Origin of the sequence: Rathayibacter sp. PhB127 (assembly GCF_003751665.1) — a bacterium.
Classification (GTDB): Bacteria; Actinomycetota; Actinomycetes; order Actinomycetales; family Microbacteriaceae; genus Rathayibacter; species Rathayibacter festucae.
In genome coordinates this window covers 1,233,721-1,457,282 of record NZ_RKHW01000001.1, presented here as the reverse complement: position 1 = coordinate 1,457,282, position 223,562 = coordinate 1,233,721, and the positions used below count along the sequence as shown (strand labels likewise).

The following is a 223,562-nucleotide window of genomic DNA, read 5'->3' as shown; positions in this document are numbered from 1 at the left end:
CGGGGGCTGACCCCCGGTTCCGCCTCGGAAGCGCACCGCACGTGCCGGGCCGGCACAGGCCAGGCTCCCCTTCTCCCGCCTTAGCCGAGCCTGCACTTCCTTGCGAACACTGGGCTGCGGCGTAGTGTTGACGATCAGTCACCCCCTCTCGAAAGGAACAGACGATGTCCACTGCATCCGTCACGTCGCTCACCTCGTCGAACCCGGATGTCGCATCCGGAGTCGCCCAGTTCCTCAGCCCGGTCGTCATCGAGATGACCGCCCTGGCCGTCAACAGCAAGCAGGCGCACTGGCACGTGCGCGGCGCCAACTTCATCGGCGTGCACGAGCTGCTCGACGTCGTCGTCGGCCACGCGATCGAGTGGGCCGACCTGGCTGCCGAGCGCGTCGTCGCCCTCGGCCTCCCCGTCGACGCCCGCATCCAGACCGTCGCGTCGGCCACGCAGACCGCCCCGCTCACCCCGGGCTTCCAGCGCTCCGAGAACGCCATCGTCGAGGTCATCGGCCTGATGGACGTCGCGATCACCACGGTCAACACCGCGATCGCCGAGCTCGCCGACATCGACGCGAGCAGCCAGGACGTCGCGATCGAGATCGGCCGCGGCCTCGAGAAGGACCGCTGGTTCCTCTTCGCGCACGTCAGCGAGAGCTGAGCACGCGCCTCCCACGCCGCGACGGCCCGTCGGATCCTCGGATCCGGCGGGCCGTCCGTCGTTCCGGACCCGGTCAGTCCTCGTGCGTCACGCGTCCGGCGAGCAGCGTCGCGGCGACGGGCATCGAGCGCAGCTGCTCGCCGTCGGAGGCGAGCGGGTCGCGCTCGACGACGACCAGGTCGGCGGCGTCTCCCCCCTGCGGAGCGAGCCGCCGGGTCCGCGTGGACGCGACGAGCGCCTCCGCGGTCGTGACCCGCTGCTCCGGGTGCCACGGCTCGTCGCCGTCCCGGGCGCGGGAGACGGCGGCGGCGATCGCCACCCAGGGGTCGAGCGGTGCGACCGGCGCGTCCGAGCCGAGCACGACCGTCGCTCCGGAGTCGATCAGCGAGCGCAGCGCGAAGGCCCGGCCGGTGCGTCCGGCCCAGTAGCGGTCGGCGACCTCCCGGTCGTCCAGCGCGTGCGCCGGCTGCACTCCCGCGACGACGCCGAGCCGGGCGAAGCGGGGCAGGTCGGCGTCGGAGAGCAGCTGCGCGTGCTCGATCCGGCCGCCGCCGACCTTGGCCAGCGCGTCGAGCGCGACCGTCGCGGCCGCGTCGCCGATCGCGTGCACCGTCGGCCGGATGCCCGCCGTGGCCGCCCGGGCGAGCAGCTCGTCGAGCTCGACGGGGTCCACGGTGAGGACGCCGCGGCCCTCGTGCCCGGCGTACGGATGCACGCAGTACGCGGTCCGGGTGTTCAGCGAGCCGTCGACGAGCACCTTGAGTGGTCCCATCCGCAGCAGCCCTGCACCGCCCGCGATCTCGTCCCCGGTGCGCAGGCCCTCCGCGATCGCCCGGTCGAGGTGGTCGCGGTAGACGCCGATGTCGACGCGCAGCGAGCGGGTGCCGCGGGCGATCCGCCGCGTCCAGTCCCCCGCGTTCCAGCGCATCTCGAGGTCGACGACGCCGACGACGCCGCGGGCGGCCGCACGGCGCGCCGCCTCGTCGGCCAGCTCGTCGAGCTCGTCGTCGCTCAGCGCACCGAGCGCCGTGACCAGGCGGAAGCAGGGCTCCTCGCGGAGGATGTCGTCCTGCGGCGCGAAGCCGTAGCGGCGCAGCGCGGCGGAGTTGACCCAGGCGCAGTGCAGGTCGCCGCTGACGAGCACCACCGGTCGCTCCGGCGCCACCGCGTCGAGCAGCGCGGTCGTCGGCAGGTCGGGCCAGAGCCCGTCGCGGAAGCCGAAGCCGACGAGGGTCGCGGGCGAGTCCGGTGCGAGAGCGAGCCGCGCGCGGACCGCCGTCACCGTCTCCGCCGCCGACCGCGCCGTCGAGACGTCCAGGCGGGGAGCGGTCATCGACCACTGGGAGAAGTGCACGTGCTCGTCCCAGAGCCCGGGCAGCAGCCAGCGGCCGTCGAGGTCGCGCACCTCGGCGTCGCCCGAACGGGTGGCGTCGAGAGCGCCGTCCGGAGCGATCTCCTCGATGCGGCCGTCGCGCAGCAGCACCGACACCGGCTCGTCGCGGCCGAGGAGCCGCGCGGTGCGCAGGAGCAGGCTCGGGGTCACGGGGTCCTCTCGGTCGTCGCTCATCACGAGCGGTTCAGGCGGTCACGACTGGCACACCGGGCACCAGTAGAGCTTGCGCGCACCGATCTCCTCGAGCAGGACGTTCGTGCCGCAGACCCGGCAGGGCAGTCCCTCGCGCTTGTAGACGTAGTTGCGCTCGGCCCGGCTGCGCACGGCGGCGGAGCGCTGCGTCTTCGTCAGTCCCCGGCGCGTGATCATCATCCCGGTCCGGATGCCGTCCTCGAGCAGGAGCGCCCAGTCGGCCCAGAGCTCGCGCGCGAGCTCGAGCGGCACCAGCTTGCCGGGCGTGTGCGGGTCGAGGCCGGCGCGGTAGAGCAGCTCGGCGCGGTAGATGTTGCCGATGCCGCTGACGACCGACTGGTCCATCAGCACGAGCCCCACCGGCGTGGCCGTCTTGCGCAGCCGGTTCACGAAGCGGTCGCGCGCCTCGTCGGAGTCGTCCGCCGCGGGGTCGGGACCGAGCCGAGCGAGCAGCGCCTCCACCTGCGAGTCGTCCATCACCTCGCAGGCCGTCGGGCCGCGCAGGTCGGCGACCGTCTCCTCCGTCTGGATGCGCACGCGCACGGCGCCGATCGGCGGCGGCGGGAACTCCTCGAGGTCGCTGTCGGTCTCGTGCTCGGTCTCGGAGAGCCGGACGGCCCGGCGGCGGCGCGGGGCGCCGATGCTGCTGCCGGCCTTGCCGTCATCGAACAGCGGCGAGACGTGACCGAGGAAGTCCCAGGCACCGTAGAGGCCGAGGTGCACGTGCAGCGTCGCATCGCCCTCGAAGCGCAGCAGCAGGTGCTTGCCGACCGCGGTCGACTCGAGCACGGTGCGGCCGTCCAGCAGCGCGGCACCCTCGGTGAAGCGGCCCTGCGGGCTGCTCGTCGCGACGGCGTGGCCGACGATGTCGCGCTCGAACTGCAGCGCGATGCGGTGGACGGAGTGGCCCTCGGGCACCTAGCGGCCGCTCGAGGCGGAGTCGACCGTGCGGCCGGCGATGTCGCCCGTGGTCTCGTACTCCGCGAGCTGCGCGATGCGGCGCACGTGGCGCTCCTCGAAGGAGAACGGCTCGGCGACGAAGGCGTCGATGAAGTCCGTCGCCTCCTCGACCGAGTGCTGGCGCGCTCCGATCGAGATCACGTTGGCGTCGTTGTGCTGACGGGCGAGCACCGCGGTGCTGAGGCTCCAGACCAGCGCGGCGCGGACGCCCGCGACCTTGTTGGCCGCGATCTGCTCGCCGTTGCCGGAGCCGCCGAAGACGATGCCGAGCGCCTCGACGCCGGCCTCCTGGTCGCGCACGACCGCGGCGGCCGCGTTGATGCAGAACGAGGGGTAGTCGTCGAGCGGGTCGTACGAGGTGGGGCCGTGGTCGACCACGTCGTGGCCGGCGGCACCGAGGTGCTCGATCAGGTGCCGGCTGAAGTCCAGCCCGGCATGGTCCGTTGCGATGTGGATGCGCACGCGCTCGTCCTCCGGAAAGCCGTCGTGGCCCGTGGATCCGGGCCGGGAGTCAGGGTACCGCTCGCGCGGCGGCCCGGTCCTCAGGAGAGGACCGGGTCGCCCGCGCGGACCGCGGCTCAGTCGAAGATCGGGTCGCGGGTGCGCGAGCGCTTGAGCTCGAAGAAGCCGTCGTACGAGGCCACGGCGACGAGGCCGTCCCAGAGCGAGAGCGCCTGCTCGCCGCGCGGGATGGGCGAGATGACCGGCCCGAAGAAGGCGATGTCGCCGATCGCGATGACCGGCGTGCCGACGTCCTGGCCGACCCGGCCGATGCCGTCGAAGTGCGAGGCGCGCATCGGCTCGTCGTACTCGTCCGTGTCGGCGAAGGCGGCGAGGTTCGCGTCGAGGCCGACCTCGGCGAGCGACTCGGCGATGATCGCGTCGACGTCCGTGCGGCCGCCGGGGTGGATCCGCGTGCCGAGCGCGTCGTAGAGCGGCTTGACCTTGTCCTGCCCCTCACGCTCGCCCACGGCGGCGACGAGGCGCGTGTAGCGCAGGGCGCGCGGGAAGAACGCGCGGTAGTCGTCGCTCACGTCCTGGTCCTCGTTGAGCACGGCGAGGCTCATGATGTGCCAGGTGACGTCGAGGTCGCGCCCCTCCGTCACCTCGTCCACGAAGCGGGAGGTCATCCAGGCCCACGGGCAGGAGGGATCGAACCAGAAGTCAACGGCGGTCATGAGGCAACGCTACGCCTCTCAGCGCCTCTCGGGTGCGCGGGTGCGGAGCGGCCCTAGGGTGGATCGGTGGCGCCCGCACCCCGGCGCCGAAGCCGCAGCGCCGAGACGAACGGATGGAGCACCCTGTGCCTGGAGACAACCTCACCCGGAGCGAAGCGCAGGAGCGCGCCTCGCTGATCCAGGTCGACGCCTACGACGTCGCCCTCGACCTCACGCGGGGGGCCGAGACCTTCCGCAGCACCACGACCGTGCGCTTCACGGCGACGGAGGGGGCGTCCTCCTTCATCGACGCGATCACGAAGACCGTGCACTCGGTCACGCTGAACGGCGTCGAGCTCGACCCGGCCGACGTCGCCGACGGCGTGCGCATCCGCCTCGACTCGCTGGCGGCCGAGAACGTGCTGCGCGTCGACGCCGACGCGCTGTACACGAACACGGGCGAGGGCCTGCACCGCTTCGTCGACCCGGTCGACGGCGAGGTCTACCTGTACTCGCAGTTCGAGGTTCCCGACTCGCGCCGCGTCTTCGCGGTGTTCGAGCAGCCCGACCTCAAAGCCGCCTTCTCCTTCACGGTGACCGCGCCCGCCGCCTGGCAGGTCGTCTCCAACCAGCCGACCCCCGAGCCGGTCCCGGCCGGCGACGGCGTCGCGACCTGGAGCTTCGAGCCGACCCCGCGGATCTCCTCGTACATCACCGCGCTCATCGCCGGCCCCTACGTCGTCGAGACCGACTCGCTGGTCTCCTCCGACGGCCGCACCGTGCCGCTCGGCGTCTTCGCCCGTGCCTCGCTCGCGCCGTTCCTCGACGCGGACTACGTCTTCGAGAAGACCAAGCAGGGCTTCGCCTTCTACGAGGAGAAGTTCGGGGTGCCGTACCCGTTCGCGAAGTACGACCAGCTCTTCGTCCCCGAGTTCAACGCCGGCGCGATGGAGAACGCGGGAGCGGTCACCTTCACCGAGACCTACGTCTTCCGCTCCAAGGTGACCGACGCGGTCAAGGAGCGCCGGGTCGTCACGATCCTGCACGAGCTCGCGCACATGTGGTTCGGCGACCTGGTGACCATGAAGTGGTGGAACGACCTCTGGCTGAACGAGTCGTTCGCCGAGTACGCCTCCACCCTCGCGACCGCCGAGGCGACCGAGTGGACCGAGGCCTGGACCACCTTCGCCGCGATGGAGAAGAGCTGGGCCTACCGCCAGGACCAGCTGCCCTCGACGCACCCGATCGTCGCGACGATCAACGACCTCGAGGACGTCCAGGTCAACTTCGACGGCATCACCTACGCCAAGGGCGCCTCGGTGCTCAAGCAGCTGGTGGCCTGGGTCGGCGAGAAGGAGTTCCTCGCCGGCGTGCACGAGTACTTCGTGAAGCACGCGTTCTCGAACACCGAGCTGCGCGACCTGCTGGTCGAGCTCGAGGCGACCAGCGGCCGCGACCTGACCGAGTGGTCGGCGCAGTGGCTCGAGACGGCCGGCGTGAACACGCTCCGCCCCGAGATCGAGGTCGACGAGGAGGGCGCCATCGCCTCCTTCGCGATCCTGCAGAGCGCGGTCGCCGACTACCCGACGATCCGCCCGCACCGCCTCGCGATCGGCCTCTACGACTTCGAGGGCGACCGCCTCGTGCGCATCGACCGCCTCGAGCTCGACGTGGACGGCGAGCGCACCGAGGTGCCCGAGCTGATCGGCCGCACCCGCCCCGCGCTGGTGCTGCTCAACGACGACGACCTCGCCTACGCGAAGATCCGGCTGGACGACGCCTCGCTCGCCGTCGCGATCGAGCACCTCGCGAGCATCAGCAGCCCGCTCGCGCGCTCGCTGGTCTGGGGCTCGGTCTGGGACGCGACCCGCGACGCCGAGTCGGCGCCGCGCGACTTCGTCCGCCTCGTGCTCGGCAACATCGCGACCGAGACGGAGTCGACGACGCTGCGCACGGTCCTCGGCCAGTTGGTCAGCACCGCCTCGCAGTACGTCGCGCCGGAGCACCGCGACAAGGTCCTCGCGGAGGTGGGCGACCGGCTGTGGGCGCTCGCGCAGGGCGCCGAGGCCGGCAGCGACGCGCAGTTCCAGTTCGTGAAGGTGCTCGCCGCCGTCGCCACGACGCCCGCCCACCTGGACGCCGTGCAGGCGCTGCGCGACGGGACCACGACGCTGCCGGGGCTCGAGATCGACACCGATCTCTCCTGGGAGCTCCTCATCGCTCTCGTGGCCGGCGGGCGGGCGGACGCCTCGGACATCGACGCGGCCCTCGCTGCCGACAACACCGCGACGGGAGCGCAGTCCGCGGCGAACGCCCGCGCAGCGATCCCGACGGCAGAGGCCAAGCGCGCGGCCTGGGACTCGGTGACGCTCGACGACTCGGCGCCGAACACCATCGTGCGTGCGACGGGGCTCGGCTTCCAGCACACCAGCGACCCCGCCGTCCTCGAGGCGATGGTGCCGGTGTACTTCGACGCCCTCCGCTCACTGTGGGACGCGAAGAGCTACAAGATCGCCGAGTACCTCGTCGTCGGCTTCTACCCGGCGGCGACGCCGACGCCCGCGATCGTGGACGCCACCCGCGCGTGGCTCGACGCGAACCCCGACGTGCCGGCGCTGCGCCGCCTCGTCATCGAGAACCTGGCCGGCGTCGAGCGCGCCCTGCGCGCGCAGGAGCGCGACGCAGCGCTCTGAGCGCGACAGCCCTGCTGATCGAGTAGCGCACGCAGCGCGCGTATCGAGATCCCCCGTCACCAGGAGGAGCGGGTCTCGATACGCCGCTGCGCGGCTACTCGACCAGCATGCGGGGGGGGCTAGCGCTCCGGGACAGCGCGGCGGGCCGGGCCGGCGTACGCCGACAGCGGGCGGATGAGCGCGTTCGAGGCGCGCTGCTCCAGGACGTGCGCGGTCCAGCCGACGACGCGGGCCGCGACGAAGAGCGGCGTGAAGAGCTCCGTGTCGAAGCCCATCAGGCGGTAGGCCGGACCGGACGGGTAGTCGAGGTTCGGCAGGATGCCCGTGCGCTCGGCCATCTCGGCGGCCAGCGCGTCGTAGAGCTCGAGCATGTCGTCCGCCCCGGCCTGCTCCGCCACCCGCCGGAGCGCAGCTTCCATCGTCGGCACGCGCGAGTCGCCCGACTTGTAGACGCGGTGGCCGAAGCCCATGACCTTGCGCTTCGCCCCGAGCGCGTCCGCCAGCCAGGCCCGCGCGCGGGGACCCGCCTCCGGCCCGAGGCCGATCTCGTCGAAGACGTGCAGGACGGCCTCGTTCGCGCCGCCGTGCAGCGGCCCCTTCAGCGCGCCGACCGCCGCCGTCACGGCCGAGTGGACGTCCGAGAGCGTCGATGTGACCACGCGAGCCGTGAACGTCGAGGCGTTGAACGAGTGCTCGGCGTAGAGCACCAGGGACACCCGGAAGGCGTCGACGACCACCGGGTCGGGCAGCTCGCCGAAGGTCATCCAGAGGAAGTTCTCCGAGTAGTCCAGATCGTCGCGCGCGGCGATCGGCTCCTGACCGTGCCTGCGGCGCTGGATCGCGGCGACGACCGCGGGCAGCACCGCCCAGAGTCGCATCGAGCGCTCCAGGACCGCCTCCGGCGACTCGTCCTCGGGGTCCGCCTCCAGCGCGCCCAGCACGCTCACCGCCGTGCGCACGACGTCCATCGGATGCGCCGTCACCGGCAGCAGCTCGACCACCGCACGCACCTCCGGCGCCGGCTCCCGGTGCGCGCGCTCGAAGGCGCGGAGCTCCTCGGTCTCGGCGGGAGTCGGCAGCTCGCCCTTCCACAGCAGCCAGGACACCTCCTCGAAGGAGCAGGACGCCGCCAGCTCCTGCACCGGATAGCCGCGGTACAGCAGCGAGTTCGACTCCGGATCGACCTTCGAGACCGCCGTGGTGTCGACGACGACCCCCACGAGTCCCTTGCGGATGTCCTGCTCGGTGGTGCTCATCGCTCGCTCCTTCGCGATCGGATCGGCGACCGGAGCCGCCGGGGTGGGTCGTGGCTCAGGCGCCGTGGTGGCCGGCGAGGCTGAAGTCGAAGACGCCCTCGTCGAAGCGGCTGTAGGACGAGTAGTCGAGCAGCTCGTAGAGCTCGGCCCGCGTCTGCATCCCGGCGACCTCGGACTGCAGCGAGCCCTCGGCCTTCAGCGCGTCGAGCGCGCGCATCGCCGCGCCCATCGCGATGCGGAGCAGCGACACCGGGTAGATCACGATGTTCACCCCGACGTCGGCGAGCTGCTGCGTCGTGAAGAGCTCGCTCTTGCCGAACTCGGTCATGTTCGCCAGGACCGGGACGTCGATCGCGGCGCGGACGGCCTCGAACTCGCTGAGGTCGCGCATCGCCTCGGGGAAGATCGCGTCGGCCCCGGCGTCGACGAGGCGCTTTGCCCGGTCGATCGCGGCCTGCAGCCCGTCGAGCGCGCGGATGTCGGTGCGGGCCATGATCACGAGACCCGGATCGCGGCGGGCGTCGACCGCGGCGGCGATGCGCCGCACGGAGGTGCTCTCGTCGACGACGGCTTTCCCGTCGAGGTGCCCGCAGCGCTTCGGATTGACCTGGTCCTCGATGTGCAGGGCCGTCACTCCGGCGTCCTCGAGCATCTGCACGGTGCGCGCGACGTTGAGGGGCTCGCCGAAGCCGGTGTCGGCGTCGATCAGGACGGGCAGGTCGGTCATCCGCGCGATCTGCTGGCCGCGGCCCGCGACCTCGCTCAGCGTGGTCAGGCCGATGTCCGGCAGGCCGAGCTCGGCCGAGAGCACGGCGCCCGACACGTAGACGCCGTCGAAGCCCTTCTCCTCGATCAGCCGCGCCGACAGCGGGGTGAACGCCCCCGGCAGCTGCAGCAGCTCGCCGGTCGCGAGCCGCTCGCGGAAGAGGCGGCGCTTCTCGGCGGGAGTCCGGGTGGAGTGGAGCATCGGGCGTCCTTCCCCTGTGGCGGAGTTCGGGAGCGGAGTGCGGGGGCCGGGCCGGCCCTCGTCGAATCTATCCCCCGGACGCCGCCCGGCGGCGTTCCGGCGTCACCGGAGCCGGCCAGCGCGCGTCCCTTAACCTGGACGGGATGCTGCTACTCGAGACCTCCACCCCAGACCCCGTCGCCGCGACCATCTCCTTCTTCGACTCCGAGCTCTTCTGGAAGAGCGTCGCCGTCCTCGCGATCGTGCTCGGCGCCCTGCTGGCCCGCGTCATCGCGCACTTCGTCGTCGGGCGCGTCGTCGATCAGATCGTCTCGGGGGTGAAGAAGCGCCAGCGCGTCGAGGACACCCAGGCCATCGCCGCCTCGCCCCTCGCCGCGGTCAGGGTCGTGCAGCGCACGAGGACCCTCGGCTCGATCCTCAACAACATCAGCTCGATCCTCATCGTGGTCATCGCCGTCGTGATGATCGTGAACACCATCGACAACACCCTGATCGGCTCCTTCGCGCTGCTGACCGCCGCGCTCGGCGCCGGCCTCGGTTTCGGCGCGCAGAACATCGTCAAGGACGTCCTCAACGGCCTGTTCATGGTCGCGGAGGACCAGCTCGGCGTCGGCGACGTCGTCGACACCGGCCAGGCCACGGGAGTGGTCGAGAACGTCGGCGTGCGGATCACCCAGATCCGCGACGTCAACGGCACGCTCTGGTTCGTCCGCAACGGCGAGATCGTCCGCGTCGGCAACATGTCGCAGGGCTGGTCGCGAGTGATCATCGACCTGGCCGTGCCCTACGAGACGGACCTCGAATCCGTGCAGAGCACGATCCTCAGCACCGCGAACGAGCTCGCCTCGAGCAGCCGTTGGCGGGCGCGGATCATCGACAAGCCCGAGCTCTGGGGCCTCGAGTCGATCGCCGACGACGCGCTGGTCATCCGCGTGGTCCTGAAGACCCGCACCACCGCGAAGGACGACGTGGCGCGCGAGCTCCGCATCCGTCTCAAGCGCGCCCTCGACACGCTCGACGTCAAGCTGCCCTCGCTCAGCGCGGTGGTGCTCAGCGGCTTCGAGGGCGCCACGAGCGTCGGCGGCGTGAAGGGACCGCGCACGACGCCGACCGCCACGGTCACGACCGAGCACGGGAAGCCGGTGCGCCTGCCGCGTGCTCTGCGCAAGCCGAAGGCACCGCCTGCGCCCGAGCAGACGCCGCCCGCTCAACGACCGCAGGACGGCGGCCCCGTGCCGCCGCAGACGGGGCCGCGCTCGTGAGCGGGCTGCAGATCGGCGGCACTCCCCCGATGCGCTCCTTCTGGGAGCACCTCGGCGGGCGACCGACCTTCGAGCGCCTCGTCCGCCGCTTCTACGAGGGCGTCCGCGAGGACGAGGTGCTCTGGCCGATGTACCCCGAGCACGACCTCGAGGGTGCGATCCAGCGGCTCACCGGCTTCCTCGAGCAGTACTGGGGCGGACCGGGCACCTACAGCGAGGAGCGCGGGCACCCACGGCTGCGGATGCGGCACCAGCCCTTCAAGGTGAACCCCGAGGCCCGCGACCACTGGCTCGCGCACATGCGGGTCGCGGTCGACGAGCTGGAGCTGGCTCCGGCCGACGACGCGATGCTCTGGGACTACCTGGAGCGCGCTGCGCACGCGATGGTCAACACCTTCGAGGAGTAGCGCTCGGCGCTTCCGGCCGACGGTGCGTCAGGCGGGGGTGCGGACGAGCACGTGCCCGCGCCGCGAGGTGAGCCGCCGCCACTGGCCGCTCTCGAGCAGTGCGACGGGGTCGTCCGCGCCGAGGAAGCCGAGGGCGAACAGCGCGAAGGCGGCGCCGGCGGGCACGTCCTCGAGACCGTCGAGCGGACGGCCCCAGACGGTCGAGCGCACGCGGCCGACGATCTGCTCGCCGGTCTCGGAGCCGACCGCCGCGGCGATCTCGTCGATGCCGTCGCGGGCGACCTTCTCGAGGAACGACGGGTCGACCGGCTCGCGCCGCTGCCAGCCGCCGCGCGGCGGCGAGATGCCGGCCCAGGCGCCCGCCGTGGCGTCGTCTCCGTCGGGCAGCACGACCGGCTTGCCGTCCGCTCCCCCGGGCTCCCACTGCAGGCGGGCGAGCCGGTCGGAGAGGGCGCGGATCTGCACCACCCGGTCGAAGGCGGTCGGCTCGTCGAGCGCGAAGACGCGCAGGCCGAGCACCGTCGAGGAGCGGTCGAGCAGGCCGCGCGGCTGGAGGATGGCGGTGTACGCGGCCAGGATGCGATCCTGCGCGAGCAGGCGCACGGCGCCGTCCTCGACACGCGCGGACCGGCCGAGGAACACGCGCAGATCGGAGAGGCTGGGCGGATCCGCCAGGGAGAAGGACGACATCATCGCGTCGATAAACTTACCCGAGGCCGCTCTCCTGATCGGCAGACACCCCGGAGGTCCCGTGTCCGATCCGCTCTCCTCGTTCCTCACCGCCCTCGATCTCGTCGACACGGGCGCGCGCACCAGCGAGGACATCTCCACCGGTCCCTCGCAGTGGATGCCGGAGGGCCGCGTCTTCGGCGGCCAGGTGCTGGCGCAGTCGCTGATCGCGGCCGGCCGCACCGTCGAGGAGCGCAGCGTGCACTCGATGCACGGCTACTTCCTCCGCCCGGGCGACGTCTCGCAGCCGATCACCTTCTCGGTCGACCGCATCCACGACGGCCGCTCGTTCGCCACCCGGCGGACGCAGGCCTATCAGAACGGGGCGCCGATCCTCTCGATGATCGCGTCGTTCCAGACCGAGGACGAGGGCCTGGACCACCAGACGCCGATGCCGGAGGGCGTGCCCGATCCGGAGTCGCTGCCGAGCACCGCCGAGGTGCTGAAGGGCGTCGACCACCCGGTCGGCAGCTTCTGGGCGACGCAGCGGCCGTTCGACGTCCGCCACGTCGAGCAGCCGGTGTACCTCCGCGCCGATCCGAGCCGCACGGCGCACCAGTGCGTCTGGATGCGCGCGCTCGGCCCGCTGCCGGACGACGCGCTGCTGCACCGCGCCGCCCTCGCCTACGCGAGCGACTACACGATCCTCGAGTCGACGCTGCGGCGGCACGGTGCGGCCTGGATCACCCCGGGACTGCGCATCGCGAGCCTCGACCACGCGATGTGGTGGCACCGCCCCGCGCGCGTCGACGAGTGGCTGCTCTACGTGCAGGAGTCGCCGAGCGCCTCCGGCGGCCGCGGGCTCTCGCTCGGCCGGATCTACTCCCGGGACGGCCGCCTGGTGGCGAGCGTCGCCCAGGAGGGCATGGTCCGCGTCCCGCTCGGCTGAGCGGTCCGGCTCGCGCCGGGACCGCCCGCCGGAGGGGACGGCGTCAGCTCCGCTTGGAGAAGGCGACGGGCTCCTCGACGTACGGCGCCCAGACCTCGCGGAGCTCCTCCGGGATGCGCTCGGGGCGACCCGTGGCAGCGGTCACCATGACGAGCGTCGTCGCGGCCTTCGTGTAGAGCACGCGCGGCTCGACGCCCGTCGGCGAGTACAGCTCGTAGCAGACCTCGAGGCTCGCGCCGCCGATCCGCCCGATCCACAGCTCGATGTCGAGCGGAGCGCGCATGTACGGGATCGGCGCGAGGTACTCGATCTCCTGCCGCGCGATCAGGCTGATGGTGCGCGCACCCGGCCGGGCGTCGAGCACCGCCGTCGCCCTCCCGCCCGGCTCCGGGGAGTCGGGGCGCCAGAACGCCTGGATGCGCGCCTCCTCGAGCAGGCGCAGCATCTCGGCGTTGTTGACGTGCGCGTAGGCGTCGAAGTCCGACCAGCGCAGCGGGATGGCGACGTGCAGGCGCATCAGTCGCGGGTGAGCTTGCGGTACGCGGAGCGGTGCGGCTTCGCCGCGTCCGGACCGAGGCGCTCGATCTTGTTCTGCTCGTACGACTCGAAGTTGCCCTCGAACCAGTACCAGTTGGCCGGGTCCTCCTCGGTGCCCTCGTAGGAGAGGATGTGCGTCGCGATCCGGTCGAGGAACCAGCGATCGTGGGTGATCACCACGGCGCAGCCGGGGAACTCGAGCAGCGCGTTCTCGAGGCTGCCGAGCGTCTCGATGTCCAGGTCGTTGGTGGGCTCGTCGAGCAGGAGCAGGTTGCCGCCCTGCTTGAGCGTCAGCGCCAGGTTGAGGCGGTTGCGCTCACCACCGGAGAGGATGCCGGCGCGCTTCTGCTGGTCCGGGCCCTTGAAGCCGAACTGCGAGACGTAGGCCCGCGAGGGGATCTCGGTCTTGCCGACCTGGATGTAGTCGTGTCCGTCGGAGACGACCTCCCACAGGTTCTTGTTCGGGTCGATGCCGCCGCGGGTCTGGTCGACGTAGGAGATGTCGACGGTGTCGCCGATCTTCAGGTCGCCCGAGTCGAGCGGCTCGAAGCCGACGATCGTCTTGAAGAGCGTGGTCTTGCCGACGCCGTTCGGGCCGATGACGCCGACGATGCCGTTGCGCGGCAGGGTGAAGCTGAGGTCGTCGATCAGGACGCGGTCGCCGAACGACTTGTGCAGCTTCTTCGCGTCGATGACCTGCGAGCCCAGGCGCGGGCCGACCGGAATGACGATCTCCTCGAAGTCGAGGACGCGCGTCTTCTCCGCCTCCGCCGCCATCTCCTCGTAGCGCGCGAGGCGCGACTTCGACTTGGTCTGGCGGCCCTTGGCGTTGCTGCGGACCCACTCGAGCTCGGTGGTCAGGCGCTTGGCGAGCTTCGCGTCCTTCTTGCCCTGCACCTCGAGGCGGGCGCTCTTCTTCTCGAGGTAGGTCGAGTAGTTGCCCTCGTAGGGGTAGAGGTGACCGCGGTCGACCTCGGCGATCCACTCCGCGACGTTGTCGAGGAAGTACCGGTCGTGGGTCACGGCGAGGACGGCGCCGGGATACTTGGAGAGGAACTGCTCGAGCCAGAGCACGCTCTCGGCGTCCAGGTGGTTGGTGGGCTCGTCCAGCAGCAGCAGGTCGGGCTTCTGCAGCAGGAGCTTCGTCAGCGCGACGCGGCGCTTCTCGCCACCGGAGAGGCTGGTGACGGGCGAGTCCCCCGGCGGGGTGCGCAGCGCGTCCATCGCCTGCTCGAGCTGGGAGTCGAGGTCCCAGGCGTCGGCGGCGTCGATGGCCTCCTGCAGGGTGCCCATCTCGGCGAGGAGGGTGTCGAAGTCGGCGTCCGGGTCGGCCATCGCCAGCGAGATCTCATTGAAGCGGTCGATCTTGCCCTTGATCTCGCCGACGCCCTCCTGGACGTTCTCGAGCACCGTCTTCGTCTCGTCGAGCTCCGGCTCCTGCATGAGGATGCCGACGGTGTAGCCCGGGCTCAGCCGCGCCTCGCCGTTGCTCGGGGTGTCGAGCCCAGCCATGATCTTCAGGATCGTCGACTTGCCGGCGCCGTTCGGGCCGACCACGCCGATCTTCGCCCCGGGCAGGAACGACATCGTGACGTCGTCCAGGATCAGCTTGTCGCCGACCGCCTTGCGGGCGCGCACCATCGAGTAAATGTATTCAGCCACTTCAGTCCCTCAACCGCTCGTACGTTCTCGGAGCCCCGCTCTCCGCCGCGGGCGTCCCGTTCGTCGGGTGCCCCTCGGCCGGAATGTCGCCGGTGATCGACCACCGCACGCGGGAGCGCGGGCGGGAAGGTCGGAGGCCGGGCCGGTACCGAGGATACCGGCTGGACGCGCGGAGCGTTCGGCTCGCTGCTCCGGCTCCGGCCGCCGGCTCAGCCGTCGAGGGGGACGGTGCTGCCGATGAGGCAGGCGCCGGTCGCGATCGGAGCCGCGACCGCAGTACGGACGCCGTCCACCTTGGGCCCGTACTGCCCGATGAGGCAGGCGTCGCTCGCCTTCACCGAGACCTGGACGGAGTCGGCCTCGAGGCCGACCGAGGTCTCGTCGGCGGTGAGCTGCATCGACTCCTTCGCGAAGCCGGCGGCCACGAGAGCGTCGACGACGCTCCGGCCGGGCGTCTCCGGATCGGAGCCGGCGGCGGCGGTGACGATCTCGCGGAAGAAGGGGAGGTTCTCCTCGGCGGTGCCGCCGGGCACCAGCGCGACAGGGGCGGCGGGCTCCTCGGTGGACGGGGCGGCCGACGCCGACGGGCTCTCGGCGGCCGGCGGCGCGGTGGGCGCCGTGCAGCCGGCGATGCCGATCAGCAGCGCGAGGACCGCTCCCGCTCGCAGGCCGGCGCGGACGACGGTCCGTGTGCTCACTCGAATCCCTCCCGCGGCGGCCGGACGCGCGCCGAACGCCGCGTCAGAACGGGGCGTCGGCCGAGTCTAACGAGGCCTCGGACGGCTCCGACGCGGAGGCGCGCGCTGCGCCCCAGTCGCCGCCGGAGGACGCGGAGGTCGCGCCCGCGACGGCGGCCGGCGCCTCCGGGCTCCAGCCGCTCGCGCTGCTCGTGGCCGCCTCAGGCGCGGCCGCCTCGGGGGCGGCCGCCTTCGCCCGCCCGACCGTCCGGGTGCAGCGGGTCGTGCCCCAGGCCAGGTCGTGGCCGAGGCCCTCGGCGATCACGCTGACGTCCGTCCCCGTCTTGCCGCCGGACTCCCACGAGCGGACGGAGAGGCGCCCGGTGACGAGGACGCGATCGCCGCGCGCGAGCGAGGCCAGGGCGTTGCCGGCCAGCCCGTTGAAGGCGTTCACGGTGTACCAGTTGGTCGAGCCGTCCACCCAGCGCTGAGTGGAGCGGTCGTAGCGTCGCTGGGCGGACGCCAGGCGGAAGGTCGTCATCGCGGTGCCGCTCGCCGTATCGACGCTGCGCGGCTCGGTGCCGATGACTCCGATGACGGTCAGGGTGTCGGTCATGCTGCTGTCCTCTCCTCGGTCGCCGCCACGGGCGGCGCTCCTCTGCTCCCGACGCGACTGCGACGGGGACGCCGCCCGGGCGGAGGGGGCCGGAACCACCCGGGCGACGCAGGGACAGTGTCGCGACGAAGGGCCCGCCTCTGTGCTGGAGGCGGGCCCTTCGGTGGAGAGCCGGCGAGATCGTCGCCTGGGGAGGAGCGCTAGGACGCGAGGATGTACTTGGAGTACGACTTGCGGATCTTGTTCACCTTCGGCAGCGCCACCGCGAGGCAGTAGCCCTGGCCGGGGTTCTTGGCGAAGAAGTCCTGGTGGTAGTCCTCGGCCTCGTGATAGACGCCCAGCGGCGCGATCTCGGTGACGATCGGGCCGTCCCACCACTCGGAGGCGCGGTCGCGGGCGGTCTCGAACAGCTCCTTCTCCTCGTCGGAGGAGTAGTACATGGCCGAGCGGTACTGCGTCCCGACGTCGTTGCCCTGGCGGTTGAGCTGCCGCGGGTCGTGCAGCGTGAAGAACACGTCGAGGATCACCTGCTCCGGGATGACCTCGGGGTCGAAGGTGACGGCGACGGCCTCCGCGTGCCCGGTGCGGCCCGTGCAGACGGACTCGTAGTCGGGGTTCGAGGTCGCTCCGCCGGTGTAGCCGGAGACGACGTCGGTCACGCCGTCGAGGACGCGGTAGACGGCGTCCAGACACCAGAAGCATCCTCCGGCGAGTACGAATGTGCGCATTGCGTGTGACTCACTTCCTGTCGCATCGACGCGTCCGGGGTGCCGGGCACGTCTCTCGATCCAACACCTCCGGCACTGTGCGCATTCCGCACGGCTCGGGCGCTGGAATAGAGTCGGCCCGTGAGCTACGACGCCGCCCCCGCCCGCTACGACGCCATGGACTACCGACGCGCAGGACGGAGCGGGCTGAGGCTGCCCGCCCTCTCGCTCGGCCTCTGGCACAACTTCGGATCCGACCGCCCCCTCGACACCCAGCGCGCGATCCTGCGCCGCGCGTTCGACCTGGGGATCACCCACTTCGACCTCGCGAACAACTACGGTCCGCCGTACGGCGCCGCCGAGACGGCGTTCGGCCGCCTGTTCGCCGAAGACTTCCGCCCGTACCGCGACGAGATGATCATCTCCTCCAAGGCCGGCTACGACATGTGGCCCGGCCCGTACGGCGACGGCGGCTCGCGGAAGTACCTGCTCTCCTCGCTCGATCAGAGCCTGACCCGGCTCGGACTCGACTACGTCGACGTGTTCTACTCGCACCGCCCCGACGCCGAGACGCCGATCGAGGAGACGATGGGCGCGCTGGTCTCGGCCGTCGAGCAGGGCAAGGCGCTCTACGTCGGCATCTCGAACTACAGCCCGGAGCAGACCCGCGCCGCCGAGGCCGCCCTGGCCGGCAGCGGCGTGCACCTGCTGCTGCACCAGCCGCGCTACTCCCTCTTCGACCGCCACATCGAGGACGGCCTCTTCCCGGTCCTCGACGAGATCGGCACGGGCTGCATCGTCTTCTCGCCGCTCGCGCAGGGGTTGCTGACCGACCGCTACCTCGACGGCACGGTCCCGGCGGGATCCCGCGCGGCGACCTCGCGCTTCCTCTCCTCCGACCGGATCGACGAGAAGTACCTCGAGCGCGCCCGCGGTCTGAACGCGATCGCCGAGGGCCGCGGCCAGACCCTCGCGCAGCTCGCCCTGAGCTGGGTCCTGCGCGTGCCGACGGTCACGAGCGCCATCATCGGCGCCTCGAGCGTCGCCCAGCTGGAGCAGAACGTCGCGGCCCTCGAGGCCGGACCGCTGACCGAGTCGGAGACCGCCGCGATCGAGGAGTTCGCGGTGCACGGGACGTCGCTGAACTGACGGTCCTGACCTGAGCGCCGCGGGCCGGCGGCGATGTCGGTGGTCGCTCGTAGTCTGCGAGAGCACTCGGCCGGTGGGTGCCCCCGCATTCGACGACCAGCAGGAGGAAGCAGTGTCCCTCACCACCCTTCACGCCACCCGCGTCCCGCCCACCCTCACCCGCGTGAACGCCCGCCTCTGGCGCGTGAGCACGGGAGCCGGCTCGATCGTCGGGCACGTCGAGCTCGTCGAGGGCCCGCAGGGCGAGAGGTACCGCGCCCGGCTCCTGCGCGCGGGCATGCCGGCCGGCGCCGAGATCGGCGAGTTCTGGAGCGTCGAGGACGCCGTCGAGGTCTTCCGGGTGGCCTGAGCCCCGGCTCGGCGCGCCGATCCCCCGGGGGTCGGCGCGCCTGACCGGTGTGCCGCCGGGCCCCGGGCTAACGTTCGGCTCATGCAGTGGTGGAACGAATTCGTGACCTGGGTCCAGACGGCCGAAGGGCGCCAGTCGGTGTTCGTCGGCGCACTCGTCCTCCTCGCCGTGATCGTCGGGGTGATCGTGGCCGCCCTCGTCCTCCGCTCGGCGATCGCGCGCCTGATCCGGCAGCAGGAGCACGAGCGCAAGAACGCGGTCATCGCGACGCTGATCGATGCCGCGGTCGACGCCTCCGCCTGGAACGTGCTCAGCCAGTCCGAGCGCATCCTGAGCGACCGCGCCGCCGCGCAGGCCGAGACGCACCTCCGCCTGCTCCCCGTCAAGGGCTCGGGAGTCGCCGCGAACTGGGCCGCGCACGAGCTCGCCGATCTCAAGCACACCTCGTCGACCGGCGGGTACCAGACGCAGGCGAGTGTCGGCGAGTTCCGCGACCGCCTCGTGCTCTGGCGCGACAAGCCGAACCGAGCCCGGAAGGCGTTCCTCGCCGACCTGGAGCGCTGGCGCTTCTCGGAGACCTCGCGCCCCGAGGCCACGAAGACCACCGGCTCGACGGAGGGCTCCTCCGACCGCGCCCCGGAGCCCGTCCGCACGACCCCTGCTGCCGCTGCTGCGACCCCAGTGGTCGTCGGTGCCGGGTCGAGCACCGAGCCGACCGCCGCCTTCGAGCGGCCGTCGACGCCGACCATCGTCCTGCCGCCCGCCTCCGACGGCCCGCACAACGACGAAACGCGCCGACTTCTCGCCGACGTCGACCGCCTCGACGTCCCGTCGCGCGAGCGGCCCGTCGAGGAGCTGCCGCCCGTCGAGCAGCGCGCCCCGAGCACGGAGGCGGACTCCGCGGAGGAGCCGGACGAGTCCTCGGCCGAGCGCGACCAGAGCGCCGCGACCACCCGGACGGCCGAGTAGCCGTCCCAGGGAAGAAGAGAAGGCCCCGATCGCGAATGCGATCGGGGCCTTCTCCGTGGTGCAGTTCGTACGCCTCAGACGTGCGCATCTCGAGCACGAGCGACTCGACCGACCAGCACAGCGAGGGGCGCCGCGATGATCGTCCACGCGACGGCGATTCCGCCGAGAATGGCGAGGAGCAACATGGTCGTACCTCCGTTTCTTACGTCGTTGTAATTCCGGTGCACGACCAGCCTAGGGGCGGGTGGAGGGGCGGAACGGCTGATGCGGCGAAACACGCCGGTGTTGCTCAGATATCTGCACTGTGCTAGCGCCGCCCGGGCCGCGAGCCCGCGTCCGGGGGACCTGCCGACCCGCGTCCGGGTGGCACGAGCGGAAGGGGCTCGACGGAGGGGATCCGACGGGCGGGCGGAGCGATCGCCGCGGTCGTCGTGAAGAGGAAGTGCCCCCGGCAGGACTCGAACCTGCGACCGTCAGATTAGAAGGCTGCTGCTCTATCCGCTGAGCTACGGGGGCGTCTCGCCAGGCTACTACGGCGCCTCCACGGGGCGGTCTCGCCACGGCGCCGGCAGCAGGGCCGGGTCAGGCGCCCTGCACGAGACCCAGCACGCCGACGACCAGGGAGACGACGGCGAGCAGCAGCGAGATCCCGATCAGGATCGTGTGGACGCGGAGGAAGGTCGTGGCGCGGCCGGAGGCGTCGCGGGCCCGCGGGTCCTTACGCACCCGGCGGAGGAACGGCGGCCAGACGACGGCGTTCCAGACGGCGTTGGCGATCAGCAGCACGCAGACGAGGATCATCACGGAGAACGAGTCTAGGAGGCGCTCCCCCGCCGCCGCGGTCGTGTCGGTGGCCGCGGATAGACTTCGGCGCATGAGTAGCGCCCCCGACCGTCTTGTCTGGATCGACTGCGAGATGACGGGACTCGACCTCGCCGTCGACGAGCTCGTCGAGATCGCCGTGATCGTCACCGACTTCGATCTCGAACCCCTCGACGAGGGGCTGTCGATCGTCATCCGCCCCGACGCGTCGGCGCTGGAGAACATGGGCGACTTCGTCCGGAACATGCACGAGACGTCGGGCCTCCTGAAGGAGATCCCGGACGGCGTGAGCGTCGCCGAGGCCGAGTACGAGGTCCTCGAGTACGTGCTCAAGCACGTCCCCGCCGAGCAGCAGGCTCCGCTCGCCGGCAACTCCATCGGGACCGACCGGGCGTTCCTGGTCAAGTACATGCCGCGTCTCGACGCGCACCTGCACTACCGCAACGTCGACGTCTCGACCGTGAAGGAACTGGCCCGCCGCTGGTTCCCGCGCATCTACTTCAACGCCCCGGCCAAGCACGGCGGCCACCGCGCCCTCGCCGACATCCTCGAGAGCATCCGCGAGCTCCGCTTCTACCGCCGGGCCGTCTTCGTCCCCGACCCGGGCCCCACCTCCGCCGAGGTGCAGGCCGTCTCGGCCGCCGTCGTGGACGAGTTCGCCTCGCGGATGTAGTACTCTCGTACAGTTGCTTCGCGGGTTCGCCCCGCGGAACACCGTCCTGGTGGGTATAGCTCAGTTGGCAGAGCGCCTGGTTGTGGTCTAGGAGGTCGCGGGTTCGAGCCCCGTTACTCACCCCAGTTGTAAAGAAACCAGCTCGGAAGGCCCGGAGTCGATGGCTCCGGGCCTTCCGTCTTTCCGCCGCCGGAGATCCGCTCCCCTACCCGATCGACGACGAGAGGCCAGGCGATGCTCACCCTCGACGAGGCCGAGTTCGAGACGCTGGTCGTCGCCGAGCTCGACGCCCTCCCGGACGACATGGTCGACGGGCTCGAGAACGTCGTCTTCGTGGTCGAGGACCGCCCCGAGGACGGCTCGCTCGATCTGCTCGGCCTCTACGACGGTGTCGCGCTGACCGAGCGCGAGCGCTACGGCTTCGGCGAGATGCCCGACCGGATCATCCTCTACCGCGAGCCGCACCTCGCCGCCTGCGAGAGCATCGACGAGCTCCGCGACGAGATCCACGTCACCCTCGTGCACGAGATCGCGCACTTCTACGGCATCGACGACGACCGCCTGCACGAGCTCGGCTGGGCCTGACCCCTCAGCCTGGGGCGACGGCCTCCGGATCGCTCGAGTCCAGCACCAGGTCGGCGCCCTCGCGGGGACGCTCCCGCGCGCAGTAGCGCCGGAACTGCTCGTCCCAGGAGTCCCAGTGCGGCTCGAAGAGCGCGCCGTCGCGGGCGAGGGCGCGCTGCTTCCGCTGCGCCTCGTCCGCCTCGACCCAGACGGTGAGGTCGGCGAAGCGCCGGCTCCGCTCCCCCGCGGCCCCGCAGCCCTCGAGCAGGAGGAGCGGTGCCTCGGTGCTGCGCGGGCCGGCGGTCGTGGCGGCCGCCCAGTTCCAGGCCTGCCAGCGCGCGCCGAGCCCGAGCGCGTGCGGCCGGACGATCCGGTCCGCCGCGATCGCGACCGAGCGGTCGAGCCCCGACCAGCCGGGGTAGACGTCGTCCATCCGCACGAGCGCGACTGCGGGAGCGCAGGCGGACCGCCGCAGCTCCGCCAGCAGCGCCAGCGCGAACGTCGACTTCCCCGAGCCGCTCGGGCCGTCGAGCACCACCGTGCGCGCCCGGCGGGCGATCACGGCGGCGGCGAGCATCCGCGCGGTCGCCCCGGTGAGGTGCCGCGCGTCAGCCATTCAGCACGAAGCTCCAGGCGCCGGTCAGCACGGCCGCGGTCACCGCGACCGCCGCGATCGCCGCGCCGCCCAGCATCAGCAGCCCGTCGAACGCGCCCAGACGCGACTCCCGCGCCCAGGTCCGCGGCGTGTCCGAGCCGAAGCCCTTCGCCTCCATCGCCGTGGCCAGGCGGCTGCCGCGCCGGATCGCCAGCACCAGCAGCGAGAAGCTGCGGGCGCCGAGGCTCTTGAGCGCCGCGATCGGCCCGCGACCATCGGCCACGCCCCGCGCCCGGCGCGCCATCGCGAGGGTGCGCCAGTCGTCGGTGAGCAGGCCGACGAGCCGCATCCCGGCGAGGCCGCCCAGGACGAAGCGCGCCGGGAGTCGGAGGATCTGCGCGAGCCCGTCCGCGAGATCGGTCGGATCCGTCGTCGCGATCAGCACGACGCTCGGCAGGCCGATGGCGAGCACGCGCAGGGCGATCGCGGCGCCGAGGGCGACGGAGCCCTCCGTGACGGAGACGAAGAGGAACTGCCCGAGCACCGCGCCGCTGTCGCGCCCGTAGAGCACCGTCGTGACACCCGCGAGCGGCGCCGCGATCCAGACCGGAGCAGTACGGCGCACCAGGTCGCCGGGACGCAGCCCGACGAAGGGCAGCACGAGCAGCTCGAGCGCGAGCGCGGTCGCCGCGGACACGACGTCGACCGTCAGGATCAGGACGACGGCGATGACGAGGCTCGCGACGAGCTTCGCGACGGGGTTGGCACGGGCGATGCGGCCGCGGGCCGGGATCGCGTCCAGGAGCGTCATCCGGTCACCACCGTCGGCTCACCGAGGCGGACCACCGCGTCGGCGAGGGCCGACACCAGGTGCTCGTCGTGGGTGACGGCGAGCACGGCGCGGCCGTCCGCGCGCAGCTCGGCCAGGAGGTCGACGACCACGTCCCAGGTCCGCCGGTCCTGCCCGAAGGTCGGCTCGTCGAGCACGACGACGGCGGGACGCCGGACCAGCGCCGACGCGACGGTGAGCCGCCGCTTCTCACCGCCGGAGAGGGTGAACGGGTTCGCCTCGGCGAGGTGCGCGAGGCCGAGGCGCTCGAGCAGTTCGTCGGCGCGGCTCCGCTCCGCCTCGTCGCGTGCGCCGAGGTGCAGCTCCTGGCGGACCCGCGCCGTGAGGAACTGGTGCTCCGGCTCCTGGAACACCATCGCGACCCGATCGGCGAGCTGCCGCGAGCTCCAGCGGTGCGGGTGCAGAGACGCTCCGTCGCGCACCTCGGGAGAGGCGACGATCTCGCCCCCGGCCGGCGGGAGGAGACCGGCGAGCGTCAGGGCGAGCGTGGACTTGCCCGCGCCGTTCGGGCCCAGCACGGCGGTCACCCGGCCGGCGTCGATCGTCAGGTCGAGGCCCGTCGCGATCAGGGGCGGCGTGCGCCGGCCGAACACGGGACGGGCGAGATCGAGCGCGGCGGCGGTGAGGGCGGTCGATGCGGGTGCCGGTGACTCGACGCGCCGCTCCGGGTGCTCGCCGGGGAGCCAGACACCCGCTGCCACGAGGACACCGCGGGCGCGCTCGATCACGGGACGCGGCTCGCCGTCCACGACGACCGTGCCGTCGGCGCCGAGCACGACGATCCGGTCGACGAGGTCGATCCAGACGTCGACGCGGTGCTCGACGACGATCAGGGTGGCGCCGGAGCGCGCCGTGGTCCGCTCGACCGCGGAGCGCACCTCCTCGACCCCGCGCGGATCGAGGTTCGCGGTCGGCTCGTCGAGCAGCAGGAGGCGGGGCTGCATCGCGAGGACGCCGGCGAGGGCGAGCCGCTGCTTCTGCCCGCCCGAGAGCGCGGACGTCGAGCGGTCGAGGGCGACGTCGAGACCGACGTCGTCGAGCGCGCGCCGCACCCGCGCCGGGATCTCCGCGCGCGGCACCCCGAGGTTCTCGCAGGCGAAGCCGACGTCGTCGCCGACGCGGGCCAGCACGGCCTGGGTGTCCGGGTCCTGGAGGACGAGTCCGGCCACTCCGCGGCGCTCCGCAGGCGAGGCGCCGTCGATGCTCAGCTCGCCCTCGCCGGCGCCGTCCTCCTCGCCGCCGAGCACCCCGGCCAGCGCGTGCAGGAGGGTGCTCTTGCCCGCGCCGGACGGGCCGAGGAGCAGGACGCGCTCGCCCGGCCGTACCTCGAGGTCGAGCCCGGTCACGGCCGCGGTCGACCGGCCCGCGTGGCGCCAGCTCCAGCCGCGGGCCCGGATCGACGCGCCGCTCATCGAGCGCCCGCGCCCGCCCCCTCGACCACGCGGCCCTCCCGGCCGGAGGCGAAGCGGTCCAGCGCCCCGGAGGCGGCGAGGCCGCGCACCGCGAACCAGGGCAGGAGCCCGGCGAGGACGGCGCCGGACACGAGCGACGACACGACGTAGACCGTGCGGAACAGGTCGTCGACGGCGGGGTAGTAGACCAGCAGGTCGTTGACGGCGAGGGCGAGGCCCGCACCCGCTCCGGCGAGCATCGCCACGAGCGGGCGTCCGCTGCGGTAGAGGAAGAGGGCGAGCACGATCTCGGCGCCGAGGCCCTGAACGAGGCCGGAGAGCAGGACGGCGAAGCCCCACTGCGTGCCGATCAGCGCCGAGACGACCGCCGCGAGCAGCTCCGTGTAGAGCGCCGCGCCGGGCTTGCGGATGATGAGGCCGCCGAGCACACCGGCGAAGAGCCAGCCGCCGCCGAGGAGGCCGCCGAGGCCGGGGAGGAACTCGAAGGCGACGCCGAGGACGTTGGTCGCGATGCCCCACGCCCAGAAGACGATGCCGGCGGCGACGGCCACGACGCTGGCCACGACGATGTCGACGACACGCCAGCGGAGGTCCCGGGGACGGCCGGCGGAGGAGGGCGGGGACTTCTGCGCGGCGGTGCTCTGCGCGGCGGTGTTCTGCGCTGGTGTGTTCTGCGCTGGTGTGTTCTGCACTGACGTGCCCTTTCGTGGAAGCGAAACGGGGCACGGGTCGAAGAAGAGGAGATCGAAACGTTCCTTCGCTGGCATGACCCAGATCAGGTTCGACGGTCGAAGGCTGCTGCCTTCCTCTCAGCCCGGTGCACCGGACTCCCGTGTTCGTCAGCAATCATAGACAGCATGTCGTGGTCGGTGGTGCTCGTCCTCGCCGCGGTCCTCGTGGTGCTCCTGCAGGTGCTGCTCTGGCGGCGCCGCTTCCGGATCCGCCGCGAGCTGCTCAGCTACGGCACGCGGGTGTCCGGTCGGGTGGTCGCGCAGGATCCGTCCCGCGGAGACGCCTCGGCGGCTCGCGATCTCGGGCGTCTGCTCGTCGCCTACCGCCTCGTCGACGGCGAGGAGCGGCACCTGGTGAAGACCCCGCAGCGGCGGGGCGACGCCTGGATGGCGGGCGAGCCCGTCGCCGTCATCTACGACCCGCGGCGGCCGAACGACGCCGAGCGGCTGATCGTCGGCTTCGGCCGGACGAAGAAGACCTGGTTCACGGCGCGGCCCCAGCGCTGAGACCGCGCCCGGGCTGCTACTTCTTGAGCGCGCGGATGATCCGCGCGAGCGCCTTGCCGGAGACCCAGACCAGCGGGACGCCGACGGCGAGGACCGAGACGATGTTCGGCTGGAAGCGCAGTCCCAGGTCGTCCTTGATGTAGGCGCCGATCGGGACCACGGCACCGCCGCCGCCGCCTCCGCCGCCCTCCTGGCCGTCCTCGGAGCCGCTGCCGCCGCCGAAGCCGAACCAGCGCAGCGAGACGGGGACGAGCGAGACGCCGTCGACCTCGATCGGGTCTCCGTAGCTCGTCGCGGCACCCGCGGAGGTCACTTTGTCGGCCAGGGAGACAGCGATGTTGGGCATGGCCCGACGCTACTCCGCGGGCCGAACGGGCGACAAGCGGCGCACCGGCGCGCACAGGACTCCCCCACCTCCTCCCCGAGGTCTGCTGCGATGATCGTCGGATGCCGTCCCGCCCGCGCCGCCGCCGACCAGGTCGCGCCGCGACCGTCGCGGTCGCGAGCCTGCTGCTGGCGGCGTTCCTCGCCTTCCACCGCGTGCTGTGGGACGCGGCCGGCTGGCTGTCGGTGGTCGAGACCGCGATCCCGTGGTCCGGACTCGCGGTGCTCCTCCTCGTGGCCGCCGCGGTCGCTCTGCGCTCGCGCGGCGCCGGGGCGGCGGTGACCGTGCTCGTGACGGTCTACGGCGTGCTCGTGCTCCCGGTGGCGCTGCCCGCACCGGCGGTCCGCTCCGGATCGTTCACCGTGATCAGTCAGAACCTCGGCACCGGCGACGACGCCGGAGCGCTGGCAGCGGAGCTGGCGACGAGGGAGCCGGACGTGCTCGCCTTCCAGGAGCTCGCGGGCGAGGACCGCGAGGCGGTCGACGCGGAGCTCTCGGACGAGTACCCGCACTCCTACGTGGTCGGCACGGTCGGACTGTGGAGCCGCACCGAGCTCTCGAACGGCGAGCCGCTCGATCTCGGGCTGGACTGGAACCGCGCCCTCGCGGTCGACGTCGACACCCCGCTCGGGGCGACGCGGCTCTTCGTGGTGCACCTCGCCTCGTTCCGCCTCGGCGATCACGCCGAGCGCGACACGATGCTGGGCGGCCTCGCCTCGGCGCTCGCGGACGACGCGTCGGACCGCACGCTCGTGGTCGGCGACTTCAACACCGCGACCGACGACCACCTGCTCGCGCCGGTCCTCGACCAGGCGGCGCTGGTCCGCACCTCCGGCATCGGCTTCCCGGCGACCTGGCCGGCTCTGCTGCCGCTGGTCTCGCTCGATCACGCTCTGGCGGACGGGGTGCCCGCCGCGACCCTCGAGGTCCTGCCGCCGAACGGCTCGGACCACCGGCCGATCAGTCTGACGATCGGTTCCGCGTAGCGAGGGTGTCGCTGATGTCGATGCCCTTGGCCGACTCCGGAGCGGAGCGCGAGAGCAGCGACGCCGGCCGGACGGCACCGGTGCCGAAGCGCGCCGAGACGCCGTCGACCGCCAGCTCGGCGTCGCGCCAGTCGTCGGAGTCGCTCCAGAGCGAGAAGGCGACGTCGTCGCCCTCGACGAGCTGCTCGCCGCGGACGCCGATCAGGCGCACGGGCCGGCGCAGCGGATTGGCCGCCTCGAGGAGCGCGGACGACGCGTCGTAGAGCACGCGCGCCACGTCCGTCGCCTCGGGCAGCGTGCGCGAGCGGGTCAGGGTGCTGAAGTCGCCGAATCGGACCTTGACGGCGACGGTGCGGCAGCGCACTCCGGAGCGGCGCATCCGCACGGCGACCTTGTCGCAGAGGCGCAGCAGCTCGCGGCGGACCAGCTCGGGGTCGGCAACGTCGTCCGCGAAGGTGATCTCGTGGCCGGCGCTCTTCTCGATCTGCCGGGTGTCGACTGGGCGGGGATCGACGCCGTTGGACAGCGCGTGCAGGCGGCGGCCGGTGGCGTCGCCGAGCGCCGAGACCAGGGAGGCGAGCGGCGTGGTCGCCACGTCGGCGACGGTCCGCAGGCCCCGGCGCACCAGCGCCTCCTCCGTGCTGGCCCCGACGCCCCAGAGCGCGCTCACCGGCAGCGGATCGAGGAAGGCCTGCACCCCGTCGGACGGCACGACGAGCAGGCCGTCGGGCTTGGAGCGGCCGGAGGCGAGCTTGGCGACGAACTTGGTGCTGGCGATGCCGACGGAGCAGGTGAGCCCGAGCTCGTCGTGCACCCTCCGGCGGATCTCGGTGCCGATGGCCCAGGGCGAGCCGGAGATGCGCCGCGCGCCGGCGACGTCGAGGAACGCCTCGTCGATGCTGAGCCGCTCGACGAGCGGGGTGAAGGAGTCGAAGATCGCCATCACCCGGCGCGAGGCCTCGCGGTAGCGGTCCATGTGCGGCTCGAGGACGATCGCGTGCGGGCAGCGGCGCAGGGCGACGGCCATCGGCATGGCCGAGTTGATGCCGTACTTGCGCGCCTCGTAGGTGGCGGCGGTGACCACCGAGCGCGAGCCGATGTGCCCGACGACGACCGGCTTGCCGCGCAGCTCCGGGTGCTCGAGCAGCTCGACGGAGGCGAAGAACGCATCCATGTCGACGTGCAGGATGCTCGCGCGCGGGTCGTCGAGGGGCTCGGTGGTGACCTGCCGCCCGCTGCCGTCCTGCTTGCTCACGTTCCGCCCTGCTCGAGTGGCGCACCGCTCCCCTGACGGCGGTGCTTCCGAGGATCATGGTCGCACGCACCACCGACACCGGGCCGCCCTCGCGCGGACCCGCCCCGGTGGGAATGGCGGCGCCGCTCAGGCGGTTGACCCGAGCACCCACGATCACTCCATCGGAGAAGACATGACGCACGAGCACGAGCCCGCCTCCCCCGACTCCGACCTGAGCCTCTGGCTCGACCTGCAGGCCCGCGCGCACGCCGCGTTCGAGGTCCGCCTCGACGCTGTCGTCGACTGGACGGCGCCGACCCCCGACACCGAGTGGGACACCCGCGCGCTCGTTCTGCACGTCGTCCGCGAGCAGCAGCGGGCACACACGCTGCTCTCCGGCGGCGACGAGTCGCCGATCCGGCTCGAGCCCGTCGCCGCCGACCTGCGGAGCGAGTGGACCCGGGTCACGACCCTGCTGCGCGCGGTGTCCCGCGAGGTCGACCCCGCCGCGGAGCTCCGCCTCGGCCGCGACACCGTCACCGCCCTGGAGCTGCTGCAGGAGCAGGTCGCCGACATCACCGTGCACACCTGGGACCTCGCGCGGGCCACCGGCAGCGAGGAGGCGATGGAGGAGGGCCTCGTCGCCGCCGTGTGGGAGCTCTTCGCCCCGCAGGAGGAGACGCTGCGCGCGAGCGGGCTGTTCGCGGCGCCCGTGCCGATCGACGCCACCGCGCCGCTGCAGAGCCGGCTGCTGGCGGTCACCGGACGCGACGACCGCCTCGCCGCCTGAGCCGCGGCACCTGAGCGGCGCCGCACGAGCCGCACCACCTGAGAACGACCCCAGGCTGCCGACGGCAGGATGGGGAGGTCCGCGCCCACCGCGCGGACGGCACCAGGGGCCCAGCGCCCCGACGAGGAAGGGACACCCATGACACGCGTCGCCGTCATCGGAGCACACGGCAAGGTCGGCCAGCAGATCCTCCATCTGCTCTACGACGCCGGACACGAAGCGGTCGGAGTCGTCCGCAACCCCGACCACTCGGAGGACATCGTCCGCCTCGGCGGCGAGCCGCTCGTCCACGACCTCGAGCACTCGACCGCCGAGGACTTCGCCGGGCGGCTGGAGGGCGTGGACGCCCTCGTCTTCACCGCCGGCGCCGGCCCGGACTCGGGTCCCGAGCGCAAGCGCACGGTCGACCTCGGCGCCTCCGTCCTCAGCCAGGAGGCCGCCGCGATCGCCGGTGTCCGCCGCTTCGTGCAGATCAGCGCGATCGGCGTGGACGCCCCGCTCGACGGCGACACCGAGGAGGGCTGGCGCGCCTACGTCGAGGCCAAGCGCGACGCCGACACGGCGCTCCGCGGCACCGATCTCGACTGGACGATCCTCCGCCCGGGTGGTCTGACCAACGACGAGGGCACCGGCCGGATCGAGCTCGGCGAGAGCGTCGAGAGGGGCAGCATCCCGCGCGAGGACGTCGCCGCCACCGTGATCGCGGTGCTCGCCGATCCCTCCTCGATCGGGAAGACCTGGGAGATCGTCTCGGGCGACGTCGCCGTCGAGGACGCGGTCGCGAAGGGCGCCTGAGCGCTCACCGGCCCGTCGGGCGCCGGGAGCCCTGCACCTAGAGTGGGGCGGGTGAGCACTCACCCGCCCCGCCCCTGGATCCGCAGCTACGCCGAGGGAGTGCCGGAGGAGCTGGAGCTCCCGACCGGCTCGCTCGTCGACATCGTCACCGAGTGCGCACGGCTCTATCCGCACCAGGTCGCGCTCGAGTTCTTCGGCCGCTCCACCAGCTACGCCCAGCTCGCGGACGACGTCGAGAAGGCCGCGGAGGGCCTGCGCCGGCTCGGCGTCCGGTCCGGCGACTCGGTCGCTCTGATCCTGCCGAACTGCCCGCAGCACGTGGTCGCCTTCTACGCGGTCCTGCGTCTCGGCGCGGTCGTCGTCGAGCACAACCCGCTCTACACGCCGCGCGAGCTGCGGCACCAGTTCGAGGACCACGGCGCGCGGGTCGCGATCGCCTGGGACCGCGTGGTGCCGCTCGTCCAGGACCTCCCCGAGGACCTCGGCGTCGAGACGGTCGTCTCCGTCGATCTGACCCGGGCGATGCCCGCGCCGATGCGCGCGGCGCTCCGGCTGCCGATCCGCAAGGCCCGCGAGTCGCGCGCCGCCCTGACCGGGAAGGTCCGCGGCGCGATCGAGTGGGACTCGCTGCTGCGCCGCCGGCTCGATCCGGCGCACCCGCGGCCGACGGCGGAGGACCTCGCCGTCATCCAGTACACCAGCGGCACGACCGGCGCACCGAAGGGCGCGGAGCTGACGCACCTGAACCTCACGGCCAACGCCGCGCAGTCCCGCGCGTGGGTGCCGACGGTCCGTCGCGGCGACTGCGTCGTCTACGCGGTCCTGCCGATGTTCCACGCCTACGGGCTGACCCTCTGCCTCACCTTCGCGATGAGCATGGGCGCGCGGCTCGTGCTGTTCCCCAAGTTCGACCCGGACCTGGTCCTCAAGGTGGTCCGGAAGCACCCGGCGACGTTCCTGCCCGCGGTTCCACCGATCGCCGAGCGGCTCGCGCTGCGCGCCGAGGAGAAGGGCGTGTCGCTGCAGGGCATCGAGATCGCGATCTCGGGCGCGATGCCGCTCGATCCCGACCTGGTCGAGTCGTTCGAGGCGCTGACCGGCGGCACGCTCGTCGAGGGCTACGGGCTGTCGGAGACCTCGCCGGTGCTGATGGCGAACCCGGTCAGCACCGCGCGCCGGGCCGGGACAGTCGGGCTGCCGCTGCCGGGGACGGACGTGCGAATCGTCGATCCGGAGGACCCGGAGACCGAGGTCGAGGCCGGCGGGCAGGGCGAGCTGGTCGTGCGCGGGCCGCAGGTGTTCCGCGGCTACCACCGCAAGCCCGACGAGACGGCGGCGGTGTTCACCGCCGAGGGCTGGTTCCGCACCGGCGACATCGCGACGATCGACGAGGACGGCTTCGTCACCATCGTCGACCGCATCAAGGAGCTGATCATCACCGGCGGCTTCAACGTGTCACCGTCGGAGGTCGAGGAGGTGCTCCGCCGGCTGCCCGCCGTCCGCGACGTGGCCGTCGTCGGCCTGCCGGACGCCCGCAGCGGCGAGCAGGTCGCCGCCGCGGTCGTCCTCGAGCCGGGTGCCCACCTCGATCAGGAGGAGGCGCGCCGCACCGTGCGCGAGGCGCTCACGCCCTACAAGGTGCCCAAGCGGATCGTCGTCGTCGACGAGCTGCCGCGGAGCATGATCGGGAAGGTGCTGCGCCGCGAGGTGAAGGCGCTGCTGCTCGACGAGTCCTGAGGCCGGGCGGTCCTCCGCCGGCCTCAGGACTCGCGGGGGTCAGAAGTCGAAGCCTCCGCCGAAGTCGCCGCCCCCGAAGTCGCCGCCGCCGATGTCGCCGCCACCACCGAAGTCGCCCCCGCCGTAGTCGCCTCCCGAGTCGCCGGAACCGGCGTCGCCGCCGTCTGCTCCCGCGTCGCCGCCATCGGCGCCCTCGGCCTGGACCGACTCGCCGACCCCATCGGGGATGAACGCGTCGGCGATGGCGGAGCCGATCACGAAGCCGGCGATGGTGCCGAGCATCGACGAGGCGAGCACGCCGCCGAAGCCCATGCCGCCGGCGCCGCCGCCGGAGAAGCGCCGCTCCATGAAGCCGGGCTGGCGCAGCTCGCTGCGGGTCGCCGACTGCGCGAGCGACTGCGCGTCGTCGGCGCGCGGGGCGTCCCCCGCGGGTGCGCCCTCGCTCAGCTCGCGGAAGACCTGCTGGCGCTGCTCGGGCGTGAGCTGCTCGAACGCCTCGCGGTGCACCTGCTCGATCGCCTCGGGCGGCGCGGTGCGGAGGAGGTAGCGGTAGCGCTCGATCGCGATCTCGTCCTTGCTGCGCGCGGACTGCGCGGGCGGGGTGCCGTAGGACGGGGCGTCGGCGCGGCGCTCCGCGGCCGCAGGGGCCGGGTAGCCGGCGGCGGGGCGGCGCTCCTCGGGTCGCTCTTCGCGGCCCAGCAGTCGGTCCAGGAATCCCATGATCTCCTCCTCGGCGCGGCAGGATGCGCACGCACAGCGCAACGCTATGCCTCCCTCCGCGGTGATCGCTGAGGGTTCACTCAGAGCGAGCCCAGCGTCGGTCGTCAGCCGTCGACGGAGACAGGAGAGGTGGCGCGAAGCGCCACTCCGTCTCCCTGCTGATCGAGTAGCGCGCGCAGCGGGCGTATCGAGATCCACCAGCGTCAGAAGGCGAGTCTGCAGACCCGCCCTGCTGAGGACGGCGGGTCTCGATACGCCCCTGCGGGGCTACTCGACCAGCATGAGGGCGCAGCTCGCGGCACGCGAGTCCTCTCGGGAGGAGCGGCTCGCGGCACGCGAGTCCTCCTCGGGAGGAGCGGCTCGCGGCACGCGAGACCTCCACGTCGGGTCAGGCGGACTCGCGGAGGACGAGCTGGTGGCGGACGGTGCGGTGCACCGACGGGCCGCCCTTGGGGAGCTCGCCGGCGATCATGGCGACGGCGAGGTCGAGGGCGTGCCGGGCGAGCTCGTCGAGGTCGACGGCGAGGGTCGTCAGCGTGGGCGCGAGCAGGCGTCCGATCGAGAGGCCGTCGATGCCGACCACCCGGACGTCGCCCGGCACGTCCACGCCCGCGCGGCGGCAGGCGGAGAGCACGCCCAGCGCGCAGAGGTCGTTGAAGGCGACGATCGCGTCCGCGACCCGCGGCCGGGCAACGATCCGCTCGGTCGCCTCCGCCGCGGCTTGGGCGGTCGGGCCGTCGGCGCGGACGAGGGAGGGCTCGAGGCCGTGCGCGGTGAACGCGCGCAGCAGCAGCTCCGCACGCCTGCTCGGCCGCGCGTCCCCCGAGACGTCGACGATCACGGGATGCCGCACGCCCGCTCCGGCCAGGTGCTCGGCCAGCGCCTCGACCGCGTCGGAGTGGTCGAGCACGACCGCGGCCCGCAGCGGATCACCGGTGGGATCGAGCTCCACCACGGGCACGGAGCCGAGCCGCTCGATCCACTCGGCAGCCCGGTCTCCGAAGGTGCCGATCACCGCGTCGGTCTGCGCGCCGAGCGCCTGGATCATCCGGTCGGAGTCGGCGGCGAGGCCGACGTCCGCGAGCGACACGTTCCAGCCCCGCGCCGCGGCGACCCGGACGACGGCGGAGGCGAGCTCCGGCGACCACGGGTTCCGCAGGTCGTCGACGACGAGCCCGAGCTGGTGCTCACCGCCGGTGACCAGGCCGCGGCCGAAGCGCGACGGCCGGTAGGACAGCTGCTCCGCCGCCTCGAGGACCCGCTGCTTCGTCGCCTCGCTGATGCCCGGCATGCCGTTCATCGCCCGGGTGACGGTCTGGCGGGAGACCCCGGCGGCCGCGGCGACGTCGAGGATCGTCGCGCGGCCACCGGCCTCGGCACCGCTCAGGCGCGGAGGTCGAGCCACGCCGTCTGCTCCGGAGTCAGCTCGATCGACAGGCCGCGCATCGACGAGCGCAGCTCGGTGATCGTGCGCGGTCCGAAGAGCGGGAAGGTCGGGAACGGCTGCGCGAGCACATAGGCCAGGGCGATCGCCGTCGCTCCGACGCCGTGCTCGGCCGCGAGCTGCTCGGCCCGGCGGAGCCGCTCGAAGTTGTCCGGCCCGTAGTAGCAGCGCACCAGCTCGGCGTCGCTGGTGTCGTCCGGGCGGGCTCGGCCGGTGAAGAAGCCGCGGGCCTGCGAGGACCACGGCAGCAGCGGGACCTGCCGCTCGACCAGCCACTCCTTCGAGGCCCGGTCGGTGACGTGCACGCAGCCCTCCCACGGCACGTCGTACGCCTCGGCCAGGCCGAAGTGGTTGCTCAGCGCCTGGAAGCCGGCCCGGCCGTTGGCCCGGGCGTACTCCTGCGCCTCGTCGAAGCGCGCGGGCGTCCAGTTCGAGACGCCGTAGGCGCGGATCCGCCCGGCGCGCTGGTGCTCGTCCATCACGTCGACGAACTCGCCCACCGGCACCTCGAGATTGTCGCGGTGCATCAGGTAGATGTCGGCGTAGTCGGTGCCCTGGCGCTCGAGGCTCTCGAGCAGCTGTCGAGTGAGCGACTCCGGGTCGCAGTACGGGGTGTGCGCGCCCTTGGTGATCACGACGACGTCCTCGCGGATGCCGCGGTTACGGATCCACTGGCCGAGACGGCCCTCGAGCACGCCGCCGCCGTAGATGTAGCCGGTGTCGAAGGCGGTGCCGCCCTGCTCGACGAAGGCGTCGAAGATCGCCGAGGCGTGCGCGAGGTCGGGCTGGTTGTCGACGCCCATCACGAGCCGCGACATCCGCTTGCCGACGCCGGGGATCTCGCCGGAGAGCATCGGGGCGTCCGCGGCGACGCGCAGCGGACGGCCGGAGACGGTCGGGATGTCCGCGGTCTCGGCCTCGAACGGGAAGCGCAGGCCGACCGCGGAGCGCCAGCGGTCGAGCGTGCGGGCGGTCGCGAGCGTCTCATCGAGGGTCATCTGCGGCACCTCGACAGCGCCGGCGGCCAGGGCGTCGGTCGTCGCGTCCGCCTCGAGCGCGTAGGGGCTCTCCCCCTCGAAGGCCACGAGGCGGGGCTCCTCGCCCACGACGCTGATCTCGATGCCCGTCTCCGCGGCGCCGAACCACGGGTCGGCCACGTGCAGACGGCCGCGAGTGCCGTGGACCGTCAGGGCGTTCACGTCGTCCAGCGCCACTCCGGTGCGGAGGGTCGCAGTGATGCCGCCGCGGTAGGTCGCGCGGGCGACGCTCCACTCGTCGACGCCGGTCGGGCCGAGCGTGCCCTGCGCGTCGAACTCGACGGGCTCGGCGACGGCGACGCCGGTCGCAGCCTGGACCACGGCCGCCGCGGCGGTGACGGTGTAGCCGCCGACGTCGAGGATGCCGCCACCGGCCGTCGCGACGTCGTAGAGCCGGCCCTCGCGGGAGCCGGTGCGGAAGGAGAAGGAGGCGTCGATGTGCACGACGTCGCCGATCACGCCGTCGCGGACGAGGTCGAGCAGCGCGGCGGTCTGCGGGTGGAAGCGGTACATGTACGCCTCGACGAGCGGGAGACCGGCGCTGCGGGCGGCGTCGACCAGGGCCATCGCGGTGCCGTGGTTGACGGCGAGCGGCTTCTCGCAGAGGACGGCCTTGCCGGCCTCGAGCGCCTGGAGGACGAGGGCCGCGTGGCCGGTGTGCACCGTGGAGATGTAGACGGCGGTGACCCGGGGATCGGCGAGGACCGCGGCGTAGTCGCCCGCGGTCGCGTCCGGGAAGCCGTGCTCGACGGCCTCGGAAGCGAAGGCGGCGGCGCGCCCCTGGTCGGAGCTGCCCGCCGCGACGAGTCGGGCGCCGCGGCTACTCGCGGGGAGCTGGGAGAGGAACCGGCGAGCGATGCTGCCGGGGCCGAGCACCGCCCAGCCCGGTGCGGTGGTGGTGGTCGGGGTGGAGTCGGTCATGCGTGGCCCTTTCGCGGCGTCGTCGACGTGAACGTTCACGCACCACGCTAGAGCGGCACGAGGGGCCGGGTCAAGCGTGGCGCGGAACGTCGCCGTGAACGTTCACCACGCGAAGAGAGACGCTCCCCCGCCGCCGCTCCCGAGGGAGGCGGACGGGCGGAGGAGCGCCGGGATCACTTCTGCTTCGGGACGACCACCCACATCACGAGGTACGCGATGATCTGCGGCCCGGGGAGCAGGCAGGAGAGCACGAAGAGCAGCCGGACCAGGAAGGGGCTCCAGCCGAAGCGGTTAGCGAGGCCGGCGCAGACACCGGCGATGATCTTGCCCCGACGGGGGCGCACGAGAGTAGCCATGCCTCCACTCTGGCGCAGGGCCGCTGAGTGGAGCATCAGGGGAACCCCCCGAACCGGGCTAGGGGGTGCCGCCCGGCCGCTCGGAGGCGATCCGCCGGGAGAAGCCGGCTGCGGCCCGCGCGTCCTCCTCCGGCCAGACGAGGCGGAAGCGCTCGAAGACGACGGTGCCGATGCCCCCCGGCGACTCGCGCTCGAAGTAGCGACGGTGCCCGGCGAGCCAGGACTCCCGCGAGCGGTCGTTCTCGCCCTCGTCCCAGGCGAAGGCGTCGTCCACGCTGTCGAGCGGACCGAGACGGATCTCGACGGTCCGCAGCACGACGCGGGCGACACCGGCGCCGTCGCAGACGATCCAGTGGTCGCCGACGCGGGGCACGGGCTCGTCGTCGACGAGCGAGGCCGTCGCGGTCTTGACGCCGCGCCGCACCAGGGCGAGCAGCTCGTCGGCGAGCTCGACCGAGTCGCCGAACGACTCGACGAGGGGCAGTTCCTCGGGCGCGGTCGGCTCGTGCGCCCGGTAGGCGGCCCAGAGCGCTTCCGCCGCCGCGGGGTCCGGCTCGGGCAGCGGGGTGCGCGCCGGAGTGTCGGGGAGCAGTGGGAGCAGGTTGGCCCCGGCGAGGGCGGCCGGCTCCTCGGGGTGGTTGTCGGGGGTCTCGACGCGCTCGAACGGCCAGCGCAGCAGCAGCCAGCGTCGCGCGTAGGCATCGAGCTCCTCCTCGAGGCGGGACCCGACGAGGCTCGGCACCACCCACCAGGACGCTTCGGCGTGGTCGTCGCCGACGGGCCGGACGCTCAGGGCACCGAGGACCTCGGTCCAGTCCGCGCCGACCAGGAGGTAGGCGAAGAGGCGCCGCTCGCGCGCGGCGGTCTCGAGCAGCCGGAGCGCGCGCAGGTCGTCACCCGGGGAGGCGGAGGGCAGGCCGCTCGGGTCGCCCTCGGGCAGCAGCGCGGCGAGCCAGCCGCGGCGCTGCCCGATCGCCGGGTGCAGCAGATCCGCGTCGCTCGTCACGAGCGGGCGGAGGAACGCCCCGCCCGGCAGATCGAGCCGAGCGGGGGCGGACGCGTCGCCGGGCAGGGTGCTCACGCCGCCGTCCGTCCCCCGCGCATCGACTCAGCCGGCCGCGCGCTCGAGGACGAGCTCGCGGACGCGGGCCGCGTCGGCCTGGCCCTTCATCGCCTTCATCACCGCGCCGATGACCGCGCCGGCGGCCTGGACCTTGCCGTCGCGGATCTTCGCGAGCACGTCGGGCTGCGAGGCCAGGGCGGCGTCGATCGCCTCGATCAGGGCGCCGTCGTCCGAGACGACCGCGAGCCCGCGGGCGTCGACGACCTCCTGCGGGGTGCCCTCGCCGGCGATGACGCCCTGGAGCACCTCGCGGGCGAGCCGGTCGGTGAGGGTGCCGGCGTCGATCAGCTTGGCGAGCTCGGCGACCTGCTCGGGAGACACCAGCTCGGCCGGATCCTGCCCCGCCGCGTTGGCGAGCCGGGCGATCTCACCGGTCCACCACTTGCGGGCGGCCTGCGGCGAGGCGCCGGCGGCGACGGTCTCGCTGATCTCGACCAGGAGACCGCTGTTCGCGACGTCCTGGAACTCGAGGTCGGTGAAGCCCCAGTCGGCCTTCAGCCGGCGGCGGCGGGCGGCGGGCTTCTCGGGCAGCGCGGCGCGCAGCTCCTCGATCAGCTCGGGGCTCGGCACCACGGGCAGCAGGTCGGGCTCGGGGAAGTAGCGGTAGTCGTCGGCGTCGCTCTTCGGCCGGCCGGCCGAGGTGCGGCCGGTGTCCTCGTGCCAGTGCCGCGTCTCCTGCGTGATCGTACCGCCGGCGGCGAGGATCGCGCCCTGGCGCTGGATCTCGTAGCGCACGGCGCGCTCGACCGAGCGGAGCGAGTTGACGTTCTTGGTCTCGGTGCGGGTGCCGAGCTTCTCCTGGCCGATCGGCTTGAGCGAGACGTTCGCGTCGCAGCGGAGGTTGCCGCGCTCCATCTTCGCGTCGGAGATGCCGAGCGCGAGGACGATGTCCCGGATGGTGGCGACGTAGGCCTTGGCGTACTCCGGAGCGCTCTTGCCCGCGCCGTGGATCGGCTTCGTGACGATCTCGACCAGCGGGACGCCGGCGCGGTTGTAGTCGACCAGCGAGTACTCCGCGCCCTGGATGCGGCCGGTGGAGCCGCCGACGTGGGTCAGCTTGCCCGCGTCCTCCTCCATGTGCGCGCGCTCGATCGGGATGTGCACGACGCTGCCGTCGGCGAGCTCGACCTCGACCGAGCCCTCGAACGCGATCGGCTCGTCGAACTGCGAGATCTGGTAGTTCTTCGCCATGTCCGGGTAGAAGTAGTTCTTCCGGGCGAAACGGCTGGACGGCGCGATCGAGCAGCCGAGCGCGAGGCCGAGGCTGATCGAGTAGCGGACGGCCTGCTCGTTGACGACCGGCAGCGAGCCGGGCAGGCCCAGGCACACGGGCGTCGTGTTGGTGTTCGGCTCGGAGCCAGCGATGTTCGGGGCGTCCGAGAACATCTTCGTCTTCGTGTTGAGCTCGATGTGCACCTCGAAGCCGAGGACCGGCTCGAAGCGCTCGAAGACCTCGTCGTAGTCCATCAGCTCGGGGGCGGACGCGTGCGCGGAGGCCATCAGACGGCACCTTCCTGGGGGGCGGAGAGCTGGGCGGCGGCGAGATCGGGCGCCTGCGAGAGCAGCGGGTGGCCCCACTGCTCCTCCAGGAGCGCCTCGAGCGCGCCGCCGACGGTGTAGAGCCGGACGTCCTGTCGGGCGGGGGCCAGGAACTGGACGCCGACCGGGAGGCCGTCCTCGTCGGCGAGACCGGCGGGGACCGAGATGCCGGGGATCCCGGCCAGGTTCGCCGGGATGGTCGCGATGTCGCCGCGGTACATCGCCAGCGGGTCGTCGAGCTTCTCGCCGAGCCGGTAGGCGGTGGTCGGCGCGGTCGGCGAGGCGATCACGTCGACCGAGGCGAAGGCGGCGTCGAAGTCGCGCTGGACGAGGGTCCGCACCTTCTGCGCGCTGCCGTAGTAGGCGTCGTAGTAGCCGGCCGAGAGCGCGTAGGTGCCGAGGATGATCCGCCGCTTCACCTCGGGGCCGAAGCCCTGCTCGCGGGTGGCGGCCATGACCTGCTCGACGGTGCCGCCGCCCTGCGGGGTGACCCGCAGGCCGAAGCGGACGGAGTCGAACTTCGCGAGGTTGCTCGACGCCTCCGCGGGGAGGATCAGGTAGTACGCCGCGACGGCGTGCTCGATGCTCGGCGCGCTGACCTCGACGATCTCGGCGCCGGCCTTCTCCAGGACCGCGAGGGCCTCGTGGAAGCGGGCCAGGACACCGGGCTGGAAGCCCTCTCCCCCGTCGAGCTCCTTGAGCACGCCGATCCGCAGGCCCTTCACGTCGGCGCGGCGGACCGCATCGGCGAAGGAGGGCCACTCGTCGCGGAGCGAGGTCGAGTCGCGCGGGTCGTGCCCGGCGATCACGTCGTGCAGCAGCGCCGAGTCCAGGACCGTGCGCGAGACCGGGCCGATCTGGTCGAGGCTCGAGGCCAGCGCGACGGCGCCGTAGCGGGACACCCCGCCGTAGGTCGGCTTGACGCCGACGGTGCCGGTGACGTGCGCGGGCTGGCGGATCGAGCCGCCGGTGTCGGAGCCGAGTGCCAGCGGCGCCTCGTAGCTCGCGACGGCCGCGGCCGAGCCGCCGCCGGAGCCGCCGGGGATGCGGTCGAGGTCCCAGGGGTTGTGGGTGGGGCCGTAAGCGGAGCGCTCGGTGGTCGAGCCCATCGCGAACTCGTCCATGTTGGTCTTGCCGATCGGCACGAGGCCGGCCGCGCGGACCTTCTGCATCACGGTCGCGTCGTACGGCGGGCGCCAGCCCTCGAGGATGCGCGAGCCCGCGGTGGTCGGCATGTCGTTCGTGACGATGACGTCCTTGACCGCGAGCGGGACGCCGGCGAGCGGGTGCAGCGACTCGCCCTGGGCGCGGCGGCGGTCGATCGCGTCGGCCGTCGCGGTCGCGGCGTCGCCCGCGACGTGCAGGAAGGCGTGCACCGCGCCGTCGACGGCGGCGATGCGGTCGAGGTGCGCCTGCGTCGCCTCGCGCGAGGAGACGGAGCCGTCGGCGAGGCGCGAGGCGAGGGCGGAGGCGCTGAGGCGGACGAGCTCGTCGCCGTGGGCGCTCACTGCTCCTCCCCCAGGATCGCGGAGACCTGGAAGCGGCTGCCGTCGTGCTCGGGAGCACCGGAGAGCGCCTGCTCGAGGGTCAGCGTCTCGCCCACGACGTCGGGGCGGAACACGTTCTCGAGCGGGATGGGGTGGCTGGTGGCCGGGACGTCGGGGGTGGCGACGGCCTGGATCGCCGTCACCGAGTCGACGATCTGACCGAGCTCCCGGGTGAGGTTCTCGATCTCCTCGGTGGTGAGGTCGATCCTGGCCAGCGAGGCCAGATGGGCGACCGTGTCGGCCGTGATCTCGGACATGCGTCTCCGTCGGGTGGTTCGTGGGAATCGGCGTCCAGTCTAGCCAGGGGCACCGACGCTCCCTCCGCTCAGGCCCCGGGCGACGGGGTGGGCGATGGGGTGGGCGACGCGGTGACCGTGCCGGTGCCGAAGAGGCTCGTGCCGTGCTTCAGCAGCGCCTCGTAGGCGCCCTGGTACGTGGTCGGCAGGTCGTCGCCCGGCTCGCCGTAGCGGGCGAGCAGCAGGCCCATCAGCCCGAGGGCCGGTGGGCTGAGCGGCTTGTCCCTGTTCGCGTTGGCCGGGTGCGGCGGGGTCGCCTCCGGGTTCGGCGGCAGGTACTGCGGCACGGTGGTCGGCCAGTCGTCGATCTGCCGCGGGGTGTCGAGCGTGACGACGCCGAAGAGGTCGGGCGCGTCCGCGTCGCGCGCGGTGAGCGGCTCGAGCCCGTGCAGGCGGCTGAGGGTGCGGATCAGGGCGCCGTGGTGCATCTCGTCGTGCAGGACCGTGCCCGCCCGGGTGTAGGCGGAGATCGCGATGGCGGGCACGCGGCAGCCGAGGCGGTCGAAGCCGAAGCCCATCTCGCCCTCGCGGCCGTCGCCGGGCGGGGTCGCGGCAGGCGGTGGCACGTGGTCGTAGAGCCCGCCGTGCTCGTCGAAGGTGGCCAGCAGCAGGGTGTTGATCGCGTTCGAGCCCGTCGTCGACGCGCTCTCGCGGATCGCCGAGTAGATCTCGTGCAGCAGCAGCTCCCCCGCGCGCACGTCGGACAGCGCGCTGTCGTAGAGCGGCTGCCCGTCGACCTCGTCCTCGTGCAGGACGCCGGTCGGCGGGTGCATGTCGTTGTGGTCGAAGACGAGCCGCGGCTCCACGAAGGCGTAGTCGGGCAGCTCGCCGCTCGCGACGTCCGCGTAGAACTGCTCCATCGGGGCGAAGTTGGTCTTCCAGTACTTCTCGAGCACCGGCGCGTGCAGGAACCCGGTGTAGGAGACGACCTGGAGCGCGTCGAAGTAGACCCGCCAGCTCTTCCCGGCCTCCTCGAGGCGGTTGAAGACCGTCGGCGCATCTCCGAGGTCGTCGGCGAGCCACTTCTCGTAGCCGCCGCCGTGCTTGTTGGTGACGAAGCCGTGCGAGGTCGAGGCGTGGAAGAAGGAGCGGTTGCAGAAGGTCTGCGAGGGGACGGCGCAGAACCAGTGGTCGAAGACGGCGAACTCGCGGGCCAGGGTCGAGAAGACGGGGAGCATGTCGGGCGAGAAGCCGCCCATGATCGTGCTGTACTCCTCGCGGGTGGGCTCCTCGCCCTTCTTCAGGTGGCGGAGGTTCTGCACGTAGTCCTCGAGGAACCCGCTCATCGTCGGGGCGGAGGCGTCGGCGGGCGCGTTGAAGGGGGCCGTCATGGCGCCGACGGACGCCCCGGCGTTGGACGGCGGGTCGATCGTGCCGAAGAGCTGGGTGTTGACGTGCGGGTACTCCTCGCCCGGGTCGGGATCGGGCTGGCGCATGACGGTGTCGGTCGCGCCCTGGTAGACGTGCGCGGTGACGGCGTCGCCCGCGGCGGTCGTGTTGGAGTGCTCGCCGCTCTGCAGGCCCTCGAAGGTCTCGCCCGCGGGCGGGCCGTCGGCCGCGTAGAGCTGCCCGAGGATGTTGTCGAAGGAGCGGTTCTCGAACATCACGACGACGACGTGGTCGAAGCCGGGCTCGCTGCGCTCGGGCAGGGGCGACTCGGCCTCGCGGTCGCGGCCGGAGGCGACGGCCGCGCCGATCGCTCCGCCGGTGAGGCCCGCGGCGGCGGCGGTGCCGGCCACGGCGCTGCCGGCCAGGAAGCGGCGGCGGGAGCGGGAGCGGGGGGCGTCGTCTCGCGGGGTGCGATCGCCGCCGCCGTCGGTGCCGCTCATGCGTCCCGCCCTTCCCGCGTGCCGCGGATCCGTGCCTCCGGGGAGTGTAGCGACGCGCCCGGGGCGGCGGCTCGGAGCATCATGAGGGCCTGTTCGACGTCGCCGGGCTCGGCGGTGACGCCCGCCGCGGCGAGGGCTGCGGCCAGGGCCGGCCCGATCGAGTGCTCCCGGCCCTCCGGCGCGAAGGCGGGTGCCGTGCGCGGGTAGCGCGACAGCGGCCGGGCGGGTCCGGACAGCGCCTCGGCGACGGCGAGCACGCCGGCGTCGCCCAGCGCCCGGCGGTCGGCGGCGAAGCGGGCGCGGTGCAGGAGGGCGGGGGTGGTCGGAGCGAGTGCGGCGCTCAGGCGCTCGCCCGGCCGCGCGCTCGAGGCGATCAGGAGAGCCGGGACGTCGCCGGGGCGATCGGCCTGCCCCCGCGCGGTGACGAGCAGCAGCACCCGGCGCCCGGCCGACTCCGCCGCCCTGGCCGCATCGACGGTCTCGTGCAGGAGCCGCTCGGCGACGCGCGCGTCCGCGGAGCGCGAGGCACTCGGGTCGGCGGCGGCGGCGAAGTCGGCCGGGTCGACGAGCGAGCGGGGCTCGACCAGGACGACCGGCGGCAGGGCGCCCGCGGCGGCGGCCTCCGCGAGACCGGAGAGCGGGAGCAGTGCTCCCCCGGCAGCTGCGACGGCCCCGGGGCCGCGGTGCCACCGATCGGGATCGGCGAGCAACGTCGTCGAGACCCCTTGCCGGTCATCGACGACGAGGGTCCAAGGGGTGCCTTCGTCCTGCGCCGAGCGCAGCAGCAGGCCCAGCGGGTCACGGCCGTCCGCGCGCCAGTGGTCGGCGCGCGCGAACGAGCGGGCGAGCAGCGTGTGCACGGGGAGCATCGCGGGGGCGAACCGGTCGCCCGCGGTTCCGGGGCCGGGGGCGGTCAGCACCTCGTCGGTGCCGCCGGCGAAGTCGGAGCCCGGCTCGCCGTCGAGGGCACCGAAAACCTGGGCGCGCGGCCGGCCGGCGAAGGACAGGACGACGAGGTGATCGATCCGGGCCAGCAAGGCGGCGGCGTCGCGCTCGCGCGGCGTCAGCGGCACGGCGCGGGCGGCGGCGTCCAGCGCGGTCGAGGCGGCCTCGGCGAAGGAGCGGCGGAGGAAGGCCCGCCGCTCCTCGCCGGGCCGGTCAGGCATCCGCGTCGGGAGTCTCCTCGGCGGCGGGCGCATCGGCGGTCTCGTCGGCCGGCACCTCGGCGGCGACCGGGTCGGTGCCGTCGGCGGCGGGTGCGTCTGCCACGGGCGCGTCCGAGGCCGCGTCCTCCGAGGCCGCTTCCTCGGGCAGCGCGATCGCGGCCGGCCCCTCGGTCACGAGCAGGTGGAACTCCGCGGCGGTGATGATCCGGACGCCGAGCGCCTCGGCCTTGCCGAGCTTGCTGCCGGCGCCGGGGCCGGCGGCGACGTAGTGCGTCTTCTTGGAGACGCTCGAGCCGGCCTTGCCGCCGGCGGCGAGGATCGCCTCCTGCGCCCCCTCGCGGCTGTAGCCCTCGAGCGAGCCGGTCGCAACGACGGTGAGGCCGGCGAGCACGCCGCCCGCGGCGTCGGCCGCACCGGGGCCGGGGTGGCCGGGAGTGGCGAACTGCACGCCCGCCTTCGCCCAGCGGTCGACGATCTCGGCATGCCAGTCGACCTCGAACCAGGCGAGCACCGCGTCGCCGATGATGCCGCCGACGCCGTCGACCGCGGCGAGCTCCTCGCGGCTGGCCGCGCGGATCGCGTCGAGCGAGCCGAAGTGCCCGGCCAGGGCGCGCGCGGCGACCGGGCCGACGTGCCGGATGCTGAGCGACACCAGGAAGCGCCAGAGCGGCGAGGTCTTCGCCTTCTCGATGTTGGCGATCAGCGCGAGACCGGTCGTCGACGGCACGTACTCGGCGTCGCCGCCGAACACCTCCGCCGCCGGGTCATAGGCGCCGTCGCGCTTCTGCCGCTTGCGCTTGAACGGGCCGACGACCTTCGCCTCGCCCCGGTCGTCGAGCTTCTGCAGGCCGGTCTCGCTGTCGCGCACGACGACCTCGATCGGGAAGACGTCCTCGATCCGCAGCTCGAAGAGGCCGGCCTCGGTGTCGAGCGGAGGCTCCGCGGGCACGAACGGCTGAGTCAGCGCTGCGGCGGTGACCTCGCCGAGCACCTCGATGTCGAGCGCGCCGCGGCTGCCGATGTGCTCGACGCGGCCGCGCACCTGCGCGGGGCAGGAGCGGGCGTTCGGGCAGCGCAGATCGACGTCGCCCTCCTTGGCGGGAGCGAGGGTCGTCCCGCACTCGGGGCACTGCGTCGGCATCACGAACTCGCGCTCGCTGCCGTCGCGCAGCTCGATGACCGGGCCGAGCACCTCGGGGATGACGTCGCCGGCCTTGCGCAGCACGACGGTGTCGCCGATCAGCACACCCTTGGCCTTCACCACGTCGGCGTTGTGCAGCGTGGCCTGGCGCACCTCGGAGCCGGCGACCTTGACCTTCTCCATCTGCGCGAACGGGGTGGCCCGGCCGGTGCGGCCGACGCTGACGACGATGTCGAGCAGCTTGGTGTGCACCTCCTCGGGCGGGTACTTGTAGGCGATGGCCCAGCGCGGGGCGCGGCTGGTGGCGCCGAGCTCGTCGTGCAGCTCCAGCTCGTCGACCTTGACGACGACGCCGTCGATCTCGTGCTCGACCGAGTGGCGCTCGCGGCCGTAGCGCTCCACGAAGGCGAGGACCTCGTCGACCGACTCCGACACCCGGTTGTGCGCGCTGACCGGCAGCCCCCAGGAGGCGAGCAGGCCGTAGACCTCGGACTGGCTCTGCACCGGCGGATCCGGCCAGGCGCCGATGCCGTGCACGTAGAGCGCGAGCGAGCCGACCCGGGCCTCGCCGGCGCGGAGATCGAGGCCCGACTTCTTGTCGAGCTGCTGGCGGAGCCCGCCGCTCGCGGCGTTCCGCGGGTTGGCGAAGGTGGGGAAGCGGCGCAGGGCGCTGTCGCGGACCCGCTCCTCGTCGAAGGGCTTGCGGGTGGCGCTCGGCCGGGTCGACCAGCGCTCGCGCGCCTCCTCGACGGCCTCGTCCCGCAGGGTCTCCTGCAGGGCGTTCAGCGCCGCGAACTCGGCGACGGGGATGAAGACCTCGCCGCGGACCTCGACCAGCGCGGGGTGCCCCTCGCCCGCCAGCTGCTGCGGGATGCCGGCCACGCGCAGAGCGTTGACGGTGACGTCCTCGCCGGTGCGCCCGTCGCCGCGGGTGGCCGCGGTGACGAGGCGGCCGTTCTCGTAGTGGAGCGAGATGGCGAGGCCGTCGATCTTGAGCTCGGTCAGCCAGGCCACCGGGCGGGCGGCGGAGGCGACGGTCTTGTCGCACCACTCGCGCAGCTCCTCGGCCGAGAAGACGTTGTCGAGCGAGAGCATCCGCTCGGCGTGATCGATCGGGTCGAGACCGGCGGCGACCACTCCCCCGACGGTCTGCGTCGGCGAGTCCTCGCTGGCCAGCTCGGGGTGCGCCGTCTCGAGCTCGGCGAGCTCGCGGACCAGCGCGTCGTACTCGGCGTCGGCGAGCGGCGAGGCGTCGGCCGCGTAGTAGTCCTCGCTCGCGGCGCGGATCCGGGCGCGCAGCTCGTCGACGCGCTGGGCCGGATCGAGGTCCGCCGCCGGCGTCGCGCCCGCCTCGGACTTCGCGGCCATCAGAGCACCGCCCCGCTCGCGGAGGCACCGACGAGGTCGGCCGCGACCGTGCGGTCGATCGTGCACTGGCCGAGCACGCGGGTGCCGAGGTAGACGACGGCCGTCTGGCCGGGGGCGACGCCGTCGAGCGGCGAGTCGGGAGTGATCACGAGCTCCACCTTCCCATCCACCTCCGACACGACCGCGGTCGCCGGGACCGGGTCGGCGTGCGCGCGGATCTGCACGTCGCAGCGGAACGGCGTCGACGCGTCCTCCGGCGCCGCGCCGGCCCAGGTGAAGCGCGAGCCGGCGATCTCGCCGATGCGCAGCGCCTCCCGCGGACCGACGACGACCTCGTTGGTCCTCGGCCGCACCTCGAGCACGAAGCGCGGTCGTCCGTCCGGCGCGGGCACGCCGAGGTGCAGGCCCCGGCGCTGGCCGACGGTGTAGCCGTGGGCACCCTCGTGGGCCCCCACCACCGCGCCGTCGCGGTCGACGATCGCGCCGGTCTCGGGGGCGACGCGCTCCGAGAGCCAGCCGCGGGTGTCGCCGTCGGGGATGAAGCAGATGTCGTAGCTGTCCGGCTTGTTCGCGACGCTCAGGCCGCGGCGGGCCGCCTCCGCCCGGACGACCGCCTTTGACGGCGTCGAGCCGAGCGGGAACATCGAGTGCTCGAGCTGCGCGGTGGTGAGCACGCCGAGGACGTAGGACTGGTCCTTCGCCTCGTCGCTCGCGCGGTGCAGCTCGGGGCTGCCGTCTGCGGCGGTCTCGAGGGAGGCGTAGTGGCCGGTGCAGACGGCGTCGAAACCGAGGTCGAGCGCCTTCTCGAGCAGGGCCGCGAACTTGATCCGCTCGTTGCAGCGCATGCACGGGTTGGGGGTGCGGCCGGCGGCGTACTCGGCCACGAAGTCGTCCACCACGTCGAGCTTGAACCGCTCGGAGAAGTCCCACACGTAGTAGGGGATGCCGAGGACGTTCGCGGCGCGCTGGGCGTCCATCGAGTCCTCGATCGTGCAGCAGCCGCGGCTGCCGGTGCGCAGCGTGCCGGGCATCCTGCTCAGCGCGAGGTGCACGCCGACCACCTCGTGCCCCGCCTCCACCGCGCGGGCCGCGGCCACCGCCGAGTCCACTCCACCGCTCATCGCCGCAAGAACCTTCACCGTCCGAGTCTACGAGCGGGCGGCGGGCGTGCGGTGTGCGCGATTCGCGGCGGTCCGTCCCCCGTCGCGTCCGATCTGCAGGCGATCGCGCGCGTTCGGCGCAGACCTGCACGGAGGATCGGGCGACTCGCGCCGGACGCCTGCACAACGGACGAGCGCCTGCACAACGGGTGGGCACCGCGCGGAGGCGGCGTCAGGCGGGGAGCACGGCGCGGCGGGACAGGCCGGCGCGGGCCGCCCGCGCGTACGCGCCCGGCAGCGCCGCGAGCAGCGCGTCGACGTCGGCGTCCGTCGTGGTCCAGCCCAGCGTCATCCGGAGCACGCCGCGCGCCTCGTCCTCGCTGCGGCCGAGCGCCAGCACCACGTGCGAGGGCTCGGGGATGCCCGCCGTGCAGGCCGAGCCGGTCGACACCGAGACGCCCGCCATGTCCAGGAGGAAGAGGAGCGAGTCGCCCTGCGCGCCGGGGAAGGCGACGTGCGCGTTGCTCGCGACCCGCCGGCCGGAGTCGACGGCGGGCCCGGTCAGCGTCGCGCCGGGGACGGCCGCGAGGATGCCCGCGACGAGCCGGTCGCGCAGGGCCGCCAGCCGGAGTGCCTCCCAGGGCAGCTCCGCGACCGCCTCCGTCACGGCCGCCGCGAACGCCGCCGCCCCGGGGACGTCCTGGGTGCCCGAGCGGACCCCGCGCTGCTGGCCACCGCCGTGCAGGACCGGCACGACCCGGGCGTCGCGCGCCAGGACGAGGGCGCCGGTCGCGATCGGCCCGCCGACCTTGTGCCCCGAGACGCTGACCGCGACGAGACCCGCGCCGTCGCGGGAGCCGGAGGCGCGCCGCACCGCCGCGATCTCGAGCGGCACGTGTCCGAGCGCCGCGACCGCGTCCAGGTGCAGCGGCACGCCGGCCCGCGCGCAGACCGCGGCCAGCCCGGCGACCGGCGCGATCGTGCCGATCTCGTTGTTCACCCAGAGCGCGGAGACCAGCGCGACGGAGCCGGGATCCGCGGCGAGCGCCGCCTCGAGCGTCTCGGGCCGCAGCGTCCCCTCCGCGTCGAGCTCGAGCCACTCGACGCGGGCGCCCTCGTGGGCCGCCAGCCACTCGACCGTGTCGATCGTGGCGTGGTGCTCGCCGCCGGGCACGAGGATGCGCGTGCGCGCCGGGGACTCCGCGACCCGCTGCCAGTGGAGGCCCTTGAGCGCCAGGTTGATCGCCTCGGTGCCGCCCGCGGTGAGGATCACCTCGATCGGCTCGCAGCCGAGCGCGACGGCGATCGCCGAGCGGGCGTCCTCGAGCCGGCGGCGCGCCTCCTGGCCCGAGCCGTGCACCGACGAGGGGTTGCCGGGCTGCGCGGACGCCTCGGCGAAGGCGGCGAGCGCCGAGGCCCGGAGCGGGGTGGTCGCCGCGTGGTCGAGATAGATCATGGCGCCCTCCGTCCCGCGTCCGGGGTGCGGAGCAGGTCTCCGGCCCCTCACTACTGTAGGTCGCATGCAGACACGCGACTCCCTGGCCCGCCTCGGAGTCGTCGTGGACGCGGAGGGCGGTGAGCTGCGGGTCTGGTCGGAGCACGCGACCGCCATCGATCTGCTGCTCTACGACGAGAAGGACCCGAGCTGGGTCACCCGCACCGTCCCGCTGGTGCGCGGGGAGGACGACGTCTGGTCGGCCCGGGCCGCGCAGCTGACCGTCGGCCGCCGCTACGCGATCAAGGTGGACGGGCCCTCGGGCGTCCCCGGCCGCTTCGACCCGCGGGTCCCCCTGCTCGAGCCCTACTCCCGCGGGCTGCACCGGGTCGCCGAGAACGAGTGGCGCTCCGTCGTCGTGGACGACTCCTTCGACTGGGGCTCCTCCGAGAAGCCGCGCACGCCGCTGGACCGCACCGTGCTCTACGAGGCGCACGTGAAGGGCCTGACCAAGCTCAACCCGGCGCTGCCCGTCGAGCTGCGCGGCAGCTACGCGGGCCTCGCGCACGAGTCCACCGTCTCGTCGCTCCTCGACCTCGGGGTCACCGCCGTCGAGCTCCTCCCCGTGCACGCGTTCGTCTCGGAGCAGCGGCTGCTGCGCCAGGGGCTCACCAACTACTGGGGATACAACACCCTCAACTTCTTCAGCCCGCACGCCGCCTACGCCTCCCCCGCCGCCCAGCGCGGCGGCCCGACCGCGGTGCTGCGCGAGTTCAAGGGCATGATCAAGCTGCTGCACGAGGCCGGGCTCGAGGTGATCCTCGACGTGGTCTACAACCACACCGCGGAGGAGGGGCCGCAGGGTCCGCGCTCGAGTCTGCGCGGGATCGACGACCAGGCGTACTACCGCCAGACCGACGAGGGCCACTACATCGACGTCACCGGCTGCGGCAACACGATCGACTTCGGCCGGCCCGTCGCCCAGCGCCTGGTGCTCGACTCGCTCCGCTACTGGTCCGACGAGGTCGGGGTCGACGGCTTCCGGCTCGATCTGGCCGCGACCCTCGGGCGGGACGAGATCGCGCACTTCCAGCGCGACCACCCGCTGCTGCGCGCGGCCGTCGAGGACCCGGCGCTCGCCGACGTGAAGATGATCGCCGAGCCGTGGGACGTCGGCATGGGCGGCTGGCAGACCGGCAACTTCCCGGACGGCTGGTCGGAGTGGAACGACCGCTACCGCGACCGCGCCCGCAACTTCTGGCTCTCGGACATCGACTACGCCCGGCGAGCGGGAACGGCGCCGGTCGGCATCGGCGGCTTCGCGACCCGGCTCTCCGGCTCGTCGAACACGTTCTCGCTCGAGCGCGGGCCGCTCGCCTCCGTCAACTTCGTCACGGCGCACGACGGCTTCACGCTCGCGGATCTCGTCTCCTACAACGTCAAGCACAACATCGGCAACGGCGAGTCGAACCGCGACGGCGCCGACACCAACCGCTCCTTCAACCACGGCTTCGAGGGCCCGACCGCCGACGACGGCGTTAACCAGGGCCGGCGGAAGGCGATGCGGAACCTGCTCGGGACGCTCCTGCTCTCGGCCGGCGTCCCGATGATCACGGCCGGCGACGAGTTCGGCCGCAGCCAGCGCGGCAACAACAACGCCTACTGCCAGGACTCGGACCTCACCTGGCTGCGCTGGGACGGACGCAGCGACTGGCAGCTCGAGCTGCGGGAGCACGCCCGGACGCTGATCCGCCTGCGCCGCGAGCACCCGGCGCTGCGGCCCTCGCGCTACGGGCGCGGCGGAGAGGTCACGCCGAGCGCCACGAGCATGCGCTGGTTCGACGCGCACGGGCGGACGATGTCCGAGCACGACTGGACCTCGGCGGAGAACCGCACGCTGCAGTACCTGGCCGCGTCCACTCCCGAGACGGAGGAGTTCGACCGCGTCCTGCTGATCGTGCACGGCGTCGAGTCGGACACCTCGGTCGTCCTGGCCGAGAGCGAGGGCGTCACCGGCTACACCCGGCTCTGGAGCAGCGAGGAGTCGGTGCCGCTCGAGCACGGCGAGTCGTTCGAGCCGGGGCAGGTCGTCCGTGTCGCCGGCACCTCGATGCAGCTCTTCGCCGCGCACGGCCCGCGTCCGGCCGCCGCGAGCTGATGAAGGGCGGACCGGGGACGCCGGCGACGCTCGCGCTCACCGCGGCGGGGATCGCCTTCGTCCCGCGGGAGTACCGGCACGATCCCGGGGCGGCGAGCTACGGCGGCGAGGCGGCCGAGGCGCTCGGGGTCGAGCCGGAGCGGGTGTTCAAGACGCTGCTGGTCGACGTCGACGGCGAGCTGGTCGTCGGCATCGTGCCGGTGACCGGGTCGCTGGGGCTCAAGGAGCTGGCGGCGGCGGTCGGGGGCAAGCGGGCGGCGATGGCCGACCCGGCGCTCGCGCAGCGGCGCACCGGCTACGTGCTCGGCGGCATCTCGCCGATCGGGCAGAAGACGCGGCACCGCACCGTGCTCGACGAGACGGCGGAGCTGTACGACACCGTGCTCGTCTCGGGCGGGCGCCGCGGCTTCGACATCGAGCTCGCGCCGGCGGACCTCGTCGCCGCGACGGGCGCGATCGTCGCGGACATCGCGCGCTGAGGGCGGGCGGGTCTCGATACGCCGCTGCGCGGCTACTCGACCAGCATGCATCTGAGAGGACGCTTCGCGGCAGCTCCACCAGCATGCACGGAGGCCGCCTCCATGCTGATCGCGCAGCCCTCGCAGAGGGCTTCCCTGTTGATCGTGCAGCGCCCGCAGAGGGCTCCCATGCTGATCGAGTAGCCCGCGGAGCGGGCGTATCGAGATCCTCCGTCATCCGGAGGCCGGGTCTCGATACGCCGCTGCGCGGCTACTCGACCAGCATGGATCTGACCGGCCGCTGCGCGGCTACTCGACCGGCATGGGGGCGCGTCAGCCGGCCGCCGCGACCAGGCCGAGCTCGGCCGAGCGGGCGAGCAGCGGGTGCCGCGGCACGACGCGGACGGTGTAGCCGAAAGAGCCGCTGCGGTCGAGGACGATCTCGCCGGCGTAGGGCACGCGGCCGACCGCGTCGGCGGGCACGACCGCGCCCGACTCCTCCGCCACCTCGAGCTCGTGCAGGCGCACGTCGACGAGCGAGCCGTCCGCCGCCGTGGTGCCGGAGACGACCTGCACCACGACGTCCTCAGGCGAGAGCTCGCCCAGGCGGACCCCCGCGCGCAGCGCGAGCCGGTCGCCGCGCTGGGGCACCGCGTCGATGCCGCCCGACTCGACCGACGCGACCGCCACGCCCGGCCAGCCCGCGCGGACCCGCTGCTTCCAGGCGGAGAGCTCCTTGGCCGGCTCGAAGTGGTCGGCCGCGATCTCGCGCCCGGCCCCGGCGGCGGGCTGGTAGAGCGCCTCGACGTACTGGCGCACCATCCGCTCGGCCGACAGCTCCGGCGAGAGCGTCGCCAGCGTGTGCCGGATCGAGCGCACCCAGCGGCGCGGCACTCCGTCGTGGTCGCGCTCGTAGTAGCGCGGCACGACCTCGCTCTCGAGCAGCTCGTAGAGCGCGTCGGCCTCGAGCGTGTCGCGCGACTCCGGGTCGAGGTCGCGGTCGGAGGACGGGATCGCCCAGCCGTTCTCGCCGTCGAAGTACTCGTTCCACCAGCCGTCGAGGATCGACAGGTTCAGCGAGCCGTTCAGCGCGGCCTTCATCCCGGAGGTGCCGCACGCCTCGAGCGGACGCAGCGGGTTGTTCAGCCAGACGTCGGTTCCCGGGTAGAGCAGCTGCGCCATCGCGATGTCGTAGTCGGGCAGGAAGACGATCCGCCGGCGCACGTCGGGCTCCTGAGCGAAGCGGACCAGCTTCTGGATCAGCCGCTTGCCCTCCTCGTCGGCGGGGTGCGACTTGCCGGCGATCACGATCTGGATCGGGTGCTCCGGGTGGGTCAGCAGCGCGCGCAGCCGCTCCGGGTCGTGCAGCATCAGCGTCAGCCGCTTGTACGTGGGCACGCGCCGGGCGAAGCCGATGGTGAGCACGTCCGGGTCGAGCAGCTCGTCCAGCCAGGCCGGAGTGAGGCCGCCGGGGTTCTGCTCGCGCCAGGAGCGGGCGGCGCGCGCTCGGGCGTCGCGCACCAGCTGCTCCCGCATCGAGCGCCGCGCCTGCCAGAGCTCGCCGTCGCTCAGCGCGCCGGACGCCCAGTCGGCGCGGGTGGTGTCGTCGGTGCCGAGCCGGTCGCGGGCGAGACCCCGGAGGATCGGATCGGTCCAGGTCGCCGCGTGCACGCCGTTGGTGACCGAGCCGATCGGCACCTCCGCCGTGTCGAACCCCGGCCAGAGACCGGAGAACATCGAGCGGCTCACCTCGCCGTGCAGCTGGGAGACGCCGTTGCTGCGCTGCGCCAGGCGGAGCCCCATGAACGCCATGTTGAAGACGTCGCTCGCACCGCCCGTGGGCGACTCGGAGCCCAGCGCCAGCACGTCCTCGATCTGCACGCCCGGCAGCAGCTCGGTGGTGAAGTACTGCTCGATCATCCCGCGGTCGAAGCGGTCGATGCCCGCCGGCACCGGCGTGTGCGTGGTGAAGACCGTGCTCGCGCGGACGACCTGCAGCGCCTGGTCGAAGTCGAGGCCCGAGCCGATCAGGCCGGAGATGCGCTCGAGACCCTGGAAGCCCGCGTGCCCCTCGTTGGTGTGGAACACCTCCGGCAGCGGCGTGCCCGAGACCTCGGCCCACAGCTCGAGGGCGCGCACGCCGCCGATGCCCAGCAGCAGCTCCTGCAGGAGGCGGTGCTCGCCGCCGCCGCCGTAGAGCCGGTCGGTGACCGTCCTCAGGGCGTCCTCGTTCTCGCGGACGTCGGTGTCGAGCAGCAGCAGCGTCACCCGGCCCACCTCGGCCCGCCAGACCCGGGCGTAGAGCGCGCGCCCGTCCGGCAGGGCCAGCACGATCCGCGCCGCCGAGCCGTCGGCCAGCCGCACGATCCGCAGCGGCAGGCCGTCGGGGTCGAGCGAGGGGTAGGACTCGAGCTGCCAGCCGTCGGCGGAGAGCCCCTGGGAGAAGTAGCCCGAGCGGTAGAAGAGGCCGACACCGGTCAGCGGGACGCCGAGGTCCGAGGAGGCCTTGAGGTGGTCGCCCGCGAGGATGCCCAGGCCGCCGGAGTACTGCGGGAGCGCGGCGGCGATGCCGAACTCGGGCGAGAAGTAGGCGATCGAGCGCGGCGCCGACTCCGGCAGCGACTGGTACCAGCGCGGCTCGGTGCGGTAGCGCTCGAGGTCGTCGCGGAGGCGCCAGGCGTCGTCGACGAAGCCCTGCTCGCGGGCCAGCTCGGCGAGGCGCTCGGGCGCGATCGCGCCGAGGAGCGCGGTCGGGTCGCCGGTGCCGCGCTGCCACAGCTCGGGATCCGCCCGCTCGAACAGGCGGCGGGTCGGCTCGTGCCAGGCCCAGCGCAGGTTGCCCGCCAGCTCGCCGAGCGCGGACAGCTCGGGCGGCAGGACCGATCGGACGGTGAAGCGGCGGATGGCCTTCACGGCACTCCTCGACTCTCTGCCGGTACGGCGACCGGCTGATCCCGGCGACTGCGGACCCCGGCGAGCACCCCCTGCGGACGGCCGGGGCGGTCGCGCTCGCACACTGTAGCGGAGTGCCCGCGGGCGCCGTCGGCCGTGGCGCCGGCCCTTTTGCACAGCGGCGCGCGCGTTCGCAACCGGCGTGCCAAAGGGATCGCCGGTCGCTACTGTCGTGACGTGGCTCAGACACCTTTCGGCAAGGCTTCGCACGGCAAGGACGCACGACGAGCGGCTCGGGGAGGTGCGGCCCGGGAGGAGACTCCCGCCGCGCAGACACCCCCGTCGCCCGAGGCGGCGGCACAGGATGCGCAGGATCGCACGGCACCGGCTCCGGCCGCGCAGGCGCCGGCTCCCGTGGCACCGGGGACGGCCGCCGCGGCGCCGGCTCCCGGGGCTGCGGCGGAGACCGCGGGGCAATCCGCTCCGACCGGCTCCGGCTACCGGGTCCGCGCCGAGCGCATCCCGATCATCGACCCGCAGCCGCGGCTCGAGGACGACCGCTGGCCGGCGAAGGCCTTCGTCGGCGAGGTCGTCCCGTTCGCGGCGACCGCGTTCCGCGAGGGGCACGACCTGATCGGCGTCGACCTGCTGCTCACCTCCCCCGCCGGCACCGAGTCGGAGCACCGGATGGCGCTGATCGCCACCGGCACCGACCGCTACGGCCGCCTCGTCCTCCTCGACGACGAGGGCGACTGGACGTACCGCATCCGCGCCTTCGCCGACGACTGGGCGACCTGGCTGCACACCGCCGAGGTCAAGATCCCGGCCGGCCTGGACATCGCCGTCACCTTCGCGATCGGCGAGGGCCTCCTCCGCACCGCGGCCGGCGACGACTCCCGCTCCGAGGCCGAGCGCTCCCTGCTCTCCGACGCCGCCGCCACCGTGGCGGACGAGTCGCTCTCCCCCGAGGCGCGCCTCGCCGCCGCCGAGGACCCCGCCGTGCACGGCGCCTTCACCGCGCGTCCCGTGATGAGCCTCGCGAGCGTCTCGGAGCCGCGCACCGTGCACGTCGAGCGCACCCGCGCGGGCGTCGGCGCCTGGTACGAGTTCTTCCCCCGCTCCGAGGGCGCCGTCCGGAACGAGGACGGCAGCGTCAGCTCCGGCTCCTTCCGCACCGCGATCGACCGCCTCCCCGCCGTCGTGGCGATGGGCTTCGACGTGCTCTACCTGCCGCCGATCCACCCGATCGGCCGCAACTTCCGCAAGGGCCCGAACAACACGCTGAACGCCGGCCCGAACGACCCCGGCTCGCCGTGGGCGATCGGCGCCCCCGAGGGCGGGCACGACGCGATCCACCCCGACCTCGGCACCGTGGAGGACTTCACCGCCTTCCACGACGCCGTCACCGCCGCCGGCCTCGAGCTCGCGCTCGACTTCGCGCTGCAGGCCTCGCCGGACCACCCCTGGGTGACCAGCCACCCCGAGTGGTTCACGACGCTGCCGGACGGCTCGATCGCCTACGCCGAGAACCCGCCGAAGAAGTACCAGGACATCTATCCGATCAACTTCGACAACGACCCCCAGGGCATCCGCCAGGAGGCGCTGCGCGTCCTGCGCTACTGGATCTCACTCGGCGTGAAGATCTTCCGCGTCGACAACCCGCACACCAAGCCGCTCGACTTCTGGGAGTGGATCATCCACGAGGTCAACGCCGAGAACCCCGAAGTCGTCTTCCTCGCGGAGGCGTTCACCCGGCCGGCGATCATGCGGGCGCTCGGCAAGGTGGGCTTCCAGCAGTCGTACTCGTACTTCACCTGGCGCAACACCAAGGAGGAGCTCGAGGAGTTCTTCACGAGCATCTCGCACGAGACGGCCGACTACATGCGGCCGAACCTCTTCGTGAACACGCCGGACATCCTCACCGAGTACCTCCAGTACGGCGGCCGCTCGGCCTACAAGGTCCGCGCCGCGCTCGCCGCGACGGCGTCGCCGCTCTGGGGCGTGTACGCAGGCTACGAGCTGATCGAGAACGTCGCACGCCCCGGCGCCGAGGAGAACATCGACAACGAGAAGTTCGAGTACAAGACGCGCGACTGGGCCGCGGCCGACGCCGCCGGCTCGACGATCGCCCCGTACATCACCCGGCTCAACGAGATCCGCCGGGCGCACCCCGCGCTCGCCCAGCGCCGCAACCTGCAGGTGCACGGCAGCGACGACGACGCGATCCTCGTCTACTCCAAGCACCTGGACCGCGCGTTCACCGGCACCGGCAGCGACGACACCCTCCTGGTCGTCGTCAACACCGACCCGCACTCGGCGCGTGAGACCACGGTGCACATCGACCTGCCGTCCCTCGGACTGGACTGGAGCTCGACCTACGAGGTCGAGGACCTGATCACCGGTGCCGTCTGGACCTGGGGCAGCGACAACTACGTGCGGCTCGACTCGTTCGTCGAGCCCGTGCACATCCTGAGCGTGAAGGTGGACGGACGATGACGGTTCCCGAGGACAAGGGCACGAGCCCGGCCGAGAGCACGGGCGAGAGCACGGACGAGATCGGGCGCGGGACGGAGCCGGCGCAGAACGCCGTCCCGGCCGAGGCCGGCAGCCCCGCCGACGCGGCGGGCGTCGAGCCGCGCACGGAGACGGTCGTCACGACCGGCACGAGCTCGGCGACGACCACGGGCGCGCACGTCGCGGAGCCCGCGGCCGAGGAGTCGGCCGCAGCGCCTGAGCGGCTCACGCCGCCCGAGCCCGTCGCGCCGCCCGAGCCGCTCCTGCCGCCCGAGCCGACCACGGCGTCCGCGACCCCCGAGCCGCTCACGCCGCCGGAGCCGACCGCACCGTCCGCGACCCTCCAGCCGCTGACGCCGCCCGAGCCGACCGCCGCGGCCGACGCACCGATCGCCGAGACGAGCGACTCCGACCCCGCCCCGGCGCCGGACTCCGACGTCGACGCCCTCCCCGAGTTCCCCGAGTGGGTCCTCCAGCAGCTGGCGACCGGCAGCAACGCGCTCCCCCACGACGTCCTCGGGCAGCACCCGCTCCCCGGCGGCGGCGCTGTCGTCCGCGTCCGCCGGCCGCTCGCCGACGCCGTGACGGCTGTCCTGGCCGGCGGCGCCCGCGTCGAGCTCGAGCACCTGCACGACGGCCTCTGGCAGGGCGTCCACGACGAGGACCTGCAGGCGTACACCGTCGAGGCGCACTACGGCGACGGCTCCTCCTGGACCGCCGAGGACCCCTACCGGTTCTCGAAGACCGTCGGCGACTTCGACCTCTACCTGATCGGCGAGGGCCGGCACGAGCGGCTCTGGGAGGCGCTCGGCGCGCGGCACCGCGAGCACGAGGGCGTCTGGGGCACCTCCTTCGCCGTCTGGGCGCCGCACGCCCAAGCCGTCCGCGTCGTCGGCGACTTCAACGACTGGAGCGGCGAGGGCCACGCGCTGCGGAACCTCGGCGTCAACGGCGTCTGGGAGATCTTCGTCCCCGGCATCGAGCCCGGCGCCTCGTACAAGTTCGACCTGCTCTCGCGCGACGGCCGCTGGGTCCGCAAGGCCGACCCGATGGCCCGCGCCACGGAGGTGCCGCCGGCGACCGCCTCGCGCGTCCCCGTCTCCCACCACCAGTGGAGCGACTCCGGCTGGATGGAGCAGCGCGCGAGCGTCGACCCGCACACCCAGCCGATCAGCGTCTACGAGATGCACCTCGGCTCCTGGAAGCCCGGTCTCGGCTACCGCGAGCTCGCCGATCCGCTGATCGAGTACGTCACCACGCTGGGCTTCACCCACGTCGAGTTCATGCCGCTCGCCGAGCACCCCTTCGGCGGCTCCTGGGGCTACCAGGTCACCGGCTACTACGCCGCGTCGAGCCGCTTCGGCACCGCCGACGACCTCAAGTACCTGATCGACCGGCTGCACCAGGCCGGCATCGGCGTGCTCGTCGACTGGGTGCCCGGGCACTTCCCGAAGGACGACTTCGCGCTCGCCCGCTTCGACGGCGAGCCCCTCTACGAGCACCCGGACTGGCGCCGCGGCGAGCAGATGGACTGGGGCACCTACGTCTTCGACTTCGGGCACACCCAGGTCCGCAACTTCCTCGTGGCCAACGCCCTGTTCTGGCTCGAGGAGTTCCACGTCGACGGCCTGCGGGTCGACGCCGTGGCGTCGATGCTCTACCTCGACTACTCCCGCAAGGAGGGCGAGTGGCTGCCCAACGAGCACGGCGGCCGCGAGAACCTCGAGGCGATCAGCTTCCTGCAGGAGGTGAACGCCACCGCGTACAAGCTCTACCCCGGCATCATGATGATCGCCGAGGAGTCCACCAGCTGGCCCGGCGTCACCCAGCCCACCGTCTCCGGCGGGCTCGGCTTCGGGCTCAAGTGGAACATGGGCTGGATGAACGACTCGCTGCGCTACATGGCGAACGACCCGCTGTGGCGCCAGTACCACCTGGGCGAGATCACCTTCTCCTTCGTCTACGCGTTCAGCGAGCAGTTCGTGCTGCCGATCAGCCACGACGAGGTCGTGCACGGCAAGGGCTCGCTGATCCAGAAGATGCCGGGCGACCACTGGCAGCAGCTGGCGAACGTGCGCGCCTACCTGGCGTTCATGTGGGCGCACCCGGGCAAGCAGCTGCTCTTCATGGGCCAGGAGTTCGGGCAGTACTCGGAGTGGTCCGAGGAGCGCGGGCTGGACTGGTGGATCCTCGACCAGCCCAGTCACCGCGGGCTGTGGAGCCTCGTCGGCGAGCTGAACCGCCTCTACCGCGAGGTCCCGTCGCTGAACGAGCTCGACAACGACCAGGCCGGCTTCGAGTGGATCGACGGCGGTGCCGCGGCCCCGAACGTGATCTCCTTCCTGCGCAAGGACAAGGCCGGCCGCGCGGTCGCGGTCATCGTGAACTTCTCCGGCTCGCCGGTGCACGGCTACCGCGTCGGCCTCCCCGAGGCCGGCCGCTGGGAGGAGCTGCTCAACACGGACGCCGAGATCTACGGCGGCTCCGGAGTCGGCAACTTCGGCGCGGTCGAGTCCCGCGACGAGCCCTGGGCGGGCCGCCCCGCCTCGGCCGAGCTGATCCTGCCCCCGCTCGGAGCGCTCTTCCTGCGCCACCTGGGCTGACCGGCACCACCCCACCCGGAGGCGGGCGGAGCGGACGCACACGCGTCCCTCCGCCCGCCTCCGTCGTGCGCCCGGCCCACTCAGCGGACCGAACCATGCTGATCGAGCAGCCCGCGGAGCGGGCCACCGCATGCTGATCGAGCAGCCCGCGGAGCGGGCGCATCGAGATCCACCGGCGTCAGAAGAGCAGTTCCCGTCCTTCGTCAACGGACCCGACACCGGCGTGATCGGCGCGGCGCTCTCCGGCGCCCTGGTGGAGCTGGAGTTCGGCAACGTCTCGTCGGCGGACGCCTTCTCCTCCGGACTCGACAGCGCACGCCAGGCCGTCGGCGGCTGACGCAGCCCCGCTGAACGACGACGCCCCCGAGCCCTCCGGCCCGGGGGCGTCGACGTTGAGCGGCGCGGTTCGGAGGCCTCCGATCAGACCTCGTCCCGGCGCACCACCGCGGTGCGCCAGGTGTCGATGAGCACGACCGACCCGAGCATCACCAGCGCGAGCGCCACCGAGGCGAGGGTGTCGGTGAGCCAGTGGTAGCCGAGGTACAGGCGGGCGACGACCTGGCCGGCGATCATCCCGAGCGAGAGCGCGAAGCCGCCGATCGCCCAGACCGGCGAGGAGCGGCGCGAGGCGAGCAGGAAGGTCGTGATCAGGAAGAAGTCGCAGACGCCGGTCACGTGGCCGGACGGGAAGGAGAACGTCCCGTCGGCCCCGAGCAGCATGTACTCCACGGGCGGCCGCATGCGCTGCACCAGGTGCGCGGCGAGCTGGACGCTGAGCATGCCGGTGACCATCCCGCCCGCGAGCAGGAGCGGCCGCCAGAGGTGCCGGGCGAGCGCGATCCACAGCACGAGCACGCCGAGGATGATGATCGGCAGGAAGACCGGGCCGAAGACCGTGGCCAGCGTGTCCATCACCACCGTCCCCTCCGCGAAGCGCTTCGCGCGGAACCACTCCGAGACCGCGGGATCGAGCGCCGCGAGGCCGGTGCCCGTCGCGACCTGCACGATCAGCGCGGCGAAGAGCACGAGCCCGACCGCCACCGAACCGCCTCCCGCGCGCATCAGGCGGCGGCGGGCGGGCGCCGACATCTCGCGCTGCTCCACGAGGAAGCGCTGGTGGAATCGGGCGCTCGGGGAGAGGGCGGCGGTGCTCATCCGCTCACCCTAGGGGTCGGCGGGCGCCGTGCCGCGCGCTCCCCGCCCAGCCGCCCGGTCGATCGACGGCGCGCACCGCAGCCGACGGGTCCGTGCCGTCGGCGGCCAGCCAGAGCACGCCGCGCGAGACGCCGACGCCGGGCGCCGGCTCGCCGATCCGGTAGCCGATCCGGAACGGGAAGTCCGGGCCGCGGTTCCACGCCGCCCCCGTCACCCTCGCCCTGCGGACGCTGAGCACGACCCCCGCCCGGCGCCTGTCCCGGGTGCTGCGCAGCGGGCCCGCGCGGCTCCTCTCCCATCCCGTCACGGCGACCGCGATCAGCGCGGGCGGACTGTGGCTGCTCTACCGCACCCCGCTCCTCGAGGCCATGCATGCGGCGCCGCTGCTGCACGTCCTCGTGCACGCCCACCTCCTCCTGGCCGGCTGCCTCTTCACCGCGGCGGTCATCGGCGTGGACCCCCGCCCCCATCCGCCGGCCCGGACGACGCAGGTGATCGCGCTGGTCGTCGCGATGTCCTCGCACGCGATCCTCGCCAAGCAGCTGTACGCGCGCCCGCCCGCGTTCCTCGACTCCGCCGACGTGCGCGCGGGAGCCGAGCTGATGTCCACGGCGGGCGGCTGGCTGGAGGCGGCGGTCCTCGTCGTCTTCTGCGCCCAGTGGTACCGCGCCACAGGGCGCCGCCTGAGGGTCGAGGGCGGCGCAGCACCCGCTCATCCCTCCGGCCGCCCCGCCTGATTGTCAAGAGCCGACACCGGCCGCCCCGATGGGCGACGATCGAGGGATGGCGACCAGCGGAGCACCCCTCGAGGGCCGGCACGTCCGATTCATCCGCTACACCCGCACCCGCGACGGCTGGACCAGCGAGACGGTCCACGGGCGCCTCGAGGGGCACACTCCGGCGATGTGGCAGCTGCGCGTCGTCGACGAGCTGCGCGAGCTGCCCCGGGAGGAGTGGGCGCTCTACCGCCCCTGAGGGCGGGTGCGGCGCCGCTGTCAAGATCCTCGATCGCGGCGGCGCCCTCGGACTAGCGTCGGCGACGCCGGACTCGTGCCAGTCGAGGAGGTCGTCCGATGTCCCGCTCCCCCGCCGCGTCGAGTAGACGCACCCGCGCACTCGCCCGCGCACTCGGCGGTGCGCCCGCCGGAGCGCTCGCGGTCGGCCTCGTCCTCTCCCTCGCCGGGTGCGCCGGCCTCGCGCCGGACGCCACGGCGGCCGGTGCCACCGCCGCGGCGTTCGAGGAGGCGCTGGCCGCCGGCGACGGCGCCGCCGCGTGCGCGGTGCTGACCCCCCGGGCGGCCGAGGCGGTCGTCGAGACCGGGGCGGGATCCGCGACGTGCCCCGACGCGATCCTCGCGCTCGGCCTCGACCCCGCCGCTGCCGGCTCCCCGCGCGCCGAGGCCTTCGGCCAGGCCGCCGTGGTCGAGCTGCGCGGAGACACCGTCTTCCTCGCGGCGAGCGGCGACGGCTGGCGCGTGCGCGCCGCGGGGTGCACGGCGACCACCGAGGACCTCCCCTTCGACTGCGCGATCGACGGCTCGTGATGCGCGGGGTCTTCACCGGCTGCCTGACCGTGATCGGAGCCGGGCTCGTCTTCTTTCTCGCGACGGGGCTGCTGCACCGATGAGCGCCGTGACCCGGGCACTCGGTTCCGAGCGGCGCACCGGCGCCGACCGCGGCTTCCTGCGCGAGAACTCGCTGACCCTCGTCTTCGGCGCACTCTTCGTGCTGTCGCTGGCCGGTCAGTCGATCGCCGGCTTCCTCGTCTACCTCGACGACCTGCGGATCGCCGGTCTCGAGCCGGTGACCTACGCGCGCTACCTGACCTCGTCGACCTTCTCCGCCGACGTCGCCGAGAACTGGCAGTCGGAGTACCTGCAGTTCTTCCTCTACATCGCCGCGACGGTCTGGTTCGTGCAGCGCGGCTCCTCGGAGTCGAAGGACCCCGGCGAGGCCGGCCGCGCCACCGAGCGGGAGCAGCGGATGGGGCGGTGGGCCGAGGAGTCCTCCCCCGGTCTCGCGAAGCTCCCGGGCGGCCTCCGGCGCCGGCTCTACGCGCACTCCCTGCTGATCGTGATGGGGGCGGTCTTCGCCGGCTCCTGGCTCGCGCAGTCCGTCGCCGGGCACGTCGCCTACGACGAGCAGCAGCTGCTGGACCTGTCGGCACCGGTCTCCTGGGGCGAGTACCTCGCCTCCGCCGACTTCTGGAGCCGCACGCTGCAGAACTGGCAGTCCGAGTTCCTCGCCGTGGGCAGCATGGCGGTGCTCTCGGTCTACCTGCGCGAGCGCGGCTCGCCGGAGTCGAAGGCGGTGGGCGCTCCGCACGCGGAGACCGGCGGCGACGAGTGACGCGGCGGTCGACGCCGTCGCCGCCCCGAGCCCCGCGTCAGCGGCCGAGGGTGCGGCTCGGATACTCGCCGAAGCGGGAGGCGTAGGCGGCGGAGAACCGGCCGAGGTGTCCGAAGCCCCAGCTGCGCGCCGTGCCGGCCACGCTCGCGCGCGCCGGGTCGCCCAGCCGCAGATCCGTGTGCACCCGGTCGAGGCGCACGTCGCGGACGTACTGCAGCGGTGTCGTGCCGAGCAGGCGCTGGAACGCGACCTGCAGCCCGCGGACGCTGAGGTGCGCGGCGGCGGCGATCTCGATCGGCCCGATCGGCAGATGAGCGTTCTCGTGCACGAACTCGACGGCGGAGCGCATCCCGGCGTTGCTCGGGGCGAGCAGGACCTCCGGGAGCGCCGCGCCCTCGGGCGGGTACAGCTCCAGGAACGCAGCCGCCGCCCGGCGGGTCAGCCGGTCCCAGAGCAGCGGCGTCACCCGGCCGGTGCGGACGGCCGTGGAGATCTCGCCGATCACCGCGTGCCACTGCGCCACGGCCTCCACGCCGTGGCGGTGCAGGTGGTCGAAGCGGAGCGCGCCCGTGCGGCGGTAGCCGTGCTCGCGAGCGCTGCGGTCGACGTGCTCACGGCTCAGGTGCACGAGCTTCTGGTCGTAGTCGGCGTAGGAGAAGACGAACGGCCGGTGGGCCGGATTCAGGAGCGGCACGCCGCGCGTCACCGGCATCGCGTCGCGGTGGACGTCGACCGTCGCCGTCCCCTCGACCAGCCACTGCACGACGTAGTCGCCGCCGGCCGGGTCCTCACCGCTGGTCGCGCCGCGCATCTGCGAGGTCCGCAGGGTCATCACCGGATCGCCGAGCGCCGCGTAGCGGAACGAGAACGGCTGCTCGGTGGCCTCCACCGACCACCCCGTCCCCGAGTAGAAGCCGCCGAGGACCTCGGAGGCGCGCTCCAGATCGGTGCCGACCGCCTCGATGCGGATGCTCCCGCGATCCTCGAGGGCGGATCCGGGCCCGCGGTCAGGCACCGCGCCGTGCTCTCGGGGACTCCGGAGAGCCGTGGCCGTCGAACACGGTCGTGAGCTGCTCCAGAGTGGAGAGGACGGACGCGACGACGGCGTCGTCGAGCGTCGCGACGAGGGCCGACGCCTCCCGGTCGGCAGCGCCGAACGCCTCGTCGACGGCCTCGCGCCCGCGGGGAGTGAGTGCGAGCCGGCGTCGACGGCCGTCCGACTCGTCGTCGACGCGGTGGAGGTGGCCGGTCGCGGCCAGCCGCTTGGCGACCATCGAGGCCGCGGCGCGCGTGACGTCCAGCCAGTCGGCCAGCTCTCCGAGGGTCGCCGAGGAGCGGCCCGCCCGAGCCACGTACAGCAGTGCCGCGACGTCGGTGGCGCCGAGGCCCAGCTGCACCCGTCCCCGGGCGGTCAGGCGGCGCTGGGCGTCCTGCGCCCGCACGACCGCGTCCACGAGGCGTGCCGCACGGTCTCCGCTCGGCTCGAACTCCAGATGCTCCACCACCGCGGCCCCTTCCGCTCGTCCTGGTCCGGGCGTCCGCGCCCGTGGCGGTCTCCGCCTGCCGCCACCCCGCCGGCGCGAGGAGTGCGCTGAGCGGACACTCTGTCCCGAAGGGGACACCGTCAAAAAAGTTACCGTGTCTGCGACGACCCCGCACTCCTCCCCGCCCCGGACCCCGGCAGACAGGACGACCACCATGGGCCTCCTTCTCGACCGACGCTCAGCGGAGCACCCCGACCCACCGTATTGCGCGCTCGCGGACCCGCGGTTCGTCCCTCAGAGGCACGCCTCCTCCGGTTCTGTCACTGTTCCGGTGACACTGGAGAGGATGCCACCGCCGACCCGCACCCCCCTGAGCCGCCCTCGTGCGCCCGACGCCGACTCCCGCTCGGGAGGTGCGTCCGATGCCTGAGGACCCGGAGGAGGGAGTGTTCGTCGCCTGGGTGGCGTCGCTGCCCGATGTCACGGACGAGGAGGCGAGCGTCCTCCAGGCCGTCGGCTTCCTGAGCGCGAGCCTGCGCATCTCCGCCGACCTCGCCTTCGTCGCTCTGCGCAACGAGGCGGCGTCGAGCGGTCTCGACCTGCCGCTCGTGGCCCGCGAGGTGCTCGGCCACCAGCGCAGCATCACCGCCCCCCGCTCCGAGAACTGCCCCTGCGGCTGAGCGCGACGCCCCCGCCCGACCGCTGCCGACGCCGCCCAGAGCGCGGCCCCCCGCATGCTGATCGAGTAGCCCGCGAAGCGGGCGTATCGAGATCCACCAGCGTCAGCTTTTGAGTCTGCTGACCCGCCCTGCTCGTGACGGCGGGTCTCGATACGCCCCTGGTGGGGCTACTCGACCAGCATGACGCGGCGCAGCCGCGTCCCTTTCCCTCAACACTGAGACGCGAAGCGGCTTCGCCGCTCGAGACGCCCCTGCGGGACTGCTCGACCAGCACGGTCGGATGCGGATGCAGCGGCCCGAGATCGGCGTCTGCGGAGCACGAGCGCCGAAGGCACCGACTACCGAGCCGACCGCCCCCCGAACCAGCCGACCGCCCTCGAGGCGATGAGCGAGAAACGCGTGCCAGCGTTTCTCGCGAGCCGTGGGCGACCCGCTCTGCGAATCGCAACCACAGACCCAGCCGACCGCGGCGGGAGGAGCGCTCGCGCTCCTCCCGCAATTCAATACAGCAGCCCCGTGAGCCGCGCTCGCGCCTTGTTCACGCGCGGGTCGGTCGTGCCGACGATCTCGAACAGCTCGAGCAGGCGCGCGCGGACGCTCGCCTTGCCGTCGGCGTCGAGGCGCGGGTACACCGAGAGGAGACGGTCGAACGCGTCCTCCACGTGGCCGCCGGAGACGTCGAGGTCGGCGACGGCGAGCTGCGCGTCGAGGTTCGCGGGCTCGGCGGCCGCGGTGGAGCGGATGTCGTCGAGGGTGCGTCCCTGCAGGCGCTGGAGCAGCCTGACCTGGGCGAGGCCGGCGACGGCGAGGTCGTCGCGGGGGTTCTGCGCGATGGCGGTCTCGTACTCGGTGATCGCGGCGGAGTAGTCGCCGCGGTCGATCGCGTCGTACGCCTCCTGGTGGTGCGGGGGCAGCGGCGCGGCCTCGGGCTCGGCGCCCGGCTCGGCACCGGCGGCGGCCGGGTCGACGGGAACGGTGCCCGTGACGCCCTGCTGCGCGGCGAGCTGGAGGACCTGCTCGAGCAGGTCGCGGAGCTGCTCCTCGGTGATGAGGCCGTTGAACATCGGCACCGGGCGGCCGGCGATCACCGCGGCGATCGTCGGGACCGACTGCACCTGGAACGCCTGCGCGAGCTGGGGGCTCGACTCGACGTCGACGCCGACCAGCACGAGGGCACCGGCGTAGGAGATCACGACCTTCTCGAGCAGTGCAGTCATGCTCAGGCTCTGGTCGGACCACGAGCCGCGCAGGTCGATGATGACGGGGACCCGCGAGGACAGCTGGACGACCTGGTCGAACTCGGCGTCACCGGCCGAGAGCAGCAGCGGGTTCGCGACGGGGGCGCCCTGGGGCGCCTCACCGCCGCCCGCGGGTGCGGAGGGCGCGGCCGGCGGGGTGCGCCGGTTCACGAGGGTGGACAGGTCGACGGCACCGCGCAGGTTGCCGGGCAGCGGGGGCAGGGGGGTGCTCACGGCAGCTGCACCACCGAGACGAGTCCTTGGCTCCATCCGAGCATGACGATCTTCTCCTCCGATCCGACGGGCGGTACGTAGAACAGCAACTGATAACCGTAGGTGGTCGCGATGCCCGTGGTCGACTTGTCGATGCCGAGCAGGGTCTGCGAGGCGCCGGACGTCGACACGGTCGAGCCCTCGGCGGTCGGGCGGACCGTCGCGGTCTCGGCGATGCTCGCAGCGACGAGCGCGCCGGAGTCGTTGGTGGCGAGGGCGATGGTGTCCGAGGTCCCCGCCGCGTTGGTGAACTCGATCGAGGCGGTGTCCGGCAGTGCCGCCCGATCGGCGTTCTTCTTGTCGACGCCGACCTGACCGCGGAGGGTGTCGCCGTCGCTCGAGAAGGTCTCGGCGTACTGGCTGGAGTCGCCGTTCGCGAGGATGTCCGCGTAGGCCGCTCCGACGTTCTCCGGAGCGAGCTTCATCAGCTTCGAGTCGGGGGCGACGATCGAGGTGCCGACCGTGACCGGTGCGACGTCGGGGATCCGCGCGTTGGCCTCGAGCGAGATCGCGTAGTCCACCTTGTAGTCGACGCGGGGGCTCGCCTGGCTCATCATCAGGGCGATCGGCGCCTGCGTGGCGTCGGCGGTATTCTGCACGACCGCTGTGACCAGCCGCGGCCAGCTGTCGGTGTCCTGCGGGAGGACGAGGCTCACCGGCGACGCCGGGATCGCCTGCGGCGCGTCGATCGTGCCGCCCTTCGTCAGGACCTCGTAGTTCGTGGTGCGCTCGGTGAGTGCCTCGCCCTGGAAGCGCTCCGCGAGGATGCTCGCGTCGCGAGCGGCGTCGGCGGCGGCCGCGACCTCGGAGACCGAGGCGACGATCGCCTCCGCCTGCTGGGTGGTGACGACCGGGGTCGGCTCCTCCGCGACGGGCTCCGCGCCCGGGGTCGCGGTGGCGGACGCCGTCGGCGTCCCGGAGGCGCTCGCGGCGAGGTCGGGCCAGTAGTCGGAGCTGCAGCCGGCGAGCAGCACGGTCGCGCCGAGCGCGATCGGGAGCACCAGCAGCCGGCGGCGCCGCGAGGGCTGAGCCGCCGCGATGGAGGACTGGATGCCGGCGCGGGCGCGCGGCAGCCGGACGCCGCGCGGCACCTTGCCCTGCGGGCCCTTGCGGCGCGGTCCGTGCTGGCGGCGCAGGTGCAGGAACGCCCAGATGTAGAGGACGAGGCCGATCAGCAGGAACACGGCTCCCCCCAGCAGCAGCGGACCGGCCAGCGGCGTCGCGGTGTCGACCGGCCAGCTCACCCGGATGTCGCTCGCGGCCGGGGCGGTGCCGTCGGTGGCGACGATCAGCGAGACGTCCTCCGGCAGGTCGAGCGCGACGGTGATGCTGCCGGTGCCCTCGAACTGCTCGAGCCAGAGGTCGGAGTCACGGGGATCGACGACGGCGGCGTTCGCGTCCGCCACGTCGGAGGCCAGCGTCAGCGCCGTCCCGGTCTCCTGCTCGGCGGACAGGCTGTCCGCGCCGTCCTCGCTGCTCGCGTAGTCGATGCGGTCGTAGTCGGAGCCGCCGACCCAGCCCAGCACGTCGGTCGTCGGCGCGTACGCCATCACGAGGTCGCCCTCGCCCTCGACCGTGATCGTCTGCCGGCCGGGATTGGCGCCGAGCGTGCTGCCGTCGATGACGGCGTAGGGGGCGCCGGACTCGAGCGCGGTCTGCGCGGTGAGCGACTCCGGTGGAGCCCACACCGTCCGCTGGCCGATGCCGAGCGCGATGAGCGCCGCGGCGATGACGGTGGCGATGATGGCGAAGACGAACCGCACGAAAGAACTCCTCCTGCGTTGCCGGATCGGGGGGTGGCGGCCCGGGACGGCTCCGGTGACGGCCGGACCGGGGCGCGACGGCAACAGACAAAGACAGTCCAGGTTAGCGGATGGGCTGAGCCGAACCCAGGGATCGGCCGAGAGCCCCGATCCAGGGGCGCGCGGTGCGGGTGTCGGCCCGGGCCGCGAGGCACCCGCTGACTAAACTCCCTGGAGTGCCGCGACCCCACCGCGGCCGTGTTCCGGAGGAGACGACGTGGCAAGCGACGAGGCCGAATTCACCCAGGTGTTCCGGGGCTACGACCGGGACGAGGTCGACAAGGCCATCCAGGGTCTGCGCCGCGAGCTCATCCACGCCAACACCCAGGCCGCCGAGAGCGGTCGCGAGGCCAAGCGCCTCTCCTCCCGCATCGACGGGCTCGAGAAGGAGCTGCAGCAGGTCGGTGCGCCCACCTACGCGGGACTCGGCGCCAAGCTCGAGCACACCCTCCGGGTGGCCGAAGAGCAGTCGGAGCGCATCATCGCGCAGGCGGAGAACGACGCCTCGGCGCTGCGCCGCTCGACCCGCGACGACCGCGACGGTCTGCTGAAGGACGCGCGCGACGAGGCCGAGCGCCTCGTGACGGAGGCGCGCCGCCGCGCCGACCGCACCCGCGAGGAGTCCGAGGCGCAGGCCGCCGCGACGCTCGGCAAGGCCGCCGACGACCGCGACGTGATGACCCAGGACGCCGTCCGCGAGGCCGCCGCCATCCGCGGCACCGTCGCCACCGAGGCCGCCGAGACCCGCGCGACCGCCAAGCGCGAGGCCGCGGCGATCCGTTCCGAGGCCGGCCGCGAGGCCGCCGAGATGCGCGCCGTCGCCGCCCGCGAGGTCGAGGTGGCCCGCGCCGAGGCCGCCCGCCTGGCGCAGAGCAACGAGCTGCTGCGGGCGGAGGTCGCCTCCGAGGTCGACCGCCTGCGCGCCGCCGTCACCGCCGAGGTCGCCGAGGCCCGCGCCGCGATCGAAGCCGAGGTCCTGGCCGCCCGCGCCGACCTCGAGGCCGAGGTCCTGTCCGGCCGCGCCGACCTCGCCGCGGAGCTGGCCACCGGCCGCGCGGAGGGCGCCCGCGAGCTCGCCGATCTGCGCACCCAGCTCGCCCGCGACCGGGCCGACGCCGTCGCCCTCCTGGACGCCGAGCTCGCCGCGCTGCGCTCCGCCGCGTCCGACGAGGCCGCCGCGCTCTCGCGCGAGGTCGAGCAGGCCCGGATCGACCTCGTCGTCGAGCTCGCCGCTCGCCGCGAGGAGGCGGACCGCGACTACCTGCTCCGCCACCAGGAGGCGGTCGCCCAGACGCAGCGCTACCTGGACGAGTCGAACCTGCAGCTCGCCGACGCCATCCGCCGCGCGAACGACAAGCGCCTGGAGGCCGACGCGCTCCGCAGCGACGCCCTCGACGACGTCACGCGCCTGCGCCGCGAGGCGCAGGACGAGTCGGACGCGCTGCTCGACTCCGCCCGCGACCGCGCCCGCGAGATGATCGCCGACGCCGAGCGCCGCACCCGCGAGCTGCAGAACACGGCCGAGTCCCGCCTCGACGAGATCCGCACCGAGCGCGACGCGATCGCCGGCTACGTCACGGGCCTCCGCGGCCTGATCGGGCACATCGACGGCCTGTCGGACGACGACGGCGGGTCGAAGGACGACGGCGGCTCGACGAAGCGCTGACCGGCGCGGGCGGGCTCAGCCGAGCTCGCCCGCCCACTCCGTCGGCAGCGGCGACGACGCCGGCGCCACCACCCGCACGATCTCGTCGAGCACGCGGCGCGTCTGCGCCTCGCCGACCCAGAGGTGCTTGCCGCCCTCGACGGCGACCAGCTCGAGCTGCGGGACCGAGGCGAACCGCTCGGCGGCCGCCGCCGGCCGCAGGTAGTCGTCGAGCTCGGGGATCAGCGCGACCAGCGGCCGCCCGTCCTCGCCCCAGGCCGCGACCTCCTCGGCCGTCGCCCGGTGCAGCGGCGGCGACAGCAGGATCGCGCCCTCGACGGGGTGCTCCCTCCCCCACTTCAGCGCCAGCTCGGTGCCGAAGGACCAGCCGACCAGCCAGGGGTGCGGCAGCCCGCGCTCGGCCACGAGCGCCATCGCCGCGGCGACGTCGGCCCGCTCGGCGGTGCCGCCGTCGAAGGCGCCCTCGCTCGTCCCGCGCGGCGAGCTCGTGCCGCGGGTGTTGAAGCGGAGCACGGCCACCCCGGCCAGGGCGGGCAGCCGCGCGGCGGCCTTCCGCAGGATGTGCGAGTCCATGAAGCCGCCGTGCGTCGGCAGCGGGTGCAGGGTGACCAGCGTAACGACCGGCTCGCCCTCGAGCGGCAGCGCCAGCTCGCCGACCAGGGTCAGCCCGTCGGCGGTGTGCAGCTCCACGTCCTCGCGGCGGGCGGGGAGGACGACGCCTCCGCGGATCTCGTGCGTCATCGTGCTCCTTCGATCCGCCAGCAGTGGGTGTGCCAGTGGCGACGGCCGGCGAGGTCCGCGGCGTCGCCGAGTGCTCCGTCGCCGCGCCAGACGACGACGTGCGCGAGGCCGATGTCGATCGTCTGGCCGCAGCCCGGGCAGAGGTAGTTCTTGACCGCGCGCGACGACGAGACGGGCTGGACGTTCCACTCCCGGCCGCGGCGCGTCTCGGTGCGACGCCAGCCGGCGAGCATCTGCGAGAGGTCGCGCTGCTCGTCGTCGTCCTCGCGCCCGCGTCCGCGGGGTCGATTGCTGCGCGGCATTGCTCCAGTCTAGGAGCCGCCGCGCGAGCACTCGCTCGCAGCTGTCCCGTCCGGGCGGGTCAGTGCGAGGAGTCGTCCATCTCGAGCCGCGTCTCCTCGGCGTCGAGCATCAGCTGCGCCCGCCGCAGGATCCGCGAGGAGTAGACCCCGCGACCGCGCGCCTCCAGCAGTGCCTCGCGCTCGGCGCTCAGCACCGCCCGACGCAGGTGCAGATACTGCCCCTGGGGGCCCAGCGGGCCGTCGGCCTCGCGCTCCACCTGCTCCCACGCGACCTGCGAGCGCGTCAGCGTGTCCCGGCGGACCCGCTCCAGAACCCGTTCGCCGACACTGCCGGCCGGCAGGTCCTCGACCGCCTCCGGCAGCGCCTGGATGCCGGTCGAGGCGACCTCGTCGAGCAGCGTGGCCAGCTCGCGGCGGTCGGCGTCGCCGTCGCTCCCCTGGATGCCCGTGACCCGGATGAGCGCCGGCAGCGTCGCGCCCTGCAGCAGCAGGGTGACCACGGCCACGGTGAAGGCGATCAGGATCAGCTGCGAGCGGTACGGAGTCTCCTGCGGCAGGGACTGCGCGGCCGCGAGCGTGACCACGCCGCGCATCCCGGACCAGGAGAGGATGACCCCGCCGCGCCAGCCGAACGCCTCGCTGGTCGTCGCCGCGAGGTCCGTCTCCCGCCGCTGGTACAGCCGCTCCGCCCGCTGCCGGCGGCGGACGAAACGCTCGTCGCTGCTGGCGCTGTTGCGCAGGCGCATCACCCCGACCGCGAGCCGGCGGTTGATCCGCTCCGCCCGCCGGCCCGAGCCGCGCAGCCAGAGCAGCAGCGGCCAGACGAAGAGGGTGCGCAGCACGATCAGGATCACGACCGTCGCGAGCCCGAGGAGGACCGCGGTGTCGACGCCGACGCCGCCCGGCTCGATGTCCCCGACGATCGCCTTGATCTCGGCGCCCATCAGGAGGAACACGCCGTTCTCCAGCAGGAACTGCGCCGTCCGCCAGTTGACGCGCTCGCTGATCCGCGACTGCGGGCTGAGGAACCGCGCGCTGTTGTGCCCGGTGTAGATGCCGGTGACGACCACCGCGAGGACACCCGAGGCGCCGAGCTCCTCCGCCGGGATGTAGGCGAGGAAGGGCACCGCGAACGAGACCGCGGTGTCCAGCACCGGGTCGCGCAGCTTCGAGCGCACGAAGACGGTCAGCACGCCCATCACCAGCCCGAGGACGACGGCCATCACGACCGAGTACACGAAGAGCACGCCGACCTCGCCGATGTCGATGGCGTCGCTCGAGACGGAGGCGCCCACCACCGCGGTCGCGGCCGTGGCGGCGCGCAGCAGCACGAGCGCCGACGCGTCGTTGACGAGGCTCTCGCCCTCGAGCACGGTCACGAGCCGGGGCGGCAGGCCGAGCTTCTTGCCGATCGAGGTGGCCGCGACCGCATCGGTCGGACTGACCACGGCGCCGAGCGCGATGGCGGCCGGGAGGCTGAGGTCCGGCAGCAGCATGTAGAGGAAGAAGCCGACGACGAGCGCCGTGACGACGACGAGCAGCACCGACAGCCCGAAGATCGAGCGCAGATTCCGCCGGAAGTCGGCGAGCGGAACCTGGATCGCCGCGGAGTACAGCAGCGGAGGCAGGACCCCGGCGAGGATCAGCTCCGGCTCGACCTCGATCTCGGGGACGCCGGGGAGGTATGACGCGCCGATGCCGATGACGACGAGCAGCAGCGGCGCCGCGACTCCGAGCCGGCTCGAGAAGCGCGCGACGGTGACGACGGTGATGATCCCGACGACCCCGAGCAGCGCGTAATCCACGCTCTCAGGCTATCGGGCGGGCCGACCGCCCCGAGGACGGACGGCGGCGGGGATCAGTACCAGCCGACGCTCTCCGAGTGCGCCCAGGCACCGCACGGCGAGCCGTAGCGCCCGGAGATGTAGCCGAGGCCCCAGGTGATCTGGGTGTTGGCGTTGGTCTGCCAGTCGCCGCCGACCGTCGCCATCTTGCTGCCGGGGAGCGCCTGCGGGATGCCGTAGGCACCGCTCGACTTGTTCTCGGCGTAGACGTTCCAGCCGGACTCGCGGTTCCACAGCAGCACGAGGCAGTCGTACTCGCTGTCGGCCCAGCCGCGCTGCACGATCTGGTCGTAGGCGAGGGCCTTCGCCGAGCCGGGGTCCGGGGCGGCAGAGCGGGCGACGGGCGCCGCGGCGGCCGACTCCTCCTCCTCGTCCTCCTCGACGACGGCCTGCTTCGACCTCGTCGGAGTGGGGGTCGGCGTCGGAGTCGGCGTGGGGGTCGGCTTGGCCTGCGCGTCGAAGGTGTCGCGCTGGACGGTTCGCTCGACGGCGGCCTCGGCGACGACGAGGCGCTGGGCCGGGTCGCCGTTGAAGCGCTCCGGGGCCTGGTAGAAGGGCGACGCGACGGCGCCGCTGGACGGGTCGACCGCGCTGACGGCGACGAAGCCGATGGAGGCGGCGAAGGCGAGGAACGCCAGCGGGAGACGGGTCCGGGACCGACGGGCCGCCGGGCGCTTCGAGGTCTCGACCGAGGATCGGGAGACGGGTGGCTGCGCGACGGACGTTCTCTGATGCATACCCACGATCACGAAAGCATAACGGAGGACCTCTCGATCCGCCAGTGCGGGGCCGACCGCTCAGCGCACCGCCAGCATCACGTCGACCACGGCGTCGAGCACGAGGTCCACCTGCGGCTCGGAGTAGCCGCCGCGCTGCGGGGCGAACGACACCGTCCGCACGTCGTCCACGGTCAGCACGGAGCCGTCCCGGAAGTAGCCGGAGACGCGGTCCGAGAAGGCGTCGACCTGGCGGATGTTGTAGCCGGTGGTCAGCACGCCGGCGCGGGTGAAGCGCTCACGCGCGGGCCGCGCCAGGCGGTTCACGATCTCCTGCGCGGTCTCGCGGGCGTTCCGGAGCCAGGCCTCCTCGCCCTGCGCCGCGATCGCGTACTGGCGCTCGCGCACCGCGAAGGCGTCCTCGAGGCGCTCCAGCGCGGCGTCGACGTGCGGCGCCGAGTAGCCGCCCTTCTTCAGCGAGAAGGCGGTGTGCCGCAGATCCACCGCGCGCAGGTCGGCCGGACCACCCGAGAGCTGGGCGTAGGCGTCCCTGGCCGAGGCGAGGAAGGAGTCGACCTCGTCCGTGTCGTAGCCGGGCCGGGACTCGCGGGCGCGGGGGAAGGGAGCGTTCATCCCGTCATTCTGCCAAGACGGCGGCCCGGCACGGGAATCGGCGCGTCGACCGCGTTGCGAGGGGACGGAGTCCGCGCGCTCAGCCGATGCGCGGTCCCGCGCCCGAGGTCAGTGCGCGAAGACGAAGTAGAGCACGTAGGCCGCGGCGGCCGACGGGAGGATCGAGTCGAGCCGGTCGAGGAAGCCGCCGTGGCCCGGAAGCCACGAGCTCATGTCCTTGATGCCGATGTCGCGCTTGATCAGCGACTCGGCGAGATCGCCCAGCGTCGCCGTCAGCAGGACGACCGCGCCGAACACGGCGCCGACCCACCAGGGCTGGCCGAGCAGCAGGAGCGCGAGGAGCACGCCGACGACGACGCCCGCGACCGCCGCTCCCGCGAAGCCCTCCCAGGTCTTCTTCGGGCTGATCCGCGGTGCCATCGGGTGCTTGCCCCAGGTGAGACCGCTGACGTAGGCGCCGGTGTCGACGACGATCACGAGGATCAGGAAGGACAGCGCCCAGAGCTGACCGCCCTCCTCCGCGACGAGGCGGATGGCGAAGGCGCCGAGGAACGTGACGTAGATCTGCACGAACGCGCCGAGCCCGACGTCGAGCAGGAGCTCGCGACCGGTCGACCTCGTCCGGCGGAGGAGCTGCTCCCCCAGCCGCCAGAGCGCGACCAGCGCCGAGCCGCCCAGCACGGCGAACCAGGCGGCCTGCATCCCGCCGTAGTACGCCGCGGGGACGGCGACGACGGCGACGACGCCGGTGGGGATGCGCGGGATGTCGCGCCCGGCGTGACGCAGTGCGTTCGACAGCTCGAGTGCCGCCAGCAGCACGAGGGCGCCGGCCAGCACCATGAAGAGCTCTTTGACAACCAGCAGGCTGACCACCATCGCGCCGCCGCCGATGAGACCGATGACGGTCGCGGAGACGAGGTTCCGGCCCGAGCGCGCGGTCAGGCGCTCGTTCGTCGCCTCGAGCTGGGCACGGGTCGCCTCGAGCTGTCGCTCGACGTCGGCCCGGCCCTGCTGGGCCCGCGCGCGCAGGGCGTCGCGCGTGACCATGCGCGAACCCCGGGCGCCCGGAACGTGCGGCGCCGGAGCGTCGTCGCTGCGCTCGGGATCCTCGGGGTTCACGGGCACGGCACTACACCTCGAGCAGTTCGGATTCCTTGCGCTTGAGCGCCTCGTCGATGGCGTCCACGTGCTGCTTGGTCAGGGCCTCGAGCTCCTTCTCGCCGCGCGAGAGCTCGTCGTCGCCGATGTCGCCCTTGAGCGCGTCGAGGTCGCTCTTCGCGCTGCGGCGGATGTTGCGGACGGCGATCTTCGCGTCCTCCGCCTTGGTGCGCACGATCTTCACGAACTCCTTGCGGCGCTCGGCGGTGAGCTCGGGGAGGTTGATCCGGATGACCGAGCCGTCGTTCGTCGGGTTGGCGCCGAGGTTCGGCATGTCCCGGATGGCCTGCTCGATGTCGCGCAGGGCGCCCTTGTCGTAGGGGGTGACCAGCAGCGTGCGCGCCTCGATGTTCTGCAGCGATGCGAGCTGCGAGAGCGGGGTGGGCGTGCCGTAGTAGCTCACCAGCACCTTCTGGAACAGGCCGGGGTTGGCCCGACCGGTGCGCACCGTGGAGAAGTCCTCCTTGGCGACTCCGACGGCCTTGTCCATCTTGACGGTCGCGTCGGCGAGTACATCCGAGATCACAGGGGGCTCCTTAAGAGAGGGAAGTGGTCAGTCTAGTTCGGGGCGGGGGCGCCCTAGTTGGAGACGAGGGTGCCGAGCCGGGTGCCCCGGATGGCCCGCGCGACGTTGCCGGCCGGCTCCATCCCGAAGACCTGCATCGGCATGCCGTTGTCCATGCAGAGGCTGAAGGCGGTCGAGTCGACGACCTTGAGACCGCGCTGCAGCGCCTCCTGGTAGGTGAGGGTATCGAGCTTCTTCGCGTCCGGGTTGGTCCGCGGGTCGGCGTCGTAGACCCCGTCGACGCCGTTCTTCGCGACGAGCACGACGTCGGCGTGCGTCTCGAGCGCGCGCTGCGCGGCGACGGTGTCGGTGGAGAAGTAGGGCAGGCCGGCGCCCGCGCCGAAGATCACGACGCGGCCCTTCTCCATGTGCCGGATCGCCCGGCGGGGGATGTAGGGCTCGGCGACCTGCGTCATCGCGATCGCGGACTGCACGCGCGTCTCCGCGCCGGCCTGCTCGAGGAAGTCCTGCAGGGCGAGGGCGTTCATCACCGTGCCGAGCATGCCCATGTAGTCCGCGCGGCCGCGGTCCATGCCGCGCTGCGAGAGCTCGGCCCCGCGGAAGAAGTTGCCGCCGCCGACGACCACCGAGATCTCGACCTCGGTCGCGGCGTCGGCGATCTCGCGCGCCAGTGCGCTGATCACGTCCGGGTTCACCCCGAGAGTGCCGGCTCCGAACGCCTCCCCCGACAGCTTCAGCAGCACCCTGCGGCGCTTGCCCGTCGTCTTCGCATCCGTCTCCGTCATGGACGTTTCCTCCCGTAGACCCGTACAAACCTATCCCGCGCGGGGGACGCCCCGCGACCACGCCCGGGCGCCTCCCCCGGGCAGAGCGAAGGGAGTCCGGGTCGACTGAACGACCCGGACTCCCCTCGCTGTGCGTGCTACGCGCCGACCTTGAAGCGGGCGAAGCCCGACACGGTCAGACCGGCGTCCGCCACGACCTTGCTGATGGACAGCTTGTTGTCCTTGGCGTAGTCCTGGTCGAGCAGCGCGACCTGCTTGAAGTACGCGTTGACGCGACCCTCGATGATCTTCGGCAGGGCGGCCTCGGGCTTGCCCTCGCCGCGCGAGATCTCCTCGACGATGCGGCGCTCGTTGTCGACCTCCGACTGCGGCACGTCCTCGCGCGACAGGTAGGAGGGGTTGGCGAACGAGATGTGCTGCGCGATCGAGCGGGCGGTCTCCGCGTCGTCTCCCGAGTAGCCCAGGACCACGCCGACCTGCGGGGGCAGGTCCTTGTTGGTCTTGTGCAGGTAGACGGCGAAGTGCTCGCCGGAGACGGTGGCGACGCGACGGAGCTCGACCTTCTCGCCGAGGATCGCGGCCTCGTCGTTGATGAGGTCGGCGACGGTCTTGTCGCCGGCGGGGGCCGCGAGGGCCTCCTCGACGGTGGTGGCGCCGGCGCCGACGACCGCGTCCAGCACGCCCTCGGACAGGGCGATGAACTTGGTGCCCTTGGCGACGAAGTCGGTCTCGCAGGCGAGCTCGATCAGGGTGGCGACGCCGTCCTTCTCGGCGGCGGCGACGAGGCCCTCGCTCGTGGAGCGGTCGGCGCGCTTCGCGTTGCCCTTGGCGCCCTTGAGGCGGAGGATCTCGACCGCCTTGTCCAGGTCGCCGTCGGCCTCGACGAGCGCGTTCTTGGTGTCGACCATGCCGGTTCCGAGCTGCTCGCGCAGCGTCTTGACGTCAGCGAGGCTGAAATTAGCCATAGTTCTGCGAACTCCTCTGTTGTGTCCGGTCGGCGCGGTGCTTCTTCGAGCACCTGCGCCCGCCAGGACGTCGTGGTCTGCCGGTCCCGCGGCGACGGGCCTCGGTGTCGAGGACTCCATCACGCCGGGGTGTCGGCGGTTCTGCTTCGTGGTGAACGTGCACCGAATGAGCGGGGGTCGGCCGGGCGCTCTCGCGTCCCGTCCGACCCCCGGCTCAGTGCGGGTGTCAGACGGACGCGGGGGTCTCGTCGGTCGCGGACTCGGTGGTCGAGTCGGCCTCGGCGGGCGCCTCGGCCTCGGCGACGGCCTCGTCAGCGGTCGCGAGCTCGGCGTCGGCGACCTTCTCGGTCTCGGCACCGGCCTGCTCGGCGGGCTCCTGGACGTCGGACGCCGGGGCGTCGGTCGCGGCGGCGGAGTCGTCACTCGTGGTGAGCAGCTCCTTCTCCCACTCGGCCAGCGGCTCGACGGCGGAGACGTTGCCCTCGGCCTCGGGCTTCTGGTGACGCTGGATGAGGCCCTCGGCGGCGGCGTCGGCGACGATGCGGGTGAGCAGGCTCACCGAGCGGATCGCGTCGTCGTTGCCCGGGATCGGGTACTGGACCTCGTCCGGGTCGCAGTTCGTGTCGAGGATGCCGATGACCGGGATGCCCAGCTTCTTGGCCTCGTCGATCGCGAGGTGCTCCTTCTTGGTGTCGACGACCCACAGGGCCGACGGCGTCTTCGAGAGGTTGCGGATGCCGCCGAGCGACTTGTGCAACTTGTCGAGCTCCCGCTTCTTGATGAGGAGCTCCTTCTTCGTGAAGCCGCTCTTCGACGTGTCGTCGAAGTCGAGCTCCTCGAGCTCCTTCATGCGCGCGAGGCGCTTGGAGACCGTCTGGAAGTTGGTGAGGAGGCCACCGAGCCAGCGCTGGTTGACGTAGGGCTGGCCGACGCGGGTCGCCTGCTCGGAGATCGCGTTCTGCGCCTGCTTCTTCGTGCCGACGAAGAGGATGGTGCCGCCGTGGGCGACCGTCTCCTTGACGAAGTCGTAGGTCTTGTCGATGTAGGCCAGCGACTGCTGGAGGTCGATGATGTAGCTGCCCGAGCGCTCGGTCAGGATGAAGCGCTTCATCTTCGGGTTCCAGCGACGGGTCTGGTGCCCGAAGTGGACGCCGCTGTCGAGCAGCTGGCGCATGGTGACGACTGCCATGAGTCGTTCTCCTTCTCTGGGGCTCGGGCGCACGACGGCGCCGAACTCCCGTTCGGTTGTCCGCGACGGCCGGTCGGCACGTCGCCCTGGCGCCCGGCGCACTCCCGCCCTCCTCGCACTGGGCGAAGGGGACCGTGGGGAGCGTTGGCCGAATGGGCGCGCGTAGTCACCCCGACGAGCGAGGTGCTCCGAGAAGACTAGCACCAGGACGGCCGCCTCCCCCGCGGGGCGCTGCCCGCGCGTCCGCCGCCCGGCTGCCGACCACCTCCGGCACGTGGAAACGCCTCCGGCACGCGGAAACCGCCCGATCCCACGAGCCAGAGCCGAGATCACGAGCCCGGGGTCCCGCTGCCCACCTCCGGCACGCAGAACCACCTCCGGCACGCGGAGAATCTCCGATTCGACGAGCCCGAGCCGAAATCACGAGCCCGAAGTCCGCCGCGCAGCTCAGCCACGCGGCTCCGGCACGCGGAAACGCCTCCGGCTCGCAGAACAGCTGGGATTCCACGAGCCGGAGGCGTGATCGCGCGCCGAAGCTCGGAGCGAGGCGAGGCCCGGCGCTACTTGCGCGCGGACTTCATCACGGTGCGGATGTGCAGGGTGTCCATCTCCTCCAGCGAGCGGCCCTTGGTCTCGGGCACGAACAGGAAGACGAAGAAGAACGAGATCAGCGCGAACGCCGCGTAGAGGCCGTAGGCGAGGGTCAGCGAGACGTCCTGCGACAGGATCGGGAACGTCACCGTGATGGCGAAGTTGGCGATCCACTGCGCCGAGGCAGCGAGGCCCAGGGCGGCGGCGCGGATCCGGTTCGGGAAGATCTCGCCGAGCAGCACCCAGACCAGCGGGCCCCAGGTCGCACCGAAGAAGACGACGAAGGCGTTGGCCGAGACGAGGGCGATCGGGCCCCAGGCGCCGGGCAGCGAGACGTCCTCGCCGCTGATCGTCGACTGGCTGAACGCGAGCGCCATCAGTCCGAGCGAGATCGCCATGCCGGCGGAGCCGACGAGCAGCAGCGGCTTCCGGCCGACCTTGTCGACCAGGAAGATCGCGACGAAGGTGACCACGACGTTCACCACCGAGGTGAAGACCGAGATGGCGAACGAGTTCGACTCGTCGAAGCCGACCGCGCTCCAGAGCGAGGTCGAGTAGTAGAAGATCACGTTGATGCCGACGAACTGCTGGAACACCGAGAGCAGGATGCCGACCCAGACCACCGGCAACAGACCGAGCGCCGGACCGCGCAGGCTCGATCGCTGGGCGTTCTCGGCGTCCTCGTCGATCTTCTTCTGGATGTCGGCCAGCGCCTCGTCCACCTCGTCGCGCGGGGTGACCGTCGCGAGGACCTTGCGCGCGTCCTGCGAGCGACCCCGCGTGGCCAGGTAGCGCGGTGACTCCGGCAGCGTCAGGGCGAGCAGGCCGTAGATCACGGCGGGGACGGCGCAGGCGATGAACATCCAGCGCCAGGCCGCGACGCCGAACCAGTACGGCTCGGACGCGCCGCCCGCGCCCTCGGCGATGACGGTGTCCGAGAGCAGTGCGGCGAAGATGCCGAGCGTGATCGCGAGCTGCTGCAGCGACGCGAGCGCACCGCGGATCGCCTTGGGCGCGATCTCGGAGATGTAGGTGGGGGCGATCACCGAGGCGATGCCGATGCCCAGGCCGCCGACGACGCGCCAGAGGACGAGGTCCCAGACGGCGAAGGCCGCGCCCGCGCCGATCGAGGAGATGAAGAAGAGGCCTGCGCCGAGCAGCATGACCTTGATGCGGCCCCAGCGGTCCGCGAGGCGACCGGCGAGGTAGGCGCCGACCGCGCAGCCGAGGAGGGCCGACGCGACGGCGAAGCCGATCAGCGCGGCCGACAGCTCGAACTCGCCCTGCACCGCCTCGACCGCTCCGTTGACCACGGACGAGTCGAAGCCGAAGAGGAAGCCGCCGACCGCCGCCGCGATGGCGAGACCGATCACCTTCCTCTTCAGTTTCGCCGCCGAGGGGTTCGGGATGGTGTCAGATCGTCCGCTGGTCATGGTCGTCTCCGATTCTCGCCGCCGGTGGGTGCGGTGTCTCCGCGCCCGCTCCGGATCACAGGCACGTTACTCCCGCCTGCCAATGTCCCGGGCCGGGTTGCGCAGCGGGGTCGACGTCGTTCTCCTCCACAGCCCACCCTGCGAGCGTCTTCTCCCCCGGTCGCGCGGCCGGCCGCCCGCGCGACGCGAGCGAGGAGGAAGGTGTCCGCATGGTTGCACCTCTCCTCCTCCGCCCGGGCGTGTTCCTGGTGCTCGCCCTGCTCGCGCCGATGCTCTGGACCCCGCCGGTGGACGGGTTCTCCGTCGTCGAGCCGTGGCGGGCGCCCGCGCATCGCTACGCCGCGGGGCATCGCGGGATCGACCTCGCCGCCACGGCGGGGTCTCCGGTCCGGGCCGTCGCGGACGGGCGGGTGTCCTTCGCGGGGCGGGTGGTCGACCGGAGCGTGGTCAGCATCGCGCACGCCGGTGGGCTGGTGTCGAGCGTGGAGCCGGTGGAGCCGTCCGTCGCGGAGGGTCAGGAGGTCCGCGCCGGGGACGTCATCGGCACCGTGGGCGCGGGCGGGCACTGCGACGGCTCGTGCGTGCACCTCGGGGTGCGCGAGGACGGGGAGTACGTGAACCCGATGCGGTTCTTCGGCGGGATCCCGCGCGCGGTGCTGCTCCCGATGGATGGAGTGGACGCAGGAGCGGTCACCGATACGGAGCAGGCGGTGGTGAGTGCGGCGCGCTCAGGCGCGCGGGTGGGCGAGGCGGTAGGCCTCGCGGATCCGCTCGGTCGAGACGTGGGTGTAGATCTGCGTGGTGCCGAGGCTCGCGTGGCCGAGCAGCTCCTGGACGGCGCGGAGGTCCGCTCCCCCGTCGAGCAGGTGCGTCGCCGCGGTGTGCCGGAGGGTGTGCGGGCCGGACGGGCCGGAGCCTTGGCCGCCGTCGAGGAGCCGGGCGACGACGCCGTAGACGGTGCGCGGGGTGAGGCGGGCGCCGCGACGGCCGAGGAGGAGGGCCGGGGTGCTCGTCCCGGTCGCGCTGGGCTCCGCGTCCGGGAGCAGCTGCGGACGGGCCTTCTCCAGGTAGGCGATGAGCGCCTCCTTCGCGGGCACGCCGAACGGCACGACGCGCTGCTTGCTCCCCTTGCCGGTGACGAGCACAGTGAGCCGGCTCAGGTCGAGGTCGCCGACGTCGATCGCGACGAGCTCGGAGACGCGGATGCCGGAGGCGTAGAGCAGTTCGACGATCGCGAGGTCGCGCAGGGCCACCGGGTCCTCGGTCGCCCCGCGCGCCGCGACCACGTCGATCAGGTGCTCGGTCTGCGGCTCGGTGAGCACGCGCGGCAGCGCCCGCCCGCCCTTCGGGGTGCGCAGGCGCGCGGCGACGTCGATCGGCAGGCGCTCGGAGCGCTGCGCCCAGGACGAGAAGGAGCGGACGGCCGCGGTCCGCCGGGCGAGCGTCGCCCGGGCGACGCCGGTCTGCGACTCGTGCCAGAGCCAGTCGCGCAGCAGCTCGAGGTCGAACTGGGCGAGCATCGGCTGCTTCCTGCCTGCGGCGAAGTCGATCAGCGTCGAGAGGTCCGCGCGGTAACCGCGGGCCGTGGCGGGTGAGAGGGAGCGCTCGTCGAGGACGTAGCGGAGGAAGTCCTCGACGGCACCGGCCAGCGGCTCACCGCGCGAGGGCAGGCCTGCGGACGGGAGGTCAGCCATCGGTGCCCGGCATCCGCGACCACAGGTCGATGCGGCCCCGCTCGTCGAGGCTCTCGAGCTTCTCGATCAGGTCGGTGCCGAAGCGAGTGGCGATCGGCGCGGTCGCGCTCGGGACAAGCGAGGTGACCACGGTCTCCGGGTGGACGTGGACGAGCGAGAAGCTCTGCGCTCCGTCGATGCCGGCGAGCTCGCGCTCCGGGGCGCCGAGGTCCATCGTGTAGCTGGTCGCTCCGGCGACGAAGACGGGGGCGCCGGCGAAGGTCGCGGCCGTCGGGTAGTGCAGGTGCCCGCCGAGGATCGCGCGCACGTCCGTCCCGCGCACCACCTCCTCGAGCCGGTCCATCCCGCGGAGCTCGAGCACGGTCATCGCTCCGAGCGGCGTCGGCAGCGGCGGGTGGTGCAGCGCGAGGATCGTGCCGAACGGGGCCGGCGTCGCGAGCTCGGCTCGGAGCGCCTCGAGCTGCTCGCCGGTGAGCGCGCCGTGGTGGTAGCCGGGCACCGCACTGTCGAGCGCGATGAGCCGCAGCCCGCCGAGGTCGACGACCTGGTCGATCGGGGCATCGCTGGACACGTCGCCCGGCTCCTGGTCGAGGAGCACCCGGCGGAACGCGCCGCGCTCGTCGTGGTTGCCCATCACCCAGACGATCGGGCAGTCGAAGCGCTCGCCGACGGGATCGAGGACGTCCTTCACCCGCCGGTAGGCGTCCTCCTCGCCGCGGTCGGCGACGTCCCCGGTGATGAGGATCGCGTCGAGCCGACCGCCGCGCTCCACGAGCCGCGCGACGGCCTGCTCGAGCCGGGAGACGGTGTCGACGCGCCCGTAGAGCGGGGCGCCCTCCGCGAGGAAGTGCGTGTCGCTGAGATGGGCGACCACCCGGTCGGCGGCCCGGAAGTGCCCGAGCTGCGGATGCTCCGGCTGCGTCCTCGTCGTCGTCTCGTCGCCCATGCGGCTCCCCTCGCTGCTTGTTCGACAGCGTAGGGCGCACCGCCGACAGCGCCTCGTCGGCTCGGCGGCAGCCCGTGCGCTCGGGATGCTCCGGACGGGTTGCTTCGCCGTGGATCAAGCGGGGCCACTCCCCCGTGCCTCGCGCGACCGGAAGAACCTCCTGCCGCGAATCGGTCGCCTTCCGGGGCCGTTGAGGACCGGATGCCCCGCCGGGCGGCGAGGAACGGGGCGGAACATCACCCGGTTCTCCTGCGTCGGACCGTCGCCTCCCCTCACCCGCTTCTCATGCGGCTGCCCTCCACCTCCCCTCCGCGTCGCGCTGGACGAGCCCTGTCGCGAGGCAGGTCCCGAGCAGGTCGAGCGTCTCGGGGACGGACAGGCCGGAGCGCTGCGCGAGCGCCTCGGTCTCGTGCGCACCGTCCGAGCGGAGGACGTCCAGGACGCGCGACGCCGCCCGTGAGACTTCCGGTGCAGCAGCGAGTACCGCGGACATGCCGAGCAGCTCGACGACCTCCGGAGCCGACGTCACGCAGGTCGCGGCGTACTCCCGGAGAAGCCGATGGCAGCCCGCCGAGGAGGCGCTCGTCACCGGGCCCGGCACTGCACCGAGCGGTCGCCCGAGCGCCGCCGCGTGGCCGGCGGTGTTCAACGACCCGGAGCGGGCTCCCGCCTCCACGACGACCGTGGCCGCGGTCGTTGCGGCGATCAGCCTGTTGCGCTGCAGAAAGCGCCAGCGCGTCGGCGTCGTACCCGGCGGCACCTCCGTCACCACCGAGCAGCCGGGCGTCGCGATCACGCGATGCAGGAGGTCGGTGTGCGCCGTCGGGTAGAGCCGGTCGGAGCCGCCGGCGAGGAAGGCGACCGTGCTGCCACCCGCACCGAGGGCGGCCTTGTGCGCGACCGCGTCGATCCCGAAGGCGGCTCCGGAGACGACGAGGACGCCGCGCTCGGCGGTTCCGGCGGCGAGGTCCGCGGCGACGTGCTCGCCGTAGCCGGTCGCCGCGCGGGCCCCGACGACGGCCAGGCGATACGGAGCGGCGAGGGCGATCGGGTCGCCGCGGCTCCACAGCGCGAACGGCGCGTGGTCCCCCAGATCGGCGAGCGGCTGCGGCCAGCCGTCGCATCCCGGCAGCAGCAGGCGCGCGTCGAGACGGTGCGCGATCTCCAGGCGGCGGAGGAGCAGGGCCCTGTCGACCCGGGGACGCCAGCGCGCCAAGCCTGCGGCGAGGACTCTCGTTCCGCTGCGGGAATCGTCCCCGTCGCTCTCTCCGTCGCCTGACGAGTCGAACGAGTTCTCGGAGCGGCCGGTCTCCGCGGCAGCGTCATCCGTGGATCCGGCCCCCCTCCGGCGCAGGTCGGTCGCCGCCACTTCCGCGAGGATCTCCCCGGCGGACGCCGTCCCCACCACCTTCGCGAGCGCGCCGCCGGCGCCGAATCGCTCGATCAGTGTGCCGGCCACCGCGTCGCCCGGCTCGGCGAGAGAGGACCACGCCGCGCGCGCGAGCGCCTCCGCCGGATCCGACTCGCTGTCCTCGGGAAGGAGCCGCCGTGCGAGCCGCGTCTCGGTCCGATCGAAGAGCTCGGCGACGGCCGTCACGAGCCCGCTCCCCGCAGAATCAGAGCGCGGGCCAGGTGGCTCGCAGCGGGGCGGTCGACCTCGTCGAGGTCGGCGAGCGTCCACGCGAGTCGCAGCACGCGGTCGTAGCCGCGCATCGTCACAAGACCGCGCTCCAGGGCCAGGTCGAGGGTGCCCGACTCCCGGGCGGTCGGGCGCTGTGGGCTCGCGCGGAGCCACGTGCCGTCGACCTCGGCGTTCACCGACCACGGTGTGCCGGCCAAGCGCGCCCGAGCGCGGGCCCGCGCGGCGACCACTCGCGCGCGAGCCTGCGCCGTCGAGAGCCCCGGCTCGTCTCGACGGACGGCGAGCTGTGCCGCGCCGATGCGCCGGACCGTCAGCCGGATGTCGACGCGGTCGAGCAGCGGACCGCTCAACCGTGCCAGGTAGCGGCGCCGCACCGGCGGGGAGCACGAGCAGATCTCGCCCCGGATGCCGTGGCGCCCGCAAGGGCACGGGTTCGCCGCGAGCACCAGCTGCACGCGGGCCGGGAACTCCGCCATCACGTTCGCGCGGTGGATGCGGATCACGCCCGACTCGAGCGGCTGCCGCAGCGCGTCGAGGGCGACGGCCGAGAACTCCGGAGCCTCGTCCAGGAAGAGGACCCCGCGAGTCGCGCGGGCGACGGCTCCCGGGCGGATCCTCCCGCTGCCTCCGCCCACGATCGCTGCTGCGGAGGCGGAGTGGTGCGGGCTCTCGAACGGCGGACGGCGGACGAGGGTCCCGCCGGTGTGCTCGCCGACGAGCGAGCGCATGCAGGTCGCCTCGAGTGCCGCCTCGTCGTCGAGATCCGGCAGGATCCCGGGCAACCGCGAGGCGAGCATCGTCTTCCCGGCTCCGGGCGGACCGAGGAGGAACACGTGGTGACCGCCCGCCGCCGCGGCGACCATCGCGGACGCCGCCTCCTCGTTGCCGATCACGTCCGCGAAGTCGAGCCGCGACTCCGGTTCACGAACGGCAGGAGGAGGCGGGGCGGAGCGCTCCGGCAGGACCGGCACGTCCCACTCGGCCCCGTGCCAGACTGCGGCCGCCGCGAGCGAGGAGACCGCGATCACGTCCACTCCCTCGACGAGCTCCGCTTCGAGCCGGTCGTCCTCGGGCACCATCACCCTGTATCGGCCGGCTCGGGCTGCGGCGAGCACCGCGGGCAGCACGCCCGGCACCGATTGCAGTCGCCCGTCGAGCCCGAGCTCGCCGATGTGCACGACCGCCGCGACCGACTCCCGGTTCACCTCCCCCAGCGCCGCCAGCGCCGCGAGCCCGATCGCGAGATCGAACGCGGACCCGTGCTTGGGCATCGCCGCCGGCGACAGGTTCACCGTCATCTTGTACTCCGCGATCCCGCTGCCCGAGTTGATCGCCGCCGACCGCACCCGCTCCTTCGCCTGCGACAGCGCCGCATCCGGCAGCCCGATGATCACCATCCCCGGAGTGCCGTCCGCCGAATGCGCCTCCACACCCACCACGGCACCCGTGAAGCCGACCAGACCGACCGCGGACGTCCGCCCCAGCCCCATCACGCCACCGCCCGCACGTGCCGCACCTGCGACGGCACACCCTCTGGCGCCACGATCCCGACCGCATCGATCCGCAGATGCCGCGACCGCTCGTCGTGCTCCCGCGCCCACGCGTACGCCAACCGCCGCAGCCGCTGCGCCTTCACCCGCGTGATCGCCTCGATCGGCAACCCGAACCGCGTCGAGGACCGCGTCTTCACCTCCACCACCACCAGCGCCGCACCCTCCCGCGCCACGATGTCCAACTCCCCCTCCCGCACCCGCCAATTGCGGTCGAGAATCTCGAAACCGCGCTCCCTCAGGTGCGCCGCAGCGATCTCCTCGCCGCGACGGCCCAACTCGTCCTTGTCCATGCAGAACCTCCCGGGGGAAGGGTCCACGAGACAGGCGCGACGATGAGGCGCCGATCGTAGATCTGGGGACAGAAGAGAAATGGGTGACCTGTGGAGAGGACCCGGCCTCAATCGCGATCGTGCTCCGCAGCGCCGTGCCCGCGACTCGACACAGCGAACCTGCCGGGACGCCCTCACATTCCTATCGGGGAAGCGATCCCAGGCTCGAAGCGCGCCGCTGCTGGTCGACGTCGAGGTCACTGAGGTTGTGAGCCTGGCCAAACCCTGCCTCGCTGCGGATCGCCGCGATGGTCGCGTAGTGGCCAAAGTCATCACCGCGCACGGGTTCCGAGTTGGACAAGGCCGTCTCGTCGTTCGTAGTGGCGTTGTAGTAGGTCGATCGTTACCAGAACGCACTGGAGCCGCCCGCGTCCGTGTAATAGCTCGAGAGCTGGTCAGGATCGATGTTTCGCGTGGCGAGGACAGTGAAGAAGTCGTCGGCCGGCACGGAGCCGTCGATGTTCGCCGCACGGTAGATGTGGATCAGGTCGCCCACGACGGACGTCACCGGCTCGAACTGCGAGTGGTTCAGCGTGAGCGGGGTGAGCAGGGTGAGCACGGTCGGATCAGTAGCGCTGGCGATGACCACGCGCTCGCAGCCCTCACGACTGAGCGCTCCGACGTAGATGATGTGCCCGGGCAAAAAGCCTTCGGTGCTGCGGACCGTGAGCGACGTTGCTCCGGCTGGAGCTGCAGCGGCTAGCTCTCCACGTTCCCGGATGTTGCTTTCGACGAATGACTGGATCTTGAGGGTTGTTGCCATGTGGTGCCTTCGGTCACGAGGACCTGATTACGGTTAGCGCGGGCGTGTCTCGGAGCAGGGTGATGCTGAGCGTGCGCTCTGCGAGAGCACGCGCGGCGGTGATGCGACGATAGAACGCGAAGCTGAACGAGCCGAAGGCGAAAGAACCCATCATGTCGTTTTCTCGCTTGGAAGCAGTGCAGCCCAGTGAATAGTCATATCTCACACTACTTATAGGGAAGTTCCATCTGTTTTGCAACCTCATACCGACTGACCATCTAACGCTTGCGATATAGCCAGCGCGCTTTGCGACGACGGGACACCGACGTGTCGTATTCCCACGACGTACCGCGATAGTCGTCGTAATAAACGACGAAGATCGGTGCGCTCTCGCGAGGAGCGTCGAAGCCGAGTTGCACGATCTCGCCAGGCGCGACGTCACCGACATAGATCCTAAAGTATCGATCATTGCGGAATCCATAGAGCTTGTTCTCCGCGTAGGGAAGCATCTCCACCGGTCGAGTGTCGGTTCGCTTGAACAGACCAATCTGCGGCATTGGACTCCAGCCGACAATCGAAACCTCTCTCATGAACTTTTCGGAGTTGCTCGTCAGCTTGATGTAATGCTGCTGGGTTGTTGTCTCTGAACTCATTTTGGTCGTGTAACCGACTCGAAGAAGCATCGACTCCGCTCGTGCCGCCTCATCCTGCTGTCGCCGTTGGGTCACAATCGCAACCAGCAACGCAACCGCGGCGATGACGCCTGCCACCCATTCGGCGATTGAACCCAACTGCAACGTGCCAAGCAGCTTGCCGAAACCCGCCAGAAGCTCGTCCATCCGCCTACCGTAGCGGCGACCGCCCTACGCTCAGCGCATGGACTGGACCGACGAGCGTGACGCTCTCCTGAGCGCGACCCCGACGCTTCCTGAGGCGCTACGTGATGTGCACTCCCCCGGCCTCTACGCCTGGTGGGACCTCCACGGAGCGCTGACGCCCTTCTGGCCCCCGGGCTTCCCCGCCGTCGTGACGAGCCGGCCGCTCTACGTCGGCATCGCCAGGACGACGCTTGCTGTTCGCGGCTCGGAGATGCACCTCAAGACGACGCGCATGTCCACGCTGCGGCGGTCGCTCGTCGCGCTGCTCGTCGAGGAGCTGGAGCTACGCGATCAGATCGTGCCTGGGCCAGGTCAGAAGTTCGGGCTCACGGCGGAGGGCGACTCGTTGCTCAGCTTCTGGATGGCGAACAACCTCAACGTGACGTGGCACGAGACGCCGGAGCCCGGGACGCATGAGCGGCTAATCGTGCGCGACCTGATGCCGCCGCTGAACGACGTGTTCGCGCACGATGGTCCGTACTGGGAGGCGATGCGGGAGAAGAGAGTCGCCGCGAGAGCGCGCACGGCGTTTGATAGCGAAGGTGACTGAGCTCGAAGTGTTCATGGCGGTTAGGCCGACACCTCCTTCGCGTCCTGCACTATTACCCCTGGTCGTCTTTTCAAACTACCCGTGAGTAGAAATCCAAGAATAACACTTGTCAAACCACGCCGCGTCCGCTTAAGCGGAGTCATCATGGCTTGGAAAGCAATGTCATCTCTTGAGTGTAGTAGGACATGCTTTCGACGCCGCTCCGAGAGCCGTTTGCCACTCAAACTATCGTAGAGCCACTTCGCCCCGGCCCCATCCTCAAAAGAAACGTAGATGCGTTGCGACTGGCCGACAGGAAACGTGACCGTGACTTCTCGCTCAGCCATCGGACCAAGTTCACCTACTTTAAAACGAGCAAATTCTGGCTTCGCCGACTTAAATGCTCGAGTTACTCGATAGCGACCGCGTAGGGACAGACCATGATTGCCCTTCGATCGATATAGCTTCTGTATGTGCTCAACCTATTCTTTCCAGTCGAGCGTTGACATTTCGAGCACTGTTTTCTCTGGAACGAAGAACAGCGCTACGTCGACGAACGGCAGACCCGACACGTTCTTCAATCGGATGACTTCAGGCGCCAACAGCCCGAATAGTTCGGGGTCGCCAATACCGACATCCCAGCCGATCTTCATAAACTTTGCATGGCTCCGGTGCTCCGAGGAGCGCTGGTGAAAGAATGTGAGCGCGGCGACAAGAACGGTAACGAAAGTCAGTAAGCCTGTGACCCACTCAGCCGCACTCCCCCACTGCCAGTCCTGCCAGTTGACTAGACCGCCCCACCACTCATCCATGCGCTCACCGTAGCGGGCTAGACGACCCTCCAAGCGCTCGGGAACGCCTTCAGCGTCACGGCGGCACCGGACGGCAACGTGTAGGTGTTGGCCGTCGTCACGTTGCCGATCAGCTCGGCGCCGTTGCCCTTGATGGTCGCAGCGCCGGCGTTGATGTTCACGAACTCGTACATGCGGCCCTGGCAGGTCGCGAGGGCGGGCAGCGTTTGGGTTGCGGTCGTGTTCAGCTCGACGGAGCAGTGTGTGGCGTCGAGGGTGGTGGCGGAGGAGCGAGCGGTGACGGCGGTAGCGAGGGCACCTGTCACCTCCAGCGTCTTGATCTTGCCTCCGTTGGAGTTGAGGATCACGTTGTCCGAGCCGATGAGGGTGTCGGCGACACCGCCGGTAACAGAGTTTCCGACTAGGGCAACGCGGTTGCTGAGCGAGTTCGTCCGTTCCTCCGTCCAGGCTTTACCGCCCGCGAAAACCGAATCGTTGATTGTGATGTCATTGGTCGGGAACGTCGCCGTGTCCTGGAACCTCAGCGCCGTGGTCGCGGTGTTGAACTCGCAGTTTGAAACGTGAATTTTGTTGGACGACTTGAAGTTGATCCAGGTTGCGACACCTGATCCCGTGAACCAGGTATTGGTAATCCAGCACTGCGTCTGATACTGAAGATCGATACCGACGCCGGAATTAGCCGAAATAAGACAATCGTTGACGCGGATCCCACCAGCAATGGTAGGCGAGTTCGGGTCTGTGGTCGAATCCCATACTGCCCTGATTGCATTTGTGGACAAGATTAGACGCACATGACCGATCGTGAAGTAGTCGGCGTTGATCAAGGATATCAGGTTAGTGGTGGTGCTATTACCATCGAGCGTCAGCTGTTCAATCCCGTTATCATGAGTGAGGCCGGCATTAGTGGTCGGGTTCGCTGGCGCGGAGACCACAATCATATCGGTCAACGCGACACTGGCAGATGTTTTGAGTGTCACTCCACCAGTTGCACCCTTAACAAACTTCTCCCCAACGATTCGCACCTTAGCATCGAATGGAAAGACCAAAGGGGCGGCAATGCGATAAAGACCAGAGCGCAGAAATATTGTGCCTCCACCAGCAGAAGCAACTGCGTCGATGGCCTGCTGAATCTGTATATCGTCGGCAACCCCATCACAGATATAGTCAGCGACAGATCCCGAAACTCGCGAAACCGTGAGGTACATCCTCACTTTCGCCTTCGGTAGAGACGGCGTGCCCCCGATGTCACCACCTACCTGTAACTTCGCGTCCAGCGCCGTCTGAAGCCCGAGCACCGTCGAAACGGCCTGGGTCCCAGTGTGCGTCGCGCGATCCCGGAGGCTCGCGTCCGCGGCGTTGGCCGTCGCTCCCGAGGCGATCCCTGCGAGCTTCGTCTTCTCGGTCCCGGTGTAGTCGTTACTACTCAGTGCGAGCCCGTCCACCTTGTCGACCTTCGTCGCGAGCGCGATGCTCGTCGCCGTTGATACCGGCTTGCTCGCATCGCTTGTGTTGTCCACGTTGCCGAGCCCCACGTCACCCTTCGCGAGGGTGACGGCGCCCTGCCTGCCCGCGACCGACTGAACGGGTGCGGACGCAGCAGCCTGGGACGCGTCAACGAAGCCAGCCGGGTTGCTGGCGTTGTACTTCGCGTCCAGAGCCGTCTGTGTGGCCGCCGAGACGGGCTTCGCTGCATCAGACGTGTTGTCGACCAGGTTGAGGCCGACGTCCGCCTTGGAGAGGACGACGTTGCCTGTGCGGCCGGCCACGGTGCGCACGTCGCCGCGTAGATCGAGCCCGTCAACGAGCTCGTCGACGTAGGTCTGGTCCGCCTTCGTCAGCACGGCGTCCTCGATCGCCTCGAGCGTGCCCGCCGTGACGGTGCCCGCGATCACCCATCCCACCTCGACCCTCTTCGGGATTGATCCCTCTGTCCCACGGGCGATGACGAGGGAGTCGCCGTCGACTGAGGTGACGTATGCGATTTCCGCGTTGTCGTAGCTCGGGTCCTTGCCGTACGGCGCTAGGGTCACAGGCATGTTGGGAGCGAAGAGCTGAGCGTCGCCTGGCGACACCTTGAAGCCCGTGCCCGTCGTGCGATCGACTGGCACAGCGGCCAGGAGAGACTGAGCGAGGTTCTTGTGACTATCAAACATTCTTAGTTTTAATGAACCATAATGAGACACGTAAGGATAGACATTGCAACTCGATCTATTCCGAATTCAACTAGACGTACCATCCGACGGGACCGATCCAATCTTGATCAAAATGGTCGAAGCGGCGGGAGATCCGTGGTACAGCGATGTACTCACGACAATTGTAACCCTCGCAATCGGAGCGGCGATCGGTTTTCTTCCGACACACTACTCGGAACGCCGCAAAGAAAAGCGGGAAGATAAGCAGCGCTGGCACAGCGAAACCATCATCCGTGCCGGAAAATTCATAGATTCAGCTGAAAAAACTATTCTCGCACAGAGAGATTTTGAATCTGTCCGATTACTCTCCAACACGCCGCCCCACGGTGGTGATCTGGCAAACGAAGCTGCATCGAAGGTTCTCGTGGATAACGCCATGAAGGACCTGAAGGCAGCAGGAACGCAACTATCGCTCGTTGCCAACATAAGCATACGCAAAAATGCACAAGACTGCTATCTGGAGGTCCAGAAATATATTAGTAACGGCACCGCTTCCGTGCAGGCCAGTGTGGACGAATGGCAGACTCGCAGGGTAAAGATCATCGACCCTGTTCGTGAGATGGTCACGGTTAAGGAACGCGGTAATGTATGGGGTCAGCATCGTATTAGGTAGCGCCGTGGTCAATACGTCGGTTCGTTCGCCCGAAGCCGACCTCGCGGACATGGTAGCGACAGCCGGGCTTGCTCCATGGTGGGGTGTTCCAGTCGTAGCTGGCTCGTTTCTCATTCTGGGCGCAATTCTAGGATTCGTATTCAATCGCGTTAACGAAAGTGCAAAAGCACGGCGGGAGGACTCGATACGGTGGACCAACAACATACTGCTTACGGCTACTGACTTCAGGCGATCGATCGTGGCGGCGACCGATGGATTGCTTTCCGTCGACTCAATGCGCGAAGATTGGCTAAGCATGGGCGCGGACGAATACACCGCCAACCAACCAAAAAAGCAAATTGAGATCGCTCAAAGCCTTCGTGCGGCCCATGCCGCAGCGGACGACCTTGCCCTGATTGCTCCAACATCGGTTCACTCCGAGGCGCTACGTTTCCTTCAGTATGTCGACAGCGTCCGACAGGACCATAGTGAATTACCATCGGACTTCATTGAACGCCGTGCAATTCTCCTCTCAGCATTTCGCAGTGAGATTCGATCCGCTCTCAAGGTCAGATGAGTCAGGAAGGAATGCAAATGCTCGAGTTCACGACGACAACTGCGCCATGGTTTTTCGTAGCAGGCTTAGCGGGCGGCTTCGCTGTTCTCGGAACCCTACTTACACTCGTCGGTTCGAGAATCAATGAAAAGGCGAAGGAGACGCGGGCGCTGAAGTCGCGCGAGAGGGACGACTTACTCAACGCGAGCACAAAACTCCTTGTGGCATCGAGTGGGATTCGCGAGATTGCCATCAAGCGGCTAAGTCGAAATGACGCCGAGTATCTCTTAGTCTACGGAAAACAGATGCCCCCTCGTCTCGACGCCTTCAAAGCGGCGGTTGAATCATTTCAAATCGAAGCCCCCCGGAGAACTATCGAGTCAAAGACAACTCAGACTTTTCTAACTGCTACAACTGCTCTCGCACTGCCCATCTTCACCAATCAAGAAATTAAGGACCTTCTCGGCAGGCTCACGGACAGCACCAACGATTTCCGCAACCAAGTTCGCATCGATCGCGGCGCGAAACCCGTCAAATATGGCGTCAAGACTGACGTGATCAGTGACCAAGTGGAGAAATCCATCACGACCGTAATGCAACTCATCGGGGATGCTGTGGAGAAGCCAGAGGAGAACTCACCCATTCGTGAAAGCATTAGAAAGATGCAAGAACGACTGAAAGCGGCTTCCTCTCAAGCGGAAACAAAAGAGAGCACCCTCGATGAGGATGCTCCCAATTCCGATCCGGACAAGTCCTAGTCCTGCGTCGCTGCCTCGATCGCCGCAACGATCTCGTCGCGCTTGTTGTCGATCGTGACGTCGAGCGTCAGCCCATCGGCCTCCGCCTGCGCGAGCAGCTCAGCCTTCGTGAGCGGCTTCGTGACCTGCTCCTCGATTGCCTCGATGACGAACTGGCCGTCTTCGGTGATCTCGGTGACCTGCTCGTCGGTCAGCGGACCTTCGTAGCCGTACGCTTTCGTCACCGTGACACCAGCACGGATGCGCTGTTCGTACGGGAAGTTCCACGGGAGCGTGACCTTGTAGTTAGTGTCAGCCATGGTCAGCCTCCTAGCTCGCTACCGCGCCAACGATGAGCCGGTGGTTGCCGTAGCCGGCGTTGTGACGTGCGCGTGTTCCCCAAGTGAAGATGTCCTTGTCGAACGCGCGGTCGCTGTTTATGTCGGTCTTCGCGAGCAAGCTGATCGCCACGCGGATCTGCAGGATGAACGGCATGAGCCCTTCGCCGAGGTTGGCGACTGCCCACTTCTTGCTCGTCGCACCGAGGTGTGGCAGCACGATCACTTCGTAGCGGCCGTAGTACGGGTTGTCGACAGCAGCACCGCCTTCGACGATCGTCTTGCTCTTCACGAGCTTGTTTGCCGCAGCCACGAGAGCGGGACCAACGATGAGAGCTGTGCCCTGGTAGCCGAGCACTTCGTCCTGGTCGTCCTTCATCGCAGCAAGCAGGAGCTCAGCAGCGTCGAGGTTGGCGACGTTCAAGTCCTTCCCGGCGCCGAGGTAGTTGCCTCCCCCAGCGTGGTTCGCGTCGAAGAAGTTCTGGCCGTCAAAGATCAGCGTGCTGAACGCGAGGTCGAAGGCGCTTGAGACGAGGCGGGTGTAGTGCTTTCCAGCCTTGGTCGCCATCGTGCTGAGCGCGATCATGATCTGACCGGTCTGGTCGTCCTCAAGTGCGTCACGGTCGACGTCGAGTGTCGATTCGTACTTCTTGTTCGTGATCTCATATTCGAACTTGCTGAGTGTGCCAGGGATGCGCTCTGACTTGAACTCACGCAGTCCAGGCACATTGCCGAGCCACGCGTACTTCTCGCTGGTGTTCTTGCTGTGCACCGGCATTGCGATCTTCTTCCACAAGTCCGCGTTCGGTGCGGTCTCGTAGCGTTTCTGCCATGTCACGTTGATGTTCGTGTTCAACGATTTCAGAAACTCTTGGGTGATAACTGTCATCTAGTGGATTCCTTTCCTAGGCCTTAGATTTTTACGCGCACTTCAGTTGCTGATACGAACTGAACGACTCGACCCACGACAACGTCGTTGGTAGTGGTTGCAGCCAGGGCGACGAGGTTGTCGTCGACGCTGTGCACCAGTTGGCCGACCCATGCTTGAGTCGCGCCAGCACAGTTCATCGAGAACACGCCCTCTTTCCAGACGCGGACGTATTTGTCGACGTCCTGGGTGCCTGCGCTGTCCTTGGTCTCCATCGCGACGCCAGCGAACACTTCGCCGGCCGTGTCAAATGCTTTCTTGGCGAAGCCTGCCGCGTTATAGTTTACGTTGCTTCCGGCGAACACCTTGGTAGACGCAGCGAGAGGAACATCAACGAGGACGCCTTCTTGTCGTTGGTCTGGACGTGATGCTGTTAAGTTAGCCATGTACTTGATCCTTCCTATTTACCAGCCGCTGCGGCTGCTTCTTTTTTCTTGTACTCAGCGATCTCTTCCGGCGTGTTGCCGAAGTCGCTACCGAGGCTCTTGTCCTCGTCGGTCAACTCGACCTCTTCCGCTTCGCCGCCGTCACCGCTCGGTGCCGAGGCGATGAGCTTGTTGGCAGGGAGCGCGTCGAGGAACGTGCTCAGCGCTGTTCGCTGTGCGTCGCTGGACGCCATGAGCAGAGACACCGCGCTGTCGAGCTGATCGCTCTTGATGGCGCCGCGCTCGATGTGCGCCGTGACGGACGCTGTGAGGAGTGTCTTCAGCAGCTCTTGCTGTGCCTCGCGGCCAGCCTTCGCGTCAGCCTGTAGCTGAGCGATCTGTGACGCAGTGAGCCCGTGAGCGCTCGCCTGGACGCCCTTCGCGTCTTCAGCGGCCTTGCGGTCAGCTTCCGCTTTCGCGTCAGCGTCAGCCTTCTCAGCAGCTTCACGTGCTTCTTTTTCGTCGGCTGTCTCTTCGACGAGGCCGAACGCTGTGCGCTCGTCGTCGGTGAGTTCCGTCTTGTGCTCTGCGAGGAATGCTTTCTCCTCGTCGGTCAACTCGTCTGCCTTCTTGGCACGTAGTGTGGCTAAATCCATAGATGCTCCTTCGTTGTGTTTATCGCTGCCGCCAGCATCGCGAGACGCCATGACGGGTTTCAGCTTCTTGAATAATGGGATGTTGGTGAGTGCCGCGCCGGTGAAGACGTTGTCGACGAACTCACCCTCGACCTCAGGGTTCTCCCACGGAAAGTCCCGCGGGTTCCACTCAGGCGAGATGTAGGCGTACTCCTCCTCCTTGAGAGAGCGAGCGCCCTCTCGTGTCCACTTGACGCTCCCCCACAGCTCGGTGCCGTCGTTCTCGAGGAACAGGCCAGTGATCCACGCTGCGGCCTTGCCGCCCATGTCGTGGCCGTAGTTCAGCGGTGCGCGGTTCTTGTTCTCCGCGACGAGGCCTACGCCGGCCTCGAAGTTCGTGACCATGTCAGCAAGATCGTCGCTCGTCATCTCGAACGCTCCGTGCCACGGCGTGTGCCAGTGGCCGGCGCTCATGAGGTGAATGCTGGACGGTCCATTGCCATCGGTGTCTGCCGAGATTTTGATTAGTCGTTGTACCGCTTTTGCCATATGCCCTCAATATGAAGACACCTATCATTTCTGTCAACGCTAATTCGGGTAGTTGATGATGCGGCCGCAGCGGCATCGGGTGCGTCCTGGAGGCATTGAGACCTCGGCACCGTTGCCGAGCGTGAACAGCTCCCCCAGTGGCTTCGTGACGCCGTTCAGAGGTCGGCAGAGCTGGCACGCTCCGAAGAGCGCGTCCCACGTACTGCTCTCAGCACCGGACGAGACGGCGAAGTTCTCCATGCCGCGCTGGTACGCGCTGACGCTCTCGGTCTGCGCAATCATCTCGGCCCGGATCGGGTTGCTCACCCTGAGGCGGATGCGCGCCACCATGGCGTCGAGGTCTTCACCCTGCGCGATGCTCGTACGGATTGATTGCTGGATGTAGCGACGGGTCGTCTTGGTGACGCCCGACACGAGGCCGGCGGTGTACTTGTCCGCGGCCTTCTGGATCGACTCGCTGAGCGTGCTGAAGCCAAGTGGCCTGAGGTAGATCTCCTCCCCCGCGTTGGCGCCGATCACAGCCAGCTCGACGAGGTGGTCACGGACGGCAGCCGTCAGGAGCGCGATCTCGATCTTCCAGACGTCGTCGCTCTCAGGCGGCACGGCGTCGGCCTGGACCGAACGCGGCTCCACCTCGAACAGGTTCACGATCTGAGGGACGCGCTCGGACAGTCCGAGCAGGTAGCCGTTCACGTCGGCCTGCAGCGCGGCCTCCTCGCGGATGAGCCGCTTGAATGTGGCCGGCGACGCCTTGTAGCTGGCCTCCCACTGCTCCCCTTCGCGGATCGCGGCAGTGAGGTGGGCGTGGGCGCTAAGCAGCCTTGCTTGTCGGCTCATAGAGCGCGGCCTCAACGCTCGCTCGGAGCGCCTTCAGTTCCTTGGCAGTGGCCTTCACCTCGACGTCCTCAGTTGGGACGGCCGGTACAACGGCGACCGGTTCCTTCTTCTCGTACAGCTCCTCGAGCTCTTCCTGCTCGACCTCGGCCCAACCGAGCGACTTGCGCACGCTGTTCTCGTCCTCAGCCCGTGGGTGAAGCGCACCAGCGGTCACGTACTTGGTGACGGCCTCGCTGATGAGGGATAAGTTCTCGTCTCCGGTCTTGCCTGCGCGCATCGTCGGGTAGTCCCGTCCGGTGAAGTTCAGGTCGACCAGCGTTTGCATGACGGCTTGGAGCGCGTCTCGCACGCTGTAGGCGACGTTCTGCGTGCCCATGTCGAACAGCCGGCTGTGGTCCTCGGACGCACCCTTGGTCCCGCTCGATCCAGCGGCACCGATCTCCAGGAACTGAGCCAGGACGTTCTTCATGATCTGGCGGTCGTGGTGGTTGATGCTCGGCTCGACGTCCTTGAGGGTCGCGGCCTTCATGTCCATGAACTGGACGATGTAGCCGTCCGGGTGCTCGATGTAGGAGGACTCGTTGGCGCGGAGGTTGCGGGCTGCGCGGCGCAGCTTTTCCTTGTCGGCCTTGGTCGCGCCGGTTGGTGTGGTGATCTCGACGACGCCGAGGCTCTGGCGCTCGTGGCCGATCGCGTCGATCTTGTAGAGCTTGTCCTTGATGTACCAGTGCTTGTAGGCGGCACGCAGTAGAGAGCGGCCGACGTAGTTGTCGCCCTCCTGCTTGTGCGTGATCCGCATGAGCTTTTCCGCGCGGATCGAGAAGCGGCCGTTGTTGGTCACCTAGGTCACACCGGGCTGCTCGTCCTCCGTCAGCCAGCGCTGGATCGTGGTCTGCTTGCGGTAGGCGAGCTTGGTCAAGGCGATGCGGGTCGCGCCGTCGACGACGCGCGGCTCGAAGACCATCTCGAACACGACGAAGCCGAAGTCGAGGTAGGTCAGCGCCTCGTCGAGGAACTTGCTCCAGTCGACGATGTTGAAGAGGCACTCCTTGACGAAGTCGCGGACGTCGATGTCCGCCTGGTCGTCGCTGGCTGGGTCGATGTCCCACTCAGTGCTGATGACCGGGTACTTCACGACGTCGAGTGCAGCAGAGACGGTGGCGTCGCTGCGGCGCATCTCGTCGTAGATCGCGAGGGCGCGCTCGCCCTGGACCTTCCAGTTGTAGTCCTCGCCAATCATCTGGCCTGAAGCAATAGAAGTGCCGGATTCTCCGACTTCCTTCAGTGGTTCTTTGCGCTTCAGTATTCCCATCTGCTTTTGAATGTACGCTAAAAGCTCTCGTCCATCAATCCTGCAAATTCGCCATCCTCGTCGTCGTCATCGAGATCGTCGACTGGATCGACGATGCGTGAATAGTACGCAAGGATCAGTGCGTCGGCCTTGTCCGGCGATCGGTAGCCACGCTTCTTGTAGTCGGCCTTGCTCTCGACACCACGCCTGCCCTTGCTGTCCATCTTCCACTGGCGTGACGACAGCTCCATGAGGAGGTCCGCATCCATGTCGAGGGAGACCGTCTCGATGATCGACGCTAGGTAAAACCACGCTTCCGAGATGAGGTTCGGGTACCGATCGACGTCTCGCGCGCTCGCGCCGAAGTTGATCGGCAGCACCAGGTAGCCGCGCAGCATCATCTCGTCGGTGACTCCCCCGCCCACGCCTGTGTCGTCGATCTTGATGAGGATGGTCTTGTCGTGGTCGACGAAGGCTTCGAGCTTGTCGCAGACCTCCGTGGTCCGGAGCTTCGTGTACTCGTTCGACTCGACGAGCCTGAAACCCTTCCGCTTCGTGAAGACGGTCCGGTCGTTGCCCATGCGCGCGATGTCAGCACCTACCTCCGCGGCTCCCTCGTCTGAGACAGTGCGTTCCATGGCGGCCATGATGGCCGTTCGCCCGATGATCGCATTGTCCGCCTGGTCCATCGGCTGCCCGAGCCAGACGTGCGCGAAGGTGGACGGGTTCGCCCTGTCGGCCTCCAGCTCCAGCTTCAGGGAGTCAGGTAGTAAACCGGCCCGCTCGAGTACGTCGTAGTTGACCTGCCGGCTGTACGTCTTGGCGGGCTGGTTCATCACGTAGCGGACGTAGACGGCATCGAGCTCGTTCAGTCGGTTGAACGTGAAGATGAGCTGGCTGCCCGGCTTACGGATGGTAGGAGCGAGCACCTTCAGGCTGGCCTCGCTGATGCTCTGGGCCTCCTCGACCCAGGCGATGTCGATCCCCTCCATCGACTTGATCTCGTTCACGTTGTGCCGCAGCCCGCTGAAGATGAACTCCGTACCCGTGAGGATGTTGCGGATCGTCTTGTCGGTCACCTCGTAGTCGGTGAAGCCGTAGCGATTGATGATGTCCCTGAGGAGCTTGTGCACGGAGTCCTTCACCGTGTTCTGGATCTCACGGGTGCAGAGGATGCGCAGCTTCGGCTGCCGGCCCCGCAGGATGAGCGCCAGGGCGACGTGCTGGGACTTGCCCGAACCACGGCCGCCGTAGAAGACGATGTTGCGCCAGGACGGGTTGAACAGCTCGCGGAACTCAGCGAGGAACTTGATGCGCACGGCCTGGTCGCCGTCCACTTATGCGTCTCGTGACGTCTGAATTCCTGCGTCGTGGATGAAACGCCGTGTTTTCGCGCACCTCCTCGTCACTCGGAGGCCTTCGGTATCTCACCAGACGGGTCGATGAACTCGACGAGCGCCTTGACCGGACCGCCGTCCTCGCCGGTCAACTCGATCTTTGTGCCGTAGCCGTACTTCGCCAGGGTGTCGAACGCTTTGATATCGCCCTGCATCGCCTTCAGCATCAGCACCTTGACGATGGCCTTGGCTGGCGCGCCGGTGTGCTCCTTCCAGCCCTCGATCTTGTCGGGAAGCAGCGTCGTGAACTCCTCGTCCATGAGCATGCGCTGGATGAGCGTCGACAGATTCAGGGACCCCTTCGGACGACCGGCTGGATTGAGGACTTGGCCCTTCTTGATTTGCGTCGCCTTGCCCGCACTGGCAGGAACACCACTCTTCAGTAGCTTCTCTGCCTTTTGGCTGCCATTTGGTGCAGGGTCGGTCATAGTGTTCTATTTATCGCACACAACGCTCAATTAGCCAAGACGTTGCTGCTGACCAACGAAAAGGAGCATGTCGCCACCCCCAATCTCATCGATGAGCTCTTGAGGTGCTTCGCCAAGCATAAACGTCGTGTTTCCCATTGCAACGCTCCAGTACGTCTCGTCGATCTTTTGAGAAAAGGAGTCGGGGTAGGTGTAATTCTCATATCCGACTGACAGCAGAGCGTCCATGATCTGACCCTGACGATCGGCATCTTCCGAGAAGTAAAAGGCTGACAACACCAGATCGTCATGTGAATTGTCAGATGGTGTAGCCTGAATTGCGCAATCGGGGGCAGGTAGTCCCGGGTTCCCGCCAATTTCGAAGGCATTGATGTCGACCTGCGCATGATCCTGGTAGATCCCGAACTCGCGCGACTCAAACAAATCGATGAGGCTCGCGCAAGCGTCAGCCGACGGATCGATGAGAAGCTCTGGTTCGGTGGTGGCCGGAGCCTCGTCGACGATTGAAGTCGCAGCTGTTGATGTTGGTGCGCACCCGACATCCGACGCCGCAGGTGTCCCCGGTTCACACGAACTAAGAGGCGCCTGCCCAACAGCTCCGCCAGATGACGTACCCGTTGCCGCGCAGGCGGTCAACAAAAGCGCCAAGCCGACCGCCGCTCCAACTCCATACGTTCGTCGCATCGCAACGTCCCTTCAGTCTTACTCAGAAGATAGCGAGCCTGATGAGACCACTTAGCAGGCTCCCGGATCAGTTGCCGCGAGGATGGAATACGAAAACAGCATCGTCACCTTGCCCTGTTCTAACTCTGGCGTCTGACAAATCACCGGAGCTGTCGACACGCTACTTTCTGCCATCACCACGAACGAAACAGGAGCATTCAAAGCGGCGACCAGAGCCGGCTCCTGATCCTCGGGAATATCTGTAATCGTCGTCGATCGCTGTCCATCTTGAACCGGAACAGAGAGCACGTCACCAGGTCCCATGTCTGCCGGGGGCAACACTCCCAAGAAGAGGTAGCAGAATGACGGCGACTTTTGCAGGACCACTCGAGATTCCCGAAGAGTGTTGCTGTCAAGAGCACAAACTGGTGAAGCTGCGTCGTAGACAGTCGCGACGTCGACAACAGCACCGACATAAGCAGCTCGACCTTCTGTTGTGTTCTCGAAAGTCGCAGGCAGGAGCCCAAGCATCACGATATCCGTAAAACCAGGCGCCGCGTTAGTGATGCTGCTCTCATAGAGGTACTCCACTACCGGAACCGTAAGCCTTCCCGTGTACCCGTCGCTCGTAGTGTAGTTCACCACCAGATCGTCAGCCGTTTCCGGCGTAGGGGTCAGGCTAGGGGTCGGTGCCTCTTCGGCCATGGGAGCGAAGGTGATGCACTTCTTTTCTAGCTCTATAGAAGTCTCGCCCGTGTACACGTTTCGCGGCATCTCCGAGTATGTCGCGCATGGAGTCGTGGCCGGCTCTTCCGCGCTGTCGGCAGCGCCTCCGGCGCAAGCGGTGAGCAGAACAAGGCTCAGAGCAGCCGCAGCTACGGCTCCGTACGTGCGTCGCATCGCGGCGTCCTCTCGGGTTTGCTCGGAAGGTAGCGGATGGAGGGCCGTGGGCACAACTGTCAGGACACCGTGTCCCCAGACATGTCGAGCCATGCGAGGAGGTGTGCTTGGAACGTTGCCCGTTGAGCCTTCTGCCACGTGTCTCTATCTATGACAAATCCGGATTGATTTGTGAAGAATCTTGCTTACCCCAAGGTATGCGCGACCACCGGCGGTAGCGAATGCGGAATATTTCGAGACGCGAGTATTTGCTCCGCTGCATAAAGTATCTGGTCATGCGGCGATGATAATGTCTAAACGAGGTGTACTTGAACCGGTACCGAATAGATTCACCCTTGAAAACGAGGTGCCTCATCCACCAGCGACCCTCCGCATCTTGAAAAACGGCGAAAATTTCACCTCCAGCGATAGCGCCCACATTCTTCATGGTGTCTGACTCGCTCTGGTTAGCACTCAGAACTAATCCGCCGCCCGCCCTTTCTACGCCTAGCTTAACCATGGACGGTGCCCTAGTGCCATTGAAATAAATTGCGAGACCCTCGTAAATCTCAGCGTCACCGTTGTTCTTGAACCTGAACCGGATATCACTTTCTTTAGCATCTTTGGTGTTTGTCGGTCGCACGGTAAGCACGAATTGATCAGCCCGATGACGACGCTTCGTTCGGATGTCGTTGATCCAAACGCCGAGTGCCACTATGAGGGCTCCGAGCGTTCCGATGCCGCTCACCCAATCGGCGATGGACCCGATGCCTGCGGTGGGGTCTGCCATGCGCCGATCGTACTCGTCAGTTCTCCACCAAGTAGTCCACCAGCACCTTCGCCTTACAGCGCCTGCATCCGCGCACGACGAACCACGCCGTGCCCGTGAAGCCGACGTTCTCGACCGTCACGGTCTGCTTGAACGTCTCCCACGTGTGTGCGCAGGTCGTCGGCTTGGTGCGAGCGGTGCGACGGGCCTCAGCCGCGAGCTTGATGCGCGCGTGGAGGGCGGAGCGGAGGGTGTCGAGGTGGTCGGTCACGCGAGGAGGTCCGGATTCTCGTGGATGTTGCCAATGACCTCGCTCCGTGCCTGTCGCTCGTCAGCAAGCGAGCCGCCCAACGCGATGCTGTGGACGCGGCCGGTGTGATTCGGGCCTCGTAGCCAGTACATCCCGTCTTCATACACAACCGTACGCGGGATTCCCCGACCATCTCGACCACGTTCTATGACAATGTCGCCCTCGTAGATCTCGACGCCGTTCTTGTCATGGAGTCCGGTGAACTGCTCTAGGACGTAGTCGGTGTCGTCGTACCAGCCAAACTCAGCAGCGTCGGAGGCGTAAACCAAGGCGCCAGTCGCCAACCGCATCGCGAGATACTTGTCGTCGATCTGAGCTTCAGTCTTCGGGTCCCATGCCCTGAACTTGATCTCGCGGCTCATCGCTCGTTCCTCTGGTCGAACCAGATGGCGATGCCAGTGACGATGAAGATGAGGGCGAAGATTACTCCGACGACGATGTAGCTCTGTAGTGTGACCATTAGGGTGTTCCTTGTTTAGTTATGCTTTCAAGATGCGCCTATCGCTTCAAATAGTCAATACTATTCTTGCGTTATAGGAACTGCTGATACTTGCCGCTCGTATAGACCGACCACGGCGTGAACGATCCGCGCGCCTCGTAGATGCGCCACGCGTTCGCCATGTTGGTCGCCGGGTCCAGCAGCGCGTCGCAGTCCGGTCGCCCGGCCAGCACGCGGACCTGCATCAACCCGCAGCTCATCCCCTCGCGCCGGCCACTCCCCTGGTACGTGAGACTGAGGTCGCCGATCGCGCTCGGGTTACATCCGCTCTCGGCTCGCATGACCGCCAGGGCCACATCGACGTCCCACGCGTACTGCGCGACGAGCGGTCGGTACGGCTCGCAGCCGCTCGGTGCTGCTGGTGCCTCTACGAACTGCGGAGGCGTCGCCTGTGGCTCGATGAGCGCTACAGGCGGTTCGAGTGCCGTCTTGGTGTCTGGCGCGGTAGAGACGGCTTCTACTGGCGTTGCTCTAAAGACGCGGAGGCCACGGCCTGGTTGACCTGCGCCATGTTCTCACTGCGGAGCATCCAGCCGGTGATGATGCCAGCGACGCCGGTGGCGAAGATCGTGACGAGGAACCATGGGAGGACTCGTGAGGCCAGCATGCGCTGGAACCAGTTAGGTTGCTTTGATGGGATGAACTTGTCTTCGTGTTGCGTGTTGCTCATGTGGGTGGTTCCTGTTTAGTTGTGATTACTTGACTGTAACGAACGTGATCTTGGTCAGTGTTCGATAGTCAGTTATTGCTATTAGGTCAGTCATGTTTATGTTCCTGTTTATTTGACTGCCTTTAGTTAAGCATGAACGTCATGAATAGTCAATACTATTCTCTACTACAGACGCTCGCTTAGGGCAGTGAACAGCTTTTCAGCCTCATCCGAGTCGCAACTTCCAATCACATTTGATTTCTTTGCTGCAACACAGATCGCATAGTAGGACCGCGCGATTGCCTCATCGGTCGGGTCGGTCAGATCGAGGGCCTCGGGGTACTCGCGAGCGGCGTTCACCCAATAGATCGGCGCAGCACACGCAGCCGTCGCAGTAACTAGCTGGTCCGTATTTCCACCTGCCCTCCCGGTGACGGCGGCGGCTCGCATAGTGTCACCGCACAGATTGTCGACAGGGGCCTCGCCAAAGGTGATTGCAGAGTCCTCCTCGACTGGCGCGGTACTCCGGGAAGACGTTGTTTCAGGGTTGCTCGTCGAACACCCCGCCAGAGCGATCACCATCGTGAAGACGGCGAGCAGATGGTGGCTACGCACGAATCATTCCTTTATCCAGGGCTTCAACACAGATTTTCAAAGTTCGGACTGCTGGTGAATCTTGAGAGGGCTCACAGAGAGAAATGAGTGCCCAGGTAAGGAACTCGTCATCCATCGCCTCTTTGTTCACTCCGTAGGCCTCAGGGCGCGACCGGGCCGACGTAGCCCAGTCGTCGAGAGACTCGCACGAGAAGGCCGTTCCGACCAAGGCCGTGTCCGCCGAAGCCGACCCGTAGACCTCGTTGGTCACGTTGTAGAAGGCGAGATCACACTCCGGGGTCGACTGTGACGGCTGAAATGCATAGGGATCCACACTTAGCTTCGATGACGCTGTTGGCGGCGTGTATGGCTCGTCCAACTGACTCGGCCCTGTGTAGGTGGTCTCCGTGGACCCCTGATCGTCCGCGGCGCACCCGGTCAACGCTGCGCCGACGAGAGACAAGATCAACACCTTGCATGCGCGCGCCTTGAGCTTCACGGCTTGAATCTAGCGCTCATACCCGCCGCACTGCGTTCGCCCACACCCACGCGTCGAGCTTCGTGCCGTGCGACATGCTCCACTCCACGTGCACATCTCGATCGTTCCACTCGACAGCGAAGGCCTCCGTGATGACGGGCTACTCCTGGAAGCGCACCCAGGCAAGCACGGGCACCGCCGGCCCCCGGCGAATCGGGTGATGCGCCTCGTCGAGCTCCTCAGGTGCAAGCGTCACCGGTACCGGCCGTACGGCTGCATCCGCCACGCGCTGCTGCGTCAGGCGGTCGTAGTGGTCCACGTAGCGTCGGTTACTGCCCATGGCGTCAACGTAGAACGTATGTTCGAAAGACACGCCAGACATCACGCTCCCTCGCCAGGTGCCGGCTCCAATATGGTCGCAACATGACTGAGGAAGTGCAGAACACTGAGACGGCCGCTGACGCTGGCCAGATGAACGCGAACACAACGTTCGTGTCACATGCGTCGGAAGACAAGAAGTACGTGAAGAACCTCGTTGACACGCTGCTGCGGTATCAGATCAAGGTCTGGTACGACGACTACGAGATCGACGTAGGCGACAGCATCCGCACAAAGATAAACGAAGGCCTCACCCAGAGCGACTACGGCGTTGTTGTGTTCTCCCACAACTTCTTTAAGAAGAAGTGGCCGAAGAAGGAGCTCGCTTCGCTCGATATCCTTCTTGAAGAGGGACGCCTTCTACCCGTCCTCTATGAGATCACCATCGACGAGGTGAGAGCCTATGACGCACTCTCTAGCGACATCAAAGCAGTCACGACGCAGGACGTGACTGCAGTAGCTGGAGTCCTCGCCCGAAAGATCAAGGGCAAGGGAGTCGAAAAGGCCGGGCAGCGCCTCATTTACCGCAATCAGACCCTCAGCATCCTCGACGTGCCAATGAGCGAGACTCTCACGATTACAAATGTAAGTTTCCACGATTGCGTCATTCAAGGGCCAGCTATTCTTTACCTTCACGACCGCGTGACGCTAGAGGACATGACATTCAACGACGAGTTTACCTTCGTTCCCCGAATACCTGATCGCCCAATAGTTGGTGCTATCGGCATCGAAAACGTGCGCTTCAAGCGTTGTCGATTCAAAGACATCGGCGTGTTTCAAACTTTAGAAGAAATTGAAATATTGATGATGGCGATGCCACGCCAACCTGATGATTACGAGGTACCTGAGCACCTCCAATGACCCCTTCTCCCCTACTACTGAGGAGAGCAGCCGCTTAACCGCTCACAACCTACTCGTACGTCACGGCCGATGCTCACGAGGCTTCCCTCGGCCTGACAGTTGGGGTTCTGATACAACAGTGACTTCTTGGTAGTTCGAGCACTCTGTAAGAGAAGTGAATCAATGGTCAGTCGCGGCACACTACACCTGAGGGTGCTCGCTCTTGCTGCCTTGGCTTGTTCTTGCACTCCACCTTGGAACCCGGGGTTACGGCTAGCGGCGCAGTCAGCACGTTGCCCGCGTCCAGGAGCCTCACTTCGAGCTGGGCGAGCGCGCGGGCTGGGTGAACCTCCTGCGCGAGGACCGGAGCATCGGTTTAGACGAAGCCGAGGCCAGTCCAAAGTTCTGGGCCTGGGCCGAGTAGAACGGAGATACGACCGATCAAGCGCTCGACGAGATGGTGCGGTCGCTCGGATTTTTGGCATACGCTGCGCTGATTCAGCTCGCCCTCGCTGGTCTGACAGAGCGAACACTGGTTCTGCGCAGTCGTAGGCAGGGTGACGAAGCGCTCCATGCTTGAGTCAGCTGGACCTGTAGTGCGGAAGTGCAAGGGCTGCGGTACAGCGATCACCGTTTACAACTCGATCCGGAGCCGCTGTCGAAGCTCCAAGATCGCACGAGCGATGCAGATACCTCAGCAGGGTAAGCAGGCTCGACTCTGGACGACGTTCCGGGACGAGGTGGCGCGCGCGTTCCTCGGCAAGAACTTCGGGTACGTGTGCAGCCGCGAAGGATGCAGCGTCACGACGAACCTCGACGTCGACGACATTCAGAAGCGCGGCTTCCATCCTGAGCTGAAGTTCGTGGCGAGCAACCTCCGTTACCTGTGTCGGACTCATCACATCGAGGAGACGGATCAACTGAGATAGTCGAAGACCGTCGGATCGCTGGTGCGACTGTGTGACCGACCGGTCGCGCTGAACACCCACGATCAGGGACGCGCCATGACGACCGCGCTCGTACTACCCGCAACCGAAGACCCGTATTTCTGCGACCTCACCAGCGCAGAGCAACTCCACTCACTCGTCGACATCTGGTTCGAGATCCTCCACCTCATCGAACCCGAAGCGACGCTCTGGATCAACGACGAAGCCGCGCTCAACAACAGGCGCTCAACCAGCACGCGATGTGGCGGCTCGGATCCCACTTGACGAACGTGAGCACCAGCCCGTTCCTCTGCGGCTCGATCGTCCTCACTGGACGGACGCGCACCAACGAGGACGGCCTGCGCCATCATGAAGAGGCCCGAGCCCAGGATTAGCTCTTGAGGACGAGGGCTTCATGACCGGAGGTCCGCTCGGCGGTGGGTCTTGAGACGCCGCCTGCGGCGGCTACTCAACCAGCACGAGCGGTGCCGACAGCGGTGTCTCGATGCGCCTGGAAGCTCCACGATCAGCAGACGGAAACGCGTGCTAAATCCGCTCCTCAGCAGCAAAGCGCGCGTTGCAGTCGCACTTCAGGGGACCGAGCGCGGGCCGGAGGCCCTACTCGTCGAGGGCGAGCTCCTTCGGGAGCTCGAACTCCTTGCGGGACAGCTCCTCGACGTTGACGTCCTTGAAGGTGAGGACCCGGACGGACTTCACGAAGCGGTCGGAGCGGTAGACGTCCCAGACCCACACGTCGCGCATGGTCAGCTCGAAGTAGAAGTCGTGCTCGGTGTCGCGGCGGACCAGCTCGACCTCGTTGGCGAGGTAGAAGCGCCGCTCGGTCTCGACGACGTACGAGAACTGCGAGACGACGTCGCGGTACTCCCGGTACAGTGCCAGCTCGACCTCGCGGTCGTAGTCCTCGAACTCGTCCTCATCCATCGTCCGTCGATTCTACGCGACACCGCCCGGCACCGGGACCGCCCTAGGCGGAGACGGCATCCGCTTCGGCCTCACGCGAGCGCGACAGCCAGGTGACCCGGTGCAGCGGCGACGGCCCCACGCGGTCGAGGCCGGCCCAGTGCGCGGCACTGCCGTAGCCCTTGTTGCTGTCCCAGGCGTAGTCGGCGAAGTCGTCGTGGTGGCGCACCATCTGGCCGTCGCGGCCGACCTTCGCCAGCACGGAGGCGGCCGAGACGGAGGCGCAGTCGCGGTCGGCCTTGACGCGGGTGACGATCGTCAGCTCCGCCGCCCACGGGCCGAGCGCCGGCGTCAGCCAGTCGTGCTTGCCGTCCAGCAGGACGACGGCGCGCGACAGCTCCACGCCCTGGTCGACGAGGCGCTCGATGCCGCGCGAGGCGGCGCGGCCGAGTCCCGCGATGATCCCGGTGTCGTCGATCTCGTCGGCGGAGGACTCGCCGATCGCCCAGCCGGACACCCACTTCACCACGCCGGGCAGCAGTGCCTCGCGACGCGCGGGCGCGAGCATCTTCGAGTCGCGCAGGCCCTCCGGGAAGCGGCCGCAGCGCGAGCCGATCGCGACGACGCCGACCGAGACCGGTCCGGCGATCGCGCCGCGGCCGACCTCGTCGCAGCCGATGACGCTCTCGTAGCCCTGGCGGAAGAGCCGGCGCTCCTCGCGGAGGTCCGGGTCGGCGACGACCACCTAGCGCCCGCCCGCGGCGGTCCGGTCGTCCTCCGACTGCTCGTCGGACGCCTCGGTGTCGACTCCGCGGAACACCGAGGGGTAGTCGTCCAGCCAGGCCCACTGCTGCACCGGCCAGGTGACCAGGATCGCGCGGCCGACGACGTTGTCGATCGGCACGAAGCCGTTGCCGGGCTTGTCCGTGTTGTAGCGGGAGTCGGCGGAGTTGTAGCGGTTGTCGCCCATCACCCAGAGCGAGCCCTCGGGCACGACCACGTCGAACGGGGTCGCCGAGACCGCCTGGACGCCGTCGGGGAGCTTCACGTACGGCTCCGAGATCGGGTTGCCGTTGATCTCGACCTGGCCGAGCGGCGTGCAGCAGGTCACGTGATCGCCGGGCAGCCCGATGACCCGCTTGATCAGGTGGTCGTTGCTGTCGGGCGCGGTGAGGCCGACGAGCGCGAGGGCGGAGTCGATCGCGGCCTGGAACGCGGGGACCTCGGGCTCGGTGGTCGGCGAGAGCCAGCCGCCCGGATCGCGGAAGACGACCACGTCGCCGCGCGAGATCGGGACGACGCCGGGGACCAGCTCGTTGACGAGGATGCGGTCGTTCTCGACCAGCGTCTGCTCCATCGAGGAGGACGGGATGTAGAACGAGCGGATCAGGAACGTCTTGACGAGGAACGAGACCAGCACGGCGACGACGACGATGATCAGCACGTCGCGGAGGAAGAGGAGCACTCCCCGTCGGCGACGGCGCGGTCGATGCTCTCCGTCAGGATCCGCGGAGTGGCGGCCGCCGTCGTGCGGGAGGGTCACGGGGGCCGTGCTGTCTGTCATCGCGTGCCGTGGCCCCTACTGTGGTCGACCCGCGCGGTGCCGCGCCGGTCTGTGGATCACCGGGTCGTACCGCCCCGGAAAAGGGTCGGACCCCGGTCCATCATAGATGGGCCGGGGTCCGGGAATCGCTGTGCGGACGCCGCTCAGGAGTCGCGCTTCTCCTTGATCTTCGCCTTCTTGCCGCGGAGGTTGCGGAGGTAGTAGAGCTTCGCGCGACGCACGTCACCGCGGGTGACGACCTCGATGTGGTCGATCACCGGGGAGTGGACCGGGAAGGTGCGCTCGACGCCGACCTGGAAGCTGACCTTGCGGACCGTGAAGGTCTCGCGGACGCCCTCGTTCGAGCGGCCGATGACGACGCCCTGGAAGATCTGGATGCGCGAGCGGGTGCCCTCGACGATGTTGACGTGCACCTTGACGGTGTCGCCGGCGCGGAACTCGGGGATGTCGGTGCGGAGTGACGCCGCATCGAGTGAGTCGAGGATGTGCATGCTGTATCGCTCTCCGTGCCCGCCACAGGTCGAACACCGTTTCGTTGATGGAAGTCGGTCGTGCCCACGTCGTCGCGGCTCCCCTGTGGCAGAGCCTGCGCGAGGCACAAGCGCTCATTCTGCCATGGCGCCGGAGCCGGCGTCAAAGCGGCGGGCCGGGTGGGATCTCGCCGCTACGCAGAAGTTGCGGTAGTCGAGCGCGACTACCGCAACTTTCGAGGACTCGACGGCGGAGTCGGAGGCGCGGCGGGCCCGGCGCGCAGCCTCAGAGGACGATCGTCTGGCCGTCCTGGGGGCGGTCCGGGTCGAAGCGGTCGTCCGTCACCGGCTGGGGCTGCGGGCCGCCCTGGGCCTGCACCTCGGCGGCCGCGGCGAAGGCGAGGAGCGTCGCCCGTGCATCCGTGAAGAAGCGCCAGACGGAGTGCGTGAACGCGACGACGCCCAGGAGGATCGAGAGCAGGCCGAGCGCCCACGCTCCAGGAGGGAAGAAGCCGAAGGCGATCAGCGACACGTGCCAGGCGCCGAGCGCGGCCACGTCGCCCCAGGCGGGGGTCCGGGAGGGCCGCACGGTCACCCGAAACGCCACGACGCTCGCGACGACGGCCAGACCGACCGCCAGAATGGGGAGGGCGATGACCAGGCCGAGCACGGTCCAGCCGCTCGATCCTCCGAAGAGTCCGTACCCCAGGAGGATCCAGAGCGGCAGGACGACCGCCGCAGGGTACAGCCAGGAACCGAAAGCCCGTCTCGTGCGCATGCACCGACGGTACCCACGACCGCTGAAGAACGCCTCAGCGACCCCCGAGAGGATCAGCATGATCGAGCTGCGCACACCCGCCGAGATCGAGGAGATGCGCCCGGCCGGCCGCTTCGTCGCCGAGGTGCTGAAGGCGACGTCCGCCGCGGCCGCCGTGGGCGTCAACCTGCTCGAGCTCGACCGCCTCGCCCACGACATGATCCGCTCGGCCGGCGCGGAGTCCTGCTACATCGACTACCACCCGTCGTTCGGCGCCAGCCCCTTCGGGAAGGTGATCTGCACGTCGGTCAACGACGCCGTGCTGCACGGCCTCCCCTTCGACTACCGCCTGCGCGACGGCGACCTGCTGACCCTCGACTTCGCCGCCTCCGTCGACGGCTGGGTCGCCGACTCCGCGATCACCGTCGCCGTCGGCACGCCCCGCCCGGAGGACCTGAAGCTGGTCGACACCACGACCCGCGCGCTCGAGGCCGGCATCGCCGCCGCGCAGCCGGGCAAGAAGATCGGCGACATCTCCGCCGCCATCGCCGCGGTCGCCCGCGCCGAGGGGCTCAGCATCAACACCGACTTCGGCGGCCACGGCGTCGGCCGCACCATGCACGGCGACCCGCACATCGCCAACGACGGCCGCGCCGGCCGCGGCTATCCGCTGCGCCCGGGCCTGGTCGTCGCGATCGAGCCGTGGTTCCTGCAGAGCACCGACGAGATCTACACCGACAAGGACGGCTGGACCCTCCGCAGCCGCGACGGCTCGCGCGGCGCGCACATGGAGCACACGATCGCGATCACGGAGACCGGCAACATCGTCCTCTCCGCGCGCGACTGAGCCCAGTCCCGAAAAGTTCTCCCGTCGAGTACTGGACAGCAGCAATATCCGATAGCAATACTATCCGCATGCGAGTCTCGGAGCTCAGCCGCCTCAGCGGCGTCAGCCTGCCCACGATCAAGTACTACATCCGGGAGGGGCTGCTGCCGCCGGGCACGGCCTCGGGGCCGCAGCGGTCCGACTACGGCGACGAGCACCTCGCCCGCCTCCGCCTGCTCCGCGCGCTGATCGAGAGCGGCGGGGTCGGCATCGCCGGCGCGAAGCGGATCACGGCCGTGCTGGACGAGGGCGCTCCCCCGGCGGTCGCGTTCGAGGTGGCGCAGGACGTCGTCTCCGCGAACGTCGACTCCGAGGCCGTCGCCTCGGACGACGCACTCGAGCGGGTGCGGGCGATCGTCGGCGACGACTACTGCGAGCACCCGGCCGTGCGGACGGCGGCCCGGGCTCTCGACGCCCTGGAGCTCTCCGGGGGCGGGATGACGCCGTCCTGGCTCGACGCCTACGCCCGGGCGGCGGCGATCGTCGCGAGTGCCGACCTGGACGAGCTCGAGGCGCGCAGCAGCGTGAGCGAGCAGACGTCGATCGCGGCGGTGGGCACGGCCCTCGGCGACGTCGTGCTGCAGTCGATGCGCCGGGTCGCCCAGGCCCGGGAGACGCAGCGGAGGTTCGGGGAGCGGCAGGACTCGGCACCCGCCTCCGAGCACAGCGCGGTGCGAGAGAACGCCGAGGTGGCGCGATGACCGCCACGATCCAGCGTCCGGAGCGTGCCGCAGCGGCTCCCGCCCGCCCGCACCGCCCGCTCCTCGTCCTCGCCGCGGCGATGGCCGTCGGCGTCCTGGCCTGCCTCGTCCTGCTGCTCGCCGACCCGCGCGAGCTCGGCGGGCAGCCGCTCTGGGCCAAGCCGCTGAAGTTCTGCCTCTCCATCGCCGTCTACGCACTGACGCTCGCCTGGCTGATCGGCCTGGTCCCCGAGCGCCGCCGGCGACTCGCGCGGATCCTCGGCAGCGTCGCGGTCGCAGGACTCGCGATCGAGATGGTCGTCATCGGCGGCGCCGCCGCGGTGGGAGTCACCAGCCACTTCAACGTCACCACCCCGCTGCACTCGGCGCTCTGGGCGGCGATGGCGGTGTCGATCGTCGTCGTCTGGCTGGTCACGCTGGTGCTCGCGGCTCTCCTGGCGCGGGTGCCGCTCGGCGACCCCTCCCTCACCCTCGCGGTCCGGGCCGGCCTCGTGATCGGGCTCGTCGGGATGGCACTCGCCTTCCTGATGACCGGGCCGACCGCGTCGCAGCTCTCGGACTACCAGGGAGTCGTCGGTGCGCACGCGGTCGGCGTGGACGACGGCGGCGCGGGGCTGCCGCTGCTCGGCTGGAGCACCACGGGCGGCGATCTGCGGATCCCGCACTTCGTCGGGATGCACGCGCTGCAGGGGCTGCCGCTGCTGGCCTTCGCGCTCGCACGACTCGCGACGCGGGTGCGGCTGCTCGGCGACGCGACCCTCCGCCTCCGGCTGGTCGCGCTCGCGGCGCTCGCCTGGTCCGTCCTCGTCGCGCTGACCTGCTGGCAGGCGCTGCGCGGGCAGTCGATCGTGGCTCCGGATGCGCTCACCCTCGCCGTCGGCGGCGCTGTCGTGCTCGCCCTCGTGACCGCGGGAGTCGTCGCGGTCCGCCGCTCCTCCGTCGAGGTCGCCCGATGAGCCGGCTCCGCCGCGGCTGGACACCGCCCGCCGTGATCTACCTTCTGCTCGCCGTCGCCGGCCTCGTCGGCACCTGGACGTACAACGTCCGCGCCGTGCTGGAGAGCGTCGACTTCCTCGGTGACCTCGCGGGCGGTGGACCGGCGGTCTCGTCGATCACGACGGACCTGCTGGTGGTGGCGATCGCCGCCGTCGCCTTCATGCTGGCGGAGGGGCGCCGCATCGGCATGAAGCGGGTCTGGATCCTCGTCCTGCTCGCGCCCCTGGTCGCCCTGGCCTTCGCCTTCCCCCTCTTCCTCGCCCTCCGCGAACGCCACCTCACCCTGACGCGCGCGCCCTGACCCCCGCCGCGAGATGCCACTTATGAGCGCGACACGCCGCAAAAGGCGATCACAAGTGGCATCTCGCGGGAACGGGCCGTGGCACGGAGTGGCGAGATGCCACTTCGGTACGCGACACGCCGCAGAAGGTGTGCACAAGTGGCATCTCGCGGGATCGGGTCAGGGCAGGAGCTCCGGGCGAACGCGGCGGGTTCGCTCGACGCTCTGCTCGTGACGCCAGGCGGCGATCGCTCCGTGGTTGCCGCTGAGGAGCACCGGGGGGACGTCGAGGCCGCGCCAGGAGGCGGGCTTGGTGTAGCTCGGGTACTCGAGCAGGCCGTCGGAGTGGCTCTCCTCGACGAGGCTCGCCGGGTTGCCGACGACGCCGGGGACGAGGCGGCCGACGGCCTCGATCATCGCCATCACGGCGACCTCTCCCCCGTTGAGGACGTAGTCGCCGAGGCTGATCATCCGCACGCGGGCGCGCTCGGCGGTGTGGTCGACGACGCGCTGGTCGATGCCCTCGTAGCGGCCGCAGCCGAAGACGAGCGACGACTCCTGCGCGAGCTCGCGCGCGGTCGCCTGCGTGAAGACCTCGCCGGCGGGCGAGGGGAAGATCACCAGCGGGTCCGCGGCGGGGTCGAGGATCGTGTCGAACGCCTCGCCCCACGGCTCCGGCCGCATCACCATGCCGGCGCCGCCACCGTAGGGCGTGTCGTCGACGGTGCGATGCCGGTCGTGGGTGAAGGAGCGGAGATCGTGCACGCCGAGCTCGATCAGCCCGCTCTGGCGCGCGCGCCCGAGCAGGCTGATGTCGAGGACGCCGAAGAACTCCGGGAAGATCGTGACGATGTCGATCCTCACGACCGCGGCTCCTCCTGGGAGTCCGGGGTCGCGGCGTCCGCGGAGTCGGCGTCCGCCGAGTCGGCCGGAGCGGAGTCCGCGGTCACGTCGGCGGAACTAGACCCGGACTCGGCATCGTCCTCCTCCTCGACCGGAGCGGCCGCGGCCAGCTCGGGGTCGGAGAGGTCGATGCCGCTGAGGTCCACCTCGGCGGGCTCCTCCTCGGGAGCCTCCTCGAAGAGGCCGATCGGCGGCGTGACGGTGACGACGCCGGCGACCGGGTCGACGGACGGGACGATCGCGTTCACGAACGGGACCATCACCTCGCCGGACGGCGTGCCGACGATCAGGAGGTCCTGCGCGGGGAAGTGGTCGACGCGGCGGACCGTGCCCACCTCGCGGCCGTCGCGGACGACGGACATGCCGACCAGCTGGTAGTCGTACCAGGAGTCGTCGTCGCCGGGCTCGGTCTGCACCTCCTCGTCGATCCAGAGGATCGCCTTGAGGAGGGTCTCGGCGGCGTCACGGTCGGCGATGCCCTTGAAGAACGCGACGGGGTGGCTGTTGTACCAGCGCAGCTCGACGAGCTCGAGCTTCTTGCCGTGCCACTCGGAGGTGCGGGGCACCTGGAGCGTGAAGGAGGCGCCGGGGGTGAAGCGCTTGTCGGGCTCGTCGGTGTAGAGCTCGAGCTTGATCGCGCCCTTGAGCCCGTGGGCCTTGGTGAGTCGGGCGACGCGGAGCTGCGTCGTGCCCGCTGCGGGGGCCGCCACCCTACTTGTCGGTGTCGACGACGTCGACGCGCACGCGTCGCCCGTCGGCGAGGGCAGCGACGAGAGTGCGGACGGCCTTGGCGGTGCGACCGGAACGTCCGATCACGCGGCCGAGGTCCTCGGGGTGCACGCGCACCTCGAGGACCTCTCCGCGCGGGGAGCTCGTAGCCACGACCTTGACCTCATCGGGGTTCTCGACGATCCCCTTGACGAGGTGTTCGACGGCGGGAGCGAGCATTGACTACGCCTCGGTGGAGGCTTCGTCGGCGGCGGGCGCCTCGGGCGCGGTGGCCTTGGCGGGAGCCTCGGACTTCGGCTTGAGGACCGGCTTCTTCTTGGCGTCGACGACGAACGGAGCCTTGGGCTCCTTCACCTGGACGGTGCTGACGGCGTCGGCGTCGCCCTTGAAGCGGCCCCAGTCGCCGGTCAGCTTGAGGATCGCGGCGACCTGCTCGGTCGGCTGCGCGCCGACTCCGAGCCAGTACTGCGCGCGCTCCGAGTCGACCTTGATGAACGAGGGCTGCTCGGTCGGGTGGTACTGGCCGATCTCCTCGATCACGCGGCCGTCGCGCTTGGTGCGCGAGTCGGCGACGACGATGCGGTAGTAGGGCGCTCGGATCTTGCCGAGGCGCTTCAGACGAATCTTGACAGCCACAATTCTCCTGTGTGGTCGTTGACCGTGAGGTCGATGATGGATGAACTGAGCCGTGAGCGTGGGGTGCACACCCGGCCGGAAGCTCGAGGGGGTTTCTTCGGCGGTGAGTAGAGGGTCGACCGCCTCGGACCCGACGGATCATTCTGCCAGAAAAACCCCCGGCCTGCGGCCCCGACACGGACACCCGTCACTCGGCGTCCGCTCCGGTCTCTGGTGCGAGGATGTGGGGGCGCGTCCCGCCCCGGTGGACGCCGGACTGACGAGGACGCCGTCATGGAGATCACCTTCGCCGAATCCGACCGCTCCACCCTCGGGATCGAGTGGGAGGTCGCCATCGTCGACCGGCAGACGGGCGATCTCGCCAACGTCGCCGACGTCGTGCTCGAGGCGCTCCGCGGCGAGGACGGATCGCCGCATCCGCGGATCACCGGCGAGCTGCTGAAGAACACGGTCGAGCTGGTCTCCGGGGTGCACCGCACCGTCCGCGACGCCGTCGCCGACCTGCAGGACCAGCTGCGCCAGGTGCGCGAGATCACCGACCCGATGGGCCTGGACCTCGTCTGCTCCGGCTCGCACCCCTTCGCGCAGTGGTACGACCAGACCATCACCGACAAGGAGCGGTACCACCGGCTCATCGACCGCACCCAGTGGTGGGGCCGCAACATGATGATCTGGGGCATCCACGTGCACGTGGGGATCGAGGACCGCGACAAGGTCCTGACGATCCTCAACGCGCTCCTCGACTACTACCCGCACCTCCAGGCGCTCTCGGCGTCCAGCCCGTTCTGGGGCGGCGTCGACACCGGCTACGCCTCGAACCGCGCGCTGATGTTCCAGCAGCTGCCCACCGCCGGGCTGCCGCCGCAGTTCGGCGCCTGGGCGAACTACGAGGAGTACGTCGACGACATGATGCGCACCGGCGTCATCGACGACCACACCGAGGTCCGCTGGGACATCCGCCCCTCGCCGCAGTGGGGCACGATCGAGATGCGCGCCTGCGATGGGCTGTCCTCGCCGGAGGAGATCGGGGCGGTCGCGGCGCTGATCCAGTGCCTGGTCGAGCACCTCTCGACGCAGCTCGACGAGGGCGGGACGCTCGCGACGATGCAGCCCTGGTACGTCAGGGAGAACAAGTGGCGCGCGGCGCGCTACGGACTCGACGCCGAGATCATCCTCGACGCCGCCGGGAACGAGCGGCTCGTGACCGACGACATCCGCGATCTGCTCACGAGGCTCGCGCCGGTGGCGGAGCGGCTCGACTGCGCGGCGGAGCTGGCCGACGTCGAGCTGATCCTCGTCGCGGGAGCCAGCTACCAGCGCCAGCTGCGCACCGCGGCCGAGAACGACGGCGATCTGAAGGCCGTGGTCCGGGCGCTGGCGGGCGAGCTGCGCGATGGTTTGAAGGACCCGCGGGCATGACCCGACGGCTCCTCGCGGGCGCGCTGCTGCTCGGCGCGAGCGCGCTGGCTCTCGCCGGGTGCTCGAGTGCCAGCGGCGCTCCCGCCGGAGCGGGTGCGACACCGACGGCGTCCGCCGCGACGGCCACTGCCCTGCCGTCGCCGACCTCGGATCCGCTGTCCGACTCCGCTCCCCTCGCGCTCGGCGGAGCGCTGCCCGCCGGCGCGCGGGTGACGATCGTGGGCGACAGCATCGTCCGCGGTCTGGGGCTCGATCCCGGACAGGCCTGGCCGGCCCTCATCGGGGACGACCTGGGCTGGAGCGTCGTCAACCTGGGCTGCGACGGCGGCGGCTTCATCGAGCCGGGCGACTGCGGCGTGGCCGTGGGCGACCGGTCCGAGGAGATCGCCGACACCCGGCCCGACGCGATCGTGCTGATCGCCAGCAGCAACGACCTCGGCTGGACCCCCGAGGAGGTCGCCGACGCGATGGGCCCGGCGGTGCAGGCGATCGCCGAGGCCTCCCCCTCCGCGAAGCTGATCGCGCTCGACTCGGTGTGGGGACCGGATCCGCGCCCGGAGGATCTCGACGCGTACGACGCGGCGCTCGTGGAGGCCGTGGACGCGGCGGGCGGGATCGCCCTCGAGTACCCGGACCCGCTGCGCGCCGACGGGCTGCTCGCCGAGGACGGGGTGCATCCGACGGCCGAGGGCCAGGTCGCGCTCGCGGACGCCTTCGTGCTCGCCGCGGAGAAGGCCGGGCTCGCGCAGGCGATCCCCGGGGACCAGCGGGCGACGGACGCGCCCGGCTGACCCCCGGGGAGCCGCTCAGCGGGTGGTGCTGTTCTTGCCGTCGCGCCAGGAGAGCAGGTCGCGCACCGGCTGGAGGTCGATGTCCGGGCCGGTGACGCCGAGCGTGAAGAGGCGGGCGCCGAGGTCGAACTGCTGGTCGAGGACGCCGAAGGAGGCGTCGCCGACTCCCCCGCGGACGCTCGCGCCGGTCGAGATCTCGATGGCGTCCATGTCGCGATCGACGCGTCCGCACCAATCGGCGAGGACGCCGAGCTTGCGCTCGAGGGTGGGGACGTCGGAGAAGCTGTGCCAGATGTCGGCGTGCTCCGCGACGATGCGGAGGGTCTTCTTCTCGCCGCCGCCGCCGATCATCACGGGGATGTCGCGGGTGGGAGCGGGGTTCAGCTTGTCCCAGCGGGCGCGGATGCGGGGCATGGCCTCGGAGAGCTCGTCGAGGCGCGAGCCGGCGGTGCCGAAGTCGTAGCCGTACTCCTGGTAGTCGCGCTCGAACCAGCCGGAGCCGATGCCGAAGATCAGGCGGCCCTCGGCGCCCTTCGCGCTGATGTGGTCGACGGTGCGGGCCATGTCGGCGAGCAGGTCGGGGTTGCGGTAGCTGTTGCAGGTGACGAGCGGGCCGAACTCGATGCGGCTGGTCTGCTCGGCCCAGGCGGCGAGCATGCTCCAGCCCTCGAAGTGCAGGCCGTCGGGCTCGCCGGAGAGCGGGTAGAAGTGGTCCCAGTTGAAGGCGATGTCGACGCCGATGTCCTCGAGCTCGGCGAGCGTGTCGCGGATGACCTCGTAGGAGACGTGCTGCGGAGCGATCTGGACGCCGATGCGGACGGGGCGCGGAGAAGCGGTTGTCATGCCTTCACGCTAGACCTCGCGGCGGGCGGGCCGGGAGTCGCGGGAGCATGCTGATCGAGTAGGCCGCGCAGCGGGCGTATCGAGATCCACCGGGATCGGGACGAGGGGATCGCGCAGCCATCGCACTGACGGTGGTGGGTCTCGATACGCCCCTGCGGGGCTACTCGACCAGCATGAGGCGGACCCATGCTGATCGAGTAGCCCGCGCAGCGGGCGTATCAAGATCCACCGTGATCGGGACGAGGGGATCGCGCAGCCATCGTGCTGACGGTGGTGGGTCTCGATACGCCCCTGCGGGGCTACTCGACCAGCATGAGGCGGACCCATGCTGATCGAGTAGGCCGCGCAGCGGGCGTATCGAGATCCGACCGGGCGGCTACTCGCCGGCCGGGTCGGGGGACGCGGTGGGGGCGTCGTCGCTGGTGGAGCGGGCGAGCTTGACGGTGGTGGCGCCGTCGGCGTCGAAGAGGCGGAGGCGACCGCCGTCGATCGAGGCCATCATCGCGTCGGCGAAGATCATCGGCAGGGCGACGCCGTCGCAGGCGATCATCGTGCTCGGGCCGGCGTCGACGGTCAGCGCGCCCTCGCCGTCGATCGACCACTCGCCCTGCACGCCGTTGCAGCCGTCGGAGCCGGTCCAGGTGCCGTCCTCGGCGAGGAGCAGGAACGGGACCTCCGGCGACTCGTAGGACACTCCCGTGACCCAGCGGCCGACGAGCTCGTCCGGCGCCGGGGCCGACGCGGCGTCCACTCCGGAGCCCTCGGAGCAGCCGGCGAGGCCGAGGGCGACGGCGGCCGCCGCGGCGACCGCGAGACCGGCGCGCACGCCCCTCATCGGCCGAGGAGCTTCTGCAGCTGCTCCAGCTCCTCCGGAGTGGGCTGCGCACCCGCGCCGGAGCCGCCGCCGAGGCCGAAGCCCGAGCCGCCCGCGTTGGTGGACTGCGGGCCGGAGCTGATCGCCGCGTTCTCCGCGGCGCGCTTGGCCGGGTTGCCCGACTTGCTGCTCTTCTTCTTCTGCGGCTTCGGGCGGCCCTGGTAGCCGGCACCGGGCAAGGGGCCCATGCCGGGGACGTTCGGCACGCCGCCCTTGGCGACGGTCTTCATCATCTTCGCGGCCTGGTCGAAGCGCAGGACGAGTTGGTTGACGTCGGTCACGGTCATGCCGGAGCCGCGGGCGATGCGCAGGCGCCGCGAGCCGTTCAGCAGCTTCGGATTCACCCGCTCGGCCTTGGTCATCGACTGGATGATCGCCTCGGTGCGGACGATCTCGCGCTCGTCGAACTGGTCGAGCTGCTCGCGCATGCCCTTCGCGCCGGGCAGCATGCCGATCATCTTCTTGATCGAGCCCATGTTGCGCAGCTGCTGCATCTGGCCGAGGAAGTCGTCGAGGGTGAACGTGTCCCCCATGATCTTCTCGGCGATCTTGCGCGCCTCGTCCTCGTCGAAGGCGCTCTGCGCCTGCTCGATGAGGGTGAGGACGTCACCGAGGTCGAGGATGCGGCTCGCCATGCGGTCCGGGTGGAACTGCTCGAAGTCGTCGAGGCCCTCGCCGGTGGACGCGAAGAGGATCGGGCGGCCGGTGAGCGAGGCGACCGACAGGGCCGCGCCGCCGCGGGCGTCGCCGTCGAGCTTGGAGAGGACGACGCCGGTGAAGTCGACGCCCTCCTGGAAGGCCTTCGCGGTGGCGACCGCGTCCTGGCCGATCATCGCGTCGATGACGAAGAGGACCTCGTCCGGGTTCGTCACCCGGCGGATGTCGGAGGCCTGCTTCATCATGTCGGCGTCGACGCCGAGGCGGCCGGCGGTGTCGATGATGACGGTGTCGTACTGCTTGTCGGTGGCGAACTTGATCGCGTTCTGCGCGACCTTCACCGGGTTGCCGACTCCGTTGCCGGGCTCCGGGGCGTACACCGCGACACCGGCCTGCTCGCCGACGACCTGCAGCTGCTGCACCGCGTTGGGGCGCTGGAGGTCGGCCGCGACGAGGAGCGGCGTGTGGCCGTCCTTGCCGAGGTACTTGCCGAGCTTGCCGGCGAGGGTCGTCTTGCCCGCGCCCTGGAGGCCGGCGAGCATGATGACCGTCGGCGGGCGCTTGGCGAACTCGAGGCGGCGCGACTGGCCGCCGAGGATCGCGACGAGCTCCTCGTTGACGATCTGCACGACCTGCTGCGCGGGGTTCAGCGCCTTGTTGACCTCGTCGCCGAGGGCGCGCTCCCGGACCTTGCCGGTGAACGCCTTGACGACGTCGAGCGCGACGTCGGCGTCGAGCAGCGCGCGCCGGATCTCGCGGACGGTGCCGTCGACGTCCGAGGCCGAGAGCTTGCCCTTCGTGCGCAGGTTCTTGAAGGTCTCGACGAGTCGATCGGAGAGGGTGCCGAAAGTAGCCATGATGCCGGGAATTCTACCGGAGCCTTCCCGGAGGTCGGACGACGGCGGCCCGCGTCGATTAACTGTACCGGGTGCAGGAACTCGTCTAGGGTGGCCGGGTGATCGAGACACTGCTCGCGGGCGACGCCGCGGATCCCCTGGACTACCGCGACGGCTGGGAGCTGCAGCGCCGGCTGCACGGCGAGGTGGTCGCCGGTTCCCGGCCGGGCACGCTCGTGCTCTGCGAGCACGCCGCCGTCTACACGGCGGGCAAGCGGACCCAGGCGCACGAGCGGCCGGCCGACGGCTCCCCCGTGGTCGACGTCGACCGCGGCGGACGGCTGACCTGGCACGGGCCAGGGCAGCTGGTCGGCTATCCCATCGTGCAGCTGCGCGAGCCGGTCGACGTGGTCGCCTACGTCCGCTCGCTCGAGGGCGTGCTGATCGACGTGCTCGACGACCTCGGTGTCGCCGGGGTGCGGGTCGACGGTCGCTCGGGGGTCTGGATCCGCCGGGGCGAGGGCGCCGACAAGATCGCGGCCATCGGCATCCGGGTGGCGCACGGGGTCACGATGCACGGCTTCGCCCTCAACGTCTCGAACAGCCTCGAGCCCTACTCCCGGATCGTCGCGTGCGGCATCGCCGACGCCGGAGTGACCACCGTCGAGCGCGAGCGCGGCGAGGCGCCGTCCATGGAGTCGGTGCGCGCCCGGGTCGAGGCGCGGTTCCGGGAGGCGGCACCAGCCTTCGCGGCCGTGGACGTCGTCGCGGGGGTCGCGGCGTGAGCGCCGAGACCGGCGGCCGGAAGCTGCTGCGCCTCGAGGTGCGCAACGCCGAGACGCCGATCGAGCGCAAGCCGGAGTGGATCAAGACCAAGGCCGTGATGGGGCCGGAGTACCGGCAACTGCAGTCGCTGGTGAAGGACGAGGAGCTGCACACGGTCTGCCAGGAGGCCGGCTGCCCGAACATCTTCGAGTGCTGGGAGGACCGCGAGGCGACCTTCCTGATCGGCGGCTCGCAGTGCACGCGCCGCTGCGACTTCTGCCAGATCGACACCGGCAAGCCGGCCGACTACGACGCCGACGAGCCGCGCCGGGTGGGCGAGTCGGTGGCGCGGATGAACCTGCGCTACGCGACGGTGACCGGGGTGGCCCGCGACGATCTGCCGGACGAGGGCTCCTGGCTGTACGCCGAGACCATCCGGCAGATCCATGAGCAGGCGCCGGGGACGGGCGTGGAGATCCTGGTGCCCGACTTCACCGGGCGCGCGGAGCACCTGCAGCGCGTGTTCGACGCCCGGCCGGAGGTGTTCGCGCACAACGTCGAGACGGTGCCGCGGATCTTCAAGCGGATCCGACCGGCCTTCCGCTACGAGCGCTCGCTCGACGTGCTGACCCAGGGGCGCGACGCGGGGCTGATCACGAAGTCGAACCTCATCCTCGGCATGGGCGAGGAGCGCGAGGAGATCTCGCAGGCGCTGCAGGACCTGCACGACGCGGGCACCGACATCGTGACGATCACGCAGTACCTCCGCCCGACGCCGCGGCACCTGCCGGTGGACCGCTGGGTGCACCCGGAGGAGTTCGTCGCGATCAAGGAGGAGGCGGAGGACATCGGCTTCCTCGGCGTGCTCTCCGGCCCCCTCGTCCGCTCCTCGTACCGCGCCGGTCGCCTCTGGGCCCGCTCGATGGAGTCGAAGGGCCGGCCGGTCCCGGAGCACCTGCGCCACCTGGCGGACGCGGCCCTCGGCTTCTCCCAGGCGGTCTGACCCGCTCTCCCCCGCGAGATGCCACTTGTGCACGCCTTGAACGGCGTGTCGCGTGCACAAGTGGCATCTCGCGGGAGCGGGCGAGACGGCGGGCGACCGGGCCTCGTATCCTTGACGCATGTCCACGGCCACGGCGCGAGCAGTCCTTCTGCGTCGAGCGCTGGAGACGCACCGTGCCGCCGTGGACGAGGTCCTCGCCCGATACGGAGCGCGCGATCCCCGACTCTTCGGCTCCGTCGCCCGGGGTGACGCCCGCGCGGACAGCGACATCGATCTGTTCGTCGACCTCGAGAGCGGATCGGGCAACGCCCTGCTGCGAGTGGCGGGCATCGGCGAGGAGATCAGCCGCATCCTCGGGGTGCGGGTGGACGTTGTGACGGAGTCGCTGCTCCGCCGACCTGTCTCGGAGACCGCGCACCGCGACATGGTTCCCCTGTGAGCAGGTCGCCCGAGGACCGCTTCTGCGACATCCGCGCCGCGATCGACCGCTGCATCGAGTACCGGCCCTACCTGAGCGGCGACGACGACGCGATGGCCGGCATGGCCATGGACGCAGTGCTGCGCAACCTCGCCGTGATCGGAGAGGCGGTGCGCGCGCTCCCGGAGTCCGCGCTCGTGACCTTCGAAGGCGTTCCGTGGGCGGCTATCGCGGGGCTCCGCAACGTGATCATCCACGAGTATTTCCGCATCCAGCCGGAGCTCATCATCGAGATCCTCGACGAGGAGCTGCTGCCCCTGGCCGAGGCACTTCGGACGCGACACCTCTGACTCCTTCGCGAGATGCCACTTGTGCACGCCTTTCACCGCGTGTCGCGTGCGCAAGTGGCATCTCGCGGAGGGGGAGGGAGGGCTCCCGGGTCAGGCGACGAGCTGGGCGGCGAAGACGTGGGGGGTGAAGCCGGTGAGGTCGTTGATGCCCTCGCCCTGGCCGACGAGCTTGATGGGGATGCCGGTCTTCTCCTGGACGGCGAGGACGAAGCCGCCCTTGGCCGAGCCGTCGAGCTTGGTGATGACGAGGCCGGTGACGCCGGCGTGCTCGATGAAGGCCTGGGCCTGCATCAGGCCGTTCTGGCCGGTGGTCGCGTCGAGGACGAGCAGGATCTCGGAGATCGGCGCCTGCTTCTCGACGACGCGCTTGATCTTGCCGAGCTCGTCCATCAGCCCGCCCTTGGTGTGCAGGCGGCCCGCAGTGTCGATGATGACCATCTCGATGCCGTGGGTCTTCGCGTACTCGACGGTCTGGTAGGCGACCGAGGCCGGGTCCTGGCGCTCCTGCTGCGGCCGGACGATCTGCGCGTCGGCGCGCTGCGCCCAGGTGGCGAGCTGGTCGACCGCGGCGGCGCGGAAGGTGTCGGCGGCGCCGACCACGACGCTGCGGTCGAAGTTGCGGAGGAACTTCGCGAACTTGCCGATGGTCGTGGTCTTGCCGACGCCGTTGACGCCGACGACCAGGATGACGGCGGGCCGCTCGCTGAGCTTCAGCGTCGTGTCGTACTTGGCGAGGCGCTCCTCCAGCGACTCGCGGAGCATCCGCTGGAGGTCGCGCGGGTCGGTCGTGTTGTAGCGGTCGACCTTGGCACGGAGGTCCTCGACCATCTCCTCGGTGATGTCCGGCCCGAAGTCGGCGGTGATCAGGGCCGTCTCGAGGTCGTCCCACGTCTGCTCGTCGATCGTGCGCTTCTCGAACAGGCCGCGGAGTGCGCGACCGAGCGACCAGGAGCTGCGTTCTGCCATGCGCCCAGGCTACCGGCGGGCGGACGTCCGATCTGCAGGCGATCCGCCCTTCGCGGAGCCTGGACCTGCGGCGGGACGGGCCTTCCGGCCGGCAGCGCCTGCGAATCGAACCCGTGGATCAGACGGCCGGGGCCTCCACGCGCTGACCGACCACGGCGGAGACGCCGTCCTGGCGCATCGAGACGCCGTAGAGGGCGTCGGCGATCTCCATCGTGCGCTTCTGGTGCGTGATGACGATCAGCTGACTCGAGGTGCGGAGGTCCTGGAAGATGCTGAGCAGGCGGCCGAGGTTCGCGTCGTCGAGCGCCGCCTCCACTTCGTCCATGATGTAGAACGGGCTCGGCCGCGACTTGAAGATCGCGACCATGAAGGCCACCGCCGCGAGCGAGCGCTCCCCGCCGGAGAGCAGCGACAGCCGCTCGATCTTCTTGCCGGCCGGGCGCACCGCCACCTCGATGCCGGTGGTGAGCAGGTTCTCCGGGTCGGTGAGCCGGATGCTGCCGGTGCCGCCGGGGAAGAGCACCGGGAAGACGTCCGCGAAGGCGGCCTGGGTGTCGTCGAAGGCCGAGGCGAAGACCGTCTGCATGGTCTCGTCGAGCTCCTCGATGATCGTCAGCAGGTCGCGCCGCGTGTTGGTGAGGTCGGTCAGCTGCTCGGTGAGGAAGACGTGGCGCTGCTCGAGAGCCGCGAACTCCTCGAGGGCGAGCGGATTGACCCGGCCGAGCTGGCCGAGCTGCTTCTCGGCCTTGTCCAGCCGGCGGCGCTGCTCGTCGCGGACGAAGGGGCGCGCGGGCGCCTCGGCGTCGGTCTCGTCGGGGACCGGGACCTCGGGGCCGTACTCGGCGACCAGCACGTCCTCGACCAGTCCGAGCTCGGAGCCGGCGCGCTCCAGCAGCCCGGTGAGCTGCAGGCGCTTCTCGTAGATCTGCAGCTCGAGGCCGTGCACGCTCTCGGTGACGCTCTGGAGGCGGTCGCGGAGCACGCCCTCCTCGCGGCGCAGCGCCTGGAGCTCCTCGTTCTGCTGCGAGCGCGCGGTCTCGGCGCGCAGCAGCTCGGCGCGCGACTGCTGCACCGAGCGGTCGACGGAGGCGAGCACCGCGGGGATCGCGCCGGTCACGTCGGCCGCGGCGTCGTGCTGGCGGCGGCGGATCACGGCGCGGCGGGCGGCTTCGTCGGCGGCGGCGCGGTCGGCGGCGAGCTGGCGCTCGAGCGACTCGCCGCGGGACTGCTCGGCCCGGACCCGCTCCTTGGCGGTCTCGACGCCGAGGCGCGCCTCGATCTCGCGCTCGCGCGCCGCGTCGACCTCGCGCTGGAGGCCGTCGCGGGCGCTGACGTCGAGGACCGGGCGCGGGCGCGACCGGGCGACGTCCAGCTCGCCCTTCGCCCTCTGCGCGGCGGCCTCGGCGTCGCCGACCCGCTCGGTCGCGATGGTCAGGGCCTTCTCGCCGCGGCCGAGCTCGGCGGTGGCGCCCTCGAGCTGCGCCCGCACCCGGCCGAGGCGCTCGGTGTGCGCGGCGCGGGCGGCGTCGTGCTCGCGCAGGGCGGCGAGGGCGAGGCGCGACTGCTCCTTGGCGGCGCGCAGGGCGCCGGTCTGCTCGGCGAGGTCGAAGCGGAGGCGGTCGATCCGGCCCTCGATCTCCTCCAGCCGGCTCGCGGCCGCGTCGCGCTCGGAGACCAGCTCGAGGCGGCTGCGCTGCCCGCCCGCTCCCCCGCTGAGGACGGCGTCGGAGATCGAGGCGCCGTCGCGGGTGACGACGGTGACCGGGTGCTCGCCGCCGGCCAGCGCGGGCCAGAGCCGGCGGGCGGTGTCGAGGTCGTCGACGACGACGACCTGCTCGAGCAGGGCGAGGACACCGTCGGGGCCGGTGACGAGGTCGCGGGCGCGGGTCGCACCCTCCGGCACCTCGATCGCGAGGGAGGGGCGGGCGGCGTCGCCGATCAGCAGCTCGACCCGGCCGAGCTCGCGGCGGATCGCCTCGTCGAGCGCGGCTTCGGCGTGGGGCTGCGAGTCGGCGAGCACGGAGTCGGCGGCCGCGCCGAGGGCCGCCGCAATGGCCGCCTCGTAGCCGGCGTGGACCTGGATCCGCTCGGCGACGCGGCCGCGGATGCCGTCCAGGCGGGTGGCGATCAGCTCGGCCGAGCCGTCGGAGACGTCGAGGGCGAGCGACAGAGCGCTTCGGCGGGCGGCGAGTCCGTCGCGCTCGCGCTCCAGCGCGTGCAGCTCCTCGCGGAGCCGCTCGATCTCGCCCTCGGCCTCGAAGACCGAGGACTGGGCGAGCTCGTAGCCCTCGTCGAGCGTGCCGTCGGTGCCGCCGCCGGCCTCGCCGATCTCGTCCTCCAGCGCGTCGAGCTGGCGCTGGGCCGCCTCGCGGCGCTGGACGGCGGAGTCGAGGGTGTTCTGCGCGCGGAGGACCTCGCCGCGGACGGCGGCAAGGCGTGAGGCGGCGGTGTCGGCCTGGCCGGTGAGCTTGGACAGCTCGAGGTCGTGCCGGGAGACCAGCGCCGACTGCGCCGCGATCTCCTCGTCGGTCGCGTCCAGGGCGCCGCGGGCGCGCACCGTCGCCTTCTGCGAGTCGGTCCACGCGGTCTCCGCGTCGAGGACGGCGATGCGGAGTCGCTCCAGCTCGGCGCGCGCCTCCTCGACCATCGGCGCCGTGACGCGGGGCTGCACGGCGGGCTGCTCCGACTCCGCCTCGAGCAGGGCGAGGCGCTGGCCGGCGAGCGCCGCCAGATTGCGCAGCCGCTCCTGCACCGACTCGAGCTCGAAGGTGGTGCGCCGGGCGTCGTCGACCGCGTCGCCGACCATCTCGGACTCGATTCGCGCGGTCCGCAGCGTGCTCTGCTCCAGCCGCTCCTGCAGCACGAGGCGCTCGCTGTGCCGCTCGCTCTCGGTGCGGGCGAAGCCGTCGAGCGCGGTGCGGAGGGTGACGACGTCGTCGGCGAGCAGGCGCGCGCGGGCGTCGCGGACGACGGCGGCGATGGTCTGCGCCTGCCGGGCGACCTCCGCCTGGCGGCCGAGCGGCTTGAGCTGGCGGCGGATCTCGCCGGCGAGGTCGGAGAGCCGGGTCAGGTTCGCCTGCATGCCGTCGAGCTTGCGGAGGGTCTTCTCCTTGCGGCGGCGGTGCTTGAGGATGCCGGCCGCCTCCTCGATGAAGCCGCGGCGCTCCTCCGGGGTCGCGTGCAGGACGGCGTCGAGCTGGCCCTGGCCGACGATCACGTGCATCTCGCGGCCGAGACCGGAGTCGCTCAGCAGCTCCTGGACGTCGAGCAGCCGGCAGGCGCGGCCGTTGATCGCGTACTCGCTGCCGCCGTTGCGGAACAGGGTGCGCTTGATCGTCACCTCGGTGTACTCGATCGGCAGCGCGCCGTCGGTGTTGTCGATGGTGAGCGCGACCTCCGCGCGGCCGAGCGGGCCGCGGGTGGAGGTGCCGGCGAAGATGACGTCCTCCATCTTCCCGCCGCGGAGGGTCTTCGCGCCCTGCTCCCCCATCACCCAGGCGAGAGCGTCGACGACATTGCTCTTGCCCGAGCCGTTGGGCCCGACGACGCAGGTGACCCCGGGCTCGAAGGCGAACGTGGTCGGCTGCGCGAAGGACTTGAACCCCTTGAGGGTCAGGCTCTTCAGGTACACCCGGCCGCCTCGCTCCGCTCGAAAACGCTCCCTACGGTACTCGACGGGCTCCGTCGTGCCGCGGAACCGCGCGGTGCGGCCCGGCGGCGTGCACACTGGGGAGGTGACGAGCCCCATCGACCCCGCGCTCCGGATCCGCGAGCTGCCGATCCCCGAGCACCCGGGCGCCGAGGGCTGGGACGACTTCGTCACCCTCACCGCGATCGGGAACGCCGTCGAGGCCGAGGGCACCGGCACGGACGAGCTGGGCTTCCCCGCCGAGACGAACCTCGGCGAGTGGCGGCAGCAGGAGTTCGACCCTCGCCGCGCGTTCCTCGCCGAGGTCATGACGGACGACGGCGTCCGCGCGGTCGGCAGCGGCGAGCTGCACTGGAGCACCGAGGAGGGCGACGACGCGGCCTGGCTGGCGTTCTCCGTCCTCGCCGGGGAGCGCGGCCACGGGGTCGGCTCCGCCCTGCTGGAGCGGCTGACGGCGGAGGCGCAGGCGCTCGGGCGCACCGTGCTGCAGACCTGGACGGCTCACCGGGCCGACCGTTCGGCGCCGCGCCTGGCCGCCCGCTCGGGGGCCGGCTCCGTGCCCGCCGACGACCCCGGCGCGCGCTGGCTCGCCTCCCGCGGCTGGGTGCTGGAGCAGGTGGAGCGGGTCAGCGCGGTGCGGCTGCCGCTGGATCCCGTGCTCGCCGCGTCCCGGCGCCGCGGTGCCCTGGCGCACGCCGAGGGCTACGAGCTGCGGCACTGGAGCGGAGCGACGCCCGCGGAGCTCGTCGACGGGATGCTCGCCCTGCGCGCCAGCATGTCCGCGCAGGCGCCCACGGCCGGGCTGTCGGTGCCGGAGGAGACCTGGACCCGCGAGCGCCTCGAGGCGCACGACCGCGAGTCGACCGCCGGCGGGCGGGTGGAGCTGACCTCGGTGGCCCTGCACGAGGGCCGGCCGGTCGGCTACTGCACCGTCGACGTGCTGCCCGGCCGCGCCGCGCTCTGGGGCGCGACGCTCGTGCAGCCGGCGCATCGTGGGCACCGGCTCGGCATGCTGCTCAAGCTCGACGCGCTCGAGCACCTGGCCGCGGCCGACCCCGACTGCCGTGCCGTCTACACCTGGAACGCGGAGGAGAACCGGCCGATGCTCGCCGTCAACGAGGCCGTGGGGTTCCGCGCGATCGCGGTGGAGGGCCAGTGGCGGCTCGACGAGGTGGCGCCGTGATCCCGCTGGTGGAGCCGGGGCGGGCGTTGAGCGCCGCCGAGCGCGAGCGCTTCGCCCGGCAGATCCGGCTGTCGCCACTCGGCGAGCTAGGACAGCGGCGCCTGCGGAACGCGCGGGTGCTCGTGCTCGGCGCGGGCGGCATCGGCTCTCCGGTGATCACGGCGCTCGCCGCGGCCGGAGTCGGGCACCTCGGGATCGTCGACGGCGACGTCGTCGAGGCGTCGAACCTCGCGCGGCAGACGGCGCACGACGAGTCGTCGATCGGCTCGTCGAAGGCGGAGTCCGCGGCGGCGACCGCGCGGCGGCTCTCCCCCGGGATCGACGTGCAGGCCTTCCCCGTCTCCTTCACCGGTGCGAACGCCGACGCGCTCGTCGCCGGCTGGGACGTGGTGGTCGACGGCTTCGACACCTTCGGCTCGCGCTACCTCGCCTCGGACGCGACGACCCGGGCCGGGGTCCCGCACGTCTGGGGCTCGGCGCTCGGCTTCGACGGGCAGCTGTCCACCTTCTGGGCGGCCGCGCCGGGCGGCGGGGTCACCCTGCGCGCCCTGCACCCCGGGGCCGAGGACGCGGCGGACAGCTGCGCGACGGTCGGCGTTCTCGGCTCGCTCTGCGCGGCGATCGGCTCGGCGATGGCGAGCGAGGTGGTCAAGCTCGTGACGGGCGTCGGCGAGCCGCTGTTCGGTCGGGTCGTGGTGCACGACGCGCTGGACGGTTCGTGGAGCGAGCTGCCGCTGGCCCGCGCGGTGCCGCCGGTGGCTGCGGTGCTCGCCGTCGCGGGAGCGGTGACCGCCGATGAGCTGCGGGCGCGGCTCGCGGGGCCGACGCCGCCGACGGTCGTCGATCTGCGGGAGGACGACGAGGACCGCTCCGTCGCGATCCCCGGGGCCGTGCGGCTGCCGATGTCGCGCTTCGATCCGGCGCTGCTGCCCGCGGGGCCGCTGGTGCTGCACTGCGCCTCGGGCGTGCGCTCTCGGATCGCGGCCGACCGCGCGGCGGCGGCGGGGATCGCCTCCGACTCTCTGCTCGGCGGCATGGTGGGCTGGCGCTGATCCGATCGCCGGTCTGAGGTTCGATTCGCAGGTCTTCCGCGTTCGCCGTGCTGTCTCGCCGCGTGGGGCGGCCGACCGGAGCCGAGATCTCCTGCACAACGGACAGGAGCCTGCACAACAGACAGGAGCCTGCAGAGCGGACAGGAGCCTGCAGAGCGGCGAGAGGCGCGGGTTTCAGCCGCCGGCGAAGGGCGGCAGGACGTCCACCGCGGCGCCCGCGGGCAGCGGGGTGGCGCGGTCGGTGGTCGAGACGCCGTCGACCAGGTAGCTGCAGCGGGCGAGGACGTCGGCGGCGGACGGCGCGGAGGCGACGAGCGACGCCTCCAGGGCGGCCAGGTCGGCGACGCCCTCGAGCTCGTCGGAGGCGCGCCCGAGGGCGGCCTTCGCCGCGGCGAAGTAGCGGACACGCACGCTCAGCCGCCGATCGCACTCATGGTGCGCTCGGGCTGCACGAATCCGGCCCGGTTCATCTCGTGGCCGGCCGGCTTGGCCCACATCGCGCCGCGCCAGAGCTGGGCGACGTGGTGGTCGTCGGCGCCGGAGCGCATCGCGCCGAGCAGGTCGGTCTCCTCGTTGGAGAAGAGGCAGCTGCGGACACCGCCCTCGGCAGTGAGCCGGGTGCGGCGGCAGTCGCCGCAGAACGCCTCGGTGACGGAGGCGATGATGCCGACCGTGCCGAGCAGCTCGTCGGAGCCGATCGCGCGGACGTCGAAGAGCTCGGCGGGCGCACCGTCGCGGGGAGCGGCGTTCGGCGTGAGGACGAAGCGCTCCGAGAGCAGCTCGCGGATCATCGCCGCCGTGATCATCGTCGAGCGGTCCCAGCCGTGGTCGGCGTCGAGCGCCATCTGCTCGATGAAGCGGAGCTGGTGCCCTCCGGCGAGCGCCCAGGCGAGCAGCTCGGGCGCCTCGTGGTCGTTGATCCCGGGCAGGAGCACCGCGTTGATCTTGGTCTGCTGGAGTCCCGCGGGGCCGAGCGCGTCGATGCCGGCGAGGACCCGGTCGAGGAAGGGGCGGCGGGTGACCTTCGCGAAGGTCTCGGCGCAGATGGAGTCGAGCGAGACGTTCACCCGGTCCAGGCCCGCGTCGGCGAGCGACTGCGCGCGACCGGAGAGGCCGATCGCGTTGGTGGTCAGCGAGATCTCGGGGCGCGGCTCGATCGCCGCGACGTCGCGGATGATGTCGACGAGGTCCTTGCGCAGCAGCGGCTCGCCGCCGGTGAAGCGGATCTGGCGGACGCCGAACTGCTCGACGGCGATGCGGGCGAGGCGGACGATCTCCTCGCGGTTCAGCAGCGAGGCGGGCGGCTGGAACGGCAGGCCCTCGGCCGGCATGCAGTAGGTGCAGCGGAGGTTGCAGCGATCGGTGAGCGAGATCCGCAGGTCGTCGGCGACGCGTCCGTAGGTGTCGAGCAGCAGCGGTGTCTCGGGCCGCTCGGCCGGGAGGACCGCACCGCGCGGGCGGGGCCGGATGCCGGGGATCCCGAGTGCTGTGCTCATCCGGACAGACTACGCGCCGGATCCGGGCCGGAGCGGGCAAGATGGAGACGTCCCTGCCGCCGGTCAGGAACGCCTCCGCCCCGTCAGGAACGCCCCGCGCCGTCAGGAGCGCTTTCGCCGGCCAGGACCTCCGAGAGGACCCGATGACCTCGATCGATCTGCACGCCGCCCGCGTTCGCGCACTGCTCTCGCCGCTGGCCACCCGCGGCGCCCGCGAGACGCTGGCGCTCGCTCCCGCCGCCGTCGCGGCCGACCCGGGCGCGTACGACCGCCGGGTGCTCGCGCGCTCGGTCGACGCTCCGCTGGATCTGCCGCGCTTCGACAACTCGCAGATGGACGGCTTCGCGGTGCGGGCGGCGGACCTCGCCGCGGCGAGCGCCGGCAGTCCGGTCTCGCTGCCCGTGGCCGCGCCGATCCCGGCCGGCGACCGCGCTCCCCGGCACGAGGCGGGCACCGCGGTGCCGATCATGACGGGCTCGCCGCTGCCGGCCGGGGCCGACGCGGTCGTCGCGATCGAGACGGTCGACCCGCCGCGCTTCCCCGCCCCGGGCAGCACCGATGTCCAGGTGGCGTTCTCGCGCCCCGTCGTCGCGGCGGCCTTCGTCCGCGCCCGGGGCAGCGACGCGAGGCAGGGCGAGCTCGCGCTGCCCGCCGGCACCGTCCTCCGCGCCGCGCACTACGGGCTGCTCGCCTCGCTCGGCCTGACCGAGGTCGAGGTGCTGCCCCGCGTCCGCGTGATGGTCGTGCCGACCGGGCACGAGATCCGCGCGGCCGGCTCCGAGCTCGAGGACGCGCAGATCTACGACGCCAACGGCTCGCTGCTGGCCGAGGCGGTCCGCGAGGCCGGCGGCCTGCCCAGCGTGGTGCCCTGCGGCAGCGACCGGGCGGAGGACCTCCTCGCGCTCCTCGACGCGCACGCGGCCGAGGCCGACCTCGCGATCACCGTCGGCGGTGTCAGCGCGGGCGCCTACGAGGTCGTCCGCGACGCGCTCGGGGCGGCCGGCTCGGAGTTCGGCCACGTCGCCGTGCAGCCGGGCGGACCGCAGGGTCTGGGCCTGGTCCGGGTCCGCGACGACCTGCACCTGCCGATCGTCTCGCTGCCGGGCAACCCGGTCAGCGCCCTGGTCTCGTTCGAGCTGTTCCTGCGGCCCGTGCTCCGCTCGCTCGCCGGCCGGCTGCCGGCCGAGCGCCCGCGGCTGCGCGCAAGGCTCGCCACGCCGCTCGACTCCCCCGGGCACCTGCACCAGATCCGGCGCGGCACCCTCGACGACGAAGGGCTCGTGCACGCCGTCGGCGGGCCGAGCTCGCACCTGCTCGCGTCCTACGCTCGATCGAACGTGCTGATCCACGTCCCGATCGGGACCGAGCACGCCGCGACCGGAGACACGGTCGAGATCTGGAGGATCGATGACTGACACGACGGACAGGACCGGAAGCGGCGGGACGGCCGACGGCACCGAGCTGACCCACGTCCGCGGCGACGGCGCCGTGCACATGGTCGACGTCGGCGGCAAGCAGGTCACCTCGCGGGTCGCGGTCGCGGAGGGGTTCGTCGAGACGACCCCCGACGTCGTCCGCCTCCTCGCGCAGGGCGAGCTGCCCAAGGGCGAGGCGCTCGGCGTCGCGCGCATCGCCGGGATCATGGGCGCCAAGGCCACCTCCACGCTGATCCCGCTCTGCCACCCGCTGGTGCTCGACGGCGTCGACATCGACCTCGAGCCCGGCGACGACCGGGTCCGGATCGAGGCGCGCGTGCGCACGAGCGGCCGCACCGGCGTCGAGATGGAGGCGCTCACCGCCGTCAGCGTCGCTGCGCTCACCGTCTACGACATGATCAAGGCCGTCGACCGCGGCGCCGTCATCACCGGGATCCGCGTCCTGGCGAAAGAGGGCGGCAGGAGCGGCTCGTGGAGCCGGTCGTGAGCCGCACCGCGGTCGCGGTGGTCGCCTCCACCCGCGCCGCCTCGGGCGTCTACGAGGACCGCACCGGTCCGGCGCTGCTGACCTGGTTCGAGAGCCGCGGCTGGAGCGGCCGCGTGGTCGTCGTCGCCGACGGCGACGCGGTGGGCGAGGCGATCTCCGACGCCCTCTCGGCCGGCATCGACGTCGTGATCACCACCGGCGGCACGGGTGTCGCACCGAGCGACGTCACTCCGGAGCAGACCGCGCCGCTGCTCGAGCGCGAGCTGCCCGGACTCGCCGAGGCGATCCGCGCGCGCGGGGCAGGCCATGTGCCCACCGCGGTGCTCAGCCGCGGGCGCGCGGGAGTCAGCGGCCGGAGCGTCATCGTGAACCTGCCCGGCTCCCCCGGCGGCGTCCGAGACGGCATCGAGGTGCTCGAGCCGATCATCGGCCACGTGCTCGACCAGTTGGGCGGGGGCGATCATGTCCGCTGATCCCGTCGCCCTGGCCCGGATCGCCCGCGACCCCGTCACCGTCGACGAGTGCGAGCACGCCGTCGAGTCGCCGACACACGGCGCCGTCGTCACCTTCGCCGGGATCGTCCGCGACCACGACGAGGGCCGCGGGGTGCTGCGCCTCTCCTACGAGGCGCACCCCGAGGCGCCTGCCGCCCTGCTCGCCTCGGCCCGGCGGATCGCCGAGCGGTTCCCGGAGGTGCGCGTCGCCGCGGTGCACCGCGTCGGCGACCTCGTGGTCGGCGACCTCGCGCTCGCCTGCGCCGTCGCCTCCGCCCACCGCGCCGCGGCCTTCGAGGCCTGCGCGGCCCTGGTCGACGACATCAAGGCGACCGTGCCGATCTGGAAGGAGCAGTCGTTCGTCGACGGCAGCTCGGAGTGGGTCGCGTCGCTCGGCTGAGCCTCCGCGGCGGGCTCGGAAACACGAGCGTCACACGTCTGGGGTTCACTGGGAGGAGCGCGCCGTCGGCGCACGGAGCGGAGGGCGCGGCATGGACCTGAACACGATCCAGCGCGTGCGCGTCGTCCGCGAGCGCGCCGAGCTGGCCTCGATGGGTCCGCGCACCGCGGTGATCGGCGGCGGGTCCTGGGTGTTCTCGCTCCCGCACGACCACCTCGACGAGCTGCTCGACCTGCAGGGCTTCGGCTGGGAGCCGTACCGCGAGACGGCCGAGGGCCTGTCGATCGCGGCGACCTGCACCCTGGCCGAGCTCTCGGCGATGCCGGACGACGGCCGGCCGTCGCACCCGCTCTTCTTCCAGTGCTGCACGGCACTGCTGGGCTCGTTCAAGATCTGGAACGTCGCGACGGTCGGCGGCAACATCGCCAACGCACTCCCGGCCGGGCCGATGATCAGCCTCGCCGCGGCGCTCGACGCCGAGGCGCTGGTCTGGCGGGCGGACGGCTCCGACGCGCTCGTGCCGGTGGCCGAGCTGGTGACCGGCAACATGACGACCTCGCTCGGGCACGGCGACGTGATCCGCTCGATCGAGTTCCCGCGCCGGGCGCTGGCGGCGCGGACGGCGTACCGGAAGATCGCGCTGTCGCCGCTCGGGCGCTCCGGAGCGCTCGTCATCGGCCGGGTGGACGCTGACGGGGCGTTCGTGCTCACGGTGACGGCCGCGACGATCCGTCCCGAGGTGCTCCGCTGGCCGGCGCTCCCCTCCTCCGCAGAGCTCGACAGCGCGATTGGCGCGATCACGAGCTGGTTCACCGACCCGCACGGGGCGGCCGACTGGCGGCGCGCGGTAGTCGGCGTGCTGGCCGAGGAGATCCGCGGCGAGCTGGGCGGGCCGGAGCCGGCCGCCGAGCCGGCCCCGACCGCGGGAGGCACCGCATGAGATTCACCGTCAACGGCGAGCCGGTCGACGCGACTCCCCGCCCCGGCCAGGTGCTGCGGACGCTGCTGCGCGACCACGAGCACTTCGAGGTCAAGAAGGGCTGCGACGCGGGCGACTGCGGCGCCTGCTCGGTGCTCGTCGACGGCACGCCCTTCCACTCCTGCCTCTACCCCGCGCACCGCATCGAGGGGCACGAGGTCACCACCGCCGCCGGACTCGGCATGCCGGAGGAGCCCGGCGCGGTGCAGCAGTCGTTCGTCGACCACGCCGCCTTCCAGTGCGGCTTCTGCACGGCGGGCATGGTCGTCACCGCGAGCGCCCTCGAGGGGGCGCGCGAGGAGGACCTGCCCCGCCTGATGAAGGGGAACCTCTGCCGCTGCACCGGCTACCGGCCGATCCGCGAGGCGGTGTCCGAGCACGTCTGCGAGCCGCCCACCGGGCTGACCCCCGTGCGTCGCACCGGGCGCGTCTCCGCCGACGAGTCGCGGGTGGGCCGCTCGCTCGGCGCCCCGGCCGGCCGCCGCATCGTCTCCGGGCAGGAGCCGTACACGCTCGACGTCGCCGTGCCCGGGCTGCTGCATCTCAAGGTGCTGCAGAGCCCGCACGCGCACGCCCGGATCCTCTCGATGGACACCGCGGTCGCCGCGACGATGCCCGGCGTCGTCGCCGTGCTGACCGCCGCGGACGTGCCGGACATCCTCTACTCCACCGCACGGCACGAGTCGCGGCTGGACGATCCGGACGACACCCGGATGCTCGACACCGTCGTGCGCTTCCGCGGCCAGCGCGTCGCGGTCGTCGTCGCCGAGTCGGTCGGAGTGGCCGAGGCCGCCTGCCGGGCGATCGAGGTCGAGTACGAGCTGCTGCCCGCGGTCTTCGACCCCGAGGAGGCGCGCACGCCCGGCGCCCCGCTCCTGCACGCGGACAAAGACCCGATCGCCTCGCGCATCGCCGACCCCGGCGCGAACGTGGTCGCCGAGCTGCACGGCGAGTACGGCGACGTCGCGGCCGGCCTCGCCGAGGCGGAGGTCGTGGTCGAGGGCCGGTGGACGACGTCCCGCGTCGCGCACACCGCGCTGGAGACCCACGGCACCATCGGCTGGCTCGAGGGCGACGAGCTGGTGCTGCGCACCTCCACCCAGGTGCCGTTCCTGGTCCGGGACGAGATCGCGCGCATCTTCGATCGTGACCCCTCGAGCATGCGGGTGTTCACCGCGCGGGTCGGCGGCGGTTTCGGCGGAAAGCAGGAGATCCTCACCGAGGACGTCGTCGCGCTGGCCGTGCTGGCGACCGGGCGGCCGGTGCAGTTCGAGTTCACCCGCTCCGACGAGTTCACGATGGCGCCCTGCCGGCACCCGATGCGGGTCGACGTCACGCTCGGCGCGCGCCGCGACGGGACGCTGACCGCGCTGAGCGTCGACGTGCTCTCCGACACCGGCGCCTACGGCAACCACGGCCCCGGCGTGATGTTCCACGGCACCTCCGAGTCGGTCGCGACCTACACGGCGCCGAACAAGCGCGTCGACGCGCAGGCGGTCTACACGAACAACCTGCCCTCGGGCGCGTTCCGCGGCTACGGCCTCGGCCAGGTGATCTTCGGCATCGAATCGGCGATGGACGAGCTCGCCCTCGAGCTCGGCATCGACCCGTTCGAGCTGAGGCGGATCAACGCGGTGAAGCCCGGCGAGCCGCTCGTGGTGACCCACGTGGAGGGCGACGACATCGGCTTCGCCTCCTACGGGCTGGACCAGTGCCTCGATCTCGCGGAGGCGGCGCTCGACCGCGCGACGGGGGCTGAGGCTCCCGAGGGACCGGGCTGGAGCACGGGGCGCGGCATGGCGGTCGCGATGATCGCGACTCTGCCCCCGCGCGGCCACTTCTCGGAGGCCACCGTGTCGGTCGACGCCGAGGGCGTGCTCACGATCGGAGTCGGCACCGCGGAGTTCGGCAACGGGACGACGACCGTGCACACCCAGCTCGTCGCGAGTGCGTTCGGGGCCTCGGCCGACCGGGTGCGGATCCGCCAGTCGGACACCGCCGCGGCCCGGTACGACACGGGCGCGTTCGGCTCCGCAGGGACGGTCGTCGCCGGCAAGGCCGTGTACAGCGCGGCGCTGCGGCTCCTCGCCGACCTGCGCTCGCTGGCGAAGCGGCTGACCGGCCACGACGGCAGCGAGTTCGAGCCGGACGACGAGGGGCTGCTCGCCGCCGACGGCACCCGGGTGAGCTACGCCGACCTGGTGCTCGCGGCCGGCGGACCGGTGTCGGCGACCGGCAGTGAGGACGGCGCGCAGCGCTCGCTCGCCTTCAACGTGCAGGGCTTCCGCGTCGCGGTGCACGCGCCGACCGGTGAGGTGCGGATCCTGCAGTCGGTCCAGGCGGTGGACGCCGGCTTCGTGATCAATCCGGCGCAGCTCCGCGGGCAGGTCGAGGGCGGCGTCGCCCAGGCGATCGGTTCGGCGCTGTACGAGGAGGTGATCCTCGACGGCGAGGGCACCGTGACCACGGCGATCCTGCGGAACTACCACATCCCGCAGATGGCCGACGTGCCGCCGACCGAGGTGCACTTCGCCGACACGGCCGACGACCTGGGCCCGTTCGGCGCGAAGTCGATGAGCGAGGCGCCCTACAACCCGGTGGCCCCCGCCCTCGCCAGCGCCGTTCGCGACGCCGTCGGCGTCCGGCCGCACGCCCTGCCCGTCTCCCGCGACCGCGTCTGGCGCCTGCTCCACCCCGACACGGCTCCCGTGCCGACGGTCGACGCGGGCGCACCCCCCGGCTGACCTCGGACGCGCTTCGCGCCGACCGCGGACGCGGCTCACCATGCTGGTCGAGTAGCCCCGCAGGGTGTATCGAGACCCACCATCGCCAGAACGCGGTGTCTGCAGACCGCCCCACGAACGGGCGTGGCTCTCGATACGCCCGCTCCGCGGCCTACTCGATCAGCATGCGCACCCATGCTGGTCGAGTAGCCCCGCAGGGGCGTATCGAGACCCATCACCGCCAGCACGCGGTGTCTGCAGACCAGCCTGCTGACGACAATGGATCTCGATACGCCCGCTCCGCGGGCTACTCGATCAGCATGCACAACCATGCTGGTCGAGTAGCCGCGGAGCGGCGTATCGAGACCCGCCGTCCTCAGCACACCGCGCCGAGGCGTCAGACGCGCGACGCCAGCTCCGCGCTCGCGCGGGCGACCTCGCGGGCGATCGCGTCCTCGTCCGCGGTGACGAGGTGGCCGTCCGCGACCGTGGGCCGCCCGTTCACGAGCAGCAGCGTCAGCGGCGGCTGCGCACCGAGCGCGAGGGCCGCGACCGGGTCGGCGATGCCGGCGTGCTCGATCCCGTCGATCCGCCACAGCGCCAGGTCGGCGAGCTTGCCCACCTCGATCGAGCCGATCTCGTCCTGGCGCCCGAGCACGCGCGCCCCGCCGATCGTCGCGATCGAGAGCGCCTGCCGGGCGCTCATCCGGTCGGCGCCCGCGCGGAGCCGGTTCATCAGCACGGCCGCGCGGATCTCGGAGCCGAGCTGCCCGGACTCGTTCGAAGCCGCGCCGTCCACGCCGAGCCCGACCGGAGCCCCGGCCGCCAGCAGCTGCGGGATCGGCGCGATGCCCGCCGCGAGCCGCGCGTTCGACGACGGGCAGTGCGCGACTCCGGTGCCCGTGGCCGCGAACTTCGCGATCGCGTCGTCGTCGAGGTGCACGCCGTGCGCCATCCAGACGTCGTCGCCGAGCCAGCCGAGCGACTCCAGGTAGTCCGTGGGCGACATCCCGAAGGTCTCCCGGGTGAAGGCGTCCTCCTCGACCGTCTCGGAGCCGTGCGTGTGCAGGCGCACGCCGAGCTGCCGGGCGAGGACCGCCGACTCGCGCAGCAGGTCCGGTGTCACCGAGAACGGCGAGCACGGCGCGATCGCGACGCGCACCATCGCGTCGAACGAGGTGTCGTGGTACCGCTCGACGGCCTCGCCGCTCGCCTGCAGCGCCGCGGCGGTCGTCTCGACCGCGAAGTCCGGCGGGAGCCCGCCCTGCGACTCGCCGAGGTCCATCGAGCCGCGCGTCGCGTGCAGCCGCAGCCCCAGGGTCGTGGCGGCGTCGACGATCCCGCCCACGATGTCGCCGGAGCCGCGCGGGAAGACGTAGTGGTGGTCGCCCACGGTGCTGCAGCCCGAGCGGGCGAGCACCCCCATCGCACCGAGCGACGCCGATCGGGTGAGGTCGGCGTCGATCCGCGACCAGGCGGGGTACAGCGCGACGAGCCAGTCGAAGAGGATCGAGTCCTGCGCCCAGCCGCGGGTCAGCCACTGGTACAGGTGGTGGTGAGTGTTGACGAGTCCGGGGGTCAGCAGGTGCCCACGACCGTCGACCCGGGTCAGCACGACCGGCTCCGCGGACGGGAGACCGGTCGGCGCCCGGCCGTCGAGCGCCCAGGCGGGCGGCTCCCCCGCGCCGACGGCGACGATCCGGCGGTCGTCGACGACCACGTGGCCGCCGGGGTGCTCGGCTCCCGCGGCATCGACGGTGGCGACGTGGGCTCCGGTGATGACGTGACGCTGCATCCTCCGAGCATGGCAGCGCGGTGTTTCGCGGTGGTTTCCTCCGCCCCGGCCCGTCCCCGTCAGGGCCGTTCCGGACCGCTGCTCAGCGCGCGAAGAACAAGATCGCGAAGGGAGCAGCCGTCCACGAGCGCGTCGTCGTGCGGACGGTGAACCTCCCGGAGACGGTCCGTCGAGGACCGCGCGTCGTCGGCACGGCACGCACTCGAGGCGGAGGAAGGCCGACGGAGGGGGACGGACGCGGAGCGACGGGACATCACTTCGCGTCCGTCCCCTCGAGGCGGTCCGCCGGCGCCCGACGAACGTCAGGGCAGCCGGTCGGACCGCCGCCGAGCCGGGCGTGCTCTAGAAGGCGGAGCCGGGGATGCGGAGGTCGAACGTGCTGGTCGGCGCGGAGACCGACCCCACCGGCGTCCTCGCCGTCCAGGTGCTCGACAGTGCCACAGAGCCGCGCTGGACATCCTCCACGGTGACGACGCGGCCCTTGATGACGACCGTGGAGACCGTGTCGACGTCCAGGTTCACCTTCGTCGGACCGACATCGCGCAGCGGCATGTCGCCGGTGTTGAAGAACGAGTAGACGACGGTGACCGGCGTGCCCGCTCCGACGGCGGTCCCCGGCGCGACGTCGAACCAGGCGTAGGTCTTGACCTTCAGCCCGGGGTGCACGGCTGCTCCACTCCCCGCCAAGGAGGAGAAGGTGAAACCGCCGTCGGACGCCGCGACGGCCGACGGCGCCGACGCACTCCCGCCGCCCGTGACGATGCTCTTCGCCGGGCTCGTCGGGGCAGCGACGTCCGGGGTCGGGTCGGCGAGTGCGGCCGGGGCGAGGCCGCCTGCGAGACCAGCGACGAGCGCGAAGGTCGCGACGGTCGAGCGGCTTCCGCGCGCGGGACGGGCGGCGGTGAGGGAACGGATGGGTTCGGTCATGGTGACTCCTGGTTCATCGTGCTGAGGGTGAGCGGCGGAGCGACGCCATGCTGGCATCGCGCCCGTCGCGCTGTCCTCTCTGTGGCACGGACTGAGGAGCCCGGCAGCTCGCGTGACCCGCTGGCGCTTTCCGTCTCAGCGCGAGGCGTGGATCGGGCCCGACCGCCCCGCGAGCGGCGCCCCGGACGCCCCGGCGCGCACCGCCAGCACCTCCGCGAGGATCGAGACCGCCGTCTCCTCCGGCGTCGACGCGCCGATGTCCAGGCCGATCGGCGAGTGCAGCCGGGCGAGCGACTCCTCCGCCACTCCGGCCTCGCGCAGCAGCCGCAGCCGCCGCTCGTGCGTTCGCCGGGAGCCCATCGCGCCGATGTAGGCGGCCGGCAGGGTCAGCGCCGTCTCGAGCAGCGGCACGTCGAACTTCTCGTCGTGGGTGAGCACCGCGATCACCGTGCGCTCGTCCACCTCCGTCGCCGCCAGGTAGTCGGACGGCCAGTCGACCACGACCTCGTCGGCGCCCGGGAACCGCTCCGCCGTCGCGAACACCGGCCGCGCGTCGCAGACCGTCACCCGGTAGCCGAGCAGCGCCCCGGCCGCGCAGAGCGCCGCGGAGAAGTCGACAGCGCCGAAGATCAGCAGGCGCGGCTTCTCGGCGCTGACGACGTAGGTCACCTCGAGCTCGACGCCCTGGCAGGCGATCTCGACCGTCGCCGAGCGGCCCGAGGCCAGGCGCGCGGCCCGCTCGGCAAGGATCCGGCGCACCGTGTCCTCGTCCAGCGACGGCCCCACCACGTCCTGCGCGCGGGTCGCGCCGGTCAGCACCAGGCCGACGAGCTCGTCCGGCCCGCCGACGATCATCGCGAGCCCCGCCGGCCGCCCGGCCCGCGCGGCGCGCAGCTCGGCCAGCACGGCCCCCGAGCTCGCGTCGACGACGTGGCCGAAGACCCGCAGCTGCCCACCGCAGGAGAGACCGGCCGCGAAGGCCGCCTCGTCGTCGAAGCCGAAGTGCTCCGAGCCGGAGCCGCCGGAGCCGAGCACCTCCTGCGCGAGCGCGTAGGCCTGGGCCTCGACGCAGCCGCCCGAGATCGAGCCGATGGCGCTGCCGGCCGCGTCGACCGCCATCGAGGAGCCGAGGGCGCGCGGCGCCGAGCCGAAGACGTGGGTGACGGTGACCACGGCGACGCGCTCGCCCGCCTCGACGCGCGCGAGGAGCGGTACGGCGAGTTCGAGCACGGCGGCCTCCGACGTCGACGGGCGGGAGGGCGCGGAGCCGGGTCGTGCGGCCGGCGGGCGCTCACACGCGGGAAACATGCCGAGTATATGGTCGAACCCATGCCCGACGACTCCCCCTCGCTCGACCTCGTGATCCGCTCCTCCGCCGTCCTGACCGAGAACGGGACGCGGCCCGCCAGCGTCGCCGTCGCGGGCGGGCTCATCGTCGCCGTCGGCGACATCGACGCCCCCTGGAAGACCCTCGAGGAGGTCGTCCTCCCCGCCGGCCAGGTGCTGCTGCCGGGGATCGTCGACACCCATGTGCACGTCAACGAGCCCGGCCGCACCGAGTGGGAGGGCTTCGCCTCCGCCACCCGCGCTGCCGCCGCGGGCGGGGTCACCACGATCATCGACATGCCGCTCAACTCGATCCCGCCGACCACCACCGTCGCGGGGCTGGACGCCAAGAAGGCCGCGGCCGGGCCGCAGGCGCTCGTCGACGTCGGCTTCTGGGGCGGGGCGATCCCGGAGAACCTCGGCACGCTGCGCGAACTGCACGACGCCGGCGTCTTCGGCTTCAAGTGCTTCCTCTCGCCCAGCGGTGTGGACGAGTTCCCGCACCTCAGCACCGAGCAGCTGTTCGCGGCGATGCGCGAGATCGCCGCGTTCGACGGCCTGCTGATCGTGCACGCCGAGGATCCGGACGAGCTCGAGGCGAGCGCGAACAGCGGCGGCACCTCCTACGACGCCTTCGTCGACTCCCGGCCGCCCGCCTCGGAGAACTCGGCGATCGCCAGCGTGATCCAGGCCGTCCGCGAGACGGGCGGGCGGGCGCACATCCTGCACCTGTCCTCCGCCGAGGCGCTGCCGCTGCTGCGCGAGGCGAAGGCCGAGGGGCTGCGGATCACCGCGGAGACCTGCCCGCACTACCTCACCTTCGACGCCGAGACGATCCCCGACGGCGGCACGCAGTTCAAGTGCTGCCCGCCGATCCGGGACGAGCGCAACCGCGAGCTGCTCTGGAAGGGGCTGCTCGACGGCACGATCGACCTGATCGCGTCCGACCACTCCCCCGCCACCGCCGCGCTCAAGTTCGCGCACGACGGCGACTTCGGCCTCGCCTGGGGCGGCATCTCGGGGCTCGAGCTGAGCTTCCGCGCGGTGTGGACGGGCGCCCGCGAGCGCGGGATCCCGCTGGAGCAGGTCGTCGCCTGGATGTCGACGGCGACGGCCGCCTTCGCCGGGCTCGGCCAGAAGGGGCTGCTGCGCGCCGGAGCGGACGCCGACCTGGTCGCCTTCGAGCCGGAGGCGGCGTCGCCGGTCGACGTCGACGCGCTCTCGCACAAGAACAAGGTCTCCGCCTACGACGGCCGCGTGCTGCGCGGTGCCGTCGCGGCGACCTGGGTCGGCGGAATCCGGGTCACGGGCGAGACCTCGGCGCCGGTCGGCCGGCTGCTCGAGCGGCCCTGAGCCGTCACCGGCAGCGGAGTCGGAGCGACGGGGCCGGGCCGCGTGTTCCGGTCACGTTTCCGCCGTGTGAACTCCCGCGGTTCCGGGCGCGGTTCCGGGCGGATCGCACAAGACTCGGGTGACGCGGGCGCCGGACGCTGAGTGCTCCGCCGGTGCGACGGGGTCGCCGCGCGCGGCATCCTGGCAGACGGGCACAGCCCGGGCCGCGCGACCGCGGTCCCCCGCGGAGCCCCACGAACCACCGAACGCGAACAGGAGCGGACATGTCGATCATCCTCGGAGACCACCAGTACGGGAAGGCCGAGAACCGCGTCGTCCGGATCTACCGCGACAGCCCCCGGCACGAGATCCACGACGTGAACGTCTCGACCGCCCTGCGAGGCGACTTCGCGGCCGCGCACCTGACCGGCGACCAGTCCGCGGTCCTCCCCACCGACACCCAGAAGCAGACCGCCTACTCCTTCGCGAAGGAGAAGGGGCTGCGCTCGATCGAGGCTTACGGCCTCGAGCTGGCCCGGCACTTCGTCGACGGCACCGCGACCGTGCACGGCGCGCGGATCGAGATCGAGGAGTTCGCCTGGGAGCGCGTCCTGGTCGACGGCGCCGAGCACGACCACACCTGGGTCCGCAAGGGCCAGGAGGTGCGCATCGCCTCCGTCACCGTCGAGGGCACCGGCGACGCGCAGCAGGTCTGGATCACCGGCGGCTTCAAGGACCTGACGATCCTCAAGTCCACCGGCTCGGAGTTCCACGGCTTCCTCACCGACCCGTACACGGTGCTCCCACCCACCCGGGACCGCGTGATGGCGACCTCGCTGGTCGCGAAGTGGCGCTTCGCCCTCAGCGACGAGGAGATCGCCGCGAGCGACTGGGAGGCCGTCTACGCCGGAGTGAAGGCATTGATGATCAGCCGCTTCGCCACCGTGCACTCGCTCGCCCTGCAGCAGACGCTCTTCGAGATGGGCAAGGCGGTGCTGGAGGAGTTCCCTCAGATCGTCGAGGTGCGCCTCTCGGCCCCGAACAAGCACCACTTCCTCTACGACCTCTCTCCCTTCGGCGTGGAGAACGACAACGAGGTCTACCACGCCGCCGACCGGCCCTACGGCCTGATCCAGGCCGCCGTCACCCGCGACGACGCGCCGGACGCCGGGCCCGCCTGGTACGCGTACTCGGGACTGGTGTGAGCGGAGGGTCCGGTCCGGGCGCCGGCCCGCGCGGCGTGCACCGCGGCCACGTCCTGCACGTGGCCGGCCGACCCACGGTCGAGACGGCCGCCGAGGCGCTGGTCTCGATCCCGGACGGCGCGCTCGTCGTCGGCGACAGCGGGACGATCCTCTGGGTCGGACCGCACGCCGCCCTCCCCCGCGACTACGCGGACTGGCCGGTCACCGGCGACGCGGGCGCGTTCCTCCTGCCCGGCTTCGTCGACACGCACCTGCACTTCCCGCAGACGTACTCGACCGACGCGTTCGGCGGCGGGCAGCTGCTGGAGTGGCTCGACGCCGCGATCTTCCCGGCGGAGTCGCGGCTCGCCGACGAGGAGTTCGCCGGCCGCATCGCGCGGGCGTTCACCCGCCGGCGGGTGAGCGCCGGGACGACCGCGGCGATGGTCTTCGGCTCGGCGTTCCCGCACGCGCAGGACGCCCTGTTCGAGCGGAGTGTCGAGGCGGGGCTGCGCACGGTGTCCGGTCGCGGACTGCAGACGGTCGGGCCGCCGTCGGCCGCGGCGCTGCTGACCGGCGAGGACGAGGCGCTCGCGCTCGTCGCCGAGGAGATCGACCGCTGGCACGCGGTCGACACCGGCGACCCCTCGACCGCGCTGCAGCAGGTCGCGATCGTCCCCCGCTTCTCGCTGTCGGTGACGCCGTCGACGCTCGCCGGGCTCGGCGAGCTCTACGACGGCGTGCGCGACCGCGGCGTGTACGTGCACAGCCACCTCAACGAGAACGACCGGCCGGGCGACGGCGAGATCGCCGCGGTCCTCGCGAGCTTCGGCACCCGCAGCTACCTGGACACCTACGACGGGCTGTTCCTGCCCGGCTCGCGGCGCGGCGGTTCCTCGCTGCTCGGCCGGCGGACGATCCTCGCGCACGCCGTGCACTGCCAGGACGCGGAGCTGCACCGGATGGCCGCGACCGGCACCTCGATCGCGCACTGCCCGACCTCGCAGCAGTTCCTCGGCTCGGGGACGATGCCGTGGCGGCGCACCGCAGCCGCGGGCGTGACGATCGCGCTCGGCAGCGACATCGGCGCCGGCGACGAGTGGCTGCTCGCGCGGGTGGCGAACGACGCCTTCAAGGTGCACCTGTCGGAGGAGGGCGACGCGTCGATCGCGCTGCACCCGGCCCAGCTGCTCTTCACCGCGACGCTGGCCGGTGCCCGCGCGCTCGACATGGAGGAGCGCTTCGGCAACTTCGACCTCGGCAAGGACGCCGACTTCCTCCGCATCGAGCCCGACCGCTGGGAGCCGCTCGCGCAGGTGCTCGCCCTCGGCATCCGCGCCGACGACCCGGAGGAGGCGACGGCCCAGCTGCTGTTCGCGCTGCTCCTGAGCCTGCGCGAGCCCGCCATCGCGGCGGTCCACGTGCAGGGCCGCCGCGTGCTCGCTCCGGCGGAGTGACGGGCCGTCGTCGCCGTCCACGCGGCCTCCGCTCGAGTCGTGATCCCGATGATCCTGTCCCCGGGCGGAGCAGCGCGCTAGCGTCGGGCCATGACCCGTCGACTCGCCCCGGTTCTCGCCTCCGCGCTGCTGGGCCTCGTGCTCGTCGGCTGCGCGTCGTCTCCGACACCGGCGCCGACGCCCGATGCGATTGCCGCGCCCACCGCCGGTGACCTGGTCGCGGCGGCGGTCGACATCCGATTCTTCGGCGAAGCGATGCGCCTCTGCCCGTTCGACGGCGATCCCGGCTTCACCATGGGACCGTCCCCGTGCGAGGACGGGCTCTCCCTCACCGGGATCGCACCCGACGACCTCCGCGCGCAGAGCGCGGCGCAGGGGTTCCGGCCGCGGACCGAGGACGGCGTCGAGACGATCCCCGCCTACGTGGTCGGACGCCTCACGGGACGCTCCTTCGACTTCGTCAGCGCCGACGGCGAGCGGTACGTCCCCGTGGGCAGCAGCACGCCGACGGCCGCGCCGACGCCTGCTCCGAGCTTCGCGACGGACGAGGAGAAGATCGCCTACTCCGACGCCCAGCCCGTCCCGCAGCCCGAGGGCTGCAGCGCTCCGGCGGGCGGCTGGCGGTCGATGGCGGCGCTCGGGCTGCACGAGGCCGCCGCCTACCAGCAGGCGCACCCGCGCACCGTGCTCGGCAACGCGCAGACGTTCGTCGACCACAGCACGCAGATCGCGCTGCTGTCCGTCGCGGCCGACGCCGACCCCGCGATCGTCGCGGCGGATCTCGCCACGGCCTACCCGGGCGCACTCTGCGTCCTGCAGACGGACATCACCGCCGACGACCTGGACCGCGTCCAGGTCGACCCGGTCCTCGTCGCAGCCGAGACCGTCCTGTCCTCGAGCCTCTGGCAGCCGAGCGAGACGAGCGGCGACGATCCCGACCCGGTCTTCACGGTCCGGATGACCGTCCTCACCGACGAGGCGATCGAACGCGCGGCCGAGTACCCGGACGGACTCGTCGAGCTGCAGGCCTGGTTCGAACCCGTCGTCGACCGCGACGCCTCCTGAGCAGGCCGGCTCAGCCGCAGCGCCCTTACGTCGAGGACCCCCGGCAGGCGTGCTGGTGGAGTAACCCCGCAGGGCCCGCCTTTCATGCTGGTCGAGTAGCCCCGCAAGGGGCGTATCGAGACCCACGTGCGCAGACGACGGCGGATCTCGGTACGCGCGCTGCGCGCGCTACTCGATCGACATGGTTGATCAGCGCAGCCGCAGCGCCAGGAAGAGGTCCGCGCGGTCGGAGGTGTTCGAGAGGTCGCGCTGGGTCAGCTCCTCGACCCGGGCGATGCGGTAGCGCACCGTGTTGAGGTGCAGGTGCGTCTGCTCGGCCGCGCGCACCCAGGAGCCGCCGCAGTCGAGGAACGCCGAGAGCGTCGCCACCAGCTGCGAGTTGTAGCGCGCGTCGTGCTCGATCAGCCGGCCGAGCACCAGCTCGACGAACACCGCGCGCAGGTGGTCGGGCACCGCACTCAGCAGCTGCACCGCCGAGGTCACCTCGCCGGCCGTCCCGATCCGCACCGGCGATGCGTCGCCCGGCGCGGACGGCAGCCGCAGCGCGTACCGCGCCGACCGCAGCGCCCCACCGAGCGCGGCCAGCGGACTCGGCGCGCTCACTCCGACCCGCAGCACCGCTTCGTCCAGCGCCGCTCCGGCACGGCGCAGCGCCGCGGTCACCACGGCCAGGGCCTCGTCGTCCGCCACCGGGACCAGCGCCACCGCGCCGTCGACGTCGCGGCCCACGACGGCCCGGCCCAGGTGCGCCACCGCGTCCGTCAGCACCGAGCGCGCGAGGTCGCCGTCGCCGTCCACCGCCGCCGCCAGCACCGCGAACCGCTCGACGCCGCCGAGGCCCAGCTGGCGGAGGTAGACCGCCGTCTCGGGCTGCTCGCTGTCCTCCTCGATCAGCTCGAGCAGCCGGTCGGCGAGCGCCGCGTCTGCGAGCACGGCCGCCTCGCGCTGCAGCCGATAGAGCCCGATGACACCGGTCAGCTCGGTGATCGCGTCGAGCAGAGAGGGGTGCCACTCGTTCCAGTCGCCGGCGACGACGACGAACCACGAGACGGCGCGGTGCTCCTCCGCCCCCGCGACGACGAGGATCGACAGCACTCCTCCGTGCGCGTCCGGCACCGTCACCGGGGTGCGGCGCGACGTGAGGGCGGCGTGCACGACGCGGTCGACCTCGTCGGCGCTCAGCGGGTCCGCGGACGCGGCGGCGGAGCGCCCGGTCGCGGTCAGCACGCGCACCGGCCGCCCCAGCTCGGTCGAGGTGCGCGCGATCAGCTCGTCGAGCAGCTGTCCGCGGTAGACCTCGGTCAGCAGCTGCCGCTGGCGCGCGAGCCCGGCGGTCAGCCGCGCGACACGATCTCCCGCCAGCGCATTGGAGAGGTGCGCAGTGATCGAGGCGAAGGACACGTCGGCCGGCACGGCGAACAGCGCGACGCCGTGTGCGCGGCAGGCGGCGACCAGGTCGTCGGGCACGAAGCCCAGGAGCCCCTCGCCGGCCAGCAGCGCGACGGCGCCGGAGGACGCGACCGCGGACACGAAGGCCTCGCTGTCCTCGGCCGTGCGCCGCCACATCATGCCGGTGAGCACGAGCTGATCGCGCGCCAGGTAGCGGCGCGGGTCGAGCAGATCGGTGGTGAACGTCCAGTTCACCTCGCGGGCGAGCGCCTCCTCGGTGGTGTGCACGGCGCGGATCCGCAGCGTCGGCGCGTCGAGGAGCTCCCGGAGCTGCACGCTCAGCTCCCCCGGTAGGTCGAGTAGGCGAACGGGCTCAGCAGCAGCGGGATGTGGAAGTGCGCGGCCGTGTCCTCGAGCCGGAACGCGACGACGACCTCGGGGTAGAACGACTCGGTGCCCGAGCGCTCGAAGTACGCGGCGGTGTCGAAGACGACGCGGTAGATCCCCGCGGGCAGCTCCGCCGGACCGAACTCGGCGACGCGGCCGTCGGCGTCCGTCCGAGCGGTCGCGATCGGCTCCCAGCCGGATCCTCGTCGCGCCTCGAGCGCGACCGGCACGTCCCGCGCCGGCCGGCCGAGCACGGCGTCGAGCACGTGCGTCGTGACGTGGCTGCGGTGCGCGCTCATCGACCCGCCTCCGCGACGGCGCCGGTCTCCGGTCCGAGACCGCGCACCCGCAGCACCGTGATCTCGCGCAGCTGGTCGGCGACGATCCCGCGCTCGGTGTCCTCGTCGAGGCCGAGCCGGCGCTCCAGCTCGGCGACGATCTCGGCGCGGTCGCGCCCGGCCGCGCGGATGAGGAACACCCGCCCAAACCGCTCCTCGTAGGCCCGGTTGCCGGCCAGCAGCCGCTCGGCCAGCGCCTCGTCCGGCGAGAGGCTCGACGCCTGCTCGGCGGCGGAGAAGTCGGAGGAGCGTCCCGCGCCCGAGTGACGCTCGCCGATCCGCGGGTGGTCGGCCAGCGCCTCCTCCACCTCCTCGGCGGTCAGCGTGCGCGCGCTCGCGTCGGCCGCGGCGGCGAGGGCCTCGGTCGAGGCGTAGCGCGCGCCCGCGGCGACCTCGTCGGCCCAGCGCGGGACGGCGAGGCACGCCAGCAGCGCGTCGCGGAGGGTGGTGGAGTCGGTCATGCGGTCTCCTCGTCGGCCCGGGTGTGCGGCACGATGGTCGGATGGACGTGGTGGGGGTGGTGCTCGCCGCGGGTGCCGGCCGACGAGCGGGCGGGCCGAAGGCGCTGCGACGCGATGCGGCGGGCGTGAGCTGGGTCGAGCGCGCGGTGGCGCGACTCGAAGCCGCCGGCTGCGGGAGCGTGCTCGTAGTGCTCGGCGCCGAGGCCGAGGTGGCGCGACGCCTGGTGCCGGAGCGCGCCGACGTCGTCGTCGCGGAGGACTGGGCCGAGGGACTGTCCGCTTCCCTGCGCACCGGGCTGCGGGCCGCGCACGGCGACGCCGCCCTGGTGACGCTCGTCGATCTGCCGGACGAACCCGCCGCGGTCGGCGAGCGCGTCCTCCGCGACTCCCCCGTCGGTCCGGCGGTGCTCGCGCGGGCGACCTACCGCGGTCGCCCCGGTCATCCGGTGCTGCTGGGCAGCGCGCACTGGCGGCCGCTCGCGGAAACGCTCAGCGGCGACTCCGGCGCCCGGGACTACCTCGCGCAGCACGGAGCGCTCGCGGTGGAATGCGGCGACCTCTTCTCCGGATCCGACCACGACGGTCCGGACTGACGCGGTCATCCGAGCCCGCTCTCGTCGAGCGCGTCGCGCAGCGCGCGCCAGGCGAGCGTCGCGCAGACCGAGCGCACGGGGTTCGCGGCGACCAGCAGCAGTGCCGCCTCGTCGCCGAGCGGCCCGTCCGCGACCGATTCCGCTGCGCGTCCGGACACCGCGTCGTGCGCCGCCATCGCGTCGAGGAAGGCGGTGACGCGCCCGCGGACCGTCACCGCGTCGAGCCCGTCGAGCTCGTCCGCGAGCAGCGACGCGGAGCCCTGCGACACCTCGCAGCCGCGCCCGCTCCAGCTGATCGACAGCGCAGCGGCGTGCCCCGCGACCCGGACCTCGATCCGGTCACCGCAGGTCGGCGTGAGCAGCTCGGCGCGGCCGAGCACCTCCGCCGGCAGCGTCTCGTCCCGCCCGACAGGGTGCCTGGCGTGCGCCCGGATCAGCTCGGCCGCCTCGGCGCTCACGGCCGCTCCTCCAGCTCCGCCAGCTCGGCGTAGAGCGTGCTGATGCCCGCGATGCGCTCGCGCGACTCCCGCGGCACGGCGCCGAGCACCCCGGCGGCCAGCACGGCGACCGCGCTCATCGCCGCCGCGTAGCTGTCGAAGGCCGCCTCGCTGTCGACGGGGCACTCCAGCCAGACGGCGCAGCGATCCGCGAAGCGCCGCGCGTGCGCGTCGGCGAGCAGCACGACGGGTACCCCGTGCGCGGCCAGCACCTCGACGACGGCCGCGAAGGAGGCGGGCCGCCGCCGGAAGCCGACCAGCACCACCGCGTCCTCCGCGCCGAGCCCCGCGATCTCCTCGCCGAGCGACTGCCCGGGCTGCGGCGCGATCCGCACCCGGGCGCGCGCCTGAGCGAGCTGCTGGCGCAGGTGCAGCGCGACCGGGTAGCTGTTGCGCAGGCCGATCACGACGACCTCGCGGGCGCCGGAGAGCAGTCGCACCGACTCCTCGAGCCGCCCGTCGGCGAAGGTCGTCGCGAGCCGGCGGAGGTTCGCGTGCTCGCTCTCGAGGTGCGCGGCCAGCGCGTCGGCGGGGGCTCCGGCCGACGCCGGGCCGACCGGCACCCCGGAGCTGCGCAGCGCACGGGCGTGCTCGCGCACCTCCTGCGAGTTGGAGAAGCCCAGCCGGCGGAAGAGCCGCGAGACCGTGGCCTTCGAGACACCGCTGTGCTGCGCGAGCTCGGTGGCGGTGTAGCTGGCGAGGTCGCCGAGGTGGTCGAGGATGAAGTCGGCCGCGCGCTGCTCCTGGCGCGACAGCGAGGCGTACCCCGCGTCGATCCGGCGGCCGATGCTCGGTGCGGAGGCGTCGGTGCGGTGCTCGGCGATCGGCGCCGAGGCGGTCACACCCGTCCTGCCCGCGCCTCGGCGAACGCGTGCACCGCCGCCTCGAAGGCGTCCAGCGCGGTCGCGACATCGGCCTCGGTCACGTTCTCCTCGGGGTGGTGGCTGACGCCGCCCTCGCAGCGGACGAAGAGCATCGCGTACTCGGTGAGGTCGGCGATCGCCATCGCGTCGTGCCCGGCCTTGGAGAACAGCACCATCGGCTCCGCATCGCCGGTCGCCCGGATGCCGGTGCGGACGACGTCCTGCAGCCAGTCGGCCGCGACGACGGCGGGCGCCCCGTGCGTCTCCTCGACGGTCAGCGCGAGCCGGCGGCGGCGGGCCGTCTCCGACATCGCGTGCTCGATCCCGTCCCAGACGGTGTCGCGGACGTCGTCGAACTCGGCGCGCAGGTCGAGCGAGAACTCCACCCGGCCCGGGATCACGTTGACCGCGCCCGGGAACGCCTCCAGGCGGCCGACGGTGGCGATCGCGCCGTGCTCGCGGGCGATCCGCTCGACGGCGAGCACGGCCTCGGCGGCCCCGGTCAGGGCGTCGCGGCGGCGGTCGAACGGCACGCCGCCCGCGTGGCCGGCCTTGCCGGTGAGGGTCAGGGCGAAGCGGCGGGCGCCGGCGATCGAGGACACGACGCCGAGGGCGCGGTCCGCCTCCTCCAGGTACGGGCCCTGCTCGATGTGCGTCTCGAGGTAGGCGAGGACGTCGGCGGCGTCGCGCGCCGCGGTCGAGATGCGCGAGGGGTCGAGGCCGAACTCGTGGAACGCCTCGACGAGGGTCGTGCCGTGCGCGTCCTCCAGCTCCCACCAGTGCTCGTCCCAGGTGCCGGCGACCGCGCGGGAGCCGAGCAGGGCCGTGCCGAAGCGGGTGCCCTCCTCGTCGCCGAACGCGACGACCTCGACGGCGAACGGCAGCCGCGTGCCGGCGGCGTTCAGCCGGGAGACGACGGCGATCGCGAGCATCACGCCGAGGATCCCGTCGTAGCGCCCCGCATCGGGCACGGTGTCCAGGTGCGAGCCGAGCAGCAGCGCGGGCAGCCCCGGCGTCGCGCCCTCGTAGCGGCCGCACTGATTGCCGGCCGCGTCCTGCCACGTGCGCATGCCGGCGTCCTCCATCCAGCGCGCCGCCATCGCGTTGACGCGGGCGTGCTCGGGAGAGAGGTAGACGCGCTCGATCGCGCCGCGGGTGCTGGAGACCGCGGCGAGCTCGTCGCAGCGCGCCATGATCGCGGCGGCGTCGACGACGCTCACGCCGCGCCTCCCCGTGCGGAGTCGTAGACGCCGTAGGCGCCCGCGACGCCGCCGCCCGGAGCGACGGTCGCGCCCGCGCGGCGCAGAACCGCCTCGAGCGCGGCGAGGGTCGTCAGCACCGTGTCCTGGCGGGCGTTGTAGCCCATGGTGCCGATCCGCCAGACCTTGCCGTGCAGCGGCCCGAAGGAGGTGCCGATCTCGATGCCGAAGTCCTCCAGCATCGCGCCCCGAACCGCGTCGCCGTTCACGCCGTCCGGGATGTGCACCGCGACGACGTTGTTCATCTTGTGCGCGAGGTCGCCGAAGACGCGGAGGCCGAGCCCCTGCACGCCGGCGAGCATCGCCGAGCCGTGCAGCTCGTGCCGCGCGATGGTGGCGTCGAGGCCCTCCTCGACGATCAGCCGGGCGCACTCGCGCGCGCCGTAGAGCATCGTCGTGGCCTCGGTGTGGTGGTTGAGCCGGCGCGGGCCCCAGTAGTCGAAGACCATGCCGAGGTCGAAGTAGTTGGAGCGGACCGGGTGCGCGCTGACCGCGTCGCCCTCGTCGCGGATCCCGGCCTCGATGCTCTTGCGCGCCTCGATCACGGCGACGGCGCGCTCGGAGAAGGTGACGGGAGCGGAGCCGGAGGGCCCACCGAGGCACTTCTGCAGGCCGGCCGAGACGGCGTCGAGGCCGAGCTCGTCGGCGCCGAACGCGTTGCCCGCGAGCGACGCGGTGACGTCGGTGTAGAACAGCACGCCGTGCTTCTCGCAGACCGCGCCGAGCTCCTCGAGCGGCTGCGCCATCGTCGTCGACGTGTCGCCGTGCACGACCGCGAGGACCTTCGGGCGCACGCGCTCGATCGCCTCGGTGATGACCGAGACCGGGAACACCTGGCCCCACTCCGCCTCGATCACGTGCACCTCCGCGCCGCAGCGCTCGGCGATCTCGCGGAGCAGGTGGCCGAAGCGGCCGAAGACGGGCACGAGCACCCTGTCGCCCGGCTCGAGCATCGAGACGAGCGCCGCCTCGATGCCGGCGCGGCTGGTGCCGTCGACGAGCATCGTCTTCTCGTTCGAGGTGGCGAAGACGCGGCGGTAGAGCTCCTGCGTCTCGTTCATCATCGAGGTCATGAACGGGTCGTACTGGCCCACCAGCTGCGCCGACATCGCGCGGAGCACCCGCGGGTCGGCGTTGATCGGGCCGGGGCCCATCAGCAGCCGGGGCGGCGGATCGATGGGGAGGAACGTCGAGATCGCGGGCGCGGTCGGAATGGGAGCCACCTTCTTCGCAGTCGGACGTGCAGAGAAAAACCTGTTTCAGGTCACGAGCCTACTGCAACAGACGTTTCGCCCATGTTTCGGCGTGGGAGGGTCCACCGGGAAGAGACGCCCGCAGCCTTTGCTGGTCGAGTAGCCCCGCAGGGGCGTATCGAGACCCGCCGTCATCAGCAGGGCAGGTCTGCAGACTCCTGTCCTGCCGCAGGCGGATCTCGATACGCCCGCTCCGCGGGCTACTCGATCAGCATGGGTGGGGTCCTCCACCATCGTCGAAATGCTCTGCTCCGGGGCCCTCCTACCCCAGCACTTCCGCCGCCAGCTCCAGCAGTGCCGGATCCGCCCCGCGCGGCCCGACCAGGCACAATCCAACCGGCCGCCCGTCGACGCTCAGCCGCGGCACCGACAGCGCCGGATATCCGCCGATCCCCGCGAGGCAGGTCAACCCGAGCGTGGCCGTCCGAGCCGCATCGATGACCTCGGCCGACGCGTCGAGCGCCGGCGCCACCGACGACGCCGACGGCAGCAGCAGCACCCGTCCGCCGAGCGCCGCGTCGAGCCGCTCGCGGAACCCCGCGACCCGCTCCCGCGCCGCCGCCTCGGACTCCGCGTCGATCCGCGCCGCCGCATCGAACCGGGCCTGCACGTCCGGCGCCAGCACGCCCGGGTGCGCGGCGACCCAGGCACCGTCCGACGCCCACGCCTCCGCGGCCTGCACGAGACGGAACGCCTCGAACATCTCCGCCACCGGCGGCAGCTCGATCCGCTCGGCCCCGAGCCCGTCGACCACCGCCGAGAACGCGGCCGCGACCGGCGCGTCGACCCTCTCGAGCAGGGCGTCGCAGACGACGAACCCGTCCGCAGGCGCCTCCGCAGGCCCGGTCAGCGCGACTCGCGCCACCCGCCGCAGCACCTCCAGATCCCGCGTCAGCCACCCCACCGTGTCGAAGCTCGGCGCGAGCGGCAGCAGCCCCTCGACCGGCACCGCTCCGTGCGTCGTCCGCAGCCCCCAGAGCCCCTGGTACGACGCGGGCACGCGGATCGACCCAGCCGTGTCCGTCGCGAGTCCGACCGCCGCCTGCCCGAGCGACACCGCGGTGGCAGGCCCACTCGAAGAGCCACCCGGGATCGCCCCCGGCACCGCCGGGTTCGGCGGCGTCCCGTAGCCGGAGTTGCGCCCCGCGATGCTGTACGCGAACTCGTCGGTCTGCGCGATCCCGCGCACCGACGCTCCCGCGTCCAGCAGCATCGCGACCGCGGGCGCCGTGGATCGCTCGACCACCGCCTCCGCCAGCCGCGCGGGGATCCCCGCGCCGATGCGCTGCCCCTCGATCGCGAACAGGTCCTTCACCGCCACATCCAGCCCGACGAGCGACCCCGATCCGGAGGCGGGCACCAGCGGCGCCCCGACCGCCCGCCACACCCGTGCATCGAGTGCCGGCGCGGGCGCCTGGACCTGCGCGGCGCGCACCCGCCAGGTTCCGGAGTCACGTGTCCACAGCTGCGTCACCAGCCCGCGCCCACCACGGGCCGGCAGGTTCACCGTCACGACCAGCGCGTCGTCCGCCCCGAGGGCCCGGACGTGCAGCTCCGCGAGAGCCCGCGGCGGCGTCCCGCCCCGCCGTCCGCGGAAACCGGTGATCGCCTCGTGCCCCACGAGCAGCCCGGAGGCGTCGCCGCGCAGCGTCGTCGGCTCGCTGACGAAGGCGTCGGCGAGCGCCGGCACGTCGTCGGCCGCCAGCGCGGACTCGTAGGCGAGCACCGCGTCGACGAGCCCGTCGGGCAGCTCGCCCTCCAGCGTCGTGACGCGCGGATCGGCGCCGTGCTGCTCACTCATCGAAGTCCGCCGTCCGCACGCGGGCGTGCACGCCCTTCACCAGGTCGACGACCTGCGAGATGTTGAAGTCCGTCGCGGCACTGAGGTACGCGTAGGCGAGACTCGCGTCCATCCCGTAGCGGGCCTGGAGCAGCGCGATCGCCGCGCGCACGCAGTTCTGCACCGCGACGTCGAGGTCCTCGTCCATCCCGGTCGGCACCAGGAACTCGGCCGTCTCGCCGAGCGGCCCGGCGATCTCGCCGAACGCGGCGAGCGCCTCCGCCCGCGGGATCACGTCGAAGCACACCCGCACCCGCAGGCTCGCCTCCATCGCGGTCAGCGCGACCTCGCCGTCGCCCTGCGCGAAGTGCGGGTCCCCGACGTAGGCGAGGGCCTCCGGCACCTGCACCGGCAGGTACACGCTCGTGCCCGCCGTGAGCAGCGAGATGTCGATGTTGCCGCCGTGCGCACCCGGGGGCACCGAGTGCGGCCGCTCGTCGCCCGCCACCGCGACCCCCATGATCCCGAGGAACGGGTGCAGCTCGAACCGCGCCGAGCGCTCACCGCCCGGAGTCAGCGGCAGCACGCCCCGGCGGATCCCGTCGGCGCCCTCCTCGACGCGGGCGAACGCGCTGAACGACCCCACGGCCAGCGGGTACTCCCCCGGCAGCGCGCCGCGACCGTGCCGGTTCGAGATCACGCCGTAGGGGACGCGCGGCTCGGCCTCGAGCAGCGTCATCCGGAGCAGATCGCCGGGCTGCGCGCCGCGCACTGCGATCGGACCGGTCACCACGTGCGGCCCGTCGACGGCGGTGTCGCGGAAGGGCCCGGCTGCGGCGAGCTCGATCGCGTCGCGCAGCACCCCCTCGGGAGCCACACCGTGCGCCCCGAAGAACGCGACGGGATCCCGCCCCTGATCCTCCAGGACCCCCTCGTGGCTCAGCGTGTCAATGACGACCTCCGCACCGGAGTCCACGGTGAGCACCGCCCGGTCGCTCGCGCAGGGCAGCCGCCCCCACAGCACCGATCCCGGACCGGCCGGCAGGTACTCGACCCCCTCCGGAAGTCCCTCCCCGGGCTGCACCGCCCACACCGCCGACTGCTCCTGCGCAGGCCGCCCCTGCGCGTCCCGCCTCTGCACGTCCTGCACGATGGCCGCCTCTCCGCGCGGGCCCGCCCCGCACTCCGTCCGACAGTAGCGGCGCCGTGTTGCGCCCTCGTGTCCCGGCCGCCCGCCGCATCCATGGCAGTATCGGCCCCGCACCACCCTCGCTCCCTCCCGCGAGATGCCACTTGTGCACGCGACACGCCGATGGAGGTGCGCACAAGTGGCATCTCGCGGTACCCGCCCCTCCCCTCCGACGACAGGACCCCCGTGTTCCGACGCCTGCGCACGCGCACCGACAACGTCCACCTCGGCCTCATGCTCGCCCTGACCTTCTCGACCGGCATCATCGACGCCGTCGGCTACCTCGGCCTCGACCGGGTCTTCACCGGCAACATGACCGGCAACGTGGTCATCCTCGGCATGGCGCTCGCCGGCGCCGACGACCTCCCCATCGTCGGCCCGATCATCGCCCTCGCCGGCTTCATGCTCGGCGCCGCGATCGGCGGCCGCGTCCTGCGCCCGGTGAAGGCCGGCTGGACCACCCGCTCCTCCTGGCTCTTCACCGTCGTCGGTCTGCTGATGGCCGTGCTCGCCGTCGTTCTCGGCGTCGTGCCCGAGCACCCCGAGCCCCTGGCCCTGACCGTCACCGGCGTGCTGGGCCTCGCGATGGGCCTCCAGGCCGCGACCGCCCGCCACATCGCGGTCAAGGACGTCACCACGGTCGTCGTCACCTCGACCATCACCGGCCTCGCCGCCGACTCCCGCCTCGGCGGCGGCAAGGGCCAGCCCTGGTTCCGCCGCGCCACCGCCGTCGTCCTGATCGCCGCCGGCGCCGGAGTCGGCGCCCTGGCCCTGAACGTCGGCCTCTGGCTCGGCCTCGCCATCGCCGCCGCGATCACCCTGATCGCCTCACTCCTCGGCCACCTCATCGCCCACGTCAAGCACGCGACCCCGGCGGAGGAGAAGGCCGCCGCCTGACCCGGCCCCGCCCGTTCAGCCGAGCGGGCCGACGCAGAACATCAGCCAGGAGCGCCGCTCATCGCCTCTCAGCGGTGGTGCACCGTCTCCGCTGATGTCGTGATGGGCATCCGTCCTTCGTCGACCCCCGCCCCCGAGCATGTGCCCGCGAGATGCCTCTCGGCGCAGTGCGCTGTTGTCGCGCACCGATCGTCGGAGGAGCAGCCGCCGCCGCGCGCCCATGACAGAGCGTTGCCGACGTCTCGCACGACGCTGCACCTGGCGTCGCCAGGATGCTCTGCTCGCAGCCATGCGCATACCATCCTGGTATGCCTCCACCGACGAGCAGAGTGACGACGAAGACCATGCGTGGTTACCGGATCGAGACCCAGCTCACCGACCTCGGTGAGCACCTCCGCGGCTGGCGCATGGTGCTCGGCCTGACGGCTCAGCAAGTGGCGGAGCGCGCCGACATCACTCGCGCGACGGTGCACAAGATCGAGGTGGGCGACCCCGGGGTCCGCTTCGGCAGCGTCGCGCAGGTGCTCCGCGCGCTGGGAAATCTCGATCGAGTCGTCGAGGCCGTCGACCCGCTCGCCAGCGACCTGGGCCGCCTGCGTGCTGGTCGCCTCTCGAAGAAACGCGCGCGCTGATCGTCGCAGCCGCCGATCGCTTTGTGCCGGCTCGTCTCCGTGGACCCGATCGGTCGGGCTCCCCCGATCGGATTCCACGAGAACGGCGTGATCTCGGAACCACTCTGCGTCGCTACTCGCGCTCAAGCTCGCGTGAGATGACGCTTTTCGTCCTCAGCGCTTCTGAAGCGGAAGGCGACGGAACCCTGACAGGGTGCGAGCGCAGTGCCCTCAGGAGACGTCCGGCCACTCCGTTGTGAGGTAAGCCCCAACAGCACGATGACGGAATGAGTACGGCTTTCCTCGCGCGAGAATCCCTCTTTTCGTGTCCAGACGCTGCGCGATGGGGCCGTCCTCCGTGGCCCGCTCATGTCCGAGCGATCTCGAGATCTTGGTGATCGTGCGATCTTCCGGCTCGAGTTCGGCCATGGCGACGAGGAAGTCCCGCTCCCGCTGCGGCAGCCGCTCGATGATCCGTTCCACATGGGCTTCAGCCTCATCCCGCGCGTGTCGCCAGCCCCGCAGGACGTGCTCGCGCGTGATCAGATCGCCGGAGTCGGCGTACCAAGCCCGCTCCCCCGCGAGCTGGAACAGGAACGGCTCACCCTGGCAGAGATCGACGATCGCCTTCTGAGCGTCCGATTCCATGAAGATCCGAGTCGGCCTTCCATCGTTTCCGAGAATCTCCCAACCACCCGTGACGAAAGGCTGAAGGGCTGCAGACAGATCACCGTCCTCAATGGGAGCGAGAGTCGTCTTCTTGAAACGCCGGACGAACGTTGCGCCCTGCCGAGCACCGGCGACATCATCGAACTCCGGCAGGCCCGAGAGGTAGACCGCGATCGGCAGCGCAACGGCCACTCGATCAGCGCCAGCACCCGGCCGCACCTCCAGCTCCTCGTGAACGAGCGCGTCTCCGAGTGCGATCAGGAGCTGCGAGAGAACATTCGCGTCTGCGATGTTCTGGATCTCGTCGATGTGGACGAGGACCATCGTGTCCCCACGCCGTCGAGCTGCACGCCCTACCTCGACGAGGAGCTCGGAGAGCGACGTGTACGGATCGGGCGCATCCTGATTCGCGCTGAGCGAAAGCGAGACACCGGCCATCGAGACCTGCTGAACGCGCGCGAGCAGCACGCCCAGTCGCGCATCCCGCTTGTGCGAGAGACCCGCCGCCACCGCCAGCTCGAGCAGTGCCGATGCCACGCGCTTGAGCGGATCGGCTCCCGAGGGGATCCGTAACTGCTGCGTCACCCAATCGCCGGCATCCTGCGCCTCAGCGGCGATCCGCCTCACAAGCGTCGATTTACCGAGACCCGCCTCGCCGAGAATGGTCCTGCCACGCTCGTGTATGCCCGCGAGGCGACGCGGCCGGACGATGTCCCGCCAGTCGCTGAGTTGGACAGTCCTGCCAGCCCACACCCTCGGAACCGTGTCCGAGCCCGGACTGAAAGGAGAGTCGAGCGGTGTGCGCATGCTGTAAATGTTATCGCCGACTGGTTCAGCCGTAAACGTTTACAGATTCGCGCCGCTCAGCGCGGCGCCCGCTGGCAGTGCGGGCAGAGGTGCGACGAGCGGTTCATGAACGGCACGCGGACGATCGGCTCGCCGCAGCGCGGGCAGGGCTTGCCGGTCTGGCCGTAGGCGTTGAGGCTGTGCGAGAAGTAGCCGGAGGCGCCGTTCACGTTGACGTACTGGGCGTCGAAGCTGGTGCCGCCCTCGGCCAGCGCGCGCTCGAGCACCGAGCGGACCTCGGCGAACAGGCGGCGGATCCGCGCCTCGGTCAGCGACGAACTGGGCGTCTCGGGATGCAGCTCGGCCGCCCACAGCGACTCGTCCGCGTAGATGTTGCCGATGCCGCTGACCAGCGTCTGATCGAGCAGGGAGCGCTTGATGCCGCTGTTCCGGCGGGCCAGCACGGCGAGGACGGCCGAGAGATCGAAGAACGGGTCGAGCGGATCGCGGGCGATGTGCGCGACCTGCGAGGGCACGGCCCGCAGCCAGTCGCCGTCGACCGCGTCGTCGCCGGCGTAGCCGCCAGGAGCGCCGTCCGCGGTGGGAGCCAGCGAGTCGATCGCCATCGAGCCGAAGATCCGCTGGTCCACGAAGTGCAGGGCCAGCTCGCCGTGCTCCGGATGCTCGATGCCGATCCGGATGCGGGTCAGCTTCGCGAGCGCGGCGTCGGCCGTCCGCAGCAGCACCTGCCCGCTCATCCCGAGGTGCACGAGCAGCGCCTCGTCGCGACCGGCCGGCAGCCAGAGGAACTTGCCGCGTCGCACCGCGCCGCGCAGCCGCCGCCCGACGAGCAGCCCCTCGAACGAGCCGAGCGGGTGCACGTGGCGCTTGAGCGAGCGCTCGTCGACGATCTCGACACTCGTCACCAGCGAGCCGGTGACGGCGGGAGCCAGCCCGGCCCGCACCACCTCGACCTCGGGCAGCTCGGGCACGGTCAGCCCTCGATCGGAGCGGCGGGCGCCGCGGGCGCGACCGGCTCGCCGGGAGCGGTCGCCGAGAGGCGCGTCCACGCGTCGAGGGCAGCGGCCATCTCGGCCGCCTTCTTGCTCGTCCCCTCGCCGCGGGCGGTGACGAGACCGCCGACGATGACGGTGGCGACGAAGACCTTGCTGTGGTCCGGTCCGGTCGCCGCGATCTCGTAGCGGGGGGCGGGCGCACCGCGCTCAGCGGCCGCCTCCTGAAGGCTGGTCTTCGGGTCCATCGAGACGCCGAAGCGCAGCGGATCCGCGGTCAGCGGGGCGATCAGCCGCAGCACGAGGTCGCGCGCGGCGTCCGGACCGGTGCCGAGGTAGACCGCGCCGATGATCGCCTCGACGGTGTCCGCGAGGATCGACGACTTGTCGCGGCCACCGGTCATCTCCTCGCCCCGGCCGAGGCGGAGGTGCTCGCCCAGGCCGATGCCGCGGGCGATCTCGGCCAGCGCGACCGTCGAGACGAGGCTCGCCCGGCGCTTGGCCAGGTCGCCCTCGCTCAGCGCGGGGTACTCGGTGTAGAGCATGACGGTCACGGCCTGCCCGAGGATCGAGTCGCCGAGGAACTCGAGGCGCTCGTTGTGCGGGAGGCCGCCGTGCTCGAAAGCGAACGACCGGTGCGTCAGGGCGAGCTCGAAGAGCTCACCGTCGAGGCTCACGCCGAGCGTGGCCTCCAGACGCGACCGGTCGTCGCTGGAGGGTGTGGCAGAGGTCTGGTTCACCATGGACCGCACGGCTCGTGTCGCGGGGCGACGCGGAGCCGAAGGGACTGGATCAGACGTTCGCGACCTTGCGGCCCTTGTACTCGAGGAACAGCGCGGTGCCCGCGGAGTCCTCGACGACCTTGGCGCGGTGCGGGAGGCTGTAGACGGTCTTGCCGTTCTCGACGGTCTTCACCAGGGGCGGGACCTCCGCCTTCCACTGCGAACGACGAGCGTGGGTGTTCGCGCGGGACTTCTTCCTCTTGGGAACAGCCATGATTCTCTCTTCTCTAGCTCGGTCGGATCAGGCGGGGCTGATCAGGTTCGGTCGTCTTCGGTGCGCGGCTCGGCGCCGGCACCACTGTCTGCGGAAGCTCCGGGCGCTGCGGCCCCACCGGTCCCCGACTCGCCCAACCCGGCGAGCGCGGCCCACCTGGAGTCGCGCGGAGCCTCGGGCTCGGACACGGAGGACTCGGCCAGCCGCTCCCCCGTGACAGGGTCGAGGCCCGGACAATCCGGCCGGCAGACCGGCTGGAACGGCAGCGACAGCACCACCGCATCCCTGACCAGAGGTTCAAGATCCACGTGGTCGTCGTGAACCTCATAGTCGAAAGCTTCGTCAGAAGAGTACGCGAAAAGTTCCTGGAACTCGACATCGACAGGCAGGGAGATGTCGGTGAGGCAGCGGCTGCACTCGCCGACGGCCTCCGCGGACACCTGAACGCTGGCCAGGATGCCCTCGTGCACCGACTCGATCCGGACGTCGAGATCGAGCGGCGCGCCCTGGCGGACGGCGACGATGCCCTCGCCGAAGGCCTCGGGCGCCTCGAGGTCGAGACGGTGCTCGCGCATCTCCCCCGGGCGGTTCACGATGTCGCGCACGTTCACGGTGAACGGCGTCTTCTTGAAAGTAGTCACGAGGATCGAGCCTAGTCCCCCGCGCCACGCCCGGGCGGAGGTCCGGCGGATCCCGCCGACGCCCCGCACCCCCACTCCTCAAAAGTTGCGGTAGTCGCGATCGACTACCGCAACTTCCGCGGAGTCGCAGAGTCCCGCTTCCGCCGCCGCGGCGAAGCAGAGAGTCAACACGCAAAAGTTGCGGTAGCCGGGATCGACTACCGCAACTTCTGCGGAGTGGAGAGGGTGGTCAGTGGGAGGGGGGCGCGTCAGGCGCCGCCGGCCTCCAGGGTCACCTCGATCGGCTCGTAGTCGGCGCCGCTGGTGTCGACGCCCTCGTCCGCGAGCTCGGCGAGCGCCTTCTCGACGTACTCGTTCGAGTAGGCGGTCTCCGGCGGGTCGTCGCTGATGATGGTCGCGCCGGTCTCGTTCTCCGTCGTCTTGGCGATGTCGACCGTCTGGTCCCAGGCCGCCTGGTCGATCATGCCGACGCCGTTCGTGGAAGGCCAGATCAGCTTGTTGACCTCGTTGGTCATCCAGAGCTGGTGGCTCGTGCCGAGCGTGGAGCCGGCCGCGGTGACGATGTCCGCCGCCTCCTGCGGGTTGTCCTTCGCGTAGATCCAGCCCTTGATCGACGCCTTGATGAAGGCGACGGTCTGCTCGGCGTATGCGTCGTCGCTCGAGAGCTTGTCCGCGTCGGCCCAGATCGCGTCCTGCAGCATCGCCGTGCCGACGTCGTTCCAGCTGATCACGTTGAGGTCGTCGGGCGTGTACAGCTCGCCCGTGGCCGGGTTCGTCGACTCGAGGACCTGCGCGTACTCGTTGTAGGTCATCGCCTGCGCCGCGTCGATGTCGCCCGCGAGGAAGCCGTTCATGTCGAACTGCTGCTGCACGAGCGAGATGTCGTCGAGCGAGACCCCGTCCTTCTGCATGCCGGCGAAGAGCTCCCACTCGTTGCCGTAGCCCCAGCTGCCGACCTGCTTGCCCGCGAGGTCGGCGGGCGAGGTGATGCCCTTGTCCTTGAACGAGATCTGCGTGGTGGCGCTGCGCTCGAAGATCTGCGCGACATCGGTGATGTTCGCGCCGTTCTCGATCGAGCCGAGGACCTTCGGGACCCAGGAGATCGCGTAGTCGGCGTCTCCGGAGGCGAGGACGTCCTGCGGGACGATGTCGCCGCCGCCCTCGGCGATGGTCACGTCGAGGCCCTCGTCCTCGTAGTAGCCCTGGTCGACAGCGGCGTAGTAGCCGGCGAACTGGGCCTGGGCGACCCACTGGAGCTGCAGGGTGACGGGCGTGAGATCACCCGAGTCCCCCGAGGCTCCCGAGCCGGTGTCACTGGATGCGCTGCAACCGGTGAGCGCGAGGCCGACGGCGGCGAGCCCCGCCGTGGTCGTCATCGCGATGCGCGTGCGTCTGTTCACTGTTCCTCCTGGTGCGGTGCGGTGCGGGATGCGGCCCGGACGGGCCGTCAGTGCCGTGGTGCGGATGGAGCGGTGGAGCGGATGGAGCGAGTGCCGTGGTGCGGATGGTGCGCGTGCAGTGGTGCGGGTGGTGCGTTCGGGTGGAGCCGAAGTGCCCGTCCGGCGCGAGCCGGCGGGAGTTGAGGGACGCGCCTCAGCGCGCGTGGCTGCGCCGCAGCGCGAGCGCCTCGAGGCCCGCGGTGACGCAGTAGAAGACGAGGCCGACGAGCACGGCCCCGAGCACGTAGGCGTAGGCGAGCGCGTAGTCGCTGCCCGACGCCGCCGAGGTGATCGACTTGCCCAGGCCCCCGATCGGTCCGCCGAAGTACTCGGCGACGAGCGCCGAGATCACGGCGAGCGAGGAGGCGATCCGCAGCCCCGTGAAGAAGAACGGCACCGCCCCGGGCAGGGTGATCGTCCGCGCCGTCTGCCACGGCGAGGCGGCGTAGGCGCGCATCAGGTCGCGGTGCACGGGTGCCGCCTGTCGGAGCCCGCGCAGGGTGTTGACGTACACCGGCACGAAGACCGCGAGCGCCGCCACGAGCTGCCGGGCCGTCTCGACGTTGGCGCCGAACATCGTGTAGAGCACGGGGGCGAGCGCCACGATCGGCACGACGGCCGCCGCGGCGACGATCGCCGCCACCAGCCCGTCGAAGACCCGCACCAGCGCGGACACCCCGGCGACGAGCACCGCGAGCACCGCCCCGGCGACCAGCCCGATCAGCGCGTTGCCGCCGGTCACCCGGCTCCCGGCCAGGACCGAGCCCGCGTTCTGCGCGAACTCCGCCCCGATCGCGAGCGGCGAGGGCAGCACGAACGGCTGCACGTCGAGCGCCGTGACGCCGACCTGCCAGAGCAGCAGCGCCGCGATGCCGAGCACGAGCGGCGCGACCACCGCCCGGGCGAGCGCGGGGCTGCTCACCGGTTCTCCACCCCGCGCGGCACCGCCGCGGCGTCGCCGTGCAGCAGCTCGCGCACGGCCCCGACGTCCGAGAAGAACGCCGCGTCCTCGCGCACCCCCGCCTCGCGCTCGGAGGAGTCCGGCAGCGCGATCCGCAGCACGTCGCGGATCCGCCCGGGCCGCGGCGACATCACCACCACGCGGTCGGAGAGGAACACCGCCTCCGGGATCGAGTGCGTCACGAAGACCACGGCGGCCCCCGTCTCGCTCCGGATGCGCAGCAGCTCGGTCTGCATCCGCTCGCGGGTCATCTCGTCGAGGGCGCCGAAGGGCTCGTCCATCAGCAGCAGCCGGGGGCTCTCGGCGAGGGCGCGCGCGATGGCGACCCGCTGCTGCATCCCGCCGGAGAGCTGGTCGGGGTAGGAGTCGGCGAAGTCGACGAGCCCCACGAGCGCCAGCATCTCGTCGACCCGCGACCGGCGGGCCGCGGTGCCGACGCCGTGCAGCTCGAGCGGCAGCGCGATGTTCGCGCGGATGCTCCGCCAGGGCAGCAGCCCCGCCTGCTGGAACGCGATCCCGTACTCCTGGTCGAGCCGCGCCTGCCGCGCCGTCGTGCCGAACACCGAGATCGTGCCCGAGGTCGGCTCGTCGAGGTCGGCGATCAGGCGCAGCAGTGTCGACTTGCCGCAGCCGGAGGGCCCGATCAGCGACACGAACTCCCCCGCGGCGATCTCGAGCGAGACGGTGTCGAGCGCGGTGACGCTCGTGCTCTTCTTCGTGGTGAACGTCTTCGTGACGGAGTCGACGACGACGGCCGGTTCGGCAGCGCTCATGCGGGCTGCTCCCCTCTGCGGAACGGACGGAGGGCGGTGCCGATCAGGCCGACGACGCCGGCGGCCGCGAGGCCCACCAGCACCGCGCCCAGGATCGGCGCCCAGGGCTTGGCGGGGTCTCCCCCGGCGGAGGAGGCGAACTCGATGATCATGCGGCCGATGCCGCCGCGCAGGCCGATCGAGACCTCGGCGACGACGGTGCCGATCACGGCGCTGACGGCGCCGAGCCGCAGCGCCGGAAGCAGGAACGGCACGCTCGCGGGGAGGCGCAGCCGCAGCAGCGTCTTCCACCAGCCGACGCCGTAGACGCGCATCAGCTCGACCTGGTGCGCCGACGGCGCGTTCAGTCCGCGCAGCGCCCCGATCGAGACCGGGAAGAAGGCGAGGTAGGAGGCGATCAGCGCCACCGACATCCAGTTCTCCCAGGTGAACGCGCCGAGCTCGAGCTGCGAGCCCCAGCGGCGCACCAGCGGCGCGATCGCGATCAGCGGCACCGTCTGGCTCAGCACGATCCACGGCAGCACCGCCGACTCGGCCGTGCGGAAGCGCTGCATCAGCACCGCGAGCAGCAGCCCGACGACCACGCCGACGACCCAGCCCACGGCCGCGACCCCGAGCGAGAAGGCGCTGGCCTGCAGCACCGCGAGCCAGAGCACCGGCGCGTCGCGGGCGCCGGTGATCGGCTCCCCGAGCCGGCCGGCGATCTCCCAGAGGTGCGGCATCGCGATGGCGCTGGTGCGCGGGAGCACGGTGACGTCGCCGACGACGACGCCGGTCTCCGGCCCGAGGGCCTTGTAGACCTCCCAGAGCACCGCGAGCAGGAGCAGCCCGGCCGCGCCGAGCAGGACCCCGCGCGTCGCGGCCGGCGACCTCATGCCTTGGCCACGATGTGCGGGCCGAGGGCCGGGATGACGCGCTCGCCGTACACGCGCAGCGTCTCCTCCTTGTTGTCGTGCTGGAGGTAGCCGGCGAACTGCGTGACGCCGATCTCGGCGAGCGCCGTCAGCTTCGCGATGTGCTCGTCGGCGGTGCCGAGGACGCAGAAGCGCTCGACGATCTCGTCGGGCACGAACGCGGTGTGCGAGTTGCCGGCCCGCCCGTGCTCGTTGTAGTCGTAGCCCTCGCGCCCGGCGATGTAGTCGGTCAGCGCCTGCGGGACGGCGCCGCTCGTGCCGTAGCGGCCGACGATATCGGCGACGTGGTTGCCGACCATCCCGCCGAACCAGCGGCACTGGTCGTACATGTGCGCGCGGTCGGTCCCGATGTACATCGGCGCCGCGACGCAGAACTGCAGCGACTCCGGGTCGCGGCCGACGTTCGCCGCGGCATCCTTCACCGTCTGGATCATCCAGCGCGCGATGTCGAGGTCGGCGAGCTGCAGGATGAAGCCGTCGCCCGTCTCCCCCGCCAGCTTCAGCGCGAGCGGCCCGTAGGCGGCCACCCACATCTCGAGCGAGGAGCCGCGGCTCCACGGGAACTGCAGGGTCGAGCCGTTGTACTCGACCGAGCGGCTGTTGGCGAGCTCGCGGATGACGTGGATCGACTCCCGCAGCGTCTTCAGCGTGGTGGGAGCACCGCCGGTGACGCGGACGGCGGAGTCGCCGCGGCCGATGCCGCAGACGGTGCGGTTGCCGTACATCTCGTTGAGGGTCGCGTGCAGCGAGGCGATGACGGTCCAGTCGCGGGTCGCCGGGTTGGTCACCATCGGGCCGACGGTGATCCGGTGGGTCTTCTCGAGGATCTGCGAGTAGATGACGTACGGCTCCTGCCAGAGCAGGTGCGAGTCGAACGTCCACGCGTAGTCGAAGCCGTGGGTCTCGGCGAGGACGGCGAGCGCGACGGTGCGCGAGGCGGGCGGGTTGGTCTGGAGGACGACTCCGAAGTCCATGGGGCTTCCTTCGTTGCGGTGGGAAAAGAGGACTTCAGGTCAGATCAAGTACTGCGAGAGACCCCGCTTGATGTACTTCCCGTCGCCCTTGGCGCCGATGTAGTCGCCGTCGTCGACGACGACCTTGCCGCGGGAGATCACCGTGTCGACGTGGCCGTCGATCTCGAAGCCCTCCCAGGCGGAGTAGTCCATGTTCATGTGGTGGCTGCGGCCCTCGCCGATGCCGATCGAGGTGTGCCCGTTCGGGTCGTAGACGACGACGTCGCCGTCGGCGCCGGGCTGGATCACGCCCTTCTTCCCGTACATCCCGAACATCCGCGCCGGAGTCGTCGAGGTGAGCTCCACCCAGCGCGGCAGCGAGATCTGCCCGGACACGACGCCCTGGTACATCAGGTCCATCCGGTGCTCGACCGAGCCGATGCCGTTCGGGATCTTCGAGAAGTCGCCGACGCCCATGTCCTTCTGGCCCTTCATGCAGAAGGGGCAGTGGTCGGTGGAGACCATCTGGATGTCGTTGGTCCGCAGCGACTGCCACATGTGGTGCTGGTGCCCCTCCGCCTTCGAGCGCAGCGGCGTCGAGCACACCCACTTCGCGCCCTCGAAGCCGGGCGCACCCAGCTGCTCCTCGAGCGAGAGGTAGAGGTACTGCGGGCAGGTCTCGCCGAAGACGTTCATCCCGCGGTCGCGGGCCTGCGCGATCTGCTCCACCGCCTGCTTCGCCGACACGTGCACCACGTAGAGCGGCGCGCCGGTGAGGTCGGCGATCATGATCGCCCGGTGCGTCGCCTCCTCCTCCGCCTGCCACGGCCGCGAGGTCCCGTGGAAGTAGGGCGAGGTGTTGCCGGCGGCGAGCGACTGCTTCACCAGCTCGTCGATGATCGCGCCGTTCTCGGCGTGCATCATCATCATCGCGCCCTTGGACGCGCCCTTCTGGAACGCCCGCAGGATCTGCCCGTCGTCCGAGAGGAACACGCCCTTGTAGGCCATGAAGAGCTTGAAGCTGGTCACGCCCTCGTTCATCAGCTCGTCCATCGCCACCAGGGACGAGTCCTGCACGTCGGAGAGGATCTGGTGGAAGCCGTAGTCGATCGCGCAGTTGCCGGCCGCCTTCTCCTGCCAGGCCTGGTAGCGGTCGACGACGCTCTCGCCGGGGTACTGCACCACGAAGTCGACGATCGACGTGGTCCCGCCCCAGGCCGCGGCCCGGGTGCCGGTCTCGAAGGTGTCCGAGGCGAAGGTGCCGCCGAACGGCATCTCCATGTGCGTGTGCGCGTCGATCCCGCCCGGGATGACGTACTTGCCGGCCGCGTCGATGACGCGGTCGACGTTCGCCGCCAGGTCGAAGCCCAGCAGCGTCGAGCCGGGCGCGAGCACCGCGGCGATGGTCTCGCCGTCGATCAGGACGTCGGCGATGGCGGTGCCGGTCGCGTTGACGACCGTGCCGTTCGTGATGAGGGTCTTCATCGATGCTCCTCGGTGGTTCCGGTGCTGCGGCGGTCGCGCGGTCGGGTCGTCAGCGGTCAGGGCTTCGGGATGCTCGTGTACGAGTCCGGACGGCGGTCGCGGTAGAACTGCCAGTCGTCGCGCATCTGCTGCACCATGTCGAGGTCGAGATCGCGGATCAGGATCTCCTCGCTGTCGCCCGAGCCGCGCTCGCCGACGAAGTTCCCGCGCGGGTCGATGACCTGGCTCGTGCCGTAGAAGTCGACGGCCAGCTCGCCGTACTCGTTGTCCTCGCGGCCGACCCGGTTGGGCTGGAGCACGAAGTAGCCGTTCGCCACGGCGGCGCACGGGCCCTCCACCTCCCACAGGCGGTTCGAGAGACCGGGCTTGGTCGCGTTCGGGTTGAACACCATGTGCGCGCCGTTCAGGCCCAGCTCGCGCCAGCCCTCGGGGAAGTGCCGGTCGTAGCAGATGTAGACGCCGACCTTGCCGACCGCGGTGTCGAAGACCGGGTAGCCGAGGTTGCCGGGACGGAAGTAGAACTTCTCCCAGAAGCGGTCGAGGTGCGGGATGTGGTGCTTGCGGTACTTCCCGAGGATCGTGCCGTCGGCGTCGACGACCACGGCGGTGTTGTAGTAGACGCCGGTGATGTCCTCCTCGTAGATCGGCAGGATCATCACCGTGCCGAGCTCCTTGGCCAGCGCGGCGAAGCGCTGCACGATCGGGCCGTCGGCGGGCTCGGCGTAGCGGTAGTACTTCGTGTCCTCGGTGATGCCGAAGTACGGGCCGTAGAACAGCTCCTGGAAGCAGACGATCTGCGCTCCCTGGGCGGCGGCGTCGCGGGCGAACTGCTCGTGCTTGTCGAGCATCGACTCCTTGTCGCCGGTCCACGTGGTCTGGGTGATCGCTGCGCGGACGATGGTCATCGGTACCTCCATGCTTCGGTCGGCCCGGTCGAGGCTCCGCCGAGGTCCCGCGAGACGCGGGAGGCGGGGCCGAGGGGCCGTGGTCTCACTGTGGTCCGCGCGAGGGTCGAAGGCAATGACCGCCTTCGCTCCGTGCGCCGGACAGGGGTTCATCGTCGTCCTCCGACGTTTCCCGGGTGTTTCCGGCGCGGATCCGCAGCATTAAGGCGCCGGTCCTTCGGAATCCGCGGTGTCCGCGGTCCGCGGTAGCGTCGACGGATGCGCATCACGATCCTGGCCGGCGGCGTCGGCGGCGCCCGTTTCACCTCCGCGGTGCGCGAGCACCTCCGCGACCTCGAGGCGGCCGGCGGCGGTCCCTCCGAGATCACGGTCGTCGCCAACACCGGCGACGACATGTGGCTGACGGGCCTCAAGGTCTGCCCCGACCTCGACTCGCTCACCTACGCGCTCGCCGGTGTCAACGACACCGAGCGCGGCTGGGGCCGGGCCGGCGAGAGCGAGCGCGTCTCGGCCGAGCTGACCGCGTTCGGCGTCGGCTGGCCGTGGTTCACCCTCGGCGACCTCGACATCGGCACGCACCTCGCCCGCACCTCGATGCTGCGGGACGGGCTGACCCTCTCCGAGGCCACCGAGCGGATCACCGCGCGCTGGCCGCTCGGCGTCCGCCTGCTGCCGATGTCCGACTCCGACGTCGAGACCCACGTCGAGGTCGACCTGCCCGGCGAGGGCGTCCGGCTGCTGCACTTCGAGGAGTGGTGGGTGCGGCTGCGCGCGTCGGTGCCCGCCCGCCGCTTCGTGCAGCAGGGCGTCGAGGAGGCGCGGCCCGCCCCGGGCGTGCTCGACGCGATCGCCGACACCGACGCGGTCCTGATCGCGCCGTCGAACCCGGTGGTGTCGATCGGGACGATCCTCGGCGTGCCCGGCATCGCGGAGGCCGTGCGGACCACCTCGGCTCCGGTCGTCGGCGTCTCGCCGATCATCGGCGGCGCCGTGGTGCGCGGCATGGCCGACCACTGCCTGCCCGCCATCGGCGTCGAGACCTCGGCGGAGGCGGTGGGCCGGCACTACGGCGCGCGCTCGGCCGGCGGCCTGGTCGACGCGTGGCTGGTCGGCGAGGAGGACGCGGCGGCCGTCGGCGCCCTCGACGGCACGGGACTGCGCGTCCACTCGGTCCCGCTCTGGCTCCGCGACCGCGACAGCTCGACGCGGCTCGCGGCCGACGCCATCGCCGCAGCCCGCGCCTGACCACCGCCGGACACGCGCCACCGGCCGGCGCCTCCCAGCCTCGGGGGCCAGGCTGGCAGCACCCCTCAACGCACCATCGAAAGGACCACCCATGCCCGGAGCCCTCGTCCTCGCCGGAGGCGGCCTCGCCGGAATCGCCTGGGAGCTCGGCATCGTCCGCGGCCTCAGCGACGCCTCGCCCGAGGCGGCCCGCCTCCTCCTCGACCCCGCCACGACCCTGATCGGCACCTCGGCCGGCTCCGCCGTCGCCTCGCAGCTGAGCACCTCCGTCGGCCTCGACGAGGCCTACGAGTCCCAGCTGCGCGAGGAGTCCGCCGAGATCGGCGCCGTCGTCGACGTCGAGCGCCTGCAGGCGAGCTACGCCGCCGCGATCGAGGGCGCGACCTCGCCCGAGGACGCCCGGCGCCGCATCGGCGTGCTCGCCCTCGAGACCGCGACCCTGTCCGAGGAGTCCCGCCGCGACGTCATAGCCGCACGGATCGCCGACGCCGACTGGCCCGAGCAGCGCCTCCTGATCACCGCGATCGACACCGCCACCGGAGCGCTCACCGTCTTCGACCGCACGAGCGGCGTCGGCCTGGTCGACGCCATCGCCGCCAGCTGCGCGGTGCCCGGCGTCTGGCCGCCGGTGAGCATCGACGGCGTCCGCTACATGGACGGCGGGGTGCGCTCCGGGAGCAACGCCGACCTCGCCGCGGGTGCCGACTGGGTGGTCGTCATCACGCCGATGCCCGGCATCGGCTCGCCCGGTGTCGGCACGCTGCCCACCGCCGAGCTCGAGGCACTGTCGGGCTCGCGCGTCGAGGTCGTCTACGCGGACGAGGCGTCGATCGCCGCCTTCGGCCCGAACTCGCTCGACCCCGAGGTCCGCCCCGCCGCCGCGCAGGCCGGCCGGGCGCAGGGCACGCGGATCGCCGCCCGGATCGCGGCACTCGTCGGCGCGGACGAGCCCGCGGGCGACTGAACGACCGCGACCCGGCTGCGTCAGCGCTTCACGCCGTAGCGGAGGAACACCGTTCCGTCCGCGAAGCTGCGCTGCTGCCGGAGCTCGAGACGGCTGCGGAAGCCGTGCGGGAGGAACGGCGTCCCGCCGCCGACCGCGAGCGGTGCGACGTACCAGCGGATCTCGTCGACCACGCCGGCGAGCAGCGCCTGCGCCCCGAGGGTCGCGCCGCCGACGGAGACGTCGTGCGGCTTCGAGCGGACCTCCTGCGCCACGCTCACCGGATCGAACGTCCGCTCGAGCCGGGTGCGGCGGGTGCGCACGGCGGGCAGGGTCGTCGAGTAGACGACCTTGTCCGCCTTCCGCCACATCTCCTGGAAGTCGTGGATGAACGCGAACTGCGCGGCGAGCTCGTAGCCCGCGTCCCAGCCGCGCATGGTCTCGTAGATCCCGCGCCCGTAGTGGTACGTGCCCACTCCGGCCTCGATCTCGTTGATGTAGCGGTGCACCTCGGGGCGGGGCGTGGCCCAGCTGAAATCCCCGGTCTCGTCGACGGTGTAGCCGTCGATCGAGGCGACACCGCTGTAGACGAGCGCGCCCACATCGGCCTCCTCTGCAGCCGGTTTCGGGTTCCGGCCACGCCCGCGAGGGTAGGCGTGAGAGCGCTCCAGCGCAACGCCTGCCGGAGAACCGTCGCCGAACGACGGCCGAGCGGCGGCTGCGCCCCGCGACGGGCTCAGTGGCGACTGCTGAGCAGCGCCAGCACGTCGGCGTGCCGTCCCTCGGCCTCGGCGTCGCGGAGGAAGCGCACCCGGTCGACGAGCACCTCCTCCACCTCCGGCCGGGCGGCGAGGATCCGCACCGTCTCGTCGAGGAACTCGTCCAGCGGCATCGCGCTCGGGTCGTCCTGCTGCCCCATCAGCGTCGTCTGGACGGCCGGCGGCACCAGCTCGATCACCTGGACCGGAGTCTCCGCGAGCTGCGCCCGCAGGCTCTGCGTGTAGGAGTGCACCGCGGCCTTGGTCGCGCTGTAGGTCGGGGTCGCCGGCAGCGGCACGAACGCGAGCCCCGAGGACACGGTCATCAGCACGCCGTCCGGCTTCGCGGCGATCCACGGCGTGAAGGCGGTGAGCGTGCGGATCGTGCCGAGCAGGTTCGTCTCGACGATGGCGGCGGCGGTCTCGAGGTGCCCCGAGTCCTGCAGGTCCTCCGGCAGCATGATGCCGGCCATCGTGACGACGACGTCGAGGTCGGGGTGCTCCCGAGTGACCGTCTCGACCGCGGCGGCGATCGACTCCGGGTCGGTGACGTCGATCACGACCGAGTGCGAGCCGGGGTGCGCCGCGGTGAACTCGTCCAGCAGCTCGCTGCGGCGTCCGCCGAGGATCACCGTGTTCCCCGCGTCGAGGAAGCGCTCGGCGAGGCCCCGGCCGATGCCCGAGGTCGCGCCGGTGATCAGGATGGTGCTGCCCGTGGTATTCATGTGGTCTCCTCCGTGTCCCGGGCTGTCCCGCCCGGCTGACCCCAGCGTCATCCCGCGCCACGCGGGCCGGAAGGGCTGGACGATCCAGGGATCGGCGCTCCCTGGTCCGCGATGCGCGCGGACCGGCAGGATGAGCGCATGGACCGACCTGCGCTCGCCGAGTTCCTCCGCGGCCGACGCGAGCGGCTGCAGCCGTCCGACGTCGGCATGCCGCCCGGAGCGCGCCGTCGCACCGCGGGCCTGCGCCGAGAGGAGATCGCCGCCGCCGTCGGCATGTCCGCCGACTACTGGTCGCGGCTGGAGCAGCAGCGCGGACCGCAGCCGTCCGAGCAGATGCTCACCGCGATCGCCCGCGGGCTGCGCCTGGACCTCGACGAGCGCGACCACCTCTTCCGGCTCGCCGGGCAGACCCCGCCCGCCCGGCACCGGCGCGACGAGCACGTCTCCCCCGGGCTGCTCCGCGTGCTGGACCGGCTGGACGACACTCCCGCGCTGGTGATCACCGAGCTCGGCGAGACCCTCGTGCAGAACCGCCTGGCCCGTGCCCTCTTCGGCGACGGCGCCGCCTGGACCGGCCTGGACCGCAGCGGTATCCACCGCTGGTTCGCGCACCCCGACGAGGCCCGCCGCAGCTACCCCGAGCGCGAGCACGAGCACCAGGGGCGGATGCAGACCGCCCAGCTGCGCTTCGCCGCCGCGGCACCCGACGCCGATCCGCTGGCCGGGCGGATCATCGCGTCGCTGCTCGGTCGGAGCGAGGAGTTCCGCCGCTACTGGGAGCTGCAGGAGGTCACGGCCCGCTTCGAGGACCACAAGACCCTGCGCCACCCCGAGGTCGGCGAGATCGACGTCGACTGCCAGGCCCTCTTCACTGAGAACCAGGCGCAGGTGCTGCTGGTGCTCACGCCGCGCGCCGGATCGCCCGCCTCCGCCGAGGCCCTCCGGCTGCTCGGCGTCGTCGGCGACCAGCGGCTGACGCCGTCGGCGTAGGGCCGGTATCGACGGGGGCGGGTGTCCGCGAGCGTCCGTCGGCGCCGGGGCGCGTGTCCGCCGCGTGCCGACGTCCGCCTAGGGTGGAGGCGGTCGCAGCGAGCGGCCGCGAAGGGTTCCTCATGAAGATCAGCCAGCTGCGTCACTTCGTGGCCGTCGCCGAGGAGCTCCACTTCGTGCGCGCCGCCGAGAAGCTCGGCATCTCCCGCGCGAAGCTCGACTCCTCTGTCGCCGCCGTCGAGCTCGACCTCGGCCGCCCGCTCTTCGAGCCGGGCGCCGCCGCCACGACCCTCACCGCCGCCGGCCGCCAGCGCCTCGCCTCGGCCCGCGAGGAGCTCGCCGCCCTCGGCGACGAGCCGGAGGAGGCCCCCAAGTCCGGCGGCAAGGCCAAGGCCTCGAAGGGCACCGGCCGCGCCCCGGTCGTCAAGGGCCAGCCCAAGCCCTACAAGCGCCGCCAGTCCCGCTGACCCGAGGTCTCGCGAGGTTCTCCTGTGGGCCCTACCGGGCTCGAACCGATGACATCCACGGTGTAAACGTGGCGCTCTACCAACTGAGCTAAAGGCCCCCGTCGCGGCCGGGCCGCGGACGATCGGGATCGATCCTACGACACGGCTCGCACCGCTACTCTCGGCGCATGGCGGACACGGACGACACCCGCGCGAGGCGCCGGGCCGAGAGCCGCTGGCCGGCCTCCGCCGCGATCCTCGTGGCCGTGGTGCTCAATCTAGTCGGGCACGATCCCGGCACCTCGGTCGTCCGGATCGCCGCGGCGGTCCTGACGCTCGCCCTGCTGATCCCGCTGTTCGTGGTCAACCCGCGGCGCCTGGACACCGAGACCCGCTGGTCCCGCGGAGTGTCGATCGCCCTCGCGGTCGTGCTCGCCGCGGCGAACCAGATCAACGTCGTCCGGGTCGTGATCGACCTCGTCGACGGTTCGGCCGACGGCCCGCTGCTGCTGCTCACCGCGCTGCAGGTCTGGGTCACCAACGTCGTCGCCTACGCGCTGATCTTCTGGGAGCTCGACCGCGGCGGCCCCGTCTCCCGCGGCACGCTCGAGCGCTCGCAGCTGCCGCCCGCCGACTTCGCCTTCCCACAGGACACCTACCGCGACACCGTCAGCGAGGTGGCGGTCGGCTCCTCCGAGAAGGCCGACTGGCGCCCGGGCTTCGTCGACTACCTCTACGTCTCGACGACGAACACCATGGCGTTCAGCCCCACCGACACCATGCCGCTCTCCAGCCGGGTCAAGCTCCTGATGGCCCTCGAGGGCTTCACCGGCTTCGTCCTGCTGGCCCTGGTCATCTCCCGAGCCGTGAACATCCTCAACTGACGCCCTGGCGAGTGCACCCCTGCACCCCTCCCGCGAGATGCCACTTGCGCACGCGACACGCCCTGAAAAGCGGTCACAAGTGGCATCTCGCGGAGAGCGTCAGGCGTGGGCCGGAGTGAGCGCGTCGATCGCGGCGCGGTAGTCGTCCATCGAGCGGGCCTCGCCGGGGGCGGTGATGAAGGTGTCGCGGATGACGCCCTCCTTGTCGATGAGGAAGGTCGCGCGCGTCGCGTAGCCCTTGCCCTCGAGGAAGACGCCGTACTGCTTGGCGATGTCGCCGTGCGGCCAGAAGTCGGAGAGCAGCGTGAAGTCGTAGCCCTGCTTCTCGCCCCAGGCGCGCAGGGTGTGCTTGGAGTCGACGGAGATGCCGATCAGCTCGACCTCCGCGTGCTCGAACAGCGAGAGGTTCTCGCGCAGTGCGCAGAACTCGCCGGTGCAGGTGCCGGAGAAGGCGAGGGGGAAGAAGACGAGGGCGACGTTGCGCCGCCCGTGGAAGTCGCCGAGCTGGATGCGCTCGCCGTACTGATTCGCGAGTTCGAAGTCGGGAGCCAGCGTGAGCTTCTCGAGAGCCATCGGACGATGTCCTTCCATGCGCACGAATGTCGCGCGAGCACGAGGGGCAATGCTAGACCCGCTCCGGCCGTCCACCAAGGAGGAGCCGACCAGCGGTCGGGAACGAGGCCGCCGACCGGGCCGCTGGACGCGCTGCCGCTGGAGAAATCCCACAGTGCCCTGTGCGGTTCCGTCGTGGATCGCCACACATGACCGGAATCGCTAGGCTTGCACGGGTGCCCGCGCGCTCCTCGTCATCCGAGGGTCCTGCGCGCGGATCCGCACCGCTTCATGAGAGTGATGTCTCGGGCACGATCTGCCCCCAGAGAGAGGTCGAGGGTGACTGTTAACGATCAGGACCCGTATTCCGTCGGACACGTCGACTCGGATCCCGAGGAAACGTCGGAGTGGAACGAGTCGCTGGACGCGCTCGTCGAGGAGCGGGGTGCCGGTCGCGGACGCGACGTCATGCTCAGCCTCCTCAAGCGCTCCAAGGAGCTGCACCTCGGCGTTCCGATGGTGCCGACGACGGACTACATCAACACCATCGCGGCCGAGAACGAGCCCGACTTCCCCGGCGACGAGGACGTCGAGCGCCGCTACCGCGCGTGGATCCGCTGGAACGCGGCCATCCTCGTGCACCGCGCGCAGCGCCCCGGCATCGGCGTCGGCGGCCACATCTCGACCTACGCGTCGAGCGCCTCGCTCTACGAGGTCGGCTTCAACCACTTCTTCCGCGGCCAGGACCACCCGGGCGGCGGCGACCAGATCTTCATCCAGGGCCACGCCTCCCCCGGCCCCTACGCCCGCGCCTTCCTCGAGGGACGCCTCAGCGAGCACCAGCTCGACGGGTTCCGCCAGGAGAAGTCGCACCAGGGCGGCGGGCTCTCCAGCTACCCGCACCCGCGCCTCATGCCGGAGTTCTGGCAGTTCCCGACCGTGTCGATGGGCCTCGGCCCGATCAACGCGATCTACCAGGCGCAGGCGAACAAGTACCTCACCAACCGCGGCATCAAGGACGCCTCCGACCAGCAGGTCTGGGCGTTCCTCGGCGACGGCGAGATGGACGAGGTCGAGTCGCGCGGTCAGCTCCAGGTCGCCGCGAACGACGGCCTCGACAACCTCAACTTCATCGTCAACTGCAACCTGCAGCGCCTCGACGGCCCGGTCCGTGGCAACGGCAAGATCGTCCAGGAGCTGGAGTCGTTCTTCCGCGGCGCCGGCTGGAACGTCATCAAGCTCATCTGGGGCCGCGAGTGGGACGACCTGCTCGCCCGCGACACCGAGGGCGCGCTGCTCGACCTGATGAACAAGACGCCCGACGGCGACTTCCAGACCTTCAAGACCGAGGACGGCGCCTACGTCCGCGAGAACTTCTTCGGCCGCGACGAGCGCGCGAAGAAGCTCGTCGAGGACTACAGCGACGAGCAAATCTGGGGCCTGCGCCGCGGTGGTCACGACTACCGCAAGATCTACGCCGCCATGAAGGCCGCGACGGAGCACAAGGGCCAGCCGACCGTCATCCTCGCGCACACCATCAAGGGCTACGGTCTCGGCCGCAGCTTCGAGGGCCGCAACGCAACCCACCAGATGAAGAAGATGACGCTGGACAACCTGAAGGGCTTCCGCGACACCATGCGGATCCCGATCACGGACGCGCAGCTCGAGGAGAACCCCTACCTCCCGCCGTACTACCACCCCGGTCAGGGCGACGAGGCGATCGAGTACATGCAGGAGCGCCGCCGCGCGCTCGGCGGCTACCTGCCCGAGCGCCGGTCGAAGTACACGCAGCTCTCGCTGCCGGACGACTCGGCCTACAAGATCGGCAAGAAGGGCTCCGGGACGCAGGAGATCGCCACCACCATGGCGTTCGTCCGCATCCTGAAGGACATCCTGCGCTCGAAGGACTTCGGCAACCGCGTCGTCCCGATCATCCCCGACGAGGCCCGCACCTTCGGCATGGACGCGTTCTTCCCGAACGCGAAGATCTACAACCCGCGCGGCCAGCACTACACGTCGGTCGACCGCGAGCTGCTCCTGGCCTACAAGGAGAGCCCGCAGGGCCAGATCCTGCACGTCGGCATCAACGAGGCGGGCGCCCTCGCGGCGTTCACCGCGGTCGGCACCTCGTACTCGACGCAGGGCGAGCCGCTCATCCCGGTCTACGTCTTCTACTCGATGTTCGGCTTCCAGCGCACGGCCGACGCGATCTGGGCGGCGGGCGACATGATGGCCCGCGGCTTCATGATCGCGGCGACCGCCGGTCGCACCACGCTGACCGGTGAGGGCCTCCAGCACGCGGACGGCCACTCGCCGATCCTCGCCGCCACCAACCCGGCCGTCGTGAGCTACGACCCGGCGTACAGCTACGAGATCGCGCACATCGTGCAGTCCGGTCTCGAGCGGATGTACGGCGGGAAGCACCCGGACCCGAACGTCATGTACTACGTGACGGTCTACAACGAGCCGATCGTGCACCCCAAGGAGCCCGAGGACGTGGACGTGGACGGCATCGTCCGCGGCATCCACCGCGTCTCCTGGGGTCAGTGGGACGGCCCGAAGGCCCAGCTGCTCGCGTCCGGCGTCGCCGTGCCGTGGGCGATCGAGGCGCAGAAGCTCCTCGCCGAGGACTGGGGAGTGTCGGCCGACGTCTGGTCGGTCACCTCCTGGAACGAGCTGCGGCGCGACGGCATCAACGCTGAGCACCACAACTTCCTCTACCCCGAGGACGAGGCGCAGGTGCCCTACGTCACGCAGAAGCTCGCCGACGCGAAGGGCCCCTTCGTCGCCGTGTCGGACTTCTCGCACCAGGTCCCGGACCAGCTGCGGCAGTTCATCCCGGGCGACTTCGCGACGCTCGGAGCGGACGACTTCGGCTTCTCGGACACCCGCGCCGCCGCACGTCGCCACTTCAAGATCGACGGACCGTCGGTCGTGGTGCGCACGCTGCAGCTGCTCGCCAAGCGCGGCGAGGTCGACCCCTCGCTCTCCGCCCAGGCGATCCAGAAGTACAGCCTCCACGACGTGAACGCCGGCACCACCGGCAACGCCGGCGGCGATAACTGACGGACGGCTCGGTGCTCTCCTCCGACGACGCGCAGTCGACGACGCGGGGAACCGCCTCTTCCGCGGAGCGTCCGGCCACCCGGCCGGGCGCTCCGCGCACGAAGGAGCAGACCCTCGCGTGGCTGCGGACCCTCTCGGGCGAGCTGTCCACGCAGACCATCAAGAAGCTCGAGGACACGCTGCCCTGGTACGGCAGCATGCCCCCGGGCCGCCGCTCCGCGGTGGGCATGGTCGCGCAGGCCGGCATCACCTCGTTCATCTCCTGGTTCGACGACCCCTCGGCGACGCCGTGGATCGCCGCCGACGTCTTCGGAGCGGCTCCCCGCGAGCTGCTCCGCTCCGTCTCGCTGACCCAGACCCTCCAGCTGATCAAGGTCACCGTCGAGGTCGTCGAGGAGCGGATCACCAACCGCGGCGAGGACCTGCGCGAGGCGATCCTGCTCTACTCGCGCGAGATCGCCTTCGCCGCCGCCGACGTCTACGCCCGTGCGGCGGAGGCGCGCGGCCTCTGGGACGCCCGTCTCGAGGCCCTCGTCGTCGACTCGATCCTCACGGGCGAGGCCGACGACGAGCTGCCGAGCCGGATCGCGGCGCTCGGCTGGCACGGCCACGGCGAGGTCGCGGTGCTCGTGGGCACCGCGCCCAAAATGCTCGACGTCGATCAGCTCCGCCGCACCGCCCGGCACATGAGCGCCGACGTGCTGATCGGCGTGCAGGGCAGCCGGCTCGTGCTGGTGATCGGCCGCGCCGAGCCGAGCGAGAACGCGACGGAGGAGACCGGCCCGCCGGTCGCCTTCCTCGAGATCGCGAACGCGCTCGAGCCGGGCTTCGGCTCCGGGCACCTGGTCCTCGGCCACGAGGTGCCGACGCTGGTCGAGGCCTCGCGCAGCGCCCGCGCCGCGCTGGCCGGCTTCGCGGTCGCGCGCTCCTGGCGCAACGCCCCGCGGCCGGTGAACGCCGACGACCTGCTGCCCGAGCGCGCCCTCGCCGGCGATCCCCTGGCCCGGCAGAGCCTGATCACCCAGATCTACAAGCCGCTGCAGAAGCACTCGACCGAGCTGCTCACCACGCTGTGGGCGTACCTCGACAACGGCCGCTCGCTCGAGGCGACGGCCCGCGAGCTCTTCGTGCACCCCAACACCGTCCGCTACCGCCTGAAGCGGGTGGCGGAGGTGATCGGCTGGGACGCGACGGGCGCCCGCGAGGCGCTCATCCTCCAGTCGGCCCTCATCCTCGGCTCGATGAGCGACCCGGACGGGGCGGTCCGCCGCCGTCCGACGCGCAAGTGAGCCGCCCCCCTCCTCGCACCCGTTGTAGAACCGCCACAAGCTCTTTGTGGTTTGTCAGTACGTCAGAGCGCCGCACGAACCGGCGCGGATCGGAAGACTGAAAGCGTGATCGTCGTCGTCGCCCCGGGTCAGGGCTCCCAGACCCCCGGATTCCTCGAGCCGTGGCTCGCCGTCCCCTCGGTGGCCGAGCAGGTCGCCGCCCACTCGGAGGCGGTCGGCATCGACCTGGCCGCCCATGGCACCGTCTCGGACGCGGACACGATCCGCGACACCGCGGTCGCCCAGCCGCTGATCGTCTCCGCCGGGCTCGTCAGCCTGGCCGCGTTGCTCGAGGGTGGCCGCCGCGAGCGCATCGCGGGCATCGCCGGCCACTCGGTCGGCGAGATCACCGCCGCGGCCGGGGCGGGAGTCCTCTCCGAGCCCGACGCCCTCGTCTTCGTCCGCGAGCGCGCCCGCGCCATGGCCGCCGCGGCCGCCGCGACCCCCACCGCGATGAGCGCCGTCCTCGGCGGCGACGAGGAGGCGCTCCTCGCCCGCCTCGACGAGCTCGGCCTCGAGCCGGCCAACTACAACGGCGGCGGCCAGATCGTCGTCGCCGGCGCGGTCGACGCCCTGCAGGCGCTGAAGGACGAGCCGCTCCGCGGCACCCGCGTCGTCCCGCTCCAGGTCGCCGGCGCCTTCCACACCCGCTACATGGCGCCCGCCCGCGACTCCCTCGCCGACGTCGCCGCCTCGATCACGCCGGCCGACCCGACGCTGCGCCTCTGGACGAACAACGACGGCACGGTCGTCGACTCCGGCGCCCGCTTCCTCGAGCTGCTCGTCGGCCAGGTCGCCTCGCCCGTCCGCTGGGACCTCTGCATGGCCGCCTTCGCCGAGGCGGACGTCACCGGCCTGATCGAGCTGGCCCCCGCCGGCGCCCTCGTCGGCCTCGCCAAGCGCGGCCTCAAGGGACTCCCGACCCTCGCGATCAAGACCCCCGACGACCTCGACGCCGCCCGCGCCTTCATCGACGAGCACGCCGCCTAGCAGGAGAGACCCATGACGACCCCTTCCCTCACCCAGTCCAGCGGCAGCCAGTACACCCGCATCCTCGGCATCGGCGCGGCCCGCGGCGACCTCGTCGTCCCCAACGACGACCTCGTCGGCCCGATCAACTCCTCCGACGAGTGGATCCGCCAGCGCACCGGCATCGTCGAGCGCCGCCGCGCCTCGTCCGAGATCCAGGCCGTCGACCTCGCGACGACCGCCTCGCTCGAGGCGATCGAGAAGGCCGGGATCCGCGCCGACCAGATCGGCCTCGTGCTGGTCTCCACCATCAGCAACACCGTGCAGACCCCGTCGCTGGCGGCGCTCCTCGCCGACCGGATCGGCGCGAACCCGGCACCCGCCTACGACATCTCCGCCGCCTGCGCCGGCTACACCTACGGCATCGCCCAGGCCGACTCGTTCGTCCGCTCCGGCCTCGCCGAGTACGTCCTCGTCGTCGGCGCCGAGAAGCTCTCCGACATCGTGAAGTCGACCGACCGCAGCATCTCCTTCCTCCTCGGCGACGGCGCCGGCGCCGCGATCGTCGGCCCGAGCGACACCGCCGGCATCTCGAAGACCGTCTGGGGCTCCGACGGCTCCAAGTGGGACACCGTCGGGATGGACAACCCGCTCGCCGCCTACCGCGACGGCGTCGCCGAGTGGCCGACGCTGCGCCAGGACGGCCCCTCCGTCTTCCGCTGGGCGGTCTGGGAGATGGCCAAGGTCGCCAAGCAGGCGCTGGCCGAGGCGGGCGTCGCGCCCGAGGACCTCGCCGCCTTCATCCCGCACCAGGCGAACATGCGCATCATCGACGAGCTCGCGAAGCAGCTGAAGCTGCCCGAGACCGTGACCATCGGCCGCGACATCGAGACGACCGGCAACACCTCGGCCGCCTCCATCCCGCTCGCCACCCACCGCCTGCTCGAGGAGCACCCTGAGCTCAGCGGCGGACTCGCCCTGCAGATCGGCTTCGGCGCCGGACTCGTCTTCGGCGCGCAGGTCGTGGTGCTCCCGTAGGGGGCGCAGGCCCACCCCTAAACTGACCTACGGTCACACGACGAACACCCCGATCTCGACGAACACGAGTTCGAGAACACTCTGATCGAACACCCCTCAAGGAGAGAACCATGGCACTGTCCAACGAAGAAGTCCTCGCCGGCCTGGCCGAACTGGTCAACGACGAGACGGGCATCGCGACCGATTCCGTCGAGATGGAGAAGTCGTTCACCGACGACCTCGACATCGACTCCATCTCGATGATGACCATCGTGGTCAACGCCGAGGAGAAGTTCGACGTGAAGATCCCGGACGACGAGGTCAAGAACCTCAAGACGGTCGGCGACGCGGTCACCTTCATCGTCAAGGCCTCCGCGTAACCAGCGCCCCGCGCACCCCGTCCACGCGGCGGACACCCCGGCCAGGGCTCCGAGCCCGGCCGGGGTGCGCCCGGCACCCACCCGTCACGGAACAGAGATCGTCGTCATGAGTCCCAAGAAAATCGTCGTCACCGGCATCGGAGCCAGCACGCCCCTCGGCGGCACCGCTCGCGAGTCCTGGAACGCCCTTCTCGCGGGCGAGTCCGGCGTCAGCACGATCCAGGCCGACTGGGTGACCGAGCTCGAGCTCCCCGTCACCTTCGCCGCCCAGGCCAAGGTGCGCCCGGAGGAGGTCCTCCCCCGGCCCGAGGCCAAGCGCCTCGACCCCTCCAGCCAGTTCGCCCTGATCTCCGCCCGCGAGGCCTGGGCCGACTCCGGCATCACCGACGTCGACCCGCTGCGCGTCGGCGTCGACTACTCCACCGGCATCGGCGGACTCTGGACCCTCATCGACGCGTGGGACACCCTCCGCGAGCGCGGTCCCCGCCGCGTCCTCCCGATGACCATCCCCATGCTCATGCCCAACGCCGCCGCGGCCGCGATCAGCATGTCGATCCCCTCCCGCGCCTACGCCCGCACCGACGTGTCGGCCTGCGCGTCGAGCACCGAGGCGATCGCCAACGCCTACGAGCACCTCCAGCGCGGCCTCGCCGACGTCGTCATCGCCGGTGGCACCGAGTCGGTCGTCCACCCGCTCCCCCTCGCCGCCTTCGCGTCGATGCAGGCCCTCTCGCGCCGCAACGACGACCCGGCCACCGCCTCCCGCCCCTACGACGTCTCCCGCGACGGCTTCGTCCTCGGCGAGGGCGCCGCCACCCTCGTCCTCGAGACCGAGGAGCACGCCCTCGCCCGAGGCGCCCGCATCTACGCCGAGCTCGCCGGCGGCGCCGTCACCAGCGACTCCTACCACATCACCGCCCCCGACCCCGAGGGCTCCGCCGCCGCCCGCGCCATGATCGAGGCCCTCGAGCAGGCCGGCGCCGCCCGCACCGACGTCACCCACGTCAACGCCCACGCGACCAGCACCCCCGTCGGTGACATCGCCGAGTACCGGGCCCTCGCCCGGGTCTTCGGCGACCACCTCCCCAACATCGCCGTCTCCGCCACCAAGGCCGCCACCGGCCACCTCCTCGGCGGCACCGGCGCCCTCGAGGCGATCTTCACCGTCCTCGCCCTGCACGAGCGCACCGCCCCGCCCACCATCAACCTCTTCGAGCAGGACCCGCAGATCCCCCTCGACGTGGTCACCAGCCCGCGCGACCTCGGAGCCGGGCCCCTCGTCGCCCTCTCCAACTCCTTCGGGTTCGGGGGGCACAATGCTGTTGCCGCGTTCCGGTCGGTGTAACGGGGCGTAGCCCCGTCACACCGAGCGGAACGCGGGCTGCGCCGCGCATCGCGCGGCGCAGGCGCGTCCGCTCCCTGCGGGGTCGCGGATCGCAGGGCCGGTGCGGTGCGGCGACGGCGATCCGCTGGAACGCGGATCACCGGATGCGCCTCGTGGCGCGAGGGTGGTCGTTCACCGCGAGCCCCCGCCCACAGTTCCGGGAACAGGACCGCATCGCCTGCGGCTCGCTCCGCCCGACACTCGCTGCCACACTCCGGGTGAGGTGACCGCGTCGCCTGCGGCTCGCTGCGTCGGGCACCTCCGCCAGCACCAGACCATGCTGGTCGAGTAGCCCCGCAGGGGCGTATCGAGGCCCACCGTCCTCAAGAGGGCGGTCTGCAGAGTCCTCCTTCAGGCGGTGATGGATCTCGATACGCCCGCTGCGCGGGCTACTCGATCACCATGACGCGCTTGCTGGTCGAGTAGCCCCGCAGGGGCGTATCGAGACCCACCGTCCCCAGCACGGCGGAAAAGCAGCCGGATCCCGACGTTCCGACGAGCAGAAGCGCGTCTCACGAGCCGAAGATGCGGCCACTCCGTCAGAGAGTCGCGCCCGCCGTATCGCCGCGCGCCACGAGGCGCATCCGGCGATTCGCGTGCCAGCGAATCGCCGTCGCCGTTCGCACCCCGCTCTGCAGAACGCGACCACCTCCCCGAGCCGACCGCGCTGCGCCGCGCAGAGAGCGGCGCAGAATCGAGCACCGCCCGCTCAGCCGACGCTGTGCATCCAGATGACCCGCGCGAAGTCGCTCGCGGCGCGGAACGGCTCGAGCTCGTCCTCCCAGGCCTGGCCGAGGGCGAGGCGCAGCTCACGGTGCAGCTCGATGGGGTCGGCTCCGGCGCTCTCCATGGCGGAGCGGATGCGGTCCTCGGGGACGACGGTGTTGCCGGCGCTGTCGGTCTGGGCGTAGAACACACCCAGCTCAGGAGTGTGCATCCAGCGGCCGCCGTCGACGCCGGGCGACGGATCCTCGGTCACCTCGTAGCGGACGTCGGCCCAGCCGCGGAGCGCGGAGGCGATCGCCGCGCCGGTGCCGACCGGTCCCTCCCAGGCGTACTCGGTGCGCTGGGCGCCGCGCTGCACCGGCTGCTCGATCCAGTCGAAGTTCACGGCACGGCCGAGAGCGCGACCTGCTCCCCATTCCAGATGGGGGCAGAGCGCGCGGGGGGCGGAGTGCACGAAGAGCACACCCCGAGTCTGTTGCGTCACCACGCTGTCCTCCGTCCGTCCTGGTGCGTCTTCCCCAACGACCTGGACCACGAGCGACGTGCAGTGCCTTCTTGTGCGGTGGACGAGCCACCAGTCGAGATTATGCAGGACCCTCCGCGCCACGACAAGGCGCCTCGCCGCTCCCGCCGCCGGGTCGCGCAGATCCCCTGCCTATACTCGGGAAAGTCCGCCCGAACCGCGGCGTCGCCCGGCTCCGGGCCCGCGACCCGCTCGAGAGGAGCCCCGTGTCGGTCCGCGACGGTCTGCTCGCTCTTCTCACCCTCGGTCCCGCCTACGGTCTGCAGCTGCACGCCGAGCTGCTCGATCGGGCGGCCCACCGCCGCCGGGTCAACGTCGGGCAGATCTACTCCACACTCGACCGGCTGCGCGAGCGCGGCCTCGTCGCGGCGGCGGGATCGACGGAGGACGGACTCCCCCTGCACGCGCTCACCGACGAGGGCCGGGCCGAGGCGCTCGCCTGGCTGAGCGGCGAGGGCGCCTCCGCCGAGGAGGACTGGGACGACGTGCTCGATCGCATCCTCCTCGCCTCGAGCCTCTCCGACGCCGACCTCGACGCGGTCCTCGACGCCTACGCGAGCACGCTCCCGGAGGAGCAGGAGGCGCTGGACGAGCACCCGCAGCGGCGCCTCGCAGCACGGGCGGTGCTGGTGCGCGACGACGCACTGCGCCGGCTCCTCGACGCCGCCCGGGAGGAGCTCGTCGGGGCCGGCGACGGAGCGGCCGTCCGCGGCTACGCCCTCGAGCGGCCCAGGCGGGGGCGCAAGGCGGCGGCGCGGGACGACGCCGCGACCGAGGGGCCGATCGGCGCACAGAACGACCGGCACGAGACAGGCGCGGGCGCCGTCGCCTAGGGTGGGGGCTATGATCCGTTCGCCTCTCGGCCTCCGCGTGTCCACCTCCGCGCGCCGACGGCTCGTCGCAGCCGGAGCGGGCACGGTCCTCGTCCTCTGCGCCGCCCTCGCCGCACCGATGGCGGCCTCCGCCTACGACCCGGCCGACTACCCGTCCTGGTCGGACGTCGAGGCCGCGAAGTCGAGCGAGAGCGCGACCGCCGCCGAGGTCGACCGCATCACCGCGATCCTCGCCGATCTGCGCGATCAGGCCGCCGCCCTCACCGACGCCGCCATCTCCCGCGCGTCCGAGGCCGACGCCGCTCAGAGCGCGCTCGACGAGGCCACCCAGCGGGTGACCGCCCTCGAGGAGCGCGCCGCCGCCGCCCGTGCCGACGCGGACGCCGCGAAGGAGCAGGCCGGCCGGCTCGCCGCCCAGCTGTACCGCAACGGCGGAACCGACGCCACGCTGAACCTCCTGGTCGGCGGCGATCAGTCCGACAAGCTGCTCTACCGCCTCGGCACCATGAGCCAGCTCACCCTGCAGACCAGCCGCCTCCAGAGCGACGCCGAGTCGACCGAGAACGCCGCCGCCTCCCTCGCCGACCAGGCGGAGCAGGCGCGCACGGAGCGGCTCTCCCTCGTCAGCGCCGCGCAGGACGCGCTCGCGACGGCGCAGGCCGCGCAGTCCGAGGCCGACGCGAAGGTCGCCGACCAGGAGCAGTACAGCGCCGGGCTCTACGAGCAGCTCGCCTCGCTCAAGAACACCACGGCTGCGCTCGAGGAGGAGTTCGCCACCGGTCAGGAGGCGAAGGCCGCGTTCGAGGAGCAGGAGCGCCTCTCCCGCCTCGCCGCCGAGGCGGAGGCCCGGCGTCAGCAGGCCGCGAAGGCGCCGTCCGCACCCTCCGCCCCCGCACCGGCTGCGCCCGCGGCCCCGTCGACGGGCGGAGGCGGCGGCCCGGTCGAGCTCGGCAACGACGACGCGTCCGGCAAGGACAGCAGCGCGAAGACCATCGCCGCGCTCGGCACCTACGCCGGCCGGACCGACGGCATGTCGCCGGCGCAGGCGCAGAACTACGCGCGCTCCGTCATGGGTGTCCACGGCTGGGGCCAGGACCAGGCCGACAGCTGCCTCATCCCGCTCTGGAACGGCGAGTCGGGCTGGCGCTGGAACGCGCTGAACCGCTCCTCGGGCGCCTACGGCATCCCGCAGGCGCTGCCGGCGAGCAAGATGGCGACCTACGGCGCGGACTACCAGACCAACGCCGCGACCCAGATCGACTGGGGTCTGGCCTACATCTCCGACCGCTACGGCTCGCCGTGCGCGGCCTGGTCGGCCTGGAACAACCGCTCGCCGCACTGGTACTGAACCACCGCACCGCAGCCTCGGTCGGGCAGTCGGGTCACTTCGCCTCGTCGTAGGCGTCGACGATCGCGACGGTGACCGGGAAGTCGATGTCCTGATCGCCGAACAGCGCCCGCCCCGCGCGCACCGCGGCCTCGCGCACGACCGCGGCGACCCGCTCCGCCTCCTCCGCGGGCGCGTGCACGATCACCTCGTCGTGCAGGAAGTAGACGAGGTGCGCGAGAGCGCCCTCCGCGCGCAGCCGGGCCCGCAGCTCCCCCATCCAGCAGAGCGCCCACTCGGCGGCCGTGCCCTGCACGACGAAGTTGCGGGTGAAGCGCCCCCAGTCGCGGGCGCGCTGACCACCGGCGTCGACGTCGCCCGGCGGTGAGCTGCGTCCGAGCCGCGTCGACACCCGCTCGCCCCGCTCGCCGGCGCGGGCGGCCGCCTCGACGTGAGCGACGGAGAGCGGGTACGCGCGCGTGAGGCGCGGGAGCAGCCGCCCGGCCTCGCCGCTGGTCGCCCCGTACATCGCGCCGAGCATCGCCACCTTGGCCCGCGGTCGGTCCGGGACGACTCCCGCGTCGACGATGCCCTGGTAGAGGTCCTTGCCCCGACCCGCGGCGGCCATCACGGAGTCGCCCGCCAGCGCGGCGAGGATGCGCGGCTCCAGCTGCGCCGCATCGGCGACCACCAGCTTCCAGCCCGCGTCGGCGGTCACTGCGGCGCGGATCTGCCGCGGCAGCTGCAGCGCTCCCCCGCCCGACGTCGCCCAGCGGCCGGTGACGACGCCGCCGACGACGTACTCCGGCCGGAAGCGCCCGTCGTGCACCCAGGCGTCGAGCCAGGCCCAGCCGTTGGCGGTGAGCAGGCGCGAGAGCTTCTTGTACTCCAGCAGCGGCGGGATCACCGGATGCTCGATCGAGGTCAGCTCCCAGGAGCGGGTCGACTCGACCGCGAGTCCGGCGCGGCGGAGCGCGCGCAGGAGGTCCGCCGGCGAGTCGGGGTTCAGCTCGGGCGCGTCCAGCTCGCGGCGGATGTCGTCGGCCAGGGCCTCGAGGCGGGCCGGCCGGCCGCCGAAGCGCGGACGCGGGCCGAGCAGGTCGGTGAGGACGCGGTCGTGGATGTCGGCGCGCCACGGCAGCCCGGCCGCGGCGATCTCGCGGGCGATCAGCGCGCCGACCGACTCCGCGGCGAGCAGGAGCCGCAGGCGCCCGCCCTGCGCGGCCGCTGCCAGCGCCTCCTCCTGCCGGGCGAGCTCGACCAGCGGGTCCAGCTCGTCCGTCTCCGCGGGCGCCTCCTCGAAGCCGAGCAGCGTGTCGCCGGCGACCGGGGCGGCGGCCCCGGCGTCCCAGGCGTCGGGAGCCGAGCGGGCGAGCGGCGAGCGCGCCGTCTGCTCCGAACGGCGGAGGATCGCCCGGGCGAGGCGGAGATCGTGGCAGCGCGCGATGCGCACGCCCTCGGCCAGGAGAGCCGGGTACCAGCGGGCGGTGTCGTCCCAGACCCAGCGCGGCCGCTCCGCCTCCCGCTCGCGGACGAAGGCGGCCAGCTCGACCGGACCGCGCCCGCCGCCGACCTCGGCCCCCGAGCCGTCCGCGACGACCGCCCGCCACTCCCCCGTGGGGCCACCGGTGAGCGCGAGGAGCATCCGGCCATTCTCCTCCGCGGCGGCGCGCGCTCGGACGACGGCCTCGGCCGCCGGACTCACGGCGCGGGCGCCCCGGCCGGCCTCGACGCCGGGTAGCCCGGGAACGGCTTCTCCTGCGCGGTCAGCGGCTGATGCGCCCACAGCGTCGCCGCGATGGTCTCCATCGACCGCGAGTAGCCCACCAGCGTCCGCTTGCCCGGCTCCGCGGCCCAGGTGACGGCCCGGAACCAGCTCTCGCGGTAGGGCCCCGTCTCGATCCGCCGGATCAGCCCGATCCGCCCGGTCCGCATCGCGTCCACCATCACCCACTCGTCGGGCCCGCTGCTCCGCAGCATCTGGAGGGGACTCCACTCGATCATCTCGCCTCCTGCCCGATCGATCCGCTGCCGTGGCGAGCACGGGCGCCGCGGCGTACACTCGCAGACTATCGAACACATGTTCGAACGGCCAGTCGAGTCCGGCGGGTCGAGAGGAGCAGGCGGGAGCACCCACGATGGCGGTGATCGACGAGACGGCGATGGTCGCGACCGACGGCGACGGAGTGCCCGTCGCGCTCGAATGGCGCGGCGCCAGCTACCGGGTGAGCGACCGGCCGACGGTCTGGACGCGCACCAGCGGCTGGTGGGCGCCGCTCGACGGCTTCCCGCCGACGTTCGGCGGCGTGCCGGTCAGCATCGGCGGCTGGCGCTTCCAGGCGACCGATCTCGAGACGGGCGGAGCGTTCGTGCTCGACGTCGTCGCCTCGACGGATCCGTGCTGGAGCGTGGTGCGGTGCTACGAGTGAGGGCGGGCGGGTGCGACCCCGGACCCCTCTCCTTGCTGTCGGACCGCTACTTGCTGTCGGACCAGGGCGCCTTCGTCATGGCGACCAGAGCCGCGACTCCGGAGACGAGGCCGACACCGGCGATGGCGGCTACGACGAGCCAGAGCACGAGTTCCATAGGGCTAGTCTACCGAGTGCGTCGAGCCCCCGTTCCATCGCCCGGCTCTGCAATAGCGTGAGCGGAATGACCGACTCCCCCACGCGCGCGAGCGTCGGACTGCGCTCCGAGCGCGGTCCGATCCTCCTGGCGCTGATGATCTCGACCGCGCTGGTCGCCCTCGACGCGACCATCCTCTCCACCGCGGTGCCCTCGATCGTCGCGGACCTCGGCGGCTTCGAGCAGTTCCCCTGGCTGTTCTCGATCTACCTCCTCGCCCAGGCGGTCTCCGTCCCTCTCTACGGCAAGCTCTCCGACGTGATCGGACGGAAGCCCATCATGCTGATCGGGATCGGCCTCTTCCTCGTCGGCTCGCTGCTCTGCGGCCTGGCCTGGAGCATGCCCGCGCTGATCGCCTTCCGCGCCCTGCAGGGCCTCGGCGCCGGGGCCATCCAGCCGATGGGCATCACCATCGCCGGCGACATCTACACGGTCGCCGAGCGGGCGAAGACCCAGGGCTACCTCGCCAGCGTCTGGGGCATCTCCTCGGTCGTCGGCCCCACTCTCGGCGGCGTGCTCTCGGACCTGGGCGCCTGGCGCTGGATCTTCCTGGTCAACATCCCGCTCTGCCTGCTCGCGGCCTTCCTCCTGATCCGCAGCTTCCGCGAGACCACCCGCGGCGAGCGCACCCCGCTCGACCTCGCCGGCGCCTCGGTGCTCGCCGTCGGCACCGCGCTGCTGATCCTCGGCCTGCTCGAGGGCGGCAACGCCTGGCCCTGGCTCTCGCCCGCGGGCGTCGGCGTCTTCGTCGTCGCGGCGCTCGCCTTCGCCGGTTTCGTGGCCATCGAGCGCCGGGCGGTCGCCCCGGTGCTGCCGCTCTGGGTGCTCACGCGGCGGGTGCTGCTCTCGACGAGTCTCGTCTCGGTGACGGTCGGCGCGATCACGCTCGGCGTCACCTCCTACTTCCCGACCTTCGCGCAGGGCGTCCTCGGCAGCTCCGCCCTCGGCGCCGGCTTCGCGGTCGCCGCGATGACGATCGGCTGGCCGGTCGCGGCGAGCCTCTCCGGCAGGCTCTACCTGCGGATCGGCTTCCGCCGCACGGCCTTCCTCGGCGCGGCGCTGGTCACCGTCGGCGCCGGGCTGACGATCCTCCTCGGCGCCTCGTCGAGCCTGTGGGAGATCGCGGGCTTCTGCGTGCTGATCGGCGCCGGGATGGGCCTGGTCGCGACGCCGACCCTCATCCGCGCGCAGGCGAGTGTCGAGTGGAACGAGCGCGGCGTCGTGTCCTCGACGAACTTCTTCGCCCGGAACATCGGCAGCGCGATCGCCGTCGCGGTGTTCGGCGCGATCGTCAACGCCCAGGCCGGTGGCGGCGATCCGACGCCCGAGGGCCTCGCGAACGGCACCCGCTTCGTCTGCATCGCGTTGACGGTGCTCGCCGTCGGCATGCTCTTCGCGGTCCGCGCGATGCCCAAGGACGACCCGCGACCGGCCGAGGCTCCGGCCGCGACCTCCGCGGAGTCCTAGCGCGGAGCGCGGCGGGCGGCGGAGAGGGCCCTCAGCCGCTCGACGTGCCGGCGCCGGGTGCGGTGGATCCAGCGCTGCACCGGGTCGCCGAGCCCGGGGTGCCGGCGCAGCGTGTGCAGGGCGCGGTCGAGGCGCCGCACCATGTCGGCCGCGGCGCCGAACGGTCGCGCCGAGATGCCGACCTCCAGGTGGCGGTCGTAGACGATCCGGTGGCGGAGTCCCAGGTGCACGCTGATCTCGACGTCGTCGTGCACGTAGGGATCGTCGCGGTGCATCTCCCCCGCGATCTCCTGCCAGGCCGAGCGGCGGACGGCGCAGTTCGAGCCGAAGAGCGGCCAGTTGGCCAGCGCGGAGCCCATCAGCACGAAGTACGCGTCCATGTAGACGATCCGGGCGAGGGTCCGCGCGACCGGGCCGAGCTCGACGAACCGGCCGGGGCCGGTCACCGCTCCGACGCCCGGGTCGGCGAAGTGCGCGGCGATCCGTGCGAGCCAGTGCCGGTCGGGCTGCGAGTCGGCGTCCAGCCGGGCGAGCACGTCGCCCTCCGCCTCGTCGAAGCCGTGCGCCGTGCTGGCCGGGATGCCGGTCCCGCCGTGCACGATCACCCGGGCCCCCGCCGCACGGGCGATGTCCGCGCTGTCGTCGGTGCTGCCGTCGTCGACGACGACGATCTCGAAGGGGGCGAGGGTCTGCTCGGCCAGGAGGGCGAGCAGCCGCTCGAGGTGCCGGGCGTCGTCCTTGACGGGGACGACGACGGAGATGCGTCGGGAGTCCATCAGGACAGTCAACTCGATCCGAGCCCCCGCCCGGACATCCGCCACGCCCGCGACCGCGGTGACCGGCGTGTCAAGCGTCTGCCGGCCGGGCGACGCCGGTGCTGGGATCGAGATCGAGGAGGCGCGCCGCCTCCTCGGAACAGGAGACGTCATGACCCAGGGACCCCGCGACTTCCGCCCCACCCTCGCCGTCGTCACCGCCTCGGACTCCGGCATCGGCCGGGCCGCCGCCGTCGCCCTCGCCGAGGCCGGCATGGACGTCGGCATCACCTGGCACAGCGACGAGCAGGGCGCCCTTGAGACCGCGGAGGAGGTGCGCTCGCACGGCCGTCGCGCCGAGGTCGCACACCTCGACGCGACCGAGCTCGACCGGGTCGGCGACGTGATCGACGACCTGTCGCAGCGCCTCGGCGGACTCGACGTCTTCGTCAACAACGCGGGCGGGGGCGGGGGCGAGCCCTTCCTCGAGCAGAGCCTGAACAGCTGGCGCGAGGTCGTCGCGCTGAACCTCGACGGAGCGTTCGTCGGCCTCCAGCGCGCCGGCCGCATCATGGTCGCGCAGGGCACCGGCGGCCGGCTGATCGGCGTCACCAGCGTGCACGAGCACCAGCCCCGCGTCGGCGCGAGCGCCTACGTCGCCGCCAAGCACGGACTCGGCGGGCTGCTGAAGGTCGCCGCCCTCGAGCTCGGCCGCTACGGGATCACCGCCAACGCGGTGGCACCGGGTGAGATCGCGACCCCGATGAACGACGCGGAGGACGTGGATCCGCATGGCATCGACCGCCCGGGCATCCCGCTCGGCCGTCCCGGCGACGCGCGCGAGATCGCGGCCGTGATCGCCCTCCTCGCCTCGCCCGCGGGCGCCTACATCACTGGAGCGTCCTACGCAGTCGACGGCGGAATGTTGCAGATGGCGCCGCAGGCCGGCTCGCACCTGCTACAGGACGACTGGCGGGACGCCTGACCGGCCGACCGCTCCGAACAGCTGACGGCACTCCCGGCCTCTCCGACTCAAGTCCGGCTCGCAGAAACAGCTCCGGCTCGCCGGAACAGCCGGATTCCACGAGCCGGAGCCGACTCCACGATCCGAAGCTCAAGACCACCGACCTTCGGCTCGCAGAAACAGCCCCGGCTCGCCGGAACAGCCGGATTCCACGAGCCGAAGCCGACTCCACGAGCCGAAGCTCACGACCACCGACCTTCGGCTCGCAGAAACAGCTCGGGCTCGCCGCAATAGCCGGATTCCACGAACCGGAGCCGACTCCACGAGCCGAAGCTCACGACCACCGAACTCCGGCTCGCAGAAACAACCCCGGCTCGCCTGAACAGCCGGAATCCACGAGCCGGAGCCGACACCACGAGCCGAAGCCCACGACCACCCACCTCCGGCTCGCAGAAACAACCCCGGCTTGCTGGAACTGCTCGAATCCGCAAGCCGGGGTCGAGATCACGAGCCGAAGCTGACGACCACCGACCTCCGGCTCGCGGAATCAGCTCCGGCTCGCCGGAACGGCCGGAATCCACGAGCCGGCGTCGAGATGACGAGCCGAAGCTCACGACCACGGACCCCTACCGATCTCCGGCTCGCAGAAACACCCTCGGCTCGCCGGAACAGCCGGATCCGTGAGCCGGAGCCGATCGCCCGAGCCGCCCGACCGGTACTCTCGAAGAGGTGCTCCGGCGGGCGGGGCGCTCGGACCGAGGGTGCAGGTGACGCGCGTGTGGTTCCGCCGTCGACGCAGGTTCAAGATGGAGCCGTACGACCCGGACGAGAACCCGTCGCGCGAGCCCGTCTCGGTCGAGGAGGCCGCGGAGGAGGGCCTGCTGCTCGCCCAGTACGCGAGCCGGATGGCCGTGAAGAACCGCGTGCTGATGGACGGCCTGGCCGAGGGCGTCCCCTTCGACGTCCGGCACTACTCCGTCATCGCCGCCGCCGAGCTGGAGAAGCTCGCCGACGAGTCGGAGGCGGCGGCCGAGCGCCTGCGCGCCATCGCCGCGGACGCGACCCTGGTCGGCGGCCGCTCCGACCACGTGCACGACTACCGCTCCGCCGACCTCGACAATCTCGACCACCGCGAGCGGCTCTCGCTCGCGGTCGCCGACTCCCTGCGCCACCGCGCACGGGATGAGCAGTACCTGGCCTCGCTCGTCGACGACGCCCGGCAGGACGCCTGGCGCGAGCTGTCGCAGTCGATCGAGGAGACCCTCGACCGCGCGCCGCTGATCGACGCGGACGACGAGGAATATCAGCGAGACCGCTCGGTGCGGATGGCGCTCGTCGTCGTCGACGATCTGGCGAAGCTCGCAGCCGAGCGCGGAGTCGCGCTCGAGGAATGAGGCGGGCTCTCGCGGTCGGCGCGAGTCACCGGATCAGCGGCTGACGTCGATCAGCGCGAGGCGACGATCAGGCCCAGCCGGCCCGGAACGACTCGGTCGCCTCGGACGAGCGCTCGCGCACGGCCTCGAGCAGCTCCACCATCGAGGTGCTGCGCAGGAACGCCAGTCGGTCGAGCTCGGTCACGGGAGCGACTCCCGCGAGCTGCCAGGCGTGCGCGGCCGGGTCCTCGGCCAGCTCGACGACGGCGCCGTAGCGCTGCTCGACGAACTCGCTCGCGACCGCCAGCGCCGTCCGCACCGCCGATTCGGCGGAGCGCAGCAGCTCCTCGTGCTCGGGCGCCCACTCGAGCGGCGCGACGGGGCGCACCTCGGCCTTCGGATACGGGTCGTCGTCGTACCAGCGGACGACCTCGAAGCGGTTCTCGCCGACGCTGTCGATGGTGACGAACGACTCGGCGCCGTCGATGTTCAGGATGCGCGCGACCGTGCCGATCGGGAAGCGCTGATCGCCGCCGCCGACCTCCTGCCCGCGCTCGATGAGGACGACGCCGAACGAGAGCGTGTCGTCCTCGAGCACGTCGCCGAGCATCCGCAGATACCGCGGCTCGAACAGCCGGAGCGGGAGCGGCATGTGCGGCAGCAGCACGGAGCCGAGCGGGAACATCGGGAGGTCAGGCACGAGAACAGCGAACCACGTCGTGCGGAGACCGGCCACTACGGGCTTCCGGGCGGCGGACGTGCTAGCGCCGACGCGGTCGACGCAGAAGGAACACCATCCGTTAACCAACGGGGAGGAAGATCCGCCCGTGACCGCTGAAGTGAACCTCGACCAGATCGTCTCCGAAGTGTCCGCGCGCCTGCGCACCCGCTTCCCCGACCGCCCCGCCGCCGAGGTGGAGTCGGCCGTCCAGACGGAGCTCGACTCCCTCGCCGACCGCCCGGTCCAGGACTACCTCTCCGTTCTCACCGAGCGCGCCGCGAAGTCCCGCCTGAAGAAGTCCCGCCCGGACGCCTGACGCCCGCCACTCCGTCCACTCCGTCCACTCCGCAGAAGTTGGCGTACTCGGCGCCCGAGTACGCCGACTTCTGCGTACTCGCGCAAGTGAGCGAGCACAGGTGTACCGGCACGCGCACTGATCGCGGACGGTTCGCCGCGCTGCTCCAGGTCAGAGCACCGCTCCCACCGAGCGCAGGAGATCGAGGAAGGCCGCCTGGTCGATGACCTCGACGCGCTGACCCTTCGACGCCAGCTCGCGCGCCTTCAGGATCTTCGCGCTCACCGTCTCGCCCGGCTTCAACTCACCCGGGCCGAAGACCCCTTGCACGACGAGAGTCGTCTTCTTCGTCACGTTCGACCCCACGGTCGCACCGAAGCGCGCGACCAGCGATTGCGCCTCCTTTCGCGGGATTCCTTCGATCTCGCCGGAGAAGACGACGACCTCTCCGAGCAGAGGACTGTCCGGGTCAGCGCTCGAGCTGGCCTGAGGAAGATCCGCCAGCCGGACGTAGTGACGCGCGGCCGGTACAGCTCTCTTCGCCGCTCGCGTCTCCTCCCAGAGATGAGCGACATCATCGCGCATCGTCCTCCGAGCTATCGCCAACACGACCTCCGCACTCGCGACGGCATCCGCCTCGGCATCGTGATGGTCGTCGAGCCGCACCCCCAGGTGCCGCGCGACGGCAGGGAGCCGGTAGGAGTCGAGAACGAGGTGGGCTTTCGAGAGCGCCACAGAGCACAGCAGGTCCGGCGTCGGGCGGTCCATCCCCGCGAGAGAATTGGTAGCTGTGAAGACTCCCTTCTCGAAGGACGCGTTATGAGCGACGATCGGCGCATCGCGGACGACCTGCCCGATCCATTCCGAGACGGCCGGCCACTCCGGGGCTCCTGCGCAGTCCTCCCACGTCAGTCCGTGGATCGACGTGTTCCGCATCGAGAAGGTGTCGCCCGTCAGCGGGCGGATCCTCGTCGAGGCCCGATAGGTGACGACCCCGTTCGTCACCTGTGCCACGCCGACAGCACAGGCCGAGGCCCGCTGCTCGTTCGCGGTCTCGAAGTCGATGGCAGTGAAAGTGAGCGGCATGAGGATCTCCTTGCGACACGATGTCCAAGCAGTTTGCCAGAGAGTGTCTTCCTTCCTGCCGCAGTGCAGTGCGCGGCAGAGCGGCATTCGAGGAGAGAGATCCGCTTCACACGGAGAGGCGAATCGGAGGGCACCGTCGCTGAAGTGCACTCCGAGTCCGGAAGGCCGCTGCCGCTCGGACTTCGCCTTGAGCTGCAGTAGAGCTTTCCGCTATCGGAGTTCCGAAGGAAGGTCGATCTCTGCAGTACTCGTCGCGTTAATGGCATCGACCCGGGCCGAAGCGGCGCGTTGTCGCCGAAGCCAGTACGAGTGCGAACGCAATCCGTGGGTCACTGCCAAGCGAACGATCCAGTACCAGAAGAGCGCAAAAAGCAGCGTGCTCAGAAGACCGGCGGCGGCATAGAGAACGACGAGCGCAGTAGGCGTGTCCACATCACGACAGTAACGGAGCGCCGCGACACCCCCATCTCCGCTCACTCCGCAGAAGTCGTCGTACTCGCCGCCCGAGTACGACGACTTCTGCGTATGCGCGGCGGGGACCGACGGCGAGGTCGCGTCGAGTGCGCAGAAGTTGTCGTAGGCAGCGCGCGAGTACGACGACTTCTGCGGAGTCGGGGCACGGACCGGCGGGGTGACCGCGACGGGACGGAAGTAGGGCGTACGGGACTTGAACCCGTGACCGACGGATTATGAGTCCGCTGCTCTGACCGGCTGAGCTAACGCCCCGCGGCGCCCGGAGCGGGCGGGGCGGGCCGTCAGGAGGCGGCTCGGCCTGCCGGAGCGGACGCTGCGTCGGCGGCCGGATCGGCCACCGGCTCCCCACGATACAGGCTCTCGAAAGTGCTGATCGTGCGGTTGATGTCGTGCGCGGCGACGATGCGGAGCGAGCTGCGCTTGAGGGCCTCGAGGCGCTCGGGGTCGGCCGTCAGGACGTCGGTGAGACCGTCGGCGAGGGCCTGCGCGTTGCCGGGCTCGAAGAGGTGGCCGTTCTCGCCCTCGTGGACGAGGTGCGGGAGGGCCATCGCGTCGGCGGCGACCACGGGAAGGGCCGAGGCCATCGCCTCCATGGTGGCGATGCTCTGCAGCTCGGCGATGGAGGGCATCGCGAAGACGGTCGCCCGGCTGTACGCCTGCTTCAGCTCGGCGTCGGAGACGTAGCCGGTGAAGTGGACGCGGTCGGCGATGCCGAGGGTGGTGGCGAGCTGCTGGAGGTTGCGCATCTGGTCGCCGCCGCCGACGATCTCGAGCTGCGCATCCAGCGACGGGTCCAGCAGCGAGACCGCGCGGAGCAGGACGTCGATGTGCTTCTCGCCGGTGACGCGCCCCACGAAGAGGATGCGGTTGGCGGTGCGCGGGGTGAAGTCGGGCGTGTAGTTGTCGGCGTCGATGCCGCAGGAGATCGCACGCACGCCCTGCAGCCCGGTGTACTTCTCGAGGAACTGCGCGGCCTTGCGGGTCGGCGTCGTGACGGCCTCCGCGCGGCCGAAGGTGCGGCGGGCGGCCCGCCAGGCCATCGCCACGGCCTTCGCCTGGGCGGCCTTGGGCAGGAGCGTGAACTCGAGCATGTTCTCGGGCATGAAGTGGTTGGTGCCGATGATGCGGATGCCGCGCTTGGCGGCCTCCTGGCCGAGGCCGCGGCCGACGATGACGTGGGACTGGAAGTGCACGACGTCGGGCTTCACCTCGTCGAGGATCCGCGCGCTGTTCTGGCGGATGCGCCACGGCATCGCGAAGCGCAGCCAGTCGTGCGGGGGCCACCGGAGGCTGAAAAGGCGGTGCACGATGATCCGCTGGCCCTCGTGGTCCTCGACGCGGGTGCCGCTCCAGCCGTCGGCGGACGGGGCGACGACGTGCACCTCGTGGCCGCGCGCCTGCAGGCCGGCGGCGAGGCGCTCGGCGAACTTGGCGGCTCCGTTGACGTCCGGCGCGAAGGTGTCGCAGCCGATCACGACGGTCAGCGGGCGGCGGGCGGCGTCCGCCGGAGCGGAGTCGCCGGTCGACGACTCGGGGCGTGACGCGTCGCGGGGATCTGACACGGAGTGGGTCCTAACGATGTCGTGTCGCTCGAGGGAGTGGAGCGATCGGCGTGGGTTCGGGCGGGTGCACGGCGTCTCGAAGCGGTCCCAGTGTAGGCGCGGAGAGCGCCGGAACCCGGGATTGCGGCGCCTCGCGTCGGGCGGCTCAGCGGGCCTGCGGGTGGTGCTTCGCGAGGAGGAAGACGCCCCAGATGGCGACCACTCCCGCCGCGATGAAGAGCGGGATCGCCCACGGCGCCGCGTACTGCGCCTCGCCGAGGACGATGATGCCGATCGCCACGGCGACCAGCGGGTCGACGACGGTCAGGCCGGCGACGACGAGGTCCGGCGGGCCGGAGGCGTAGGCGTTCTGCACGAAGTAGCCGCCGAGCGCGGTGGCGGCCAGGAGCGCCACGATGCAGACGACGGTCAGCGGGTCGAACTCGCCGAACTTGATCCGGTTGAGGACGACCTTCGCGAGGGTGGCGACGAAGCCGTAGACGACGCCGGCGCCGAGGATGTAGAAGATCGCGCGGGCCTTCTTGCGGAAGACGCGGAAGGCGATCACGAAGATCGTCAGCACGACCGCGAGGATCACCAGGATGGTGATCAGCTGCGAGGTCTGGATGGACTTGTCCACTGCATTGAACGCCGCGACGAGGACGAACAGGCCGACACCGCCGACGCAGAGGACGATCGCCCGGATCGAGGACGGGTTCAGCCGCACCTTGCTCACCCGGGCGTTGACGATCGCCGTGATGACGAGCGCGACCGCGCCCAGCGGCTGGACGACGATGAGCGGTGAGAAGCCGAGGCTGGTGAGCTGGAAGACGATCGCGAGCGCGAGCATCAGCGTGCCGATCACCCAGGACGGCCGCGACAGCAGCGCGAAGAGCTGCCCGCCGCTGAGTCCGCTCGACCCGGAGCGCTTCGAGAAGCGCTCGACCTTGACGACTCCGCGGTGCTGGAACTGCGCTCCGAGCGAGAGGAAGACCGCACCGATCAGCGCGATCGGGATGCCGATGAACTGCGCGGGATCGAGGGTGAACTGATCCGCCAATTCAGTGAGATCAGTGGGCATGGGGACGACCCTACCCAGATTCGATCCGCGCATCCTCCGACGCACGGGGGACCTCGGCTAACCAGCGGATGACGGTCAGGACGGCCGCCTGCAGGGCCCGCGATACCCTGATCCTCATGGCCGTCCTCCCCATCCGCATCGCCGGCGACCCCGTCCTGCACTCCCCCGCCGCCCCCGTCACCGAGTTCGACGACACGCTCCGCACGCTCGTCGCGGACATGTTCCAGACGATGGACACGGCGCCCGGCGTCGGACTGGCCGGACCGCAGGTCGGCGTGCCGCTGCGGCTCTTCGTCTACGACTACGAGGCCGACGACGGCACTCCCCGCCGCGGTGTCGCGATCAACCCCGAGCTCTTCGTCACGCCGACGCCGCTCGGCGAGGCCGACGAGGACACCGAGTCCGAGGGCTGCCTGTCGTTCCCCGGCGAGCGCTTCCCGCTGCGGCGCTCCGAGCGCGCGATCCTGCGCGCGGTCGACCTCGACGGCACGCCGTTCGAGATCGAAGCGGACGGCTGGTTCGCCCGCGTCTTCCAGCACGAGTTCGACCACCTCGACGGCGTCCTCTACACGGACCGCCTCGAGCACGAGTACGCCAAGCCCGTCGCGAAGATCACCCGCAAGCGCGGCTGGGGTGTCCCCGGCGTCTCCTGGACCCCGGGCGTCGAGCACCTCGAGGACTGAGCCTCCCAGGCACCCCGACTCCGCTCCGCTTCCCGGCCGGCGGTCCCGGACCTAGGCCAGGTCGACGCCGTGCACGCCGTTGTGGTGGCGCACGGTCGGGAACGACGCGGTGACGCTGCGGCCGACGCCGGGCGTGCGCTTCTCGACGACGTCGCCGCCGAAGAGGCCGGCCCGCTCACGCAGCTCCGAGAGCGCGGGGCTGTCGATCCGGTCGGTCAGCGCATGCAGGTCGGCGTCGACGGCGCTCGCGTCGGACTCCGCGCCGGCGTGGCGCTCGCGGTCGTCGTCGACCTCGACGCGCAGGCCGGTGGCGGTCCAGCGGGAGGTGATCCGCAGCTCGGTGCCGGTGCCGCCGGACTCGAGGGCCTCGTCGAAGGCGTACTCGAGCACGCGCATCACGGCGACGTCCGCGCCGTCCTGCAGCGGGAACGGCTCGCCGAAGGTCTCCTCCCGGACGACCAGGCCGCGCTCGCGGGCGCTCTCGATGAGGGCGTCCGTCCCGCCGGTCGCGGGGAGCTCGCGGGGATCGACCGCGGCGACCGTCGCGATGCGGCGCAGCTGAGCGAGCGACGCCTCCGCGGCGCTGACGGCTCGGCCCGCGGAGCGCGAGGCGGCGGCGGGATCGCGGTCGATGGTGAGGCGCACGCTCTCGGCCTCCTCGACCACCTTCGAGGCGGCGCGGACGGCGAGCTGCTCGAGCTCGCCGACGATGCGCAGCCGCGCCTCCTGCTCGCGGACCGACAGCTCGAGGGCGACGGCGCGCGACGTCTCCTCGGCCCGGCTGTCGAGCGCGCGGCGCTCAGCGGCGGCGGAGCGGCGCCACAGGACGATCGCCCCCGCCGCGACGATCAGGGCGAGGACGAGGACGACTTCGAGCACGACGGCCTCCGGGGCATCAGGGAACGGCGCGGGGGACGCCGGAGAGCGATCGTACCCGGGAGCGGGCGCCGGAGCCGGAGGCGCGGCGGGGGCTTGCGGTCGTCCCTCCCGACTCGGGTGAGTGCTCAGCCCTCGCGGCGGCTGCGCGCGACGGTGAACTTCGCGCTGCGCTCGATGATCTTGGTCGGCCCGACGGAGCGGCGCAGCTCGGCCGGGTGCGCGAGGTGCGAGTTGAACACCGTCCACAGCTCGCCGCCGGGGCGGAGGATGCGGCCGGCGGCCGCGATCATCCGGCGCGCGACGAGGTCGGTCACCGCGCCGTCGGAGTGGAACGGCGGGTTGCAGAGCACCACGTCGACCGAGCCGTCGGCGATCGTGGAGGCGTTGTCGTCGCGGAGCAGCCGGATGCGGTCGCCCAGGCCGTTCGCCTCGGCGGTGGCGCCGGCGGACTCCACGGCGGCGCGGGAGCTGTCGGTGGCGATCACGTCGAGGTCCGGGCGGGCGAGCGCGAGCGACGCGGCGAGCACTCCGGAGCCGCAGCCGAGGTCGACCGCGACTCCCCCGGGCAGCGCGGCCAGGTCGAGCGCGGCGAGCAGCGCCCGCGTGCCGAGGTCGAGCTTGGCCCCGGCGAAGACGCCGGGCAGTGCGACGATCTCGAGCCCGTGCGCCTCGAGACGGCGGCGCTCCGCACCGGCAGCAGCGGGCTGCTCCGCCTTCGCCTCGCTCGCGAGGAGCGCCCGCGACTTCTGCCGGGCGAGGCTGACGTCGATCCGGTCGTAGCGGCGGGCCAGGACCTCGTTCATGCCGAGCGACATGTGCTTGATCCGGCCGGCGCCGATGAGCTGCGCGGCGGGGTTCGCGAGCGCGACCTCGGCCGCGACGGCGGCCAGCGCGTCGAGCGAGCGCGGGAGGCGCAGCAGCACGATCTCGGCGCCCTCGACCGCGTCGGCGATCGAGTCGGCGATCGTGAAGGGCGCGAGCTCGATGCCGGCGGCGCGGACCGCCTCGGCGTTGGCGGCGAGGGCCCGCTCGGCGACGATCGAGTCCTGGGCGGAGGAGACCGCCACGCCGTCGGCGGCGAGGGCCAGCGTCAGCGCGCCGAAGGCGTCGCCGACGACGGCGACCCGGGAGTGCCCCGCGGCGAGGTCGAGGAGGAGGCGGTCGCTCGCGTCGACCGCGACGAGGTCGGGGGCCTCGACGTCGGGCCGGCGGCGGAGGAGGTCGAGGACGTCGTCGCGCATGGTGGCTCCGGTCGGGGTCGTGGCAGAGAGCACGGCCGGCCGGTGAGCACGCAGGGAACGAGGCGCGGAGACCGGGCCCGGAGGACCGCCTCGAGGGCACGAAAAAGGGCCCAGGAGTGGAGTCCCAGGCCCTTCGCTCCCCGACTTGGACTCGAACCAAGAACCTACCGGTTAACAGCCGATTGCTCTGCCAATTGAGCTATCGAGGATCATCCGCTCACCCGGAGGCGAACAGCGCGTGACTACTTTAGCAAAGTCTGCGCGAACTCCAAATCCTGGATCAGTAGCCGAGCGCCGGGTCGACGACGCCGAGCAGTTCGCGGCCCGCGGCGAAGGCGGCGACGTTCGCGCGGACCCGCTCGGCGAGCAGCGGCGTCGTCATCTCCGGGGTGTCCGCGGAGTGCGGGGTGATCAGGCAGCGCGGCTCGCTCCAGAGCGGGTGCCCGTCGGGCAGCGGCTCCGGGTCGGTGACGTCGAGGGCGGCCCCGGCGAGCCGTCCCTCCGCGAGGGCGGTCACGAGGGCGTCGGTGTCGACGAGGCTCCCCCGGGCGACGTTGACCAGCACGGCCTCGGCCGGCAGCCGCCGCAGCAGCGCGGCGTCGACCAGCCGGGCGGTGCCGTCGGTCGCGGCGGCCGCGAGCACGAGGACGTCGGCGTCGGCGACCACGTCGGGCAGCTGGTCCGCGGTGACCGTGCGGTCGGCTCCGGACACCTCCGCGGCGCTCCGGCGCACCACGGTGACGTGCGCGTCGAAGACGCTCAGCAGCCGCAGGAGCTCCACGGAGATGCCGCCCGCGCCCACGACGACGACTCGCGCGCGGTGCAGGGTCCTGGCGCGCTTCGCTCCCCAGGAGTCGGCGCGGGCGCGCTCGGGCAGCGAGCGCAGCAGTGCGAGGGTCAGCGCGAGGGCGTGCTCGGCGACCGGCTCGGCGTAGGCGCCCTTCGCGCTCGTCCAGCGCAGCCCTCGATGCCCGGTGCTCCGCAGCACGGGCGCGAACACGTCGACCCCCGCCCAGGGCAGCTGCACCCAGCGGAGGCCCGGGTGCTCGGCGAGGACCCCGGCGAGCTCGTCGGTGCGGCCGTAGGAGAGCCAGAGCAGCGCCTCCGCGTCCTCGACACCGACGACGGAGCCGCCGCCGGCCTCGATCGCGTCGGTGAAGATCTGCTTCGGCCGGGGCAGGACCGCGACGCGCGGCGCGCTCATCCGGCCTCCTCCGCGGGCGCCGTGCGCGCGGCGCGGGAGGCGTCGAAGCGCTCGAACTCCGCGAAGGCGGCGCCGAGCTCGCGGACGTACGGGTGCCGGGAGTCGTTCAGCACCTCGAGCAGCGGGCCGTAGGCGACCACCTCGCCCTCGACCAGCACGGCGATTCGGTCGGTGGCCCGGCTGAGGACGTCGATGTCGTGGCTCACGACGACCGCGGCGAAGCCCTCCTGCCGCCGCAGGTCGGTGAGCAGGTCCACGATCGACTCGCGGACGGTCGCGTCGATGCCGGAGGTCGGCTCGTCGGCGATCAGCACCTTCGGGCCGAGGACGAGGGCGCGCGCGATCGCGACGCGCTGCCGTTGACCGCTGGAGAGCTCGTAGGGGAAGCGGTCGAGCAGGAACAGCGGCAGGTGCACGGAGTCGAGCAGCGTCGCCACCCGCACCGCCGCGCTCTTCGGGTCGTAGTGCCGGTCGCGGAGGAAGATCGGCTCGGCGATCAGCTCGGAGACGGTCAGCTCCGGGCGCAGCACCGCGCCGGCGTCCTGCGCCAGGTGCGCGACGTCGAAGGTGAAGCGCTTGATCTCGCGGGCGGGCATCCCGCGGAGGCGGTGACCGGAGACGGTGGCCTCGCCGCCGATGATCACCGGCCGCGTCCGCGCCCCGGCGCCGGCCGGGCCGTCGAGACCCTCGCCGCCGAGGACGCGCGCCAGCGTCGACTTGCCGGAGCCGCTGCCGCCGAGGATGCCGAGCACCTCGCCCGGCTCGACGCGCAGGCTGACCCCGCGCAGCGCGGTCCAGCGCCCGCTGATGCCGCGCGGCGGGTACTCGACGCTGAGGTCGTCGACGACGATGGGCGCCGAGGCGGCGGCGGCTCGGCTCACGCCTTCCGCTCCGCCTCGACGATGCTGCGCAGGAGCTCGCGGCGCTCGGCCTGCTCCCCCGGGTTCGGCACCGGCAGCGAGGCCAGCAGCCGCTGCGTGTACGGGTGCTTCGGCGCGGACAGCACCTCCTCGCCCGTGCCCTCCTCGACCAGCTCGCCGCGGTAGAGCACGGCGATCCGGTCGGCGAGCAGGTCGACGACGGCGAGGTCGTGGCTGATGAAGAGCGAGGCGAAGCCGAACTCGCGCTGCAGCTCCGCGAACAGCTCGAGCACGCGCGCCTGCACCGAGACGTCGAGCGCCGAGGTCGGCTCGTCGGCGATCAGCAGCTTCGGCTCGAGCGCGAGCGAGCGCGCGAGGCTCGCGCGCTGCCGCTGACCGCCGGAGAGCTCGTGCGGGTAGCGGTCGCCGTAGGAGCGCGGCAGCTGCACCGCCTCGAGCAGCTCGTCGACCCGCTTCCGGGCGGCACCGGCGTCGCGGGCGCGGCCGTGCACGATCAGCGGCTCGGCGACGCACTCGGCGATCGTCAGCAGCGGGTTGAAGCTCGACGCCGGGTCCTGGAAGACGAAGCCGATGTCGCCGCGGACGGGACGGAAGGCGCGCTCGCGGATGCCGCGCATCTCCTTGCCGAGCACGCGCAGCGAGCCGCCGGTGACGGTGGTCAGTCCCGCGATCGCCCGGCCGATGGTCGTCTTGCCCGAGCCGCTCTCGCCGACCAGGCCGAGCACCTCTCCCGCGCGGATGCGGAAGGAGACACCGTCGACGGCCACGAAGCCGGGGCGGCCGAGGCGGCCGGGGTACTGGATCCGCAGGTCCTCGGCGAGGACGAGCGTCTCCGCCTCCGGGGCGCCGGCGCGCTCGATGGCGCGCTCCTTCGCCCGGGCGACGCCCTGGCCCACGTGCGGCACGGCGGCGAGCAGCTTGCGGGTGTACTCGGCCTTCGGAGCGGCGAACAGCTCGGCGACCGGCGCCTCCTCGACCAGCTCGCCCTGGTACATCACCGCGACGCGATCGGCCAGATCGGCGACGACGCCCATGTTGTGGGTGATCAGGACGATCGAGGTGCCGAAGTCGTCGCGGAAGCGGCGGAGCAGGTCGAGGATCTCGGCCTGCACCGTCACGTCGAGGGCCGTCGTCGGCTCGTCGGCGACGATCAGGCCGGGGTCGAGCACGAGCGCCATCGCGATGACGACGCGCTGCTTCTGCCCGCCGGAGAACTGGTGCGGGTAGTAGTCGACCCGCTTCTCCGGCTCGGGGATGCCGACCGTGCGCAGGACGTCGATGGCGCGCTTGCGCGCGTCCTTGCGCGAGACCGAGGCGTGCGCGCGCAGACCCTCCGCGATCTGCCAGCCGACGGTGAAGACCGGGTTGAGGGCGGTGCCGGGCTCCTGGAAGACCATCGCGACATCGGTGCCGCGGAGCTCGCGCAGGCGCGACTTCGGCACCGAGACGACGTCGGTCGACGAGCTGCCGTCCTTCTTCGAGAGCAGGATGACGCCGGACGCCGTCGCCGTCTCGGGCAGCAGGCCGAGGATGGTCTTGGCGGTCACGGTCTTGCCGCTGCCGGACTCGCCGACGATGGCGAGCACCTCGCCGCGCTCCACCCGGAGGCTGACGCCGGCCACCGCGCGGACGGCGCCGCGATCGCTCGCGAAGGCGACCTCGAGGTCCTGGATGTCGACGATCGGGCGGGAGCCCGCGTCGGCGGGACGGCTGTCGGCGGGACGCTGGACGCTCATCGGGTCTTCTCCACTCCGGCGACGGGATCGTGTCCCGGCGTCTCCAGGCCGTCCACGGGGAGCGCACCGCCCGGGACGACGGACGTCGCGGCGACGTCGCCGGAACCGGCGGCCACCGCGCGCCGGCCGCGCAGGCGCGGGTCGGCGAGGTCGTTGAGGCTCTCGCCGACCAGCGTGATGCCGAGCACGACGAGGACGATGGCCAGGCCCGGGAAGACCGAGGTCCACCAGATGCCGCTGGTCACGTCGGACAGCGCCTTGTTGAGGTCGTAGCCCCACTCGGCGGCCGAGGTCGGCTCGATGCCGAAGCCGAGGAAGCCCAGACCCGCGAGGGTGAGGATCGCCTCGGACGAGTTCAGCGTGAAGATCAGCGGCAGCGTGCGCGTGGCGTTCCGCAGCACGTGCTTGAACATGATCCGCGGGGTCGAGGCGCCGATGACCTTCGCCGACTCGACGAAGGCGTCGCCCTTGATCCGCACCGTCTCGGCCCGGATCACCCGGAAGTACTGCGGGATGTAGACGACCGTGATCGAGACCGCAGCGGCGAAGATGCCCGACCAGAGGTTCGACTGCCCGCCGGAGATCACGATCGACATCACGATCGCGAGCAGCAGGGTCGGGAAGGCGTAGATCGCGTCGCAGATCACGACGAGCACGCGGTCGAGCCAGCCGCCGAGGTAGCCGGAGACGAGACCGAGGAAGACGCCGAGGAAGATCGACAGCACGACGGCGACGACGATGACGAGGAACGCCGTCTGCGCGCCCCAGATCACGCGCGAGAGGACGTCGTAGCCGCCGACGGTGGTGCCGAGCAGGTGCTCGGCACTCGGCGGCTGCTGCGCGCCGAACGACTCGGTGCCGGTGCGCAGCTGCGAGTAGCCGTAGGGGGCGATCAGCGGGGCGAGGGCCGCGACGAGGAGGAACGCACCGGTGATCACGAGACCGGTGACGAGCATCCCGCGCTGCAGGCCCACGCTCTGCCGGAGCTGGTGGACGACCGGCAGCCGATCGACGAGGCGGCGGCGCGGGCGCGCCGGAGTGGTGGTGCTCATGGGTCAGTACCTCACTCGCGGGTCGATGAGCGCCGCGATGACGTCGACGATGAAGTTGGTCAGCGCCACGATCACGGCCAGCAGGGCGACGATGCCCTGCACGGCGACGAAGTCGCGCGCCTGGAGGTACTCGGCCAGCTGGAAGCCGAGGCCCTTCCACTCGAAGGTCGTCTCGGTGAGCACCGCGCCGCCCAGCAGCAGGGCGATCTGCAGGCCGATGACGGTGATGATCGGGATGAGCGCCGGACGGTAGGCGTGCGTGCGGACCAGGCGGAACTCGCTCACTCCGCGCGAGCGGGCGGCGTCGACGTAGTCGGTGCCGAGGGTGCCGATCACGTTGGTGCGCACGAGGCGGAGGAAGATGCCGGCGGTCAGCAGGCCGAGCGCGATCGCCGGGAGGACCGCGTGCGAGAGCACGTCGCCCACGGCGGCGGGGTCGCCGGTCTGGATCGCGTCGATGAGGTAGATGCCGGTCTTGTTCTCGAGGAACTGCAGCGAGAGCTCGGTGTTCGTCGTCGCCCGGCCGGCGACCGGGAACCACTTGAGCCAGACCGAGAAGACGAGCTTGAGCAGCAGCCCCGCGAAGAAGACGGGGGTCGCGTAGCAGAGGATCGCGAAGATGCGCAGGACCGCGTCGGGCGTGCGGTCGCGGTGGTAGGCGGCGAGCATCCCGAGCGGGATGCCGACCAGGAACGCCACGATCAGGGCGTAGAAGGCGAGCTCGACGGTCGCGGCGCCGTAGGTGACCAGCACCTCGGTGACCGGGCGGTTGTCGCTCAGGGTGGTGCCGAAGTCGCCGCGCAGCAGGTTGCCGAGGTACTCGAGGTACTGCACGATCAGCGGGCGGTCGTAGCCGGCGGCGGCCACGCGCTCGGCCAGCTGGTCGGCGGTGAGCCGACCGCCCAGCGCCGCGGTGATCGGGTCGCCCGTCGAGCGCATGAGCAGGAACACCATCGTCACGAGGATGAAGACGGTCGGGATGATGAGCAGGAAGCGGACGAGCAGATAGCGCCCGAGTCCTCCTCCGGAGCCGCGCGGTCGCCGGGTGGGCGCCGTCGCCGCAGCCGTCGTGGCTGTCGTCACGTGATGCCTTTCGTGGAGAACGGCCGGCGCCTCCCGGGTGGGGAGGCGCCGGCCGGAGGGGTGGATCAGCCCTTGCTGAGCGCCGCGTAGCGGAACTTGAAGGAGGCGTCGAGGGTGTCCTCGGCTCCGCTCACGGTGCTGCCGACGATCGCGACCTGCGAGCCCTGGAGGTAGGGCAGGGTCGACAGCTGCGCCGCGACCTTGTCCTGGATCTCCTCGATCAGCGCGGTGCGCGCATCGGCGTCGGTGGTGGAGACCTGCTCGGCGATCAGGCTCTGCACGTCGGCGTCGTCGAAGTGGTTCGCGAGGAAGTTCTCCTTGATGAAGAACGGCGACAGGTAGTTGTCGGCGTCGGAGTAGTCCGGGAACCAGCCGAGCTGGTACGCCGGGTAGACGTCGCTCGAGCGGTCCTTGGAGTACTGGACCCACTCGGTCGTCTGCAGGTTCACGGTGAACAGGCCGGTCGACTCGAGCTGGTCCTTGATCAGCGCGTACTCGTCGCCCGAGGACGGACCGTAGTGGTCGTTCGAGTACTGCAGGTTGAGGGTGACCGGGGTGGTGACGCCCGCGGCCTGGAGCGTGGCGGCCGCCTTGTCGGCGTCGACACCGCCCTGGCCGTCGCCGTAGAGGCCCTTGAGGGACTCGGTCGCGCCGGTGAGGCCCTGGGGGACGTAGGAGTACAGCGGGGTGTAGGTGCCCTTGTAGACCTGGTCGGCGATCTCCTGGCGGTCGATCAGATCGGCCGCGGCCTGGCGGACGGCGAGCGCCTTGGCCGCGTCGGCCTCGGCGGTCGTCGCGCCGAACGGCTGCGTGTCGAAGTTGAAGACGATGTAGCGGATCTCGCCGCCGGGACCGTCGACGACCTTGACGGCGTCGTTCCCGCGGAGGTCCTCGACGTCGGTCGCGGAGAGGCTCCGGTACGCGACGTCGATGTTGCCCTCCTGGATGTCCAGCTTGAGGTTCGAGCTGTCCGCGTAGTACTTGACGTTGATCGTGCCCGTCTTCGCCGCGCCGAGCACGCCCTGGTAGTCGTCGTAGGCCTTGTACTGGATGAGGTTGTTCACGTCGTAGTTGGCGATCGTGTACTGCCCGGCGAAGGCGTCGCCCGAGACGATGTCCGCGTCGGCGGTCAGCTCGTCGGCCGAGAAGACCTCCTCGTCCACGATCGGGCCCGCGGGGCTCGAGAGGATCTGCGGGAAGGTCTGGTCGTTCTCCGACTTCAGCGTGAAGACGACGGTGGTGTCGTCCGGCGCCGCGACGCTGTCGAGGTTCGCGAGGAGCGACGACGGGCCGTTCTCGGCCGCGATGGCGACCTGGCGGTCGAAGGAGAACTTGACGTCCGAGGAGGTCAGGTCGTGGCCGTTGGCCCACTTCAGGCCGTCCTTGAGCGTGACCGTGTACTCGGTCGGCGCGGTGAACTCGGCCGACTCTGCGATGTCGGGCTCGACGTCCGGGCTGCCGTAGGGGGTGTTCATCAGGAACGGGAACACCTGGTTCATCACGGCGAAGGAGCCGTTGTCGTACGAACCGGCGGGGTCGAGCGTGGTGATCTTGTCGGTGGTGCCGATGGTGAGCGTGCCGCCGGCCGCGCCGCCGGTCGAGTCCCCGCCGCCGGCGGAGCAGCCCGCAAGCACGAGCGCGACCGCGGCGAAGCCTGCTGCCGTGCCGAGTGCCCGCGAACCGCGAGTGAATCCGGATGTCATCTCCGTCTGCCTCTTCCTGTCAGAAATCGGATGCGGACCTCGGCGTGGAACGCGGTCCCGCGGCGCAGAGTCCGTCGCGCACGGGGTCCGTGCGGAGCGGTGTCGATCCGGCGCACTGTCCTTCAGGCGCACGGTGTTCTCTGGGCGCACGGGGGCCACGACGCTGAGCGCCCGCATTGCTGTTCCTCAGTGGTAACACATGCGGAAGCGCTCTCCGAACCGGCGCGGGCCGTCCGGCGCTTTCTTCACACGACTGCAACACGTCCCTCATCGAGGGCACGCGGCACTCGCGGCGCCCTCATTCGGTGCGCAGGGCGCGCTTCTCGCGCTCCAGCTCGACCAGGCGGACCTGCACGGCGCGGGAGAGCACCGGGTCGGTCGAGGCGCGCTGCAGGGCGCCGCGCAGCTCGGCGATCTCGCGCAGGAGGTCGCGCTCGATCAGCGAGATCGCGACGTCCTTCGAGTAGCGGGCGAGGCCGGCCTCGTCGGCGGCCGGGATGGGCGCCACGGCGAGCTGGTGCACGAGCGAGGCGAACGGCCCGGGCACGTCGGCCGCGACGTGCTCGACCCAGTCGCGGTCCTGCGCGCGCTCGAGGTTGGCGACGACGGCGTCGCGGACGACGCGGAGGGTCTCGTTCGTGACGGCGGCGTGCGCGGCGCGGGCGAGCAGCGACTCCCCCATCACCTGGGGCAGCTGGAGCATGGCCATCAGCGCCTCGCGCTCGATCCGCGTGACGACGTCGACGGGGAGGTCGGCGATCCGGGCACCGGCGGGAGCCTCCGGGGCGTCCTCCTGCGGGCGCTCGTCCCGGCCGCCCGGGGCGTTGCGCGCGCGGGAGCCGGCGGAGCGGACGGCGGAGTTGACCTCGGACATGTCCAGGCCGAGCATCCGGGCGAGTTCGCGCGAGTAGCCCGGGCGCAGCGCCGGGTCGCGGATCTCGGCGACGACGGGCGCAGCGGCGCGCAGGGCGGCGATCCGGCCCTCGACCGTGTCGAGGTCGTATCGGGCCAGCAGCTGCCGGATGACGAACTCGAACATCGGCTTCTTGTCGTCGATGAGGCGGCGCACGGCGTCGTCGCCGCGGTTGAGGCGGAGGTCGCACGGGTCGAGGCCCTCGGGCGCGACGGCGACGAAGGTCTGCGCGGCGAAGCGGTGCTCCTCCTGGAAGGCGCGCATCGCCGCCTTCTGGCCGGCGGCGTCCGGGTCGAAGGTGAAGACGACCTCGCCGACGCCGCTGTCGTCGCCGAGCACGCGGCGCAGGACCTTGATGTGGTCGACGCCGAAGGAGGTGCCGCAGGTGGCGACCGCGGTCGTGACGCCGGCGAGGTGGCAGGCCATCACATCGGTGTAGCCCTCGACGACGACGACCCGGTGGCCGCGGGAGATGTCGCGCTTGGCCAGGTCGAGCCCGTAGAGGACCTGCGACTTGTGGTAGACGGGCGACTCGGGGGTGTTCAGGTACTTCGGGCCCTTGTCCTCCTCGAGGAGGCGGCGCGCGCCGAAGCCGACGGTCTGCCCGGTGACGTCGCGGATGGGCCAGACGAGGCGGCCGCGGAAGCGGTCGTAGACGCCGCCGCGGTTGCTGCTGCTGACGAGGCCCGCCGTGGTGAGCTCCTCCTCGGAGAAGCCGCGGCGCTTGAGTGCGGTGGTCAGGCCGTCCCAGCCGTCGGGGGCGAAGCCGACGCCGAAGCGGTCGGCGGCGGCGCGGTCGAAGCCGCGCTCACCGAGGAAGCGGCGGCCGACGTCGGCGCCGGGGGTCGCGAGCTGCTCGCGGAAGAACTCCTCGGCGGCGTTGTTCGCGGCGATGAGCCGGGCGCGTCCGCCGGTCTCGGGAGCCTGGCCGCCGCCCTCCTCGTACTGCAGCGGGAAGCCGATGCGGCCGGCGAGCCGCTCGACCGTCTCGCTGAACGAGGTGTGGTCCATCTTCATGACGAAGCTGTAGACGTCGCCCGACTCCTGGCAGCCGAAGCAGTGGTAGAAGCCGGCCTGGGGGCGCACGTGGAAGCTCGGGCTGCGCTCGTCGTGGAACGGGCAGAGCCCCTTCAGCGAGCCGACGCCCGCCGACTTCAGGGTGACGTACTCGCCGACCACGTCCGCGATGTTGACCCTGGCCTTGACCTCCTCGACATCCGTCTGTCGAATCCGAGGCATGCCCCCCATCGTATCCGCCGCCACCCGCCCCCCGGCCGAGTGCGCCTTTTCCGCCCGCGCACATGCTGGTCGAGCAGCCTTGCAGGGGCGTATCGAGACCCACCGTCCCCAGCAGGACGGGCCTGCAGACTCGTCCTGCTGACGCTGGTCGATCTCGATACGCCAGCTGCGCGGCCTACTCGATCAGCATGGGCTTCCCACCGAACCGGACACGTCGGTCTCGATACGGCCGCTGCGCGCCCTACTCGACCAGCAAGAAGGAGCGCCGAACGGCGCACCCGCCTCCCGCGCACATGCTGGTCGAGTAGCCGCGGAACGCGGCGTATCGAGACCCACCGTCATCAGCAGAGCGGGTCTGCAGACTCGTCCTGCTGACGCTGGTGGATCTCGATACGCCAGCTGCGTGCCCTACTCGACCAGCATGGATGCCGGAGAGCTCAGCCTTCCGGCGGGCACGCCGCAGGGTGCAGCCGGAGGCGCGATTCGCGTGCCAGCGAATCGCGCTAGGCGTCCGCGGCCCGCTCTGCGATACGCACCACCCCGAGAAGCCGACTGCGCGGACGCCGGGCGGGGACCGGCGTCCGAGCGAGCCGGGCTGCGCCCGGCGAGCTCAGTGGCACAGCCTCTCGAACCAGCTCAGGGCGCTCTGGTCGGTGAGGTTGGCGACCTGGTCGACGACGACCCTGCGGCGGGCGTCGTCGGTGCCGGCGGCGTTCCAGTCCTCGGCGAAGCCGGCGTCGAGGGCGCCGGCACCGCGTTCGAGGAGGGTGTCGGCGAGGCGGGTGAGGACCTCGCGCTGCTGGGCGTAGATCGGCTGGCGGGTGTTCCGCGACATCACGAAGGTGGCGACGATGCCCTTGAGCACGGCGATCTCGGCCTGCTGCTCGCGAGGGACGACGACGTGGCCGCCGAAGCGGACGAGGTCGGGGTGGGAGTAGGCGTCGCGGGTGGCCTCGGTGGCGGACGCGGCGAAGCGGCCGATGAGCTGGCTGGTGAGGTTCTTCAGCCGGGCCTGGTCGCGGCGGGAGCCGTCCCAGGAGTCGACCCAGACGTCGAGCGAGTCGAGGCGGTCGAACGCGGCGACGAGCTCGTCGTGCCCGATCTCGCCGCCGACCCAGGAGTGCATCGACTCGACGAGGTCGTCGTGGTCCACGCGGGACCCGAGCGCGGCGACGTCGATGTAGCCGGAGAACACGGCGTCCTCGAAGTCGTGCACCGAGTAGGCGATGTCGTCGGAGAGGTCCATCACCTCGGCCTCGATGCAGCGGACGCCCTCGGGGGCGCCCTCGCGCATCCAGGTGAAGGCGGGCTCGTCGTCGGCGTAGAAGCCGTACTTGGCGCGGCCGGACGGGTCGGCGACGGAGCGGGTGTCGGGCCACGGGTACTTGCAGCTGGCGTCGAGGCTCGAGCGGGTGAGGTTCAGGCCGTACGGGCGGTCGTCCTCGCCGAACACCTTCGCCTCGAGCCGGGTCAGCAGCCGGAAGGTCTGGGCGTTGCCCTCGAAGCCGCCGATCGACTCGGCCCAGCTGTTGAGGGCGCGCTCGCCGTTGTGACCGAAGGGCGGGTGGCCGATGTCGTGGGCGAGGCAGGCGGTGTCGACGACGTCGGGGTCGAGATCGAGGCTCGTGGCGAGCTCGCGGCCGATCTGGGCGACCTCGAGCGAGTGCGTCAGCCGGTTGCGGGCGAAGTCGACACCGGCGGTCGGGCTGAGCACCTGCGTCTTCGCGGCGAGGCGGCGGAGCGAGCTGGAGTGGAAGAGCCGGGCGCGATCGCGGGCGAAGTCGGAGCGGCGGGTGCTGTGGTCCTCCGGCAGGAACCGCTCGACGTCGACGAGCGAGTACCCCCAGAGCGCGCGGTCATCCACCGCTGTGGTGGATCTCGGCGGCCGAGACGGCGTCGCGCTGGTCGGCGTTCAGCTCGCGGGACTCGAGCCAGCGGTCGGGCAGCGAGGGGGTCTTCGGCGAGCCGGCGCGGCCGCGCTGGCCCTCGGCCGCCTCGCCCGGGTAGGGCACGTCGGGGTCGAGGGTGGCGAGCAGCTCGTCGAGCTCGGCGAGGGTGACCACGGAGGCCATCTTGGCGCGCAGGTCGCCGCCGACGGGGTAGCCCTTGAAGTACCAGGCGACGTGCTTGCGGATGTCGCGGCAGCCGCGCTCCTCGCTCTCGAAGAACTCGCAGATCAGCTGGGCGTGCCGGCGGAAGGCCGTGGCGACCTGGCCGAGGGTCGGTGTGAAGCGCTCGTCCGAGCCCGCGAAGGCGGCGGCGAGGTCGCCGAAGAGCCAGGGGCGGCCGAGGCAGCCGCGCCCGACGACGACGCCGTCGCAGCCGGTCTCGCTCATCATCCGCAGCGCGTCCTCGGCCGACCAGATGTCGCCGTTGCCGAGCACCGGGACGCTCGAGATCGCCTGCTTGAGGGTCGTGATCGCCGACCAGTCGGCCTGGCCGCTGTAGAACTCGGAGGCGGTGCGGGCGTGCAGCGCGATCGACGCGACTCCCGCGCCCTCCGCGGCCCGGCCGGCCTCGAGGTAGGTGAGGTGGTCGGAGTCGATGCCCTTGCGCATCTTGACCGTCAGCGGGACGTCGCCCGCGGCCCGCACCGCGCCCTCGACGATCTGACGGAACAGCGGGAGCTTCCACGGCAGGGCCGCTCCCCCGCCCTTGCGGGTGACCTTGGCGACGGGACAGCCGAAGTTGAGGTCGATGTGGTCGGCGCGGTCCTCCGCCACGAGCATGGTGACGGCCTCGGCGACCGTCTTCGGGTCGACGCCGTAGAGCTGGATCGAGCGGACCTTCTCGCTCGGGTGGTGACGGATGAGGCGCATCGACTCCGGGGTGCGCTCGACGAGCGCTCGGGAGGTGATCATCTCGCTGACGTAGAGACCGTTGCCGAACTCGCGGCAGAGCCGGCGGAACGCGGTGTTGGTGATCCCGGCCATGGGCGCGAGGACGACGGGGGCGTCGAGTTCGAGGGGGCCGATCCGGAGCGCCGGCGCGGTGCGCGCGGGCGGTGCGGCCATGAGAGTGGAGGACATCGGTATCGATTCTCCCAGATCCTGTGTTGGGGAAGGCGAACGAGCGCAGAGGTGGGGACGGATGGACGGGAACGGCACTGTGGAGGACGGCACCGTGGAGGACGGTCCAGCGCGGTTCGAGGCGGATGCGCGCGAGCGCGGACTCGACGTCGAGATCGTCGACCGCCCGGAGGCCGGCAGCCTGGCCGAGGCGGCCGAGCTGCTGGGCATCGAGCCGGGCTCGATCGTCAAGTCGCTGGTGGTGAAACGCCACGACGGCGGCTTCCTCTTCGCGCTGGTACCCGGCGGACGGCAGATCTCCTGGCCGCTGCTGCGCGCGGTGGTCGGCGTGAACAAGCTCCGCCTGCCCGACGAGTCGGTGGCGCTGGAGGCGACGGGATACCGCCGCGGCACGATCACGCCGATCGGCTCGACCACCGCCTGGCCGGTCGTCGCGGACGAGCGGATCGTCGGCCGCAGGATCGCGATGGGCGCCGGCACGAGCGGCCGGAGCGCTTTCGTGGAGGCCGACGCGCTGATCACCGCCTACGGCGCGACGGTCGCCGACATCACGATCGAGGAGCCTGCTCGCTGACAGCGGGAGCGCCAGGAGCCGGCACCGCGCAGACACCGTCCTCGCAGACGGGCACGTCCGCGGCGCCGAGCATCTCGAACGGCCCGCTCGGCACTCGGTCGCTCATGCGACGACCGCCCGCTGCGACAGCACGTGCTCGAGCACCTCGGTGAACGCCGTCGGCTCCTGCGCGCCGGAGACCCCGAAGCGGCCGTCGAGCACGAAGAACGGCACCCCGTTGATCCCGTACTCGCGCGCCTGCGCGATGTCGGACTGCACGTCGGCGAGGTGGCGCTGCTCGTCGAGTGCCCGGCGTGCCTCGTCGGCGTCGAGCCCGACCTCAGCGGAGAGGGCGGCCAGGACGCCGGAGTCCGCGAGATCGCGCCCCTCGACGAAGTAGGCGCGGAGCAGCCGCTCCTTCAGCTCGAGCTGGAGCCCGTTCGCCTTCGCGTGGTGCAGCGCCTGGTGCGCCCGGACGGTCTTGACGTGCACGACGGACTCGAAGTGGTAGTCGAGATCGACCCCCGCCGCGATCGCGGTGACGGAGTCGAGCATCTGCTGCGCCTGCTCCAGCGGGACGCCCTTGTGCTGGGCGAGGAACTCGGCCGTGCCGCCGCGGTAGTCCTCCGGCGTCTCCGGCGACAGCTCGAAGCTGCGGTACTCGACTGCGACCTCCGGCGCGTCGGGGTGCGCGGCGCGGAACGCCGCCAGCCCGCGCTCGAACTTGCGCTTGCCGATGTAGCACCACGGGCAGGCGATGTCGGACCAGATGTCGACGGTGATGGGGGTCTGCGCTTCGCTCACTCCGAGGACAACCGCGGCGACGGGGAGCTATTCCCGCAGCACCCGGACGAGCTCGTCGACGTCGGACTCGTCGTTCCAGAGGTGGAAGGCGACCCGGAGGCGCCCGCCGCGTCCCGAGACGCGCAGCCCCGCGGCCTGCAGGCGCGCCAGATCGGCGCCGTCCTCGTCCGGCCAGGAGACGATCGCCCGGTGCTGCGGCGCGCGGTCGAGGCGCTCGCAGAGCTGATCGCCCAGCCCGGAGGCGCGCTCCCAGACCGCGGCGAGGTCGAGCGAGCGGAACAGCTCGAGCGACGCCTCCGCCCCGACGAACGCCTGCCAGGCGGGCGAGACGTCGAAGCGGCGGGCGTTCTCGGCGAGGTGCATCGCCGGGCCGTAGCAGGAGGACCAGACGTCCTCTCCCGAGTACCAGCCGGCCTGCACCGGCAGCAGCTCGGCTGCGTACTCGGGCGAGACGGTGAGGAAGGCCACGCCGCGCGGCGAGCAGAGCCACTTGTAGGCGTGGGTGAGGGTCGCGTCGAAGCGGGAGGCGTCCACCGGCAGCACGCCCGCGGCCTGGGTCAGATCGCAGGCCGTGCGCACGCCGTGGCGGGCGGCGGCCTCGACGACCGCGTCGAGGTCGGCGAGCGCTCCGCTGCTGGACTGCACGGCCGAGAAGACGACGAGGTCGTCGGCGTCCTCGACCGACTCGGCGAGCGCCTCCAGAGGCACCGAGCGCACCACGACGCCGCGGTGGGCCTGGGCGAGGAAGGGGAAGACGATGGAGGAGAAGTCGCCGTCGACGCAGAGCACGTGCGCTCCGTCCGGCAGCGACGCGGCGAGCACGGCGGCCATCGCCGACGTCTGCGATCCGATCGCGACCCGGTCGACCGGCACTCCGGCGATCTGCGCGAAGGAGGCTCGGGCGCGCTCGGCGACCGCTCCGTAGCCCGCGGCGGTACCGCCGCCGGCCGACCACTCGTCGAGGTCCGCGCGCAGGGCCTCGGCGGTCGCGCGGGGCGGCAGGCCGAGCGTGCAGGCGTTGTGGTACCCGCGGGCGCCGGGGAAGAGCGCTCGGAGGTCGGCGGGGGCCGGGGGTGCGGTGCTCACCCTCCGAGGATCCCCCTCGACGCCCGGATCGCCAACCTCGCGGCAGGACCGGGCGCGTCGTGCGTCATCGTGCGGCGAGGGCGTGGGCCTGCTCGATCAGCGCGACCACGGCTCGAGCGTCCTGCACGTCGACGGGTGACGGAGCGCCGTCGAGCAGGGCGCGGACGACTCCCGCGAGGAAGGCGGCGTAGTTCCCGCGCTCGCTCGGCACTTCCGTCGTGCCGTGCTCGTCGGTCAGCATCCCCTCCGCGCCCGGCGGAACGACGCCGAAGTCCTCGTCCAGCGGAGTGGCGCCCCCGCCGCGCAGCGCGCCCTCCTGCGGGTCCAGGCCGTCGACCGAGAACGCCGCCCGCGTGCCGAGCACCCGGAAGCGGGGCGCCGAGGCGCGCGCGACCCGGCTCATCGTCAGGTGCGAGCGCACGCCGGACTCGTGGAGCAGCGAGACGAAGGCGTCGTCCTCGCTCGCGCCGCCCGCGTGCACGACGCGGGTCTCCGCCGCGGTGACGACGGCCGGGCCGAAGAGCACCAGGGCCTGGTCGACGAGGTGGCTGCCGAGGTCGAAGAGGATGCCGCCGCCCTGCGCCGGGCCGATCGACGTCTGCCAGCGCCCGGTCTTCGGGGCGCTCCAGCGCTCGAAGGTCGACTCGAAGCGGATCACGTCGCCGAGCGCTCCCTCCGCCAGGAGCCGGCGCAGCGTCAGGAAGTCGGCGTCCCAGCGGCGATTCTGGAAGACGAACACCGGCGCCCCGCCCGCCTCGGAGGCGGCGAGGATCGCGTCGACGTCGGCCGTGCTCGGCGCGAACGGCTTGTCGATGACCACTGCGACACCGGCGGTGAGCACCTGCTCGGCCTGCTCGCGGTGCACGGAGGGCGGCGTCGCGAGGACGACCAGGTCGGGCCCCTCGGCGAGCACCGCGTCGAGGCCGGCGACGATCCGTGCGCCGGGATGCGCGGCGGCGGCCGCCGCCGCCCGCTCCGGATCGCTGGTCGAGATCGCGACCAGCGCGACGTCCGGGTGCGCCTCGAGGAACGGTGCGTGGAAGATCCGGCCGGCGAGTCCGTAGCCGACGAGCCCGACGCGGAGTGTGCTGGTCCCGATCGTCATGCTCCGATGGTAGCCAGCGGCGCCATCGGGCCCGCCCCTCCGTCACGCCGACTCCCCCCACCAGCCGAGGGGTCTCGCGGGCAGGCGGACGGAGAAGAGTAGGCCCACCGCGCCGCGATCATCTCCGAACAGCGTCCACTGCACGCCGGCCCGGTCTCTGCGGCCCCCGCTCCCTACGCTGACCACTCGCACGCGACGCCGCCTCGTCGAGGCCGCGGAGACGTCCGGATCCGCCGCCGATCGCGAGACGGGTCGACGCAGTGCGGGTCACGAGCCGGCGACCGCATCGCGGCGACATGAGCGGTGACGAGCGATTCACGAGGGATGGACACGATGAAGAAGAATCCGATGATCGGCGCGGGGTGCCTCCTGGCGCTGATGCTGTCCGGCTGCACCGCCGGCACCGCCGGCACGGTGGTCGACTCGACGAGCGGGCCCCGGGCGCAGGTGACCTCGTGGTTCACCCAGCACGGGGAGCCCTCCTGGTTCGACTGCCCGAGCGAGGCCGTGACGGGGCTCGACGGAGTGGATGCGACCTGCGGCAGCATCGCAGCGCCCGTCGACTGGAGCCGCCCCGACACCTCCGAGTCGGTGGACCTCGACCTGATCAGGGTCTCGGTGGGCGGACCGCACGACGAGGTGCTCATGGTCAACCCGGGCGGACCGGGCGTCTCGGCGCGGAACATGGCCCTCGGCCTGGCGACCGTGCCGGAGACCGCTCCCGTCTTCGAGAAGTACGACGTGGTCGGCATCGAGCCGCGAGGCGTCAGCCCCGAGACGGCTCTCGCCTGCGACGTCCAGGCGATGACCGCCGACGACGCGGGTGCGGTGGAGGCGTGCTCGAGCACCAGCCGCTTCGCCGTCCACGCGTCCAGCACGGACGTGGCGATGGACCACGAGCTGCTGCGGCAGGCGCTGCAGCAGCCGGAGCTCGACTACTACGGCGCCTCCTACGGCACCTACATCGGCAGCGTCTACGCGACCCTCTTCCCGGACACCGTCGGCCGGATGATCCTCGACGGCGTCGCGGACACCGCCTCGCTGAACAGGGCGAGCGATCTCGAGGGCTTCGAGGCGAGCCTCACGCGCCTCCTCGCCGCCTGCACATCGGGCGGCATCGGCGCCTGCCCCTTCACCGGCGATGCGACGACGGCGGCCGAGCAGCTCACAGCCCTCCTGCAGTCGCTGACGGCGGAGCCCCGGACGGCGACCGGCCCCGACGGCGCGCCCGCCGAGGTGGGCGGCCGCGAACTCGCGTCCTTCCTGCTGACCAGCCTGTACGAGCCGCGGTCCTCGTGGGGAGAGACGGTCGCCGTCCTCCGCGGGGTGGTGGCGGGCGACGCGGACGCGCTGGACGTCGTCGCGAGCACCGACGACTCGGCTGTCGACCGAGCACTCGAGTACGCCGTCTACTGCGCCGTCCCCGCGGTCCCCGGAGCGAGTGCCGCTCCGGTCGCGGGTGAGGGTCCGACGAGCACGGGACCGCTCGGCGTCCTCGAGCAGGCGGACGACCCGGTCCGGGACTGCGACCGGTGGGGCGAGTACGAGCGCCTGGATCCGGCGCTCTCCTACACGAGCGGGAACAGGATCCTCATCGCCTCCAACCTGCACGATCCGGCGACGCCGCACGCGGACGCCGTGCGGCTGCACGAGACCGAGGTGACGAACAGCACGCTCGTCGAGGTGGACGCGGACGGTCACGGCGCCCTGTACCGGGACTCGTCGTGCGCGACGGCCATCGCGAACGCCTTCCTCGTCGAGGGCACCCTTCCGGCCGACCCGACCCGGTGCGGGACCGACGGCTGAGCCGCCGATCGTGCCGGGTGCGTCAGGAGGATGCGCCCGGCACGTCCACGGCGCCGCCGAAGCGGCGGGTGCGGCCGGCGTAGTGCTCGATCGCGCCCCAGAGGTCCTCGCGGGTGAAGTCCGGCCAGAGCCGGTCGAGGAAGACCATCTCGGCGTAGGCGCTCTGCCAGAGCAGGAAGTTGCTGGTGCGCTGCTCGCCGGAGGAGCGCACGAAGAGGTCGACGTCCGGCATGTCGGGCAGGTAGAGCGCCTTGCCGATCGTCTTCTCGGTGATGCCGGACGGCTTCAGCCGGCCCGCGGCGACCTCGGCGGCGATCCGCTGCACCGCGTCGGCGATCTCGGTGCGGCCGCCGTAGTTGACGCACATGGTGAGCGTGAGGACGTCGTTGCCCTCGGTCAGCTTCTCGGCGTACTGCAGCTCGTTGATGACCGACGCCCAGAGCCGCGGCTTCCGGCCGGCCCAGCGCACGCGCACGCCCCACTCGTTCAGCTGGTCGCGGCGGCGGTGCAGCACGTCGCGGTTGAAGCCCATCAGGAAGCGCACCTCGTCGGGCGAGCGCTTCCAGTTCTCGGTCGAGAAGGCGTAGACGCTGAGGTGCTTGACGCCGATCTGGATCGCTCCCGCGACCACGTCGAGCAGCGACGCCTCGCCGCGCTTGTGCCCCTCCACCCGGGTCAGCCCGCGGGAGTTGGCCCAGCGGCCGTTCCCGTCCATCACGATCGCGACGTGCTCGGGCACCGCCTTGCGCGGCAGCTCCGGCGGATGCACGCCGGTCCAGTCGAGGGGGCGGAACGGGACGGCGTCCCTGTGGGTGAACGGCTTCATCGGGTGACGTGCTCCAGAGATC

The 223,562-nt window shown here is 71.4% G+C and carries 224 protein-coding genes, 5 tRNA genes, 1 pseudogene and 1 riboswitch (1 of these 231 running past the window's edge); of the genes and pseudogenes, 81 read left to right on the top strand and 149 right to left on the bottom strand.

Going from position 1 to position 223,562, the window contains the following annotated elements; genetic code table 11:
• Positions 1–164: 164 nt before the first annotated feature.
• A complete protein-coding gene (locus EDF22_RS07020; protein WP_123703478.1) occupies positions 165–653 on the top strand; it encodes a Dps family protein in 489 nt (162 codons plus the stop codon).
• A gap of 73 nt (positions 654–726) precedes the next feature.
• On the opposite strand, the gene EDF22_RS07015 is transcribed toward EDF22_RS07020, so the two are convergent.
• The 4 genes from EDF22_RS07015 to EDF22_RS07000 form a co-directional block, all read right to left on the bottom strand.
• Positions 727–2,220, bottom strand: coding sequence for an amidohydrolase (locus EDF22_RS07015; RefSeq protein WP_123703476.1), 1,494 nt, complete (start codon positions 2,218–2,220; stop codon positions 727–729).
• Positions 2,221–2,238: 18 nt separating this feature from the next.
• A complete protein-coding gene (locus EDF22_RS07010) occupies positions 2,239–3,156 on the bottom strand; it encodes an Fpg/Nei family DNA glycosylase (protein WP_123703475.1) in 918 nt (305 codons plus the stop codon).
• Complete coding sequence (locus tag EDF22_RS07005) at positions 3,157–3,660, bottom strand: ribose-5-phosphate isomerase (RefSeq protein WP_123703473.1); 504 nt, start codon at positions 3,658–3,660, stop codon at positions 3,157–3,159.
• Positions 3,661–3,776: 116 nt separating this feature from the next.
• Positions 3,777–4,376 carry a DsbA family protein gene (locus EDF22_RS07000; RefSeq protein WP_123703471.1) on the bottom strand — a complete coding sequence of 200 codons (600 nt, stop codon included), beginning with the start codon at positions 4,374–4,376 and terminating at the stop codon, positions 3,777–3,779.
• Between the two features lie 125 nt (positions 4,377–4,501).
• Here EDF22_RS07000 and pepN point away from each other — a divergent pair, with 125 nt between their 5' ends.
• Complete coding sequence (gene pepN, locus EDF22_RS06995) at positions 4,502–7,048, top strand: aminopeptidase N (RefSeq protein WP_123703469.1); 2,547 nt, start codon at positions 4,502–4,504, stop codon at positions 7,046–7,048.
• A gap of 119 nt (positions 7,049–7,167) precedes the next feature.
• Here pepN and EDF22_RS06990 read toward each other — a convergent pair whose 3' ends face one another.
• Positions 7,168–8,304 (bottom strand): bifunctional 2-methylcitrate synthase/citrate synthase, encoded by a 1,137-nt coding sequence (locus EDF22_RS06990; RefSeq protein WP_123703467.1) that lies wholly within the window; start codon positions 8,302–8,304, stop codon positions 7,168–7,170.
• A gap of 55 nt (positions 8,305–8,359) precedes the next feature.
• Positions 8,360–9,271, bottom strand: coding sequence for a methylisocitrate lyase (prpB, locus tag EDF22_RS06985; protein WP_123445786.1), 912 nt, complete (start codon positions 9,269–9,271; stop codon positions 8,360–8,362).
• A 143-nt stretch (positions 9,272–9,414) separates the two neighbouring features.
• Between prpB and EDF22_RS06980 the strand changes: the two genes are divergently transcribed.
• Positions 9,415–10,533 (top strand): mechanosensitive ion channel family protein, encoded by a 1,119-nt coding sequence (locus EDF22_RS06980; RefSeq protein ID WP_123703465.1) that lies wholly within the window; start codon positions 9,415–9,417, stop codon positions 10,531–10,533.
• A 29-nt stretch (positions 10,534–10,562) separates the two neighbouring features.
• Entirely contained in the window at positions 10,563–10,940 is a 378-nt protein-coding gene (locus EDF22_RS06975) for a globin (RefSeq protein WP_123704787.1), read from the top strand.
• A 27-nt stretch (positions 10,941–10,967) separates the two neighbouring features.
• Here EDF22_RS06975 and EDF22_RS06970 read toward each other — a convergent pair whose 3' ends face one another.
• Complete coding sequence (locus EDF22_RS06970; RefSeq protein WP_260303330.1) at positions 10,968–11,630, bottom strand: hypothetical protein; 663 nt, start codon at positions 11,628–11,630, stop codon at positions 10,968–10,970.
• Between the two features lie 61 nt (positions 11,631–11,691).
• On the opposite strand from EDF22_RS06970, the gene EDF22_RS06965 reads away from it, so the two are divergent.
• A complete protein-coding gene (locus EDF22_RS06965) occupies positions 11,692–12,558 on the top strand; it encodes an acyl-CoA thioesterase II (RefSeq protein WP_185019959.1) in 867 nt (288 codons plus the stop codon).
• A gap of 43 nt (positions 12,559–12,601) precedes the next feature.
• Here the strand turns inward: EDF22_RS06965 and EDF22_RS06960 are convergent, their stop codons facing one another.
• From EDF22_RS06960 to msrA, 5 genes are all read right to left on the bottom strand, one after another.
• On the bottom strand, positions 12,602–13,075 hold the full coding sequence (locus EDF22_RS06960; protein ID WP_123703462.1) for a thioesterase family protein: 474 nt from the start codon (positions 13,073–13,075) through the stop codon (positions 12,602–12,604).
• On the bottom strand, positions 13,075–14,757 hold the full coding sequence (ettA, locus tag EDF22_RS06955) for an energy-dependent translational throttle protein EttA (RefSeq protein ID WP_123445782.1): 1,683 nt from the start codon (positions 14,755–14,757) through the stop codon (positions 13,075–13,077). Before ettA ends, EDF22_RS06960 begins: the two co-directional genes overlap by 1 nt.
• Positions 14,758–14,966: 209 nt before the next feature.
• A complete protein-coding gene (locus EDF22_RS06950; RefSeq protein WP_123703460.1) occupies positions 14,967–15,455 on the bottom strand; it encodes a DUF6993 domain-containing protein in 489 nt (162 codons plus the stop codon).
• A gap of 43 nt (positions 15,456–15,498) precedes the next feature.
• On the bottom strand, positions 15,499–16,050 hold the full coding sequence (locus tag EDF22_RS06945) for a single-stranded DNA-binding protein (protein ID WP_123703458.1): 552 nt from the start codon (positions 16,048–16,050) through the stop codon (positions 15,499–15,501).
• Positions 16,051–16,250: 200 nt separating this feature from the next.
• Entirely contained in the window at positions 16,251–16,778 is a 528-nt protein-coding gene (gene msrA, locus EDF22_RS06940; protein ID WP_123703456.1) for a peptide-methionine (S)-S-oxide reductase MsrA, read from the bottom strand.
• A gap of 120 nt (positions 16,779–16,898) precedes the next feature.
• Between msrA and EDF22_RS06935 the strand changes: the two genes are divergently transcribed.
• The 3 genes from EDF22_RS06935 to EDF22_RS06925 all read left to right on the top strand — a co-directional run bounded on the left by EDF22_RS06935 (position 16,899) and on the right by EDF22_RS06925 (position 19,224).
• Entirely contained in the window at positions 16,899–17,906 is a 1,008-nt protein-coding gene (locus EDF22_RS06935) for an aldo/keto reductase (RefSeq protein ID WP_123703454.1), read from the top strand.
• 112 nt (positions 17,907–18,018) lie between these two features.
• Positions 18,019–18,255 carry a hypothetical protein gene (locus tag EDF22_RS06930; RefSeq protein ID WP_123703452.1) on the top strand — a complete coding sequence of 79 codons (237 nt, stop codon included), beginning with the start codon at positions 18,019–18,021 and terminating at the stop codon, positions 18,253–18,255.
• Between the two features lie 81 nt (positions 18,256–18,336).
• Positions 18,337–19,224, top strand: coding sequence for a hypothetical protein (locus tag EDF22_RS06925; protein WP_148059138.1), 888 nt, complete (start codon positions 18,337–18,339; stop codon positions 19,222–19,224).
• Positions 19,225–19,667: 443 nt separating this feature from the next.
• Here EDF22_RS06925 and EDF22_RS06920 read toward each other — a convergent pair.
• Positions 19,668–19,740: transfer RNA gene (locus EDF22_RS06920), tRNA-Arg, on the bottom strand.
• A gap of 66 nt (positions 19,741–19,806) precedes the next feature.
• Positions 19,807–20,025 carry an SCO4848 family membrane protein gene (locus EDF22_RS06915; protein ID WP_123445775.1) on the bottom strand — a complete coding sequence of 73 codons (219 nt, stop codon included), beginning with the start codon at positions 20,023–20,025 and terminating at the stop codon, positions 19,807–19,809.
• A 73-nt stretch (positions 20,026–20,098) separates the two neighbouring features.
• On the opposite strand from EDF22_RS06915, the gene orn reads away from it, so the two are divergent.
• From orn to EDF22_RS06900, 3 genes are all read left to right on the top strand, one after another.
• A complete protein-coding gene (orn, locus tag EDF22_RS06910) occupies positions 20,099–20,719 on the top strand; it encodes an oligoribonuclease (protein WP_123703448.1) in 621 nt (206 codons plus the stop codon).
• A gap of 49 nt (positions 20,720–20,768) precedes the next feature.
• Positions 20,769–20,844, top strand: a tRNA-His gene (locus EDF22_RS06905).
• 109 nt (positions 20,845–20,953) lie between these two features.
• A complete protein-coding gene (locus EDF22_RS06900; protein ID WP_123703446.1) occupies positions 20,954–21,304 on the top strand; it encodes a metallopeptidase family protein in 351 nt (116 codons plus the stop codon).
• 4 nt (positions 21,305–21,308) lie between these two features.
• On the opposite strand, the gene EDF22_RS06895 is transcribed toward EDF22_RS06900, so the two are convergent.
• Genes EDF22_RS06895 through EDF22_RS06880 form a run of 4 tightly spaced genes read right to left on the bottom strand, consistent with a single transcriptional unit; the run spans position 21,309 to position 24,832 of the window.
• A complete protein-coding gene (locus tag EDF22_RS06895) occupies positions 21,309–21,899 on the bottom strand; it encodes an ATP-binding protein (RefSeq protein ID WP_123703444.1) in 591 nt (196 codons plus the stop codon).
• A complete protein-coding gene (locus EDF22_RS06890) occupies positions 21,892–22,689 on the bottom strand; it encodes an energy-coupling factor transporter transmembrane protein EcfT (protein ID WP_123703443.1) in 798 nt (265 codons plus the stop codon). The genes EDF22_RS06895 and EDF22_RS06890 overlap by 8 nt, the downstream gene beginning before the upstream one ends.
• Positions 22,686–24,140: an ABC transporter ATP-binding protein gene (locus tag EDF22_RS06885; RefSeq protein WP_185038780.1), complete on the bottom strand. Its 1,455-nt coding sequence runs from the start codon at positions 24,138–24,140 to the stop codon at positions 22,686–22,688. The genes EDF22_RS06890 and EDF22_RS06885 overlap by 4 nt, the downstream gene beginning before the upstream one ends.
• Positions 24,137–24,832, bottom strand: a complete 696-nt coding sequence (locus EDF22_RS06880) for an ECF transporter S component (protein ID WP_123703441.1) — start codon at positions 24,830–24,832, stop codon at positions 24,137–24,139. Before EDF22_RS06880 ends, EDF22_RS06885 begins: the two co-directional genes overlap by 4 nt.
• Positions 24,833–24,875: 43 nt before the next feature.
• Positions 24,876–24,983: riboswitch (TPP riboswitch) on the bottom strand.
• Positions 24,984–24,997: 14 nt separating this feature from the next.
• Here EDF22_RS06880 and EDF22_RS06875 point away from each other — a divergent pair.
• The gene (locus EDF22_RS06875) at positions 24,998–25,378 is read left to right on the top strand and encodes a DUF3592 domain-containing protein (protein ID WP_123703439.1); all 381 of its coding nucleotides are present in this window, start codon (positions 24,998–25,000) and stop codon (positions 25,376–25,378) included.
• Between the two features lie 16 nt (positions 25,379–25,394).
• Here EDF22_RS06875 and EDF22_RS06870 read toward each other — a convergent pair whose 3' ends face one another.
• On the bottom strand, positions 25,395–25,724 hold the full coding sequence (locus EDF22_RS06870) for a hypothetical protein (protein WP_123445768.1): 330 nt from the start codon (positions 25,722–25,724) through the stop codon (positions 25,395–25,397).
• A 101-nt stretch (positions 25,725–25,825) separates the two neighbouring features.
• Between EDF22_RS06870 and EDF22_RS06865 the strand changes: the two genes are divergently transcribed.
• Entirely contained in the window at positions 25,826–26,749 is a 924-nt protein-coding gene (locus tag EDF22_RS06865) for an endonuclease/exonuclease/phosphatase family protein (RefSeq protein WP_123703437.1), read from the top strand.
• Here EDF22_RS06865 and dinB read toward each other — a convergent pair.
• Positions 26,724–28,004, bottom strand: a complete 1,281-nt coding sequence (gene dinB, locus EDF22_RS06860; protein ID WP_123703435.1) for a DNA polymerase IV — start codon at positions 28,002–28,004, stop codon at positions 26,724–26,726. The two genes, EDF22_RS06865 and dinB, sit on opposite strands and share 26 nt — an antisense overlap.
• A 172-nt stretch (positions 28,005–28,176) precedes the next feature.
• Between dinB and EDF22_RS06855 the strand changes: the two genes are divergently transcribed.
• The 3 genes from EDF22_RS06855 to EDF22_RS06845 all read left to right on the top strand — a co-directional run bounded on the left by EDF22_RS06855 (position 28,177) and on the right by EDF22_RS06845 (position 31,305).
• Positions 28,177–28,773, top strand: a complete 597-nt coding sequence (locus EDF22_RS06855; protein ID WP_123703434.1) for a TIGR03086 family metal-binding protein — start codon at positions 28,177–28,179, stop codon at positions 28,771–28,773.
• 138 nt (positions 28,774–28,911) lie between these two features.
• Positions 28,912–29,568 (top strand): SDR family oxidoreductase, encoded by a 657-nt coding sequence (locus EDF22_RS06850; RefSeq protein WP_123703431.1) that lies wholly within the window; start codon positions 28,912–28,914, stop codon positions 29,566–29,568.
• Between the two features lie 51 nt (positions 29,569–29,619).
• Positions 29,620–31,305: a long-chain-fatty-acid--CoA ligase gene (locus EDF22_RS06845; RefSeq protein ID WP_123703429.1), complete on the top strand. Its 1,686-nt coding sequence runs from the start codon at positions 29,620–29,622 to the stop codon at positions 31,303–31,305.
• 39 nt (positions 31,306–31,344) lie between these two features.
• On the opposite strand, the gene EDF22_RS06840 is transcribed toward EDF22_RS06845, so the two are convergent.
• From EDF22_RS06840 to EDF22_RS06780, 13 genes are all read right to left on the bottom strand, one after another.
• Entirely contained in the window at positions 31,345–32,025 is a 681-nt protein-coding gene (locus EDF22_RS06840) for a hypothetical protein (protein ID WP_123703428.1), read from the bottom strand.
• A gap of 388 nt (positions 32,026–32,413) precedes the next feature.
• Positions 32,414–33,430, bottom strand: a complete 1,017-nt coding sequence (locus tag EDF22_RS06835) for a LacI family DNA-binding transcriptional regulator (protein ID WP_123703426.1) — start codon at positions 33,428–33,430, stop codon at positions 32,414–32,416.
• Complete coding sequence (locus tag EDF22_RS06830) at positions 33,409–35,427, bottom strand: aldo/keto reductase (protein ID WP_123703424.1); 2,019 nt, start codon at positions 35,425–35,427, stop codon at positions 33,409–33,411. The genes EDF22_RS06835 and EDF22_RS06830 overlap by 22 nt, the downstream gene beginning before the upstream one ends.
• A 173-nt stretch (positions 35,428–35,600) precedes the next feature.
• Entirely contained in the window at positions 35,601–35,783 is a 183-nt protein-coding gene (locus tag EDF22_RS06825) for a PspC domain-containing protein (RefSeq protein WP_123445760.1), read from the bottom strand.
• Between the two features lie 58 nt (positions 35,784–35,841).
• A complete protein-coding gene (locus EDF22_RS21240) occupies positions 35,842–36,864 on the bottom strand; it encodes an ASCH domain-containing protein (protein WP_260303329.1) in 1,023 nt (340 codons plus the stop codon).
• A gap of 27 nt (positions 36,865–36,891) precedes the next feature.
• A complete protein-coding gene (gene gatB, locus EDF22_RS06815; RefSeq protein ID WP_123703422.1) occupies positions 36,892–38,406 on the bottom strand; it encodes an Asp-tRNA(Asn)/Glu-tRNA(Gln) amidotransferase subunit GatB in 1,515 nt (504 codons plus the stop codon).
• On the bottom strand, positions 38,406–39,953 hold the full coding sequence (gene gatA / locus EDF22_RS06810) for an Asp-tRNA(Asn)/Glu-tRNA(Gln) amidotransferase subunit GatA (protein ID WP_123703420.1): 1,548 nt from the start codon (positions 39,951–39,953) through the stop codon (positions 38,406–38,408). Before gatA ends, gatB begins: the two co-directional genes overlap by 1 nt.
• The gene (gatC, locus tag EDF22_RS06805; RefSeq protein ID WP_123445757.1) at positions 39,950–40,249 is read right to left on the bottom strand and encodes an Asp-tRNA(Asn)/Glu-tRNA(Gln) amidotransferase subunit GatC; all 300 of its coding nucleotides are present in this window, start codon (positions 40,247–40,249) and stop codon (positions 39,950–39,952) included. The genes gatA and gatC overlap by 4 nt, the downstream gene beginning before the upstream one ends.
• 68 nt (positions 40,250–40,317) lie before the next feature.
• Positions 40,318–42,117 carry an alkaline phosphatase family protein gene (locus EDF22_RS06800; protein ID WP_123703418.1) on the bottom strand — a complete coding sequence of 600 codons (1,800 nt, stop codon included), beginning with the start codon at positions 42,115–42,117 and terminating at the stop codon, positions 40,318–40,320.
• Positions 42,114–43,283, bottom strand: coding sequence for a hypothetical protein (locus EDF22_RS06795; protein WP_123703416.1), 1,170 nt, complete (start codon positions 43,281–43,283; stop codon positions 42,114–42,116). The genes EDF22_RS06800 and EDF22_RS06795 overlap by 4 nt, the downstream gene beginning before the upstream one ends.
• Positions 43,276–45,792, bottom strand: coding sequence for an NAD-dependent DNA ligase LigA (ligA, locus tag EDF22_RS06790; RefSeq protein WP_123703414.1), 2,517 nt, complete (start codon positions 45,790–45,792; stop codon positions 43,276–43,278). Before ligA ends, EDF22_RS06795 begins: the two co-directional genes overlap by 8 nt.
• Positions 45,792–46,931, bottom strand: coding sequence for a tRNA 2-thiouridine(34) synthase MnmA (gene mnmA / locus EDF22_RS06785; RefSeq protein WP_185038776.1), 1,140 nt, complete (start codon positions 46,929–46,931; stop codon positions 45,792–45,794). Before mnmA ends, ligA begins: the two co-directional genes overlap by 1 nt.
• A 193-nt stretch (positions 46,932–47,124) precedes the next feature.
• Positions 47,125–48,348 carry a cysteine desulfurase family protein gene (locus EDF22_RS06780; protein WP_123703410.1) on the bottom strand — a complete coding sequence of 408 codons (1,224 nt, stop codon included), beginning with the start codon at positions 48,346–48,348 and terminating at the stop codon, positions 47,125–47,127.
• Positions 48,349–48,412: 64 nt separating this feature from the next.
• Between EDF22_RS06780 and glgX the strand changes: the two genes are divergently transcribed.
• On the top strand, positions 48,413–50,485 hold the full coding sequence (gene glgX / locus EDF22_RS06775; RefSeq protein ID WP_123703408.1) for a glycogen debranching protein GlgX: 2,073 nt from the start codon (positions 48,413–48,415) through the stop codon (positions 50,483–50,485).
• A complete protein-coding gene (ybaK, locus tag EDF22_RS06770) occupies positions 50,485–50,964 on the top strand; it encodes a Cys-tRNA(Pro) deacylase (RefSeq protein ID WP_123703406.1) in 480 nt (159 codons plus the stop codon). The genes glgX and ybaK overlap by 1 nt, the downstream gene beginning before the upstream one ends.
• A 312-nt stretch (positions 50,965–51,276) precedes the next feature.
• Here the strand turns inward: ybaK and glgP are convergent, their stop codons facing one another.
• On the bottom strand, positions 51,277–53,856 hold the full coding sequence (glgP, locus tag EDF22_RS06765) for an alpha-glucan family phosphorylase (protein WP_123703404.1): 2,580 nt from the start codon (positions 53,854–53,856) through the stop codon (positions 51,277–51,279).
• Between the two features lie 393 nt (positions 53,857–54,249).
• On the opposite strand from glgP, the gene EDF22_RS06760 reads away from it, so the two are divergent.
• The 3 genes from EDF22_RS06760 to EDF22_RS06750 all read left to right on the top strand — a co-directional run bounded on the left by EDF22_RS06760 (position 54,250) and on the right by EDF22_RS06750 (position 59,289).
• The gene (locus EDF22_RS06760; RefSeq protein WP_123703402.1) at positions 54,250–56,331 is read left to right on the top strand and encodes an alpha-1,4-glucan--maltose-1-phosphate maltosyltransferase; all 2,082 of its coding nucleotides are present in this window, start codon (positions 54,250–54,252) and stop codon (positions 56,329–56,331) included.
• Positions 56,328–58,952 carry a 1,4-alpha-glucan branching protein GlgB gene (glgB, locus tag EDF22_RS06755; protein ID WP_260303328.1) on the top strand — a complete coding sequence of 875 codons (2,625 nt, stop codon included), beginning with the start codon at positions 56,328–56,330 and terminating at the stop codon, positions 58,950–58,952. Before EDF22_RS06760 ends, glgB begins: the two co-directional genes overlap by 4 nt.
• A gap of 130 nt (positions 58,953–59,082) precedes the next feature.
• The gene (locus EDF22_RS06750; RefSeq protein ID WP_123703400.1) at positions 59,083–59,289 is read left to right on the top strand and encodes a hypothetical protein; all 207 of its coding nucleotides are present in this window, start codon (positions 59,083–59,085) and stop codon (positions 59,287–59,289) included.
• Between the two features lie 83 nt (positions 59,290–59,372).
• Here the strand turns inward: EDF22_RS06750 and EDF22_RS06745 are convergent, their stop codons facing one another.
• On the bottom strand, positions 59,373–60,107 hold the full coding sequence (locus EDF22_RS06745) for a phosphatase PAP2 family protein (protein WP_123703398.1): 735 nt from the start codon (positions 60,105–60,107) through the stop codon (positions 59,373–59,375).
• A 4-nt stretch (positions 60,108–60,111) separates the two neighbouring features.
• On the bottom strand, positions 60,112–60,321 hold the full coding sequence (locus tag EDF22_RS06740; RefSeq protein ID WP_123703396.1) for a hypothetical protein: 210 nt from the start codon (positions 60,319–60,321) through the stop codon (positions 60,112–60,114).
• Here EDF22_RS06740 and EDF22_RS06735 point away from each other — a divergent pair.
• The 4 genes from EDF22_RS06735 to EDF22_RS06720 all read left to right on the top strand — a co-directional run bounded on the left by EDF22_RS06735 (position 60,275) and on the right by EDF22_RS06720 (position 62,456).
• Positions 60,275–60,844, top strand: a complete 570-nt coding sequence (locus EDF22_RS06735; protein ID WP_123703394.1) for a cytochrome c oxidase assembly protein — start codon at positions 60,275–60,277, stop codon at positions 60,842–60,844. The two genes, EDF22_RS06740 and EDF22_RS06735, sit on opposite strands and share 47 nt — an antisense overlap.
• A gap of 46 nt (positions 60,845–60,890) precedes the next feature.
• Positions 60,891–61,082, top strand: coding sequence for a hypothetical protein (locus EDF22_RS06730; RefSeq protein WP_123703392.1), 192 nt, complete (start codon positions 60,891–60,893; stop codon positions 61,080–61,082).
• Positions 61,083–61,180: 98 nt separating this feature from the next.
• A complete protein-coding gene (locus tag EDF22_RS06725) occupies positions 61,181–61,651 on the top strand; it encodes a hypothetical protein (RefSeq protein WP_123703390.1) in 471 nt (156 codons plus the stop codon).
• Between the two features lie 79 nt (positions 61,652–61,730).
• Positions 61,731–62,456: a DUF6766 family protein gene (locus EDF22_RS06720; RefSeq protein WP_123703388.1), complete on the top strand. Its 726-nt coding sequence runs from the start codon at positions 61,731–61,733 to the stop codon at positions 62,454–62,456.
• 37 nt (positions 62,457–62,493) lie between these two features.
• Here EDF22_RS06720 and EDF22_RS21075 read toward each other — a convergent pair whose 3' ends face one another.
• Both EDF22_RS21075 and EDF22_RS06710 read right to left on the bottom strand, forming a co-directional pair.
• The gene (locus EDF22_RS21075; protein ID WP_221180890.1) at positions 62,494–63,471 is read right to left on the bottom strand and encodes an AraC family transcriptional regulator; all 978 of its coding nucleotides are present in this window, start codon (positions 63,469–63,471) and stop codon (positions 62,494–62,496) included.
• The gene (locus EDF22_RS06710) at positions 63,464–63,961 is read right to left on the bottom strand and encodes a MarR family winged helix-turn-helix transcriptional regulator (protein ID WP_159423004.1); all 498 of its coding nucleotides are present in this window, start codon (positions 63,959–63,961) and stop codon (positions 63,464–63,466) included. Before EDF22_RS06710 ends, EDF22_RS21075 begins: the two co-directional genes overlap by 8 nt.
• A 401-nt stretch (positions 63,962–64,362) precedes the next feature.
• Between EDF22_RS06710 and EDF22_RS06705 the strand changes: the two genes are divergently transcribed.
• A complete protein-coding gene (locus EDF22_RS06705; protein ID WP_148059137.1) occupies positions 64,363–64,620 on the top strand; it encodes an ANTAR domain-containing protein in 258 nt (85 codons plus the stop codon).
• Positions 64,621–65,120: 500 nt separating this feature from the next.
• On the opposite strand, the gene EDF22_RS06700 is transcribed toward EDF22_RS06705, so the two are convergent.
• Together EDF22_RS06700 and EDF22_RS06695 are read right to left on the bottom strand one after the other, a co-directional pair.
• Positions 65,121–66,128, bottom strand: coding sequence for a tetratricopeptide repeat protein (locus tag EDF22_RS06700; RefSeq protein WP_123703382.1), 1,008 nt, complete (start codon positions 66,126–66,128; stop codon positions 65,121–65,123).
• Complete coding sequence (locus EDF22_RS06695; protein WP_123703380.1) at positions 66,089–67,894, bottom strand: hypothetical protein; 1,806 nt, start codon at positions 67,892–67,894, stop codon at positions 66,089–66,091. Before EDF22_RS06695 ends, EDF22_RS06700 begins: the two co-directional genes overlap by 40 nt.
• A gap of 256 nt (positions 67,895–68,150) precedes the next feature.
• On the opposite strand from EDF22_RS06695, the gene EDF22_RS06690 reads away from it, so the two are divergent.
• Positions 68,151–69,599, top strand: coding sequence for a DivIVA domain-containing protein (locus EDF22_RS06690; RefSeq protein WP_123703378.1), 1,449 nt, complete (start codon positions 68,151–68,153; stop codon positions 69,597–69,599).
• Positions 69,600–69,614: 15 nt separating this feature from the next.
• On the opposite strand, the gene EDF22_RS06685 is transcribed toward EDF22_RS06690, so the two are convergent.
• From EDF22_RS06685 to EDF22_RS06635, 11 genes are all read right to left on the bottom strand, one after another.
• Positions 69,615–70,340, bottom strand: coding sequence for an alpha/beta hydrolase (locus EDF22_RS06685; RefSeq protein ID WP_123703376.1), 726 nt, complete (start codon positions 70,338–70,340; stop codon positions 69,615–69,617).
• Positions 70,337–70,642, bottom strand: coding sequence for a hypothetical protein (locus EDF22_RS06680; RefSeq protein ID WP_123445737.1), 306 nt, complete (start codon positions 70,640–70,642; stop codon positions 70,337–70,339). Before EDF22_RS06680 ends, EDF22_RS06685 begins: the two co-directional genes overlap by 4 nt.
• Before the next feature lie 59 nt (positions 70,643–70,701).
• The gene (locus tag EDF22_RS06675) at positions 70,702–72,447 is read right to left on the bottom strand and encodes a sodium:proton antiporter (RefSeq protein WP_123703374.1); all 1,746 of its coding nucleotides are present in this window, start codon (positions 72,445–72,447) and stop codon (positions 70,702–70,704) included.
• A gap of 53 nt (positions 72,448–72,500) precedes the next feature.
• Positions 72,501–73,223 carry a lytic transglycosylase domain-containing protein gene (locus EDF22_RS06670; protein ID WP_123703372.1) on the bottom strand — a complete coding sequence of 241 codons (723 nt, stop codon included), beginning with the start codon at positions 73,221–73,223 and terminating at the stop codon, positions 72,501–72,503.
• 60 nt (positions 73,224–73,283) lie between these two features.
• Positions 73,284–73,835 carry a DivIVA domain-containing protein gene (locus tag EDF22_RS06665; protein WP_123703370.1) on the bottom strand — a complete coding sequence of 184 codons (552 nt, stop codon included), beginning with the start codon at positions 73,833–73,835 and terminating at the stop codon, positions 73,284–73,286.
• Positions 73,836–73,943: 108 nt separating this feature from the next.
• A complete protein-coding gene (locus EDF22_RS06660) occupies positions 73,944–74,882 on the bottom strand; it encodes a phosphatidate cytidylyltransferase (RefSeq protein ID WP_123704777.1) in 939 nt (312 codons plus the stop codon).
• Between the two features lie 82 nt (positions 74,883–74,964).
• Complete coding sequence (gene frr, locus EDF22_RS06655) at positions 74,965–75,519, bottom strand: ribosome recycling factor (protein WP_123445733.1); 555 nt, start codon at positions 75,517–75,519, stop codon at positions 74,965–74,967.
• A 53-nt stretch (positions 75,520–75,572) separates the two neighbouring features.
• Positions 75,573–76,304, bottom strand: a complete 732-nt coding sequence (pyrH, locus tag EDF22_RS06650) for a UMP kinase (RefSeq protein ID WP_123445732.1) — start codon at positions 76,302–76,304, stop codon at positions 75,573–75,575.
• Between the two features lie 137 nt (positions 76,305–76,441).
• A complete protein-coding gene (tsf, locus tag EDF22_RS06645) occupies positions 76,442–77,269 on the bottom strand; it encodes a translation elongation factor Ts (RefSeq protein ID WP_123703368.1) in 828 nt (275 codons plus the stop codon).
• 226 nt (positions 77,270–77,495) lie between these two features.
• Positions 77,496–78,458, bottom strand: coding sequence for a 30S ribosomal protein S2 (gene rpsB / locus EDF22_RS06640; RefSeq protein ID WP_123445730.1), 963 nt, complete (start codon positions 78,456–78,458; stop codon positions 77,496–77,498).
• A 560-nt stretch (positions 78,459–79,018) separates the two neighbouring features.
• Positions 79,019–80,482, bottom strand: a complete 1,464-nt coding sequence (locus EDF22_RS06635) for a sugar porter family MFS transporter (RefSeq protein WP_123445729.1) — start codon at positions 80,480–80,482, stop codon at positions 79,019–79,021.
• 209 nt (positions 80,483–80,691) lie between these two features.
• On the opposite strand from EDF22_RS06635, the pseudogene EDF22_RS06630 reads away from it, so the two are divergent.
• A pseudogene (locus tag EDF22_RS06630) lies at positions 80,692–81,093 on the top strand (murein hydrolase activator EnvC family protein); the annotation flags it as partial.
• A 117-nt stretch (positions 81,094–81,210) separates the two neighbouring features.
• Here the strand turns inward: EDF22_RS06630 and EDF22_RS06625 are convergent.
• From EDF22_RS06625 to EDF22_RS06595, 7 genes are all read right to left on the bottom strand, one after another.
• On the bottom strand, positions 81,211–82,176 hold the full coding sequence (locus tag EDF22_RS06625; protein WP_123703366.1) for a tyrosine recombinase XerC: 966 nt from the start codon (positions 82,174–82,176) through the stop codon (positions 81,211–81,213).
• Complete coding sequence (locus tag EDF22_RS06620) at positions 82,169–83,122, bottom strand: phosphodiesterase (protein WP_123703364.1); 954 nt, start codon at positions 83,120–83,122, stop codon at positions 82,169–82,171. The genes EDF22_RS06625 and EDF22_RS06620 overlap by 8 nt, the downstream gene beginning before the upstream one ends.
• A gap of 283 nt (positions 83,123–83,405) precedes the next feature.
• Complete coding sequence (gene dprA, locus EDF22_RS06615) at positions 83,406–84,719, bottom strand: DNA-processing protein DprA (RefSeq protein ID WP_260303325.1); 1,314 nt, start codon at positions 84,717–84,719, stop codon at positions 83,406–83,408.
• Positions 84,716–86,254, bottom strand: coding sequence for a YifB family Mg chelatase-like AAA ATPase (locus tag EDF22_RS06610; RefSeq protein ID WP_123703362.1), 1,539 nt, complete (start codon positions 86,252–86,254; stop codon positions 84,716–84,718). The genes dprA and EDF22_RS06610 overlap by 4 nt, the downstream gene beginning before the upstream one ends.
• A complete protein-coding gene (locus tag EDF22_RS06605; protein ID WP_123704773.1) occupies positions 86,254–86,607 on the bottom strand; it encodes a YraN family protein in 354 nt (117 codons plus the stop codon). Before EDF22_RS06605 ends, EDF22_RS06610 begins: the two co-directional genes overlap by 1 nt.
• Positions 86,608–86,989: 382 nt before the next feature.
• Positions 86,990–87,409, bottom strand: coding sequence for a hypothetical protein (locus EDF22_RS06600; protein WP_148059136.1), 420 nt, complete (start codon positions 87,407–87,409; stop codon positions 86,990–86,992).
• A 257-nt stretch (positions 87,410–87,666) separates the two neighbouring features.
• Positions 87,667–88,227: a hypothetical protein gene (locus tag EDF22_RS06595; RefSeq protein WP_123703358.1), complete on the bottom strand. Its 561-nt coding sequence runs from the start codon at positions 88,225–88,227 to the stop codon at positions 87,667–87,669.
• Positions 88,228–88,264: 37 nt separating this feature from the next.
• Between EDF22_RS06595 and EDF22_RS06590 the strand changes: the two genes are divergently transcribed.
• Positions 88,265–88,816, top strand: coding sequence for a GIY-YIG nuclease family protein (locus tag EDF22_RS06590; protein ID WP_123703356.1), 552 nt, complete (start codon positions 88,265–88,267; stop codon positions 88,814–88,816).
• Between the two features lie 461 nt (positions 88,817–89,277).
• Here EDF22_RS06590 and EDF22_RS06585 read toward each other — a convergent pair whose 3' ends face one another.
• Positions 89,278–89,607 (bottom strand): hypothetical protein, encoded by a 330-nt coding sequence (locus tag EDF22_RS06585; RefSeq protein WP_123703354.1) that lies wholly within the window; start codon positions 89,605–89,607, stop codon positions 89,278–89,280.
• Between the two features lie 17 nt (positions 89,608–89,624).
• The gene (locus EDF22_RS06580) at positions 89,625–91,760 is read right to left on the bottom strand and encodes a right-handed parallel beta-helix repeat-containing protein (RefSeq protein WP_123703352.1); all 2,136 of its coding nucleotides are present in this window, start codon (positions 91,758–91,760) and stop codon (positions 89,625–89,627) included.
• A gap of 112 nt (positions 91,761–91,872) precedes the next feature.
• Between EDF22_RS06580 and EDF22_RS20455 the strand changes: the two genes are divergently transcribed.
• The 3 genes from EDF22_RS20455 to EDF22_RS20445 are packed head-to-tail and all read left to right on the top strand — an operon-like array spanning position 91,873 to position 93,705.
• Positions 91,873–92,412, top strand: coding sequence for a hypothetical protein (locus EDF22_RS20455; RefSeq protein WP_185038774.1), 540 nt, complete (start codon positions 91,873–91,875; stop codon positions 92,410–92,412).
• Positions 92,384–92,968 carry a hypothetical protein gene (locus EDF22_RS20450; protein ID WP_148059134.1) on the top strand — a complete coding sequence of 195 codons (585 nt, stop codon included), beginning with the start codon at positions 92,384–92,386 and terminating at the stop codon, positions 92,966–92,968. The genes EDF22_RS20455 and EDF22_RS20450 overlap by 29 nt, the downstream gene beginning before the upstream one ends.
• Positions 92,969–92,985: 17 nt before the next feature.
• Complete coding sequence (locus EDF22_RS20445; protein WP_148059133.1) at positions 92,986–93,705, top strand: hypothetical protein; 720 nt, start codon at positions 92,986–92,988, stop codon at positions 93,703–93,705.
• Here EDF22_RS20445 and EDF22_RS06575 read toward each other — a convergent pair.
• The 19 genes from EDF22_RS06575 to EDF22_RS06505 form a co-directional block, all read right to left on the bottom strand.
• The gene (locus EDF22_RS06575) at positions 93,702–94,004 is read right to left on the bottom strand and encodes a hypothetical protein (protein WP_123703350.1); all 303 of its coding nucleotides are present in this window, start codon (positions 94,002–94,004) and stop codon (positions 93,702–93,704) included. The genes EDF22_RS20445 and EDF22_RS06575 overlap by 4 nt on opposite strands.
• A gap of 10 nt (positions 94,005–94,014) precedes the next feature.
• Entirely contained in the window at positions 94,015–94,911 is an 897-nt protein-coding gene (locus tag EDF22_RS06570; RefSeq protein ID WP_123703348.1) for a Mu-like prophage major head subunit gpT family protein, read from the bottom strand.
• A gap of 23 nt (positions 94,912–94,934) precedes the next feature.
• A complete protein-coding gene (locus EDF22_RS20440) occupies positions 94,935–95,336 on the bottom strand; it encodes a hypothetical protein (protein WP_148059132.1) in 402 nt (133 codons plus the stop codon).
• A 14-nt stretch (positions 95,337–95,350) separates the two neighbouring features.
• Complete coding sequence (locus tag EDF22_RS06560) at positions 95,351–96,424, bottom strand: phage protease (RefSeq protein WP_185038771.1); 1,074 nt, start codon at positions 96,422–96,424, stop codon at positions 95,351–95,353.
• A 114-nt stretch (positions 96,425–96,538) separates the two neighbouring features.
• Positions 96,539–97,336, bottom strand: a complete 798-nt coding sequence (locus EDF22_RS06555) for a hypothetical protein (RefSeq protein ID WP_123703342.1) — start codon at positions 97,334–97,336, stop codon at positions 96,539–96,541.
• Positions 97,311–98,177 carry a DUF935 family protein gene (locus EDF22_RS06550; protein ID WP_123703340.1) on the bottom strand — a complete coding sequence of 289 codons (867 nt, stop codon included), beginning with the start codon at positions 98,175–98,177 and terminating at the stop codon, positions 97,311–97,313. The genes EDF22_RS06555 and EDF22_RS06550 overlap by 26 nt, the downstream gene beginning before the upstream one ends.
• The gene (locus EDF22_RS06545; RefSeq protein WP_185038770.1) at positions 98,178–98,576 is read right to left on the bottom strand and encodes a DUF935 family protein; all 399 of its coding nucleotides are present in this window, start codon (positions 98,574–98,576) and stop codon (positions 98,178–98,180) included.
• An 89-nt stretch (positions 98,577–98,665) separates the two neighbouring features.
• Entirely contained in the window at positions 98,666–99,964 is a 1,299-nt protein-coding gene (locus tag EDF22_RS06540) for a PBSX family phage terminase large subunit (protein ID WP_123703336.1), read from the bottom strand.
• Between the two features lie 68 nt (positions 99,965–100,032).
• Complete coding sequence (locus EDF22_RS20435) at positions 100,033–100,452, bottom strand: DUF5681 domain-containing protein (RefSeq protein ID WP_148059131.1); 420 nt, start codon at positions 100,450–100,452, stop codon at positions 100,033–100,035.
• Positions 100,453–100,482: 30 nt separating this feature from the next.
• Positions 100,483–101,136, bottom strand: a complete 654-nt coding sequence (locus EDF22_RS20430) for a hypothetical protein (RefSeq protein ID WP_148059130.1) — start codon at positions 101,134–101,136, stop codon at positions 100,483–100,485.
• A 51-nt stretch (positions 101,137–101,187) separates the two neighbouring features.
• Positions 101,188–102,015: a hypothetical protein gene (locus tag EDF22_RS20425; RefSeq protein WP_148059129.1), complete on the bottom strand. Its 828-nt coding sequence runs from the start codon at positions 102,013–102,015 to the stop codon at positions 101,188–101,190.
• 148 nt (positions 102,016–102,163) lie between these two features.
• Positions 102,164–102,784 carry a hypothetical protein gene (locus tag EDF22_RS20420; protein ID WP_148059128.1) on the bottom strand — a complete coding sequence of 207 codons (621 nt, stop codon included), beginning with the start codon at positions 102,782–102,784 and terminating at the stop codon, positions 102,164–102,166.
• 16 nt (positions 102,785–102,800) lie between these two features.
• Positions 102,801–103,034, bottom strand: coding sequence for a hypothetical protein (locus EDF22_RS06525; protein ID WP_123703330.1), 234 nt, complete (start codon positions 103,032–103,034; stop codon positions 102,801–102,803).
• The gene (locus EDF22_RS06520) at positions 103,031–103,435 is read right to left on the bottom strand and encodes a YopX family protein (RefSeq protein ID WP_123703328.1); all 405 of its coding nucleotides are present in this window, start codon (positions 103,433–103,435) and stop codon (positions 103,031–103,033) included. The genes EDF22_RS06525 and EDF22_RS06520 overlap by 4 nt, the downstream gene beginning before the upstream one ends.
• Positions 103,436–103,604: 169 nt before the next feature.
• On the bottom strand, positions 103,605–103,868 hold the full coding sequence (locus EDF22_RS21070; protein ID WP_123703326.1) for a hypothetical protein: 264 nt from the start codon (positions 103,866–103,868) through the stop codon (positions 103,605–103,607).
• Positions 103,869–104,029: 161 nt separating this feature from the next.
• Complete coding sequence (locus EDF22_RS06510) at positions 104,030–104,242, bottom strand: hypothetical protein (RefSeq protein WP_123703324.1); 213 nt, start codon at positions 104,240–104,242, stop codon at positions 104,030–104,032.
• 165 nt (positions 104,243–104,407) lie between these two features.
• Positions 104,408–104,836 (bottom strand): hypothetical protein, encoded by a 429-nt coding sequence (locus tag EDF22_RS21065; protein ID WP_221180889.1) that lies wholly within the window; start codon positions 104,834–104,836, stop codon positions 104,408–104,410.
• The gene (locus tag EDF22_RS20415) at positions 104,829–105,314 is read right to left on the bottom strand and encodes a hypothetical protein (protein ID WP_148059127.1); all 486 of its coding nucleotides are present in this window, start codon (positions 105,312–105,314) and stop codon (positions 104,829–104,831) included. The genes EDF22_RS21065 and EDF22_RS20415 overlap by 8 nt, the downstream gene beginning before the upstream one ends.
• A gap of 139 nt (positions 105,315–105,453) precedes the next feature.
• Complete coding sequence (locus EDF22_RS06505; RefSeq protein WP_148059126.1) at positions 105,454–105,633, bottom strand: hypothetical protein; 180 nt, start codon at positions 105,631–105,633, stop codon at positions 105,454–105,456.
• 83 nt (positions 105,634–105,716) lie between these two features.
• Between EDF22_RS06505 and EDF22_RS06500 the strand changes: the two genes are divergently transcribed.
• From EDF22_RS06500 to EDF22_RS06490, 3 genes are all read left to right on the top strand, one after another.
• Positions 105,717–106,532: a toll/interleukin-1 receptor domain-containing protein gene (locus EDF22_RS06500; protein WP_123703320.1), complete on the top strand. Its 816-nt coding sequence runs from the start codon at positions 105,717–105,719 to the stop codon at positions 106,530–106,532.
• Positions 106,533–107,083: 551 nt separating this feature from the next.
• Positions 107,084–107,440: a hypothetical protein gene (locus EDF22_RS06495; RefSeq protein WP_133961943.1), complete on the top strand. Its 357-nt coding sequence runs from the start codon at positions 107,084–107,086 to the stop codon at positions 107,438–107,440.
• Positions 107,441–107,515: 75 nt separating this feature from the next.
• Positions 107,516–107,722 (top strand): hypothetical protein, encoded by a 207-nt coding sequence (locus EDF22_RS06490; RefSeq protein ID WP_123703316.1) that lies wholly within the window; start codon positions 107,516–107,518, stop codon positions 107,720–107,722.
• Positions 107,723–108,055: 333 nt separating this feature from the next.
• Here the strand turns inward: EDF22_RS06490 and EDF22_RS06485 are convergent, their stop codons facing one another.
• The 5 genes from EDF22_RS06485 to EDF22_RS06465 form a co-directional block, all read right to left on the bottom strand.
• Complete coding sequence (locus EDF22_RS06485; protein ID WP_056044100.1) at positions 108,056–108,379, bottom strand: DUF2469 family protein; 324 nt, start codon at positions 108,377–108,379, stop codon at positions 108,056–108,058.
• Positions 108,380–108,422: 43 nt separating this feature from the next.
• A complete protein-coding gene (locus EDF22_RS06480) occupies positions 108,423–109,103 on the bottom strand; it encodes a ribonuclease HII (RefSeq protein ID WP_123703315.1) in 681 nt (226 codons plus the stop codon).
• The gene (gene lepB / locus EDF22_RS06475) at positions 109,104–109,922 is read right to left on the bottom strand and encodes a signal peptidase I (protein WP_123445723.1); all 819 of its coding nucleotides are present in this window, start codon (positions 109,920–109,922) and stop codon (positions 109,104–109,106) included.
• A gap of 143 nt (positions 109,923–110,065) precedes the next feature.
• A complete protein-coding gene (rplS, locus tag EDF22_RS06470; protein WP_123445722.1) occupies positions 110,066–110,413 on the bottom strand; it encodes a 50S ribosomal protein L19 in 348 nt (115 codons plus the stop codon).
• 265 nt (positions 110,414–110,678) lie between these two features.
• Complete coding sequence (locus EDF22_RS06465; RefSeq protein ID WP_123703313.1) at positions 110,679–111,170, bottom strand: hypothetical protein; 492 nt, start codon at positions 111,168–111,170, stop codon at positions 110,679–110,681.
• A gap of 58 nt (positions 111,171–111,228) precedes the next feature.
• On the opposite strand from EDF22_RS06465, the gene map reads away from it, so the two are divergent.
• The 4 genes from map (at position 111,229) to EDF22_RS06445 (ending at position 114,033) form a co-directional block, all read left to right on the top strand.
• Positions 111,229–111,996 (top strand): type I methionyl aminopeptidase, encoded by a 768-nt coding sequence (gene map, locus EDF22_RS06460; RefSeq protein ID WP_123445720.1) that lies wholly within the window; start codon positions 111,229–111,231, stop codon positions 111,994–111,996.
• A 68-nt stretch (positions 111,997–112,064) separates the two neighbouring features.
• The gene (locus tag EDF22_RS06455; RefSeq protein WP_123703311.1) at positions 112,065–112,736 is read left to right on the top strand and encodes a MerR family transcriptional regulator; all 672 of its coding nucleotides are present in this window, start codon (positions 112,065–112,067) and stop codon (positions 112,734–112,736) included.
• Positions 112,733–113,692 carry a hypothetical protein gene (locus tag EDF22_RS06450; protein ID WP_123703309.1) on the top strand — a complete coding sequence of 320 codons (960 nt, stop codon included), beginning with the start codon at positions 112,733–112,735 and terminating at the stop codon, positions 113,690–113,692. The genes EDF22_RS06455 and EDF22_RS06450 overlap by 4 nt, the downstream gene beginning before the upstream one ends.
• Positions 113,689–114,033, top strand: a complete 345-nt coding sequence (locus EDF22_RS06445) for a DUF2834 domain-containing protein (RefSeq protein ID WP_123703307.1) — start codon at positions 113,689–113,691, stop codon at positions 114,031–114,033. Before EDF22_RS06450 ends, EDF22_RS06445 begins: the two co-directional genes overlap by 4 nt.
• Positions 114,034–114,192: 159 nt before the next feature.
• On the opposite strand, the gene trmD is transcribed toward EDF22_RS06445, so the two are convergent.
• Genes trmD through rpsP form a run of 4 tightly spaced genes read right to left on the bottom strand, consistent with a single transcriptional unit; the run spans position 114,193 to position 116,280 of the window.
• Positions 114,193–114,876, bottom strand: coding sequence for a tRNA (guanosine(37)-N1)-methyltransferase TrmD (gene trmD / locus EDF22_RS06440; protein ID WP_123445716.1), 684 nt, complete (start codon positions 114,874–114,876; stop codon positions 114,193–114,195).
• The gene (rimM, locus tag EDF22_RS06435; RefSeq protein ID WP_123703305.1) at positions 114,873–115,625 is read right to left on the bottom strand and encodes a ribosome maturation factor RimM; all 753 of its coding nucleotides are present in this window, start codon (positions 115,623–115,625) and stop codon (positions 114,873–114,875) included. The genes trmD and rimM overlap by 4 nt, the downstream gene beginning before the upstream one ends.
• 1 nt (position 115,626) lies before the next feature.
• Positions 115,627–115,863: an RNA-binding protein gene (locus tag EDF22_RS06430; RefSeq protein WP_123445714.1), complete on the bottom strand. Its 237-nt coding sequence runs from the start codon at positions 115,861–115,863 to the stop codon at positions 115,627–115,629.
• A gap of 3 nt (positions 115,864–115,866) precedes the next feature.
• Positions 115,867–116,280 (bottom strand): 30S ribosomal protein S16, encoded by a 414-nt coding sequence (rpsP, locus tag EDF22_RS06425; RefSeq protein WP_123445713.1) that lies wholly within the window; start codon positions 116,278–116,280, stop codon positions 115,867–115,869.
• A gap of 273 nt (positions 116,281–116,553) precedes the next feature.
• Here rpsP and EDF22_RS06420 point away from each other — a divergent pair, with 273 nt between their 5' ends.
• Together EDF22_RS06420 and EDF22_RS06415 are read left to right on the top strand one after the other, a co-directional pair.
• Positions 116,554–117,699, top strand: a complete 1,146-nt coding sequence (locus EDF22_RS06420) for a glutamate--cysteine ligase (protein ID WP_123703303.1) — start codon at positions 116,554–116,556, stop codon at positions 117,697–117,699.
• Positions 117,696–118,490, top strand: a complete 795-nt coding sequence (locus EDF22_RS06415; protein ID WP_123703301.1) for an SGNH/GDSL hydrolase family protein — start codon at positions 117,696–117,698, stop codon at positions 118,488–118,490. Before EDF22_RS06420 ends, EDF22_RS06415 begins: the two co-directional genes overlap by 4 nt.
• A 15-nt stretch (positions 118,491–118,505) precedes the next feature.
• On the opposite strand, the gene EDF22_RS06410 is transcribed toward EDF22_RS06415, so the two are convergent.
• The 3 genes from EDF22_RS06410 to ffh form a co-directional block, all read right to left on the bottom strand.
• On the bottom strand, positions 118,506–119,333 hold the full coding sequence (locus EDF22_RS06410) for an LLM class F420-dependent oxidoreductase (RefSeq protein WP_123703299.1): 828 nt from the start codon (positions 119,331–119,333) through the stop codon (positions 118,506–118,508).
• 376 nt (positions 119,334–119,709) lie between these two features.
• Positions 119,710–120,159 carry an META domain-containing protein gene (locus EDF22_RS06405; RefSeq protein ID WP_166674053.1) on the bottom strand — a complete coding sequence of 150 codons (450 nt, stop codon included), beginning with the start codon at positions 120,157–120,159 and terminating at the stop codon, positions 119,710–119,712.
• Between the two features lie 5 nt (positions 120,160–120,164).
• Positions 120,165–121,721, bottom strand: a complete 1,557-nt coding sequence (ffh, locus tag EDF22_RS06400; protein ID WP_123703295.1) for a signal recognition particle protein — start codon at positions 121,719–121,721, stop codon at positions 120,165–120,167.
• 98 nt (positions 121,722–121,819) lie between these two features.
• Between ffh and lipB the strand changes: the two genes are divergently transcribed.
• The 4 genes from lipB (at position 121,820) to EDF22_RS06380 (ending at position 124,236) form a co-directional block, all read left to right on the top strand.
• Positions 121,820–122,485 carry a lipoyl(octanoyl) transferase LipB gene (lipB, locus tag EDF22_RS06395; protein WP_123703294.1) on the top strand — a complete coding sequence of 222 codons (666 nt, stop codon included), beginning with the start codon at positions 121,820–121,822 and terminating at the stop codon, positions 122,483–122,485.
• Positions 122,482–123,468 carry a lipoyl synthase gene (lipA, locus tag EDF22_RS06390; protein WP_123703292.1) on the top strand — a complete coding sequence of 329 codons (987 nt, stop codon included), beginning with the start codon at positions 122,482–122,484 and terminating at the stop codon, positions 123,466–123,468. The genes lipB and lipA overlap by 4 nt, the downstream gene beginning before the upstream one ends.
• Positions 123,469–123,586: 118 nt before the next feature.
• Entirely contained in the window at positions 123,587–123,907 is a 321-nt protein-coding gene (locus EDF22_RS06385; RefSeq protein WP_123703290.1) for a nucleotidyltransferase family protein, read from the top strand.
• Positions 123,904–124,236, top strand: coding sequence for a DUF86 domain-containing protein (locus tag EDF22_RS06380; protein ID WP_123703288.1), 333 nt, complete (start codon positions 123,904–123,906; stop codon positions 124,234–124,236). The genes EDF22_RS06385 and EDF22_RS06380 overlap by 4 nt, the downstream gene beginning before the upstream one ends.
• Positions 124,237–124,326: 90 nt before the next feature.
• Here the strand turns inward: EDF22_RS06380 and ftsY are convergent, their stop codons facing one another.
• Both ftsY and smc read right to left on the bottom strand, forming a co-directional pair.
• On the bottom strand, positions 124,327–125,202 hold the full coding sequence (gene ftsY, locus EDF22_RS06375; RefSeq protein WP_123703286.1) for a signal recognition particle-docking protein FtsY: 876 nt from the start codon (positions 125,200–125,202) through the stop codon (positions 124,327–124,329).
• Positions 125,203–125,320: 118 nt separating this feature from the next.
• Positions 125,321–128,833: a chromosome segregation protein SMC gene (gene smc / locus EDF22_RS06370; RefSeq protein WP_123703283.1), complete on the bottom strand. Its 3,513-nt coding sequence runs from the start codon at positions 128,831–128,833 to the stop codon at positions 125,321–125,323.
• A 103-nt stretch (positions 128,834–128,936) separates the two neighbouring features.
• On the opposite strand from smc, the gene EDF22_RS06365 reads away from it, so the two are divergent.
• Complete coding sequence (locus tag EDF22_RS06365) at positions 128,937–130,034, top strand: GNAT family N-acetyltransferase (RefSeq protein WP_148059125.1); 1,098 nt, start codon at positions 128,937–128,939, stop codon at positions 130,032–130,034.
• On the top strand, positions 130,031–131,086 hold the full coding sequence (locus EDF22_RS06360) for a HesA/MoeB/ThiF family protein (RefSeq protein WP_123703279.1): 1,056 nt from the start codon (positions 130,031–130,033) through the stop codon (positions 131,084–131,086). Before EDF22_RS06365 ends, EDF22_RS06360 begins: the two co-directional genes overlap by 4 nt.
• 174 nt (positions 131,087–131,260) lie before the next feature.
• On the opposite strand, the gene EDF22_RS06355 is transcribed toward EDF22_RS06360, so the two are convergent.
• Positions 131,261–131,497 carry a MoaD/ThiS family protein gene (locus tag EDF22_RS06355; protein ID WP_221180888.1) on the bottom strand — a complete coding sequence of 79 codons (237 nt, stop codon included), beginning with the start codon at positions 131,495–131,497 and terminating at the stop codon, positions 131,261–131,263.
• A 2-nt stretch (positions 131,498–131,499) separates the two neighbouring features.
• A complete protein-coding gene (gene moaA, locus EDF22_RS06350; protein WP_123703277.1) occupies positions 131,500–132,582 on the bottom strand; it encodes a GTP 3',8-cyclase MoaA in 1,083 nt (360 codons plus the stop codon).
• A gap of 143 nt (positions 132,583–132,725) precedes the next feature.
• On the opposite strand from moaA, the gene glp reads away from it, so the two are divergent.
• From glp to EDF22_RS06320, 6 genes are all read left to right on the top strand, one after another.
• A complete protein-coding gene (glp, locus tag EDF22_RS06345; RefSeq protein ID WP_123703275.1) occupies positions 132,726–133,997 on the top strand; it encodes a gephyrin-like molybdotransferase Glp in 1,272 nt (423 codons plus the stop codon).
• Positions 133,990–134,505: a cyclic pyranopterin monophosphate synthase MoaC gene (moaC, locus tag EDF22_RS06340; protein ID WP_123703273.1), complete on the top strand. Its 516-nt coding sequence runs from the start codon at positions 133,990–133,992 to the stop codon at positions 134,503–134,505. The genes glp and moaC overlap by 8 nt, the downstream gene beginning before the upstream one ends.
• Positions 134,502–134,978, top strand: coding sequence for a molybdenum cofactor biosynthesis protein B (locus EDF22_RS06335; RefSeq protein WP_123704769.1), 477 nt, complete (start codon positions 134,502–134,504; stop codon positions 134,976–134,978). The genes moaC and EDF22_RS06335 overlap by 4 nt, the downstream gene beginning before the upstream one ends.
• The gene (locus EDF22_RS06330) at positions 134,968–135,399 is read left to right on the top strand and encodes a molybdenum cofactor biosynthesis protein MoaE (protein WP_123703271.1); all 432 of its coding nucleotides are present in this window, start codon (positions 134,968–134,970) and stop codon (positions 135,397–135,399) included. Before EDF22_RS06335 ends, EDF22_RS06330 begins: the two co-directional genes overlap by 11 nt.
• Positions 135,400–135,490: 91 nt before the next feature.
• On the top strand, positions 135,491–136,339 hold the full coding sequence (locus EDF22_RS06325; protein ID WP_123703269.1) for an FAD binding domain-containing protein: 849 nt from the start codon (positions 135,491–135,493) through the stop codon (positions 136,337–136,339).
• A complete protein-coding gene (locus tag EDF22_RS06320) occupies positions 136,336–139,122 on the top strand; it encodes a molybdopterin-dependent oxidoreductase (protein WP_123703267.1) in 2,787 nt (928 codons plus the stop codon). Before EDF22_RS06325 ends, EDF22_RS06320 begins: the two co-directional genes overlap by 4 nt.
• A gap of 376 nt (positions 139,123–139,498) precedes the next feature.
• On the opposite strand, the gene EDF22_RS06315 is transcribed toward EDF22_RS06320, so the two are convergent.
• The 3 genes from EDF22_RS06315 to EDF22_RS06305 all read right to left on the bottom strand — a co-directional run bounded on the left by EDF22_RS06315 (position 139,499) and on the right by EDF22_RS06305 (position 143,053).
• Entirely contained in the window at positions 139,499–140,896 is a 1,398-nt protein-coding gene (locus EDF22_RS06315; protein WP_123703265.1) for an 8-oxoguanine deaminase, read from the bottom strand.
• A 342-nt stretch (positions 140,897–141,238) separates the two neighbouring features.
• Complete coding sequence (locus EDF22_RS06310; RefSeq protein WP_123703263.1) at positions 141,239–141,823, bottom strand: hypothetical protein; 585 nt, start codon at positions 141,821–141,823, stop codon at positions 141,239–141,241.
• Positions 141,824–141,958: 135 nt separating this feature from the next.
• A complete protein-coding gene (locus EDF22_RS06305) occupies positions 141,959–143,053 on the bottom strand; it encodes an XdhC family protein (protein ID WP_260303319.1) in 1,095 nt (364 codons plus the stop codon).
• A gap of 99 nt (positions 143,054–143,152) precedes the next feature.
• On the opposite strand from EDF22_RS06305, the gene allB reads away from it, so the two are divergent.
• The 4 genes from allB to EDF22_RS06285 all read left to right on the top strand — a co-directional run bounded on the left by allB (position 143,153) and on the right by EDF22_RS06285 (position 148,187).
• Positions 143,153–144,502, top strand: a complete 1,350-nt coding sequence (gene allB / locus EDF22_RS06300) for an allantoinase AllB (protein WP_123703221.1) — start codon at positions 143,153–143,155, stop codon at positions 144,500–144,502.
• Positions 144,503–144,765: 263 nt separating this feature from the next.
• Positions 144,766–145,686, top strand: a complete 921-nt coding sequence (pucL, locus tag EDF22_RS06295) for a factor-independent urate hydroxylase (RefSeq protein WP_123703219.1) — start codon at positions 144,766–144,768, stop codon at positions 145,684–145,686.
• Positions 145,683–147,122: an amidohydrolase family protein gene (locus EDF22_RS06290; RefSeq protein ID WP_185038765.1), complete on the top strand. Its 1,440-nt coding sequence runs from the start codon at positions 145,683–145,685 to the stop codon at positions 147,120–147,122. Before pucL ends, EDF22_RS06290 begins: the two co-directional genes overlap by 4 nt.
• A 90-nt stretch (positions 147,123–147,212) precedes the next feature.
• Positions 147,213–148,187 carry a hypothetical protein gene (locus EDF22_RS06285; protein ID WP_123703215.1) on the top strand — a complete coding sequence of 325 codons (975 nt, stop codon included), beginning with the start codon at positions 147,213–147,215 and terminating at the stop codon, positions 148,185–148,187.
• Positions 148,188–148,376: 189 nt separating this feature from the next.
• Here EDF22_RS06285 and EDF22_RS06280 read toward each other — a convergent pair whose 3' ends face one another.
• The 3 genes from EDF22_RS06280 to uraD are packed head-to-tail and all read right to left on the bottom strand — an operon-like array spanning position 148,377 to position 150,762.
• Positions 148,377–149,912, bottom strand: coding sequence for a helix-turn-helix domain-containing protein (locus EDF22_RS06280; RefSeq protein WP_185038763.1), 1,536 nt, complete (start codon positions 149,910–149,912; stop codon positions 148,377–148,379).
• A gap of 2 nt (positions 149,913–149,914) precedes the next feature.
• Entirely contained in the window at positions 149,915–150,262 is a 348-nt protein-coding gene (gene uraH, locus EDF22_RS20750) for a hydroxyisourate hydrolase (RefSeq protein WP_185038761.1), read from the bottom strand.
• Positions 150,259–150,762, bottom strand: coding sequence for a 2-oxo-4-hydroxy-4-carboxy-5-ureidoimidazoline decarboxylase (uraD, locus tag EDF22_RS06275; RefSeq protein WP_123703211.1), 504 nt, complete (start codon positions 150,760–150,762; stop codon positions 150,259–150,261). The genes uraH and uraD overlap by 4 nt, the downstream gene beginning before the upstream one ends.
• Before the next feature lie 41 nt (positions 150,763–150,803).
• Between uraD and EDF22_RS06270 the strand changes: the two genes are divergently transcribed.
• The gene (locus EDF22_RS06270; RefSeq protein ID WP_123703209.1) at positions 150,804–151,355 is read left to right on the top strand and encodes an NTP transferase domain-containing protein; all 552 of its coding nucleotides are present in this window, start codon (positions 150,804–150,806) and stop codon (positions 151,353–151,355) included.
• Between the two features lie 5 nt (positions 151,356–151,360).
• Here EDF22_RS06270 and EDF22_RS06265 read toward each other — a convergent pair whose 3' ends face one another.
• From EDF22_RS06265 to EDF22_RS06240, 6 genes are all read right to left on the bottom strand, one after another.
• The gene (locus EDF22_RS06265; RefSeq protein WP_123703207.1) at positions 151,361–151,813 is read right to left on the bottom strand and encodes a hypothetical protein; all 453 of its coding nucleotides are present in this window, start codon (positions 151,811–151,813) and stop codon (positions 151,361–151,363) included.
• Positions 151,810–152,694, bottom strand: coding sequence for a MurR/RpiR family transcriptional regulator (locus EDF22_RS06260; protein ID WP_260300532.1), 885 nt, complete (start codon positions 152,692–152,694; stop codon positions 151,810–151,812). Before EDF22_RS06260 ends, EDF22_RS06265 begins: the two co-directional genes overlap by 4 nt.
• A complete protein-coding gene (locus EDF22_RS06255) occupies positions 152,691–153,935 on the bottom strand; it encodes an allantoate amidohydrolase (protein ID WP_243586621.1) in 1,245 nt (414 codons plus the stop codon). The genes EDF22_RS06260 and EDF22_RS06255 overlap by 4 nt, the downstream gene beginning before the upstream one ends.
• Positions 153,932–155,128: an alanine--glyoxylate aminotransferase family protein gene (locus EDF22_RS06250; RefSeq protein ID WP_123704763.1), complete on the bottom strand. Its 1,197-nt coding sequence runs from the start codon at positions 155,126–155,128 to the stop codon at positions 153,932–153,934. Before EDF22_RS06250 ends, EDF22_RS06255 begins: the two co-directional genes overlap by 4 nt.
• Positions 155,129–155,489: 361 nt before the next feature.
• Positions 155,490–157,028 carry an AtzH-like domain-containing protein gene (locus EDF22_RS06245; RefSeq protein ID WP_123703205.1) on the bottom strand — a complete coding sequence of 513 codons (1,539 nt, stop codon included), beginning with the start codon at positions 157,026–157,028 and terminating at the stop codon, positions 155,490–155,492.
• Positions 157,021–158,148 carry an acetamidase/formamidase family protein gene (locus EDF22_RS06240; protein WP_221180908.1) on the bottom strand — a complete coding sequence of 376 codons (1,128 nt, stop codon included), beginning with the start codon at positions 158,146–158,148 and terminating at the stop codon, positions 157,021–157,023. The genes EDF22_RS06245 and EDF22_RS06240 overlap by 8 nt, the downstream gene beginning before the upstream one ends.
• Positions 158,149–158,382: 234 nt before the next feature.
• Here EDF22_RS06240 and EDF22_RS06235 point away from each other — a divergent pair, with 234 nt between their 5' ends.
• The gene (locus tag EDF22_RS06235) at positions 158,383–159,093 is read left to right on the top strand and encodes a YoaK family protein (protein ID WP_311316352.1); all 711 of its coding nucleotides are present in this window, start codon (positions 158,383–158,385) and stop codon (positions 159,091–159,093) included.
• A 344-nt stretch (positions 159,094–159,437) separates the two neighbouring features.
• Positions 159,438–159,725 (top strand): helix-turn-helix domain-containing protein, encoded by a 288-nt coding sequence (locus EDF22_RS06230; RefSeq protein WP_123704761.1) that lies wholly within the window; start codon positions 159,438–159,440, stop codon positions 159,723–159,725.
• Positions 159,726–159,935: 210 nt separating this feature from the next.
• On the opposite strand, the gene EDF22_RS06225 is transcribed toward EDF22_RS06230, so the two are convergent.
• The 12 genes from EDF22_RS06225 to EDF22_RS06170 all read right to left on the bottom strand — a co-directional run bounded on the left by EDF22_RS06225 (position 159,936) and on the right by EDF22_RS06170 (position 171,239).
• Positions 159,936–161,180 (bottom strand): ATP-binding protein, encoded by a 1,245-nt coding sequence (locus EDF22_RS06225; protein ID WP_123703199.1) that lies wholly within the window; start codon positions 161,178–161,180, stop codon positions 159,936–159,938.
• Between the two features lie 56 nt (positions 161,181–161,236).
• On the bottom strand, positions 161,237–162,151 hold the full coding sequence (gene mutM / locus EDF22_RS06220) for a bifunctional DNA-formamidopyrimidine glycosylase/DNA-(apurinic or apyrimidinic site) lyase (RefSeq protein ID WP_123704759.1): 915 nt from the start codon (positions 162,149–162,151) through the stop codon (positions 161,237–161,239).
• Between the two features lie 2 nt (positions 162,152–162,153).
• Positions 162,154–162,915, bottom strand: coding sequence for a ribonuclease III (gene rnc, locus EDF22_RS06215; RefSeq protein WP_123703197.1), 762 nt, complete (start codon positions 162,913–162,915; stop codon positions 162,154–162,156).
• Between the two features lie 49 nt (positions 162,916–162,964).
• Positions 162,965–163,168 carry a 50S ribosomal protein L32 gene (rpmF, locus tag EDF22_RS06210; RefSeq protein ID WP_123445680.1) on the bottom strand — a complete coding sequence of 68 codons (204 nt, stop codon included), beginning with the start codon at positions 163,166–163,168 and terminating at the stop codon, positions 162,965–162,967.
• Positions 163,169–163,209: 41 nt separating this feature from the next.
• Positions 163,210–163,809 (bottom strand): DUF177 domain-containing protein, encoded by a 600-nt coding sequence (locus tag EDF22_RS06205; RefSeq protein ID WP_372487848.1) that lies wholly within the window; start codon positions 163,807–163,809, stop codon positions 163,210–163,212.
• A gap of 248 nt (positions 163,810–164,057) precedes the next feature.
• A complete protein-coding gene (locus EDF22_RS06200) occupies positions 164,058–165,209 on the bottom strand; it encodes an ABC transporter substrate-binding protein (RefSeq protein WP_260303318.1) in 1,152 nt (383 codons plus the stop codon).
• Positions 165,210–165,402: 193 nt separating this feature from the next.
• Entirely contained in the window at positions 165,403–166,170 is a 768-nt protein-coding gene (locus EDF22_RS06195; protein ID WP_123703193.1) for an ABC transporter permease, read from the bottom strand.
• The gene (locus EDF22_RS06190; protein ID WP_123703191.1) at positions 166,167–166,982 is read right to left on the bottom strand and encodes an ABC transporter ATP-binding protein; all 816 of its coding nucleotides are present in this window, start codon (positions 166,980–166,982) and stop codon (positions 166,167–166,169) included. Before EDF22_RS06190 ends, EDF22_RS06195 begins: the two co-directional genes overlap by 4 nt.
• Entirely contained in the window at positions 166,979–167,857 is an 879-nt protein-coding gene (locus EDF22_RS06185) for an ABC transporter permease (protein WP_123703189.1), read from the bottom strand. The genes EDF22_RS06190 and EDF22_RS06185 overlap by 4 nt, the downstream gene beginning before the upstream one ends.
• A complete protein-coding gene (locus EDF22_RS06180; RefSeq protein WP_123703187.1) occupies positions 167,854–168,870 on the bottom strand; it encodes a TIGR03842 family LLM class F420-dependent oxidoreductase in 1,017 nt (338 codons plus the stop codon). The genes EDF22_RS06185 and EDF22_RS06180 overlap by 4 nt, the downstream gene beginning before the upstream one ends.
• 39 nt (positions 168,871–168,909) lie before the next feature.
• The gene (gene hydA, locus EDF22_RS06175; RefSeq protein ID WP_123703185.1) at positions 168,910–170,334 is read right to left on the bottom strand and encodes a dihydropyrimidinase; all 1,425 of its coding nucleotides are present in this window, start codon (positions 170,332–170,334) and stop codon (positions 168,910–168,912) included.
• A gap of 56 nt (positions 170,335–170,390) precedes the next feature.
• Positions 170,391–171,239: a nitrilase-related carbon-nitrogen hydrolase gene (locus tag EDF22_RS06170; protein WP_123703183.1), complete on the bottom strand. Its 849-nt coding sequence runs from the start codon at positions 171,237–171,239 to the stop codon at positions 170,391–170,393.
• Positions 171,240–171,497: 258 nt separating this feature from the next.
• Between EDF22_RS06170 and cofD the strand changes: the two genes are divergently transcribed.
• Together cofD and EDF22_RS06160 are read left to right on the top strand one after the other, a co-directional pair.
• On the top strand, positions 171,498–172,484 hold the full coding sequence (gene cofD / locus EDF22_RS06165) for a 2-phospho-L-lactate transferase (RefSeq protein ID WP_123703181.1): 987 nt from the start codon (positions 171,498–171,500) through the stop codon (positions 172,482–172,484).
• A gap of 91 nt (positions 172,485–172,575) precedes the next feature.
• The gene (locus EDF22_RS06160; RefSeq protein ID WP_123703179.1) at positions 172,576–173,448 is read left to right on the top strand and encodes a patatin-like phospholipase family protein; all 873 of its coding nucleotides are present in this window, start codon (positions 172,576–172,578) and stop codon (positions 173,446–173,448) included.
• 20 nt (positions 173,449–173,468) lie between these two features.
• Here EDF22_RS06160 and EDF22_RS06155 read toward each other — a convergent pair whose 3' ends face one another.
• Entirely contained in the window at positions 173,469–174,029 is a 561-nt protein-coding gene (locus tag EDF22_RS06155) for a dihydrofolate reductase family protein (protein WP_123703177.1), read from the bottom strand.
• A gap of 134 nt (positions 174,030–174,163) precedes the next feature.
• Positions 174,164–174,910 carry an SDR family oxidoreductase gene (locus EDF22_RS06150; protein ID WP_123703175.1) on the bottom strand — a complete coding sequence of 249 codons (747 nt, stop codon included), beginning with the start codon at positions 174,908–174,910 and terminating at the stop codon, positions 174,164–174,166.
• A gap of 138 nt (positions 174,911–175,048) precedes the next feature.
• Here EDF22_RS06150 and EDF22_RS06145 point away from each other — a divergent pair, with 138 nt between their 5' ends.
• Together EDF22_RS06145 and EDF22_RS06140 are read left to right on the top strand one after the other, a co-directional pair.
• Positions 175,049–175,900, top strand: coding sequence for a helix-turn-helix transcriptional regulator (locus EDF22_RS06145; RefSeq protein ID WP_123703173.1), 852 nt, complete (start codon positions 175,049–175,051; stop codon positions 175,898–175,900).
• Positions 175,901–176,022: 122 nt separating this feature from the next.
• Positions 176,023–176,367, top strand: a complete 345-nt coding sequence (locus EDF22_RS06140) for a LysR family transcriptional regulator (protein WP_123445667.1) — start codon at positions 176,023–176,025, stop codon at positions 176,365–176,367.
• A gap of 25 nt (positions 176,368–176,392) precedes the next feature.
• Here the strand turns inward: EDF22_RS06140 and EDF22_RS06135 are convergent.
• Positions 176,393–176,465: transfer RNA gene (locus EDF22_RS06135), tRNA-Val, on the bottom strand.
• Positions 176,466–176,534: 69 nt separating this feature from the next.
• On the opposite strand from EDF22_RS06135, the gene EDF22_RS06130 reads away from it, so the two are divergent.
• Positions 176,535–177,230 carry a hypothetical protein gene (locus EDF22_RS06130; RefSeq protein ID WP_123703171.1) on the top strand — a complete coding sequence of 232 codons (696 nt, stop codon included), beginning with the start codon at positions 176,535–176,537 and terminating at the stop codon, positions 177,228–177,230.
• Between the two features lie 99 nt (positions 177,231–177,329).
• Here the strand turns inward: EDF22_RS06130 and EDF22_RS06125 are convergent, their stop codons facing one another.
• Positions 177,330–177,803, bottom strand: a complete 474-nt coding sequence (locus EDF22_RS06125) for a peroxiredoxin (RefSeq protein WP_123703169.1) — start codon at positions 177,801–177,803, stop codon at positions 177,330–177,332.
• Positions 177,804–178,121: 318 nt separating this feature from the next.
• Between EDF22_RS06125 and aceE the strand changes: the two genes are divergently transcribed.
• From aceE to EDF22_RS06095, 6 genes are all read left to right on the top strand, one after another.
• Positions 178,122–180,848: a pyruvate dehydrogenase (acetyl-transferring), homodimeric type gene (gene aceE / locus EDF22_RS06120; protein ID WP_123703167.1), complete on the top strand. Its 2,727-nt coding sequence runs from the start codon at positions 178,122–178,124 to the stop codon at positions 180,846–180,848.
• Positions 180,849–180,970: 122 nt separating this feature from the next.
• A complete protein-coding gene (locus tag EDF22_RS06115) occupies positions 180,971–182,137 on the top strand; it encodes a CdaR family transcriptional regulator (RefSeq protein WP_173232301.1) in 1,167 nt (388 codons plus the stop codon).
• Positions 182,138–182,242: 105 nt separating this feature from the next.
• Complete coding sequence (locus EDF22_RS06110; RefSeq protein WP_123703163.1) at positions 182,243–183,166, top strand: ACP S-malonyltransferase; 924 nt, start codon at positions 182,243–182,245, stop codon at positions 183,164–183,166.
• 12 nt (positions 183,167–183,178) lie between these two features.
• Positions 183,179–184,183: a beta-ketoacyl-ACP synthase III gene (locus EDF22_RS06105; protein WP_123445661.1), complete on the top strand. Its 1,005-nt coding sequence runs from the start codon at positions 183,179–183,181 to the stop codon at positions 184,181–184,183.
• A gap of 110 nt (positions 184,184–184,293) precedes the next feature.
• Positions 184,294–184,542, top strand: a complete 249-nt coding sequence (locus tag EDF22_RS06100) for an acyl carrier protein (protein WP_123445660.1) — start codon at positions 184,294–184,296, stop codon at positions 184,540–184,542.
• A gap of 106 nt (positions 184,543–184,648) precedes the next feature.
• Positions 184,649–185,887, top strand: a complete 1,239-nt coding sequence (locus EDF22_RS06095) for a beta-ketoacyl synthase (protein ID WP_123703161.1) — start codon at positions 184,649–184,651, stop codon at positions 185,885–185,887.
• A 748-nt stretch (positions 185,888–186,635) separates the two neighbouring features.
• On the opposite strand, the gene EDF22_RS06090 is transcribed toward EDF22_RS06095, so the two are convergent.
• Positions 186,636–187,139 (bottom strand): DUF3145 domain-containing protein, encoded by a 504-nt coding sequence (locus tag EDF22_RS06090; RefSeq protein WP_243581736.1) that lies wholly within the window; start codon positions 187,137–187,139, stop codon positions 186,636–186,638.
• A gap of 242 nt (positions 187,140–187,381) precedes the next feature.
• Between EDF22_RS06090 and EDF22_RS06085 the strand changes: the two genes are divergently transcribed.
• Positions 187,382–188,008, top strand: coding sequence for a PadR family transcriptional regulator (locus EDF22_RS06085; RefSeq protein WP_148059124.1), 627 nt, complete (start codon positions 187,382–187,384; stop codon positions 188,006–188,008).
• Between the two features lie 10 nt (positions 188,009–188,018).
• Positions 188,019–189,356: a hypothetical protein gene (locus EDF22_RS06080; RefSeq protein ID WP_123703155.1), complete on the top strand. Its 1,338-nt coding sequence runs from the start codon at positions 188,019–188,021 to the stop codon at positions 189,354–189,356.
• A gap of 34 nt (positions 189,357–189,390) precedes the next feature.
• Here EDF22_RS06080 and EDF22_RS06075 read toward each other — a convergent pair whose 3' ends face one another.
• Both EDF22_RS06075 and EDF22_RS06070 read right to left on the bottom strand, forming a co-directional pair.
• Positions 189,391–190,980, bottom strand: coding sequence for a bifunctional 3'-5' exonuclease/DNA polymerase (locus tag EDF22_RS06075; protein ID WP_123704757.1), 1,590 nt, complete (start codon positions 190,978–190,980; stop codon positions 189,391–189,393).
• Between the two features lie 56 nt (positions 190,981–191,036).
• Positions 191,037–191,339 (bottom strand): hypothetical protein, encoded by a 303-nt coding sequence (locus EDF22_RS06070; protein ID WP_123445655.1) that lies wholly within the window; start codon positions 191,337–191,339, stop codon positions 191,037–191,039.
• Between the two features lie 134 nt (positions 191,340–191,473).
• On the opposite strand from EDF22_RS06070, the gene EDF22_RS06065 reads away from it, so the two are divergent.
• Together EDF22_RS06065 and EDF22_RS06060 are read left to right on the top strand one after the other, a co-directional pair.
• Entirely contained in the window at positions 191,474–191,764 is a 291-nt protein-coding gene (locus EDF22_RS06065) for a hypothetical protein (RefSeq protein WP_123703153.1), read from the top strand.
• Between the two features lie 223 nt (positions 191,765–191,987).
• Positions 191,988–193,427: an MDR family MFS transporter gene (locus EDF22_RS06060; protein ID WP_123703151.1), complete on the top strand. Its 1,440-nt coding sequence runs from the start codon at positions 191,988–191,990 to the stop codon at positions 193,425–193,427.
• On the opposite strand, the gene EDF22_RS06055 is transcribed toward EDF22_RS06060, so the two are convergent.
• Entirely contained in the window at positions 193,424–194,203 is a 780-nt protein-coding gene (locus EDF22_RS06055; RefSeq protein ID WP_123703149.1) for a glycosyltransferase family 2 protein, read from the bottom strand. The genes EDF22_RS06060 and EDF22_RS06055 overlap by 4 nt on opposite strands.
• 151 nt (positions 194,204–194,354) lie before the next feature.
• On the opposite strand from EDF22_RS06055, the gene EDF22_RS06050 reads away from it, so the two are divergent.
• Both EDF22_RS06050 and EDF22_RS06045 read left to right on the top strand, forming a co-directional pair.
• The gene (locus EDF22_RS06050; RefSeq protein WP_123703148.1) at positions 194,355–195,167 is read left to right on the top strand and encodes an SDR family oxidoreductase; all 813 of its coding nucleotides are present in this window, start codon (positions 194,355–194,357) and stop codon (positions 195,165–195,167) included.
• Between the two features lie 785 nt (positions 195,168–195,952).
• On the top strand, positions 195,953–196,540 hold the full coding sequence (locus EDF22_RS06045) for a hypothetical protein (RefSeq protein ID WP_123703146.1): 588 nt from the start codon (positions 195,953–195,955) through the stop codon (positions 196,538–196,540).
• A gap of 67 nt (positions 196,541–196,607) precedes the next feature.
• On the opposite strand, the gene EDF22_RS06040 is transcribed toward EDF22_RS06045, so the two are convergent.
• On the bottom strand, positions 196,608–197,219 hold the full coding sequence (locus tag EDF22_RS06040) for an LON peptidase substrate-binding domain-containing protein (RefSeq protein ID WP_243581747.1): 612 nt from the start codon (positions 197,217–197,219) through the stop codon (positions 196,608–196,610).
• A 127-nt stretch (positions 197,220–197,346) separates the two neighbouring features.
• Between EDF22_RS06040 and EDF22_RS06035 the strand changes: the two genes are divergently transcribed.
• A complete protein-coding gene (locus EDF22_RS06035; protein WP_148059123.1) occupies positions 197,347–197,556 on the top strand; it encodes a three-helix bundle dimerization domain-containing protein in 210 nt (69 codons plus the stop codon).
• A 150-nt stretch (positions 197,557–197,706) separates the two neighbouring features.
• On the opposite strand, the gene EDF22_RS06030 is transcribed toward EDF22_RS06035, so the two are convergent.
• From EDF22_RS06030 to EDF22_RS06015, 4 genes are all read right to left on the bottom strand, one after another.
• Positions 197,707–198,621: an exonuclease domain-containing protein gene (locus EDF22_RS06030; protein ID WP_185038759.1), complete on the bottom strand. Its 915-nt coding sequence runs from the start codon at positions 198,619–198,621 to the stop codon at positions 197,707–197,709.
• 652 nt (positions 198,622–199,273) lie between these two features.
• Positions 199,274–199,347: transfer RNA gene (locus EDF22_RS06025), tRNA-Ile, on the bottom strand.
• Between the two features lie 29 nt (positions 199,348–199,376).
• On the bottom strand, positions 199,377–200,657 hold the full coding sequence (locus EDF22_RS06020; RefSeq protein WP_397459889.1) for a glycosyltransferase: 1,281 nt from the start codon (positions 200,655–200,657) through the stop codon (positions 199,377–199,379).
• A 145-nt stretch (positions 200,658–200,802) separates the two neighbouring features.
• Entirely contained in the window at positions 200,803–201,717 is a 915-nt protein-coding gene (locus EDF22_RS06015; RefSeq protein ID WP_123703142.1) for a DMT family transporter, read from the bottom strand.
• A gap of 116 nt (positions 201,718–201,833) precedes the next feature.
• Here EDF22_RS06015 and def point away from each other — a divergent pair, with 116 nt between their 5' ends.
• Entirely contained in the window at positions 201,834–202,400 is a 567-nt protein-coding gene (gene def, locus EDF22_RS06010; protein ID WP_123703141.1) for a peptide deformylase, read from the top strand.
• 51 nt (positions 202,401–202,451) lie between these two features.
• Here the strand turns inward: def and EDF22_RS06005 are convergent, their stop codons facing one another.
• From EDF22_RS06005 to dusB, 12 genes are all read right to left on the bottom strand, one after another.
• On the bottom strand, positions 202,452–203,279 hold the full coding sequence (locus EDF22_RS06005) for a hypothetical protein (protein ID WP_123703140.1): 828 nt from the start codon (positions 203,277–203,279) through the stop codon (positions 202,452–202,454).
• A gap of 125 nt (positions 203,280–203,404) precedes the next feature.
• Positions 203,405–204,520 (bottom strand): class I SAM-dependent methyltransferase, encoded by a 1,116-nt coding sequence (locus EDF22_RS06000; RefSeq protein WP_123703139.1) that lies wholly within the window; start codon positions 204,518–204,520, stop codon positions 203,405–203,407.
• A 136-nt stretch (positions 204,521–204,656) separates the two neighbouring features.
• Positions 204,657–204,729, bottom strand: a tRNA-Asn gene (locus tag EDF22_RS05995).
• A 71-nt stretch (positions 204,730–204,800) separates the two neighbouring features.
• Positions 204,801–205,724, bottom strand: a complete 924-nt coding sequence (locus EDF22_RS05990) for a D-isomer specific 2-hydroxyacid dehydrogenase family protein (protein WP_123703138.1) — start codon at positions 205,722–205,724, stop codon at positions 204,801–204,803.
• Complete coding sequence (locus EDF22_RS05985) at positions 205,721–206,605, bottom strand: ATP-binding cassette domain-containing protein (protein ID WP_243646352.1); 885 nt, start codon at positions 206,603–206,605, stop codon at positions 205,721–205,723. Before EDF22_RS05985 ends, EDF22_RS05990 begins: the two co-directional genes overlap by 4 nt.
• The gene (locus EDF22_RS05980; RefSeq protein WP_123703136.1) at positions 206,602–208,341 is read right to left on the bottom strand and encodes an ABC transporter ATP-binding protein; all 1,740 of its coding nucleotides are present in this window, start codon (positions 208,339–208,341) and stop codon (positions 206,602–206,604) included. Before EDF22_RS05980 ends, EDF22_RS05985 begins: the two co-directional genes overlap by 4 nt.
• Entirely contained in the window at positions 208,338–209,393 is a 1,056-nt protein-coding gene (locus EDF22_RS05975; RefSeq protein ID WP_123703134.1) for an ABC transporter permease, read from the bottom strand. The genes EDF22_RS05980 and EDF22_RS05975 overlap by 4 nt, the downstream gene beginning before the upstream one ends.
• 3 nt (positions 209,394–209,396) lie before the next feature.
• Positions 209,397–210,476 (bottom strand): ABC transporter permease, encoded by a 1,080-nt coding sequence (locus EDF22_RS05970; protein ID WP_123703132.1) that lies wholly within the window; start codon positions 210,474–210,476, stop codon positions 209,397–209,399.
• Positions 210,477–210,541: 65 nt separating this feature from the next.
• Entirely contained in the window at positions 210,542–212,179 is a 1,638-nt protein-coding gene (locus EDF22_RS05965; protein ID WP_123703130.1) for an ABC transporter substrate-binding protein, read from the bottom strand.
• 298 nt (positions 212,180–212,477) lie between these two features.
• Positions 212,478–214,331: a DNA primase gene (dnaG, locus tag EDF22_RS05960; RefSeq protein ID WP_123445638.1), complete on the bottom strand. Its 1,854-nt coding sequence runs from the start codon at positions 214,329–214,331 to the stop codon at positions 212,478–212,480.
• A 610-nt stretch (positions 214,332–214,941) separates the two neighbouring features.
• A complete protein-coding gene (locus EDF22_RS05955; RefSeq protein WP_123703128.1) occupies positions 214,942–216,195 on the bottom strand; it encodes a deoxyguanosinetriphosphate triphosphohydrolase in 1,254 nt (417 codons plus the stop codon).
• Positions 216,188–217,360, bottom strand: coding sequence for a tRNA dihydrouridine synthase DusB (gene dusB / locus EDF22_RS05950; RefSeq protein ID WP_185020371.1), 1,173 nt, complete (start codon positions 217,358–217,360; stop codon positions 216,188–216,190). Before dusB ends, EDF22_RS05955 begins: the two co-directional genes overlap by 8 nt.
• A 61-nt stretch (positions 217,361–217,421) precedes the next feature.
• Here dusB and EDF22_RS05945 point away from each other — a divergent pair, with 61 nt between their 5' ends.
• Positions 217,422–217,934 (top strand): aminoacyl-tRNA deacylase, encoded by a 513-nt coding sequence (locus tag EDF22_RS05945; protein ID WP_123703124.1) that lies wholly within the window; start codon positions 217,422–217,424, stop codon positions 217,932–217,934.
• A 102-nt stretch (positions 217,935–218,036) separates the two neighbouring features.
• Here EDF22_RS05945 and EDF22_RS05940 read toward each other — a convergent pair whose 3' ends face one another.
• From EDF22_RS05940 to EDF22_RS05930, 3 genes are all read right to left on the bottom strand, one after another.
• Positions 218,037–218,717 (bottom strand): DsbA family protein, encoded by a 681-nt coding sequence (locus EDF22_RS05940; protein ID WP_123703123.1) that lies wholly within the window; start codon positions 218,715–218,717, stop codon positions 218,037–218,039.
• 27 nt (positions 218,718–218,744) lie between these two features.
• On the bottom strand, positions 218,745–219,803 hold the full coding sequence (locus tag EDF22_RS05935) for an aminotransferase class V-fold PLP-dependent enzyme (protein WP_123703121.1): 1,059 nt from the start codon (positions 219,801–219,803) through the stop codon (positions 218,745–218,747).
• A 64-nt stretch (positions 219,804–219,867) separates the two neighbouring features.
• Positions 219,868–220,908, bottom strand: coding sequence for a Gfo/Idh/MocA family oxidoreductase (locus EDF22_RS05930; RefSeq protein WP_123703119.1), 1,041 nt, complete (start codon positions 220,906–220,908; stop codon positions 219,868–219,870).
• A 333-nt stretch (positions 220,909–221,241) separates the two neighbouring features.
• Between EDF22_RS05930 and EDF22_RS05925 the strand changes: the two genes are divergently transcribed.
• Positions 221,242–222,714, top strand: coding sequence for an alpha/beta fold hydrolase (locus EDF22_RS05925; protein ID WP_148059122.1), 1,473 nt, complete (start codon positions 221,242–221,244; stop codon positions 222,712–222,714).
• Between the two features lie 22 nt (positions 222,715–222,736).
• Here EDF22_RS05925 and EDF22_RS05920 read toward each other — a convergent pair whose 3' ends face one another.
• Entirely contained in the window at positions 222,737–223,540 is an 804-nt protein-coding gene (locus EDF22_RS05920; RefSeq protein WP_123703114.1) for an isoprenyl transferase, read from the bottom strand.
• Positions 223,537–223,562, bottom strand: partial view of a DNA repair protein RecO gene (recO, locus tag EDF22_RS05915; RefSeq protein WP_123703112.1) — the 3' portion only. The gene runs 697 nt beyond the window's last position; the window shows 26 of its 723 coding nt (coding positions 698–723); its start codon lies beyond the right edge, outside the window; it ends in the stop codon at positions 223,537–223,539. The genes EDF22_RS05920 and recO overlap by 4 nt, the downstream gene beginning before the upstream one ends.

Coding starts and splice junctions, on each gene's coding strand:
- EDF22_RS07020 (WP_123703478.1), top strand. CDS start 165: ATGTCCACTGCATCCGTCACGTCGCTCACCTCGTCGAACCCGGATGTC.
- EDF22_RS07015 (WP_123703476.1), bottom strand. CDS start 2,220: ATGAGCGACGACCGAGAGGACCCCGTGACCCCGAGCCTGCTCCTGCGC.
- EDF22_RS07000 (WP_123703471.1), bottom strand. CDS start 4,376: ATGACCGCCGTTGACTTCTGGTTCGATCCCTCCTGCCCGTGGGCCTGG.
- EDF22_RS06990 (WP_123703467.1), bottom strand. CDS start 8,304: ATGAGCACCACCGAGCAGGACATCCGCAAGGGACTCGTGGGGGTCGTC.
- prpB (WP_123445786.1), bottom strand. CDS start 9,271: ATGCTCCACTCCACCCGGACTCCCGCCGAGAAGCGCCGCCTCTTCCGC.
- EDF22_RS06980 (WP_123703465.1), top strand. CDS start 9,415: ATGCTGCTACTCGAGACCTCCACCCCAGACCCCGTCGCCGCGACCATC.
- EDF22_RS06975 (WP_123704787.1), top strand. CDS start 10,563: ATGCGCTCCTTCTGGGAGCACCTCGGCGGGCGACCGACCTTCGAGCGC.
- EDF22_RS06970 (WP_260303330.1), bottom strand. CDS start 11,630: ATGTCGTCCTTCTCCCTGGCGGATCCGCCCAGCCTCTCCGATCTGCGC.
- EDF22_RS06960 (WP_123703462.1), bottom strand. CDS start 13,075: ATGCGCCTGCACGTCGCCATCCCGCTGCGCTGGTCGGACTTCGACGCC.
- EDF22_RS06945 (WP_123703458.1), bottom strand. CDS start 16,050: ATGACCGACACCCTGACCGTCATCGGAGTCATCGGCACCGAGCCGCGC.
- msrA (WP_123703456.1), bottom strand. CDS start 16,778: ATGCGCACATTCGTACTCGCCGGAGGATGCTTCTGGTGTCTGGACGCC.
- EDF22_RS06925 (WP_148059138.1), top strand. CDS start 18,337: ATGCAGTGGTGGAACGAATTCGTGACCTGGGTCCAGACGGCCGAAGGG.
- EDF22_RS06915 (WP_123445775.1), bottom strand. CDS start 20,025: ATGATCCTCGTCTGCGTGCTGCTGATCGCCAACGCCGTCTGGAACGCC.
- orn (WP_123703448.1), top strand. CDS start 20,099: ATGAGTAGCGCCCCCGACCGTCTTGTCTGGATCGACTGCGAGATGACG.
- EDF22_RS06900 (WP_123703446.1), top strand. CDS start 20,954: ATGCTCACCCTCGACGAGGCCGAGTTCGAGACGCTGGTCGTCGCCGAG.
- EDF22_RS06895 (WP_123703444.1), bottom strand. CDS start 21,899: ATGGCTGACGCGCGGCACCTCACCGGGGCGACCGCGCGGATGCTCGCC.
- EDF22_RS06890 (WP_123703443.1), bottom strand. CDS start 22,689: ATGACGCTCCTGGACGCGATCCCGGCCCGCGGCCGCATCGCCCGTGCC.
- EDF22_RS06885 (WP_185038780.1), bottom strand. CDS start 24,140: ATGAGCGGCGCGTCGATCCGGGCCCGCGGCTGGAGCTGGCGCCACGCG.
- EDF22_RS06875 (WP_123703439.1), top strand. CDS start 24,998: ATGTCGTGGTCGGTGGTGCTCGTCCTCGCCGCGGTCCTCGTGGTGCTC.
- EDF22_RS06870 (WP_123445768.1), bottom strand. CDS start 25,724: ATGCCCAACATCGCTGTCTCCCTGGCCGACAAAGTGACCTCCGCGGGT.
- EDF22_RS06865 (WP_123703437.1), top strand. CDS start 25,826: ATGCCGTCCCGCCCGCGCCGCCGCCGACCAGGTCGCGCCGCGACCGTC.
- EDF22_RS06855 (WP_123703434.1), top strand. CDS start 28,177: ATGACGCACGAGCACGAGCCCGCCTCCCCCGACTCCGACCTGAGCCTC.
- EDF22_RS06850 (WP_123703431.1), top strand. CDS start 28,912: ATGACACGCGTCGCCGTCATCGGAGCACACGGCAAGGTCGGCCAGCAG.
- EDF22_RS06840 (WP_123703428.1), bottom strand. CDS start 32,025: ATGGGATTCCTGGACCGACTGCTGGGCCGCGAAGAGCGACCCGAGGAG.
- EDF22_RS06830 (WP_123703424.1), bottom strand. CDS start 35,427: ATGACCGACTCCACCCCGACCACCACCACCGCACCGGGCTGGGCGGTG.
- EDF22_RS06825 (WP_123445760.1), bottom strand. CDS start 35,783: ATGGCTACTCTCGTGCGCCCCCGTCGGGGCAAGATCATCGCCGGTGTC.
- gatB (WP_123703422.1), bottom strand. CDS start 38,406: ATGGCCTCCGCGCACGCGTCCGCCCCCGAGCTGATGGACTACGACGAG.
- gatC (WP_123445757.1), bottom strand. CDS start 40,249: ATGTCCGAGATCACGGCCGACACGGTCGCCCATCTGGCCTCGCTGGCC.
- EDF22_RS06800 (WP_123703418.1), bottom strand. CDS start 42,117: ATGAGCGGCACCGACGGCGGCGGCGATCGCACCCCGCGAGACGACGCC.
- EDF22_RS06795 (WP_123703416.1), bottom strand. CDS start 43,283: ATGCCTGACCGGCCCGGCGAGGAGCGGCGGGCCTTCCTCCGCCGCTCC.
- ligA (WP_123703414.1), bottom strand. CDS start 45,792: ATGGCCGCGAAGTCCGAGGCGGGCGCGACGCCGGCGGCGGACCTCGAT.
- EDF22_RS06780 (WP_123703410.1), bottom strand. CDS start 48,348: ATGATCTATCTCGACCACGCGGCGACCACCCCGCTCCGGGCCTCGGCG.
- glgX (WP_123703408.1), top strand. CDS start 48,413: ATGCAGACACGCGACTCCCTGGCCCGCCTCGGAGTCGTCGTGGACGCG.
- ybaK (WP_123703406.1), top strand. CDS start 50,485: ATGAAGGGCGGACCGGGGACGCCGGCGACGCTCGCGCTCACCGCGGCG.
- glgB (WP_260303328.1), top strand. CDS start 56,328: ATGACGGTTCCCGAGGACAAGGGCACGAGCCCGGCCGAGAGCACGGGC.
- EDF22_RS06750 (WP_123703400.1), top strand. CDS start 59,083: ATGCTGATCGAGCAGCCCGCGGAGCGGGCGCATCGAGATCCACCGGCG.
- EDF22_RS06745 (WP_123703398.1), bottom strand. CDS start 60,107: ATGAGCACCGCCGCCCTCTCCCCGAGCGCCCGATTCCACCAGCGCTTC.
- EDF22_RS06730 (WP_123703392.1), top strand. CDS start 60,891: ATGGCGACCAGCGGAGCACCCCTCGAGGGCCGGCACGTCCGATTCATC.
- EDF22_RS06725 (WP_123703390.1), top strand. CDS start 61,181: ATGTCCCGCTCCCCCGCCGCGTCGAGTAGACGCACCCGCGCACTCGCC.
- EDF22_RS06720 (WP_123703388.1), top strand. CDS start 61,731: ATGAGCGCCGTGACCCGGGCACTCGGTTCCGAGCGGCGCACCGGCGCC.
- EDF22_RS06705 (WP_148059137.1), top strand. CDS start 64,363: ATGCCTGAGGACCCGGAGGAGGGAGTGTTCGTCGCCTGGGTGGCGTCG.
- EDF22_RS06700 (WP_123703382.1), bottom strand. CDS start 66,128: ATGGAGCCAAGGACTCGTCTCGGTGGTGCAGCTGCCGTGAGCACCCCC.
- EDF22_RS06685 (WP_123703376.1), bottom strand. CDS start 70,340: ATGACGCACGAGATCCGCGGAGGCGTCGTCCTCCCCGCCCGCCGCGAG.
- EDF22_RS06680 (WP_123445737.1), bottom strand. CDS start 70,642: ATGCCGCGCAGCAATCGACCCCGCGGACGCGGGCGCGAGGACGACGAC.
- EDF22_RS06670 (WP_123703372.1), bottom strand. CDS start 73,223: ATGCATCAGAGAACGTCCGTCGCGCAGCCACCCGTCTCCCGATCCTCG.
- EDF22_RS06665 (WP_123703370.1), bottom strand. CDS start 73,835: ATGAACGCTCCCTTCCCCCGCGCCCGCGAGTCCCGGCCCGGCTACGAC.
- EDF22_RS06660 (WP_123704777.1), bottom strand. CDS start 74,882: ATGGTCACGCGCGACGCCCTGCGCGCGCGGGCCCAGCAGGGCCGGGCC.
- pyrH (WP_123445732.1), bottom strand. CDS start 76,304: ATGACGGAGACGGATGCGAAGACGACGGGCAAGCGCCGCAGGGTGCTG.
- tsf (WP_123703368.1), bottom strand. CDS start 77,269: ATGGCTAATTTCAGCCTCGCTGACGTCAAGACGCTGCGCGAGCAGCTC.
- rpsB (WP_123445730.1), bottom strand. CDS start 78,458: ATGGCAGTCGTCACCATGCGCCAGCTGCTCGACAGCGGCGTCCACTTC.
- EDF22_RS06635 (WP_123445729.1), bottom strand. CDS start 80,482: ATGACCAGCGGACGATCTGACACCATCCCGAACCCCTCGGCGGCGAAA.
- EDF22_RS06625 (WP_123703366.1), bottom strand. CDS start 82,176: ATGGCTGACCTCCCGTCCGCAGGCCTGCCCTCGCGCGGTGAGCCGCTG.
- EDF22_RS06620 (WP_123703364.1), bottom strand. CDS start 83,122: ATGGGCGACGAGACGACGACGAGGACGCAGCCGGAGCATCCGCAGCTC.
- EDF22_RS06610 (WP_123703362.1), bottom strand. CDS start 86,254: ATGGGGCTGGGGCGGACGTCCGCGGTCGGTCTGGTCGGCTTCACGGGT.
- EDF22_RS06605 (WP_123704773.1), bottom strand. CDS start 86,607: ATGGACAAGGACGAGTTGGGCCGTCGCGGCGAGGAGATCGCTGCGGCG.
- EDF22_RS06600 (WP_148059136.1), bottom strand. CDS start 87,409: ATGGCAACAACCCTCAAGATCCAGTCATTCGTCGAAAGCAACATCCGG.
- EDF22_RS06595 (WP_123703358.1), bottom strand. CDS start 88,227: ATGGACGAGCTTCTGGCGGGTTTCGGCAAGCTGCTTGGCACGTTGCAG.
- EDF22_RS06590 (WP_123703356.1), top strand. CDS start 88,265: ATGGACTGGACCGACGAGCGTGACGCTCTCCTGAGCGCGACCCCGACG.
- EDF22_RS06585 (WP_123703354.1), bottom strand. CDS start 89,607: ATGGATGAGTGGTGGGGCGGTCTAGTCAACTGGCAGGACTGGCAGTGG.
- EDF22_RS06580 (WP_123703352.1), bottom strand. CDS start 91,760: ATGTTTGATAGTCACAAGAACCTCGCTCAGTCTCTCCTGGCCGCTGTG.
- EDF22_RS20455 (WP_185038774.1), top strand. CDS start 91,873: ATGGTCGAAGCGGCGGGAGATCCGTGGTACAGCGATGTACTCACGACA.
- EDF22_RS20450 (WP_148059134.1), top strand. CDS start 92,384: ATGTATGGGGTCAGCATCGTATTAGGTAGCGCCGTGGTCAATACGTCG.
- EDF22_RS20445 (WP_148059133.1), top strand. CDS start 92,986: ATGCTCGAGTTCACGACGACAACTGCGCCATGGTTTTTCGTAGCAGGC.
- EDF22_RS06575 (WP_123703350.1), bottom strand. CDS start 94,004: ATGGCTGACACTAACTACAAGGTCACGCTCCCGTGGAACTTCCCGTAC.
- EDF22_RS06570 (WP_123703348.1), bottom strand. CDS start 94,911: ATGACAGTTATCACCCAAGAGTTTCTGAAATCGTTGAACACGAACATC.
- EDF22_RS20440 (WP_148059132.1), bottom strand. CDS start 95,336: ATGGCTAACTTAACAGCATCACGTCCAGACCAACGACAAGAAGGCGTC.
- EDF22_RS06560 (WP_185038771.1), bottom strand. CDS start 96,424: ATGAGCGCCGGCCACTGGCACACGCCGTGGCACGGAGCGTTCGAGATG.
- EDF22_RS06555 (WP_123703342.1), bottom strand. CDS start 97,336: ATGAGCCGACAAGCAAGGCTGCTTAGCGCCCACGCCCACCTCACTGCC.
- EDF22_RS06545 (WP_185038770.1), bottom strand. CDS start 98,576: ATGATTGGCGAGGACTACAACTGGAAGGTCCAGGGCGAGCGCGCCCTC.
- EDF22_RS20435 (WP_148059131.1), bottom strand. CDS start 100,452: ATGACCGACCCTGCACCAAATGGCAGCCAAAAGGCAGAGAAGCTACTG.
- EDF22_RS20430 (WP_148059130.1), bottom strand. CDS start 101,136: ATGCGACGAACGTATGGAGTTGGAGCGGCGGTCGGCTTGGCGCTTTTG.
- EDF22_RS20425 (WP_148059129.1), bottom strand. CDS start 102,015: ATGCGACGCACGTACGGAGCCGTAGCTGCGGCTGCTCTGAGCCTTGTT.
- EDF22_RS20420 (WP_148059128.1), bottom strand. CDS start 102,784: ATGGCAGACCCCACCGCAGGCATCGGGTCCATCGCCGATTGGGTGAGC.
- EDF22_RS06520 (WP_123703328.1), bottom strand. CDS start 103,435: ATGAGCCGCGAGATCAAGTTCAGGGCATGGGACCCGAAGACTGAAGCT.
- EDF22_RS06510 (WP_123703324.1), bottom strand. CDS start 104,242: ATGAGCAACACGCAACACGAAGACAAGTTCATCCCATCAAAGCAACCT.
- EDF22_RS06505 (WP_148059126.1), bottom strand. CDS start 105,633: ATGGGCAGTAACCGACGCTACGTGGACCACTACGACCGCCTGACGCAG.
- EDF22_RS06500 (WP_123703320.1), top strand. CDS start 105,717: ATGACTGAGGAAGTGCAGAACACTGAGACGGCCGCTGACGCTGGCCAG.
- EDF22_RS06495 (WP_133961943.1), top strand. CDS start 107,084: ATGCTTGAGTCAGCTGGACCTGTAGTGCGGAAGTGCAAGGGCTGCGGT.
- EDF22_RS06490 (WP_123703316.1), top strand. CDS start 107,516: ATGACGACCGCGCTCGTACTACCCGCAACCGAAGACCCGTATTTCTGC.
- EDF22_RS06485 (WP_056044100.1), bottom strand. CDS start 108,379: ATGGATGAGGACGAGTTCGAGGACTACGACCGCGAGGTCGAGCTGGCA.
- lepB (WP_123445723.1), bottom strand. CDS start 109,922: ATGACAGACAGCACGGCCCCCGTGACCCTCCCGCACGACGGCGGCCGC.
- rplS (WP_123445722.1), bottom strand. CDS start 110,413: ATGCACATCCTCGACTCACTCGATGCGGCGTCACTCCGCACCGACATC.
- EDF22_RS06465 (WP_123703313.1), bottom strand. CDS start 111,170: ATGCGCACGAGACGGGCTTTCGGTTCCTGGCTGTACCCTGCGGCGGTC.
- map (WP_123445720.1), top strand. CDS start 111,229: ATGATCGAGCTGCGCACACCCGCCGAGATCGAGGAGATGCGCCCGGCC.
- EDF22_RS06455 (WP_123703311.1), top strand. CDS start 112,065: ATGCGAGTCTCGGAGCTCAGCCGCCTCAGCGGCGTCAGCCTGCCCACG.
- EDF22_RS06450 (WP_123703309.1), top strand. CDS start 112,733: ATGACCGCCACGATCCAGCGTCCGGAGCGTGCCGCAGCGGCTCCCGCC.
- EDF22_RS06445 (WP_123703307.1), top strand. CDS start 113,689: ATGAGCCGGCTCCGCCGCGGCTGGACACCGCCCGCCGTGATCTACCTT.
- EDF22_RS06430 (WP_123445714.1), bottom strand. CDS start 115,863: ATGCTCGCTCCCGCCGTCGAACACCTCGTCAAGGGGATCGTCGAGAAC.
- EDF22_RS06420 (WP_123703303.1), top strand. CDS start 116,554: ATGGAGATCACCTTCGCCGAATCCGACCGCTCCACCCTCGGGATCGAG.
- EDF22_RS06415 (WP_123703301.1), top strand. CDS start 117,696: ATGACCCGACGGCTCCTCGCGGGCGCGCTGCTGCTCGGCGCGAGCGCG.
- EDF22_RS06410 (WP_123703299.1), bottom strand. CDS start 119,333: ATGACAACCGCTTCTCCGCGCCCCGTCCGCATCGGCGTCCAGATCGCT.
- ffh (WP_123703295.1), bottom strand. CDS start 121,721: ATGGCTACTTTCGGCACCCTCTCCGATCGACTCGTCGAGACCTTCAAG.
- EDF22_RS06385 (WP_123703290.1), top strand. CDS start 123,587: ATGTCCACGGCCACGGCGCGAGCAGTCCTTCTGCGTCGAGCGCTGGAG.
- ftsY (WP_123703286.1), bottom strand. CDS start 125,202: ATGGCAGAACGCAGCTCCTGGTCGCTCGGTCGCGCACTCCGCGGCCTG.
- moaA (WP_123703277.1), bottom strand. CDS start 132,582: ATGAGCACAGCACTCGGGATCCCCGGCATCCGGCCCCGCCCGCGCGGT.
- glp (WP_123703275.1), top strand. CDS start 132,726: ATGACCTCGATCGATCTGCACGCCGCCCGCGTTCGCGCACTGCTCTCG.
- moaC (WP_123703273.1), top strand. CDS start 133,990: ATGACTGACACGACGGACAGGACCGGAAGCGGCGGGACGGCCGACGGC.
- EDF22_RS06330 (WP_123703271.1), top strand. CDS start 134,968: ATGTCCGCTGATCCCGTCGCCCTGGCCCGGATCGCCCGCGACCCCGTC.
- EDF22_RS06325 (WP_123703269.1), top strand. CDS start 135,491: ATGGACCTGAACACGATCCAGCGCGTGCGCGTCGTCCGCGAGCGCGCC.
- EDF22_RS06320 (WP_123703267.1), top strand. CDS start 136,336: ATGAGATTCACCGTCAACGGCGAGCCGGTCGACGCGACTCCCCGCCCC.
- EDF22_RS06315 (WP_123703265.1), bottom strand. CDS start 140,896: ATGCAGCGTCACGTCATCACCGGAGCCCACGTCGCCACCGTCGATGCC.
- EDF22_RS06310 (WP_123703263.1), bottom strand. CDS start 141,823: ATGACCGAACCCATCCGTTCCCTCACCGCCGCCCGTCCCGCGCGCGGA.
- allB (WP_123703221.1), top strand. CDS start 143,153: ATGCCCGACGACTCCCCCTCGCTCGACCTCGTGATCCGCTCCTCCGCC.
- pucL (WP_123703219.1), top strand. CDS start 144,766: ATGTCGATCATCCTCGGAGACCACCAGTACGGGAAGGCCGAGAACCGC.
- EDF22_RS06285 (WP_123703215.1), top strand. CDS start 147,213: ATGACCCGTCGACTCGCCCCGGTTCTCGCCTCCGCGCTGCTGGGCCTC.
- uraH (WP_185038761.1), bottom strand. CDS start 150,262: ATGAGCGCGCACCGCAGCCACGTCACGACGCACGTGCTCGACGCCGTG.
- uraD (WP_123703211.1), bottom strand. CDS start 150,762: ATGACCGACTCCACCACCCTCCGCGACGCGCTGCTGGCGTGCCTCGCC.
- EDF22_RS06270 (WP_123703209.1), top strand. CDS start 150,804: ATGGACGTGGTGGGGGTGGTGCTCGCCGCGGGTGCCGGCCGACGAGCG.
- EDF22_RS06250 (WP_123704763.1), bottom strand. CDS start 155,128: ATGGGCCCCGGCCCGATCAACGCCGACCCGCGGGTGCTCCGCGCGATG.
- EDF22_RS06245 (WP_123703205.1), bottom strand. CDS start 157,028: ATGAGTGAGCAGCACGGCGCCGATCCGCGCGTCACGACGCTGGAGGGC.
- EDF22_RS06230 (WP_123704761.1), top strand. CDS start 159,438: ATGCGTGGTTACCGGATCGAGACCCAGCTCACCGACCTCGGTGAGCAC.
- EDF22_RS06225 (WP_123703199.1), bottom strand. CDS start 161,180: ATGCGCACACCGCTCGACTCTCCTTTCAGTCCGGGCTCGGACACGGTT.
- rnc (WP_123703197.1), bottom strand. CDS start 162,915: ATGGTGAACCAGACCTCTGCCACACCCTCCAGCGACGACCGGTCGCGT.
- rpmF (WP_123445680.1), bottom strand. CDS start 163,168: ATGGCTGTTCCCAAGAGGAAGAAGTCCCGCGCGAACACCCACGCTCGT.
- EDF22_RS06190 (WP_123703191.1), bottom strand. CDS start 166,982: ATGAGCGCTGCCGAACCGGCCGTCGTCGTCGACTCCGTCACGAAGACG.
- EDF22_RS06185 (WP_123703189.1), bottom strand. CDS start 167,857: ATGAGGTCGCCGGCCGCGACGCGCGGGGTCCTGCTCGGCGCGGCCGGG.
- EDF22_RS06180 (WP_123703187.1), bottom strand. CDS start 168,870: ATGGACTTCGGAGTCGTCCTCCAGACCAACCCGCCCGCCTCGCGCACC.
- hydA (WP_123703185.1), bottom strand. CDS start 170,334: ATGAAGACCCTCATCACGAACGGCACGGTCGTCAACGCGACCGGCACC.
- EDF22_RS06170 (WP_123703183.1), bottom strand. CDS start 171,239: ATGACCATCGTCCGCGCAGCGATCACCCAGACCACGTGGACCGGCGAC.
- cofD (WP_123703181.1), top strand. CDS start 171,498: ATGCGCATCACGATCCTGGCCGGCGGCGTCGGCGGCGCCCGTTTCACC.
- EDF22_RS06160 (WP_123703179.1), top strand. CDS start 172,576: ATGCCCGGAGCCCTCGTCCTCGCCGGAGGCGGCCTCGCCGGAATCGCC.
- EDF22_RS06150 (WP_123703175.1), bottom strand. CDS start 174,910: ATGAATACCACGGGCAGCACCATCCTGATCACCGGCGCGACCTCGGGC.
- EDF22_RS06145 (WP_123703173.1), top strand. CDS start 175,049: ATGGACCGACCTGCGCTCGCCGAGTTCCTCCGCGGCCGACGCGAGCGG.
- EDF22_RS06140 (WP_123445667.1), top strand. CDS start 176,023: ATGAAGATCAGCCAGCTGCGTCACTTCGTGGCCGTCGCCGAGGAGCTC.
- EDF22_RS06130 (WP_123703171.1), top strand. CDS start 176,535: ATGGCGGACACGGACGACACCCGCGCGAGGCGCCGGGCCGAGAGCCGC.
- EDF22_RS06125 (WP_123703169.1), bottom strand. CDS start 177,803: ATGGCTCTCGAGAAGCTCACGCTGGCTCCCGACTTCGAACTCGCGAAT.
- EDF22_RS06105 (WP_123445661.1), top strand. CDS start 183,179: ATGACGACCCCTTCCCTCACCCAGTCCAGCGGCAGCCAGTACACCCGC.
- EDF22_RS06100 (WP_123445660.1), top strand. CDS start 184,294: ATGGCACTGTCCAACGAAGAAGTCCTCGCCGGCCTGGCCGAACTGGTC.
- EDF22_RS06095 (WP_123703161.1), top strand. CDS start 184,649: ATGAGTCCCAAGAAAATCGTCGTCACCGGCATCGGAGCCAGCACGCCC.
- EDF22_RS06080 (WP_123703155.1), top strand. CDS start 188,019: ATGATCCGTTCGCCTCTCGGCCTCCGCGTGTCCACCTCCGCGCGCCGA.
- EDF22_RS06075 (WP_123704757.1), bottom strand. CDS start 190,980: ATGCTCCTCGCGCTCACCGGTGGCCCCACGGGGGAGTGGCGGGCGGTC.
- EDF22_RS06070 (WP_123445655.1), bottom strand. CDS start 191,339: ATGATCGAGTGGAGTCCCCTCCAGATGCTGCGGAGCAGCGGGCCCGAC.
- EDF22_RS06065 (WP_123703153.1), top strand. CDS start 191,474: ATGGCGGTGATCGACGAGACGGCGATGGTCGCGACCGACGGCGACGGA.
- EDF22_RS06060 (WP_123703151.1), top strand. CDS start 191,988: ATGACCGACTCCCCCACGCGCGCGAGCGTCGGACTGCGCTCCGAGCGC.
- EDF22_RS06055 (WP_123703149.1), bottom strand. CDS start 194,203: ATGGACTCCCGACGCATCTCCGTCGTCGTCCCCGTCAAGGACGACGCC.
- EDF22_RS06050 (WP_123703148.1), top strand. CDS start 194,355: ATGACCCAGGGACCCCGCGACTTCCGCCCCACCCTCGCCGTCGTCACC.
- EDF22_RS06045 (WP_123703146.1), top strand. CDS start 195,953: ATGGAGCCGTACGACCCGGACGAGAACCCGTCGCGCGAGCCCGTCTCG.
- EDF22_RS06030 (WP_185038759.1), bottom strand. CDS start 198,621: ATGCCGCTCACTTTCACTGCCATCGACTTCGAGACCGCGAACGAGCAG.
- EDF22_RS06015 (WP_123703142.1), bottom strand. CDS start 201,717: ATGCCCACTGATCTCACTGAATTGGCGGATCAGTTCACCCTCGATCCC.
- def (WP_123703141.1), top strand. CDS start 201,834: ATGGCCGTCCTCCCCATCCGCATCGCCGGCGACCCCGTCCTGCACTCC.
- EDF22_RS06000 (WP_123703139.1), bottom strand. CDS start 204,520: ATGCGCGACGACGTCCTCGACCTCCTCCGCCGCCGGCCCGACGTCGAG.
- EDF22_RS05990 (WP_123703138.1), bottom strand. CDS start 205,724: ATGAGCGCGCCGCGCGTCGCGGTCCTGCCCCGGCCGAAGCAGATCTTC.
- EDF22_RS05980 (WP_123703136.1), bottom strand. CDS start 208,341: ATGAGCGTCCAGCGTCCCGCCGACAGCCGTCCCGCCGACGCGGGCTCC.
- EDF22_RS05975 (WP_123703134.1), bottom strand. CDS start 209,393: ATGAGCACCACCACTCCGGCGCGCCCGCGCCGCCGCCTCGTCGATCGG.
- EDF22_RS05965 (WP_123703130.1), bottom strand. CDS start 212,179: ATGACATCCGGATTCACTCGCGGTTCGCGGGCACTCGGCACGGCAGCA.
- dnaG (WP_123445638.1), bottom strand. CDS start 214,331: ATGCCTCGGATTCGACAGACGGATGTCGAGGAGGTCAAGGCCAGGGTC.
- dusB (WP_185020371.1), bottom strand. CDS start 217,360: ATGTCCTCCACTCTCATGGCCGCACCGCCCGCGCGCACCGCGCCGGCG.
- EDF22_RS05945 (WP_123703124.1), top strand. CDS start 217,422: ATGGACGGGAACGGCACTGTGGAGGACGGCACCGTGGAGGACGGTCCA.
- EDF22_RS05930 (WP_123703119.1), bottom strand. CDS start 220,908: ATGACGATCGGGACCAGCACACTCCGCGTCGGGCTCGTCGGCTACGGA.
- EDF22_RS05925 (WP_148059122.1), top strand. CDS start 221,242: ATGAAGAAGAATCCGATGATCGGCGCGGGGTGCCTCCTGGCGCTGATG.
- EDF22_RS05920 (WP_123703114.1), bottom strand. CDS start 223,540: ATGAAGCCGTTCACCCACAGGGACGCCGTCCCGTTCCGCCCCCTCGAC.